At 75.3% G+C, this 230686-nt stretch carries 192 protein-coding genes and 4 tRNA genes (2 of these 196 only partly in view); 87 read left to right on the top strand and 109 right to left on the bottom strand.

The window, feature by feature from the left end; all coding sequences use genetic code 11:
- From BMZ16_RS11210 to dacB, 22 genes are all read right to left on the bottom strand, one after another.
- Positions 1-86: the start of a histone-like nucleoid-structuring protein Lsr2 gene (locus BMZ16_RS11210; RefSeq protein WP_089800471.1), read on the bottom strand. Its footprint begins 262 nt before the window's first position; the window shows 86 of its 348 coding nt (coding positions 1-86); its start codon is at positions 84-86; its stop codon lies off the left edge, out of view.
- Positions 87-169: 83 nt separating this feature from the next.
- The gene (locus BMZ16_RS19280; RefSeq protein WP_177199668.1) at positions 170-331 is read right to left on the bottom strand and encodes a hypothetical protein; all 162 of its coding nucleotides are present in this window, start codon (positions 329-331) and stop codon (positions 170-172) included.
- A gap of 20 nt (positions 332-351) precedes the next feature.
- Positions 352-1818: a lysine--tRNA ligase gene (lysS, locus tag BMZ16_RS11205; RefSeq protein ID WP_255366624.1), complete on the bottom strand. Its 1467-nt coding sequence runs from the start codon at positions 1816-1818 to the stop codon at positions 352-354.
- Positions 1819-1899: 81 nt separating this feature from the next.
- On the bottom strand, positions 1900-2850 hold the full coding sequence (gene nadC, locus BMZ16_RS11200; RefSeq protein WP_177199696.1) for a carboxylating nicotinate-nucleotide diphosphorylase: 951 nt from the start codon (positions 2848-2850) through the stop codon (positions 1900-1902).
- Between the two features lie 282 nt (positions 2851-3132).
- Entirely contained in the window at positions 3133-6786 is a 3654-nt protein-coding gene (locus tag BMZ16_RS11195; RefSeq protein WP_089800469.1) for an endo-1,4-beta-xylanase, read from the bottom strand.
- A gap of 265 nt (positions 6787-7051) precedes the next feature.
- Positions 7052-11824 carry an endo-1,4-beta-xylanase gene (locus tag BMZ16_RS11190; RefSeq protein WP_089800467.1) on the bottom strand — a complete coding sequence of 1591 codons (4773 nt, stop codon included), beginning with the start codon at positions 11822-11824 and terminating at the stop codon, positions 7052-7054.
- Positions 11825-12070: 246 nt separating this feature from the next.
- The gene (locus BMZ16_RS11185; RefSeq protein ID WP_177199667.1) at positions 12071-17671 is read right to left on the bottom strand and encodes an endo-1,4-beta-xylanase; all 5601 of its coding nucleotides are present in this window, start codon (positions 17669-17671) and stop codon (positions 12071-12073) included.
- A 202-nt stretch (positions 17672-17873) separates the two neighbouring features.
- Positions 17874-19592: an L-aspartate oxidase gene (locus tag BMZ16_RS11180; RefSeq protein WP_089800463.1), complete on the bottom strand. Its 1719-nt coding sequence runs from the start codon at positions 19590-19592 to the stop codon at positions 17874-17876.
- A 24-nt stretch (positions 19593-19616) separates the two neighbouring features.
- A complete protein-coding gene (gene panD / locus BMZ16_RS11175; RefSeq protein ID WP_089800461.1) occupies positions 19617-20087 on the bottom strand; it encodes an aspartate 1-decarboxylase in 471 nt (156 codons plus the stop codon).
- Positions 20084-21064: a pantoate--beta-alanine ligase gene (gene panC / locus BMZ16_RS11170; RefSeq protein ID WP_089800459.1), complete on the bottom strand. Its 981-nt coding sequence runs from the start codon at positions 21062-21064 to the stop codon at positions 20084-20086. The genes panD and panC overlap by 4 nt, the downstream gene beginning before the upstream one ends.
- The gene (locus tag BMZ16_RS11165; protein WP_089800458.1) at positions 21061-22107 is read right to left on the bottom strand and encodes a Rossmann-like and DUF2520 domain-containing protein; all 1047 of its coding nucleotides are present in this window, start codon (positions 22105-22107) and stop codon (positions 21061-21063) included. Before BMZ16_RS11165 ends, panC begins: the two co-directional genes overlap by 4 nt.
- Complete coding sequence (locus tag BMZ16_RS11160; protein WP_089800456.1) at positions 22104-23960, bottom strand: PH domain-containing protein; 1857 nt, start codon at positions 23958-23960, stop codon at positions 22104-22106. Before BMZ16_RS11160 ends, BMZ16_RS11165 begins: the two co-directional genes overlap by 4 nt.
- Complete coding sequence (locus BMZ16_RS11155) at positions 23957-24478, bottom strand: PH domain-containing protein (protein WP_089800454.1); 522 nt, start codon at positions 24476-24478, stop codon at positions 23957-23959. Before BMZ16_RS11155 ends, BMZ16_RS11160 begins: the two co-directional genes overlap by 4 nt.
- 40 nt (positions 24479-24518) lie before the next feature.
- The gene (locus tag BMZ16_RS11150) at positions 24519-25013 is read right to left on the bottom strand and encodes a DUF3180 domain-containing protein (protein ID WP_089800453.1); all 495 of its coding nucleotides are present in this window, start codon (positions 25011-25013) and stop codon (positions 24519-24521) included.
- The gene (gene folK / locus BMZ16_RS11145; RefSeq protein WP_089800451.1) at positions 25010-26653 is read right to left on the bottom strand and encodes a 2-amino-4-hydroxy-6-hydroxymethyldihydropteridine diphosphokinase; all 1644 of its coding nucleotides are present in this window, start codon (positions 26651-26653) and stop codon (positions 25010-25012) included. Before folK ends, BMZ16_RS11150 begins: the two co-directional genes overlap by 4 nt.
- Positions 26650-27501, bottom strand: coding sequence for a dihydropteroate synthase (gene folP, locus BMZ16_RS11140; protein WP_089801058.1), 852 nt, complete (start codon positions 27499-27501; stop codon positions 26650-26652). Before folP ends, folK begins: the two co-directional genes overlap by 4 nt.
- Before the next feature lie 106 nt (positions 27502-27607).
- Positions 27608-28198, bottom strand: a complete 591-nt coding sequence (gene folE, locus BMZ16_RS11135) for a GTP cyclohydrolase I FolE (protein ID WP_089800449.1) — start codon at positions 28196-28198, stop codon at positions 27608-27610.
- A gap of 1 nt (position 28199) precedes the next feature.
- Complete coding sequence (gene ftsH, locus BMZ16_RS11130) at positions 28200-30251, bottom strand: ATP-dependent zinc metalloprotease FtsH (RefSeq protein WP_089800448.1); 2052 nt, start codon at positions 30249-30251, stop codon at positions 28200-28202.
- A gap of 122 nt (positions 30252-30373) precedes the next feature.
- Complete coding sequence (gene hpt / locus BMZ16_RS11125; protein WP_089800446.1) at positions 30374-30928, bottom strand: hypoxanthine phosphoribosyltransferase; 555 nt, start codon at positions 30926-30928, stop codon at positions 30374-30376.
- 3 nt (positions 30929-30931) lie between these two features.
- A complete protein-coding gene (gene tilS, locus BMZ16_RS11120; protein ID WP_089800444.1) occupies positions 30932-32125 on the bottom strand; it encodes a tRNA lysidine(34) synthetase TilS in 1194 nt (397 codons plus the stop codon).
- 37 nt (positions 32126-32162) lie between these two features.
- On the bottom strand, positions 32163-33251 hold the full coding sequence (locus tag BMZ16_RS11115) for a zinc-dependent metalloprotease (protein ID WP_089800442.1): 1089 nt from the start codon (positions 33249-33251) through the stop codon (positions 32163-32165).
- A gap of 44 nt (positions 33252-33295) precedes the next feature.
- The gene (gene dacB, locus BMZ16_RS11110; RefSeq protein WP_089801055.1) at positions 33296-34708 is read right to left on the bottom strand and encodes a D-alanyl-D-alanine carboxypeptidase/D-alanyl-D-alanine endopeptidase; all 1413 of its coding nucleotides are present in this window, start codon (positions 34706-34708) and stop codon (positions 33296-33298) included.
- A 157-nt stretch (positions 34709-34865) separates the two neighbouring features.
- Between dacB and BMZ16_RS11105 the strand changes: the two genes are divergently transcribed.
- Positions 34866-35360, top strand: coding sequence for an inorganic diphosphatase (locus tag BMZ16_RS11105; protein WP_089800440.1), 495 nt, complete (start codon positions 34866-34868; stop codon positions 35358-35360).
- Positions 35361-35473: 113 nt separating this feature from the next.
- Here the strand turns inward: BMZ16_RS11105 and BMZ16_RS11100 are convergent, their stop codons facing one another.
- Positions 35474-36949: a C40 family peptidase gene (locus BMZ16_RS11100; protein ID WP_255366573.1), complete on the bottom strand. Its 1476-nt coding sequence runs from the start codon at positions 36947-36949 to the stop codon at positions 35474-35476.
- Between the two features lie 487 nt (positions 36950-37436).
- Between BMZ16_RS11100 and BMZ16_RS11095 the strand changes: the two genes are divergently transcribed.
- From BMZ16_RS11095 to BMZ16_RS11075, 5 genes are all read left to right on the top strand, one after another.
- Positions 37437-38756, top strand: coding sequence for a bifunctional o-acetylhomoserine/o-acetylserine sulfhydrylase (locus tag BMZ16_RS11095; RefSeq protein ID WP_089800438.1), 1320 nt, complete (start codon positions 37437-37439; stop codon positions 38754-38756).
- A gap of 37 nt (positions 38757-38793) precedes the next feature.
- On the top strand, positions 38794-40095 hold the full coding sequence (locus BMZ16_RS11090) for a homoserine O-acetyltransferase MetX (RefSeq protein WP_089800436.1): 1302 nt from the start codon (positions 38794-38796) through the stop codon (positions 40093-40095).
- Between the two features lie 61 nt (positions 40096-40156).
- Entirely contained in the window at positions 40157-40879 is a 723-nt protein-coding gene (locus BMZ16_RS11085; protein ID WP_089800435.1) for a maleylpyruvate isomerase N-terminal domain-containing protein, read from the top strand.
- A 97-nt stretch (positions 40880-40976) separates the two neighbouring features.
- On the top strand, positions 40977-41936 hold the full coding sequence (locus BMZ16_RS11080; protein ID WP_089801051.1) for a zinc-binding dehydrogenase: 960 nt from the start codon (positions 40977-40979) through the stop codon (positions 41934-41936).
- Positions 41937-41939: 3 nt separating this feature from the next.
- Positions 41940-43034 carry an alpha/beta hydrolase gene (locus BMZ16_RS11075; RefSeq protein WP_089800433.1) on the top strand — a complete coding sequence of 365 codons (1095 nt, stop codon included), beginning with the start codon at positions 41940-41942 and terminating at the stop codon, positions 43032-43034.
- Between the two features lie 12 nt (positions 43035-43046).
- Here the strand turns inward: BMZ16_RS11075 and BMZ16_RS11070 are convergent, their stop codons facing one another.
- Positions 43047-44471 (bottom strand): restriction system modified-DNA reader domain-containing protein, encoded by a 1425-nt coding sequence (locus BMZ16_RS11070; protein ID WP_089800431.1) that lies wholly within the window; start codon positions 44469-44471, stop codon positions 43047-43049.
- 227 nt (positions 44472-44698) lie between these two features.
- Between BMZ16_RS11070 and BMZ16_RS11065 the strand changes: the two genes are divergently transcribed.
- Positions 44699-44992 (top strand): MTH1187 family thiamine-binding protein, encoded by a 294-nt coding sequence (locus BMZ16_RS11065; RefSeq protein ID WP_089801049.1) that lies wholly within the window; start codon positions 44699-44701, stop codon positions 44990-44992.
- Positions 44993-45009: 17 nt separating this feature from the next.
- On the opposite strand, the gene BMZ16_RS11060 is transcribed toward BMZ16_RS11065, so the two are convergent.
- Positions 45010-46599, bottom strand: a complete 1590-nt coding sequence (locus tag BMZ16_RS11060; RefSeq protein WP_369822543.1) for an MFS transporter — start codon at positions 46597-46599, stop codon at positions 45010-45012.
- Positions 46600-46787: 188 nt separating this feature from the next.
- Between BMZ16_RS11060 and BMZ16_RS11055 the strand changes: the two genes are divergently transcribed.
- A complete protein-coding gene (locus BMZ16_RS11055) occupies positions 46788-47303 on the top strand; it encodes a TetR/AcrR family transcriptional regulator (RefSeq protein ID WP_089800429.1) in 516 nt (171 codons plus the stop codon).
- Positions 47304-47309: 6 nt separating this feature from the next.
- On the opposite strand, the gene BMZ16_RS11050 is transcribed toward BMZ16_RS11055, so the two are convergent.
- A complete protein-coding gene (locus BMZ16_RS11050) occupies positions 47310-50264 on the bottom strand; it encodes an FAD-binding and (Fe-S)-binding domain-containing protein (protein WP_089800428.1) in 2955 nt (984 codons plus the stop codon).
- 89 nt (positions 50265-50353) lie between these two features.
- Between BMZ16_RS11050 and BMZ16_RS11045 the strand changes: the two genes are divergently transcribed.
- Positions 50354-51697 (top strand): MFS transporter, encoded by a 1344-nt coding sequence (locus BMZ16_RS11045; RefSeq protein WP_089801046.1) that lies wholly within the window; start codon positions 50354-50356, stop codon positions 51695-51697.
- Between the two features lie 44 nt (positions 51698-51741).
- Here BMZ16_RS11045 and BMZ16_RS11040 read toward each other — a convergent pair whose 3' ends face one another.
- The 3 genes from BMZ16_RS11040 to BMZ16_RS19765 form a co-directional block, all read right to left on the bottom strand.
- Complete coding sequence (locus BMZ16_RS11040) at positions 51742-52182, bottom strand: OsmC family peroxiredoxin (protein ID WP_089801044.1); 441 nt, start codon at positions 52180-52182, stop codon at positions 51742-51744.
- Positions 52183-52253: 71 nt separating this feature from the next.
- Positions 52254-53408: an AAA family ATPase gene (locus BMZ16_RS11035; protein WP_089800426.1), complete on the bottom strand. Its 1155-nt coding sequence runs from the start codon at positions 53406-53408 to the stop codon at positions 52254-52256.
- Between the two features lie 16 nt (positions 53409-53424).
- On the bottom strand, positions 53425-54762 hold the full coding sequence (locus BMZ16_RS19765; protein WP_255366572.1) for a M15 family metallopeptidase: 1338 nt from the start codon (positions 54760-54762) through the stop codon (positions 53425-53427).
- 128 nt (positions 54763-54890) lie between these two features.
- Here BMZ16_RS19765 and BMZ16_RS11025 point away from each other — a divergent pair, with 128 nt between their 5' ends.
- From BMZ16_RS11025 to BMZ16_RS11010, 4 genes are all read left to right on the top strand, one after another.
- A complete protein-coding gene (locus BMZ16_RS11025) occupies positions 54891-55388 on the top strand; it encodes a hypothetical protein (protein WP_089800424.1) in 498 nt (165 codons plus the stop codon).
- A gap of 264 nt (positions 55389-55652) precedes the next feature.
- The gene (locus tag BMZ16_RS11020; protein ID WP_089800422.1) at positions 55653-59777 is read left to right on the top strand and encodes a S8 family serine peptidase; all 4125 of its coding nucleotides are present in this window, start codon (positions 55653-55655) and stop codon (positions 59775-59777) included.
- A 142-nt stretch (positions 59778-59919) separates the two neighbouring features.
- Positions 59920-61092 (top strand): DUF3806 domain-containing protein, encoded by a 1173-nt coding sequence (locus BMZ16_RS11015; protein WP_089800420.1) that lies wholly within the window; start codon positions 59920-59922, stop codon positions 61090-61092.
- A gap of 134 nt (positions 61093-61226) precedes the next feature.
- A complete protein-coding gene (locus BMZ16_RS11010; RefSeq protein ID WP_089800418.1) occupies positions 61227-61760 on the top strand; it encodes a hypothetical protein in 534 nt (177 codons plus the stop codon).
- Between the two features lie 9 nt (positions 61761-61769).
- Here BMZ16_RS11010 and BMZ16_RS11005 read toward each other — a convergent pair whose 3' ends face one another.
- The 6 genes from BMZ16_RS11005 to BMZ16_RS10980 all read right to left on the bottom strand — a co-directional run bounded on the left by BMZ16_RS11005 (position 61770) and on the right by BMZ16_RS10980 (position 67762).
- Positions 61770-62753 (bottom strand): 5'-3' exonuclease, encoded by a 984-nt coding sequence (locus tag BMZ16_RS11005; protein ID WP_089800415.1) that lies wholly within the window; start codon positions 62751-62753, stop codon positions 61770-61772.
- A gap of 127 nt (positions 62754-62880) precedes the next feature.
- A complete protein-coding gene (locus tag BMZ16_RS11000; RefSeq protein WP_089800412.1) occupies positions 62881-64407 on the bottom strand; it encodes a hypothetical protein in 1527 nt (508 codons plus the stop codon).
- A 122-nt stretch (positions 64408-64529) separates the two neighbouring features.
- Positions 64530-65135, bottom strand: coding sequence for an RNA polymerase sigma factor (locus tag BMZ16_RS10995; RefSeq protein WP_369822541.1), 606 nt, complete (start codon positions 65133-65135; stop codon positions 64530-64532).
- 189 nt (positions 65136-65324) lie between these two features.
- On the bottom strand, positions 65325-66833 hold the full coding sequence (locus tag BMZ16_RS10990) for a MinD/ParA family ATP-binding protein (protein WP_089800410.1): 1509 nt from the start codon (positions 66831-66833) through the stop codon (positions 65325-65327).
- Between the two features lie 184 nt (positions 66834-67017).
- On the bottom strand, positions 67018-67404 hold the full coding sequence (locus BMZ16_RS10985; protein WP_255366571.1) for an ATP-binding protein: 387 nt from the start codon (positions 67402-67404) through the stop codon (positions 67018-67020).
- 124 nt (positions 67405-67528) lie between these two features.
- Positions 67529-67762, bottom strand: a complete 234-nt coding sequence (locus BMZ16_RS10980) for a PspC domain-containing protein (protein ID WP_089800407.1) — start codon at positions 67760-67762, stop codon at positions 67529-67531.
- 166 nt (positions 67763-67928) lie between these two features.
- Here BMZ16_RS10980 and ligD point away from each other — a divergent pair, with 166 nt between their 5' ends.
- Positions 67929-68993, top strand: coding sequence for a non-homologous end-joining DNA ligase (gene ligD, locus BMZ16_RS10975; protein ID WP_089800405.1), 1065 nt, complete (start codon positions 67929-67931; stop codon positions 68991-68993).
- 46 nt (positions 68994-69039) lie between these two features.
- Here the strand turns inward: ligD and BMZ16_RS10970 are convergent, their stop codons facing one another.
- A complete protein-coding gene (locus BMZ16_RS10970) occupies positions 69040-70104 on the bottom strand; it encodes a M15 family metallopeptidase (protein WP_255366570.1) in 1065 nt (354 codons plus the stop codon).
- A gap of 168 nt (positions 70105-70272) precedes the next feature.
- On the opposite strand from BMZ16_RS10970, the gene BMZ16_RS10965 reads away from it, so the two are divergent.
- Entirely contained in the window at positions 70273-71793 is a 1521-nt protein-coding gene (locus BMZ16_RS10965) for a hypothetical protein (protein WP_089800402.1), read from the top strand.
- 72 nt (positions 71794-71865) lie between these two features.
- Complete coding sequence (locus BMZ16_RS10960; protein ID WP_089800400.1) at positions 71866-72192, top strand: hypothetical protein; 327 nt, start codon at positions 71866-71868, stop codon at positions 72190-72192.
- Between the two features lie 26 nt (positions 72193-72218).
- Here BMZ16_RS10960 and BMZ16_RS10955 read toward each other — a convergent pair whose 3' ends face one another.
- From BMZ16_RS10955 to BMZ16_RS10915, 9 genes are all read right to left on the bottom strand, one after another.
- On the bottom strand, positions 72219-72929 hold the full coding sequence (locus tag BMZ16_RS10955) for a LiaF transmembrane domain-containing protein (RefSeq protein WP_089801035.1): 711 nt from the start codon (positions 72927-72929) through the stop codon (positions 72219-72221).
- Between the two features lie 52 nt (positions 72930-72981).
- Positions 72982-73173 carry a hypothetical protein gene (locus BMZ16_RS10950; protein WP_089800398.1) on the bottom strand — a complete coding sequence of 64 codons (192 nt, stop codon included), beginning with the start codon at positions 73171-73173 and terminating at the stop codon, positions 72982-72984.
- A 162-nt stretch (positions 73174-73335) separates the two neighbouring features.
- A tRNA-Thr gene (locus BMZ16_RS10945) sits at positions 73336-73408 on the bottom strand.
- A gap of 78 nt (positions 73409-73486) precedes the next feature.
- On the bottom strand, positions 73487-75013 hold the full coding sequence (locus BMZ16_RS10940) for an alpha/beta hydrolase (protein ID WP_089800396.1): 1527 nt from the start codon (positions 75011-75013) through the stop codon (positions 73487-73489).
- Positions 75014-75085: 72 nt separating this feature from the next.
- Positions 75086-76222, bottom strand: coding sequence for a DNA polymerase III subunit delta' (locus tag BMZ16_RS10935; RefSeq protein WP_089800394.1), 1137 nt, complete (start codon positions 76220-76222; stop codon positions 75086-75088).
- Complete coding sequence (tmk, locus tag BMZ16_RS10930) at positions 76219-76929, bottom strand: dTMP kinase (protein WP_255366569.1); 711 nt, start codon at positions 76927-76929, stop codon at positions 76219-76221. The genes BMZ16_RS10935 and tmk overlap by 4 nt, the downstream gene beginning before the upstream one ends.
- A gap of 105 nt (positions 76930-77034) precedes the next feature.
- Positions 77035-78048, bottom strand: a complete 1014-nt coding sequence (locus tag BMZ16_RS10925) for a Gfo/Idh/MocA family protein (RefSeq protein WP_089800393.1) — start codon at positions 78046-78048, stop codon at positions 77035-77037.
- Between the two features lie 106 nt (positions 78049-78154).
- Positions 78155-80878, bottom strand: a complete 2724-nt coding sequence (gene topA / locus BMZ16_RS10920; protein WP_089800391.1) for a type I DNA topoisomerase — start codon at positions 80876-80878, stop codon at positions 78155-78157.
- Between the two features lie 104 nt (positions 80879-80982).
- A complete protein-coding gene (locus BMZ16_RS10915; protein ID WP_255366568.1) occupies positions 80983-81939 on the bottom strand; it encodes a phosphatase PAP2 family protein in 957 nt (318 codons plus the stop codon).
- A gap of 136 nt (positions 81940-82075) precedes the next feature.
- On the opposite strand from BMZ16_RS10915, the gene BMZ16_RS10910 reads away from it, so the two are divergent.
- Both BMZ16_RS10910 and BMZ16_RS10905 read left to right on the top strand, forming a co-directional pair.
- The gene (locus tag BMZ16_RS10910; RefSeq protein WP_089800387.1) at positions 82076-82828 is read left to right on the top strand and encodes a response regulator transcription factor; all 753 of its coding nucleotides are present in this window, start codon (positions 82076-82078) and stop codon (positions 82826-82828) included.
- Between the two features lie 2 nt (positions 82829-82830).
- Entirely contained in the window at positions 82831-84423 is a 1593-nt protein-coding gene (locus BMZ16_RS10905; RefSeq protein WP_089800385.1) for a sensor histidine kinase, read from the top strand.
- A gap of 16 nt (positions 84424-84439) precedes the next feature.
- On the opposite strand, the gene BMZ16_RS10900 is transcribed toward BMZ16_RS10905, so the two are convergent.
- From BMZ16_RS10900 to BMZ16_RS10885, 4 genes are all read right to left on the bottom strand, one after another.
- Complete coding sequence (locus tag BMZ16_RS10900; protein WP_143082805.1) at positions 84440-85129, bottom strand: hypothetical protein; 690 nt, start codon at positions 85127-85129, stop codon at positions 84440-84442.
- Positions 85130-85265: 136 nt separating this feature from the next.
- Positions 85266-86906 (bottom strand): ABC transporter permease, encoded by a 1641-nt coding sequence (locus BMZ16_RS10895; RefSeq protein ID WP_089800382.1) that lies wholly within the window; start codon positions 86904-86906, stop codon positions 85266-85268.
- Positions 86903-87823, bottom strand: coding sequence for an ABC transporter ATP-binding protein (locus BMZ16_RS10890; RefSeq protein ID WP_089800381.1), 921 nt, complete (start codon positions 87821-87823; stop codon positions 86903-86905). The genes BMZ16_RS10895 and BMZ16_RS10890 overlap by 4 nt, the downstream gene beginning before the upstream one ends.
- Complete coding sequence (locus BMZ16_RS10885; RefSeq protein WP_089800380.1) at positions 87820-88491, bottom strand: TetR/AcrR family transcriptional regulator; 672 nt, start codon at positions 88489-88491, stop codon at positions 87820-87822. The genes BMZ16_RS10890 and BMZ16_RS10885 overlap by 4 nt, the downstream gene beginning before the upstream one ends.
- 109 nt (positions 88492-88600) lie before the next feature.
- Here BMZ16_RS10885 and radA point away from each other — a divergent pair, with 109 nt between their 5' ends.
- Both radA and disA read left to right on the top strand, forming a co-directional pair.
- A complete protein-coding gene (radA, locus tag BMZ16_RS10880) occupies positions 88601-90022 on the top strand; it encodes a DNA repair protein RadA (RefSeq protein ID WP_089801031.1) in 1422 nt (473 codons plus the stop codon).
- A 44-nt stretch (positions 90023-90066) separates the two neighbouring features.
- Positions 90067-91140 (top strand): DNA integrity scanning diadenylate cyclase DisA, encoded by a 1074-nt coding sequence (gene disA, locus BMZ16_RS10875; RefSeq protein WP_089800379.1) that lies wholly within the window; start codon positions 90067-90069, stop codon positions 91138-91140.
- Between the two features lie 71 nt (positions 91141-91211).
- On the opposite strand, the gene BMZ16_RS10870 is transcribed toward disA, so the two are convergent.
- Complete coding sequence (locus tag BMZ16_RS10870; protein WP_089800378.1) at positions 91212-91838, bottom strand: hypothetical protein; 627 nt, start codon at positions 91836-91838, stop codon at positions 91212-91214.
- Between the two features lie 220 nt (positions 91839-92058).
- Between BMZ16_RS10870 and BMZ16_RS10865 the strand changes: the two genes are divergently transcribed.
- Positions 92059-92973, top strand: coding sequence for an HhH-GPD family protein (locus tag BMZ16_RS10865; protein WP_255366567.1), 915 nt, complete (start codon positions 92059-92061; stop codon positions 92971-92973).
- A 5-nt stretch (positions 92974-92978) separates the two neighbouring features.
- Here the strand turns inward: BMZ16_RS10865 and BMZ16_RS10860 are convergent, their stop codons facing one another.
- Entirely contained in the window at positions 92979-93494 is a 516-nt protein-coding gene (locus BMZ16_RS10860) for an amino-acid N-acetyltransferase (RefSeq protein WP_089801027.1), read from the bottom strand.
- Positions 93495-93529: 35 nt separating this feature from the next.
- Positions 93530-94510, bottom strand: a complete 981-nt coding sequence (locus tag BMZ16_RS10855) for a sugar-binding transcriptional regulator (RefSeq protein ID WP_089801026.1) — start codon at positions 94508-94510, stop codon at positions 93530-93532.
- Between the two features lie 179 nt (positions 94511-94689).
- On the opposite strand from BMZ16_RS10855, the gene BMZ16_RS10850 reads away from it, so the two are divergent.
- From BMZ16_RS10850 to BMZ16_RS10830, 5 genes are all read left to right on the top strand, one after another.
- Positions 94690-96501: a glycerol-3-phosphate dehydrogenase/oxidase gene (locus BMZ16_RS10850; protein WP_089800376.1), complete on the top strand. Its 1812-nt coding sequence runs from the start codon at positions 94690-94692 to the stop codon at positions 96499-96501.
- Positions 96502-96617: 116 nt separating this feature from the next.
- Positions 96618-97355: an MIP/aquaporin family protein gene (locus BMZ16_RS10845; protein WP_089800374.1), complete on the top strand. Its 738-nt coding sequence runs from the start codon at positions 96618-96620 to the stop codon at positions 97353-97355.
- A gap of 41 nt (positions 97356-97396) precedes the next feature.
- Complete coding sequence (glpK, locus tag BMZ16_RS10840) at positions 97397-98917, top strand: glycerol kinase GlpK (RefSeq protein ID WP_089800373.1); 1521 nt, start codon at positions 97397-97399, stop codon at positions 98915-98917.
- Positions 98918-99171: 254 nt separating this feature from the next.
- Positions 99172-100320, top strand: a complete 1149-nt coding sequence (locus BMZ16_RS10835; protein ID WP_089801024.1) for a zinc-dependent alcohol dehydrogenase — start codon at positions 99172-99174, stop codon at positions 100318-100320.
- Between the two features lie 12 nt (positions 100321-100332).
- The gene (locus tag BMZ16_RS10830; RefSeq protein WP_089800372.1) at positions 100333-100896 is read left to right on the top strand and encodes a hypothetical protein; all 564 of its coding nucleotides are present in this window, start codon (positions 100333-100335) and stop codon (positions 100894-100896) included.
- A 75-nt stretch (positions 100897-100971) separates the two neighbouring features.
- Here the strand turns inward: BMZ16_RS10830 and BMZ16_RS10825 are convergent, their stop codons facing one another.
- The gene (locus BMZ16_RS10825) at positions 100972-102000 is read right to left on the bottom strand and encodes a glycoside hydrolase family 43 protein (protein WP_089801022.1); all 1029 of its coding nucleotides are present in this window, start codon (positions 101998-102000) and stop codon (positions 100972-100974) included.
- A 150-nt stretch (positions 102001-102150) separates the two neighbouring features.
- On the opposite strand from BMZ16_RS10825, the gene BMZ16_RS10820 reads away from it, so the two are divergent.
- From BMZ16_RS10820 to BMZ16_RS10810, 3 genes are all read left to right on the top strand, one after another.
- On the top strand, positions 102151-102945 hold the full coding sequence (locus tag BMZ16_RS10820; RefSeq protein WP_089800371.1) for an exodeoxyribonuclease III: 795 nt from the start codon (positions 102151-102153) through the stop codon (positions 102943-102945).
- Positions 102946-103017: 72 nt separating this feature from the next.
- The gene (locus tag BMZ16_RS10815; protein WP_089800370.1) at positions 103018-104541 is read left to right on the top strand and encodes a DUF4190 domain-containing protein; all 1524 of its coding nucleotides are present in this window, start codon (positions 103018-103020) and stop codon (positions 104539-104541) included.
- A gap of 29 nt (positions 104542-104570) precedes the next feature.
- A complete protein-coding gene (locus BMZ16_RS10810) occupies positions 104571-105137 on the top strand; it encodes a septum formation family protein (RefSeq protein WP_255366566.1) in 567 nt (188 codons plus the stop codon).
- 102 nt (positions 105138-105239) lie between these two features.
- Here BMZ16_RS10810 and BMZ16_RS10805 read toward each other — a convergent pair whose 3' ends face one another.
- Positions 105240-105947, bottom strand: coding sequence for a DedA family protein (locus BMZ16_RS10805; protein WP_089800369.1), 708 nt, complete (start codon positions 105945-105947; stop codon positions 105240-105242).
- Between the two features lie 113 nt (positions 105948-106060).
- Between BMZ16_RS10805 and BMZ16_RS10800 the strand changes: the two genes are divergently transcribed.
- Positions 106061-108313, top strand: a complete 2253-nt coding sequence (locus BMZ16_RS10800; RefSeq protein ID WP_089800366.1) for an aryl-beta-d-glycosidase — start codon at positions 106061-106063, stop codon at positions 108311-108313.
- Between the two features lie 82 nt (positions 108314-108395).
- Here BMZ16_RS10800 and clpB read toward each other — a convergent pair whose 3' ends face one another.
- Positions 108396-110996, bottom strand: coding sequence for an ATP-dependent chaperone ClpB (gene clpB, locus BMZ16_RS10795; RefSeq protein WP_089800364.1), 2601 nt, complete (start codon positions 110994-110996; stop codon positions 108396-108398).
- 195 nt (positions 110997-111191) lie between these two features.
- On the opposite strand from clpB, the gene BMZ16_RS10790 reads away from it, so the two are divergent.
- Together BMZ16_RS10790 and BMZ16_RS10785 are read left to right on the top strand one after the other, a co-directional pair.
- A complete protein-coding gene (locus BMZ16_RS10790) occupies positions 111192-111848 on the top strand; it encodes a histidine phosphatase family protein (protein ID WP_089800362.1) in 657 nt (218 codons plus the stop codon).
- A gap of 77 nt (positions 111849-111925) precedes the next feature.
- On the top strand, positions 111926-112939 hold the full coding sequence (locus BMZ16_RS10785; protein ID WP_089800360.1) for an alpha/beta hydrolase: 1014 nt from the start codon (positions 111926-111928) through the stop codon (positions 112937-112939).
- Here the strand turns inward: BMZ16_RS10785 and BMZ16_RS10780 are convergent.
- Complete coding sequence (locus tag BMZ16_RS10780; protein ID WP_089801018.1) at positions 112902-113897, bottom strand: cation diffusion facilitator family transporter; 996 nt, start codon at positions 113895-113897, stop codon at positions 112902-112904. The genes BMZ16_RS10785 and BMZ16_RS10780 overlap by 38 nt on opposite strands.
- Positions 113898-114053: 156 nt before the next feature.
- Here BMZ16_RS10780 and BMZ16_RS10775 point away from each other — a divergent pair, with 156 nt between their 5' ends.
- From BMZ16_RS10775 to BMZ16_RS10765, 3 genes are read left to right on the top strand one after another with little or no spacing between them, the layout of a single operon-like run.
- Positions 114054-114833, top strand: coding sequence for a VOC family protein (locus BMZ16_RS10775; RefSeq protein WP_089800358.1), 780 nt, complete (start codon positions 114054-114056; stop codon positions 114831-114833).
- A 22-nt stretch (positions 114834-114855) separates the two neighbouring features.
- Positions 114856-115581, top strand: a complete 726-nt coding sequence (gene trmB / locus BMZ16_RS10770) for a tRNA (guanosine(46)-N7)-methyltransferase TrmB (protein ID WP_089800356.1) — start codon at positions 114856-114858, stop codon at positions 115579-115581.
- A complete protein-coding gene (locus tag BMZ16_RS10765; RefSeq protein ID WP_089800354.1) occupies positions 115578-116330 on the top strand; it encodes a LysR substrate-binding domain-containing protein in 753 nt (250 codons plus the stop codon). Before trmB ends, BMZ16_RS10765 begins: the two co-directional genes overlap by 4 nt.
- Positions 116331-116473: 143 nt before the next feature.
- Here the strand turns inward: BMZ16_RS10765 and BMZ16_RS19275 are convergent, their stop codons facing one another.
- Together BMZ16_RS19275 and BMZ16_RS10750 are read right to left on the bottom strand one after the other, a co-directional pair.
- Positions 116474-117502 carry a hypothetical protein gene (locus BMZ16_RS19275; protein ID WP_177199666.1) on the bottom strand — a complete coding sequence of 343 codons (1029 nt, stop codon included), beginning with the start codon at positions 117500-117502 and terminating at the stop codon, positions 116474-116476.
- Positions 117503-117766: 264 nt separating this feature from the next.
- Positions 117767-120250 carry a glycogen/starch/alpha-glucan phosphorylase gene (locus tag BMZ16_RS10750; protein ID WP_089800351.1) on the bottom strand — a complete coding sequence of 828 codons (2484 nt, stop codon included), beginning with the start codon at positions 120248-120250 and terminating at the stop codon, positions 117767-117769.
- Positions 120251-120448: 198 nt separating this feature from the next.
- Between BMZ16_RS10750 and BMZ16_RS10745 the strand changes: the two genes are divergently transcribed.
- Positions 120449-123037, top strand: a complete 2589-nt coding sequence (locus BMZ16_RS10745; protein WP_143082802.1) for a helix-turn-helix transcriptional regulator — start codon at positions 120449-120451, stop codon at positions 123035-123037.
- On the opposite strand, the gene BMZ16_RS10740 is transcribed toward BMZ16_RS10745, so the two are convergent.
- The 5 genes from BMZ16_RS10740 to BMZ16_RS10720 all read right to left on the bottom strand — a co-directional run bounded on the left by BMZ16_RS10740 (position 122975) and on the right by BMZ16_RS10720 (position 127852).
- Positions 122975-123649 (bottom strand): signal peptidase I, encoded by a 675-nt coding sequence (locus BMZ16_RS10740; protein WP_089800349.1) that lies wholly within the window; start codon positions 123647-123649, stop codon positions 122975-122977. The genes BMZ16_RS10745 and BMZ16_RS10740 overlap by 63 nt on opposite strands.
- A complete protein-coding gene (locus tag BMZ16_RS10735; RefSeq protein ID WP_089800347.1) occupies positions 123646-125127 on the bottom strand; it encodes a BspA family leucine-rich repeat surface protein in 1482 nt (493 codons plus the stop codon). Before BMZ16_RS10735 ends, BMZ16_RS10740 begins: the two co-directional genes overlap by 4 nt.
- Before the next feature lie 174 nt (positions 125128-125301).
- A complete protein-coding gene (locus BMZ16_RS10730) occupies positions 125302-125850 on the bottom strand; it encodes an alternate-type signal peptide domain-containing protein (RefSeq protein ID WP_089800345.1) in 549 nt (182 codons plus the stop codon).
- Positions 125851-126077: 227 nt separating this feature from the next.
- Entirely contained in the window at positions 126078-126881 is an 804-nt protein-coding gene (locus tag BMZ16_RS10725; RefSeq protein ID WP_089800343.1) for an ABC transporter permease, read from the bottom strand.
- A complete protein-coding gene (locus BMZ16_RS10720) occupies positions 126878-127852 on the bottom strand; it encodes an ATP-binding cassette domain-containing protein (RefSeq protein ID WP_089800341.1) in 975 nt (324 codons plus the stop codon). Before BMZ16_RS10720 ends, BMZ16_RS10725 begins: the two co-directional genes overlap by 4 nt.
- A gap of 226 nt (positions 127853-128078) precedes the next feature.
- Here BMZ16_RS10720 and BMZ16_RS10715 point away from each other — a divergent pair, with 226 nt between their 5' ends.
- Complete coding sequence (locus tag BMZ16_RS10715; protein WP_089800339.1) at positions 128079-129401, top strand: MFS transporter; 1323 nt, start codon at positions 128079-128081, stop codon at positions 129399-129401.
- Positions 129402-129419: 18 nt separating this feature from the next.
- Here BMZ16_RS10715 and BMZ16_RS10710 read toward each other — a convergent pair whose 3' ends face one another.
- The 6 genes from BMZ16_RS10710 to BMZ16_RS10685 form a co-directional block, all read right to left on the bottom strand.
- Entirely contained in the window at positions 129420-130544 is a 1125-nt protein-coding gene (locus tag BMZ16_RS10710) for an iron-containing alcohol dehydrogenase (protein WP_089800336.1), read from the bottom strand.
- Positions 130545-130585: 41 nt separating this feature from the next.
- A complete protein-coding gene (locus BMZ16_RS10705) occupies positions 130586-130933 on the bottom strand; it encodes a UBP-type zinc finger domain-containing protein (protein ID WP_089800334.1) in 348 nt (115 codons plus the stop codon).
- 169 nt (positions 130934-131102) lie between these two features.
- Positions 131103-131444 (bottom strand): UBP-type zinc finger domain-containing protein, encoded by a 342-nt coding sequence (locus BMZ16_RS10700; RefSeq protein ID WP_089800331.1) that lies wholly within the window; start codon positions 131442-131444, stop codon positions 131103-131105.
- Positions 131441-132937, bottom strand: coding sequence for an ATP-binding protein (locus tag BMZ16_RS19760; RefSeq protein ID WP_089800330.1), 1497 nt, complete (start codon positions 132935-132937; stop codon positions 131441-131443). Before BMZ16_RS19760 ends, BMZ16_RS10700 begins: the two co-directional genes overlap by 4 nt.
- Entirely contained in the window at positions 132934-134607 is a 1674-nt protein-coding gene (locus tag BMZ16_RS10690) for an NAD(P)/FAD-dependent oxidoreductase (protein WP_089800328.1), read from the bottom strand. Before BMZ16_RS10690 ends, BMZ16_RS19760 begins: the two co-directional genes overlap by 4 nt.
- 175 nt (positions 134608-134782) lie before the next feature.
- Positions 134783-134855, bottom strand: a tRNA-Arg gene (locus tag BMZ16_RS10685).
- Positions 134856-135255: 400 nt separating this feature from the next.
- Here BMZ16_RS10685 and BMZ16_RS10680 point away from each other — a divergent pair.
- The 4 genes from BMZ16_RS10680 to BMZ16_RS10665 all read left to right on the top strand — a co-directional run bounded on the left by BMZ16_RS10680 (position 135256) and on the right by BMZ16_RS10665 (position 141106).
- Positions 135256-135846, top strand: coding sequence for an SMI1/KNR4 family protein (locus BMZ16_RS10680; protein ID WP_143082800.1), 591 nt, complete (start codon positions 135256-135258; stop codon positions 135844-135846).
- A gap of 61 nt (positions 135847-135907) precedes the next feature.
- Entirely contained in the window at positions 135908-136303 is a 396-nt protein-coding gene (locus tag BMZ16_RS10675) for a GNAT family N-acetyltransferase (RefSeq protein WP_089800324.1), read from the top strand.
- 109 nt (positions 136304-136412) lie between these two features.
- Positions 136413-137732 carry an SWIM zinc finger family protein gene (locus BMZ16_RS10670; RefSeq protein ID WP_089800322.1) on the top strand — a complete coding sequence of 440 codons (1320 nt, stop codon included), beginning with the start codon at positions 136413-136415 and terminating at the stop codon, positions 137730-137732.
- Complete coding sequence (locus BMZ16_RS10665; RefSeq protein ID WP_089800320.1) at positions 137729-141106, top strand: DUF7824 domain-containing protein; 3378 nt, start codon at positions 137729-137731, stop codon at positions 141104-141106. Before BMZ16_RS10670 ends, BMZ16_RS10665 begins: the two co-directional genes overlap by 4 nt.
- Positions 141107-141187: 81 nt before the next feature.
- Here the strand turns inward: BMZ16_RS10665 and BMZ16_RS10660 are convergent.
- From BMZ16_RS10660 to BMZ16_RS10635, 6 genes are all read right to left on the bottom strand, one after another.
- A tRNA-Ser gene (locus BMZ16_RS10660) sits at positions 141188-141277 on the bottom strand.
- An 80-nt stretch (positions 141278-141357) separates the two neighbouring features.
- The gene (locus tag BMZ16_RS10655) at positions 141358-142626 is read right to left on the bottom strand and encodes a threonine/serine exporter family protein (RefSeq protein WP_089800318.1); all 1269 of its coding nucleotides are present in this window, start codon (positions 142624-142626) and stop codon (positions 141358-141360) included.
- Positions 142627-142811: 185 nt separating this feature from the next.
- Positions 142812-143993, bottom strand: coding sequence for a hypothetical protein (locus tag BMZ16_RS10650; RefSeq protein ID WP_089800316.1), 1182 nt, complete (start codon positions 143991-143993; stop codon positions 142812-142814).
- 83 nt (positions 143994-144076) lie between these two features.
- Complete coding sequence (locus BMZ16_RS10645; RefSeq protein ID WP_089800314.1) at positions 144077-144385, bottom strand: hypothetical protein; 309 nt, start codon at positions 144383-144385, stop codon at positions 144077-144079.
- 1 nt (position 144386) lies between these two features.
- Positions 144387-144815, bottom strand: coding sequence for an NUDIX hydrolase (locus BMZ16_RS10640; protein ID WP_089800312.1), 429 nt, complete (start codon positions 144813-144815; stop codon positions 144387-144389).
- Positions 144816-144848: 33 nt separating this feature from the next.
- On the bottom strand, positions 144849-146264 hold the full coding sequence (locus BMZ16_RS10635; RefSeq protein WP_089800310.1) for an NAD(P)/FAD-dependent oxidoreductase: 1416 nt from the start codon (positions 146262-146264) through the stop codon (positions 144849-144851).
- Positions 146265-146466: 202 nt separating this feature from the next.
- Here BMZ16_RS10635 and BMZ16_RS10630 point away from each other — a divergent pair, with 202 nt between their 5' ends.
- From BMZ16_RS10630 to BMZ16_RS10620, 3 genes are read left to right on the top strand one after another with little or no spacing between them, the layout of a single operon-like run.
- Positions 146467-147498: an acyl-CoA dehydrogenase family protein gene (locus BMZ16_RS10630; RefSeq protein ID WP_255366564.1), complete on the top strand. Its 1032-nt coding sequence runs from the start codon at positions 146467-146469 to the stop codon at positions 147496-147498.
- Positions 147492-148892: a bifunctional PIG-L family deacetylase/class I SAM-dependent methyltransferase gene (locus BMZ16_RS10625; protein WP_089800306.1), complete on the top strand. Its 1401-nt coding sequence runs from the start codon at positions 147492-147494 to the stop codon at positions 148890-148892. Before BMZ16_RS10630 ends, BMZ16_RS10625 begins: the two co-directional genes overlap by 7 nt.
- Positions 148889-149623: a glycosyltransferase family 2 protein gene (locus tag BMZ16_RS10620; protein ID WP_255366563.1), complete on the top strand. Its 735-nt coding sequence runs from the start codon at positions 148889-148891 to the stop codon at positions 149621-149623. Before BMZ16_RS10625 ends, BMZ16_RS10620 begins: the two co-directional genes overlap by 4 nt.
- A gap of 37 nt (positions 149624-149660) precedes the next feature.
- On the opposite strand, the gene BMZ16_RS10615 is transcribed toward BMZ16_RS10620, so the two are convergent.
- Positions 149661-150269: a dihydrofolate reductase family protein gene (locus tag BMZ16_RS10615; protein WP_089800304.1), complete on the bottom strand. Its 609-nt coding sequence runs from the start codon at positions 150267-150269 to the stop codon at positions 149661-149663.
- 98 nt (positions 150270-150367) lie between these two features.
- Positions 150368-151069, bottom strand: coding sequence for a hypothetical protein (locus BMZ16_RS10610; RefSeq protein WP_089800302.1), 702 nt, complete (start codon positions 151067-151069; stop codon positions 150368-150370).
- 64 nt (positions 151070-151133) lie between these two features.
- Between BMZ16_RS10610 and BMZ16_RS10605 the strand changes: the two genes are divergently transcribed.
- Both BMZ16_RS10605 and BMZ16_RS10600 read left to right on the top strand, forming a co-directional pair.
- The gene (locus tag BMZ16_RS10605; RefSeq protein ID WP_089800300.1) at positions 151134-152123 is read left to right on the top strand and encodes a pirin family protein; all 990 of its coding nucleotides are present in this window, start codon (positions 151134-151136) and stop codon (positions 152121-152123) included.
- Positions 152124-152195: 72 nt separating this feature from the next.
- Positions 152196-152414 (top strand): SCO4848 family membrane protein, encoded by a 219-nt coding sequence (locus tag BMZ16_RS10600; RefSeq protein WP_089801012.1) that lies wholly within the window; start codon positions 152196-152198, stop codon positions 152412-152414.
- A 1-nt stretch (position 152415) separates the two neighbouring features.
- Here BMZ16_RS10600 and BMZ16_RS10595 read toward each other — a convergent pair whose 3' ends face one another.
- From BMZ16_RS10595 to BMZ16_RS10580, 4 genes are read right to left on the bottom strand one after another with little or no spacing between them, the layout of a single operon-like run.
- Entirely contained in the window at positions 152416-152643 is a 228-nt protein-coding gene (locus BMZ16_RS10595) for a hypothetical protein (RefSeq protein ID WP_089800298.1), read from the bottom strand.
- A 17-nt stretch (positions 152644-152660) separates the two neighbouring features.
- Complete coding sequence (locus BMZ16_RS10590; RefSeq protein ID WP_089801010.1) at positions 152661-153437, bottom strand: class I SAM-dependent methyltransferase; 777 nt, start codon at positions 153435-153437, stop codon at positions 152661-152663.
- Between the two features lie 41 nt (positions 153438-153478).
- Positions 153479-154135: a Pr6Pr family membrane protein gene (locus BMZ16_RS10585; RefSeq protein WP_089800296.1), complete on the bottom strand. Its 657-nt coding sequence runs from the start codon at positions 154133-154135 to the stop codon at positions 153479-153481.
- Entirely contained in the window at positions 154128-154439 is a 312-nt protein-coding gene (locus BMZ16_RS10580; RefSeq protein ID WP_089800293.1) for a hypothetical protein, read from the bottom strand. Before BMZ16_RS10580 ends, BMZ16_RS10585 begins: the two co-directional genes overlap by 8 nt.
- 143 nt (positions 154440-154582) lie before the next feature.
- Here BMZ16_RS10580 and BMZ16_RS10575 point away from each other — a divergent pair, with 143 nt between their 5' ends.
- The 10 genes from BMZ16_RS10575 to BMZ16_RS10530 all read left to right on the top strand — a co-directional run bounded on the left by BMZ16_RS10575 (position 154583) and on the right by BMZ16_RS10530 (position 165270).
- The gene (locus BMZ16_RS10575; protein WP_089800291.1) at positions 154583-155602 is read left to right on the top strand and encodes a LacI family DNA-binding transcriptional regulator; all 1020 of its coding nucleotides are present in this window, start codon (positions 154583-154585) and stop codon (positions 155600-155602) included.
- A 163-nt stretch (positions 155603-155765) separates the two neighbouring features.
- Positions 155766-157076 (top strand): ABC transporter substrate-binding protein, encoded by a 1311-nt coding sequence (locus BMZ16_RS10570; protein WP_089800288.1) that lies wholly within the window; start codon positions 155766-155768, stop codon positions 157074-157076.
- Between the two features lie 29 nt (positions 157077-157105).
- Positions 157106-158074: a carbohydrate ABC transporter permease gene (locus BMZ16_RS10565; RefSeq protein ID WP_089800287.1), complete on the top strand. Its 969-nt coding sequence runs from the start codon at positions 157106-157108 to the stop codon at positions 158072-158074.
- Entirely contained in the window at positions 158067-158906 is an 840-nt protein-coding gene (locus BMZ16_RS10560) for a carbohydrate ABC transporter permease (RefSeq protein ID WP_089800285.1), read from the top strand. Before BMZ16_RS10565 ends, BMZ16_RS10560 begins: the two co-directional genes overlap by 8 nt.
- Positions 158907-159073: 167 nt before the next feature.
- Positions 159074-159460: a hypothetical protein gene (locus BMZ16_RS10555; RefSeq protein WP_143082799.1), complete on the top strand. Its 387-nt coding sequence runs from the start codon at positions 159074-159076 to the stop codon at positions 159458-159460.
- A 125-nt stretch (positions 159461-159585) separates the two neighbouring features.
- Complete coding sequence (locus BMZ16_RS10550; protein ID WP_089800281.1) at positions 159586-161163, top strand: outer membrane protein assembly factor BamB family protein; 1578 nt, start codon at positions 159586-159588, stop codon at positions 161161-161163.
- 216 nt (positions 161164-161379) lie between these two features.
- Positions 161380-162021, top strand: coding sequence for a M15 family metallopeptidase (locus BMZ16_RS10545; protein ID WP_089800279.1), 642 nt, complete (start codon positions 161380-161382; stop codon positions 162019-162021).
- Entirely contained in the window at positions 162018-163244 is a 1227-nt protein-coding gene (gene alr / locus BMZ16_RS10540; RefSeq protein WP_089800277.1) for an alanine racemase, read from the top strand. Before BMZ16_RS10545 ends, alr begins: the two co-directional genes overlap by 4 nt.
- Entirely contained in the window at positions 163241-164245 is a 1005-nt protein-coding gene (locus BMZ16_RS10535; RefSeq protein WP_089800275.1) for a D-alanine--D-alanine ligase family protein, read from the top strand. Before alr ends, BMZ16_RS10535 begins: the two co-directional genes overlap by 4 nt.
- Positions 164242-165270, top strand: a complete 1029-nt coding sequence (locus BMZ16_RS10530) for an acyltransferase family protein (protein WP_255366559.1) — start codon at positions 164242-164244, stop codon at positions 165268-165270. The genes BMZ16_RS10535 and BMZ16_RS10530 overlap by 4 nt, the downstream gene beginning before the upstream one ends.
- Here BMZ16_RS10530 and BMZ16_RS10525 read toward each other — a convergent pair.
- The 4 genes from BMZ16_RS10525 to BMZ16_RS10510 all read right to left on the bottom strand — a co-directional run bounded on the left by BMZ16_RS10525 (position 165254) and on the right by BMZ16_RS10510 (position 168458).
- Complete coding sequence (locus BMZ16_RS10525) at positions 165254-165673, bottom strand: outer membrane protein assembly factor BamB family protein (RefSeq protein ID WP_177199664.1); 420 nt, start codon at positions 165671-165673, stop codon at positions 165254-165256. The genes BMZ16_RS10530 and BMZ16_RS10525 overlap by 17 nt on opposite strands.
- Positions 165583-166788 carry a PQQ-binding-like beta-propeller repeat protein gene (locus tag BMZ16_RS10520; RefSeq protein ID WP_089800271.1) on the bottom strand — a complete coding sequence of 402 codons (1206 nt, stop codon included), beginning with the start codon at positions 166786-166788 and terminating at the stop codon, positions 165583-165585. Before BMZ16_RS10520 ends, BMZ16_RS10525 begins: the two co-directional genes overlap by 91 nt.
- Before the next feature lie 111 nt (positions 166789-166899).
- Positions 166900-167448 (bottom strand): GNAT family N-acetyltransferase, encoded by a 549-nt coding sequence (locus BMZ16_RS10515; RefSeq protein WP_089800269.1) that lies wholly within the window; start codon positions 167446-167448, stop codon positions 166900-166902.
- A gap of 104 nt (positions 167449-167552) precedes the next feature.
- On the bottom strand, positions 167553-168458 hold the full coding sequence (locus BMZ16_RS10510) for a LysR family transcriptional regulator (RefSeq protein WP_089800267.1): 906 nt from the start codon (positions 168456-168458) through the stop codon (positions 167553-167555).
- Between the two features lie 72 nt (positions 168459-168530).
- Here BMZ16_RS10510 and BMZ16_RS10505 point away from each other — a divergent pair, with 72 nt between their 5' ends.
- Entirely contained in the window at positions 168531-169496 is a 966-nt protein-coding gene (locus BMZ16_RS10505; RefSeq protein WP_089800265.1) for an EamA family transporter, read from the top strand.
- Between the two features lie 52 nt (positions 169497-169548).
- Here BMZ16_RS10505 and BMZ16_RS10500 read toward each other — a convergent pair whose 3' ends face one another.
- A complete protein-coding gene (locus BMZ16_RS10500; RefSeq protein WP_089800263.1) occupies positions 169549-171417 on the bottom strand; it encodes a hypothetical protein in 1869 nt (622 codons plus the stop codon).
- A gap of 183 nt (positions 171418-171600) precedes the next feature.
- On the opposite strand from BMZ16_RS10500, the gene BMZ16_RS10495 reads away from it, so the two are divergent.
- From BMZ16_RS10495 to BMZ16_RS10470, 6 genes are all read left to right on the top strand, one after another.
- Positions 171601-172371 (top strand): lysoplasmalogenase, encoded by a 771-nt coding sequence (locus tag BMZ16_RS10495; protein WP_089800261.1) that lies wholly within the window; start codon positions 171601-171603, stop codon positions 172369-172371.
- Between the two features lie 20 nt (positions 172372-172391).
- Positions 172392-172721 (top strand): hypothetical protein, encoded by a 330-nt coding sequence (locus tag BMZ16_RS10490; protein WP_143082798.1) that lies wholly within the window; start codon positions 172392-172394, stop codon positions 172719-172721.
- Positions 172722-172841: 120 nt separating this feature from the next.
- A complete protein-coding gene (locus tag BMZ16_RS10485; protein ID WP_143082797.1) occupies positions 172842-173369 on the top strand; it encodes a hypothetical protein in 528 nt (175 codons plus the stop codon).
- Positions 173370-174287: 918 nt separating this feature from the next.
- Positions 174288-174479 (top strand): hypothetical protein, encoded by a 192-nt coding sequence (locus tag BMZ16_RS10480; protein ID WP_143082796.1) that lies wholly within the window; start codon positions 174288-174290, stop codon positions 174477-174479.
- A gap of 96 nt (positions 174480-174575) precedes the next feature.
- Positions 174576-174848, top strand: coding sequence for a type II toxin-antitoxin system Phd/YefM family antitoxin (locus BMZ16_RS10475; RefSeq protein WP_089801006.1), 273 nt, complete (start codon positions 174576-174578; stop codon positions 174846-174848).
- Positions 174845-175111, top strand: a complete 267-nt coding sequence (locus tag BMZ16_RS10470) for a type II toxin-antitoxin system RelE family toxin (protein WP_089800253.1) — start codon at positions 174845-174847, stop codon at positions 175109-175111. Before BMZ16_RS10475 ends, BMZ16_RS10470 begins: the two co-directional genes overlap by 4 nt.
- A 246-nt stretch (positions 175112-175357) precedes the next feature.
- Here BMZ16_RS10470 and BMZ16_RS10465 read toward each other — a convergent pair whose 3' ends face one another.
- On the bottom strand, positions 175358-175834 hold the full coding sequence (locus BMZ16_RS10465; protein WP_089800251.1) for a fibronectin type III domain-containing protein: 477 nt from the start codon (positions 175832-175834) through the stop codon (positions 175358-175360).
- A gap of 263 nt (positions 175835-176097) precedes the next feature.
- Between BMZ16_RS10465 and BMZ16_RS10460 the strand changes: the two genes are divergently transcribed.
- The 4 genes from BMZ16_RS10460 (at position 176098) to BMZ16_RS10445 (ending at position 179718) form a co-directional block, all read left to right on the top strand.
- The gene (locus tag BMZ16_RS10460; RefSeq protein WP_089800249.1) at positions 176098-176346 is read left to right on the top strand and encodes a hypothetical protein; all 249 of its coding nucleotides are present in this window, start codon (positions 176098-176100) and stop codon (positions 176344-176346) included.
- 494 nt (positions 176347-176840) lie between these two features.
- On the top strand, positions 176841-178034 hold the full coding sequence (locus BMZ16_RS10455) for a NucA/NucB deoxyribonuclease domain-containing protein (RefSeq protein WP_089800248.1): 1194 nt from the start codon (positions 176841-176843) through the stop codon (positions 178032-178034).
- A gap of 69 nt (positions 178035-178103) precedes the next feature.
- Positions 178104-178745 carry an SMI1/KNR4 family protein gene (locus BMZ16_RS10450; RefSeq protein ID WP_089800246.1) on the top strand — a complete coding sequence of 214 codons (642 nt, stop codon included), beginning with the start codon at positions 178104-178106 and terminating at the stop codon, positions 178743-178745.
- Between the two features lie 460 nt (positions 178746-179205).
- Positions 179206-179718 carry a hypothetical protein gene (locus tag BMZ16_RS10445; RefSeq protein ID WP_143082795.1) on the top strand — a complete coding sequence of 171 codons (513 nt, stop codon included), beginning with the start codon at positions 179206-179208 and terminating at the stop codon, positions 179716-179718.
- A 505-nt stretch (positions 179719-180223) separates the two neighbouring features.
- Here the strand turns inward: BMZ16_RS10445 and BMZ16_RS10440 are convergent.
- Entirely contained in the window at positions 180224-181621 is a 1398-nt protein-coding gene (locus BMZ16_RS10440) for a hypothetical protein (RefSeq protein WP_089800242.1), read from the bottom strand.
- A 544-nt stretch (positions 181622-182165) separates the two neighbouring features.
- Complete coding sequence (locus BMZ16_RS10435; RefSeq protein ID WP_089800240.1) at positions 182166-182747, bottom strand: coiled-coil domain-containing protein; 582 nt, start codon at positions 182745-182747, stop codon at positions 182166-182168.
- 170 nt (positions 182748-182917) lie between these two features.
- Here BMZ16_RS10435 and BMZ16_RS10430 point away from each other — a divergent pair, with 170 nt between their 5' ends.
- The 6 genes from BMZ16_RS10430 to BMZ16_RS10405 all read left to right on the top strand — a co-directional run bounded on the left by BMZ16_RS10430 (position 182918) and on the right by BMZ16_RS10405 (position 193447).
- Entirely contained in the window at positions 182918-184930 is a 2013-nt protein-coding gene (locus tag BMZ16_RS10430; RefSeq protein WP_089800238.1) for a hypothetical protein, read from the top strand.
- Between the two features lie 5 nt (positions 184931-184935).
- Positions 184936-186558, top strand: a complete 1623-nt coding sequence (locus BMZ16_RS10425; RefSeq protein ID WP_089800236.1) for a class I SAM-dependent DNA methyltransferase — start codon at positions 184936-184938, stop codon at positions 186556-186558.
- Entirely contained in the window at positions 186551-187750 is a 1200-nt protein-coding gene (locus tag BMZ16_RS10420) for a restriction endonuclease subunit S (protein WP_089800234.1), read from the top strand. Before BMZ16_RS10425 ends, BMZ16_RS10420 begins: the two co-directional genes overlap by 8 nt.
- A gap of 27 nt (positions 187751-187777) precedes the next feature.
- On the top strand, positions 187778-188320 hold the full coding sequence (locus BMZ16_RS10415) for a hypothetical protein (protein WP_089800232.1): 543 nt from the start codon (positions 187778-187780) through the stop codon (positions 188318-188320).
- 137 nt (positions 188321-188457) lie between these two features.
- Entirely contained in the window at positions 188458-190167 is a 1710-nt protein-coding gene (locus BMZ16_RS10410) for an ATP-binding protein (protein ID WP_089801003.1), read from the top strand.
- Between the two features lie 67 nt (positions 190168-190234).
- Positions 190235-193447 (top strand): type I restriction endonuclease subunit R, encoded by a 3213-nt coding sequence (locus tag BMZ16_RS10405; RefSeq protein ID WP_089800230.1) that lies wholly within the window; start codon positions 190235-190237, stop codon positions 193445-193447.
- A 67-nt stretch (positions 193448-193514) separates the two neighbouring features.
- Here the strand turns inward: BMZ16_RS10405 and BMZ16_RS10400 are convergent.
- Positions 193515-193601 (bottom strand) — tRNA-Ser (locus BMZ16_RS10400).
- Between the two features lie 84 nt (positions 193602-193685).
- On the opposite strand from BMZ16_RS10400, the gene BMZ16_RS10395 reads away from it, so the two are divergent.
- Positions 193686-194576, top strand: a complete 891-nt coding sequence (locus tag BMZ16_RS10395; protein ID WP_089801001.1) for a Sir2 family NAD-dependent protein deacetylase — start codon at positions 193686-193688, stop codon at positions 194574-194576.
- 62 nt (positions 194577-194638) lie between these two features.
- Here the strand turns inward: BMZ16_RS10395 and BMZ16_RS10390 are convergent, their stop codons facing one another.
- Complete coding sequence (locus BMZ16_RS10390; RefSeq protein WP_369822578.1) at positions 194639-195130, bottom strand: nucleoside deaminase; 492 nt, start codon at positions 195128-195130, stop codon at positions 194639-194641.
- A 216-nt stretch (positions 195131-195346) separates the two neighbouring features.
- On the opposite strand from BMZ16_RS10390, the gene upp reads away from it, so the two are divergent.
- Complete coding sequence (upp, locus tag BMZ16_RS10385) at positions 195347-195982, top strand: uracil phosphoribosyltransferase (protein WP_089800228.1); 636 nt, start codon at positions 195347-195349, stop codon at positions 195980-195982.
- 266 nt (positions 195983-196248) lie between these two features.
- Positions 196249-196632, top strand: coding sequence for a hypothetical protein (locus BMZ16_RS10380; RefSeq protein WP_143082794.1), 384 nt, complete (start codon positions 196249-196251; stop codon positions 196630-196632).
- Positions 196633-196733: 101 nt separating this feature from the next.
- Here BMZ16_RS10380 and BMZ16_RS19955 read toward each other — a convergent pair whose 3' ends face one another.
- Positions 196734-200819 (bottom strand): sigma-70 family RNA polymerase sigma factor, encoded by a 4086-nt coding sequence (locus tag BMZ16_RS19955; RefSeq protein ID WP_089800224.1) that lies wholly within the window; start codon positions 200817-200819, stop codon positions 196734-196736.
- Positions 200820-201105: 286 nt separating this feature from the next.
- Here BMZ16_RS19955 and BMZ16_RS10370 point away from each other — a divergent pair, with 286 nt between their 5' ends.
- Together BMZ16_RS10370 and BMZ16_RS10365 are read left to right on the top strand one after the other, a co-directional pair.
- Entirely contained in the window at positions 201106-201930 is an 825-nt protein-coding gene (locus BMZ16_RS10370; RefSeq protein ID WP_089800222.1) for a hypothetical protein, read from the top strand.
- 86 nt (positions 201931-202016) lie between these two features.
- Positions 202017-202769 (top strand): phosphotransferase, encoded by a 753-nt coding sequence (locus BMZ16_RS10365; RefSeq protein ID WP_089800221.1) that lies wholly within the window; start codon positions 202017-202019, stop codon positions 202767-202769.
- A gap of 73 nt (positions 202770-202842) precedes the next feature.
- On the opposite strand, the gene BMZ16_RS10360 is transcribed toward BMZ16_RS10365, so the two are convergent.
- Complete coding sequence (locus BMZ16_RS10360; RefSeq protein ID WP_089800219.1) at positions 202843-203139, bottom strand: DUF1540 domain-containing protein; 297 nt, start codon at positions 203137-203139, stop codon at positions 202843-202845.
- A gap of 310 nt (positions 203140-203449) precedes the next feature.
- On the opposite strand from BMZ16_RS10360, the gene BMZ16_RS10355 reads away from it, so the two are divergent.
- The 4 genes from BMZ16_RS10355 to BMZ16_RS10340 are packed head-to-tail and all read left to right on the top strand — an operon-like array spanning position 203450 to position 206523.
- Entirely contained in the window at positions 203450-204295 is an 846-nt protein-coding gene (locus BMZ16_RS10355; protein ID WP_089800218.1) for a DUF4397 domain-containing protein, read from the top strand.
- A gap of 13 nt (positions 204296-204308) precedes the next feature.
- Positions 204309-205046 carry a class F sortase gene (locus BMZ16_RS10350; RefSeq protein ID WP_255366558.1) on the top strand — a complete coding sequence of 246 codons (738 nt, stop codon included), beginning with the start codon at positions 204309-204311 and terminating at the stop codon, positions 205044-205046.
- 57 nt (positions 205047-205103) lie between these two features.
- The gene (locus BMZ16_RS10345; protein WP_089800213.1) at positions 205104-205676 is read left to right on the top strand and encodes an RNA polymerase sigma factor; all 573 of its coding nucleotides are present in this window, start codon (positions 205104-205106) and stop codon (positions 205674-205676) included.
- Positions 205660-206523 carry an anti-sigma factor gene (locus BMZ16_RS10340; protein WP_369822534.1) on the top strand — a complete coding sequence of 288 codons (864 nt, stop codon included), beginning with the start codon at positions 205660-205662 and terminating at the stop codon, positions 206521-206523. The genes BMZ16_RS10345 and BMZ16_RS10340 overlap by 17 nt, the downstream gene beginning before the upstream one ends.
- 99 nt (positions 206524-206622) lie before the next feature.
- On the opposite strand, the gene BMZ16_RS10335 is transcribed toward BMZ16_RS10340, so the two are convergent.
- Complete coding sequence (locus BMZ16_RS10335) at positions 206623-208200, bottom strand: SulP family inorganic anion transporter (RefSeq protein WP_089800210.1); 1578 nt, start codon at positions 208198-208200, stop codon at positions 206623-206625.
- A gap of 196 nt (positions 208201-208396) precedes the next feature.
- Complete coding sequence (locus BMZ16_RS10330) at positions 208397-210358, bottom strand: right-handed parallel beta-helix repeat-containing protein (RefSeq protein ID WP_089800207.1); 1962 nt, start codon at positions 210356-210358, stop codon at positions 208397-208399.
- Positions 210359-210505: 147 nt separating this feature from the next.
- On the opposite strand from BMZ16_RS10330, the gene BMZ16_RS10325 reads away from it, so the two are divergent.
- Complete coding sequence (locus BMZ16_RS10325) at positions 210506-211075, top strand: NADPH-dependent FMN reductase (RefSeq protein ID WP_089800205.1); 570 nt, start codon at positions 210506-210508, stop codon at positions 211073-211075.
- A 37-nt stretch (positions 211076-211112) separates the two neighbouring features.
- On the opposite strand, the gene BMZ16_RS10320 is transcribed toward BMZ16_RS10325, so the two are convergent.
- Positions 211113-211721, bottom strand: a complete 609-nt coding sequence (locus BMZ16_RS10320) for a TetR/AcrR family transcriptional regulator (RefSeq protein WP_089800203.1) — start codon at positions 211719-211721, stop codon at positions 211113-211115.
- A gap of 163 nt (positions 211722-211884) precedes the next feature.
- Here BMZ16_RS10320 and BMZ16_RS10315 point away from each other — a divergent pair, with 163 nt between their 5' ends.
- Positions 211885-212904: an aldo/keto reductase gene (locus BMZ16_RS10315; protein ID WP_089800201.1), complete on the top strand. Its 1020-nt coding sequence runs from the start codon at positions 211885-211887 to the stop codon at positions 212902-212904.
- A gap of 12 nt (positions 212905-212916) precedes the next feature.
- Here BMZ16_RS10315 and BMZ16_RS10310 read toward each other — a convergent pair whose 3' ends face one another.
- The 6 genes from BMZ16_RS10310 to BMZ16_RS10285 all read right to left on the bottom strand — a co-directional run bounded on the left by BMZ16_RS10310 (position 212917) and on the right by BMZ16_RS10285 (position 217706).
- On the bottom strand, positions 212917-213129 hold the full coding sequence (locus BMZ16_RS10310; protein WP_089800200.1) for a CDGSH iron-sulfur domain-containing protein: 213 nt from the start codon (positions 213127-213129) through the stop codon (positions 212917-212919).
- Positions 213126-214112 (bottom strand): glycosyltransferase family 2 protein, encoded by a 987-nt coding sequence (locus BMZ16_RS10305; RefSeq protein WP_089800198.1) that lies wholly within the window; start codon positions 214110-214112, stop codon positions 213126-213128. The genes BMZ16_RS10310 and BMZ16_RS10305 overlap by 4 nt, the downstream gene beginning before the upstream one ends.
- Complete coding sequence (locus BMZ16_RS10300; RefSeq protein ID WP_089800197.1) at positions 214109-215179, bottom strand: iron-containing redox enzyme family protein; 1071 nt, start codon at positions 215177-215179, stop codon at positions 214109-214111. The genes BMZ16_RS10305 and BMZ16_RS10300 overlap by 4 nt, the downstream gene beginning before the upstream one ends.
- 177 nt (positions 215180-215356) lie before the next feature.
- Positions 215357-215488: a chromosome partitioning protein gene (locus BMZ16_RS10295; protein WP_089800194.1), complete on the bottom strand. Its 132-nt coding sequence runs from the start codon at positions 215486-215488 to the stop codon at positions 215357-215359.
- A complete protein-coding gene (locus BMZ16_RS19270; protein ID WP_177199663.1) occupies positions 215485-215643 on the bottom strand; it encodes a hypothetical protein in 159 nt (52 codons plus the stop codon). Before BMZ16_RS19270 ends, BMZ16_RS10295 begins: the two co-directional genes overlap by 4 nt.
- A 137-nt stretch (positions 215644-215780) precedes the next feature.
- Complete coding sequence (locus BMZ16_RS10285) at positions 215781-217706, bottom strand: oxidoreductase (protein ID WP_089800190.1); 1926 nt, start codon at positions 217704-217706, stop codon at positions 215781-215783.
- A gap of 108 nt (positions 217707-217814) precedes the next feature.
- On the opposite strand from BMZ16_RS10285, the gene BMZ16_RS10280 reads away from it, so the two are divergent.
- Positions 217815-218363, top strand: a complete 549-nt coding sequence (locus BMZ16_RS10280) for a TetR/AcrR family transcriptional regulator (RefSeq protein WP_089800188.1) — start codon at positions 217815-217817, stop codon at positions 218361-218363.
- A 50-nt stretch (positions 218364-218413) separates the two neighbouring features.
- Here BMZ16_RS10280 and BMZ16_RS10275 read toward each other — a convergent pair whose 3' ends face one another.
- Together BMZ16_RS10275 and BMZ16_RS10270 are read right to left on the bottom strand one after the other, a co-directional pair.
- Positions 218414-220492 (bottom strand): DUF2264 domain-containing protein, encoded by a 2079-nt coding sequence (locus BMZ16_RS10275; protein WP_089800186.1) that lies wholly within the window; start codon positions 220490-220492, stop codon positions 218414-218416.
- Positions 220489-221604: an FUSC family protein gene (locus BMZ16_RS10270; protein WP_143082793.1), complete on the bottom strand. Its 1116-nt coding sequence runs from the start codon at positions 221602-221604 to the stop codon at positions 220489-220491. Before BMZ16_RS10270 ends, BMZ16_RS10275 begins: the two co-directional genes overlap by 4 nt.
- A gap of 417 nt (positions 221605-222021) precedes the next feature.
- Between BMZ16_RS10270 and BMZ16_RS10265 the strand changes: the two genes are divergently transcribed.
- Positions 222022-223677, top strand: a complete 1656-nt coding sequence (locus BMZ16_RS10265) for a glycoside hydrolase family 27 protein (protein ID WP_089800995.1) — start codon at positions 222022-222024, stop codon at positions 223675-223677.
- Positions 223674-225497 carry a family 43 glycosylhydrolase gene (locus tag BMZ16_RS10260; protein WP_089800183.1) on the top strand — a complete coding sequence of 608 codons (1824 nt, stop codon included), beginning with the start codon at positions 223674-223676 and terminating at the stop codon, positions 225495-225497. Before BMZ16_RS10265 ends, BMZ16_RS10260 begins: the two co-directional genes overlap by 4 nt.
- A 178-nt stretch (positions 225498-225675) precedes the next feature.
- On the opposite strand, the gene BMZ16_RS10255 is transcribed toward BMZ16_RS10260, so the two are convergent.
- The 5 genes in view from BMZ16_RS10255 to BMZ16_RS10235 are tightly spaced (at most 52 nt apart) and all read right to left on the bottom strand, a layout consistent with a single transcriptional unit that may run on beyond the window.
- Positions 225676-227112 (bottom strand): AMP-binding protein, encoded by a 1437-nt coding sequence (locus BMZ16_RS10255; RefSeq protein ID WP_177199662.1) that lies wholly within the window; start codon positions 227110-227112, stop codon positions 225676-225678.
- Positions 227063-228238, bottom strand: a complete 1176-nt coding sequence (locus tag BMZ16_RS10250; RefSeq protein ID WP_089800179.1) for an MSMEG_0565 family glycosyltransferase — start codon at positions 228236-228238, stop codon at positions 227063-227065. The genes BMZ16_RS10255 and BMZ16_RS10250 overlap by 50 nt, the downstream gene beginning before the upstream one ends.
- Before the next feature lies 1 nt (position 228239).
- Entirely contained in the window at positions 228240-229115 is an 876-nt protein-coding gene (locus BMZ16_RS10245; protein WP_089800177.1) for a carbon-nitrogen hydrolase family protein, read from the bottom strand.
- Between the two features lie 52 nt (positions 229116-229167).
- Complete coding sequence (locus BMZ16_RS10240; protein WP_218143349.1) at positions 229168-230478, bottom strand: MSMEG_0569 family flavin-dependent oxidoreductase; 1311 nt, start codon at positions 230476-230478, stop codon at positions 229168-229170.
- Positions 230475-230686: the 3' portion of an MSMEG_0570 family nitrogen starvation response protein gene (locus BMZ16_RS10235; RefSeq protein WP_089800175.1), read on the bottom strand. The gene runs 91 nt beyond the window's last position; only the last 212 of its 303 coding nucleotides appear in the window; its start codon lies off the right edge, out of view; its stop codon occupies positions 230475-230477. The genes BMZ16_RS10240 and BMZ16_RS10235 overlap by 4 nt, the downstream gene beginning before the upstream one ends.

Below are 230686 nucleotides of genomic sequence, written 5' to 3'. Positions count from 1 at the left end.
ACGCCGTCGAGGCCGAACGTCACGGTCTCGTCCGCCGTCCCGCCGTCGACGTCGTCGACGAGCAGGACCTGCACCTTCTGTGCCATGGAATGCTCCCGGACATGGGGAAATTGCTGACGGGATCACTGTCCCACCCGGGATTGTTCGCGTCAAACCGCGCAGCACATTCTCAGGATCCCGTGCCAGGACCTTCGTTCTCCGCCTCCATGCGGGCAACTGCCTGCCGCTCGGAACGGTCCGCGTTGACGATCGCACGCATCGCGAACCAGAAGATCAGACCGACACCCACCGACGGCAGCAACGCCGCCAGAACTGCACCCCAGCCGTTCACAGGTTCTCCTTCACGCAGGCTCAGGCCTGCGGCTTCACGAGCGGGAAGACGATGGTGTCGCGGATGCCGTGACCCGTCATGGCGATCAGCAGGCGGTCGATGCCCATCCCCATGCCGCCCGACGGGGGCATGGCGTGCTCCATCGCGGCGAGGAAGTCCTCGTCGATCCGCATGGCGTCGTCGTCGCCCTTGGCGGCCAGCAGGGCCTGCGCCTCGAAGCGCTCACGCTGCACGACCGGGTCGACCAGCTCGGAGTAGGCGGTGGCCAGCTCCATGCCGCGCACGTACAGGTCCCACTTCTCCACCAGGCCGCGCTCGGTGCGGTGGTCCCGCGTCAGCGGGGACGTCTCCACCGGGAAGTCGCGCACGAAGGTGGGCGCCCAGAGGGACGAGCCCACGTGGTGCTCCCAGAGCTCCTCGACCATCTTGCCGTGGTTGCGCTGGGCGGGCGCCAGCTCGACGTCCGCGGCGTCCAGCAGGGCCAGCAGCCGCTCGTCGGACGTGTCGTGCGTGATCTCCTCGCCCAGGGCCTCGGAGAGCGAGCCGTACATCGTCAGGGAGGTCCACTGCCCGCCCAGGTCGTACTCGGTGCCGTCGGCCAGCGTCACGACGGTGGTGCCGAGCGCGTCCCTCGCGGCGGTCTGCACCAGGTCCTGCGTGAGCGCCGCCATGGTGTCGTAGTCGCCGTAGGCCTCGTACGCCTCGAGCATCGCGAACTCCGGCGAGTGCGTCGAGTCAACGCCTTCGTTACGGAAGTTGCGATTGATCTCGAAGACCTTCTCGACGCCGCCGACGGCCGCCCTCTTGAGGAACAGCTCAGGAGCGATGCGCAGGTAGAGCTCCATGTCGAAAGCATTCATGTGCGTCTCGAACTGGCGCGCCGCCGCGCCTTCCGGACGCACCTGGAGCATCGGCGTCTCGAGCTCCAGGAATCCGCGACGATAGAAGTTCTCGCGCAACGAGCGCACCACGGCCGAGCGCAGCCGCACCATCTCGCGCGCACCCGGACGCACGATCAGGTCGACGTACCGCTGCCGGACCCGCGCCTCCTCGGACATCTCGGTGCCCTCGTAGAGGTTCGGCAGCGGCCGGATCGCCTTGGCGGCCATGCGCCACTCGTCGGCCATCACGCTCAGCTCGCCCCGGCGCGACGCGATGACGCGGCCGTGCACGAAGACGTGGTCGCCGAGGTCGACGTCGGCCTTGAACGCGGCCAGCGCCTCGGCGCCGACCTCCTTCTCGCTGAGCATCGCCTGCAGGCGCGTGCCCGCACCGTCCTGCAGCGTCGCGAACGCGAGCTTGCCGGTGTTGCGCAGGAACACCACGCGCCCGGCGACACCGACGACGTCGTCCGTCTCGGTGCCCGGCTCGAGGTCCGGGTGCGCCTCGCGGACCTCGGCGATGGTGTGCGTGCGCGGCACCGCGACCGGGTAGGGCGCGACGCCCTGCTCGATCAGCCGCTCGCGCTTGGCCCGCCGCACCCGCATCTGCTCGGGGACGTCGTCCACGGGGGTGTCGACGACGGGCGTCGCGGGGGTGGGTTCGGTGCGTGCGGTCACCCGATGATTCTAGGGGCGGGGCGCGGGCACCTCCGCGGCGGACGGGCCCTGCGTGGCCACGGTCACGGACCGGGGGTCGAGGTCGAGCGCGACGTCGAGGACCGGCGACGAGTGGGTCAGCGCACCCACCGACAGGTAGTCCACGCCCGTGAGCGCGACCTCGCGCGCCCGGTCGAGCGTGAGGTTGCCGGTGGCCTCGAGGTCGACGTGGCCGGCGCCCGCCGTGCGCGCCCGGACCGCCGCGACCGTGGCCGCCAGCGTCGCGGTGTCCATGTTGTCGAGCAGCAGGAAGTCGGCGCCGGCGTCCAGGGCCTCGTCGGCCTGCTCGGGCCGGTCCACCTCGACCTGCACCGCGACGTCGGGGAACCGCTCGCGCACCGCGCGCACGGCCCCGGCCACCGAGCCGGCGGCGACCACGTGGTTGTCCTTGACCATCGCCACGTCGTACAGCCCCATGCGCTTGTTGGTGCCGCCGCCGCAGCGCACGGCGTACTTCTCCAGCGCCCGCAGCCCGGGCGTGGTCTTGCGGGTGTCGAGCACCTGCGCGCCGGTCCCCGTCAGCGCCTGCGTCCAGCGGTACGTGTGCGTCGCGACGCCGCAGGCCCGGGACACGAGGTTGAGCAGCGTGCGCTCCGCGACGAGCAGCACGTGCGTCGGGCCCTCGAGGGTCGCCAGGACCGTGCCCGCGTCGACCACCGTGCCGTCGTGCACGTGCCACGTGACCGTCGCCCGCGGCAGGCCCAGCCGGTCGGCGACCTGGTCGAGCACCTCGGGCACCACGACGAGCCCGGCGATCGCACCGGCGTCCCGCGCGACCACGTCGGCGCGGCCCCGCGCCTGCGCGTCCACCGTGGCCTGCGTGGTGACGTCACGGCCGGGGGCCAGGCCCAGGTCCTCGTCGAGCGCGACGGCGACCAGCCGCGTGACGGCCAGCGGCTCCGGACCGGGGTCGCCGGGCAGGCCGCCACCGGCGCGGTCCGTCGGCGCGCCGGACGGAGGCGCCCCCGCGGTCGCCGGGTCGTGCGGGGCGCGGGTCGCGTCGGACCCGTCGATGAGCGGGCTGGCGTCGGTCACGGGCGCCACGCTAGCGGCGCACGGCGCAGGCCGGGCGGACGTCCGCCACGGCGCGCTCCGGACAGGACGAGCGCACGACGAGGCCCCGCCGGCTGTCGGGGGGGATCAGTCGGCGGGGCCTCGTGGACCGGGGTGAGGTGACGTGTCACCCCGGCCCGCTGCTGCGGGTCAGCGCCGCAGCAGCGTCTGGCGCGCCCCCTCGAGGGTCATCCCGCGGCGGCGTGCCACGACCAGCGCGACGCCGGCGAGGATGACGAGGAGCGCCAGACCGGCCAGGCCGAGGCCCGTACCGGTGACGGCGAGGTTGCCCCCGGCCGCCGTCCCGGCACCGGCGCCTGCGCCGGTGCCGGCACCCGTGCCGGACCCGGCCCCCGGTGCCGCCGCGAGGACGCTCAGCACTGCGTCCGCCAGGACGGTGCCGCCGACCGACGCGCTCACCAGGTAGGTGCCCGCCGCCGTCGAGGCCGGCACGGTGACGGTCGTGACGGCCGTGCCGCCCCCACCGATCGTGACGGTGCCCAGGAGCGTCGTGCCCTCCGGGGCCACCGCGGCACCCGGACCACCGAGCGCACCGGTCGCGGTCACGCCCGCACCGAGTGCGATCGCGACCTCGGCTCCGGGCTCGAAGCCCTCGAGGGCCACCTGCAGCTGCTCACCGGCACGCACGTGGCCGCTGCTGAGCGTGATGCTCGGCTCGACCGGCGCCACCGGACCGGCGACCAGCTTGGCGACGCCCCAGCGGGCCGTGGACTGGTAGCCCTGGCCCGTCGGGTCGGCCCAGTTGGTGATGCCGATGCGCCCGCCACCGGTCGCGTCGTTGACCTGGAAGTCGACGCCGTGGACGGTGTTCGCACCCCCGAGGTCCAGCAGGTCGACGGCGAGCTCGACGAGGTAGCCCTCGTCGGTGCGCGACGTCGCGGTCTGCACGCGGGCCTGCTGGGCGGCGATGTCACCCGTGCCGAACGACACGGCGTTGTCCGCCGAGATGCGGATCTGCGTGTCCTCCGGGCGGTACGCGCCGTTCTTGGCGTTCCCGGCGTCGACGTAGACCTCGACCGAGTCCTGCTCCCACGGCTGCGTGGCGCTGACGTCGACCGACGGGTCGGTGACCTCGGCGAGGACGTACAGCGTGTCCTCGTCCCACACCGTGCGGACCGAGGCCGTCGCGGTGCCCGTGCCGTTGACCTGCTTGGCCGTCACGACGGCCGGGACACCCTCCCAGGCGTCGTCGACCGTCCCGTCGACCTCGGGCACGCCCGCGGACGCGGCCGGGACCTCGAGGTACGACAGCGGCTCGACGAGCGACAGCGAGCCGGCGCCCCCGGACCAGGACGTGACGTCCTCGCCCTGGACGACGCCCAGGTTGAAGGCCAGCACGTCGCCGACCTCGGCACCCTCGAGCGGCGCCTGCAGCACGACCCGCAGGCCGTCGCCGTGCTCCGCCCAGACGCTCGGCAGGTCACCCTCGCCGCTGCGCGGGACGTCGTACGTCGCCTCGCCGATCGTGACGCGCAGGGCGTCCGTCGTCGCCGGCACCTCGGCCAGCACGGTCAGCGCGTCCGCCGTCCAGCGGGTCTGCAGACCCCCGGCGACGCCGTCCTCGCCGATCGGCTCGAGCGGCAGCTGCTCCCACTCGGGTGCGTCCACCGCTGCGTCGTCGACGGCGACCTCGCCGCCGAAGGACTCGGCGGACGCGATCCGACCCGGCAGGTCGAGCCCGGCCGCGCCGTAGTAGGCGGGCTTGGCCCGCAGGTTGTCGTCGAACAGCAGCGGGGCGCCGTTGTCCCTCACCCAGCTGCGGAAGTCGTAGAGACCCCACACCGTGACCGAGAACAGCGAGTCCGCCTTGGCGCGGAACAGGTCGAACGCGTCGCGGTAGTAGTAGCCCTGCTCGACGAGCCTGGCCTCCGTCACGGGCGTGCCCGTGGCGACGTCGAGCTCGGTGACGGCCTGCGTGACGGGCAGCGCCTCGAACCGCGTGAGCGCGGCCTCGAGCGCGGCGACCGGGGTGGTCAGGCTGACGTGGAACTGGTGGCCGACGCCGTCCAGCGGCACGCCGCGCGACAGCAGGCGCTCGACGAGCGCGAAGTAGCGGTCCTGCTTGGCGACGGCCTCGGTGCTGTAGTCGTTGATGAACAGCGTGACGGGGCGGTTGGTGCCCGGGGCAGCGAACTCCTCGTTGAAGGCCTCGTCCGCGTACCGGAACGCCAGGTCGACGAACTCCTCACCCAGCACGTTGAACCACTGCGAACGACGCATGCCGTCGGGGTTCTCGGCGCCGTCGGCGATGACCTCGTTGACGACGTCCCACGCGACCAGCGGGTTGGTGTCGGAGCCGAACAGGCCGTACTCGTCCGAGATCGCCTCGGCGACCGAGAAGATGTGCGTGCGCATGCGCGCGCTCAGGATCGCCTGGTCCTCCTCGCTCGACGTGAGCAGCTCGCCGTCCTCCCCGTAGAACATCCAGCCCGGGGTGGTCGGGATGCCGTCGTCGTTGGCGTCGACCTGGCCCGGGTTCTGGCCGTGCCAGACGAGCACGTGCCCGTAGACCCGCAGGTCCTCCTCGACGGCCGTGTCCAGGAGGGTCCGGGCGACCGGGTCCATGCGGAACGAGCGGTCAGCGGCGTACCAGGCGTACGGCTTCATGTGGTTCTCGGCCGTGATCTGGTCGAAGTGCCGCGCCGCGAGCTCGCCCGGCGAACCGACCGTCTCGCGGTCGTCGATCGCGACGCCCATCGGGAAGGGCACGGTCTCGTGCAGCGGCGTGAGGTCCTGGACCTCCAGCTCGGGGCTCGTGATCCGGATGTCGTCGAGCAGGAACGTCGACGTGTCGCCCGCAGCACCGCTCGCGTACGGCGTCTCGAAGTACACCTCGGCCGCGGTGCCGAAGCTCGGCATCGTGAAGGTGCCCGAGATCCGCGTCCAGTCGGTCGTCACGGTCGACGTGGCGATGTTGCCGTACGTGCTAGTGCCGTCGGTCTCGGTGCGCACGCTGAGCACGATGTCGCCGGGCTCGTCGTCGAACCGCACCCACGCCTCGTACTCGTACTGCTGGCCGGCCGTGAGGACGTCGGTGACGTCGTACAGGAGGCCCTGGCCCTGGCTCACGCGGTCGCTGACGCGGACCGCGTGGGTGCCGCCGTGGGCGCCGGAGTCGACGACCTCGACGGTCGCGGGACCCTCCGTGCTCGCGCGCGGCGCCCAGCCCTGCAGGGTGCCGTCCTCGAAGTCGAACGTCTTGTCGACGGTCCCGCCCGCGGGCGGCGGCGCGTCCGGCGCGACCTTCGTGACGAGCAGGTCGTCGACGAGGTACGCGTACGCGCCGGCCGACGAGCTCAGCGCCGACGTGCCGAGGTAGATCCGGCGCGGTGCGGCGTCCGTCGGCGTGTAGGTGCCGCTGATGGTCGTCCAGCCGTCCGCGGAGATCGTCGTGTCCTTGACCCACGTGTACTCGGGGGTGACGACGAAGCGGAGGTTCGCGGTGCCCGCCGTGCCCTCGGGCAGCCGGGCGCGCAGCGAGAACGTGTAGGTGGCGCCGGCCTCGGTCGTGAACTCCGGCGACTGGATGCCCCCGAAGTCCTGGGTGCGGTCGGCCACCTCGAGCACCGTGTTCCCGTCCACGGGGACGTACCCCAGGGTGACGTCACCGCTCTGCGTCCACGGCAGCGTGGAGGAGTCGTCGAAGTCGATGTCGTAGACGACCTGGGGCTCGGCCGCGGTCGCCGTGGAGCCGACGGCCACGAGGGGCGCGGCGACGAGAGCGAGAGCCGCCACCCCGACGCCGATAGTTTCGAGCACCTTGCGGTGCCGGGTCTGACTCAATTGACGCTCCCTTGCGTGCAGTAAGTCTCATTCGCTCGGCCACCGTATGCGGCGAACTGCGCAAAGGCCAGGGTGCTCCTGGACCCTCGCCCGGATGGTTGCAGAATCGAGATCGATAACTTTCGGGAATGGTCCGTTCGGGTGACCCGGGCGACGATTCGTCCCGAAATGACGGAGCCCCGCCGGCTGTCGGGGGGGAACAGCCGGTGGGGCTCCGGGGAGGGCCGGGGTGAGGTCGCGCCTCACCCCGGCCGGGTCGGGAGGGTCAGCGCCAGACGACCACGGGGATCGACAGCAGGCTGCGGGTCGTCCCCGCCGCGTTCGACAGCTCCACGGTGTACGTGTAGGTGCCCTTGGCCTTGCCCGTGAACCGCGTCCCGGCGTGCTGCGGGTTGCGGCCGTTCGGCGTCAGCGTCTGGGTGTCGACCAGCACACCGTTCTCGTAGAGGCGGTACGTGTCGGCGTTGGTGCCCCACCACATGTGCATGGAGACCGTGTAGCTGCCGTTGCCGTCCCAGTTGTCGTGCACGACCACCGGGATGCCGGGGCTCGCGGCGACGACCCGCACGACCAGCGCACGGCTCGTGGTCGCGCCGTGCTGGTTGGTCGCGACGACCTCGTAGGAGTACGAGCCGTTGGCCTTGCCCGTGACCTCGAAGGTCGCGGTCTGGGCCTTCGGCGTCGCGTCGACCACGCGCTGGCTGGCGATCGGCGCGCCGTTCTCCAGCAGCGTCAGGGTGTGGGCGTTCTGCCCCCACCACACCGTCGACGTCACCGTGAAGGAGCCGTCACCGTCCCAGTTGTCGTGCGACAGGAGCGGCTTGGCGGGCACGCCCGTCGCGGGACCCGGTGCGGGCTCCGCGGCGACGAGCCGGACGACGCCCCAGCGGGCGTTCGACTGGTAGCCGGCACCCGTCGGGTCGGCCCAGTTCGTGATGCCGAGGCGCGCTCCGGCGCTGGCGTCGTTGACCTGGTAGTCCACGCCGTGGAAGGTGTCGAGGCCACCCGCGTCGAGCAGGTCGACGGCGAGCTCGACGAGGTAGCCCTCGTCGGTGCGCGACGTCGCGGTCCGCACGCGCGCCTGCTGTGCGGCCTCGTCGCCGGTGCCGAACGACACCACGTTCTCCGCCGACACGCGGATCTGCATGTCCTCAGGTCGGTACGTGCCGTTCTTGTAGTTGCCGGCGTCGACGTAGATCTCGACCGAGTCCTGGATCCACGGGTCGGACCCCGTCACGTCGATGTCGGGGTCGGTGACCTCGGCCAGGACGTACAGCGTGTCGTCCGCCCACAGCGTCCGGAACTCGCCGACGGCCGTGCCCGTGCCGGACACCTGCTTGGCCGACGTGACGGGCTCCGCGTCGGCCCAGACCCCGTCGAGCTCACCGTCGACCACCGGTGCCGTCGAGGCCTGCGGGGCCTCGTGGAACGAGAGCTCCTCGACGAGGGTCAGCGTGCCGGTCGCGCCGGCGGTCGCCCACCCGGTGACCTCGTCACCGTCGACCACGCGCACGTCGAACGACAGCGTGCTGCCCACCGCCGCGCCGTCGAGCGGCACGTGGACGACGGCACGCCAGCCGCCGGTCCGGTCGGCGTCGACGCCGTCGACGTCACCCGAGCCGTCACGCGCGTAGGTGGAGGTGGTGTCGCCCACCTGCACCTCGAGGGCGTCGGCGTCGCCGTCGACGTCCGCGAGCACCGTGAGCGTGTCCGCGGTCCAGCGGAGCTGGAACGCGCCCGCCTCGCCGATGTCCAGCAGCCGCAGCTGCTGCCACTCGACCGCGGACGTCGCGTCCGCGTCGAGCGCGACCTGACCGCCGAACACCGTCGCGGTGCGGATGCGGTCCGGCAGGTCCTGCCCGGCCGCGCCGTAGTACGCGGGCTTGGCCTGCAGGTCGTCGTTGAAGAGCAGCGGTGCGCCGTTGTCGTTGACCCAGCTGCGGCCGTCGTTGAGGCCCCACACGGTCACCGAGAACAGCGAGTCGGCGTGCGACCGGAAGATGTCGAACGCGTCGCGGTAGAAGTAGCCCTGGTCGATGAGCTTGGCCTCGGTCACCGGCAGGCCGGTGGCGACGTCGAGCTCGGTGACGGCCTGGACGACGTCGAGCGCCTCGAACCGCTCGATCGCCGCCTCGAGCGCCGAGACCGGCAGCGACAGGCTGACGTGGAACTGGTGGCCCACGCCGTCGACCGGCACCCCGCGGGCGAGCAGCCGCTCGACGAGCGCGAAGTAGCGGTCCTGCTTGCCGGACTGCTCGGTGTTGTAGTCGTTGATGAACAGCGTCACGGGACGGTCGGTGCCGGGCGCCGCGTACTCCTCGTTGAACGCCTCGTCGGCGTATTGGAACGCGAGGTCGATGAAGTTCTCGCCGAGGATCCGGAACCACTCGGAGCGTCGCAGCCCGTCGGGGTTCTCGGCGCCGTCGGAGACGACCTCGTTGACGACGTCCCAGGCCACGAGCGGGTTGGTGTCCGACCCGAAGGCGCCGTACGTGCCCGCCAGGTTCCCGGCGATGTCGAAGATGTGCGTGCGCAGTCGCTCGCGCAGCACCGCCTGGCCCGCGGCGTCCGCCGTCAGCGGCTGCCCGGCGTCGTCCTGGAAGAACCAGGCGGGCGTCTGGCTGTGCCACACGAGCACGTGGCCGTAGACCCGCATGTCGTTCGCGGCGGCCGAGTCCATCAGCGCCGTCGCCTCCGGGTGGATCCGGAAGCCGCCCTCGGCGTCGTACCAGGCCTCGGGCTTCATGTGGTTCTCGGCCGAGATCTGGTTGAAGTGCCGCTGCGTGAGCGTGCCCGGGTCGCCCTGGGTCTCCCGGCTGTCGATCGCGACGCCCATGGGGAACGGGACGGTGTCCTTGAGCGGCGTGATGTCCTCGATGGTCGCGGGCGGCGGCGTGCGGAACACGATGTCGTCGACGAGGAACGTCGAGGTGTTGCCCGGGTTGCCGCTGTCCCACGCGGTCTCGAAGTAGACCTCGGCGGCCGTCTCGTACGCCGGCAGCGAGAACTTGCCGCTGACGCGGGTCCACTCCTGCGTGACGCCGGTGATCGCCAGGAGGTTGCCGTAGGTGCTCGTGCCGCCGGTCTCCGTGCGTGCGCTGAGCGTCATGTCGCCCGGCGTGCCGTCGAACCGGAGCCACGCCTCGAACTCGTACGTCGACCCCGCGGCCAGCAGCCCGGTGACGTCGTACTGGATGCCCTGGCCCTGGTGGACGCGGTCGGACACCTGCGCGGCCTGCGCCGAGTCGTGGCCGCCCTCGACCACGGCGACCGTCGCGGCGCCGTCCTCGGTCGCGCGCGGCGTCCAGCCCTGCAGCGTGCCGTCCTCGAAGTCGAACGCCAGCTCGACGCCGGAGCCGGAGCCGTCCGCGCCGCCCTGGGGCAGCGTGAACGTCCAGCCGTCGGCGAGGCGCTCGGTCACGACGGTCCTCGTCGCCGCGATCGACGCCGCGCGGTCGCCGCCGCCGTCGTGCACGAGCACGATGCGGCCCGGCTCCATGGCGGTGCGCAGGTTGGCCGTCAGCTCGGCCTCGTCCTGCGTCGCCCAGTCGTTGATGGTGTTCGACACCGCGAGCGGCTGCATGCCGAGCGCGACGGCCACCGGGATGGTCTGGCCCCACGAGCCGTTGGGTGCGCGGAAGTACGGGACCTTCGCCTCGGGGTCGCCGAGAGCGTCACGGATGATCTGCAGGTTCGCCTTCAGGTCGGCCTCGACCTGTGCCTTGGTGTAACCGGCCATGTCGGCCCAGCCGGTGCTGTGGTTGCACAGCGTGTGGCCCTCGGACACGATCCGGCGCAGGACGTCCGCACCGCCCGGCGCCGTGACCTGCGAGCCGATGACGCAGAACGTCGCGTCGATGTCCTTCTCGGCGAGGAAGTCCAGGAGCTCGGTCGTGTCGGCGCCGTTGGGGCCGTCGTCGAACGTCAGCGCGGCCACGTCACCGGTGCCGCGCGCGGCACCCACGGGCGTGCTCGTCGGGTCCACCGCTCCCCCGGGCACGAAGCCCTCGAGGTCCGGCTCCCAGTCGTCGGTGACGGCCTGGCCGGTGATGACGACGTCGTCGACGAGGAAGATCGTCGTCTCGCCGCCCGCCTCGAGGTACAGGTCGCCACCGGTGACGGCCGCGCCGCGCGTGTACGTGCCGGTGAGCTCGACCCACTCCTGGTCCGTCACGTCGACCGCGGGGGCGGCCTGCGTGTACGCCTCGGGGGTCTCGGCGACGGTCGCCTTGACGGTCGTGGCCTCCTCGCCCGGAGCGAGCTTGACCCACGCCGAGATGTCGTACGTCGCCCCCGCGGCGAACAGCGACGCGATCGGCGTCGCCGCGCCGTGCCAGCCGGCCGTCCGGCCGGACACGAGCATGCTCGCGTCACCGGCGTGTGCGTCGTCGGTCGTGCGCGCGACCGTGGCGGCGCCGCGGCCGACCCACGGCGCGACCTCCGCCTCGAAGTCGCTGCTCAGGACGACCTCGGGCTCCGAGCCGGCACCCTCGCGCGTGATCTCGATGTCGTCGACGAGGTAGGTGTAGGGCGTGCCTGCCTCGGTACCGGAGAGGTCACCGGTGCCCAGGTAGACCGCGCGCGTCACGTCCTCGGCGGGCGTGTACGTCCCGGAGACCGTGGTCCACGCGTCGTCGCTGATCGTGGTGCTGCCGACCCAGGTGTAGTCCGTGGCGACGACGAAGCGGATGCCCGCCGTGCCCTCGGTGCCCTCGGGCAGCCGGGCACGCATCGTGAAGGAGTAGGCCACGCCGGCCTCGTAGGCGACCTCGGGCGAGGAGATGCCGTCGTAGTCCGTCGTGCGGTCGGCGACCTCGAGGGCCTTGCCGTCGCCGGCGTCGACGTACCCGAGGACGGGCTCGCCGCTGCGGGTCCAGTCGCCGGTCGTCTCGTCGTCGAAGTCGACGCCGAGGACGACCCCGGGCTCGGCGGCACCCGCGGCGGAGCCGACCGCCACGAGGGGTGCGGCGACGAGGGCCGCCGCAACCGCACCGAATCCGATAGTTTCGAGCACGCGACGGTGCCTGGTCCGACTCATTGACGCTCCCTTGCGCACGGAAAGTCCGGTATCGGACCCACCGTACGCGCCGAGTTGGTCATCCGACCAGGGGGAAGCGGTCCCAGCACGTAGATGGATGTCGGATCGAGGCCGAAAGTTTCAGCGGGGTCGGGGGCGCGGTGCCGGCGCGCACGACGAAGCCCCACCGGCGAGCAGGGGGGTACCTGCCGGTGGGGCTCCGTCGGGTGCGTCCCGGGGGTGGGAGGGCCCCCGGGACGCGCTGCGTCAGCGACGCAGCGTGCGGCCCACCTCGGAGGCGAGGTGGCCCCGGCGACGCACGACGAGCAGGAACGCGCCCGTCAGCAGCACCAGGAGACCCAGCAGGCCCAGTCCCAGGCCCGCACCCGTGGTGGCGAGGCTGCCGCCACGGGCCGGCGGCGTCGCCGCACCACCCGGGCCTGCCGCCGCGTCCGCCGCGAGGACGGTCAGCGCGCCCTCCGCGAGGACGTCGCCGCCGACGGCCGCCACGATGCGGTACGTGCCCGCCGCGAGCGTCGCCGGGATGGTGACCGTGAGCGACGCCGCGCCGTTGCCGGCCACGACGACCGAGCCCAGCACCGTGGTGCCCGCCGGTGCCGCGACCGCGGCACCGACACCACCGGCGCCACCCGTGGCCGTGACGCCCGCGCCGAGCGCGATCGTCACCGTGTCACCGGGCGTGAACCCGGCGAGGTCCACCGTCACAGCGCCGCCAGCCTTCACGGCCGGGAGCGAGAGGGACAGCGACGGCTCGACGCCGTCGACCGGCGGCGTGAGCGACGACACGAGCTGTGCCACGCCCCAGCGCTGCGGCGACTGGAAGCCCAGACCGGTCGGGTCCGCCCACGTGCGCACCGAGGTGCGCGCGCCGTCGGTCGCGTCGTTGACCTGGAAGTCCAGGCCGTGGAACGTGCCGAGGCCGACGTACTGGTCGAGCATGTCGACGGCCGCCTCCACACGGTAGCCGGTGGCCGTCGTGACGACCTCGGCCTGGACCCGGGCCATGTGGAACCCCTGGTCACCCTGACCGATGGTGACCCCGCCCGCTGCGTCGACCCGCACGTGCAGGTCGTCGTACCGGAAGGTCGGGTTCTTGAAGTTCCCCGCGTCGAGGAAGATCTCGAACGAGTCCTTCTCGTGGGCCGCCGTGGCGGAGGTGTCCGGTGTGGCGTCCACGACGTCGGCCAGGACGAACAGCGTCCTGCCCCTCCACAGGGTCCGGACGGTGGCGGTCGCACCGGGTGCGCCGTCGACCTGCTTGCCCGTGGAGACCGTGGCCGCGTCCTGCCACTGCGGGTCCACCTCGCCGTCGACCGTCGGCTCGGTCGCGGTCTTCACGACCTCGACCGTGGACAGCGGGTCGACCAGCGAGAGCTCGCCCAGGTGACCGGGCGTGTTCCAGCCGACCACCGTGTCACCGTCGACGACCCGGACGTCGACCTGCAGGACGTCGCCCAGCTCGGCAGCCACCGGCACGTGGACCACGGCGGCCCACCCGTCGGCGGTGTCGGACACGACGCCCTCGACGTCACCCGAGCCGGTGCGCGAGAACGCGTAGGTCTCGTCACCGACCTGCACCTCGAGGGTGTCGTAGGCGTCCTTCACGGCGGCGTACACCGTCAGGTGGTCCGGCGCCCAGCGGGTCTGGAAGCCGACCTGCCCGTCCACGTCGTGCAGCGGGAGCTGCTGCCACGCGACGTCGGCGGCGGCGTCGGCGTCGAGCGCCACGTCCCCGGCGAACGAGGCGGCCGTGCGGATCCGCGCCGGCAGGTCGCTGCCGACGATGCCGTAGTAGGCCGGCTTCGCCTGCATGCCCTCGTCGAAGACGAGCGGCCCACCGCTGGAGTTCCGCCACGACCGGGTGTCGTACAGGCCCCACACGGTGATCGAGAACATCTGGTCCTCGTACCGGTGGAAGGCCTCGAACGCGTCCCGGTAGTAGTAGCCCTGCTCGATGAACAGGGCCTCCGTCGCCGGGGAGCCCGTGGTGACGTCGAACTCCGTGACCGCCTGCAGCAGCCCCAGGCCGGAGAACCGCTCCAGGGCGCCCTCGAGGAACGAGACCGGCACCGACAGCGAGACGTGGAACTGGTGGCCCACGCCGTCGATCGGGACGTCACGCTCGAGGAGCCGCTGGACCAGCGCGTAGTACCGGTCCTGCTTGCTCTTCAGCTCGGAGTTGTAGTCGTTGATGAAGAGCGGGATCCGGTCCGCACCGGGCGCGAGGTACACGCCGTTGACGTACTGGTCGGCGTACTCGAACGCGCTGTCGACGAACTCCTCGCCGAGGTACTTGTACCAGTCGCTGCGACGCATGCCGTCGTCCGGGTCCTGGTCGGAGATGACCTCGTTGACGACGTCCCAGCCGACGACCGGGTTGGTCGGCGAGCCGAAGTCGCCGTACTCCTCGGCGATCCAGCGGGCGACGTTCTCGATGTGGTCCTCCATCCGCTGACGGACGATCACCGCGCTCGCGTCGTTGACCGGCAGGGCCACGCCCGCGTCGTCCTGGAAGAACCAGGCCGGCGTCTGCGCGTGCCACACGAGCACGTGCCCGTACACCCGCAGGTCGTTGGCGACGGCGTGGTCCATGACCGCCCGCGTGTCCGCGTTGGGGGCGAACGTGCGGCCGTTGTACCAGTTCTCCGGCTTCATGGAGTTCTCGGCCGTGACCTGCTCGAAGTGCTTGTTCAGCAGGGTCGCCGCCGAACGCTGCGTCTCGCGCGAGTCGATCGCCACACCGAGCGGCACGTTCACCGACTCGTACAGCGACGCCAGGTCGGTCTGGATCACCGGGTCGGGCCGCTTGGTGAACGTGATGTCGTCGACGAGGAACGTGGAGGTGTTGCCTGCCGCGCCCTGCGCCCACGCCGTCTCGAAGTAGACCTCCGCCGCCGTCGTGTAGGGCGGCATCGCGAACGTGCCGGAGACCTGCACCCAGTCGTTCGCCATGCCCGGCAGCTGCACCAGGTTCGGGTACGACCCGTCGACGTGGGCGCTCAGGGTGACGTCACCCGGGGTGCCCTCGAACTTGATCCACGCCGAGAAGTCGTACGTCGCGCCGGACTCGAAGATGCCCGCCACGCTGTGCTGCAGACCCTCGCCCTGACCGTCGCGGTTCGAGATCCGTGCCGCGTACTGCGAGGCACGACCCGGTGCGACGACCTCGACGGTCGGCGCGCCGTTGCCGGCGTCGCGGCCCGTCCACCCCTGCAGGGTGTTGTCCTCGAAGTCGGCGTCGATGCTGCCCGACGGGACGTACGAGCCGTCCGCACCGCCCGTGGGCAGCGTGAACGCCCAGCCGGCGGCGAGCCGCTCGGTGACGACGGTCCGCGTCGCGGCGACGGACGCGGCACGGTTGCCGCCGCCGTCGTGCACGAGGACGATCTCGCCGTTCTTCATGGCTGCCCGCAGGTTCGTGGTCAGCGTCGCCTCGTCCAGGGACTCCCAGTCGGAGATCGTGTTGGTCACGCCGAGCGGCTGCATGCCGAGCGCGACGGCCACGGCGGCCGTCTGGCCCCAGCTGCCGTTGGGCGCCCGGAAGTACGGGACGGGCGCGTCCGGGTCACCGAGCGCGTTGCGGATGATCGTGAGGTTCGCCTTGAGGTCGGTCTCGACCTGCGCCTTGGTCATGCCGCCCATGTCCGCGTACGACGTGCCGTGGTTGCACAGCGTGTGCCCCTCGGCCACGATCCGCTGGAGCGTCGCGGCACCACCGGGGGCCGTGACGTTCTGGCCGATGACGCAGAACGTCGCGACCAGGTCGTTCGCCGCCAGGAAGTCCAGCAGCGCGGCCGTGTCGGCACCGTTGGGGCCGTCGTCGAACGTCAGCGCGGCGGTGTTCGACGCGCCCTCGACCGTGCGGGCGGTGGTGACGGGCGTGGTGGTCGGGTTGACCGCACCGCCGGGGACGAAGCCCTCGAGGTCCGGGACCCAGCCGTCGCCGGGGCCGGTGGCGACCGGCGGACCGACGATGGTGACGTCGTCGACGAGGAAGCTCGTCGTGACGCCGGCGGCCTCGAAGTAGAGGTCACCGCCGGTGACGCCCGCGGCACGCGTGTACGTGCCGGTGAGCTGGACCCAGGCGTCGTCGGTCACGGGGACCGCCGGGGCGGCCTCGTTCCACGCCTCGGGCAGCTCGGCGACCGTCATCTTCACGGTCGTGTCCGCCTCGCCCGGGGCCAGCCGGACCCACGCCGAGATGGTGTAGGTGCCGCCGGGGGCGAAGATCGGGTTGACCGGCGTCTGCGCGCCGTGCCAGTTCTGCGTCCGGCCCGACACGAGCATGGCGCCCGTGCCGGTGTGCGCGTCCGTCGTGGTGCGCGCGACGGTGGCGTTGCGGGCCACCCACGGCGTCACACCGGACTCGAAGTCCGAGCTCAGGACCGTGACGGGGGCGGGGGGCGTCCCCGGGTCGACCGGGCCCGTGCCGCTCGTGGCGCCGGTGACCAGGACGTCGTCGACGAGGAAGCCGGGGGTCGAGCCCTCCCACGTGCCCGCCTCGAGGACGAACTTGACGGTGCTCGCGTCGACGCCGGCCGGGAGGGTGTAGGTCCCGGTGACGGTCGCCCACGCGGTGCTGCTCAGGGCCACGGGGCCGACGGGCGTGTAGGCGCCGTCGTACATCGTGAAGCGCCCCATCGCGCCGGCGTGCTCCTCGAGCAGCCGCATGCGCGCGCTGAAGGTGTACTCGACGCCCGCCTCGAAGATGCCGGTCGCGGACTCGGCGGTGAACCAGGTCTGGTCGCGGCCGGTCACGCTCAGGGCCTTGCCCTCGCCCTCGGTGACGTACGCGAGCGACGGCGTGCCGCTCTGCCGCAGGTCGCCCAGGGTGCCGTCGTCGAAGCTCGCGGCGGCGACCGTGGTCGCGGTCGGCGTCGGCGTCGGCGTCGGCGTGCCCACGGGGGCCGGACGCGTGACGCGGATGTCGTCGACCTCGTAGGCGTACAGGCCACCGGTGCTCAGGGCACCGGTGCCGATGAACAGCGCACGCGAGGTGTCCTCGGTGGGCGTGAAGGTGCCGGTGACGGTCTTCCACCCCGTCGCGTCGACGGTCGTGTTGCCGATCCACGTGTAGCCCGGGTCGGTGACGAACCGCAGGTCGGCCGTGCCGGGCGTGCCGGCCGCGAGCCGCGCGCGGGCCGAGACGGTGTACTCGACACCGGCCTCGAAGTTCGTGACGGGCGACTTGATGCCGTCGTAGTCGTTGGCGCGGTCGGCCACCCGCAGGTGGCGGCCGAGGGTGACGTCGCTCAGCGTCGCGTTGCCGCTCTGCGTCCAGCCACCGCGGCCCTCGGTCTGGAAGTCGGCGGCGGCGACCGTGACGGGCGTCGCCGGGTCGGTGCCGGGTCGCGTGACGAGCAGGTCGTCGACGAGGTACGTGTACGCGGCCGAGGACCCGTCGAGGTCGGACGCGCTGAACGTGATGGTCTCGTTCCGGGTCGCGGGGGCGGTCCAGGTGCCGCTGATCAACGTCCAGCCCGCGGCCGTGATGCCGCCGGTGTTGCCGATCCAGTCGTAGGCCGGCGCGCCGGTCTGGAACCGCGCGGACGTCGTGCCGACGGTCCCGTCGGCGAGCTTCGCGCGGGCGCTGAAGGTGTAGGTCACACCCTCCTCGACGGCGATGGCCGGCGACGTCAGCCCGTCCCAGTCCTCGACACGGTTCGCGACCTGGAGGACGGTGTCGGTCGGGTAGCTGAGGGTCGGGTTGCCGTTCTGCGCCCAGCCGCTCGACGTCCCGTCCTCGAAGTCGAGGGACAGGACCGTGACCGGGCCCGCAGCCGTCGCGGACGACAGCGTCGTCCCGACCATCGGTGCTGCGACCAGGGCCACGACAGCGGCCGTCACACCGATACTTTCGTGCACCTTACGGCGCCTCTTGACGTGCATCGTCGCTCCCTTGCGCAGCACAGCACCCCGCGCGTACGGGGCCGGACCCCTGAACCTAGGGATCCCTGCGGGAAAGCGGCAGACCTGGTCACCCGTTCAGATGCAGGCAAGTCGTCCGACGTCTGGAGAAAGTTTCGGCCCTGGGAACGTGCTCATCGGACTATCCGACCGGGCGGGGCCCGATCTCGACCGATCCGTCCGGTCCCGATCTCACCCCGACGCGCACGCGCCACTCCTCCTTGGTGAGCGGGAAGTCGCTCCGCGCGTGCCCGCCGCGGGACTCCTCGCGCGCCAGCGCCGCGAGCGCCAGCACGGTGGCGACCTGGTGCACGTTCGTCGTCTCCCACTCCGCGAGCTGCGGCTCGCCCAGGGGCCGGCCGTCGTCACGCCGCTGCTGGGCGTCCGCCGGGATCGCCGCCAGCGCGCCGAGCGCACGGCGCAGGCCGTCCGCCGAGCGCAGCACCCCGGGGCCGTCCGTGGCCGCACGCTGCACCCGGGCCCGCGACGCCGCCGCGACCAGGGCGTCGGCGCCCGGCCGCACGCACGGCTCGACCCGCGGCAGGAACCCGCCCTCGACGCGCGCCGCGACGTCCCGCGCGGCGCGGTGCGCGAACACCAGACCCTCCAGCAGCGAGTTCGACGCCAGCCGGTTGGCCCCGTGCACGCCCGTGCACGCCACCTCCCCCACCGCGTACAGCCCGGCCAGGGAGGACCGCCCGTCGAGGTCGGTCACCACACCGCCCGAGTGGTAGTGCTGCGCCGGTGCGACCGGCACGAGGTCCGTCGCCGGGTCGATGCCGTGCTCCGCCAGCCGCTCGTGGATCGTCGGGAACCGCCGCCGCAGGAAGTCCGCGCCCAGGTGCCGGGCGTCGAGCCACACGTGGTCCGACCCCGTCGCCGCCAGCCGCCGCACGATCGCGTGCGCGACGACGTCCCGCGGCGCCAGCTCCGCCAGCGGGTGCACGTCCGGCATGAACCGCACGCCGTCGGTGTCCAGCAGCAGGGCCCCCTCCCCCCGCACGGCCTCGCTCACGAGCGTCAGCTGCCCCTTCACGCCCGTGCCCAGCCACAGCACCGTGGGGTGGAACTGCACGAACTCCAGGTCGCCCAGCAGCGCGCCCGCACGCAGCGCCGCGGCGATCCCGTCCCCGGTCGCCTGCGCCGGGTTGGTGGACGAGCGGTACACCTGACCGATCCCACCCGTGGCGAGCACCACCGCGGGTGCCAGCGCCGCACCGACACCGTCGCGCGACCCCTCGCCGATGACGTGCAGCGTCACCCCCGCCACCGCCCCGGGCGAGCCGTCGGGCCCCGGCGGCCCGGTGAGGACGTCCAGCACCAGCGCGTGCTCCACGACCTCGATGCCCGGGTCGTCGCGGACCGCCTCGATCTGCGCGACCAGCGCACGGGAGATCTCCGCACCCGTGGCGTCCCCGCCCGCGTGCGCGATCCGGTCCGTGAGGTGACCGCCCTCGCGTGTGAGGCTCAGCAGGCCGTCGGGCGTGGTGTCGAACACCGCGCCACGGGCCACCAGCTCGCGCACCCGCCGCGGCCCCTCGGTCACCAGGGTCTCGACGGCGCGGGGGTCGCACAGCCCGACGCCCGCCACGAGGGTGTCCTGCAGGTGCGCCGCCGGGGAGTCGCCGGGGTCCAGCGCCGCGGCGATCCCGCCCTGCGCCCACACCGTCGAGCCGGACGACAGCACGCCCTTGGTGACCAGCAGGACCCGCCGCACGCGGGTGCGCAGCTCGAGCGCGGCCGTCAGACCCGCGATGCCCGAGCCGACCACCACCGCGTCGGCGTGCACCGTCCACCCCGGCTCCGGCGCCGCGAGGCGCGTGGCGAGGCGGACGGACGGCAGGTCGGGCAGCACGGGCACGCAGCGGACACTAGCGCGGCACGGTCAGCCCACCGCGCCGTCGACCGCCTCCCGGCCGCGCGCCAGCGGCAGGCCCGACGCGACCAGACCCGTCTGCGCCGTCCACTCGTCCGGCACCTGCCCCGGGTCGTCGCCCGTGTCGACGATGCGGTTGTCCGCGTCGACGAGGACGACGTGCGGGGTGTACGTGCGCGCCTCGGCGTCGGACATCGTGCCGTAGGCGATGACGATGACGACGTCGCCGGGGTGGACCAGGTGGGCGGCGGCGCCGTTGACGCAGACCTGCCCGCCCCCGGGCTCGCCCGCGATCGCGTAGGTGGTCAGGCGCGCGCCGTTCGTCACGTCGACGACGTCGACCTGCTGACCGGGCAGGACGTCCGCCGCCGCGAGCAGGTCCGCGTCGATGGTGATGGAGCCGACGTAGTGCAGGTCGGCGGCCGTGACCGTGGCGCGGTGCACCTTGCCGGTCATCATCGTGCGCTGCAGCGTGGTCACGCGGCACCCCCCGTCGAGCGGCCCGCCGCGTCGGGGCCCCGGCCCGCGCCGGCCATGCCGGTGCGCAGCGTCAGCGGCGCGTTGTCGATCAGCCGGGTGCCCCCCACCCGCGCGGCCAGCAGGAGCAGCGCGTCGTCGGTGCGGGCGTCGGCCGGCGCGAACGTCGCGGCGTCGACGAGCGCCACGTAGTCCACGTCGTCGTCGTCGGACAACCGCTCGTCGAGCACGGCACGAGCGGCCGCGACGACCGCGTCGGGGGCCTGCCCGCCGTCCGCGGCGCGACGCCCGGCTGCCAGCGCCGCGGACAGCGCCAGGGCGCGCTCGCGCTCGGCGGCCGCGAGGTACGCGTTGCGGCTCGAGCGGGCCAGCCCGTCGGCCTCGCGCACCGTGGGGTGCACGGCGATGACGACCGGCACGTCGAGGTCCTCGACCATCCGCCGCACCGCGACCACCTGCTGTGCGTCCTTCTGGCCGAAGACGGCCACGTCCGGCTGGGTCAGGTGCATCAGCTTGAGCACGACCGTGAGCACACCGTCGAGGTGGCCGGGGCGCGAGGCGCCCTCGAGGACGTCGCCGACGCGCCCGGCGGTCACGCGGACCGTCGGGTCCCCGTCCGGGTAGACGACGTCGACCGTCGGGGCGAACACCACGTCCTGCGGGCGCAGCAGGCCCGGGCCCGACAGCAGCCGCAGGTCCCGCTCCAGGTCGCGCGGGTACCGCGCCAGGTCCTCCGTGGGGCCGAACTGCAGCGGGTTGACGAAGATCGTCACCACGACGACCTCCGCCAGCGAGCGGGCGTGCTCGACGAGCGCCAGGTGCCCCTCGTGCAGCGCCCCCATGGTCATGACCACGGCGCGCCGGTAACGGCGCCGGCCGGTGTCCGACCCGGGCCGCGGCAGCGTGGCGGCGTCCTGCGCGGCCAGCGCCGCGGCGAGGCCGTCGCGGTCGCGCACCAGCGCGGGGTGGGTGGTGCTCATGCGTCCTCCTGCGGCGGGGTGCCGCCGTCGTCGTCCGGTCCTGCCGCGCGGGGGTGTCCCGGGGGCGGTGCTCCGTGGTCGTCCTCCTGCAACGCCGGAGGCGCCGGGATGATGCCCGCGAGCGCGTCGAGCACGCGCTGCGCGGCGTCGGGGCCGACCAGCCCGGCGCCGAGCGCCCGCGCCGCCGCGGCCCGCGACAGCGCACCGTAACCCGCCAGCACGTCCACCGCACCGCTGGTGGTACCAAGCTCGGCGAGCACCGCGACGTGGTCGGCCACCGTGCCGGCGTCCCCGCGCCGCACCGGGCCGGTGAGCGCGCTCACCGCGCCCGGACCGGCGTCACCCGCGGTGTCCTCCGCCCGCAGGGCCCCGTCGAGCGTCGCCTCCAGCAGGGGCCGCAGCACGCGGCCGGGCTCCGCCACGCCCGCCGCCCGCAGCACCTGGGCCGCCTGGGCCACCAGCACCACCAGGTGGTTCGCCCCGTGCGCGAGGCCGGCGTGGTAGAGCGGGCGCCGGTCCTCGTCGACGACGACCGGCTCGCCGCCGATCTCGACGACGAGCGCCTGGCCGATCGGCAGCACGGGCCCGGGTGCGGTCACCGCGAACGCGCAGCCCGCCAGACGGGCCAGGTCGAGGGACGTCCCCGTGAAGGTCATCGCGGGGTGCAGGGCCAGCGGGATCACCCCGGCGGCACGGGCGGACGCGAGCACCGCCGTGCCGAAGCGGCCGGACGTGTGCACGGCGATCTGCCCGGCCTGCCACGCACCCGTGTCCGCCAGGCCCTGGACCAGCGGCGCGAGCGCGTCGTCCGGCACGGCGAGCAGCACGAGCTCGGCGCGGCGCACCACCTCGGGCACGTCCAGCACCGGGACGCCCGGCAGCAGCATCGCGGCACGCTCGCGCGACGCCTCCGACACCGCCGAGACCCCGACGACGGGGTGGCCCGCACCGCGCAGCGCGCTGCCCAGGACAGCGCCCACCCGCCCGGCGCCCACCACGCCCACACCCAGGCGGCCGGGGCGCGACGCCGGGTCGGCGGTCACGGGCGGCCTCCGTCGTCGGGGACGGGCCCGGCCGACGTGGGGCGGACCGGCGCCACGACCGTCGGGGCGGGCGCCGTCGGGGCGGGCGCCGCCGGGGCGGGCGCCGCCGGGGCGGGCGCCGCCGGGGCGGGCGCCGTCGGGGCGGGCGCCGCCGGGGCGGGCGCCGTCGGGGCCGGTGCCGTCGGGGCCGGTGCCGTCGGGGCCGGTGCCGTGTCGGCGGGCGCCGCCTCGGCGGGTGCCGCGTCGACCACGGGCGACTGCGGGGGCTGCGCACCGGCGACGTCGCCGGCCGTCCCGAGGCCCGCCGCGGCCGTGCGCATCCACAGCTCGGGTCCGGCGACGGCCCGGGCCTCGCGGGCGCGGCGCGCCTGCTCCTGCAGCAGCGCCGCGGCGACGTGCTCGTCGAGGTGCTCGACCTGCGGCGTGACGGGTCCGGGCGTCGAGTGGGTGACGAACGTGGCGAGCCGCAGGCGCCGCTGCACCGGGCCCTGGGTGAGCGCGATGCTCTGCGTGCGCTCGTGCGGCACGACGACCACCGAGCGCCACCACCGGCCAGATCGCATGACCAGGGCGGTGCGGGTCACCAGGACCCCGTGCCGGCGCCGGCTCAGCGGGTCGACCCAGCGCGCGCGGTACGGGGCGGGGGTGAACCCGCCGTCGTCGTCGCGGCCGGTCAGGGCGGCGTCGAGCGTCGCCCTGGGGTCGTCGACGCCCAGGTCCGGCAGCACGAGCCACAGCGCGACCGCGGCCTCCGCCCGGGTGGCGACGGGGTGCAGCACGGACTCGGTGGCCGACTCGGCCCCGTACCCCGCCACGTTGATCTCGACCCGCCACCAGTCGGGGCCGCGCCAGAACGGCCCCTGGCTGAGGCGCACCGCCTGCACGCGTCCCGGCGGCACGGTCTGGGTGCGGGTCTCGGTCAGCCCGTGCCGCAGCCGGATGCCGTCGGGGGACACGGCCGCGCGGAACGTGGCGCCGGAGTTGAGCCGGCCCCACACGTAGCCGCCCAGACCGATCGCCCCGGGCACGATGACGAACAGCGCACCGGCGTCCCCGGCCATGATGCTGGCGACGCCCACCCCGACGAAGGCCACGAGGAGCACCCACGGCGGCGTCGACCGCAGGATCGAGACGATCAGCCGCGGCATGGGCAGCTCGTACACCTGCCGCTCGGGCGCCGCCTCGTACACGGGGGCCGGGTGCGCGCCCGGGAGGCCGGGGGCTGCGCCCGGGAGGCCGGAGGCTGCGCCCGGGAGGCCGGGCGCCGCGCCCGCCGCCCCGTCGACCGAGACGCCGACCTCCGGGTCGCCCACCGGGGCGGGCGCCACCCGCGTCGGCCCGACGCCGGCGGCCAGCGCGAGGATCTGGGCGCGCAGCGACTCCGCCTCGGCATCCCGCAGGAAGGCCAGCTGCACGGCGGACCCCGTGCCGCCGGCGACCTCGAGGTTGAGCTGGGCGAGACCCAGCAGCCGCGCGAGCAGCGGCTGCACCACGTCGACGGCCTGCAGCCGGTCCAGGCGCGCCTGGCGCTGCTGACGGAACAGCAGACCCGTACGCAGGTGGACGGCGGTGTCGGTGACGGCGTACCGCATGACCCGCCACGCCAGCGCGGAGTACACGAAGCCGACGAGGCCGACGAGCACGACGGCGCCGAGCACCACGAGCCACGCGCGGCCCGGACCGAGCGCCCCGACCACGTCCCGCAGCACGTCGGCCATCTGGTAGCCGACGATCGCGACGAACGCCACCAGCGCCTTCCACCCGCGCAGCGCCGGTGTCACGGGGTGCAGGCGACGCCAGTCGTACCCCTCCTCGCCCGCGGACTCGGGCACGGGGTGCAGCGCGGTGCTCACAGCCCCGCCAGCCGGGCCTCACCGCGGGACGCGAGCCGGTCGCGCAGGCGCGCGGCCTCGGCCGGCGGCAGTCCCGGGATCGTGGCGTCGGTGCCGGGGGCGGCGGTGTGCAGCTGCACGGTCGCGATGCCGAACCGGCGGGCGAGCGGACCGGACGTCACGTCCACGTACTGCATGCGCCCGTAGGGCACCACGACGAGCGAGCGCAGCAGGATGCCCCGGCGGACCAGCAGGTCGTCGGCGCGTTCGGCGTAGCCCAGCGCGCGGACCTGACGCGGCACCAGCAGCGCTCCCCACACCAGCAGGACGACCACGACGGCGGGCACCGCCCAGAGCCACGGCACGCCGACCAGGGCGGCGAGCAGCACCGTCGGGACGAGCAGCGCGACGGCCCACACGCCCAGGACCACGAGCCGCGCGGTCGTCAGGCGCGTCGACACCGCCGTCCACTCGACGTCGTGCAGGTCGAACGGGTCGGCGTCGTCCGCCGCGTCCAGCGGTGCCGGGGTGGTCGTCATGGGGTCCATCCTCCCGCACGGGCGGCCGGGCGCGGTCCGCTCAGCCCGCCGACGGGTCCGGCTCCGTGCGGCGGCGCACGTCGGGCTCCTCGGCGTCCGGCGGGGGGATGCGGCACCAGTGCTCGACGACGAGCCCCACGACCGCGAGCACCACCGCCCCGACCACGGCGAGGCCGGCGGACGCGGCCCGCTCCGTGCTGCCGGGCACGTCCGCGTCGGTGAGCAGGGACAGCGCCTGCCCCCCGTACCAGCCGGTCAGCAGCGCGCCGGTGTAGCACGACGCCTTGGCCAGCACCGCGGTGCGGGCCGCGCGCACGGGGTCCAGCAGCGGTCGCCTGCCGCGCTGGTACTGCCGCACCGCCCAGCCCATCGACAGCACGACGCCGGCGATCACCAGCTCCACGCCGACCACGAGCCACGGGACCTCGGGCGGGGTGGCCGCACCGCGGCCGACCGTCATCCGCATGGCCCACCACGTGACGGCCGCGACCACGGCCGCCAGCAGGACGAGCGTGCGCACCCGGGTCGCGGTCACGGTCGGTGCGTCCCCTCCGACCCGGCCCCGTCCGGCTCCGGGATGGCTGCCGGCACGGGCGCCGTCAGCCAGTCGAGGGCCATCCAGCGGACGCCGTCGCGGTCGGGGGCGGTCGCGGCGAGCTGTGCCACGGGTCCGCCGCCCAGCCCGGGCAGCACCGCGTCCGGGTCGACCTGCGCCCAGGGCTCGAGGACGAACGCGCGCTCGTGGGCGCGGGGGTGCGGCAGCTCGAGGTCGTCGGTCACGGCCAGGGTGTCGCCGTACACGATGATGTCGACGTCCAGGGTGCGGGGGCCCCAGCGCTCGGCGCGCTCGCGACCGTGCGCGTGCTCGACCGCGTGCACGGCGCGCAGCAGGTCACGCGCGGCCAGCGTGGTCCGGGCCAGCACCACCGCGTTGAGGTAGTCCGGCTGCTCGGGCCCGATCGCCGCGGTCCGGGCCAGCGGGGACACGGCGACGACCTCGACGCCCGGCGTCGCCGCGAGGTCCGCGACCGCCCGTCGCAGGGTCTCCTGCGCGGGGCCCAGGTTCGCCCCCAGCGCGAGCACCGTCCGCACGGGGTGACCCGGCGGCTCGTCGAGCGCGTCGTGCACGAGCTCACCCTCGACGACGTCCGTGACGGGCGCCATCAGCTGCGTGGCCCCGAGGTCAGGCCCGGGGCCGCCGTCGTGACGGTCGGGAGCCGGCCACCCGGGCTGGGGGGCGCCGCGGTCCGGCCACTCCTGCCGGGGCGCACCGTGGTCGTGCTCGTCGTGGCGGGGCGCCTCGTGGTGGGGCACGTCGTGGCCGGGTGCGTCGTGGCGCAGGGCGTCGGGCGGGGCGGCGACGGCGCCACCCACCAGGGGCATCACCCCGGTCGGGACCGCACCGGTGGGCGCCGGCCCCACGACGACAGCACCGCCGTCGGGTCCGCCGTCGTGCGCGAGGCGCGAGGCGCCGGGTGCCGACAGACCCGCCGCGGGCGACCCCGCAGACGGTGACGACGGCCCGGGCACCGCGGGGGCGCCGGATGCGGGCGTCACCGGCGCCGCGTGCGCGGCGAGCGACGACAGCGGGGCGGGGGCGGGCTGCGGGGCGGGGGCGGGCTGCGGGGCGGGGGCCACCAGCGGCTCCGGCGCCACGGCCCCCAGCGGCAGCGACGCCGTGCGCGGCTGCGACGCCGTGCGCGGCTGCGACGCGGTGTCGGTGGACCGGCGCACCTGCCCGGTCGCGGGGCGGTACGGCTCGGCGGCCGGGAGCTTGCTGCGGTCGCGCCGGATCGACACCACGACGTCGTCGAACGGCACGGTGATCGGCGCCTCGGGCTTGTGCACGGCCACGTCGACGGCGTGCACGCCCGGGCGGGCGAGCACGGTCGCCGCGATGCGCTCGGCCACGGTCTCGACCAGGTCGGCAGGCTCCCCGGTGAGCACGGCCACGACCTGCTCGGCCAGCTCGCCGTAGTGCACCGTGTGCGCCAGGTCGTCGCCGGCCGCGGCGCGGCGCGTGTCCACGTGCACGACGACGTCGGCGACGAACGTCTGCCCGTCACGCCGCTCGTGCGGGAACACCCCGTGGTACCCCGTGGCGCGGATGCCCGTCAGCCGGATCTGGTCCAGCCGGCGCCCGCCCTCGTCCTGCACGTCGTCCTGCACGTTCACCGCGCTCCTTCCCGTGCGGCACCCGTCGTCGCGTGCCGTGCCGTCGTGTCGCCCTGCGCGTCCCGCCAGCGTGCGGCCACCCGCACCGCCGCCGCGGACGCCGCCACCTCGTGCACCCGGACCGCCCAGGCCCCCGCCGCGGCGGCCAGCGCCGTGACGGCCGCGGTCGCGTCGTCACGGGCCTCCGGTGCGGCGGGCGTGCCGTCGGGGCCGGCCAGGAGGTGCCCGAGGAACCGTTTGCGGCTGGCGCCCACCAGGACCGGGTAGCCGTCGGCCACCAGCGCCGGCAGGTGGGCCAGCAGCGGCCAGTTGCTCTCGCCCGTCTTCGCGAACCCGAGGCCCGGGTCCAGCACGAGCTGCTCGTCGCGCACCCCGGCCGCGTGCAGCGCGGCCACGCGCTGCACGAGCTCGCGGCGGACGTCGCCCACCACGTCGTCGTAGGCGTCGTGCGCGTCCATCACGTCGGCGTGACCCCGCCAGTGCATCGCGACGTACGCGGCACCGGTCCGCGCGACGACGGCGGCCATGGCGGGGTCCGCCATACCGCCCGACACGTCGTTGACCAGCACCGCACCGCGCTCCACGGCCCGCTCGGCGACGACGGCGCGCGTGGTGTCCACGCTCACCGCGGCGCCGTGCGCGACCAGCCGCTCGACCACCGGCAGCACACGGGCGAGCTCCTCGTCGACCGGGACCCGGGCCGAGCCGGGGCGCGTCGACTCGCCCCCGACGTCGAGCAGGTCGGCGCCCTGCGACAGCAGCACCACCCCGCGCTCGACCGCGGCGTCCGCGTCGAACCACCGCCCGCCGTCGGAGAAGGAGTCGGGGGTGACGTTGACGACGCCCATCACCAGGGTGCGGTCGGGCGCCCGCAGGGCGGGCGGCAGCGCCGTGAGCCGGGGCCCGTCGGCGTCGCCCCGGTGCGTCGTCGGCCGCGTCTCCACGTCGGTCCCGTCAGCGGCCCGTGACCAGGCTCATGGCCTCGGCACGGGTCGCCACGTCACGCATCTGCCCGCGCACGGCCGACGTGACGGTGCGCGCCCCCGGCTTGCGCACGCCCCGCATCGACATGCACAGGTGCTCGCACTCGACCACGACCAGCACGCCCTTCGGGTCGAGCCCCTCGACCAGGGCGTCGGCGATCTGCGTCGTCAGCCGCTCCTGGACCTGCGGGCGCCGCGCGTACACGTCCACCAGGCGCGCGAGCTTCGACAGGCCCGTGATGCGCCCGTCGGCACCGGGGATGTACCCCACGTGCGCGACGCCGTGGAACGGCACCAGGTGGTGCTCGCAGGTGGAGTACACCTCGATGTCACGCACCAGGACCATCTCCTCGTGGCCCAGGTCGAACGTCGTGGTGAGCACGTCGCGCGCCTCGAGCCGCAGCCCGGCGAAGATCTCGCGGTAGGCGCGGGCGACCCGCGCCGGCGTCTCGCGCAGCCCCTCGCGGTCGGGGTCCTCCCCCACGGCGAGCAGCAGCTCGCGCACGGCGCGCGCCGCGCGCTCCTCGTCGTACGGCACGACGGGTGGCGTCACGTCGCTCACGTCACCGGGGTCCGTCCGCGTCCGGCGTGCCCTCCGGGGGCAGCTCGACGACGGCCGTCGCGGGGTGCTCCGGACGGGCCGCGGCGGCCTCGTCCTGCGGCACCACGCCGTGGCCGTTGAGCGCGGCCTTCTCCCCCGGCGTCATGACGGGCCCACGGTCGGACACCGCACGCTCCTCGGCGGACAGCCACACGTCGCGCGGCGGGCGCTTGACGACCGGGGCGAAGATCTCGGCCAGCTGCTCCTGGTTGAGGGTCTCCTTCTCGAGGAGCTCCAGCACCAGGGCGTCGAGCACGTCGCGGTACTCCACGAGGACGTCGCGCGCCTCGTCGTGCGCCCGCTCGATGAGCGCGCGGACCTCGAGGTCGATGGAGGCGGCCACGTCCTCCGAGTAGTCCCGCTGGTGGCCGACGTCGCGGCCCAGGAACATCTCGCTCGACTCCTGGCCCAGCTTGATCGCGCCGATCCGCGCGCTCATGCCGTACTGCGTGACCATCTTGCGGGCCGTGGACGTGGCCTTCTCGATGTCGTTGCTCGCCCCGGTCGTGGGGTCGTGGAACACGAGCTCCTCGGCGACGCGCCCGCCCATCGCGTACGCGAGCTGGTCGAGCAGCTCGTTGCGCGTCGTGGAGTACTTGTCCTCCATCGGCATGACCATCGTGTAGCCCAGGGCGCGCCCGCGCGGCAGGATCGTCACCTTGGTGACCGGGTCGGTGTACCGCATGGCGGCCGCCACCAGGGCGTGACCGCCCTCGTGGTACGCCGTGATCTTCAGCTCCTTGACGTTCATGACGCGCGTGCGCTTCTGCGGACCGGCGATGACGCGGTCGATCGCCTCGTCCAGCGCCTCGTCGTCGATGACCTGCGCGCCCCGGCGCGCCGTGAGCAGCGCGGCCTCGTTCAGGACGTTCGCCAGGTCGGCACCGCTGAAGCCGGGCGTGCGGCGCGCGACGACCGCGAGGTCGACGCCCGGCGCCATGGGCTTGCCCTGCGAGTGCACGGCGAGGATCCGCTCGCGGCCCTTGAGGTCCGGCGGCTCGACCGCGACCTGGCGGTCGAAGCGGCCCGGGCGCAGCAGCGCGGGGTCGAGGATGTCGGGGCGGTTGGTCGCCGCGATGAGGATGACGTTCGTCTTGACGTCGAACCCGTCCATCTCGACGAGCATCTGGTTGAGCGTCTGCTCGCGCTCGTCGTGCCCGCCGCCCAGGCCGGCGCCACGGTGACGCCCGACGGCGTCGATCTCGTCGACGAAGATGATCGCCGGGCTGTTCTCCTTGGCCTGCTGGAACAGGTCGCGGACGCGGCTGGCGCCGACACCGACGAACATCTCGACGAAGTCCGAGCCGGAGATCGAGTAGAACGGCACGCCCGCCTCGCCCGCGACGGCGCGGGCCAGCAGCGTCTTGCCGGTCCCGGGCGGGCCGTAGAGCAGCACACCCTTGGGGATCTTCGCCCCGACGGCCTGGAACTTGGCCGGCTCGGCGAGGAACTCCTTGATCTCCTGCAGCTCCTCGACCGCCTCGTCGACGCCCGCCACGTCCGCGAACGTGACCTTCGGCGACTCCTTGCTCACCAGCTTCGCCTTGGACTTGCCGAAGCTCATGACCTTCGAGCCGCCGCCCTGCATGTTCGACATCAGGAACCAGAACAGGCCCAGGATGATGATGAACGGCAGGACGAGGGTCAGCAGGCTGCCCCACCACGACGGCTGCGGGACCTTCGAGGTGAAGCCGTTGGGCGGGTCGGCCGCGGTGATCGCGTCGACGACCTGCTCCCCCTGCGGGGTCACGTAGAAGAAGTAGACCTGCTTGCCCAGGTCACCGTCCTCGTCGGGGTCCGGGTCGTAGGCCTCGGTGAGGGTGAGGTCCACGCGCTGCGTGCCCTCGGTCACCAGGGCCTGGTCGACCTTGCCGTCCTCGAGCAGCTGCAGACCGGCGGACGTGTCGATCTGCTGCGCCGCCGGCACCTGGAGCATGCCGAACGCGGTGAGCAGGATGGCGACGGCCAGGGCGACCCAGATGAAGGGGCCGCGGAAGAGACGCTTGACATTCATGGGCGATCGGGGCGTGGCCCCTCATCCTCCGCTCGCAGGGACACTGCCCTTGAAAGTACACGCTGGACCTGGACGGCCCCTGTGGTGTTCGCCCAGGGCACAGGCGCCCCGCGACGTCGGGCTCAGTCCTGGTAGACGTGCGGCGCCAGCGTCCCGACGAACGGCAGGTTGCGGTACCGCTCGGCGTAGTCGAGCCCGTACCCCACGACGAACTCCGTCGGGATGTCGAAGCCGACGTAGCGCACGGGCACCTCGACCTTGGCCGCGTCGGGCTTGCGCAGCATCGTCGCGATCTCGACCGACGCCGGACCGCGCGAGCGCAGGTTCGACAGCAGCCACGACAGCGTCAGGCCGGAGTCGATGATGTCCTCGACGATCAGGACGTGCCGGCCGATGAGGTCGGTGTCCAGGTCCTTGAGGATCCGCACGACGCCCGAGGACTTGGTGCCCGAGCCGTACGACGACACCGCCATCCAGTCCATCTCGACCTGGCCGTGCAGGCGACGCGCGAGGTCCGCCATCACCATGACCGCACCCTTGAGCACACCGACGAGCAGCAGCGGCTCGCCCGCGTAGTCGGCGTCGATCTGCGCCGCCATCTCGTCGAGCCGCGCGTGGAGCTGCTCCTCGCTCAGCAGCACCCGCTCGAGGTCGTCACCCATGTCCGCCGCGTCCACCGCTCACTCCCGGTCGTCGTGCTGGTCGTCGTGCTCGTGGTCCTGGTCGCCCTGCCGGCCGGTCCGCCCCTCGGCGGACCGCGTGGGCGGGGCCGCGTCGGCGCCGCCGTCCGCGGCCCGTGGCGGGCCCAGGTAGAGCCTGCCACACGCGCGTCGCGCCACCCGGCCACCGGGCAGGTGGACCGGCCCCTGACCGCGCCACCGCGTGACCAACGCCTCGACTGCCAGCACGTGCACGCGCGCGAGCGCGCCCGGCGGGCAGCCCGCGCGCACCGCGGCGTCGTGCAGGACGCGCCGCCGCACCGCGGCGGCGGCTGCCGCGAGGGGGTCCACGTCGAGCACGACGCCCCCGGACGCGTCGGGCACGGACGCGGGCTCCCGGAGCCCGGCGGCCGCCCGGTCCAGCGCCTCGTCCGCGTCGGCGAGCGCCTCCGCCGTGCGCGCGAGCGCCTGCGCGACGCCGGGCCCGAGGACCGCCTCGAGCACCGGCAGCACCTCGGTGCGCACCCGGCTGCGCAGCGGCAGGTCGCCCGCCGGCCCCGGCGCGGCGACGCCCCCGGCGACCCGGTCCGGCCCTGCGACGACGTCCGTCCCGGCCCGGACCCCCGCCCCGGCGACCGACCGGCCGTTGGTCGGGTCGTGCCACGGGACCAGGCCCTGCGCCGCGCACGCCGCCTCGGTGTCGGCCCGTCGCAACGCCAGGAGCGGGCGGCGCAGCCGCCCGCGCACCGGCCGCATCCCGGCCAGCGCGCGCTCGCCGGACCCGCGGGCGAGCGCCAGCAGCACCGTCTCCGCCTGGTCGTCGAGGGTGTGGCCGAGCAGCACCGCGGCCGCGTCGAGCTCGTCCGCGACCGCGTCGAGCGCGGCGTGGCGGGCGGTCCGGGCGGCTGCCTCCGGGCCCCCGGCGGTCCCGACGTCCACGCGGACCACCCGCACCGGGTCCAGGCCGAGGGCACGGCAGGCGGCCGCCGCGTCGTGCGCGACGTCGGCGGACCCGGGCTGCAGCCCGTGGTCGACGACCACCGCGCCCGCCCGCCACCCGGCACGCGGGGCCTCCCACGCGAGCCCCGCGGCGAGCGCCAGCGAGTCGGCACCACCCGAGCAGCCGACGAGCACCGTGCGGCCCGGCGGCACGTCGGCCAGGGCGCGGCGGACGGCGACGCGCACGGCGGCGACGGGCGGCGGCGGCCCGCTCACGGCCGACGGGGCCGCGTCACGGGGCGACGGGCGCAGGTCATCCGTGCACGCGGCGCACCCACGCGGCGGGGTCGCCGATCTCCGTGGCGCTCGGCAGCAGGTCGGGGCCGCCCCACACCGCGTTCAGCCCGTCCTCGCCCACGCGGGCGCGCACCGCACGGACGAACGACGCGCCGTCGCGGTACTGCGCCAGCTTGAGGTCGAGGCCCAGCAGCCGCCGCAGGAGGCGGTCGACGCCCGTGGCGCGGGCGGACGCGTCCCGGCGCCGCTCGAACGCCCGCCGGATCGCCCGCACCGTCGGCACGACGGACGGACCGACCTGGTCCATCATCACGTCCGCGTGCCCCTCGAGCAGCGCCATGACGGCGCCGACCTCGTCGAACACCTCCCGCTGCCGCTCGGTCAGCAGGTGCAGCACGCCCCCGTCGTCGTGCGTCACGGCCCGCACCAGCGCGCTCAGCAGGTCGTCGAGGCGCGGCAGGCCGGCGCGCTCCGGCGCACCACCGGGGGCCAGGTCGGCCAGGTCGGCGAGCAGCTCCGCCGACCGGGCGCGCAGGTGGTCGGCGAGCCACGGCGCGGCGGCGAACTGCAGGGCGTGCGTCTGCTCGTGCAGCGACACCCAGAGGCGGAAGTCGCGGCCGTCCACGCCGAGCTGACGCTCGGTCGCCAGGACGTTGGGGGCCACCAGCAGCAGCCGCCCGGGCTGCCCGGCCGTCGCGGTGAACGGGTCGTACTGCCCGATGACCTTGCCCGACAGCAGCGCCAGCACGCCACCGACCTGCGCGGCGGCAGCCAGCCGGGCCGCGTCCGGCACGGCCACGGGGGTCCCGTCGCGGCGCGCGGCCAGCGGTGCGGCCATGACCGCGAACATCTCGGCGTTGGCGGCGGCCCAGCGCGGCCGGTCGACGACCAGGACCCGCGAGAGCTCGCTGGGGTGCCGGCCGTCGGCGGGCACCATGCCGGTCGCGTCGACGACGTGCCGGGCCGCGACGCCCGCCGCCGCCCGCAGGTCCGCCACGAGCTCGACCAGCGTGCCCCGGTCGGCGACCGGCCCGGGGGCGGCGACCCGCCCGGCCAGGCGCGCGGCCGCGTTCCAGTCGACGGGTCCGGGAGCGGTGGGCTGCACGCGCCCACGGTAACGCCCACCGGGCGGGGGCGCGGCGGGTGGCGTCAGCGGCAGCCGCAGGCCGCCAGGCTGCCGACGAAGCCGTCGATCGCCTGCCGGGGGGCCCACTGCCCGCCCTCGGGCGTCTGGTCCGCCATGACGACGAACACGAGCTGGCGGCGCTGGGTGTCCAGGACGGTGCCGGCCAGGGAGGTGACGCGCGGCAGCGACCCCGTCTTGGCCCGCACGAGCCCGCGCGCGTCGGACCGCGTGAAGCGGTCGGACAGGGTGCCGGACAGCCCCGCGACGGGCATGCCCACGGCGACGTCGCGCAGCAGCGGGTGCGCGGGGTCGGTGGTCAGCCGCACGACGTCGGCCAGCAGCGCCGGTGCCAGGGAGGACCCGGCGCCCAGCCCGGACGCGTCGACCAGCCGGGCACCCGTCACGTCGACGCCGAGGGTCCCGACCTGGCGCAGCACCGCCTGCGTGCCGCCGTCGAAGCTGGCCGGCAGGCCCGCGTCGAGGGCGACGAACCGGGACACGACCTCGGTGATGGTGTTGTCGGACGTCTCCAGGAAGTAGTGGACGACGTCGACCAGGGGCGCGGACTCGACGCGCGCGAGCTCCGGCGCGCCCTGCGTCGACGACGTGCGCGTCGGCTCGCCCTGCACCGTGACGCCCAGCTCGCCCAGCCGCTGCGCCAGCACCTTCGCCGCCGCCAGGGACGGGTCGGACGTGCGCGGCGCGTACTCGCCCTCGCCGACGCGGCCGATGTCGACCGCCAGCCCGGTGACGGGGGCGACGAAGCCCTCGTTCACGTTGGCGGGGTGCCACGCGGGGCTGACGGTCGGGCCGGCGAACAGCGTGTCGTCCACCAGCAGACGCACACCGGTCGTCCCCTGCAGCGCCAGCGCCTCCGCGGTGCGTGCCGCGAGGTCCGCCATGCCCGCGCGCCCGGCCGTCGCGGCCGGGTCGCCGGCACCGGCCGCCAGCATCATGTCCCCGCCGGCGACCAGCGCGATCGCGCCGTCGTCGACGCGCACCACCCGGGTGGGCAGCGTCGCGTCCGGGTTGAGCGCCGTGAGCGCGGCGACGCCCGTGAGGATCTTGGCCGTCGAGGCGGGGACACGGCCGGCGTCGGGCTGGTGCGACGCGAGCGTCTCCCCGGTGAGCTGGTCCACCACCGTGACCCCCACGCTGGGGCCGAGGCGCGGGTCGGTGACGAGGCCGTCGACCAGCGACTGGAGCTGGTCGGCGGCGGGCAGCGGCACCTGCGGGTCGAGGTCGCCCAGCGCCCGCGGCACGGCGGTGGGGTCGACCGCACCGGGCGCCGTGGGGAACGGGGACGGGTCCGCGACGGGCGGTGCGAGGGTCACGATGCCGGGCACGACGTCGTACGCGTCGGCCGTCGCGTAGCCCGCGCCGAGCAGCACGACGACCGCCGTGCCCACCCCTGCGACCCGTCGCGCTGTGGCCATCGTCACTCCTTCCGGCACGTCGTGCCCCCTGCAGCCCGGTACCGCCGCAACGGTGGGTCAGACTACTGTCCGAGACAACGGCGCCCGGGGAGACGACGCGCCCACAGGTCGATCGACCACCGCCCGGGGGGCGGGGACGCGTGGAGGGAAGCAACAAGTGGAGTTCGACGTCACGATCGAGATCCCCAAGGGGCAGCGCAACAAGTACGAGGTGGACCACGCGACGGGGCGGATCCGCCTCGACCGGATGCTCTTCACCTCGACGCGCTACCCCGACGACTACGGCTTCATCGAGGGGACCCTCGGTGAGGACGGGGACCCGTTGGACGCCCTGGTGCTGCTGGAGGAGCCCACGTTCCCCGGCTGCCTCATCCGCTGCCGCGCGCTGGGCATGTTCCGCATGCGCGACGAGGCCGGCGGTGACGACAAGGTGCTGTGCGTGCCGACGGGCGACCAGCGCGCCGCGTGGCGCCAGGACATCGACGACGTGTCCGACTTCCACCGCCTGGAGATCCAGCACTTCTTCGAGGTCTACAAGGACCTCGAGCCCGGCAAGTCCGTCGAGGGCGCCCACTGGGTGGGCCGCGCCGACGCCGAGGCCGAGATCGAGCGGTCGCGGCAGCGCGCGATCGACTCCGGCTACAACCACTGAGCACGGCGGCCCCGCGGGGTCGCGCACGAGGGCGGTCGGGCGGTACGCCGGGCCGCCCTTCGGCGTTCCCGGGACGTGCCGCGGCGGACGTCGGGGCGGTGGCGCCCGTCGCGTCAGGGGCGACCGGCGAACGGCATCGTCTTGGACCAGCGCATCGACGTGACGCGCAAGGGCACGCCGGGCTTGGACGCCTCGACGATCTGGCCGCCCCCCACCCACATCGCGACGTGGTAGATCGAGTTCGGGTCGGCCGGGTTGTCACCCCAGAACACGAGGTCGCCGGGCCGCAGCTGGTCGTACGAGATCTTGAGGACCTGCTTGTACTGGTCGCGCGACGTGCGGTTGATGCCGACACCCGCGGCGCGCCACGCGCCACCCGTCAGGCCCGAGCAGTCGTACCCGTCGGGGCCCGTGCCGCCGTAGACGTACGGCAGGCCGACCTTCGACTGCGCCCACGCGACGGCCGCGGCACCGGCCGCGGCCGATCCGCGCGACGTGCCGGTGCCCAGGCCGTAGGGCGTGGACGGGGCCGGAGCGGGGGCCGGCGCGGGTGCGGGGGCGGGGGCAGGAGCCGGGGCGGGCGCCGGGGCAGGAGCCGGGGCGGGCGCAGGTGCCGGAGCCGGGGCAGGCGCGGGAGCCGGGGCCGCGGGCCGTGTGCCGCCCGTGCCGCCACCGTTCGAGCCGCCGCCGGGGGCGGGTGCGCCCGGGGCGGGTGCGGTCCCGGCCGCGGGCAGCCGCTGCGCCTGCGCGGCGGCCTCCGCACGGGCACGCCGGTCGGCGTCGAGCGCGTCCTGCCGGGCACGCTCCACCTCGGCGCTGGTCTGCCGGGCCGCCGCCAGGGCGGTGATGAGACCGTCACGCTCGGCACGGCCCGCGGCGAGCGACGCGTCGGCGTCCGTCTGCGCACGCTCGGCCTGGGCGAGCGCGTCCGCGGCGGCGTCGGCGGCGGCGCCGGCGGCCTGCGCGGCGTCGGTGGAGCGCCGCTGCATGGTCTCGGCGACCAGCAGCGCGGCCTGGTACTCCTGCACCGCGTCGTCGGCCTTGCCCGTCACCTGGTCCAGGACGGTGGTGCGGCGGGCGACGTCCTGGAACCCGTCGGCGGACAGCGCGGCCTCGAGGACGTCGGCCGACCCGCCGGTGCGGGCGAGCTGCCGGGCGAAGGTCACCAGCCGGCGGCGCGCCTCCTCGGCCTCCGCGGCAGCGTGCTCGGCGCGCCCGGAGGCGTCGGCCGCGCGCGCCCGGGCCGCGTCGGCGTCGGCCACGGTCCGGGCGTAGTCCTCGGCGGCGGTCTGGACGACGACCTCGGCGGACTCGGCGGAGGCCGCGAGCTCGGCGAGCCGCACCTCGAGCTGTGCCACGGACATCTGCGCCCGCGCCACCCCGGCACGGGCCTCGCGCACGTCGTCCGTGGACGGTGCGGCGGCGGCCGGCGTGACGACGAGCCCGAGCGTCAGCAGGCCGACGGGCAGCACCGCGAGGCGGCGCGGCACGCGTCGGGCGACGGGGCGGCGGGCGGCACGCAGGCACGCCGCACCGGGACCGTCCACGGGGGCCGGTCGGGGCTGGGGTGTCACGTCGCCGTCACGCACGTTGGGCACGCTACCTGTGGGATTCCCACAAGAGAACACCTGTCACAACAGTCCCAGAAGTCACATCGTTGTGGTTCGGGAGCAACCCGGACAGACCTCCGGGGCCGTTCGGGTGACGGCCGGGTGGCGCGTGCGCCGACGCAGCCGGGGCGCCGTCGCGGGACCCGGCACGCGTACCGGTGCCGGACCCACCGGCACGCGACGACCGACCCCACCCGAGATCTCGAAGTGTGAGATGTCCGTGCCACGGAGCGGGACGGACCCCGTAGTCTCCTGAGCATGTTCCGTCGAATGTGTCGCTGACCGCGCACGTTCCCCCTGCCCACGGGCCGGCGGTCCGGCGAAGGTGCCGGGACCCACCGACCGGTCGGCACCGGAGCAGCACGTGCGCTTCCCCTGACCCCCCGCGGGGCGGGCGTCGACGGCGCGCTCCTCGGGTGACAGTCCCCCACCCCGACCACCCGGCACCGCCGGCGAGGAGCACACCATGAGCAACGAGAGCTGGAGCTTCGAGACCCGGCAGGTGCACGCCGGCCAGACCGCCGACGCCGCGACGGGCGCCCGGGCGCTGCCGATCTACCAGACCACCTCCTTCGTCTTCGACTCCGCCGAGCAGGCCGCGGACCGGTTCGCGCTCAAGGAGCTCGGGCCCATCTACACGCGCATCAACAACCCGACCCAGGAGGTCGTGGAGAACCGCATCGCGAGCCTCGAGGGCGGCGTCGGCGCGCTGCTGCTCGCGTCCGGCCAGGCCGCGGAGACGTTCGCGATCCTCAACGTCGCGCAGGCGGGCGACCACGTCGTCGCGTCCCCCAGCCTCTACGGCGGCACCTACAACCTGCTGCAGCACACGCTGCCGCGGTTCGGCATCGAGACCACCTTCGTCACCGACCCGCACGACGCCCAGGCGTGGCGCGACGCGATCCGCCCGAACACCAAGCTGTTCTTCGCCGAGACGATCCCCAACCCCAAGTCCGACGTGCTCGACATCGAGCTGGTCGCCGACGTCGCCCACGCGCACGGCGTGCCGCTCGTGGTCGACAACACGGTCGCCACCCCGTACCTCATCAACCCCCTGCAGTGGGGCGCCGACGTGGTCGTGCACTCGGCCACCAAGTACCTGGGCGGGCACGGCACGGCGATCGGCGGCGTGATCGTCGACGGCGGCACGTTCGACTACGCCCAGCACCCCGAGCGGTTCCCCGCCTTCAACACGCCCGACCCGTCGTACGACGGCCTGGTGTTCGCACGGGACCTGGGCGTCGGCGGGGCGTTCGGGGTCAACCTGTCCTACATCCTCAAGGCACGGGTCCAGCTGCTGCGCGACCTCGGTGCGGCGATCAGCCCGTTCAACGCGTTCCTCATCGCCCAGGGCATCGAGACGCTGTCGCTGCGCGTCGAGCGGCACGTCGAGAACGCGCAGAAGGTCGCGGCGTGGCTCGAGGCGCGCGACGAGGTCCGGCACGTGCACTACGCGGGCCTGGAGTCCAGCCCGTGGCACGCCAACCAGCTCAAGTACGCGCCGCGCGGCGCGGGCGCCGTGCTGGCGTTCGAGCTCGACGGCGGCGCCGCGGCCGGGCAGGCGTTCGTCTCGGCGCTCGAGCTGCACTCGAACGTCGCGAACATCGGTGACGTGCGCTCCCTGGTGATCCACCCCGCCTCGACGACGCACAGCCAGCTGACCCCCGAGCAGCAGGCGCTCTCGGGCGTCACCCCGGGACTCGTGCGCCTCGCGGTGGGCATCGAGCACATCGACGACATCCTCGCCGACCTGGACGCGGGGTTCCGCGCGGCCAAGGGCGCCTGAGACCCCGACCGCAGCACCGACGAGAGGCGCTCGCACGATGACCCGACCCGACCCCCGCCCCGACACCCCCGCGCCCGCCCGGCGTGCGACGCCCGCGGTGTCGGGACCGGGGGCGGGCCCGGTCGACGTGCCGGACCCGCTCGTCGGGCGCCGCGCGCGCCGCGGCGGGACGCTCGGCAGCCGCCGGCCGCTGCCCGAGCGACCGCCCGTGCCCGCGAGCGCGGCGTGGCGCGACGGCGCCGACCCGGGCCGCCGGCAGTTCGCCGACCTGGGTCCGCTGAAGCTGGAGTCGGGCGGTCGCCTGCCGGCCGTCCGCCTGGCGTACGAGACGTGGGGCGAGCTGGACGAGGACGGCGGCAACGCCGTGCTGGTGCTGCACGCGCTCACGGGCGACTCGCACGTCACCGGTGACGCGGGTCCGGGGCACCCGACGCCCGGGTGGTGGCAGTCGATGGTGGGCCCGGGCGCGCCCATCGACACCGACCGCTGGTTCGTCGTCGCACCCAACGTGCTGGGCGGGTGCCAGGGCTCGACGGGCCCCGCGTCGGACGCCCCCGACGGGCGCCCCTGGGGCGGGCGGTTCCCGCTGCTCAGCGTCCGCGACCAGGTGGCGGCGGAGCTGCGCCTGGCGGACCTGCTGGGCGTCGACTCGTGGGCGCTGGTCATCGGTGCCTCCATGGGCGGGCACCGCGTGCTGGAGTGGGCGGCCTCGGCGCCGGACCGCGTCGACGCGATCGCCGCGATCGCGACGTGCGCGCAGACGTCGGGCGACCAGATCGCCGGGTTCCACACCCAGCTCGCCGCGATCACCGCCGACCCGCGCTACCGCGGCGGCGACTACTACGACGTGCCCGACGGCGAGGGCCCGCACGCCGGGCTCGGGCTCGCCCGGCAGATCGCCCACCAGACGTACCGCTCCGCCGCGGAGCTGGACACCCGGTTCGGGCGCATCCCGCAGGGCGCCGAGGACCCGCTGGAGGGCGGCCGGTTCGCGGTGCAGTCGTACCTCGACCACCACGGCGACAAGCTGTCCCGGCGGTTCGACGCCAACACCTACGTCACGCTCACGCGCACCATGATCACGCACGACCTGGGGCGCGACCGCGGCGGGGTGGAGGCTGCGCTCGCCCAGGTCACGGCGCGGGCCCTGGTGATCGCGGTCGACAGCGACCGGCTGTTCACCCCGGCGCAGTCCGAGCGGGTGGCGGCCGCGATCCCCGGGTCGGGGCCGGTCCGGTACGTGCACTCCGACTACGGGCACGACGGCTTCCTCATCGAGGAGGACCAGGTCGGCCGGCACGTCGCGGACTTCCTGCGGGAGACCGCCCGCCCGCACTGACACGCCCGGCGCGCCCGGCGCAGGAGTGCGGTCCGCGCCACCGGCACGGCACCATGGGCGCATGTCCGTCGACGTCGCGACCGCCGCCACCGCCCTGCGCGCCCAGTGGGAGCGCCTGCACGACTGGGTCGAGCTCATGGCGGACCCGCGCCTGGGGCGGGAGGCGTCGGTCCTCGACGGGTGGAGCATCGTCGAGCTGTGGGCGCACCTGGGCCGGGCGATGGACGCGCTGGCGGTCTGCACGCCGCAGCCCGCGGGCACCGTCCCGCTGACCCTGGGCGAGTACCTCGGGTCGTACCGGAACCGGGCGCAGGACGTCGCCGAGACGACCCGCCGCCTGGCGACCGAGCACGCCGCGGACCCGGTCGCGTACGTCACGGCGTCCGCCCGTGCGGGCTTCGCCGCCCTCGACGCGCTGGGCGACGGGGACCCGGTGGTGCAGGCCCGCCGCGGCCCGGTCCGACTGTCCACCATGACGGTGTCCCGCCTGGTCGAGCTCGTCGTGCACGGTGACGACCTGTACCGCTCGGTGCGGCGGGCGCGCGGCGCGGACGCCGTGGCCGACCCGGTGGAGCCCGGCGCGCTGGCGCTCGTCGCGGACGAGCTGCTGGCGATCGTCCGCGCCCGCGGCGGGTGGGACCTGGAGGTCGTCGACGCGCGGCGCTGGGTGCGCCTGGCCACCGGCCGCACGCCGTACGACGTCGACGAGCTGGCCCTCGCGCTGCAGGCGCGCTACACGTCGGACGCCGTCCCCGACCTCGGGCGCATGCTGCCGCTGCTCTGACGTCCGACCGCACCGGACCGCCGCACCCCGCGGCTCCCGACGCGCGGTGGCCGCCCTCCTGGCGGGTCCGCGCGACCCCGGCGGGCTAGCGTGGGGCATGCTCTGCGCCCGCGTCGTGTCCTTCTCCCCCGACGACCCGCTGACCGGCCTGGACGTCGGTGACGCGCCGCAGCCGCCCGCACCGGACGGCTGGAGCGTCGTGGACGTCCGGGCCGCCTCGCTCAACCACCACGACCTGTGGTCGCTGCGCGGCGTGGGACTGCGTGCCGAGCAGCTGCCGATGGTGCTGGGCACCGACGCCGCCGGCGTCACGGCCGACGGCCGGGAGGTCGTCGTGCACGCGGTGGTGGGCGGCCCCGACGGCCGGGGGGTCCCCGCGGACGAGCCGCGCAGCCTGCTGTCCGAGCGGTACCCCGGCACGTTCGCCGAGCGCGTCGCCGTCCCCGCCTGGAACCTCGTCGACAAGCCCGCGGAGCTGTCGTTCGTCGAGGCGGCGTGCGTGCCGACCGCGTACCTGACGGCGTACCGCATGCTGTTCCGCTCGGGCGGTGCGCAGCCGGGGCAGCGCGTGCTGGTGCAGGGCGCCGGTGGTGGCGTGTCGGTGGCCGCCGTGCAGCTCGGCGCCGCGGCGGGACTCGAGATGGTGGTGACCGGCCGCGACGCCGCCAAGCGGGAGCGCGCCCTGGCGCTGGGGGCCGCGCAGGCCGTCGAGCCGGGCGCGCGGGTCGGCCGGGTGGACGTCGTGCTGGAGACCGTGGGGCGGGCGACGTGGGAGCACTCCGTGCGTTCCGTGCGGCCCGGCGGGCGGGTCGTCGTGGCGGGGCTGACCTCGGGCGACCCGGAGCCGGCGTCCCTGACGCGGGTGTTCTTCCAGGAGATCAGCATCGTCGGCGCGACCATGGGCACCCGGGACGAGCTCGGGCAGGTGCTCGCGTTCCTGGCCCGGACCGGTGTGCGTCCGCTGGTCGACTCGACGTACCCCCTGGCTCGCGCGCACGAGGCGCTGGCCCGCCTGGCGTCCGGTGCGCACGTCGGCAAGATCGTGCTCGAGGTCTGAGGCGTGACGTCGTCACCCGGTCCCGGCAGCACCGACGTCCCGGCCGACGCCGGGGCCGCGACGGACGCGGCTGCCTGCCCGGTCCCCGAGGCCCCGACGGGGCCGGTCCCGCCCGCCCGCTGGGACGGCGCCACGCTCACCACCACCTGGTCGCCCGACGCGCTCGGCGAGGGCTTCGAGGCCCGTCGCCTGGACCTGGCGGACGACGACGAGGGCGAGGTCACCGCCACGCTGGTGCGCCTCGTCCCCGACCCCGCCCTGCGCCCCGCGCGCGCGGTCCTGTACGTGCACGGCTGGTCGGACTACTTCTTCCAGACGCCGCTCGCGCACTTCTGGCGCGCGCAGGGCGCCGCGTTCTACGCGCTGGACCTGCGCAAGTCCGGCCGCTCGCTGCGGCCCCACCAGACCCCGGGCTACGTCGACGACCTGCGCACCTACGACGAGGAGATCGGCGCGGCGCTCGCCGTGGTGCGCACAGAGCTCGGGCCCGTCGCGCGCGTCATGCTCATGGGCCACTCCACCGGTGGGCTGGTGCTGAGCCTGTGGGCCGCCCGCCACCCGGGGGCCGTGAGCGGCCTGGTGCTGAACTCCCCGTGGCTCGAGCTGCAGGGCTCGTCGCTGGCACGGCACCTGTCGGCCCCGGCGATCAGCCGGCTCGCACGCTTCAACCCCAAGGCGGCGCTGCCCAACATCGACCCCGGCTACTACGCGCGCACCATCGACGTCGCCACCGGCGGGGACTGGACCGTCGACGACCGGTGGCGCCCCACCCCGTCGTTCCCCGTCCGCGCGGGATGGCTCAGCGCGGTCATGGCCGGGCACGCCGGGGTCGCGCGCGGGCTGGGCATCGACGTGCCGGTGCTGGTGACCATGTCGGACCGGACGCTCATCAGCGCACGGTGGAGCGAGGAGATGCGGTCCGCGGACGTCGTGCTGGACGTGGAGGCGATCTCACGGCGGGCGGTCCAGCTGGGCACCGTGGTGACGGTGGTGCGCGTGCCCGGCGGCATGCACGACCTCACGCTGTCGGCGCGCCCCGCCCGCGAGCGGTTCTACGCCGAGCTGACCCGCTGGCTGGCGGCCTACGGCTGGTCCTGATCCGCCCGGGCGTCACAGCGCGCCCGTGGCCTCCGACAGCGTGGGACCGCCGTCACCCAGGCGCCAGGCACGCCAGCCGTCGACGCCCTCGACGCCCGAGACCGCGGCCGCCGCGTCGTCCGGGTCCGGCAGCACCGTGCCGTCGGGCAGCTCGATCATGCCGTCGGGGCGCAGCAGCGCCGAGAACCGCTGCCCGCGACGCTCGCGCACCCACACGAGCGTCGTCACGGCACGCCGACTCTTGGCGAGCGTCGCCAGCGCGGGGTACGGCCAGCCGGGCCGCTCCGGGCGGGGCGCAGGGGGTGCGTCGGTCGGGCTGCCGGCCAGCGCGTGCCCGCCGGGCGCCGCCGTGGCGTCGGACCCGGCCCGTGCGTCGTCACCGGCCCGTGCGTCGCCACCGGTCCGTGCGTCGTCACCGGCGTGCCGGCCCTCCGACGTGCGGGGCCCGTCGACCACCGCGGCGCGCAGGCCGGCGACGGGCGTCAGCGTGGGCGGCCCCTCGAGCATGGACGCGGACGGCGGCACCGACGTGTCGCGCGGCCACTCGGTGACGTCGGGGCGGCCGGGGCCGCCGTGCCGCGGGGTCTCCGCGGGGGGCTCCGGCGGCTGGGCCGTCGGCCCCGCGGTCCGGAACGGCAGCGGGGTCGGCTCCGTGACGCTCCCGCGCCGGCCGATGGGCGTGGGGGCGGGCGGCTCGGTGCGCTCGGGCGGGGTCACCGCGCGCAGCTCGCCGGTGGGCAGGGACCGGCCGCGCGGGGCCGGGGACCCGGGGCCGCGCTCGAGCTCCGGCTCGTACGCCATGGCGGTCGCGAACGCCTCGCTCGAGCGCACCAGCCGCAGGGCCGTCGGCTCGACGGTGCGACGCACCCCCTCGTGCAGCGCGAGCGGGGAGACCTCCAGCAGGCGACGCTCGTCGCCCCGCACGACGCCCACCTGCATCACGTCGACCTGGTGCTCGCCGCCGCGCAGGAACCCGAGGGCGTCCGCGGCCTCCGCGGCGACCTCCGAGCACAGCAGCAGCAGACGCACGCCCCCGCGGGACCGCGCGGCGCCCGCGCCGAACGGCACGTGCTCGCGGAACGCCGCGAAGTCCACGGCGAACCGCGACGGGTCCGCGTGGTAGGCGCGCGCGAGGTCGGCCGTCGTCATGCGCGCGGCCGCACCCCCGTGCCGCAGGGCGGCGACGATCGCGTCCTCGTCGAGCACCTGCGCGACCGCCACGACCACCGGACGGCCCGACGCGTCGAGCGCGAGCAGCTCGGGCAGGTCCGACCGGTCCGACGCGCCACGCGCCCGCACGACGAACAGGGGCTCCCCCGCGATGGCGGCGAGGTGGTGGGTGACGAGCGCGGTGACCTCCTGGGCGAACGACCCGGCGAGCGGCTGCATCGGCTGGACGAGGCGTGGGCGCCCGTCGTCGAGCTCGAAGATCGGCATGTCGCGTCCGGGCCTTCCTTGCACGGCGGGGCGGGCGGGACGGCGTCACGCCCGCCGGCGCGGTGCCGACCGGGCGCGCGTCGTCGCCCGCCCACTGTCCCACATCCGACCGGGCCGGGTCAGCCCGTCGTCCGGGGGACGTGGGGTCCGTCGGCGGGGCCGGGTGCCGGGGCCCCGGGTCCACCCGCGGGTGGACGCGCGGGCCCGCTGCGGGCAGGGTGGGACCCGTGCTCGTCGCCTTCTCCGTCGCCCCGCTCGGTGCGGGCGAGTCCGTCTCCCAGGCCGTCGCCGACGCCGTCCGGGTCGTCCGCGACTCCGGGCTGCCGCACCGGACCGACGCCATGTTCACCACGATCGAGGGTGAGTGGGACGAGGTGATGGACGTGGTCCGGCGGGCCACCGAGGCCGTCGGCGCGCACGGCCACCGGGTGAGCCTGGTGCTCAAGGCGGACATCCGCCCCGGGCACACCGGGGAGCTCGACGGCAAGGTCGCCCGGGTCGAGGCCCTGCTCGACGGCTGAGGGCCCCCCGCGCCGGCTCACCGGTGGCGGCGCAGCACCGCCCCCACGACGAGCGCCACGACGCCGACCACGAGCGCGCCGAGCCCGGACGTGACGGCCACGCCGTGACCGAACGCGTCACGGGCCGAGGTCAGCACCTGCTCGGCCAGTGCGGGCGGCAGGCCGTCCGCGAGACCGACCGCACCGCCGAGCGTCTGGCCGGCGTCGGCCCGCTGCGCGTCCGTCAGGCCGGCGGGCAGCACCAGGTCGGCCCGGTACACGGCGGCGAGCACGGACCCCAGCACGGCGACGCCGAGCGACGCCCCGAGCTCGTACGCCGTCTCGGAGATGCCCGACGCGGCGCCGGCGCGCTCGGGCGGGACGGACCCGAGGATCGCGTCGTTGGTCAGCGTCTCGGCGAGCCCCACCCCCGCGCCCACCAGGGCGAACGTCGCGACGACGACCCCGCTGCGGTGGTCGGAGCCCAGCGCGGTGCCCAGGGTGTAGCCCGCGACGGCCAGCAGCATGCCGGCCGGCACCAGGACCCACAGCGGCAACGAGCGCGCGAGCCGCACCGCGAGCAGCCCGGCCGCGATCGACGCGACGGCGCCCGGCAGCAGCGCGAACCCCGCGCGGACGGGGTCGAGCCCGACGACGAGCTGCAGGTGCTGCGACAGGAACAGCACGAGCCCGGCGATCGCGAAGGACGCCGTGAAGTTGGCACCGACCGACGCCGAGAACACGGGCCTGCCGAACAGCGAGACGTCGAGCAGCGGCGCGGCGAGGCGGCGCTGGCGGCGCACGAAGACGACGGCCATGGTGACGCCGACCGCGGCCGCGGCCGTCCCGACCACGTCGACGCCGTGGGAGGCGACGTGCTTGATGCCGAACACGAGCGGCAGCATCGCGACGACCGACAGCACCACGCTGGGCGGGTCGAGCCGGCCCGCGCGGGGGTTGCGCGACTCGGGGAGCAGCAGCGGCGCGGCCACCAGCAGCACCACGACGACGGGCACGTTGACGAGGAAGATCGAGCCCCACGTGAAGTGCTGCAGCAGCCAGCCGCCGACGACGGGCCCCAGCACGGTCCCGCCGGAGAACCCCGAGGCCCAGACCGCGATCGCGAGGCGACGCTGGCCGGGGTCGAGGAAGACGTTGCGCAGCAGCGACAGGGTCGACGGCATGAGCGTCGCGCCGAACACGCCGAGCAGCGCACGCGCGGCGACGAGGTGCGCCGCGTCGGTGGAGAACGCCGCGAGCAGCGACACGACGCCGAACCCCGCGGCCCCGACGACCAGCAGCAGCCGACGCCCGACGCGGTCGCCGAGCGTGCCCATGGTGACGAGCAGGCCCGCCAGCATGAGCGGGTACACGTCGACGATCCACAGCAGCTGCTCGCCCGTGGGGCGCAGCGCCAGGCTGATCTGCGGCAGCGCGAAGGACAGCACGGTGTTGTCGATCGCGACGACGAGCACGGGGAGCATGAGGACGGCGAGCGCCAGCCACTGCCGCGCACCCGCGCGCGGCGGCACGTCGGGCGTGCGGGCGTCGGACGTGCGGGCGTCGGGGGCGGCGTCGGGCGTGCGGGCGTCGGGCGTGACGACGGGGTCGGGGGCGTGCGAGGGCACGGTGGGCCTTTCGAGCTCCGCGCTGACCGGGCGGGTCCGGGGGCGTGCACGCGCACCGGGTCCACTCCCCGGCGCGGGCCGGCGGCCGGGGCGTCCCCGTGCCACCGACGGCTATACCGTCCAGCCGGTACAGTACGTCACCGTCCGGACGGTGCACAAGGCCACCGCGCTCGCTACGCTCGTCGCCCATGGCCACCACGCGCGACCGCATCCTCGACGCGCTGCAGGACGCCCTCGTCGAGGACGGCCCCGGCGGCGCGACGCTGGACGCCGTCGCCGAGCGCGCGTCGGTCTCCAAGGGCGGCCTGCTCTACCACTTCCGCAGCAAGGACGAGCTGTTCACCGGCCTGCTCGACCGGCTCGACGCCGGCGCCGCGGCCGCGGACGCCGCCACCCCGGCCGACCCCGACGGCGCGGCGCGCTGGTACCTCGACGGCTCGCAGAGCGCCGACGGCCCCGAGGAGCGCACGCTGCTCGCCGCGCTGCGCCTGCTGGGCACCCACGCACCGGCGCGCGCCCGCATGGCGCGCTACCTCGACGCCTGGGCCGCCGGATTGCGCCGCGCGGTGCCGGACCCCGAGCTCGCGCGGCTCGTCCAGCTCGTCGGGGACGGGCTCTTCCTGCACGCCCTGCTGGGCGGCGGGGACCCGGCGCTCGACGGCCGCGTCAAGGACGCCGTGCGGGAGCTGGTGCGGCGGGCCTGACCGCCGTCAGCCCTCCGACGCCCCCCGCCCCAGCCGCGAGGCCAGCAGCTCGGCCAGGTGCACGCCCTGCACGTCCGCGAGCTGCTCGGCCTGCGTGCGGCACGAGTACCCGTCGGCCAGGTACACGTCCCCCGGGGCCGCGGCCCGCAGCGCCGGCAGCAGCGCGTTCTCCGCGACCGCCACCGAGACGTCGTAGTGGCCCTTCTCCATGCCGAAGTTGCCGGCGAGCCCGCAGCACCCCGCGAGCGCCGAGAACTGCGCACCCGCCTCGGTCAGCAGCCGACGGTCGGCCGTCCACGTCATCACCGAGTAGTGGTGGCAGTGCGGCTGCACCACGGCGGTGACGTCGGACAGGTCCGGCACCTGCCAGCGGTCGCCGGGGCCGACCGGTGCGGGCGCGGTCAGCAGCTCCGCCAGCGTGCGGGTCTCGCGCTGCACCGCCACGGCACGCGGGTCGTCGGGCAGCAGGTCGACCAGGTCGCTGCGCAGCACGGCCGTGCACGACGGCTCGAGCCCCACGATCGGGATGCCGTTGACCGCGAACGGCCCGAGCACCTCCAGCAGGTGCTCGAGCTGGTGGCGTGCGCCCTCGAGCTGGCCGGTGCTGATCCAGGTCAGCCCGCAGCACGCGTCGTGGTCCGGCACGAGGACCTCGTAGCCCGCGTCCCGCAGGACCGCCACGGCCGCGTGCGCCACCGACGGCGCGAGGGTGTCGCTGAACGAGTCGGTCCACAGCAGCACCGGGGGGCGCGGCGTCGCGCCCGTGGCGGCGTCCGCGTCGGCGGGCAGCGTCACGCGCGCCGCGTCGTCACGGGACACGACGCGCACGTCGCCCGACCGCCGCCCGGCCTGCCGCGCCCACGCCCGGAACGGGACGCGGGCGAAGCGCACCATGCGCCGCCGGGTGTCCATACCGCCCAGCGCCAGCACGGCCTTGGCGACGGGCCGGACGCCGAGCACCGCGTTGGCCACGGCCGCCAGGCCCGGGACGCCCGTGACGAGACGCGCCCAGCGCGGCAGCCAGCCGAGCGCGTAGTGGTTCACCGGGCGCAGCCGACGGCGGTACGTGCGGTGCAGCACCTCCGCCTTGTACTGCGCCATGTCCACGCCCGCGGGGCAGTCCGACGAGCACGCCTTGCAGCTCAGGCACAGGTCGAGAGCCTCGTGCACCTCGGGCGAGGACCACCCGCGCGCGACCAGGCTGCCGTTGGCCATCTCCTGCAGCACGCGCGCCCGGCCGCGGGTGGAGTCCTTCTCGTCCTTGGTCGCCAGGTACGACGGGCACATGAAGCCACCCGTCGCGCTGTTGTCCGCACGGCACTTGCCCACGCCGACGCACCGGTGCACGGCGGTCGTCATGTCGCCGCCGTCGTGCGCGAACGAGAAGCCCGACGCGGCGGGCAGGGGCCGCGCCGCGGGCCGGCGCAGGTCGGCGTCGAGCGGGCGGGGGCGCACCAGCACGCCCGGGTTGAGCAGGTCACGCGGGTCGAACAGGTCCTTCACGGCGCCGAACAGCTCGATCGCCCGCGGGGAGTACATGACGGGCAGCAGCTCCGAGCGGGCGCGCCCGTCGCCGTGCTCCCCGGACAGGGACCCGCCGTGGCGCGCGACCAGCTCGGCGGCGTCCTCCATGAACGCCCGCAACGGGTCGCCCGAGCGCGTCAGGGGGATGTCCAGGCGCAGGTGCAGGCACCCGTCGCCGAAGTGCCCGTACGCCAGGCCGTCGACCCGGTGGTCGGCCATCAGCGCCTCGAGCTCGCGCAGGTAGGCGCCCAGCCGCTCCGGCGGCACCGCCGAGTCCTCGAACCCGGGCCACGCCTGCTCGCCCGACGGCGTGCGACCACCCAGCCCGGCACCGTCCTCGCGGATCCGCCACATCGCCGCCGCGTCCGGCCCGGGCGGGAAGATGCCGACCGCGTCGGTGCCCGCGTCGGCCGCGAGCGCGCGCGCCGCCGCCAGCGCCTCGTCCAGGGTCGGCCCGCCGACCTCGCACATCAGCCAGCCACCGCCCGGGGGCAGGTCGGGCACCGCCGACGCGCCCTTGACCCGGCGCACCACGTCGACCAGACGCGAGTCCATGCCCTCGATCGCGAGCGGCGCGTGCGCGAGCAGGGCGGGCACGGCGTCCGCGGCCGTCGGCATGTCCGGGTAGCCCAGCACCACCAGCACCGGTGCCGACGGCACGGGCACCAGGTTCACGGTGGCCCCGAGCACCGTCACCAGCGTGCCCTCGGTGCCCACGAGCATCTTGGCCAGGTCGGTGCCGTTCTCGGGGGTCAGGTGCTCCAGCGAGTACCCGGACACCTGCCGGCGGAACCGGCCGAGCTCCGTGCGGACCACGTCGAGGTGCGCACGGACCAGCGCGTCGAGCCCCGGGACCGCGTCGAGCGCACCGGCGCCCGAGCGCGCGGTGAAGCGCCGCCCGGTGCCGTCGACGACGTCGAGGTCCACCACGTTGTCGGCGGTCCGCCCGAAGGCCACGGCCCGCGGCCCGCACGCGTTGTTGCCGATCATGCCGCCGAGCGTCGCCCGGGCCTGCGTGGACGGGTCGGGCCCGAACCGCAGCCCGTGGGGGGCCGCGGCCCGCTGCAGGTGGGACATGACGACGCCCGGCTCGACGCGCGCCGTACGCGCCTCGGGGTCGACCTCCAGCACCCTGTTCACGTGGCGCGAGAAGTCCAGCACGATGCCCGTGCCGACCGCGTTGCCCGCCACCGACGTGCCGCCGCCGCGGGACGTCAGCGGCGTGCCGGTCTCGCGCGCGACGGACAGTGCCGCGAGCACGTCGTCCGTGTCCCGCGGGAAGACCACGACCTGCGGCACCACGCGGTAGTTGGAGGCGTCGGTCGAGTACTCGGCCCGGCGCCGGGAGGAGTCGTCGACGCTCCCGCGCACGACGTCGCGCAGCGCGTGCACGAGGTCCCGGACGTCGGTCCCGGACGCGTCAGTCGTCACAGCCACGTCCGGCAGTGTCCCACCACGCCACCGGGACCTGCACGGGCCGTCCAGTCGGCAGCGCCCGTGTGGGAGGCGCGTCGTACCGTCGGGCCGTGCGGAAAGCCCCGGTCACGGTCCTGTGCGCGGTCCAGTTCGTCGACGTCCTCGGCGTCACGAGCGCGACGACCGCGATCCCCGCCGTCCTCGAGGGCCTCGGCCTGGACGCGCACGCCGCGGGCCCGCTCGCGACGACGTACGCGATGTTCTTCGGAGGTCTGCTGGTGGTCGGCGCGCGCCTCGGGGACCGCTACGGCCACCGCCGGGTGCTGGCCGCGGGGCTCGTGGGGTTCGCCGCGGTGTCCCTCGTCGGCGGGCTCGCCGGGTCGCTCGCGCAGGTGCTCGCCGCGCGTGCGCTGCAGGGCGCCGCCGCGGCGATGTCGGTCCCGTCCGCGCTGCGGCTGCTGCTGCACGCCACGCCCGAGGCCGACGCCCGGCGCACCGCGCTGGCCGCGTGGAGCGCGGCCGGCGCCGCCGCGGGCGCCGCCGGGTTCGTCGTGGGCGGCGCGCTCGTCGAGGCGCTCGACTGGCGCGCCGTGTTCTGGGTCAACGCGCCGGTCGGGGCGCTGCTGCTGGTCGGCGTGCTGCTCGTCGTGCCCGCGCTCGCGCCCGACGACCGCACGACCGGGCTCGACCTGGTGGGCGGGGCCCTGCTCGTCGCGTCGGTGATGTGCGTCGTGGCGGGGGCCGCGGCCGTCGAGCAGGGTGCCGGGGCGGGGCGCTCCGGCCTGCTCCTCCTGGCAGGCACGGTGGCCGCCGTCGGGTTCGTGGCACGGATGCGGCGGGCCACGGACCCGCTCGTCCCGCCGGCCGCGTGGCGGTCGGTCCCGCTGCGCGACGGGACGGTGCTGTCGTTCGTCAACACCGCCACCACCAGCAGCGCGGCGGTGCTCGCGACCCTCCACCTGCAGGACCGGCTCGGCCTGTCCGCGCTCGCGACCGGGCTCACGCTGCTCGGGCTCAGCGCGCTCGTCGTCGTCGGGGCCGCGGCGGCCAAGCCGCTGCTCGACCGCCGGGCACCGCGCACGGTGGCGGGGCTGGGGCTGGCGGTGGTCGCCGGCGGTGACGTCGTCCTCGTCGCGGGCGGCGCGACCTGGGCGGCGGTCGGGGCGGGTGCCGCGGTCCTCGGCCTGGGGCTCGGCGTGGCGTCGGTCGCGGCGACGGCGCTGGGGACCGACGTGCCGGAGCACCTCGCGGGCAGTGCCAGCGGCATCCTCAACACCGGCGCACAGCTCGGCACCGCGCTCGGCACCGCCGTCCTCGTCATGGTCGCCGGCGTGACGTCGGTGACGTGGGGATGGGCCGCGGCGGCGCTCGGGGCGGCGGTCACGGCGGCCTGGTCGTGGCGCGCCGGGCGGACCGACGCGGGGCGCCGCGGCGCGGCGGCGGTCGGCGGCTGAGGCGCCCGGCCGCGCGACCCGCTGCGCCGCCGGGCGCCCCGGTGTCAGGACTCCAGGGCTGCGTCGAGCGTGATGTCCGTGCCCGTCAGCGCCTTGCTGACAGGGCATCCCGCCTTGGCCTTCTCGGCCGCCTGCTGGAACCCGGCCTCGTCGAGGCCCTCGACCTCACCCCGGACCTTCAGGGCGATGCCGGTGATGCGGAAGCCGCCCGCCGGGTCCGGGCCGAGGCTGACGTCGGCCGTCACCTCGAGGGCGACGGGCGTCCCGCCGGCCTCGGCGATGTCCGCGGACAGCTGCATGGCGTAGCACGACGAGTGCGCCGCGGCGATGAGCTCCTCGGGGCTCGTCGTGCCGCCGGCGTCCTCGGCCGCCCGCTTCGGGAACGAGACGTCGTACGTGCCGACCTTCGAGCTGCTCAGCTCGACCTGGCCGCCGCCGTCCTGCAGCGTGCCGTTCCAGGCGGTGCGTGCGGTGCGCGTGGGCATGACCACTCCTTCGTCCGTCGGTGGGTGGGCGCGAGACGCGCCCCCCAGCGACCCTACGGGGGTGCCCCGCGTCAGCGCGCGCGCTCCAGGTGCGCGGCGACCACGTGCGGCGGCGCACCCGCGGCCCGCAGCGCCCAGGCGGCGCGGGCGTGCAGCGCCCGGCGCTGCCCCTCGTCGAGCGCGGCGTACAGGGACGTGCGGACCAGGTCGTGGCGGAACACCAGGCGGTCGCCGCGCGCGTGGACCACGCCGGCGGCCAGACCGTGGCGCAGCGTCCGCCAGCACTCCGTGACGGGCTCGCCCGCCAGCGCGGCGAGGTCCCCGACGACGAACGACGCGCCCAGCACCGACGCCTGCCCGAGCATCGTGAGGACCTGCGGTCCCAGGTGCTGCACGTGGGCGCGCCCCACCTCGTCGAGCTCGTCGAGCCAGCCGGTGCCCACGGCCTCGACCACCCCGCCCGAGCGTTCCAGCACCCCGCACGCCTCGGCGGTCCGCAGCACGTCGACCACGAGCCGCGGGTTGCCGCCGGTCGTCGCGAGCACGCCGCGCAGCGCCGGCCCGACGCTCCCGCGCAGCAGGTGCTCGGCCAGCTCGACGGTCGCGGCCGGCCCCAGCGGGCGCAGCTCCAGGTAGCGGGCCCCCGCGCGGGTCCAGCCGGCGACGACCACGTCCAGCTCGGCGCGGTGCGGCACCCCGCGCATCGTCATGACCGTCAGGGCGCTGGGCAGCGCCCCCTCGCCCGCCAGGTCGGCCAGCAGGTGCAGGCTGCACGGGTCGGCCAGGTGCACGTCCTCGAGCACCAGCACCCACGGGCCGAGCTCACCGCGGCGCCGCACCAGGGCGGCGAACAGCTCGTCCGCCCGCGCGAAGCGCGCCGGGGCGTCGGCACGTCCGGGCGGCAGGACGTCCAGCAGCGCCGCGAGCTCGGCCACGACCGGGCCCCGCCCGTCCCGGCCGCGCGACGGCCCGAGCAGCGCGTCGGTGAGCAGCGTGTACGGCGGGGCCGCGGGACCGACCGCGCGCCCGAGGCACACCTCGATGCCCAGGAGCCCGGCGGCGCCCTGCAGCGCCTCGACCAACCGGGTGCGACCGACGCCGGCCTCACCCTCCAGCAGCACCGTGGCACCGCCACCGGTCGCGACGGAGGAGAGCAGCTCGTCGATGTCGTCGAGCTCGGCCCCGCGCCCGACGAGCGGGCGCGCGCGGGAGGTCGGCTCGGTCATGCCCCGATCGTATGACTCAGCCCACGTACTCCCAGTGCCACGGCTCCGGCTTGCTGCCGCCGGCCTGCGCCCAGCCGGGGTGGACCCACTGGAACGACCCGGCGTTCTCGCGCATCCACCGGTGCTCGGCGGTGCCGAAGCCCTGCACCCCGCCGGCCAGGTCGACCGCGAGACCCCAGCCGTGGTTGGACGTGCCGGGCGTGGCGCACAGGCCACCCTTGTTGGCGCGGCACGCGACCTGCGCACCGTAGGACCGGTAGGAGTCGGTCACGTGCAGCGGCCGGCCGAAGTGCGCGGTGAACGCGTTGTTGAGCGACTCGAGGGCCTCGGCCGCGTCGCAGCGCAGCTTGGCGTTGGCGTCGAAGGAGACCCCGCACAGCGCCTCGCCGGGGATGCGCCCGTTCGCGTAGCCCTGCAGGGACACCTTCCACGCGGCGCGCTGCGCCTCCTGCTCGGCGGCGACGCGTGCCGCCTCCTCGGCGGCGGCCTGCGCGGCGGCCTCGGCGGCGGCCTGCGCCGCCGCGGCCTCGGCCCGCTTCTGCTCCGCGGTGCCGGAGACGGCCTGGGCCACCTCCTTGACGCGGTCGAGCGCCGCACGCAGCGGCGTGGTCGCGGGGTCGGTGGTGGGGGGCAGCGTCACGTCGGCGATCCGCTCGGACGCGTCCTCCTCCGCCGGGGCGCCCTCGGCGGGAGCCTGCTCGGCGGGCGCGGGCTCGGCCTGCGCGTCCTGGGCCGGCGCCTCGGCGGCGGCCGCGGCGGCCTCGGCGGCGGCCGCGGCGGCCTCGGCGGCGGCGGCGTCCTCGGCGGTCGCGCCGTCCGCCGCGTCGACGGTCGCGTCGACGGTCTGCGCGGCGCCCGTGTCGGCGGCGTCCTGCTCGCCGCGCTCCGCACCGCGCGAGGCGCTGCGGGTCCGCTCGACGATGTCGGGGATCTCGACGTCGGCCATGGCGGCCTGCAGCTCGGCGGTCGCGGTGTCGAGCTCGGCGAGCAGCTCGGCGGGGACGGCGGCGTCGGCGGCGTCCGCGCGGACGGCGGCGGCCTCGTCGACGGCGGCCTGCGCCGCATCGACGGCCTGCGCGCGCAGCTGCGCGGTGTACGCGTCGGCCGCGCGGTCGGCCGCTGCCCGGGTGAGGGAGGAGTCGTCACCGGCCACTGCGGCGACGGACGGGTCGGCGTCGGTCGTCATGACGACCGCGCCCATGCTGAGGACGAGGGCCAGGGCGATGCCGCCCTGGGCGGTACGGATGGCGAGACGGGGGACGCGCGCGGTGCTGGGTGCTGCCGTCCGCTGGGGGCGGGGGGCGGCGTGCTTGCCTCCCGCCCGTCGCCGAACGGTGATCAATCTGTTACTCACGCGCAACACGTTATGTGTCTCGGACCGGCGTCCAGAAAAGTTGAGGCCGAGAGACCGCGAAGATCGTGTGCACGTTCTGTTACCACGTCGACACACCACCCGCACGGCGGCCGACTACGCTGACGCCCGTGCCCGCAGACGACGTCCGCCACGACACGGCGAGGACCGTCACCCCGCCGTCCGCCGCGGACGGCGGGGGCCTGGACGACCTCTACGACATCGCCCGCCTCGCACGGCGGCTCGACGTGGAGCACGCGACGATCCGCGTCTGGCTGTCCCGCAAGGTGCCGTGGCTGCCGCCCCCGGACGGCCGGCTCAACGGCGGTGCGGTCTGGCGCGCGTCGACGCTCGAGGGCATCGAGGACCGGCGCTTCCGGCGCCGCCCGGGCCGCAAACCCCGCTTCACCTCGGCACCTGCCGCTGCCGACGTGCCGCGCACCGGGTCCGTCCCCGTGGTGGCCCCCCGCACGGGCGCCATCCCGCTCGTCACCGCACGGACCGTGCCCGACGGCGTCGCCGGCGCGGACCAGCCCCTCGGCTCCCCCGGCGTCGCGTCCCCCGCAACGGTCCCGACCGTCGCCGCGAGCGACGCGACGCAGCCCGTCGGGGCGCTCCGCACCCGCTGACACCGGGTCGACCCCGGGCCGATCCCGGCCCTGGTCCCGGTCCTCCCCCTCCCTGCGCCGCGCGTGCGCCGGGCCGACCGCGCGAAGCCGACGAACCTCGCGGACGACCAGGTTGTGGAGAAGGGGTGACGAAACGCCTACCGGTCAGTACCGTTCACGGAGCGCCGGGCACCTGTGACAACAGCCATACCCGGATGTGACGCCTCGCGGCTGCCCGCGGGGCGCCGATCGCTCCGCGTCGTCCGACACCCGGGATGAGACCACATGCCACGTCGCCTGCTCGCCGGCCTGACCGCCGCCTCCGTCGTCCTCACCGCCGCGCTGCTCGGCACACCGGCCGCGACCGCGGCACCCCCGCCGGACGACCTCGCCGGCCTGCTGGTCGGCCGCGACGTCCCGGTCCAGCGGACCGAGGGCGTGGGCGACGCGCTCGCCGCGGCCGAGGGCACCGTCACCGCGTTCGTCGAGCTCGACACGCCCTCGGGCGTCGAGGTCATCGCCGACGGCGGCACCCCGGCCGACGTCCGCGACGCGGCATCCGCCACGCAGGCAGCAGCCGAGGACGTCGTCCCGGCCGAGGCCGGGGCCACCGCCCGCTCCGCCACCGCGCAGCCGCAGCGCCTCGCGACCGTCACCAACCTCGTGTCCGGTGCCCTCGTGCTCGGCGACGCGGCCCAGCTCCGCGCCCTGGCCGACGAGCCCGGCGTGCGCGCCGTGCGCCTGGTCGCCGAGCGCACCCCCGACAACGCCGCCCAGGTCGAGTTCACCCGGACCCTGGCCACGTGGCAGGACACCGGGGTCCTCGGCACCGACGTCACGATCGGCGTCATCGACACCGGGATCGACTACACCCACGCCACCTTCGGCGGACCGGGCACGGTCGAGGCCTACGAGGCCGCGTACGGCGAGAACGGCAGCGGACCGGCGCCGCAGGGGTCGTACGACCCGACCAAGTACCTCGGCGGCTACGACTTCGCCGGGACCGACTACGACGCCGGCGGCGAGGGTGCCCAGCTGGTGCCCGTGCCCGACGACAACCCGATCGACGTGAACGGCCACGGCACGCACGTGGCCGGCACCGCCGCCGGGTACGGCGTGACGCCCGACGGCGAGACGTTCGAGGGCGACTACTCGGAGCTCGGGTCCGTGCACGACTGGCCCGTCGGCCCGGGCACCGCGCCCGCGGCCGGGCTGTACTCGCTCAAGGTGTTCGGCGACGTCGCCGGCTCGAGCAGCCTGTCGGCGCTCGCGCTCGACTGGGCGGCCGACCCGGACGGCGACGGCTCCTTCGACGACCGCCTCGACGTGCTCAACCTGTCGCTGGGGGCGTCCGGCTCCCCCGCGGACGACCCCGAGTCGGCGCAGGTCGCCGAGCTCACGGCGCTCGGCACCACCGTCGTGCTCTCCGCCGGCAACGAGGGTGACATCGAGGACATCGGCGGCTCGCCCGGCAACGGGTTCGCCGGGCTGACGGTCGCCTGGTCGATCGGCAAGGACCTCGCGTTCGACGCCCTCGAGGTCGTCGAGGCGTCCGACCCCGCCCTCGTCGGCCGCCACGCCGGCCAGAACTCCGTCGCCTACGCCGGTGAGGACGTCACCGCGCCGGTCGCCTTCCTCGGTGAGCGGTTCGACGGGTGCACCGCCTTCACGCCCGAGCAGTCCGCGACCGTCGCCGGCAAGATCGCCTACCTGTGGTGGGACGACGACGACGCGACCCGCACGTGCGGGTCGGTCGCGCGGTTCGACAACGCGACGGCCGCCGGCGCGGTCGGGGTGCTCCTGCCCACCGGGATGACCGTGTTCGCCGCGGGCATCTCCGGCAACGACGCGATCCCGGGGTTCCAGCTCACCGCGGCGGCCACCGACGCGCTGCTGCCCGAGATCGAGGCCGGCACGCTCGTGGCGCACATCGGTCCGTCGCTCGCGCTCAGCACCCGGCAGGACGTCGGCGCGGACACGCTCAGCCCTTCCTCGTCGCGCGGTGTGCACGGCTCGCTCGGCTGGGGCAAGCCCGACGTGGCGGCACCCGGTCAGCAGATCGTGTCCGCGGCCGTCGGGTCGGGCAACGGCGGGTCGTCGAAGAACGGGACGTCGATGGCGGCCCCGCACGTCGCCGGCATCGCCGCGCTCGTCCGCGAGGCGCACCCGGGGTGGTCCGCGGCGCAGATCAAGGCCGCGATCGTCAACACCGCGACGCACGACCTGGCCACCGAGGTCGGCGGCGACCTGTTCTACGGCCCGGCCCGTGTCGGGTCCGGCCGCGTCGACGCGCTCGCCGCGGTGACCAGCAGCACGCTCCTGTACAACGCGCAGCAGCCCCAGCAGACGTCGGTGAGCTTCGGCGTCGTGCCGCTGGCGGACGAGCCGGTGACGATCCGCAAGGCGGTCACCGTGCAGAACCTCGGGTCGACCGCCCGCACCTACAGCACGCAGGTCACCTCGAGCACCACGGCGGGCGCCGCCACCATCACGGCCTCGCCCGCCAGCCTGCGGGTGCCGGCCGGCGGCACCGGCGTCGTGACGCTCACGTTCACGGCCGACCCGGCGACCGTCGCACGGCAGATCGACCCCACGCAGCAGGCCGAGCAGATCCCCGACCTGCCCCGCGAGTACGTCTCGCAGGTGTCGGGTCGCCTGGTCCTCACGTCCGGGGGCACGCAGTGGCGGCTGCCGGTGCAGGGCACGCCGCGCCCCACCACCGACCTCGAGGCCGCCGCCGTGGCGTTCCCCGACGCCGCGGCGCAGACCGCGGATCTGGTGCTCAGCGGTCGTGACGTCGAGGCCGAGGGCTGGGCGGGCCTCGCCTCGCCGCTGGTGCACGCCGCGGACTCGCCGCGGCTCGAGGCGCTGCCCGCGGGCGTCGAGACGTCGCGCTCGACGATCGCGGCCGGCGACATCCGGCACGTCGGCTGGGCGTCCACCGCACCCGCGGTGGTGGACGGTGGCGGTGACCCGACGCTCGACGGGTACCTCGGGGTGGGCATCGCCACCGACGGCGACTGGGCGGTCCTGGGCCACGCCCTGCGGCCGTGGGTGCTCGTCGACACGGACGGCGACGCCGAGCCCGACGTGGTGGCGATCGCCAGCAAGATGACCGACACCGACTACACCGTCGTCGAGACGTACGACTGGGAGACCGGTGACCTGCTGGCCGGGCCCGAGCTGCTGTACCCGGTCGCCGGCGGGCTCGAGATGGGCGCCTTCGACAACAGCACGGTCGTGGTGCCGGTGCCGCTCGCGGCGCTCGGGGTCGAGGCCGGCACCGACGTCGGCGTCTGGGCGCAGATGCGCAGCCCGTACGCCGTGTCGGGCGACGGGGTCGTCGACTCGGTCGGCCCGTTCACGGTCGACCCGTACGACCCGCCGCTGTGGTTCGAGCCGGCCACCGACGACCTGTTCGTCGCCCCGGCGTCCGACGGCAGCTCGATCACCGTCCACGGCGGCCCGGGGGCGGCCGACGCCGACGTGCTGGTGCTGCACCACCTCAACGGCGCGGGCGACCGTGCACAGGTGGTGGACGTGACCGTGCCGGAGGCCATCGCGACGACGACGACCCTCGAGGTGGACTCGGGGCGCACCGCCGGCCAGGGCAACCTGCTGCAGATGACGGTCGCCCCGCGGGACGCCGAGGGCACGTTCACGCTCTACGACGGCGACACGCAGATCGGCACGACCGAGGTCGTGGACGGCGGCGGCGTGTGGAGCACGTGGTCGCTCGGGGCCGGCACGTACCGGTTCCGCGCGGAGTTCACGCCGGCCTCCCCGCGGTGGGAGCCGTCGTCGTCGCCGGTCGTGGAGGTGACGCTGGCGCCGTCCACGTCCACCACGACGCTGAGCGTCTCGCCAGCGAGCGTGCGCTACGGGCAGCCGGCCACGGCCACGGTCACGGTGACCGGCGGGAGCTGGGCACCGTCCGGCGCGGTGACGATCCGCGAGCGCGACAAGGTCCTGGGGACCGCCGACCTCACGGTCGACGAGCTGACCGGCACCGCGACGGTCGAGCTGCCGCGCGACCTGGCGACCGGCACCCACCGGCTCGTCGCGGAGTTCGCCGGGACCACCGACGTCGAGGCCTCGCAGGCCGGCGCGCAGCTGCGCGTGACGCCGGCACCCGCGGCCGTGACCCTCGCGGCGGACGACTGGACCGTCCCCCGCGGGAGCACCCCCACGGTGACCGTGCGCGTGGGCGGCGGCGAGGGCGCACCGGCGGCCACCGGTCGCGTCACGGTGCTGCTCGGGCTGCGGTCGCTCGGCACCTACCGGCTGACGGACGGCGCGGCGAGCGTCACGCTGCCCGCCGTCCGCTCCACCGGCGTCCTCACGGTGCTGTACGGCGGCGGCGGCGGGTACCTGCCGGGCGCGGCCGCGCAGGTGGTGCGCGTGGGCTGACACGCGTCCGCACCGCGCATCGAGCGGGTGCCGCCCGGGGGCCGACCGGGCGACACCCGCTCGCACGTGTCAAGCCGGGGCGCCGCGCGGCCGATGCGTGCGCATGGGACTGGACCGACGGACACCGCAAGGGAGCGGATCCGTGCTGCCCACCCCCCACGGACCGACCGACGCGTCCCCGCCCGAGGGGCCGGCCGCCGTGGCGGAGGGCGGCACGCCGGACACGGTCGCGCTGCTGCGCGTGGTCGAGCACCTCGCCGAGGTACCCGACGAGCCGGACGACGCGGAACGGCAGCGTCCCGCGTCACCCGAGGGTGCCGAGGAGGTCGAGGACGCTGCGGACGCCGCGGAGGCTGCCGACGCTGCGGAGGCTGCCGACGCTGCGGAGGCTGCAGACGCTGCGGAGGCTGCCGACGCCGAGGTGGCCACCGGGGTCGCCGACGCCACCGAGGTCGCCGACGCCGAGGAGGCTGTCGTCGCCGAGGACGTCGCCGACGCCGAGGCTGCCGAGGACGCCGCTGAGGACGTGGCACCGGAGGACCCGGCAGCGGAGGACGCCCCCGGTCCCGCACCCGCCGCCGACGACGAGCCGGCGCTCCCCGGTGCGGACGAGGGAGCAGCCGCACCGGACGACGTGGCACCGGACGCCGAGGGTGACGATCCGGCGGACCCCGCCAGCACCGACGAGGAACCCGCGGACACCCCCGCCGACGACGAACCCACGGGCACCGAGCCCCCCGACGACGTGGCGCTCACGGACGACGCGGAGCTCACGGACGACACGGAGCTCACGGACGACGCGGCGCTCCCGGACACCGGGCCGACCCCCGGCCCCGACCCGGCGGTGGCGCCGCCCGCCCCCGTCGGTCCCGTGGCGACGGCGCTGTCGGACACGCGGCACCGGATCGACGAGCTCAACCCGGCCGAGCGGCTGTTCCTCGGGCAGCAGCGGGCCATGGTCGCGGAGCTGTGCCGCGACCCGTTCGACGCCGACGCGGTCGGCGCGCTGTTCGACCGCGTGCACGAGCAGTGGACCCAGGCGGACGACCGGCCCGACCCGCGGCCCCTGGCGGACGCGTTCGGCGTCGCGCTCGGCGACCTCGTGTGCGCCGAGGTGCCCGACCTGGGCTGGGCGACGTGCAGCGACCGGTTCGGCACCGAGATCGTGCTGGCCCGCGAGGACCCCGAGGTGCTCGTCTACCCGATCGCGTCGGTCGCGCGCGACTGGCCGACCGCCGGACCCGGCTGGTTCGTGGCGCACCTGGCGACGGTGCTGCGGGGCGTCCGTCCGGACGGTGCACCGCACGACGCCTGACCCCCTGATCTGCGGGCCCCGGCCACCTCCCCACCCCCCGGGAGAGGTGGCCGGGGCCCGCTGCTGCGCACGTCCGCGACGCGCCGCGGACGCCCGATGTCATGCCGGACGCCCGGGATGCCGATACTGGGGGGGTGACGACGTTCGACGACACCGGCATCTTCGAGCTGGTCGACGAGGAGCAGGACGCTCCCGAGCGACCGCAGCGCGCGCGTGTGGTCGCTGTGCTGGTGGTCGCGGCCGCCCTGGTCGTCGCGGGCGTGACGTGGCTGCTGCTGGCGCGGTCGGCCGATGCGCCCGCCCCGGAGCAGCTCTCCGTCGCGCTGCTCGACCGCCAGGCGGAGCCCACGGACGTGCTCCCCTCCGAGGTCGTCGAGCAGACGGGCGTCGACCCGACGAGCTCGCGCTTCGCCGTCCGCACGGCCGCCGGCCAGCACTACGCGGCGCTGCGGTGGGACGGCAGCCTGTGCCTGGTGGCGGTGCCGGACGGGGACGCCGCCCGCGTGGTCTGCGTCGCGCCGTCCGCGGCGGCCACGGCCACGCTCACGGGGCCCGACGAGTCGCGTGTGCGGCTGGGCACCGACACCGCGCCCGCCCCCGACGCGTCCGAGGGGTGGCGCGCCGCGGGCGCGAACGTGTGGGTGCTGGACGCACCCCCGGCAGGCTGACCCCCGCGGTCAGCCGTCCCGGCGCTCACCCGCCGCGGTCAGCACGTCCACCAGCCGGCGCACGCTGGACGCGAGACCCCACCGCTCCGCGAGCGCGACGAGCGCGTCCGGGTCGGCGGGCACCGTCGGCAGGCGGTCGTCCACGTCCTCGACGGGTGCGTCGGGTGCGACGGTCACCACGCGGGGCGCGACCGCGAGGTAGTCGGCCGCGTCGGTGAGCCGGGTGCGCTGCGTCGCCGTCAGGCCCCGGTCCCCGGCGTCGCGCGCCGCGAGCACGCCCTCGAGGGTCCCGTAGCGACGCAGCAGCGCGGCCGCGGTCTTCTCCCCGACCCCGGGGACGCCGGGCAGCCCGTCGCTCGGGTCACCGCGCAGCACGGCCATGTCGGCGTACGCGCGTCCGGTGCTCACCCCGTACCGCTCCTGCAGCACCTGCTGGTCGACCACCAGCAGGTCCTTGACGCCCTTCACCGGGTACAGCACCCGCACCGGGACGTCGTCGTCCACCAGCTGGAAGAGGTCCCGATCGCCGGTCACGACGTCGACCGCGGCGCGCTCCCCGGGGTCCCGCGCCGCCTCGCGTGCGACGAGGGTGCCGATGACGTCGTCCGCCTCGAAGCCGGGCGCGCCCAGCCGCGGGATGCCCAGCGCCGCCAGCACGTCGACGATGACGGGCACCTGCGCGGTGAGCGCGTCGGGGACCTCCTCGACCCCGGTGGTGCCCGGGACCTCGCGCGCGACGCGGTGCGCCTTGTACGACGGCACGGCCTCGACGCGGAACGCCGGACGCCAGTCGTCGTCCCAGCAGGCGACCAGGCGGGTCGGGTGACGGTCCGCCACCAGCCGGGCGATCATCTCGAGGAGCCCGCGCACCGCGTTGACGGGCGTGCCGTCGGGGGCGCGCACGGAGTCGGGGACGCCGAAGAAGGCGCGGAAGTACAGCGAGGCGGAGTCCAGGAGCAGCAGACGCCCGGCGGGTCCGGCGGTGGCGGTCATGGGGGAACGCTACCGATCCGCCGGCCCGCCGGGAGGGGACGCCGGTGGCGCCGTGCCGTGGCCCTCCACCACGGCGCGACGCCACCGGTCGGCGGGTCCGCCGGACCCGCGGCCCGGCCCGGCCCCGTCAGGCGGGGCTCAGGTCGAGCTGGTCCTCCACCACCGCGACGACGCTCCACGTGCCGCCGTCGGCGTCGGTGAGCTCCCACGCCGGGACGACGAGCACGGCGCCGTCCGGCGCGGTGAGCACCGTGACACCCAGTCGGGCGCCGGTCAGGGTCACCTGCTGCACGGGCCAGGCCACGGGGTCACCGGGCGCGGGCACCGGGGGCACGGTCGGCTCGACCGGCTCCGGCAGCATCGTCGCGGTCTCGTCGAGCGTCGCGACGCCGCCCTCGGCGCGCGCGGCGAGCGGCACGACGCCGCTGGGCGACGCACCGAACCGGGGGTCGTTCAGCCGCTCGACGGCCTCGTCGGCGCTGATCACGTCGTACGTGCCGAGCGGCACGAGGGGCGCGAGCGTGCCGTAGAGCGACTGCACGCCGTCCCCCGCCAGCTGCACCGACCACCCCATCCCGGTCTGGTTACCGTCGACGACCTGCGTGCCGGTCACGTTCACCAGGCCGGGCACGCCGGTCTCGTCGGCCACCGTCACCTCGTAGCCGTCGGGTCCCACCCCGAGCTCCGCCATGAGGTCGCGGGCCCGCTCGATCGCCGCGTCACCGGTCGGGGTGCCGGCGGGGTCGCACGCTCCGGGATCGGGCTGGATCGAGACGTCCGGCCCACCGCCCTCCGGGGCGGCCGCCGCTCCCTCGACGGACCCCGGTGCCGCCGGCTCGACGGACGCGCTGTCGTCCGGTCCGCCCGACGTCCCCCCCGTGCAGGACGAGGGGTCGTGGGCGGGGTCGTAGAACCAGACGCTCGCGTACCCGTCGATGCCCACCTGGACCGTCGCGGACGTGCCGTCGGCCGAGCCGACGACCCACTGCCCCCACTCCTGCCGCGGCTCGCCGGGCACACCGAGCACGTCGGCCACCTGCGCGGCCGTCTGCGCCGTGGCGGCCTGCGACGCGTCGAGCGCCCATGCCTGCGCGGACCCCGCCGCACCCTCCAGGCCGCTGCCCGTGAACACGGTGCGCCCGCCGAACCACCCGCCGGCCATGCGCGCGTCCGCCGCCATCTCGGCCGCGCCCGCGCCACCGCCCTGCAGGGCGATCGCGGGCGCGGCCGGCTCGTCCGGCCCGGCGGCACCGACCGCGTACCCGCCGCCACCGACGACCGCGATGCCCGCGGCGACGGCGGCCACCTGCAGCCACCGGGCGGGGCGTCGCCGGGCACGGGCGGCCGCGAGCTCGTCCGGCGCGGGTGCGGCACCGCCGGGTCCGAGCCGCACGCCGGTGCTCACGGCGAGGCGTGCCCGCAGCCGCGCGGGGTCGGGCTCCGCACCGGCCGCCGGGTCGGCGGCGCGCACGCGGGCCACGGCGGCGTCGGCGGTGCCCGGGGCGTCGGCGGTGCCCGGGGCGTCGGCGGTGCCCGGGGCGTCGGCGGTGCCCGGGGCGTCGGCGGTGCCGCCGCGGCCCGGGGCGTCGGGGGCGTCGTCGTCGGGGACGCCGGTGCCGGGGACGCCGGTGCCGGGGTCGCGCGTGTCGTCCATGTGGTCCTCCTGGGGCGGGCTCGGCCCGTGTCCGTTCCTGCCCTGTCTGTGTGCCGGGGGCGGCGGGTCTTGCAGCGGTGGGACGTCGGGGCCGGTGATGTCGGCCGGGGTCGGGGCGGCGGTCAGCCGTCGACGCCCGCCGCGGCGAACGCGGTCCGCAGGCGCGCACGGGCGCGGGACAGCGCCGCGTCGGCCCCGCCCCGGCCGGTGCCGAGCGCGGCGGCCAGCGCGTCCCCCGTCAGGCCCTCCCAGGCGTGCAGCAGCAGCACCTCGCGGTCGCGCGCCGACAGGCCCGCGAGCACGGTCCGCACGGTGTCGTCACGCACGGCCCGCAGCGCGGGGTCGTCGGCGTCCGTCTCCTCGGGGACGTCCGCGACGGGCACGGGCCGGCTCTTGCGCCGGTGGTTGGCCACGACGTAGCCCGCGGTGCGGTAGAGCCACGGCAGCTCGGCGCCCTCCGGCACGTCGTCGCGGCGCCGCCAGGCGACCGTCAGGACGTCGGCCGTCAGGTCCTCGACGTCCGACGGGGCGACCCGCCGCAGGACGTACCGGTGCACGGCGGTGGCGTGCGCGCGCACCAGGTCCTCGAACCACGCCGCACCGCGCCCACCGTCCGCGGCGACGGTGTCGGGGTCCGGCGCACCGGTGGGCACGGCGTCGCCGTGCGCGGTGCCGACCGCGGTCGGGTCGGTGCGGGGGTCGGTGTCGTGCTCAGGGTGCGCGGGCACTGCGGCTCCCGGGTCGGGCGTGCGTCGGACGTCGGTCGGGACGGTGCGGGCACCACCCTCACCCTCCCGGTGTCGCGACGTGTCCCGATCTTGCACGGCCCGGTCGGGACGTCGTCGCGGGGACGGCCCGTCGTGCGCGCCGCACCGGCCGGCAGGGTCGCCGACGCTGCGCGCCGGCGACCCGTCCCGTCACAGGCCGTCGGCCACCACGGCGGTCGCACGGAGCCACGCGTCGCGCGTCGCGGGGCGCAGCGAGGCGTGGTCGATCGGTCCGCCGGACACCAGCGCCTTGTCGTGCGGGACCTCGACCACAGCCCGCGTCAGTGCACCGAAGTGCGAGCGCAGCCGCTGCCGCAGGTCCTTGTCGACCTTGGGCTCGGGGAACGACAGGATCGTCACGGCCTGCCGCACGAGCTCCTCCTGGCCCGTCGCCCGCAGCGCGTCGAGCGCCCACGCGGCGGACTGCGCGGTGTCCTCGCGCAGCGTCGACACCACGACCAGCTGATCGGCCGAGCGCACCGCCGCCTGCCAGTTCGAGGCGCGCATGTTGTTGCCCGTGTCCACGACCAGCACCCGGTAGAACTGCGTCAGCACGTCGTGCAGCGCCCGGTACGACGCCGCATCGACGCTCTCGATCGACGCCGCGTTCTCGTCCGAGGCCAGGACGTCGAACTGCTCGTCCTGCTGCGTGCGCACGAACTGGTCGAGGTCGCCGATGCGCAGGGTGCCGCGCTGCGTGAGGTCCGGCAGGGAGTGCAGCAGGTCCACCGCGGTGCGCGTGTGGTCCCCGTGCGAGGAGCGCCAGCCCAGCGTGCCGCGGGTCTCGTTGTTGTCCCAGGCCAGGGTGTACCCGCCGCGGGCGAGCCCGAACGTCGAGGCCAGCAGCATCGTGGCGGTGGTCTTGTGCGCGCCGCCCTTGGGGTTGACGACGACGACCGTGCGCGGGCCGTCGAAGGTGCGGCGGATCGCCTCGACCTGGGACCGGCGCGTGCGCTCGGCGGCGCCGGGGCGCGGCTTGACCGCACCGAAGGTGAGGCGGCGGACCGTGCGCTGCCAGCCCTGCTCGGCCGGGCCCTCGTGGCCGGGGTGCCGGGCGGCGAGCAGGTCGTCGAGCGTGGGCAGGGTCGCCGGGTCCGACGCGCGCCGCTCGGCGCGGGTCCCCGACGTCGCCGCGCCGGCGGCCACCGCGGGCACGGGCCCGGACGTCGTGGCGGGCGCGCCCGGTGCCGCGTCGTCCCCGACCACGGGGGTCGCCCCGCTGGGCACGAGCGGCGTCGGCGTCGACACCGGGTCGGGCGTGGACCACGCGGCCGGCTCGACGACGGGCACCGGCGCGCTGAGCGCGAGGTCCCGCTCGTCCGCCTCGTCGACGCGACCGTCGGGGTGGATCAGCAGGGCCCACAGCCCGTCGGGGTCGCGGACCTCGACGGGCAGCGCACGGCCCGCGTCGGCCGCGAGCGCCGCGATGCGCCCGGTCACGGCGGCACCCGCCTGCGCGAGGTCGGCCATCGCGATGGTCTCCCGGACGCCGTCGACGGAGATCTCGCCCGTACCGTCCTCGCGGACCTCGGCCGTGATCTGCGGCAGACGCAGGAGCGCGTCGTCGCCGTCCACCGCCGTGACCGAACCGGTCGCCGTCGGGACCGCGCCCGTCGTGGCTCCCGGCTCCGTGGCCACGTTGCCGTTCTTGCCCGTCATGTCTGCTCCCTACGTCCTGCCCGGCACGCGACCCACCGTCACCGGCACCCCGCAGGCGCGAGCACGCCACATCCTGGACGAACGTATCGTCAGACCAGCAGACGCGCACAACGGACGTCGCCCGCAGCGCACCGTGCACCCGTGGCCCAGCGCACACCCCGCCGCCCGTCGCCGGCGGCGGGCGTCAGTCGTCGGTCTCGACCTCGAACCACACGGTCGTGCCGCCGTCGGGCAGCCGGGCCGAGCCCCACGCGGTGGACAGCGCGTCGACCAGGGCCATGCCCCGCCCGTTGGGCTCGGTGGGCTCGGGGTGCCGGACCCGCGGCACGCCGCCCCCGCGGTCGGTGACGGCGACGCGCACGACGCCACCGTCGACGCGCACGGCCACGCGGACCGGCTCGCCGGCCGGCCCGTGGATCACCGCGTTGGACACGAGCTCACCCGCGAGCAGCTCGATGACCTGGTTGGACGCACCTCCGACACCCGCTCCGGCGATGGCCCGCATGACCCAGTGACGTGCGTGCCGAGGGGCGCTGCGCTCGGCGGTCAGGACCACCTCGTCGTCGAGCACGGGCGGGGGGGTGCCGCGGCGGCTGCGAAGGTCACGGACTTCTCCCACAGGCACCAGCGTGCCCGACGAGACGCCGTCCTGCCGCCTGGGACCACGACCCGGACGGGTGACCAGCACGATGCGGTCAGGCCGTCCGGGTCGGCGGCACCCACCCCTGCGGGGGCATGCAGAACCACAGCACCGCGTACACGACGACCGCGCTGCCGGGCAGGATCGTCAGGAGCAGCAGCGCGAGGCGCACCATCCACGCGTCGATCCCGGTGCGTGCCGCGACACCCGCGCACACCCCCGCCAGCCACCGTCCGTTCTGCGGTCGCACCAGCCCTGCCCGGGCGAACGCCCCACGTATGCCGTCCATCGGTCCTCCTCGTCGTCGGTACGACGAGTCTGGACGGCCGTCCGCGTGGACGCCTCCGGGGCGGCCCCGGACCCGACCCTGAGACGACCCCGGCCCGCCCCCGGGGGGCAGCCGCCCGGACGCCCGCGGAGGGCGCGCGTGGGCGCCGACCTCTACGGTGTGACCCATGGCACAGACCTCGGCGGTGGAGCTGGACGTCCGGGGGCGCACGGTGCGGGTCAGCAGCCCGGACCGCGTCGTGTTCCCGGAGCGCGGCCTGACCAAGCTGGACGTGGTGCAGTACTTCCTGGCCGTGGGCGACGGGATCCTCGGCGCGCTGCGTGACCGCCCCACCACCCTGGAGCGCTGGCCGAAGGGCGTCTTCGAGGGCGCCCGCATGGCGACCCGGCAGGACTCCTCGGGTGACGCGTTCTACCAGAAGCGGGTCCCGCAGGGCGCACCGGGGTACGTCGAGACGTCCCGCATCGCCTTCCCCTCGGGGCGCACCGCCGACGAGGTGGCGCCCACCGAGCTGGCGGTCGTGGCGTGGGCCGCGAACCTGGGGACCCTGACCTTCCACCCGTGGCCGGTGGTGCGCGACGACGTCGACCGGCCCGACCAGGTGCGCATCGACCTCGACCCGCAGCCGGGCACCGACTTCGCCGACGCCGCGCGCGTCGCCCCGCACGTGCGCGAGCTGCTCGCGGAGCACGGGATGGAGGGGACCCCCAAGACGTCGGGCGGGCGAGGGCTGCACGTCTTCGTGCCGATCGAGCCGGAGTGGACGTTCACCGACGCCCGCCGCGCCACCATCGCGTTCGGCCGCGAGCTGGAGCGCCGCCTGCCCGACCAGGTGACGATGCGGTGGTGGAAGGAGGAGCGCGGCCGCAAGATCTTCGTCGACTACAACCAGATGGCCCGGGACCGCACGATCGCGTCCGCGTACTCGATCCGCTCCAACCCGCGCGCGACGGTGTCGGCGCCGCTGACGTGGGACGAGGTCGGCGACGCGCACCCGGACGACTTCGACGTGTCGACCATGCCCGCCCGGTTCGCGGCCGTCGGTGACCTGTTCGCCCCGCTCGTGGCCGGGGGCACGCCCCGGTACCGCCTGGACTCCCTGCTGGAGCTCGCGGACCGTCAGGAGAGCGACGAGGGGCACGGCGACCTGCCCTACCCGCCGGAGTACCCGAAGATGCCGGGCGAGCCCAAGCGCGTGCAGCCCAGCAAGGACCGCGACCGCCCCCGCTGACGCGCCGGGCCGGGCGTCCGACGCGTCCCGGCCGGCCGGGACGCCGTCACCCCCGGTACTCGTAGTGCCAGTACTCGGGGTTCGAGCCGCCCTGCCGGGCCCACGTGGGCGAGACCCAGCCGTACGCGGGGCCGTGGGCCACCAGCCAGGCGCGCGCCGGGGAGTCCCAGCCGTACTCGCAGGGCAGCTCCGGCACGTCCAGGGCCAGGCCGGTGCCGTGCGAGGACGTGCCGGGCACGGCCGCGACCGACCCGAGCGCCTCGCGCATCGCCACCTGGGTGTCGAGGTCGCGGTACGTGAGGTCCAGCGCGAGGTCGTGCCCGAGCGCGGCACGGAACGCCCGGTTGAGCCGCTCGAGCGCGGCCGCCGCGTCGGCGCGCAGGTAGAAGGGGGTGCCGCGGGAGTCGCGCGTCCAGGACACGGCGGTGAGCGCGGAGGGCGGCAGCCGGCCGTTCGACCCGTCACCCCCTTCCGTGGGCACCGACGTGTAGAACGCGGGGCCGCCGTAGGTCGTCGCGCAGCGGTCGGCACCCCCGCCCGCCGCGGGCGCGGGGGTCCCGGGCCGGGTGGTCGCCCGCGCCGCCCGCGCGGCCTCGGCCGCGGCCCGGGCCGCCTCCTGCTCGGCCACGCGGGCCTGCTCCGCCGCGACCGCCGCGTGCACGGCCTGCTCGGCGGCAGTCAGCTCGGCCGTCAGTCGTCGCGCGACCAGCGGCGACGCGGTGGGTGCCGCCGCGCGGCCCGCCGCGAGGTGCGCGGCCAGCGCGGTGCGTGGCGCCTCGTCGTCACCGACGCGGTCCGCGGACGCCTCCAGCGTCTGCTGCCCGTGCGCGAGCGCCGCCGCGAGCGCGGAGCGGGCGCCGGTCAGCAGGGCGGACGACCCCGCCGCGTCGGACGTCGCCCCCTCGACGGCCCGGGCGGCCACGTCCGCGTGCACCACCGCGAGCGCGTCGTCGACGCGCCCGAGCGCCGCCTCCCGCGCGGCCTGCGCCTCGCGTCGCTCGGCCGCGGTCCAGGTCTGCACGCCCACGCCCACCCCGAGGGCGAGGGAGGCCGCGGTGACGGCGGCGACGGCGACGCGACGGATGAGGACCTCCCCGGGGACCGTCGTCACGGTAGCCGAGCCCGCGCGGAGCGCCACCGGGCGGGACGCCGGTGGCGAGGGGCGCACCCGGGACGCCGGGTGGGCGGGGGCAGGGCCGGGCGCGTCGGGACGGCGCGGTCACCACGACTCACACGTCCGGGTCCTCAAGGCGCGCGCCGGCGACGCCGATGAGCGGGCATGGACACCGTCTCGCCCGCGCCCGCGGCGAGGTCCGCCGCCCCCACGGCACCCTTGCTCGCACGCCCGCTGACTCCCGGGGAGTCCGCCCACCTCGACCGCCTGCGCGCCTGGCTGCAGGAGGACGGCACCGACGCGCGCGACGCCGCGGCGCTCGACGCACGCTGGGCGCGCCTGCTGCAGACGCACCCGGCGGACGCACCCGCACCCGCCGGCGTGTCCGCCGCGCTCGGGATCGCGGTCGGCGACCTCCTGCTCGCGTCGGTCACCGACGCGGTGTGGATGATGTGCCCCGGCCCCGACGGTGCGACCCCCGGCGTGCTGGTGCCGGACCGGCCCCACATGCCCGTCCTGCCCGTGCTCGACGCCCACCAGCGCTGGCGTGTGCGGTCGGCCTCGTGGACGGTCGACTACGTCCAGCGGGCGGCCGCGCACCTGGTGTCCGGCCGGCAGCAGGTCCCCACGCAGCACCCTGCGCCCGCCTCCGAGCAGGCACCCGCCGCGACCGCGCCCGAGCCGGCCCGGGCGCCGGCCGTGGCCCCGGACTCCCCCGCCGACGAGCCCGCCCCGCAGCCCGCCGCGTGGACCCCCACGTTCGTCGAGGACACCGCGCCCGACGAGCCCGCCCCGCAGCCCGCCGCCTGGAGCCCGACGTTCGTCGAGGACACCGGCAGCGACCTGGCCGCGCGCGACGCCGGGCTCGACGACCCCGCCCGGGAGCCTGCCGCGTGGACCCCGACGTTCGTCGAGGGCACCGGGACCGACGACGCCGACCTCCCGGTCACCTCCCCGGAGCCCGCCGCCTGGACGCCCACGTTCGTCGAGGACACCGGGCCCGACGACGCCGACCTCCCGGTCACCTCCCCGGAGCCCGCCGCCTGGACCCCCACGTTCGTCGAGGACACCGGACCCGACGACGCCGCCGACGAGCCGCCCGCCTGGACCCCGACGTTCGTCGAGGACGCGTCCGAGCCGTTCGCGGCCGACGTGGCCGCGGCGCCCTCGCTCGTCGAGGACCCCGCGCTCGTCGAGGAGCCCTCGCTCGTCGAGGAGCCCGCCGTCGCGCCGCAGTCGACCGTCACGCCCGGTCGCGGCCTGCCGGTCACGGCGCACCAGCACCTCACGCCGGAGGACCTGCCGCACCGCCCCTCGGAGCGGGTGCAGGACCTGGCGCTGCGGGCCCTCGAGCTCGCGCTGGACCGGGCCGTCGCGGACGCCGCGGGGTCCGCCCCGTTCGTGCTGGTGCGCGAGGGGTACGACGTCGAGGTGCTGGACTTCCCGCACTCCGACGCCGGCCTGGCGCAGGCGCGCGACGCGGCCCGGTCCGGCGGGTACACGGCGGCCGCGGTCGCGTGGACCAGCCCGGCCGACGCGACGCGCCCCCACCCCCGGGTCGTCGTCGACGCGTCCGCGGCGGGCCGCCCCGGCATCCGGGTCGCGCACTCGTACACGCACGACGAGCGCGGCGGCCACGAGGTCGGCGGACCGCTCGTCGTCGGGCAGTCGGCACCGGTCCTCTGACCGTCCGGCGGCACCCCGGAGCGGCCGCGCGACCGCCGCGCGGCCCACGGGGTCCCGTCCGACGATCGGCCCGTGGCCGACCGTGACACGCCCGCCCACGCGGCGGCGGAGGAGCGCCTGCACCGGGTGGCGCAGGAGCTCGCCGACGTGCCCGGCGTGGTGCTGCCCGCGGACGGCCGGCGGCACGTCGGCACCGCGATGCTGCGCGTCGAGGGCCGCATCGCCGCCTTCACGCCCGAGGACCGGCTGGTGGTCAAGCTCCCCGCCGACAGGGTGGCCGCACTGGTCGCGTCCGGCGACGGCTGCCCTTCCCGACGGGCCGGCCGCCGATGCGCGAGTGGGTGGCGGTCGCGTCGGACGACCCCGACGTCTGGCGGGTGCTGCTCGGGGAGTCCCTGACGTTCGTCGGCGGCTGACCGCAGGCGTCAGACGACGGGCGCGTCGGTGACCACCGGCTCGGCCTGCTTCTTGCCGTGCCGCACCTCGGCGCCCCCCATGATCGCCACGATGCGGACGTCGAGCACGGGCCCGCCGCCGACGGGCGGCTGGGTCTTGTTCTCCCAGCCACCGAGCAGCGGCAGCCCCGACGTGCGGACGTCCCAGGTGCGGGGCACCTTGATGTCCACCCCGCCCCAGAACGTGAACACGTCGATGCGTGCGGTGCCCTGGATGTCGGCCTCGCGCAGGTCCAGCTCGACGCCGCCCATGATCGCCGTCAGGCTCGCGGACCGGAAGTGCGGGGACCGGCTGCGCCGCTCCGTGCCCCACCAGAAGGCGAGCGCCGTGATGCGGTCGTCCTGCTGCTCGCGCGACGCGGCGCCGAACGTGATGCCCAGGCCGATGAGGATCACCGCGACCGGCCACAGGTAGTCCCACACGTCGACGTCGAGCACGTCGAGCCGGTCCAGCAGCAGCACCACACCGGCGGCCGTGATGACGACCGGGCCGAACCACGCCCGCGGCACGAGCAGCAGCGACGTCAGACCGGCCAGCACCACCAGCAGCGGCCACAGCGTCGAGGCGACCATGCCCAGGTCGATCTCGACGACGCCGGTCCGCTCCAGCAGCAGCACCACCCCCGCGAGCACGACGAGCACACCGAGGAGCACCTGACCGAGCGAGCGACGACCGTCCACGACCCCCACGCTATCGGCTGCCGGCCCCACCGTCACGGACCGAAGTCGCAGGTCAGTGCGTTGCACCCACCGGATGCTCCGGGCACGTCGCCGCGGTGCGGACGCACTGCGGGCACGGCTCGCAGCCCTCGGTGCCCTCGACCTTGTCGAACCACGCGAGGGTCCGACCGGCGGGGCAGTCGTCGTCCTCGTGGAAGACGTGCGGGGCGTTGCTGCGAGCGGAGTGGTACGGACGGACGTGCATGTCGGCCTCCTTGCCGATGCGCCCTGCCCTCTCGGGCCGTTCCCGCAGGCTAGAAGGACGCGCGACCCCGGACCCGGGACCTCCGTCCGTGGTGCGACCCGGGCCGTCCCCCGCCGGGGACGACGAAGGCCCCGCACGCACCGTGCGGGGCCTTCGTCCCGGAGCCGCCTAAGGGAATCGAACCCTTGACCTTCTCATTACGAGTGAGACGCTCTGCCGACTGAGCTAAGGCGGCATCGTCGTCCGACCGCGCACGTGCGCGACCGATCGGCGAGCGCGCCCACTGTACCCGGCGCACGCCCGGACACCAAAGTCAGCAGCGGGTCCCGTCGGCCGGCGCCTCACCGGTGAGCAGGTAGGTGTCCACGGCGCCCTTGACGCACTGGTTCGAGCGGCCGTACGCGGTGTGCCCCTCGCCCTCGTAGGTGAGCAGCACGCCGGAGGACATGATCTCCGCGAGCTGCTCCGCCCACGCGTACGGCGTCGCCGGGTCGTTCGTCGTGCCGATCACCAGGACGGGTGCGGCACCGTCCGCGGCGTACGACTCCAGCGCGCCGACGGCGGGCACCGGCCACGCCTCGCACGCCACGCCGCCGTAGGAGAAGAACCGCCCGACCGTGGGGGCGACCGCCGCGACCTCCGCCGCGTCCGCGCGCATGTCGTCCGGGTCGGCCGACGGGCGGTCGTCCAGGCACAGGATCGCGGAGAACGCCTCGTTCTGGTTCGAGGAGTACGTGCCGTCGGGGGCGCGCCCGTAGTAGCTGTCGGCGAGCTGCAGCAGCACCGACCCGTCGCCCTCCTCGATCGCCGCGGTCAGCGCCTGCGTGAGCAGCGGCCAGCTCGCCTGCGCGTACAGCGGCGCGGCGACGCCGCTGAACGCGAGCGCCAGGGTCAGCTCGCGGTCCGTGCCGGTGGGCAGCGGGTTCGCGGCGATCCGGTCGAACATGCGGGTGATCTGCGTCAGCCCGGCGTCGACGTCGCCGTCCAGGGGGCACGCGGCACCGGCCTGGCAGTCGGCCACGTACGCGCGCAGCGCACCCTCGAAGCCGGCGGCCTGCCCGGCGGCCACCTCACCGGAGTCGAGCGTCGGGTCCATCGCACCGTCCAGCACCATGCGCCCGACGCGCTCGGGGAACAGCGCCGCGTAGGTCGCGCCCAGCTCGGTGCCGTAGGAGAACCCCAGGTACGTCAGGGCCTCGTCGCCCAGGGCGGCACGCAGCACGTCCATGTCCCGCGCCGCGCTGACGGTGTCGACGTGCCCGAGCAGCGGACCGGTGCGCTCCAGGCACGCCTGCCCGAACTCCCCGTTGCGCTCGACGGCCTCCGCGATCCCCTCGTCCGTCGAGAGGTCCGGCACCCACGACGTCAGGGCGTCGAGCTCGGCGGGCTCCACGCACGTCACGGGCGACGAGTGCTGCACGCCCCGCGGGTCGAACGCGACCAGGTCGTACGCCGCGAGCACCTCGCGCGAGACGACCTGCCGGAAGAAGCCGAGGGTGTCGATGGCCGAGCGCCCCGGCCCCCCGGGGTTCACGAGCAGCGACCCGACGGGCTCGCCCGACGACGCGGGCACCCGGCGCAGCGCGACCGTGATGGTGTCCCCGTCGGGCTCCGTCCAGTCGAGCGGCACCGTGGCGTCGGCGCACTGCTCGCTGCCGCAGGTCGTCCACTCCAGCACCTGGTCGTAGAAGCGCGCGAGCGCCGGGTCGGACGTCCCGGAGGTCGCGGACGCGGCCGAGGTGGGGGCGGAGGCCTGGTGCTTCGGCGCGACGCAACCGGCGAGGCCGAGGGCGAGGAGGGCGACGAGGGCGCACCGGCGCAGGGTGGGTCGCGTCGGCATGCCCCTACGGTAGCCGCCGGACCGGCGCGTCAGGCACCGTCCGCGGGGCCTGTCGTCGCCGGACGGCGCGCGTCAGCCCTGCGGTCGCAGGGCGATCGCCATGGCCTCCACGGCGAGCAGCGGGGCGACGTTTCCCGCCAGGCGCGTGCGGGCCTGCCCGACCGCGTCCATGCGCCGCAGCGTCTGCTCCGGCGTGCTCCCGGCCGCCAGCGCACGGACCTCCGCCTCCTGCTCCACGTTCACCAGGTCCACGCCGGCGCCGAGCTGCACCACGAGCACGTCGCGGTACAGCGAGAGCAGGTCCACCATCGCCCGGTCGAGGACATCGCGCTGCGCCCGCGTCGCCCGGCGCTTCTGCTCCTCCTCGAGCTGACGCACCTGCGCGCGCAGCGACGGCGGCAGCTGCTGCGCACCGTCCGCGCCCATGCCACGCAGCAGCTCGTTCCGCTCGGCGGCGTCCCGCTCCTCGGTGGCGGCCTTCGCGTCGGCCTGCGCGGTCTCGACGAGCTCCCCCGCCGCGAGCACCGCGTCACCCACCCCGCGCACGCGCGACGCGAGGGACAGCACGGCCGCACGCCGCTCCCGCGCCTGCGGGTCCCGCGCGAGCCGGCGTGCGATGCCGATGTGGCTCTGGGCGGCGCGGGCCGCGACCTGCGCCACCCGGGGGTCGGCGCCGTCGCGCCGCACCAGCAGGTCGGCGACCGCGTCGACCGGCGGCACCCGCAGCGCGACGGAGCGGCTGCGGGAGCGGATCGTCACGAGCACGTCCTCCGGGCTCGGGGCGCACAGCAGCCACACGGTCCGCGCCGGGGGCTCCTCGATCGCCTTGAGCAGCACGTTCGCGCTCTGGTCGTTGAAGCGGTCGGCGTCCTCCACGACGATCACGCGCCACCGGCCCTGCGACGGTGACCGCTGCGCGAGCTCGACGAGCGGGCGCGTCGTGTCCACGCGGATGAACACGCCCTCGGTCGCGACGAACGTGACGTCCGGGTGCGCACCCGCCAGCACGGTGGTGCAGGCGTGACAGGTGCCGCACCCACCCGCCGGGCACTGGAGCGCGGCGGCGAAGGCGCGCGCGGCGTTGGAGCGACCGGACCCCGGGGGGCCGGTGAGCAGCCACGCGTGCGTCATCGCGGACGGGTCGGTCACCGCACGGCGCAGCACCGCGACGGCCGGCTCCTGGCCGACCAGGTCGTCCCAGACGCTCACGCCGCACCCCCGGTCGACGCACCGACGGGTCCCGCGCCGACGGGCGAGGCACCGAGCAGCGGCGCGACCCGGGCACGCACCTGCGCGGCGACGACCTCGGCCGGCTGGGAGGCGTCGAGGACCAGCCAGCGCCCGGGGTCCGCCGCGGCGCGGGCGAGGAACGCCTCACGGGTGCGCCGGTGGAACTCGTCGCCGGCCGCCTCGAGCCGGTCCGGGTCGCCGGTGAGGCGCGCCAGCCCGACCGCCGGGTCCAGGTCGAGCAGCACGGTGACGTGCGGGAGCAGCCCCTGCACGGCCCACAGCGAGAGCTGCTCGACGTCGTCCGCGCCGAGCCCGCGGCCCGTCCCCTGGTAGGCCACGGACGAGTCCAGGTAGCGGTCGGTGAGCACCACGGCACCGCGTGCGAGGGCGGGTCGCACCAGCGAGGCCACGTGGTGCGCGCGGTCGGCGGCGTACAGCAGCGCCTCCGTGCGCGGGTCCAGGTCCTCGCCGTGCAGCACCGCGCGACGCAGCTCCAGGCCCAGCGGCGTGCCGCCGGGCTCCCGGGTCACGACGACCTCGCGCCCGAGCGCCGTCAGGTGGTGCCCCAGCAGGGCGACCTGCGTGGACTTGCCGACCCCGTCGCCGCCCTCGAAGGACACGAGCACCCCGGGCGGCACCGCGTCCCCGGGTGCCGGGTCGGGGCGGGGGGTGCGGTCGGTGCTCACGCCGTCAGGCTAGTCGCCGGTACCCACAGCACCGCACCGCCCCCGGTCCTCCCGGGCACGCGGGAGCGCTGCGCCGTACCGGGAGCGCTGCGGCTGCGCCGGGGGTCAGCCGAGCTGCTCCCCCGGGTACGTCACGCCGATCTGCCGACGCACCTCGTCCATCGTCGTCAGCACGTCCAGCGTGCCCTGCCAGGTCATCAGCGGGCTCTCGGTGTCCCCGGCGGCGACCCGGCGGGCCACCTCGGCCGCCTCGTACTGCAGGCCGCGGGCTGCGGGCTGGTCGAACGTCCACTCCCGGCCGTCGCGGCGCGCCAGGCGGAAGGTCGTCGGCGCGTAGAACGGTCCCGCCACGCGGATGTAGCCCTCGGTGCCGGAGATCGAGGACGTCGTCGGGGTCTTGGACCACAGCGTCGTGTTCAGCGTCGCCTGCCGGCCCTGGCCGTAGTCGAGGACCATCGAGACCTGGCCGTCGACGCCCGTCTCCGTGAGCTGCCCGAACGCGTGCACCGCCGTGGGCACCCCGAGGAAGTCGTGCGCCCACGACACGGGGTACACGCCGAGGTCCAGCAGGGCCCCGCCGGCGAGCGCCGGGTCGTACAGGCGGCTGGCCGGGTCGAACGCGAAGTACTGCCCGTGGTCGGCGCGGATGTTGACGATGTCGCCGATCTCACCGGCCTCGATCACCTGGCGCAGCGCGGCGACGTGCGGCAGGAACCGCGTCCACATCGCCTCCATGACGAAGACCCCGGCGGCGCGGGCGGCGTCGAAGACCTCCTGCGCCTCGGCGACGTTGCGGGTGAACGACTTCTCGACCAGCACGTGCTTGCCGGCCCGGATCGCCAGCAGCGCGTGCTCGCGGTGCTCGGAGTGCGGGGTCGCCACGTACACCGCGTCGACCTGCGGGTCCTCGACGAGGTCCCGGTAGCCGACGTGCGTCGTGGGGATGCCGTGCGCGGTGGCGAACCGCTCGGCGCGGTCACGGTGCCGCGAGCCGACCGCCACGAGCTGCGCGCGCGTGAACTCGCGCACGGAGTGGGCGAACTGGCTGGCGATGCCGCCGGCGCCGATGATGCCCCAGCGGATCGGCGGGGCGGTGCGGGGGTCCTCGGTGCGTGCCATGGCGCCCAACCTAGTGCCAGCCGGGCACGCCCGGCAGGCCGTCCCTGCACGCCGCGCCGGTGCCGGGCACCGACAGCCGGGCCGGAGCCTGCCGGGCCGGAGCCTGTCAGCCCTTGGCGGCGGACTTCTTCCGCGCCGGGGCCTTGCGGGTCGTGGTGCGCTTCTTGGCCGGGCCGGCCGCGCGCTTCTCGGCCAGCAGCTCCACGGCCTGCTCCGGGGTGATCGACTCCGGGGTGACGTCCCGCGGCAGGGTCCGGTTGGTCTCGCCGTCGGTGACGTACGCGCCGAACCGGCCGTCCTTGACGACGATCGGCCTGCCGCTCGTCGGGTCGGTGCCGAGCTCGCGCAGCGGCGGGGTCGCCGTCTGCCCGCGCCCCCGCTTGGGCTGCGCGTAGATCGCGAGCGCCTCGTCGAGGGTGATGTCGAAGAGCTGCTCCTCCGACGCCAGGGTCCGGGAGTCCGTGCCCTTCTTCAGGTACGGCCCGTAGCGGCCGTTCTGGGCGGTGATCTCGGCGCCGGACTCGGGGTCCACGCCGACCACGCGCGGCAGCGACAGCAGCCGCAGCGCGTCGTCGAGGGTCACGGTCGCCAGCGACATCGAGGAGAACAGCGAGCCGGTGCGCGGCTTGGGGGCTGCGGCCAGCGCCTTCTTGCGGGCGGCGGCGGACAGGTTCGGGTCGAACTCGGGCTCCGGCAGCACCTCGGTGACGTACGGGCCGTAGCGGCCGTTGCGCGCGACGATCTCGTGCCCGGTCGCCGGGTCGGTGCCGAGCACCTTGTCGCCGTCGGGCATGGTCTCGAGCAGCTCGCGGGCCTTCTCGACCGTCAGCTCGTCGGGGGCCAGGTCGTCCGGCACGGAGGCGCGACGCGGGTCGGCGTCCGGCCCGTCGCCGGGTGCCTCGAGGTACGGCCCGTACCGGCCGACGCGCAGCGTGATGCCGTCGCCGATGTCGATCGAGTTGACCTCGCGCGCGTCGATCTCGCCGAGGTTGTCGACGAGCCCGCGCAGGCCGCCGGTCTGGACGGAGTCGGACCGGTCACCGAAGTAGAACTGCTCCAGCCAGTCGACGCGCTCCTTCTGACCGGCGGCGATGGCGTCGAGGTCCTCCTCCATGCCGGCGGTGAAGTTGTAGTCCACGAGCCGGTCGAAGTTCTCCTCCAGCAGCCGCGTGACGGCGAACGCGAGCCACGTCGGCACCAGCGCCTGCCCGCGGTTGGTGACGTACCCGCGGTCCTGGATGACGCCGATCGTCGCGGCGTACGTCGAGGGGCGGCCGATGCCGCGCTCCTCGAGCGCCTTGACCAGCGAGGCCTCCGTGAAGCGCGGCGGCGGGGACGTGCGGTGGCCGTCGGCCGTGAGCCCGGACGCGCTGAGCGGGTCGCCCTGGGCCATCTGCGGGAGCCGGGCGTCGTCCTTGCCCGCCGCGCCGGCCTCGGACTCGTCGTACCGGCCGCGGTCGCGGCCCTCCTCGTAGGCGGCGAGGAAGCCGCGGAACGTGATGACCGTGCCGGACGCGGAGAACACCGTCTCCACCGGGCCGTCGGCGGGCGTGGCCGTGGCCGCGAGGCGCACGGAGGCCGTCTGGCCGCGGGCGTCGGCCATCTGCGAGGCGACCGTGCGCTTCCAGATCAGCTCGTAGAGCTTGAACTGGTCGCCGGACAGCTCGCGCGCCACCTGCGCCGGGGTGCGGAAGTGGTCACCGGCGGGGCGGATGGCCTCGTGCGCCTCCTGGGCGCCCTTGGCCTTCGACGTGTAGATGCGCGGCTTGTCCGGCACGTACTCCGAGCCGTACAGCTCGGCGACCTGCCGCCGGGCGGCGTCGACGGCCTGCGTGGACAGCGCGGGCGAGTCGGTCCGCATGTAGGTGATGTAGCCGTTCTCGTACAGCGACTGCGCGGTGCGCATGGCCTGCCGCGAGCTCATGCGGAGCTTGCGCGACGCCTCCTGCTGCAGGGTCGACGTCGTGAACGGCGCCGCCGGGCGGCGGGTGTACGGCTTGGTCTCCAGGGACTGCACCGTGAACGCGGCGCCCTCGAGCCCGGCGACCAGCGCGGTCGCCCGCGCCTCGTCGAGCGCGACCGTGTCGCGGGACTTCAGCCCGCCGCGGTCGTCGAAGTCACGGCCCGACGCGACGCGCGCACCGCCCACACCGGTCAGGCGTGCGGCGAACGTCGGCTCGGCGTCGTCGGCCACGGCGAACGTGCCGGTCACGTCCCAGTACTCCGCCGCGACGAACGCCATGCGCTCGCGCTCGCGCTCGACGACCAGGCGCGTCGCCACCGACTGCACGCGTCCGGCGGACAGGCCCTGGCGGACCTTGCGCCACAGCACCGGGCTGACCTCGTAGCCGTACAGGCGGTCGAGAATCCGGCGGGTCTCCTGCGCGTCCACCAGCCGCTCGTCGAGCTCGCGGGTGTTCTCCAGCGCGCGGGCGATCGCCTCGCGCGTGATCTCGTGGAACACCATGCGCTTGACGGGGATCTTGGGCTTCAGCTCGGCCAGCAGGTGCCACGCGATGGCCTCGCCCTCGCGGTCCTCATCGGTGGCGAGGTAGAGCTCGTCGGACTCCTTGAGGAGCTTCTTGAGCTCGGCGACCTTCTTCTTCTTGTCCGCGTCGACGACGTAGTACGGCGCGAACCCGTTCTCGACGTCGACGGCGAACTTGCCGTACGGACCCTTCTTCATGTCCGCGGGCAGCTCCGAGGGCTGCGGGAGGTCCCGGATGTGCCCGACCGACGCCTCCACGTCGTACCCGTCGCCGAGGTACCCGGCGATCGTGCGCGCCTTCGCGGGGGACTCCACGATGACGAGCTTGCGACCTGCAGACATCTGAACGGCCTTCCGTGCCGAGGGGTGTGACGACGGTCTCGTGGCGGCCGTGGGCGCGCCACGACGCGTGGACACCGCTTCCGAGGGGACTCTACGTCCTGGCGTCAACCCGGAGCCGACGTCGTCTCGTCCCGCGAACCGGCGGCGTGCCGCAGCACGAGCATCGCCGCGAACGTCAGGCAGCACGCCGCGACCACCCCCGCCACGCCCCCACCGTAGGCCAGCAGCTCGTGGCCGCGACCCGCGACCCCCGCGCGGTACGCCCACGTGCGGGCCAGGAGCACGCCGGCCACCGCACCGGCCGCCGCCCCCAGGACGGCGAGGCCCAGCGCGGTGCGTCGCGTGCGCTGCCACCACGGGTCCCCGGCGCCGACCCGCGGCAGGGTCGACGTCGCGGTCGGGGCGACCCCGGGCCGGGCCGCCATGGCACCGCAGACGAGCGCGGTCCAGCCGAGCACGACGAGCGTGCCGGCCACCACGTCCGACGGCCGGTGCCACTGCCCCACGAGCGTCGAGACCCCGGTCAGCGCCGTGTACCCGGCGCCGAGCACCGCGACGACGGGACGGGCGCGCGGCGGCGCGACGAGCAGCAGCGCCGCCGCCACGGACCCCGCCGCGGTGGTGTGCCCGCTGGGCAGCGTGTTGCCGTAGTCCGCACCCACGCCCAGCAGGGGACGGTCCAGCACCGCGTGCTTGACGACGCGCGTGGTCAGGTTGGCCCCGCCGACGAGCACCGCGACCTGCACCGCCAGCGACAGCCGACGGCGCACCAGGGCGACGACGGCGGCGCCGAGCAGGCCGCCGGCGACGAAGCCGACGGACACGACGTCGAGCACGGGCTCGGCGACGGCCCACAGCCGGCCCTGCCCGAACGCGGCGCCGTCGAGCGCCGCGTCCTCGACGCGCTGCCCGGCCCACGTCTCGACGAACGCCCGCCACAGCAGCCACACGCCCACGGCGCACGCGACGACCACGACACCGCACGCGGCCACGACCCCGCCGCGCGCACGCGGCCGACGCCGCTGGTCCGGGACCACCCGGACGACAGGACCCTCGTGCACCGTCACACGGTAGGCCACCCGGGGGACGTCGGGTGACCGCCCGGGGGCCTCCCGCCCCGCCGCACGGGCCCCGCGGCTCAGGGAACTCACAGGGACGCTCCAGCCGCACCTCAGGGCGGTCGCACAGCCTGGTCACATGACGACGACAGCATCCGCCACGCACCCGTCGCACCGGCCCGACGCCCTGGCCCGTGCGGACGGGTCACCCATCCGTGCGCTGGTGGTCGACGACGAGACGAACCTCGCCGAGCTCCTGTGCACCGTGCTGCGCTACGAGGGCTGGCAGACCGAGCAGGCGCACACGGGCCACCAGGCCGTCCGCAAGGCCCGCGCGCTCGACCCCGACGTGGTCCTGCTGGACGTGATGCTCCCCGACATGTCGGGGCTCGACGTCCTGCGGCGCATCCGGCAGACCCACCCCACGGTCCCCGTCCTGTTCCTCACCGCGCGCGACGCGGTCGAGGACCGCGTGGCCGGCCTCACCGCCGGCGGCGACGACTACGTGACCAAGCCGTTCAGCCTCGAGGAGGTCGTGGCGCGCCTGCGCGCGCTGCTGCGCCGGGCCGGCGCGGTCGAGCAGCGCGAGGACTCCGTGCTGGTGGTCGGCGACCTGCGGATGGACGAGGACAGCCACGAGGTGTGGCGCGGCGACGACGCGATCCGCCTGACCGCCACCGAGTTCGAGCTGCTGCGGTACTTCATGCGCAACCCGCGCCGCGTGCTGAGCAAGGCGCAGATCCTCGACCGGGTGTGGCAGTACGACTTCGGCGGGCAGGCGAACATCGTCGAGCTGTACGTGTCGTACCTGCGCCGCAAGATCGACAAGGGTCGCGAGCCGATGCTGCACACGCTGCGCGGCGTGGGGTACGTGCTCCGCCCGGCCTCCTGACGATGGCCCCGGCCCCGGCCCCGGGGCGCGGCGGGCGGCGGTGGTCGTTGCGGCGCCGCCTCGTGGCCGTCGTGCTGGGCCTCGTCCTGCTGGTGGGCGTGGTGACGGGCGTCGTGTCGACCGTCGCGCTGCGCGGCTCCCTGCTCGCGCAGGTGGACGAGCGGACCGTGGCCGCGGCGGGACGCGCCGTCCGTGCGACGCAGGCGTCACCGTTCCCCGAGGACCCGGCCGAGGGCCCCGGTGCGGACGGCGGTCCCGCTGCGGACGCCGGACGCGGTGGCGACCCCGGGCGCGGTGGCGACGGCGGCCGGGGACGCCGCGGTGGGCCGCCGCCCTCGCTGGACGCCCCCGGCCAGGACGTCGGCACGGTCAGCCTGGTGGTCGGCGACGGTGTGACGCGCGCGCAGTACCTCGACGCCGAGGCCTCCTTCGTGGACCTGTCCGACGCGCAGGTCGACGCGCTGCTCGACGTGCCGGCCGACGGCCGCGTGCACCCGGTCACCCTCGGCGGGCTGGGCGCGTACCGGGCCGTGGCGCTGCGCACGGACGACGACGACCTGGTGGTCACGGCACTGCCGTCGGCGGGCGTCGAGGCGACCGTGGGACGGTACGTGGCCGTCGAGGTGCTGGCGACCGCGGGGGCCCTGCTGGTGGCGGGGGTCGGCGGGTCGCTGCTGGTGCGCCGGGAGCTGGCGCCCCTGACGCGCCTGGCCGCGACGGCCACCCGCGTGGCCGAGCAGCCCCTGGGCCGCGGGGAGGTCGCGATCACCGCACGGGTCGACGAGCGTGACACCGACCCGTCGACGGAGGTCGGGCAGGTCGGCGCGGCGCTCGACCGGATGCTCGGGCACGTCGAGCGTGCCCTGGCCGAGCGGGAGCACTCCGAGCAGCAGGTCCGCCGGTTCGTCGCCGACGCGAGCCACGAGCTGCGCACGCCGCTGGCGTCGGTCCGCGGCTACACCGAGCTGGTGCGCCGCTCCCCCGAGGAGCTGCCGCCGGACGCCCGTGCCGCGCTCGCGCGCGTGGAGTCCGAGGCCACGCGCATGAGCGCGCTGGTCGACGACCTGCTGCTGCTCGCGCGCCTCGACGCGGGCCGCCCCCTGGAGCGCGCACCGGTGGACCTCGCCGCGCTGGCGGTCGACGCGGTGGCCGACGCGCACGTCGCCGGCCCGGACCACGTGTGGCGCCTGGACCTGCCGGGGCCGGCGGACGCGGGCGCGCCCGACGACGAGGTCGGGGCCCTGACGGTCCTCGGCGACGACCACCGGCTGCGCCAGGTGCTGGGCAACCTCACGTCCAACGCGCGCCGGCACACCCCGGCCGGGACGCACGTGACGGTCGCGGTCCGCCGCGACGGCGCCGACGTCGTGGTGTCCGTGACCGACGACGGGCCGGGCGTGCCGCCCGCGCTGCGCGACCGGCTGTTCGAGCGGTTCGCGCGCGGCGACGAGTCCCGCAACCGCGCCGCGGGGTCCACGGGCCTGGGGCTGTCGATCGCCCAGGCGGTGGTCGCCGCCCACGGCGGCACGCTGACGTGCGACAGCGCGCCCGGGCGCACGTCGTTCGTCGTGCGTGTGCCGGCCGCCGGCCCGTGACGTCGGCCGGGGGCGGCTACAGCCCGTAGGCGGCGTACGCGTCGAGGACGTCGGCGAGGGGCGCCGTGAGCCGGAACACCGCGGTGGCGTTCTGCCAGACCGCCACGCCCGTGCCGTCCCCCGCGTCGACGACCGTGAACGTCCCGACGGGCTCGCCGCCGACCGTGACCTCCCCCGTCTGCGGCAGGGCTGCGCCGTCGGCCTGCGCCGGCTCGGTGGACGCGGGCTCACCGGCGTCCGGCGCGGCGGCCGGCAGCGCGGCGGTGAGGCCCTGCAGGAACGCCGTGGCCTCCTCCGCCGTCTCGAGCTGGGCGGCCCGGACCGTCAGCGTGCCACCGTCGCCGTCGGTGAACGTCTCGGTGTACGCCTCCAGCGCACCCGCGCCGACCCACTCGGCGTCGTCCTGCGAGGACTCCAGCGCGTACTGCAGCACCGAGGCCGGCAGCGCCGACGCGAACGCCGTGGTGGCGGGGCGGGCGGCGGGCGCGACGGCCGGCGTCGGGACCGGCAGCACGACGGTCTCGGCGGGCGCGGGCTCGTCCTCGCCCCCGCCGAGGAGCGCGACGGCACCCGCGACGAGGCCGGCGACGACGAGCACCGCGGCGCCGATGACCACGGGCAGCAGCCAGCGGGGCCGGCCGCCCGGTGCGCCGTCGTCGGGGCCGTCGTCACCGACGACGGGGCCGGGCACTCCCTGCGGCGTCACGGCCGGTCGGTGCGTCGGTCCCGTGGCACCCGGCACCCACTGGGGCTGCCCGGGTCGTCCCGTGTCGCTCATGCGCGGATGTCTCCTCGTGTCGCGTGGCCCGCGGCTGCCGAGCCACGCGCAGCCTACCGAGGGCTCAGCCGTCGACGTCGCGACGCCGCACCCCGGCGAGGCCCGCGGCGACGAGCAGCACCGCGACCGCCGTCACGGCGAGGACCGGCGGCCAGTCCATGGGTGCGGCCGGCAGGGCCGGCAGGTGGGTGAACGGCGACAGCGCGTCGGCGCCGTCCGGCAGCAGCTCGCCGAAGAGCCCGACGGTCCCGACGTACGCGACGTACGCCCACACGGCGCCGGTCGCCCGCGGCAGCAGGCCCAGCAGCGCCGTCGCCACCCCGAGGACGACGAGGACCCCCGGCACCGTGACGGCCGCGGCGCCCGCGAGCCTGCCGACCTGGCCGGCGTCGTGCAGCGTCACGGCGGCCCCCGCGCCCATGAGGAGGCCGGCCAGCAGCATCATCGCCGTCGCGGCGACGGCCGCGAGCCCGACGTGCGCGCCGAGCCAGCGCACGCGCGGGACGGGCAGCACCAGCAGCCCTGCGGCGCGACCGGACGTCTCGTCGGCGCGCGCGGCGCCCACGGCGGTGGCCACGTACGCGGCGGCGGCGACCGCGAGGACCACGACGTACAGCGCGAGCACGGCCGCGACCGCGTCGTCCGGCTCGCCCAGGATCGCCGCGAGGTCCGCGTCGCCGTCCACGAAGTCGACGACGGCCGCGGCGAGCACCCCGATGAGCGCACCGGTCACGACGACACCGGTCCCCCACGACAGCACCGCCGTGCGCCGCGAGCGCCACGCGAGCCCGACGAGCCCGGCCACGCGCCCGCGCGCGGGGCCCGGCCGCTCCGGCAGCAGGCCGGTGCCCAGGTCCCGCCGCCGTACGAGCACGGCCGCGACCAGCACGTCGACGACGACCGCGGCGACGCTCGCGAGCAGCGGCCACCAGCGGTCCAGCGTGTACGGCGCCGTCGCCTGCGACCACCCGAACGGTGACGCCCACGTCCACACGCTCGTGCTGCGCGGCCCCCGGACGTCGCCGACGGCGCGCAGCAGGAACGCGAGGCCGAGCAGCGCCATGCCCAGCGCGTCGGACGTGCGCGCGTGGGTCGTGAGCTGGGCGACCACGGCCGTCGCCGACGCGAGCACCAGCGCGACGGCGACCACGGAGGCGACCAGCAGCACCGAGCCGCCGGGGTCCAGGTCGGTCGTCAGCAGCGCGGCCAGCAGCACGGCCCCGACGACGAGGACGCCCGTCGCGGCCGCCAGCAGCCCGGCGACGACCGGCGCCGCGCGCCCGACCGGCTGCGAGCGCAGGATCTCCAGCCGCCCGTCCTCCTCCGGCGCCCGCAGGTGCCGCGACACCGCGAGCACGCCCATGATCGCGACCGGGACCATCACCCACAGCCCCAGCTCGTTCGCCGTCATCGCGCCGAGCGTGTAGTCGTCGAGCCCGTGGCCCGGGCCCGCGAGCGCCGTCGCGGCGGGCGCGGCGATCAGCTCCGCCCGCGCCGCCTGCTGCTCCGGCGCCCGGTACAGCTCGGCCAGGGCGACGACCGACGCGTGCGTGAGCCCGGCGACGGCGACGGCCCAGACGGCGGTCGTCCAGCGGTCCGTGCGCAGCGCCAGCCGCAGCAGCCGGCCGGTGCCCGCGAGCGGTCCGTGAGGCGTCGTGACCCCGCGCCCGGGCGCCGGACCCGGCCGGACCGCGGCGGTCGTCACCGGTCCCCCACACCGAGGCCGGCGAGCTCGTCGCCGTACTGCCGCAGGAACACGTCCTCCAGGGTCGGCGGGTGCGCCACGACGGACCGCACGCCGTGCGCGGCGAGCGCCGCCAGCACCGCACCGAGCGCGGGGGCGTCGACGGCGAGCGTCACGTGCGCGTCGTCGGCGGCCAGGTGGTGGACGCCCTCGAGCGCCGTGAGCGCCCGGCGGGCACCGGCGACGTCCGCGACGCCGGCGACCACGGTCGTGCGCGTCAGCCCGCGCAGGTCCTCCAGCGTGCCGGTGCTCACGGCACGGCCGCGCCGGATGATCGTCACGCGGTCCGCGAGCGCCTCGACCTCCGCGAGCACGTGGCTCGACAGCAGCACGGTGCGCCCGTCGGCGGCGGCCTCCCGCACGACCTCCTGGAACACGGCCCCCATCAGCGGGTCCAGGCCGGACGTGGGCTCGTCGAGCAGGAGCAGGTCGACGTCCGCCGCGAGCGCCGCGACCAGTGCGACCTTCTTGCGGTTGCCCGTCGAGTAGGCGCGCGCCCGCACCCGCGGGTCGAGCTCGAACCGCTCGACCAGCGCGTCGCGCCGCCGCGGGTCCACACCGCCGCGCAGCCTGCCGAGCAGGTCGATCGTCTCGCCGCCCGTCAGCTGCGGCCACAGCGTCACGTCGGCCGGCACGTGCGCGACCCGGCGGTGCAGCGCGACCGCGTCGCCCCACGGGTCGCCGCCGAGCAGCCGCGCCTCGCCCGCGTCCGCCCGCAGCAGCCCCAGCAGCACCCGGATCGTCGTCGACTTGCCGGCACCGTTGGGGCCGAGGAACCCGTGCACCTCCCCGGTGCGCACGTGCAGGTCGAGACCGTCGAGCGCGCGCGTGCGGCCGAACGTCTTGACCAGGCCCCGGACCGCGATCGCGTCCGTCATGGCTGCTCCCGGGCGGGTGGGGCGGTGCGCTCCCCGGCGCGCCACGCGTCGAGGTAGGTGGAGTCGGTGAGCAGGCCGTGCGTGAAGAGCTCCAGGCCGGCCTGCATGGTCGTGGCGGTGATGTGGGCGAGGGCCGCCGCCGGGTCGGTCGTCGGCGACGGCGCACGACCCGCGGCCGCCTCGAGCTGCGTGAGCAGCAGCAGCCCGAGCTGGCCGGCGACGACGTAGCGGGCCCGCCCCTGCGGGTCGGACGTGGGGCGCACGGTGCCGGTGCGCTCACCGTGCTCGAGGTACGCGGCCGTGTCGGCGACGAGCCCGTCGACGAACGCCGCGGCCCCGGGCCCGCCGTCGAGGACCACGCGCACGAGGTACGTGACCAGCGGCGCGTACTGCGCCGTCGCGGCGAGCTCGGCCACGACCTCGCCGGCCGGGCGGTCCAGCGCGTCGGACTTCACGGCCCGCAGCTCGTCGTGCACGTAGCGGTCGCAGGCCTCGCGCAGCCCGCCCTTCGACCCGAAGTGGTGCAGCACGAGCGCGGGGCTCACGCCGGCGTCGGCGGCGACCTGCCGCAGGCCGGCACCGAACCCGTCGCGCCCGAACCGCAGCATCGCCGCGTCACGGATCCGCGCACGCGCGGTGAGGTCGTCGACTGATCGCACGTTCAGCATACTAAACGCTCGTTCAGGGCTGCCACAACCCCCTGCCCGGGACAGGTGCGTCCAGCCCCGCCCGCGCGGTCCGACGCCGGTGTCGGTGGAGGCACGTACCGTGCGTCCCGTGAGCCAGACGACCACCCGCCGCACCCGCCCCGGCACCGAGCGCGCCACCGAGCGCCCCGGGTTCCGCTGCACCGAGTGCGGGTGGACCACCACCAAGTGGGTGGGACGGTGCGGCGAGTGCCAGGAGTGGGGCTCGGTGGTCGAGGACGCCGGCCCCGGCTCCGGCGGGCCGCGCACCGTCGCCGTCGCCCCGACGCGCAACCCGGCCCGCCCCATCGAGGAGATCGACGTCGACGCGGCCGCCGCCCGCCCGACGGGCGTCGACGAGCTCGACCGCGTGCTGGGCGGCGGGCTCGTGCCCGGCGCCGTCGTGCTGCTGGCGGGCGAGCCCGGCGTCGGCAAGTCGACGCTGCTGCTGGACGTCGCGGCCCGGGCCGCGCGCACCGGCCGGCGCGTCCTGTACGTCACCGGCGAGGAGTCGGCGGCGCAGGTGCGGCTGCGCGCGGGGCGGATCCACGCGCTGGCGCCGACGCTCCTGCTCGCCGCGGAGACGGACCTGGGCACCGTGCTGGGCCACGTCGAGAGCGTCGACCCCGACCTGCTCGTGCTGGACTCGGTGCAGACCTTCACGTCGGCCCAGGTCGAGGGCGCGCCCGGCGGCGTCTCCCAGGTGCGCGAGGTCACGGCGGCGCTGATCACCGCCGCCAAGTCCCGTGCGCTGCCCGTGGTGCTCGTCGGCCACGTCACCAAGGACGGCTCGGTGGCAGGGCCGCGCACGCTCGAGCACCTGGTCGACGTGGTCTGCCAGTTCGAGGGTGAGCGGCACTCCCGGCTGCGGCTGCTGCGCGCCACCAAGAACCGGTACGGACCGACCGACGAGGTCGGCTGCTTCGACCTCTCGGAGCACGGGATCGTCGGGCTGGCCGACCCGTCCGGGCTGTTCACGTCCCGGCTGGTCAGCGACGTGCCCGGCACCTGCCTCACCGTCACGCTCGAGGGCCGACGACCGCTCGCGGCCGAGGTCCAGGCCCTGGTGGCGCCCAGCGTGGTGCCCAACCCGCGGCGCACCACCAGCGGCGTGGACGGCAGCCGCCTCGCCATGGTCCTGGCCGTGCTGCAGCGGCGCCTCGGCGCACGGCTGGCCGACCAGGACGTGTACGTCTCGACCGTCGGCGGGGCCCGGGTCGTCGAGCCCGCCGCGGACCTGGCGCTCGCGCTGGCCGCCGTCAGCGGGCGGGAGAACGTGCCCGTGCACGCCGGTCTCGTGGCGATCGGCGAGGTGGGGCTGGCCGGTGAGATCCGCCCCGTCCCCGGCGTCGGGCGCCGGCTCGCGGAGGCCGCCCGCCTCGGCTGCCTGCGCGCCGTGGTCCCGGCCGGCACGCTCGCGGAGGTGGCCGTGCCGGACGGTCTGCGCGTCGTCGAGGCCCCGGACCTGGCGGCCGCCGTCCTGGCCGGGCTCGCACCGGCCGCCGACGCGTGAGCAAGCGCTCGGACAACACGTCACGCCCCCGATACGATTCGCAGGTGCCCCACTCGCACCAGGAGGACCTGCTGAGGTCCACGCTCGCCGCTGTCGCCCCCGGATCGGAGCTCCGCGACGGCCTCGAGCGGATCCTGCGCGGCCGCACGGGGGCGCTCATCGTCCTCGGCATGGACCCCACCGTGGAGTCGCTGTGCTCCGGGGGGTTCGTGCTCGACGTCGAGTTCTCCGCCACCCGCCTGCGCGAGCTGGCCAAGATGGACGGCGCGGTCGTCATCGACCCCGTCCGCGACCGCATCGTGCGGGCGGCGGTACAGCTCCTGCCGGACCCGTCGATCCAGACGTCCGAGTCCGGCACCCGGCACCGCACCGCGGAGCGGGTCGCCAAGCAGACCGGCCTGCCGGTCATCTCGGTGTCCGCGTCCATGCGGATCGTCGCCCTGTACGTCGGGGCGCAGCGCTACGTGCTCGAGGACTCCACGACGATCCTGTCGCGCGCCAACCAGGCCCTCGCCACGCTCGAGCGGTACAAGGCCCGCCTCGACGAGGTCAGCGGCACCCTGTCGGCGCTCGAGATCGAGGACCTCGTCACCGTCCGCGACGTGTCCGCGGTCGTCCAGCGCCTCGAGATGGTCCGCCGCATCTCCGACGAGATCGCCGGCTACGTGGTGGAGCTCGGCACCGACGGCCGCCTGCTGACCCTGCAGCTCGACGAGCTCGTCGGCGGCGTCGGCACGGAGCGCGAGCTCGTGATCCGCGACTACGTGGACACCTCCCGGCGTACCGTCGAGACGGTCCCGGGCGCGCTCGCCGAGCTCGACTCGACGCAGCTGCTCGACATCGCGCACATCGCCCGCGTCCTGGGCCTGCCGGGCGGCGGCGAGGAGCTCGACGCCGCGGTCGGGCCCCGCGGCTACCGGCTGCTGTCCAAGGTGCCCCGGCTGCCCGGCCCGGTCGTCGACCGGCTGGTCGGGCACTTCGGCGGGCTGCAGAAGCTCCTGGCCGCCACCATCGACGACCTCATGGCGGTCGACGGCGTGGGTGAGCAGCGCGCACGCTCGGTCCGTGAGGGGCTGTCGCGGCTCGCGGAGTCGAGCATCCTCGAGCGGTACGTCTAGCCCCGGCGCTGCGTCCGATCCCGGCGCTGCGTCCGGCGCCGGCGCTGCGTCCGGCGCACCGCGGTGCGGCCTCAGCCCAGGCCGAACACCGCCGGCGGTGAGGTCGCACCGGCCGCCGTCAGGGTGACCGAGTAGGTGCCGGCCCCCGGGTCCGGCAGACCGCCCGCGCAGCCGGCGGCGGACCGCTCCCGCGGCCACACGAGCTGCGTGACGTCCGACTGCCCCCCGGCGAGCAGCAGGGTCCGGGGCGCGGCGTCCTCGGCCGCGCAGTCACGGCTCGACCACACACGGTCGTCGCCGGACGTGATGAGGACCTCCCGCTGGGCGTCCCCGACGTCGACGAGGCACGGCTCGGCACCGGAGTTGGTGACCCCGACCTCGAAGGTGGGGTCCACCGCGGCGGGGAACGTCTCGGCCCCGGGGGTGATCGCCAGGACGAGCTGCTCGGGGGTGCAGTCACCCACCCCGGGCTCGTCGACGGGCGGCGTCGACGGTGTGACCTGCGGCGCCTCGGGCGAGGGCGCGGCACCGGGCTCACCGTCACCGCCACGGCCCGTCAGCCAGACGACGAGCAGCACGATCAGCAGCACCGGCAGCCCGAGCACCACGAACCGCCGGATCCAGAACACCCGGGCGGGCGGCCGCGGCGGCGGCACCGGCCGGGGCGCGCGCGCCGCCGGGGGCGTCCGGTCGTTCATGCAGGACCTCCGAGGTGGGCTCCGCGCGCGGGCTGGCTGTGCGCGACCACGGTACGAGCCCGCCGCCCCGCGCGCCGCCCGACGCGCTGCACGGCGCGCCGACGCGCCCGGCCCCGCCGCCCGTCCTCGCACGCCCCGACGACGGCCCGGGGCGAGTTGGCACACCCGACCGTCACCGGCACCATGAGGCGTGCCCGCCGCGCAGCAGACCCCGTCCCCGGTGACCGACACACCCGACCCGTCGGTGCGCGCGGACGTGGTGGCGTGGTTCGACCGGCACGCGCGCGACCTGCCGTGGCGTGCCGCCGACCGCACCCCGTGGGGCGTGCTCGTCAGCGAGGTGATGCTGCAGCAGACCCCCGTGGTGCGGGTGGAGCCGGCGTGGCGCGCCTGGCTGGCACGGTGGCCGACACCCGCGGACCTGGCCGCCGCACCGACGTCGGACGTGCTGCGGGCGTGGGACCGGCTGGGCTACCCGCGCCGCGCGCTGCGCCTGCAGGAGTGCGCCCGCGTGGTGGTCGAGCGGCACGGCGGGGTGGTGCCGGACGACGAGGCCGCGCTGCTGGCCCTGCCGGGCGTCGGGGCGTACACCGCGGCGGCGGTGCGCGCGTTCGCGTTCGGCCGCCGGTCGGTGGTGCTGGACACCAACGTGCGCCGGGTCCTGGCCCGCGTCGCGGCGGGCGAGGCGCTGCCGGCGCCCGCGCAGACGGCGGCGGAGGTCCGCCGGGCGGCCGCGTGGGTGCCGGACGACGACGCGGCGGCGGCACGCTGGTCGGCCGCGTCGATGGAGCTGGGGGCGCTGGTCTGCACGGCGCGCACCCCGCGGTGCGGCGCGTGCCCGGTGGCGGACCGGTGCCGGTGGCTGGCCGCCGGCCGGCCGGCGGACGCGCACGCGCACCGACGCCGGACGCAGGCGTGGACGGGTACGGACCGGCAGGTGCGCGGCCGGGTCATGGCGCTGCTGCGGGAGGCCCTCGCCCCGGTGCCGCACGACGTGCTGGCCGCGGTGTGGCCGGACGCCGGCCAGCTGGCCCGTTGCGTCGACGCGCTCGTCGCGGACGGCCTGGTGACGCGGGACCCGGCGCCGGGCGACGACCCGGACCCGGCGGCGGCCACCTACCGGCTGCCGCACTGACCGGGTCAGAGCTCGAGGAGCATGCGCGTGTTGCCGAGGGTGTTGGGCTTCACGCGCGCCAGGTCGAGGAACTCGGCGATCCCGTCGTCGTGGGAGCGCAGCAGCTCGACGTACACGTCGGGCGGCACCGGGGTGCCGTCGATCTCGCGGAACCCGTGCCGGGCGAAGAAGTCGACCTCGAACGTCAGGCAGAACACGCGCCGCAGCCCGAGCCGGCGGGCGCGGTCCAGCAGCGCGTCGACCAGCAGGTGCCCGACGGCGCGGCCGCGGTACTCGGGCGCCACCGCGAGGGTCCGGATCTCCGCGAGGTCCTCCCACATGACGTGCAGCGCGCCGCACCCGACCAGGTCCCCGCCGGCGGTGGGACGCGCGACGAGGAACTCCTGGACGGCCTCGTAGTACCCGACCCACTCCTTGGCGATGAGGATGCGCTCCCGCGTGTAGGGCTCCACCAGGCGGTGGATCGCGCGGACGTCGGACGGCAGGGCGGGGGCGATCTCGACCGGGACGGTGGTGCTCACGCGCACAACCTACGCACGGACGTGCACCCGCGCCGTCACCGGTGGCGTCCGGGCGCGCGCCCGGCGACGGCCTCGACCAGGGCTGTCGCGGTGACCTCGTCGACCACGAGGTCGGTGACGACCCGGGCGTGCAGCGCGGCGAGCAGCGGCGCCACCTTGTTGTCGCCCGCGACGACGCACACGCGCCGGGGGATCCGCTGCAGCTCGGCGGGGGTGGGGCCGGTGGCGCGGCTGTTGAGCGAGACGTCCTCCCACGAGCCGTCGCCGCGCAGGAAGACGGTGCACACGTCGCCGACGACGCCCTCGTCGTGCAGGCGGCGGACGTCGGTCTCGTCGAGGTAGCCCGCGGAGTACACGTGCGACGGGACGGCGCCGGCGACCGCACCGGTGGAGAAGACGGCGATGTCGGCGCGGCGCTGCATGTCCAGCACGCGGCGGACCGAGCGCTCGCGCCACATGGCGGCCTTGGTGTCGGGGTAGTCGAAGAAGGCCGGCACCGAGAAGTGGTGCACGGCGGCGGCGAACGCGGAGCCGAACGACGAGATGAGGTCGGAGGCGTACTCGACGCCGGAGGTGCGCATGTTCGCCGCGCCGTTGAGCTGCACGACCGCGGACCCGCGGGTGGGCTTGGGGGCGAGGTACCGCGAGACGGCCGCGAGCGTGGTGCCCCAGGCGATGCCCATGACCATGTCGGAGTCGAACCACGAGCCGATCAGACGTGCGGCGGTCATGGCCACCTGGTCGAGCCGCTCCACCGAGCCGGCGGAGTCCGGCACGGGCACGACGTAGGTGTCGATGCCGAAGGCCGCGGAGATCGAGCGACCGAGACCGGGCGCCCGGGTGCTGGAGGGCCGCAGCGTGATCTCGACGAGCCCGGTCTCCCGCGCCCGCTTGAGCAGCCGCGACACGGTGGACCGCGACGTGCCGAGGTGCCGGGCGATGACCTCCATCTTGAGGTCCTGGAGGTAGTACATCGAGGCCGCGCGCAGCACGTCCTGCTCCCGCTCCACGAACACGCGCCACCCACCCTCCGCCGGGCACGACGGCCGCGACCCCCCGTGCTGCACGTTGGTGCATTCGAGTTGCGCGTCCGTTCTGGACGTGATGACCATATCGGACGCACCCGGCGAGCGAGGGGGCCCCCGCCGGGAGCCGCGACCACCGAGCCACGGCTCCACCGGGAGGGGACCGCCACATGAGGACCGCACCGCTGACAGCTCAGGCCCGCCAGGACGCGCTCGGCGCACTGCGCCGCAGCTCGGAGGTCGGCCAGGAGCTCGACGTCCTCGTCGTCGGCGGTGGCGTGACCGGCGCCGGCATCGCCCTCGACGCCGTGACCCGCGGCCTGTCCACGGCGATCGTCGAGGGGCAGGACTGGGCGTCCGGGACGTCGAGCCGCTCGAGCAAGCTCGTCCACGGGGGCCTGCGCTACCTGCAGATGCTCGACTTCCACCTGGTCCGTGAGGCCCTGACCGAGCGTGACCTGCTCATCACGCGGCTCGCGCCGCACCTGGTCAAGCCCGTCAGCTTCCTCTACCCGCTCGAGAACCGTGTGTGGGAGCGGGCGTACGTCGGCGCGGGCGTCGCGCTGTACGACACGCTGGCGTCGGTCTCCGGGAGCCACCGCGCCATGCCGATCCACCGCCACCTGACCCGCAAGGGGATGGAGCGACTGTTCCCCGACCTGCGCCACGACGCCGCGATCGGCGCGGTGCGGTACTGGGACGCCAGCGTCGACGACGCACGGCTGGTCGAGACGCTGGTCCGCACGGCCGTCAGCTACGGCGCGCACGCCGCGTCCCGTACGCAGGTCGTCGACCTGCAGACCACGACCGGCGGTGCCGTGACCGGCGCCGAGGTCGTGGACCTGGAGACGGGCGACCGGATCGACGTGCGCGCGCGCCACGTCATCAACGCCACCGGCGTGTGGACCGAGCAGACCGAGTCCCTGGCGGGCAGCGACGGCGGCCTGCGGGTGCTGGCGTCCAAGGGCATCCACATCGTCGTGCCGCGCACGCGGATCGAGGGCAACACGGGCCTGATCCTGCAGACCGAGAAGTCGGTGCTGTTCATCATCCCGTGGTCCCGCTACTGGGTGATCGGCACCACGGACACCCCGTGGGAGCAGGAGCTCACGCACCCCGTCGCCACCAGCGCCGACATCGACTACGTCATCGAGCACGCCAACCAGGTGCTCTCGCGTCCCCTGACCCGTGAGGACGTCATCGGGACCTGGGCGGGCCTGCGCCCGCTGCTGCAGCCGGGCACCAAGGAGGGCACGTCGTCGGCGAAGGTGTCGCGCGAGCACACCGTCGCGTCCCCGACGCCCGGCCTCACGGTCGTCGCGGGCGGCAAGCTCACCACGTACCGCGTCATGGCCAAGGACGCCGTCGACTTCGCGCTCGGCTCACGCGCCACGACCCTGCCGTCGATCACGCAGGACGTGCCGCTGGTGGGCGCCGAGGGACTCAAGGTCGTGCAGCGCCAGGCCCGCGCCATCGGCGCCCGGTACGGGTGGGACCGCCCGCGCATGGACCACCTGCTGCACCGGTACGGGTCGCTGCTGCAGGAGCTGACGGACCTGTGCGACGAGCGGCCGGAGCTGGCGCAGCCGCTCGAGCACGCCCCGGCGTACATCGGGGCCGAGATCGTCTACGCGGCGAGCCACGAGGGTGCGCTGCACCTGGACGACGTCCTCATGCACCGCACGCGCCTGAACTACGAGCAGGCGGACCGGGGGGTGGGCGCGCTCGACGAGATCGCGGACCTGCTCGCGCCCGTGCTCGGGTGGGACGACGCGACCCGCGCCCGGGAGATCGAGGCGTACCGCGCCCGCGCGGAGGCGGAGGAGGCCGCCGCGGCGCAGCCGGACGACGCCTCCGCCGAGGAGGTGCGCCTGCGGGCGCCGGACCTGGCGCCGCTGCTCCCGCTGGGCGAGGACGCCGACCCCGGCACCAAGCCCGGCTCGCCGTCGGGCCGCGGCGCGGCCGGCCCGGCGGGCACCTGAGGCACCGGTGGTGCGGGGCACCGCCGCCCCGCACCACCGGCCCGCCGCACCCGTGCGGCGACGTGAGCCCCCGGCGGTGACCCGCGTGACAACGACGTCGACGAGAGAGGTCTGAAGTGGACTACACGATCGGTGATGCGTTCTGGTCGGAGACCATCGGCACCGCGATCCTGATCCTGCTGGGGGCGGGGGTCGTGGCCAACGCGATCCTGCCGCGCACCAAGGGGTTCGGCGGCGGCTGGCTGATGATCAACTTCGGATGGGGCCTGGCGGTGTTCGCCGGCGTGTACGCGGCGTACAAGTCCGGCGCCCACCTGAATCCCGCCGTGACGATCGGCATCTGGGCCGGCGGTCGCGAGGAGTTCGCACCGGGCATCCCGGTGACCGCGCTCAACGGCGTGCTGTACGTGACGGCGCAGATGCTCGGCGCGGCCGTCGGCGCGGGGCTGGCGTACCTCGCGTACAAGAAGCACTTCGACGAGGACGCCGACCCGGCCGTCAAGCTGGGTGTGTTCTCGACCGGGCCCGAGCTGCGCTCGTACGGCTGGAACTTCCTCACCGAGGTCCTCGCGACGTTCGTGCTCGTCTTCTTCGTGCTCGCGTTCGGTGAGACGCCCGCCGAGATCGGCCCGCTGGCCGTGGCGCTGATCGTGGTCGGCATCGGCGCGAGCCTCGGCGGCCCCACCGGCTACGCGATCAACCCCGCGCGTGACCTCGGGCCACGCATCGCCCACGCGCTGCTGCCCATCAAGGGCAAGGGCTCGTCCGACTGGGCCTACGCGTGGGTGCCGATCGCCGGCCCGCTCGTCGGCGGCGTGCTCGCGGGCCTCCTGGCCGGCGTCTACGTCGGCTGACCCCACCCCTTCGAACGACCGTCCCGACGAAAGGCTCCCCGATGACCGACCAGTACGTCCTGGCGATCGACCAGGGCACCACCTCGACCCGCGCGATGATCTTCGACCACCAGGGCGACGTCGTCTCGGTGGGACAGAAGGAGCACGAGCAGATCTTCCCGAAGGCCGGGTGGGTCGAGCACGACCCGAAGGAGATCTGGACCAACACCCGCGAGGTCGTCGGCCAGGCGCTGGGCCGCGCCAGCCTCACGCACGAGGAGATGGCCGCCGTCGGCATCACCAACCAGCGCGAGACCGCGGTCGTCTGGGACCGGGAGACCGGTGAGCCGGTCTACAACGCGATCGTCTGGCAGGACACCCGCACGCAGAAGATCTGCGACGAGCTCGCGGCCCTGGGCGGCGGCGCCGAGCGCTACAAGGACCGCGTCGGCCTGCCGCTGGCCACGTACTTCTCCGGCCCCAAGATCCGGTGGATCCTCGACAACGTCGCCGGCGCGCGGGAGAAGGCCGAGGCTGGCCGGCTCGCGTTCGGCAACACCGACTCCTGGATCCTGTGGAACATGACGGGCGGCACCCGGGGCGGGATCCACGTCACGGACCCGACGAACGCGTCGCGCACCATGCTCATGAACATCGACTCGCTCACGTGGAACGAGGAGATCGCCGGTGAGATGGGGATCCCGGTGTCGATGCTGCCGGAGATCCGCTCGTCGTCCGAGGTGTACGGCGAGGGCCGCAAGGGCGGTCTGCTGCCGGGTGTGCCGATCGCCGGGATCCTGGGCGACCAGCAGGCCGCGACGTTCGGGCAGGCGTGCTTCGAGGTGGGCCACGCCAAGAACACCTACGGCACCGGCAACTTCATGCTCATCAACACCGGCACCGAGCCGATCGCGTCGAAGAACGGCCTGCTCACCACGGTCTGCTACAAGATCGGCGACCGTGACACGGTGTACGCGCTCGAGGGCTCGATCGCGGTGACGGGGTCGCTGGTGCAGTGGCTGCGCGACAACCTGGGGATCATCTCCTCGGCCCCCGAGGTCGAGAAGCTCGCCGCGAGCGTCGAGGACAACGGCGGGGCGTACTTCGTCCCCGCGTTCTCGGGCCTGTTCGCCCCGTACTGGCGCTCCGACGCCCGCGGCGCGCTCGTCGGCCTGACGCGCTACGTCACCAAGGCGCACATCGCCCGGGCCGCGCTGGAGGCCACCGCCTTCCAGACGCGGGAGGTGCTCGACGCGATGAACGCCGACTCGGGCGTCGACCTCACCGAGCTGAAGGTCGACGGCGGCATGGTCGCGAACGACGCGCTCATGCAGTTCCAGGCCGACATCCTCGGCGTGCCGGTGATCCGGCCGAAGATCGCCGAGACCACCGCGCTGGGCGCCGCGTACGCGGCGGGCATCGCCGTCGGCTACTGGTCCGGCGAGCAGGACGTCATCGACAACTGGTCGGAGGACAAGCGCTGGGAGCCCGCCATGGCGGACGACGAGCGCGACCGGCAGTACCGGCTGTGGAAGAAGGCCGTGACGAAGTCGTTCGACTGGGTGGACGACGACGTGCGCTGAGCCGTGAGCGCCGGTGCCCGTGGGGCACCGGGGTGACGTGGGCCCGGGACGGGGAGGTCCCGGGCCCACGTCATGCCCCGGGACGAGCCGGTCGCGTGTCCTCGGCCTCCCGACGACGCTCCTCCTGCGGCCCTGCATCTCGGGGTCGTCGGCATGCCGTCACGGAGTCCGCGCGCGGAAGCGGACCCCGCCCCTCGGGATACGCGATCGCCGTGGTGTCCGCACCCTGGTGGGCACCCGACCCGGAGGATCCGATGCGAGCGATGGTCTACCGCGGGCCCTACAAGGTCCGCGTCGAGGAGAAGGACGTCCCGGCGATCGAGCACCCGAACGACGCGGTCGTGCGCGTCGCGCGGGCCGCCATCTGCGGCTCCGACCTGCACCTTTACCACGGGATGATGCCGGACACACGGATCGGCCACACGTTCGGCCACGAGTTCGTCGGCGTGGTCGAGCAGGTCGGCCCGTCCGTGCAGAACCTGCAGGTGGGCGACCGCGTGATGGTCCCGTTCACCATCTACTGCGGCACGTGCTTCTTCTGCGCACGCGGCCTGTACTCCAACTGCCACAACGTGAACCCCAACGCCACGGCCGTCGGCGGCATCTACGGGTACTCGCACACCACGGGTGGCTACGACGGCGGCCAGGCCGAGTACGTGCGCGTGCCGTTCGCGGACGTCGGCCCGTCGAAGATCCCGGACTGGCTCGACGACGAGGACGCGCTGATGATGACCGACGCGCTGGCCACCGGGTACTTCGGTGCGCAGCTCGCGGACATCGTCGAGGGCGACACGGTCGTCGTGCTCGGCGCCGGCCCGGTGGGGCTGTTCGCGGCCCGGTCCGCGTGGCTCATGGGCGCCGGGCGCGTGATCGTCGTGGACCAGCTGGACTACCGGCTGGAGAAGGCGCGCGAGTTCGCGTTCGCGGAGACGCGCAACTACACGCACTACGACGACATCGTCGTCGAGATGAAGAAGGCGACCGACGGGCTGGGCGCGGACCGCGTGATCGAGGCCGTCGGCGCCGAGGCGGACGGCAACCTCATCCAGCACGTGACCGCCGCCAAGCTCAAGCTGCAGGGCGGCTCACCGGTCGCGCTGAACTGGGCGATCGACGGCGTGCGCAAGGGCGGCACGGTGTCGGTCATGGGCGCGTACGGGCCCATGTTCTCGGCCGTGAAGTTCGGCGACGCCATGAACAAGGGCCTCACGCTGCGCATGAACCAGGCGCCCGCCAAGCGGCAGTGGCCGCGGCTGCTCGAGCACATCCAGGCCGGCTACCTCAAGCCCAGCGACGTCATCACCCACCGCATCCCGCTCGAGCACATCGCCGAGGGCTACCACGTGATGTCGGCCAAGCTCGACGGCTGCATCAAGCCCGTCATCGTGCCCGGCACGGACTGAGAGGACGTGGACATGCCGTACACCGCCAGCAAGCCCCCGCTGCCCGAGACCCCCGAGCAGCTGCGCGCACGCATCCCCGGCTGGGGCGCCGACCTCGACCCCGCCGACCGTCCGTCCGTGCCGCGCGAGCGCTCCGACCTGCCGCCCACGGGCGCGCACTGGGACTTCCCGGACCGCCAGGAGGAGACCTACCCCCGTGAGCGGTCGATCGAGCACGAGATGCTCACACCCGTGTTCGGGACGGCGCAGCCGCCGCACGGGCTGTCGGGCGCGATCCGCCGCTACTCCTACGAGCGCTTCAGCGAGGGGCGGGCCGCGCACTGGCTGCTGCTGATCGCCGCGGACCGCGTGGACGCCGCGGGTGCGCACCTGCGCTCGTTCGCCACGCTGCGACCGGACAACCCGGTCACCGAGACCGGGGTGCTGTCCGAGCTGCACCGGCACCCGGTGGCGTCACGTCGTGGGCGTGTCGACGTGCGGCACCAGCCGCTCGACGCGCTGATCGTCGCCGGGCCGTGGATCGCCGGCGGCGCCGCGGCGTTCGCACTGCTGCGTGCGCTGCGTCGGCGGCGCTGAGCCGACGACGCCGAGACGACGACGCCGGGGCCGCCCGGCCTGCCCGGGGCACGGGCGGGCCGGGCGTCCGGGGCGTCAGCGCACGTCGGCCGTCAGCCGCCCGTCGGGGTGCACCGTGAGCGGGGCGATCCGCACGTTGCGCAGGTGGTCGCGGCCGGACACGTGGGCGTCGTGGTACAGCAGGTACCAGCGCCCGGCCAGCTCCACGAGCGAGCCCTGCGTGGTCCAGCCGGCGACCGGCTCGAGGACGGTTCCCCGGTACGTGAACGGCCCGTACGGCGAGTCCGACGTCGCGTGGACCAGCGTGTGCGCCTCGCCGGTGGAGTACAGCAGGTGGTAGAGCCCGTCGATCCGCGAGACCCAGGGCCCCTCGAAGAACCGGCGCGGGTCGCCCTGCGTGAGCGGCTCCCCCGCCTCGTCGACGACGACGACCTCGCGCGTCGGCTCCGCGAGCGCGAGCAGGTCGTCGGTGAGCCGGGCGATGCGCGGCCCCAGCGCGGGGGCACCGGGTGCCGGGTAGGCGTCCCGGCCGGTGTACGTGTCCCCGTCCCAGCGCTGCAGCTGGCCGCCCATGATGCCGCCGACGTACAGGTACGCGGAGCCGTCGTGGTCCGTCAGCACGGCGGGGTCGATGCTGCCGACGCCGGCGAGCGGCTCCGGCTCGGCGACGAACGGGCCCGTCGGCGAGCACGACGTCGCGACGCCGATGCGGAACACGCCGTCGGCGTCCTTGGCGGGGAAGAACAGGTAGTACGTGTCGCCGCGACGGGCCGCGTCCGGGGCCCACATCTGGCGTGCGGCCCACGGCACGTCGGCCACGTGCAGCACCGGCCCGTGGTCGACGACGGGCCCGGACACGTCGCGCAGCTCCAGGACGTGGTAGTCGCGCATGTCGTACTGGCTGCCGTCGTCGTCGCGCGGGACGCCGGTCTCCTCGTCGTGCGACGTGTAGACGTACAGCACGCCGTCCCAGACGTGGCCCGAGGGGTCCGCGGTCCACACGCCCTCGACGAGCGGACCGTCGAGCGGTGCTGCGGCGTCCGCCGCCGCGACCGCCCCCGCCGTGCCGACGACGTCCTCGACGTCCGATACCGGTCCGCTCACCACGTGCCGCCCGTCTCCTGCGTGCCGCGCCCCCGTCGGGCGCACCCGGCCGCACCCTACCGGCCGCGGATCGTCACCGGTTGCGCCGTCCACGCCGAAAGTTGCGACGCAGCCCGGGGGTGTCGGTGCGCGCCGGTAGCCTCGGGCGCCATGCGAGTCGCCACGTGGAACATCAACTCGATCCGTGCCCGGCTGGACCGGGCCGTCGGCTTCCTCGAGCGGTCGGGCGTCGACGTCCTGGCCCTGCAGGAGACGAAGGTCAAGGACGAGGCGTTCCCGCGCGAGCCGTTCGAGGCGCTCGGGTACGAGGTCGCGACGCACGGGTACTCGCAGTGGAACGGCGTCGCCGTGATCTCCCGCGTCGGTCTGCAGGACGTCGAGCGCGGGTTCCCCGGCCAGCCGACGTGGGGCGACCCTGCGGTCGCGGAGGCCCGGGCGCTCGGCGCCACGTGCGGCGGAGTGCGCGTCTGGAGCCTGTACGTGCCGAACGGCCGCGAGGTCGGCGACCCCCACTACGCGTACAAGCTCGACTGGCTCGCAGCGCTGCGCGACGCGGCGCAGGGCTGGCTGACCGCCGACCCCGCCGCGCAGGTGGCGATGGTCGGCGACTGGAACATCGCGCCGCTCGACACGGACGTGTGGGACGCCGCGTGGTTCGCCGGTCGCACGCACGTCACGCCGGCCGAGCGCGAGGCCTTCGAGGCGATCGCGCACGCCGGGTACACCGAGGTGTCGCGGGTGCACCTGCCCGCCGAGCACACCTACACCTACTGGGACTACCAGCAGCTGCGCTTCCCGCGGAACGAGGGGATGCGCATCGACCTCACCTACGCCAGCCCCGCCCTCGCCGCGCGCGTCACCGGCGTGCGCATCGAGCGCGACGAGCGCAAGGGCAAGCAGCCGTCCGACCACGTGCCGGTGGTCCTCGAGATCGAGGGCGCCTGACGGGCACGGGGACCGGGTGGTATCGACCGGTCGGCCGCGTGCCGGGGCGCGGGCTCCACTAGGTTGCCGTCCATGACGTCCGACGACCGCGCGCCCGAGCCCGCCGAGGGGACGGACGCGCCGTCCGTCCCCGAGCCGCCGACCACCGGTGAGACCGAGGCCGTCCCGGACATCCCGGCGCCGGACGGGCCGGCGTCGCCCGACTCGACCGCCTGGGGCACCTCCTCGTCCCCCGTGTACGGCGCCGGGACCGCACCCGGGGCCGGCGACACCCAGCCGATCTCCACGGCCCTGAACGACACCCAGCCGCTGACGTGGACCGCGCCCACGCCGCCGTCGGTCGTCCCGCGCACCGTGACGCCGACGCCGCCCGCCGCGTCCGGAGCGCCCACCCCGCCCGGTGCGCCCGTGCCGTCCGGAGCGCCCGTGCCGCCTGCACCGGGCACGCCGGCCGCCCCGGCCACCGCCGACGGCACCGCCGCGGCGGACCCGTGGGCCGTCCGCCGCGACGTGACCACCGGCGGTGCGGCACCGGCCGACGCCACAACCGGTCCCTCGCCGTACGGCGGGGTCCCCGCGGCGCCCTACGGCTCGCCCGCGCCCTCCAGCGCGGCACCCTCGCCCGGCGCGACGGCCCTCGGTCCGCCGCCTCCGCCGGCGCCCGGCACCCCGGCCCCGCCGTACGGGACCCCGCCCGCGCAGCCCCCCTCCGGCGTCCCGTACGGCGGCCCCGCGTACGGTGCACCGGGCGCTCCCGGGTACGGCCCGCAGGGCTACCCACCGCCCTACCCCGGCGCGCCCGTGCCCACCGACGGGATGGCCGTCGCCTCCCTGGTGACGTCCGTGGGCGGGCTCGTGCTGCTGTGCGGCCTCACCGGGCCCGTGGGGCTCGGTCTCGGGATCGCCGCGCTGCCGCGCATCCGCCGCAGCGGGGCGCGCGGGCGCGGCATGGCGATCGCCGGCATCGTGGTCGGCGCGATCGGCACCGCGGTGCTCGTGGCCACCGTCGCGGTGCTCGCCGCCGTGGTGCAGTGGGGCTCCGACCAGGCCCAGCAGGTCAGCGAGATCACGGAGAGCACCAGCGAGCTCGACCGCCTCCTCGACGACCTGGACGGCGGCGGTACCGGGAGCGGCAGCGGGTCGTCCGACGACCTCGACCAGCTGCTCGGCGAGCTGGGCGAGCAGCTCGAGGGGCTGGGCGAGCAGCAGTCGTACCAGCTGCCCGGCTACGTCCTGCCGCAGGACGTCGCGGTCGGCACCTGCTGGGCGACAGCGCCGGGGTCGTTCGACCTCTCCGACGCCGTGGTCGTGCCGTGCGAGCAGGAGCACACGGCGGAGGTGGTCGCCCGGCTCACGGTGACGGGCTCCCCTGCCACCGACGTCGCGGCCGAGGACCCGGTGTCCGACGCGGCGTACACGCAGTGCGCGGACGTCGTCGACGCCCTGGACCCGGGCCTGGCCGAGCAGGGGTGGGCCGACGTGTGGCTCCCCCACCCCGACCAGGTGGTGGCCGGCGAGCTCGTGGCCTACTGCGTCTACGAGGGCCTCGACGCCGCGGGCGGCTCCCTCGTCGCACCGTCGGGGACGCAGCCCTGAGCACCCCCGACGACCGGACGTCGCCCCCCGTGGACGTGCCGGAGGACCCCAACCCCCCGACGTACTACGCGCCGGGCTGGCAGGAGGCAGCACAGGCGCGCACCCGCGCCCGACGGCGGGTGCGGGTCGCCGCGGCCGCCCTCGCGGCCGTCGCGGTCGTCGCGGTGGGCTCCGTGCTCGGCACGCGCGCCGTCACGTCCGCCCGCAGCGCACCCCTGCCGGCGGACGTCACCGAACCGACGGACGCGTACGCCGCCCAGCTCGTCACCGGGTCGTGCCTGGCGGAGCTCCCGGCCGACGGGGACGTCGACCGGGTGCGGGTCGTGCCGTGCGCGCAGGCGCACGCGGCCCAGGTGGTCGGCGAGTACGCGTTCGACGCCGCGGCCGTGTGGCCCGGCCAGGACGGTGCGCACACGCGCGTCGCCCGCTCGTGCGTGCTCAGTGACGCCGAGGTCGAGGCCGGTGTGCGGGTGGTCACCTGGGCACCCACGGAGGCGGGCTGGTCCCGCGGCGACCGCACGGGACTCTGCCTCGCGGTGCCGCCGGCACCGGTCACCGGGTCGTTCGTCGACGGCACGGCGGTCGACGCGGGCTGACCGCCCGGACCGGTCACCGGCGCCGGCGCACGGCTCCGCGCTCCCGCGCAGCCCAGCGGCTCAGCGCTCGGGCGTCGGCGCGCGGGCGTCGGCGCGCGGGCGTCAGTGCTCCGGCGTCGGCGGCCCGTCCGGCGCGGGGCTCCGGGCCGCACGCCGACGCTCCGCCCGCGCCCCCGTGCGGGTCCACACGAACCGCACCAGCACCACGGCGATGGCCGCGTACACGACCGCGTTGAGCCAGTCGCTGTACCGGCCGATGTCCTCCCACTGCGACCCCAGCGCGTAGCCGGCCCACACGAGGCCGCCGTTCCACACGGCCGACCCGACCAGCGTGTACAGGGTGAACCGGCCCGGGTTCATCCGCTCGACGCCCGCGGGCACGGAGATGAGGCTGCGGACCACGGGCACGCACCGGCCGATCAGCACGGCCGCGCCGCCGTGCCGCAGGAACCACCCCTCGGCCTGGTCGAGGTCCTGCGCGTCCATCAGCGGGACGCGCTCGAGCCAGCGGCGGATGCGCACCCGCCCGACCCAGGCGCCCAGGCCGTACAACGCCCACGCGCCGACCACCGCCCCGGTGGTGGCGGCGACGACCGCCCAGACCAGCGACATGCCACCCTGCGACGCGACGTACCCGGCGACGGGCAGCACGACCTCGGACGGGATGGGCGGGAAGAGGTTCTCGAGCGCGACGAGCAGCCCCACCCCGACGGGGCCGAGCGCGTCGATCACGGAGACGACCCAGCCGGCCAGGCCGGTCAGCTCCGTCCCGGACCCGGCGGCGGACAGGACGGCTGCGGTCAGGTGCATGACCTCGCCATGCTGCCACGCGACGCGCGGGGTCGCGCGTCGCCCTCAGCCACCGGGTGCGGGACCCGCCGATACGGTGGTCGGCGTCCCGGTCGCGCACACGGAGGTGCCACGTGGTCCCGTTCGACGTCGAGCAGGTCCTGGCGGAGCTCACGCTGGAGGAGAAGGCGTCGCTGACGTCGGGAGCGGACTCCTGGCACACCAAGGCGGTCCCGCGTCTGGGCGTCCCCTCGGTCATGGTGAGCGACGGCCCGCACGGCCTGCGCAAGCAGGAGACGGGGGCCGGCGGTCCGAGCCTGGAGTCGAAGGTCCCGGCGACGTGCTTCCCCACCGCCGCCGCGCTGGGGTCCTCGTGGGACCCCGCCCTGCTGCGACGCGTCGGCGAGGCGCTGGGCCGCGAGACCCGCGCGCACGACGTGGCCGTGCTGCTCGGCCCCGGGGTCAACATCAAGCGGACACCGCTGTGCGGCCGCAACTTCGAGTACGTGGCGGAGGACCCGCACGTCGCCGGGGTGCTGGCGGCCGCGCTCGTCGAGGGGATCCAGTCGCAGGGCGTCGGGGCGTCGCTCAAGCACTTCGCCGCGAACAACCAGGAGACGGACCGCATGCGCGTGTCCGCCGACGTGGACGAGCGCACGCTGCGCGAGATCTACCTGCCGGCGTTCGAGCACGTGGTCACGCAGGCCCGCCCGTGGACCGTGATGTGCTCCTACAACCGGGTCAACGGCGTCTACGCCTCGCAGGACCCCTGGCTGCTGACCCGGGTGCTGCGCGACGAATGGGCCTTCGACGGGCTCGTCGTGTCCGACTGGGGCGCGGTGCGGGACCGGGTGCGGGCGCTGGAGGCCGGGCTGGACCTGCAGATGCCGGCCGTCGGGCCGCGCCCCGACGAGGAGGTCGCCGCGGCGGTGCGCGCCGGGCTGCTCGACGAGGCGGCGCTCGACCGGTCCGCCCGCCGGGCGCTGCACCTGGCCGCCCGCGCGCTCCCGGCGGACGGCGACCCGTCGACCCTCGACCTCGACGCCCACCACGCGCTGGCCCGCGAGGCCGCGGCGGCCGGCACGGTCCTGCTGCGCAACGAGCCGGTCGACGGCACCCCGCTGCTGCCGCTGGCGGGCACGGCCGGGCTCCTCGTCGTCGGTGAGCTCGCCCGCACGCCGCGCTACCAGGGCGCGGGGTCCTCGCAGGTGACGCCCACCCGCCTCGACGACGCCCTGGGTGCGCTGCGCGCCGTGGACCCGGCGATCGGGTTCGCCCCCGGGTTCACCGTCGCGGGCGGCCCCGACGGTGACGACGACGCCCTGCTCGCGGCGGCCGTCGAGGCGGCGCGTACCGCCGGGACCGTCGTGGCGTTCCTGGGGCTGCCCGGGCCCGACGAGTCGGAGGGCTACGACCGTCCCCGGCTGGGCCTGCCGGACAGCCAGCTGCGCCTCCTCGCCGCGCTGACGGAGGCGAACCCGCGGGTCGTCGTCGTGCTCGCCAACGGCTCGGCGGTGAGCGCCACCCCGTGGCGCGACGACGTGGCCGCGGTCCTCGAGACGTGGCTCGGCGGGCAGGCGGGCGGGTCCGCCGTCGCGGACGTCCTGCTCGGCGTCCGCGAGCCGGGCGGCCGGCTGACCGAGACGATCCCGCTGCGGCTCGAGGACACCCCGGCCTTCGGCAACTTCCCCGGCGAGGCCGGGCGGGTGCGCTACGGCGAGGGCGTGCTGGTCGGGTACCGCTGGTACGACACGCGCGCCATGGACGTCGCCTACCCCTTCGGGCACGGCCTGGGCTATACGACGTGGGCGTACGACGGCCTGCGGGTCGAGGTCCACGGCGAGGGCGCCGACGTGCGCCTGGACGTGGCGGTCACGGTGACCAACACCGGGTCCCGCGCGGGGCGTGAGGTGGTGCAGGTGTACGTCCGCGACCCCGAGGCGGCGGTCGTGCGGCCGACCCGCGAGCTGCGGGCCTTCGCCCCGGTCGACCTCGAGCCGGGTGCGTCGGGCGAGGTGACGTTCACCCTCGGCGCGCGAGCGCTGTCCTACTGGCACCCCGGGCTGCGGCGGTGGGTCGTCGAGAGCGGGCGGTTCGTGGTCGAGGTGGGCGCGTCGTCGCGCGACGTGCGGGCGTCCGTCGCCGTCGACGTGGTCGGGGAGCCGATGTGGGGCGAGCTGACGGGCGACTCCACGCTCGCCGAGTGGATGGAGCACCCGGTCGGCTCGCGGGTGCTGGCCGGCGCGCTCGAGAGCGCCGGGCTGCCGGACCTCGACCCGACCGTCGCGGCGATGGTCGCGCAGATGCCGCTGCGGGTCATCGCCGACCTGGGCGTCCAGGGGATGACGCCGCAGGACGTCGAGGCCCTGGTGGCCGCGACCCGCTGAGCCGCGTCGCCGACGGACCCGCGTCCGCCGGCGGGTGCGGGCGCGTCCCCCCGGGGGACGACCCGCACCCGGGCGGCGGTGCTCAGCGGGTGGCGGTGACCGTCAGTCCGCCGTCGGCGAGGTCGACGCGCAGCGCGTCGCCGTCGTGGATCTCGCCCGCGAGCAGCGCGCGGGCCAGGCGGTCGCCGATCTCCTTCTGCACCAGCCGGCGCAGCGGCCGCGCCCCGTACGCCGGGTCGTAGCCCTCGAGCGCGAGCCACTCGCGCGCACCCTCGGAGACGTCGAGCGTGAGGCGCCGGTCGGACAGCCGCCGGGCCAGCGACGCGACCTGCAGGTCGACGATCTGCCCGATCTCCTCCAGCGTGAGGGCGTCGAACAGCACGATGTCGTCGAGCCGGTTGAGGAACTCCGGCTTGAACGCCGAGCGCACGGCCCCCATGACCGCCTCGCGCTTCGCGGCGTCGTCCAGCACGGGGTCGACGAGGAACTGCGAGCCGAGGTTCGAGGTCAGCACGAGGATGACGTTGCGGAAGTCGACCGTGCGGCCCTGGCCGTCGGTCAGGCGACCGTCGTCGAGCACCTGCAGGAGGATGTCGAAGACCTCCGGGTGCGCCTTCTCGACCTCGTCGAGCAGCACCACGGAGTACGGGCGGCGGCGCACCGCCTCGGTGAGCTGACCGCCCTCCTCGTAGCCGACGTACCCCGGGGGCGCACCGACCAGGCGCGCGACGGAGTGCTTCTCGCCGTACTCCGACATGTCGATGCGGACCATGGCGCGCTCGTCGTCGAACAGGAAGTTCGCGAGCGCCTTGGCCAGCTCGGTCTTGCCGACGCCCGTGGGGCCGAGGAACAGGAAGGAGCCGGTGGGCCGGTCCGGGTCGGAGATGCCCGCCCGGGCCCGGCGCACCGCGTCGGAGACCGCAGCGACGGCCTTCGTCTGACCGATCAGGCGCTCGCCGAGCACCTCCTCCATGCGCAGCAGCTTCTGGGTCTCGCCCTCCAGCAGCCGCCCGGCCGGGATGCCGGTCCACGCGGCGACGACCTCCGCGACCTCGTCGGGGCCGACCTTCTCGGCGATCATCGGCGTCTGCTCGGCGGCGAGCTCCGTGTCCTCCGCCGCCTCGGACGCCTCGGCCTGCGCGATCTCCTTCTCCACGGCGGGGATCTCGCCGTAGAGCAGGCGACCGGCGGTCGCGAGGTCGCCCTCGCGCTGGGCTCGCTCGGCGTCGGCGCGCAGCTGGTCCAGGCGGGCGCGCAGGTCGCCGACGAGGTTGTGCCCGGCCTTCTCCTTCTCCCAGCGGGCGTTGAGGGAGGCGAGCTCCTCGCGGCGGTCGGCCAGGTCGGCGCGCAGCCGCTCGAGGCGGTCGGCGGAGCCCGGGTCGTCGGCCTCCGACAGCACGACCTCCTCCATCTCGAGGCGCGTGACGGCCCGCTGCAGCTCGTCGATCTCGACCGGGGAGGAGTCGAGCTCCATGCGCAGCCGGGACGCGGCCTCGTCGACCAGGTCGATGGCCTTGTCGGGCAGCTGGCGGCCCGTGATGTACCGGTCGGACAGCGTCGCGGCGGCGACCAGTGCGGAGTCCGCGATGGTGACCTTGTGGTGCGCCTCGTACCGCTCCTTGAGCCCGCGCAGGATCGCGACGGTGTCCTCGACCGACGGCTCACCGACGAACACCTGCTGGAAGCGGCGCTCGAGCGCGGGGTCCTTCTCGATGCGCTCGCGGTACTCGTCGAGGGTGGTGGCGCCGACCAGGCGCAGCTCACCGCGCGCGAGCATGGGCTTGAGCATGTTGCCCGCGTCCATGGCGCCCTCGCCGCCCGCACCGGCGCCGACGACGGTGTGCAGCTCGTCGATGAAGGTGACGACCTGCCCGTCGGACGCGGTGATCTCCTCGAGGACGGCCTTGAGCCGCTCCTCGAACTCCCCGCGGTACTTGGCGCCCGCGACCATCGACGCGAGGTCGAGCGAGACGAGCTTCTTGTCCCGCAGGGACTCGGGCACGTCACCGGCGACGATGCGCTGGGCGAGCCCCTCGACGACGGCGGTCTTGCCGACGCCGGGCTCACCGATGAGCACGGGGTTGTTCTTGGTGCGCCGCGACAGCACCTGCACGACGCGGCGGATCTCGGCGTCCCGGCCGATCACGGGGTCGAGCTTGCCGTCGCGCGCCCGCTGCGTGAGGTCGACGCCGTACTGCTCGAGCGCCTTGTACGTGCCCTCGGGGTTGGGGCTGGTCACGCGCGCGTTGCCGCGCACCGTGGGCAGCGCGGCCAGCAGGGCGTCGCGCGACGCACCGGCGGCGCGCAGGGCGTCGGCCACGCCGGACTGCCCGGCGGCCAGGCCGATGAGCAGGTGCTCGGTCGAGACGTAGTCGTCACCGAGGCTGCGGGCCTCGGCGTTCGCCGCCTCGAGCGCGGCGGCGGTCTGCCGGGACGCCGACGGCTGCGCGACGGACGCGCCGGTCGACGAGGGCAGGTTCACGAGGATGCCGCGCACCGCGCGGCCGAGCTGCTGGCGGTCGGCGCCGACCGCGTCGAGCAGGCCGTTGGCGACGCCGCCGTCCTGCTGGAGCAGGGCGTTGAGGACGTGCGCCGGCTCCAGCTGGGGATTGCCGGCGGCGCTCGCCTGGGCGATCGCGTCGCCCAGCGCCTCCTGCGAGCGGGTGGTGAACTTCGCGTCCAACGAGGACCTCCGGGAGGTGGTGCAGGTGTCGTCTGTCGTCGACCGGGTCAACGACGACCGAAGTTGAGTCTATTCCGCTCAACTTCGCGCCGCCATCGCCCGGACAACCGTCACCCGGGCGACACGCCCACGTTCCCCGCAGGACACGTCGCCTCCCTAGCGTCGGCCGCGACACCGACCGAGAGCGGGGCACCGATGACCCTCACGCTGACCCTCGTCCGCCACGGACGCACCCACTTCAACGCGCGGCGCATCCTGCAGGGCCGCTGCGACTCACCCCTCACACGCGACGGGCGCGCCGGGGTGCGCGCCACGGCCCGGCACCTGGCCGGCACCCCGTTCACCGCCGCCTGGTCCTCCCCGTCGGGGCGCGCCGTGGCCACCGCGGTGGAGCTGCTGCGCCACCACCCGGACGTCCCGCTGCGCACCGACCGCGGGCTGCTGGAGTACGCGTTCGGCGTCTACGAGCAGAAGCCCGAGCGCGTGCTGGACGACGTGGTCGCCTGGCCCGACCTCGTGACCGACGTGCTCGCCGGGACGCACCCCGGCCTGCCGGGCGGCGAGCCCGGCGCCGACTTCATGGAGCGCACCCGCGACGTCTTCGCGCGGCTCGCGGCGGCGCACCCCGCCGGTCACGTGCTCGTCGTCGGTCACGGCCTGGCCCTCGGCGCGTACCTCGCGACCGTCGACGAGGTCGGGCTGGTCCCGCTGCCCAACGCCTCGGTCTCCACGGTCGAGGTGGACCCCGACGGCACCGCCCGCATCACGTCCCTCGCGCTCGACGTCGCCGGCTCGGGCCACGTCGCGGCCCGTCCGATGCGCACGCCGACACCCGTGCCGTCCGTCGCCTGAGGCGCGCCGCCACCCGGTCGGCCGCACGTCGGCCGGGTGGCGACCCCGGGACGGTGCGCGCGTGCGAGGATCGGCGCGTGGTCGACGACGAGGACGCCCGCCCCACCCCGGGGACCTGGGACGAGGAGGGCACGGACGTGCTCGGCGAGGGCTGGCGGGCCCGCACGCTGCACCTGCGCCCCGACGCGGTCGCACGCCGCACCCGCGTGGATCCCGTCGCCACGCTCGTGCGGCGGGTCCCCGACGCGGACGTCCCCACGACCCGCCGCGCGGTGCTGTACCTGCACGGGTTCGTCGACTACTTCTTCCACCCCCACGTCGGCGACGCCCTGGCCGCCGCGGGGTACGACGCCTACGCCCTGGACCTGCGGGACCACGGCCGCTCGATCCGCCCCGGCCGGCCGCCCAACGAGACGACCGACCTGGCGGTGTACGCCGAGGAGATCGACGCGGCCGTCCGCCTGCTGCGCCGCGACCACGACGTGCTCGTGCTCATGGGTCACTCCACCGGCGGGCTGACGGCCGCGCTGTGGGCCGACGCCCGCCGCGACCTCGGGCTGGTCGACGCCCTGGTGCTCAACTCCCCGTGGCTCGACCTGCGCGGCTCGCTGTTCGAGCGGACCCTGCTGACCCGCATGATCGACCTCGTGGGCGGCCGGGCACCGCGGATCCCGCTGCGCGGCATCGCGCCGCACTACGGCCGGGCGCTGCACCGCGACACCGGCGGGGAGTGGGACTACGACCTCGCCTGGAAGCCGCACGACGGCTTCCCCGTCCACACCGGGTTCGGCCGCACCGTGCGCCGCGCGCACGCCCGGGTCGCCCGCGGGCTCGCCGTCGACGTGCCCGTGCTGGTGCTGGCCTCCGACGCCGCGGGGCCGGACGACCGCCACCACGACGCGCTGCTGACGACCGACTCGGTGCTCGACCCCGCCCAGATCGCCCGTCGCGCGCCCCTGCTCGGCGACGACGTCACGTACGTCGAGGTGGCCGGCGGGGCGCACGACCTGGCCCTCTCGGCGGCGCCCGTGCGTGAGCGCTACCTGCGCGAGGTCACCGACTTCCTGGCGTCCCGCCTCCCGCCCCGCTGAGGGGCGGGGGGACGAGCGACGGCTCGCCCGGCTCGGAGAGCGACAGGACGACGCCGACCACGCCCCGCGACCGACGCAGGGCGGCCTCGACCTGCGCCAGCAGGTGGGACGACTCCACCTCGTCGTGGTCGCCCGCCAGGTCGACCGCACCCGTGAGGAACACCCGGCGCGCGCCGACCACGTCGATGCGCAGCTGGGTCACCCGCGCGACCTGCGGCATCGCGAGGATCGCCCGCAGCGCGGCCGCGTGCAGGGCCGGGTCGACGGTCTCCCCGACCAGGAACCGCACGTTGCGCCAGATGAGGACGAACGCGACGACCGCCAGCAGCAGGCCGACGAGGATCGAGCCGATCGCGTCGGGCACCGACGAGCCCGTCACCTGGTTGGCCACGATCCCCGCCGCGGCGATGACCAGGCCGATCAGCGCCGAGGAGTCCTCGAAGAACACGGCACGGACCGTGGGGTCGGACGTGGCCAGGACCTGCTCGAGCACGCCCCGGTCGCGGGCCCGCGCCTCCGCCCGGCTCTGCCGCCACGCCTGCAGGAACGACGTGACCTCCAGGACGAACGCGACCGCGAGCACGACGTACGCGACGAGGAAGTCCGAGGCGGGCTCGGGGTCCGTCAGCTCGTGGACGCCGTGGGTGACCGACACCCCGGCACCGACCGCGAACAGCCCGATCGCGGCGAACATCGACCAGACGTAGACCTCCCGGCCGTACCCGAACGGGTGGGACGCGTCGGCGGGCCGTCCGGCGCGGCGCTGGGCGACGATGAGGAACACCTCGTTGCCGGCGTCCGCCCACGAGTGCGACGCCTCGGCGAGCATCGAGGCGGCTCCGGTGATGCTCGCGGCGACGGTCTTGGTGGCCGCGACCAGCACGTTGGCCAGCAGCGCCAGGACCACGGTCCGCGTCGACTCGCCGCCGCCGTCGACCGGGCGCACCGGCCCCTCCATGCCCCGGCCCGCGGCCGTCCCCGCGGCGTCGGGCGTGCGCTCGTGTGCCCCCATGCGTCCGGAGTAGCACGGCCGCCCGTCGTGCGCGCGGCGGGGCGCGGTGGTTGGCTGTGCTCGCCCCGCGGACGGACGTCCGCGCCCGACGCCGGAGGACCGATGACCGTCAGCACCAGCCCGTGGCCCGCCGGAGTCCCCGGCTGGGCGGACCTCACCGTCACGGAGCTCGGCCCGACGCAGCGGTTCTACGGCGGTCTGCTCGGGTGGCAGCTGAGCATCGGCGGGCCGGAGACGGGCGGCTACGTCACGGCCACCGTCGACGGGAACGTGGTCGCCGGCATCAAGGTCGCCGACGTGCCGCGCCCCTCCGGGTGGTGCGTCTACCTCGCGACCGACGACCTCCTGCAGAGCGTCGAGCGCGCCGTCGCGGCCGGCGCGACCGTGGTGGTCGACCCGGTGACGGAGCTCGACCTGGGGCGCCTCGCGGTGCTGTGCGACCCGACGGGTGCCGTCGTCGGCCTGTGGGAGGCCGGCACCCGCACCGGCTGGCAGGTGACCGACGTGCCCGGCACGTTCGTGTGGGCCGAGCAGATGTCGCACGACCCGGACGGCGCCCGCCGGTTCTACACCGAGCTGTTCGGCTACGAGCAGCAGGACATGAGCGCACCCGACTTCACGTACACGTCGCTGTCGGTCGGCGGGGCCCCGGCGATGGGCGTCGGCGGGTACGGCCCCCGCGCGGGCGACGTGCCCGCGGCGTGGACCTGGTACGTGGCCGTCGAGGACGCCGACGCGATCGCGCCGCGCGTCGCCGAGCTCGGCGGCGAGGTCGTCAGCGGGCCGGAGGACACGCCCTACGGCCGCATGCTGCTGGTCCGCGGCCCCGCGGGCGAGGTGGTGGCGCTGCTCCAGGCACCCCCGGAGGACCTCGTCGCCTGAGCCGGTGCGTAGGCTGGACGCCGTGCAGCCCGACGTGTTCACCCACCGTGCGTCGCGCCCCCACGAGCCGCTGCGCACGTTCCACCCGCGCCGCGCGCCGCTCGGCGCGGACCGCGCGGACGCCCTGACGCGGTTGTTCCCCCGGTGGGGTTTCTCGGTCGACGACCCGCGCATGCCGCCGCCCCGGACGCCCGAGGGCCTGCTCGACACCGTCGCGCTGTTCGGCCGCAGCGCCCCGGTGGTCCTGGAGATCGGCTCGGGCATGGGCGACGCGACGGCCGCGATGGCGGCCGCCGACCCCGACCGGGACTGGCTGGCGGTCGAGGCGCACCTGCCGGGCGTCGCGGCGCTGCTGCTGCTCGTCGAGCGGCTCGGCCTGACGAACGTGCGCGTCGCCCACGGCGACGCGCTGCGCCTGCTGCGCGCCGACGTCGCGCCCGGCTCGCTCGACGCGGTGCACGCGTTCTTCCCGGACCCGTGGCCCAAGCCGCGGCACCACAAGCGCCGGCTGGTGCAGCCCGCGCACGTGGCGCTGCTGCGGGACCGGCTGCGCGTCGGGGGCACCCTGCACGTCGCCACCGACTGGGCCGCGTACGCCGAGCAGATGAGCGACGTGCTCGGCGCCGACCCCGACCTGACCGGCGGGGTCGTGCCCCGCCCGGCGCACCGCCCGGTCACCCGGTTCGAGCAGCGCGGCCTGGACCTGGGCCACGAGGTCACGGACGTCGTCGTGCGGCGGGTGCGATGAGGCTGCTGCTGGTGCCCGGCACCGGCGCCGACCGCTGGGACCGGGTCTGGCGCGACCGCCTGCCGGACGAGCCGCTGGAGGTCGTGCGCGGCTCCGCGGCGGACGCCGCGGACGCCGTGCTGCGCGGTGACGTCGACGCGGCGGTGCTGCGCCTGCCGCCCGCGCACGCCGCCGGTCGGCCGCCCGGGCTGTCGGCCACGGTCCCGACGACCTCCACCGGCTGGGGCGTCGTCCCGCTGTGGACCGAGCAGACCGTGGTCGTCGTCCCGAAGGACCACGTGCTGACCGTGGTCGACGAGGTCGACGTCGCGGACCTCGCGGGCGAGACGGTGCTGGTGCCCGCGGACGACGTCCTGGGGTGGCTGCCCCCGGGCGTCGACGTGCTCGAGGTCCCCGACGTCCCGACCGCCGCGGACCTGGTGGTGTCCGGCAGCGGGCTGCTCGTGGTGCCGCACGCGCTGGCCCGGCTGCACGACCGGCGCGGGACCGCCGTGCGCCCCGTGCCGGACGCCCCCGGGTCGCCCGTGGTGCTGGTGTGGCGCAGCGAGGACGAGCACCCGCACGTGCAGGAGCTCGTCGGGATCGTCCGCGGGCGGACGGCCGGCAGCTCGCGCGGGCGCACGGGCGACGAGCCGACCCCGCGCCGGCCCACCGAGGAGAAGGGCGCACGCCGGTCCGGCGACGCACGGCCGACCCGTCGCACCGCGCGACCGGCACCGGGCAGGGGCAGGCCGCGGCGCGGCCGCTGACGCAGCAGTCGCTCGATCCGGCCGTCGACGCCGCAGCCCCGGGCCGCCGCGCGGCGGCGTCCGGCCACGACGCGCCGGCGCCCGGCGGGCCACCGTGCGGTGGCCGGCCGGGCGCCGGGATGGTGCGGGGTGGTGCGGGTCGGTCAGCGGGTCGCCATGCGACGACGTGCCAGGACGAGCGCGCCGCCCGCCGCCACGAGCACGAGGGCGCCGACGGCGCCTGCGACCGGGTCGACACCGGTGACGGCCAGCGTGCCTCCGGCGGCGAGGACCTGGACCTGCTGCCAGCCCAGGAGGGTGCCGTCCGCGTTGTACACCGCGATGCGGTGGGTGCCCGTCGTGGTCGACGCGGGGATCGTCAGACGCACCGTGCCGTCCGCGGCCACCGTGGCCGAGCCGAGGTCGGTGGGCACGGAGAACAGGTACGCGCGCACGGTGGCGCCGGCCGGCAGGCCGGACAGGACGATCGGGGCGCCGGGGGCGACGGTCGCCGGGGCGGTGAAGCCGCCCTTCGTGGCGTCGGTCAGCTGGTCGGCCACCGGGCAGACGGCCGCGGTGACGGTGATCGTCCGCGCGATGACCAGGTCGTCAGGAATCCGCGTCCAGCTGCCCAGGTCACCGAACTCACCCTCGTAGGGGTACGCGTAGGCGTAGTAGGTGCCCGGTGCGACCTCGACGGAGCCCGCCTCGCCCGGCTCGTCGGGCTGCGCGACGAGGTCGTCCTCGCCGATCCCGTACAGGGAGTCGGTGTCGAGGATGATCCAGTCGACCGAGTCCACCGGGGTGATGGTGATCGTGCCCTTGGCGGCCGGGTTCAGCCCCGTGCACCCGGGCTGCGCGACCTCGACGGTCGGGGCCGGCACCGTCACGACCTCGGGGTCCGGCGTCGGCGTGGGCGAGGAGGTCGGCGTCGGAGTCGGCGTCGGAGTCGGCGTCGCCGTGGGGGCCGCGGTGGGCTCCGGGGTGGGCGTGACGGTCGGCTCCGGGGTGGGCGCGACGGTCGGCTCCGCGGTGGGCTCGGCCGTGGGCTCCGCCGTCGGCGTCGGGGACACCGACACCGTGGGCTCCGGGGACGGGACGACCTCGGCCTGCGCCGCGACGGCCGTGCCGCCGAACGCGAGGACGGACAGTGCGACGACCGCTGCGGCTCGCCGGAATCGGGTGGGTGACACGGGTGCTCCTTCGTTGCCCTCCGGGGACCGGGTGGGCGGATAGCGCGGACACACTGCTGATCCGGAGGCTATGGCGCGTGTCACTGCAGGTCATCCGGCACTTGTCGCCCGAACCGCCCTCGCCGGGAGGAACCGGGCGCTCAGGGCAGGTGAAGTTTGTCGACCGTGTGCGCCGTCCGGGTGTGCGACGCACGCACGACGCGGCCCCGTCACCCGCGCGGTGGCGCGGGTGACGGGGCCGGTGTGCGTGCGGCTCGGTCCGCCTCAGCGGGCGACGAGCGGCTGCGAGTGCCAGATGCGGTCGATGTAGTCCCACATGGACCGGTCGGAGGAGAAGAACCCGGAGCGCGCGACGTTGAGGATCGCGGAGCGCGTCCACCCCTCGGTGTCGCGGTAGGCCGCGTCGACCCGGTCCTGCGCGTCGAGGTAGGACTGGAAGTCCGCCAGGACGAGGAACCGGTCCTCGTGCAGGAGGTTCGACACGATCGGCTCGAAGACCGACCGGTCGCCCCCCGCGAACGCCCCGGACGCGATGAGGTCGATCGCGCGGCGCAGCAGCGGGTTCTCCTCGTAGTACGCCGACGGGCGGTAGCCCGACGCGACGATCTTCTCCACCTCGGGCTCCAGCAGGCCGAAGAGGAAGAAGTTCTCGTCGCCGACCAGCTCGCGGATCTCGACGTTCGCGCCGTCGTCCGTGCCGATCGTCAGCGCGCCGTTGAGGGCGAACTTCATGTTGCCCGTCCCCGACGCCTCCTTGCCGGCCAGCGAGATCTGCTCGGACAGGTCCGCCGCCGGGATCAGCGTCTCGGCGAGCGTGACGTTGTAGTTGGGCGGGAACACGACCGTGAGCGCACCGCGCACCCGAGGGTCGGTGTTGACCGTGCGCCCGACGTGGTTGATCAGGCCGATCGTCTGCTTGGCCATCTTGTAGCCGGGCGCGGCCTTGGCACCGAACGCGAACACGCGCTTCTGCATCGTGGCCGGGTCGAGCTCGCCGCTGACGATGCGCTCGTACAGCGACACGATGTGCAGCACCTTGAGCGTCTGGCGCTTGTACTCGTGCAGGCGCTTGACCATCACGTCGAGCATGGCGTCGGCGGGCAGCGTGATGCCGTCGCGGCGCTCCAGCAGGGCGTTGAGCCGCTCCTTGTTGTGCGCCTTGACCTCACGGAACCGCTCGCGGAACTCGGCGTCGTCGGCCAGCGGCTCCATCTCGCGCAGACGCGCCAGGTCGGTGATCCAGCCAGGGCCGATGGCGTCGGTGATGAGCTCCGAGAGCGCCGGGTTCGCCAGCCGCACGAACCGCCGCGGGGTGACGCCGTTGGTGACGTTGGTGAACTTGTCCGGCCAGTACTCCGAGAAGTCCGGCAGCACCTTGTCGCGCAGCAGCTGGGAGTGCAGCGCCGCGACCCCGTTGACCTTGGAGCCGGCGATGGTGGCGAGGTACGCCATGCGCACGGAGCGCTCGGGGTGCTCGGCGATGATCGACATGCGGCGCAGGCGCAGCTCGTCACCGGGGTACCGCTGGGCGACCTCCGCGAGGAACTCGTCGTTGATGCGGTAGATGATCTCGAGGTGCCGCGGCAGCAGCTTGCCCAGCAGCGCGACGGGCCAGACCTCGAGGGCCTCGGGCAGCAGCGTGTGGCAGGTGTACGCGAAGCACTTCTGCGTGACGGCCCACGCCTCGTCCCAGTCCCACTTCTTCTCGTCGACCAGCAGCCGCATGAGCTCGGGCACCGCGATGACCGGGTGGGTGTCGTTGAGCTGGAAGATGATGCGGTCGGGCAGGTTGTGGAGGTCGAAGTCCTCGGGCAGCACGTTCTCGACGAAGTCGCGGATCGAGCACGCGACGAAGAAGTACTGCTGCTGCAGGCGCAGCTCCTTGCCCTGCGGCGTCGAGTCCTCGGGGTACAGGACCTTCGAGATGTTCTCGGCGAACGTCTGGGCGCGCACCGCGTCGACGTACTCGCCGGAGTTGAAGATGGCGAGGTCGAACGCCTTGGTGGCCTGGGCGCTCCACAGCCGCAGCGTGTTCACGCGGCCGTTCTGGTACCCCGGGACCATGTAGTTGTAGGGCACGCCCAGCACGTCCCACGCGGGGATCCAGCGGGAACGCTCGACGCCGTCCTCGTCGACGAACTTCTCGGTCGTGCCACCGAAGTGCACGGTGACCGCGTCCTCGGGGTGCGGGAACTCCCACGGGGCGCCGAGCGACAGCCACGTGTCCGGCTGCTCGACCTGCCAGCCGTCGACGAACGTCTGGCGGAAGATCCCGTACTCGTAGCGGATGCCGTACCCGATGCAGGGCACGCTCATGGTCGCGAGCGAGTCGACGAAGCACGCGGCGAGCCGTCCGAGGCCGCCGTTGCCGAGGCCGGGCTCGACCTCCTGCTCGCGCAGCGTCCCGAGGTCGATGCCGAGCGAGGCCAGCCCCTCCTCGACGATGTCGGTCATGTCGGTGGCGATCAGCGCGTTGTCGAGCTGCCGACCCAGCAGGTACTCGGCGGACAGGTACGCCACCGACTTCGCCTGGGCCTCCCGCTGCCGACGCACGGTCTCGAGCCACCGGGCCATGAGGTACTCCCGCACCGTGCGCGCGAGCGCCAGGTACTGGTCGTTGACGCTGGCACGCTCGAGCGTGACCCCCTGTCCGAAGTTCAGCTCACGCAGGAACTCCTTGACGAAGCCATCGACGGAGTGCTGCGGCGCGGTCACTGGTGCGGTGCCGTTGGCACGGTTCTCAGTCACTTGCGCAACGGTAGTTGCCCCATCCCTTTCCGACCAGGGCAAGAGCCCCGGCCCCGGCGCACGAACCTCCCAGACCGCGCGTTTCGCGGCGTGTCGTACGCCACGCCTCACCCACTTCTCACCCACGACGCGGCCACACGGCACGCCGGGACCCCGTTGTCGGGGCACGAACCGGCGTCGAGGGCCATTGTGGGAGCCATGACCGACACGGCCCGCCGTCCGGGCGCCGTCTTCGTGCACGACGCCGCGACGCAGACCGCGGCGCGCCACGTCCGCGCGGGGGACGACGTCGTGCTGCTGGGGGACGTGGGCTCCGGGCGGACGACCGTCCTGGCTGCGCTCGCCGAGCGCCTGCGGACGTCCGGCACGGACGTCGTGACGCTCGCGGGCAGCGCGGCCGGCCGCGACCTGCCACTGGCCGCGTTCGCCACCCACCCTCTCCTGGGGCCCCGCAGCGGCGCCCGGTGGGGGCTGCCGGAGGCCACGGCCGCGCTGGCGGAGGCTGTCGGCACGGGCCCGGCGGCCGTCGTCGTCGACGACGCCCACCTGCTGGACGACGCCTCGGCCGCGGTGGTCGCCGCGGTGACCCGCCGGCACGTGAGCACGGCCCGGCTCGTCCTGGGCGCGCCCGTCGGGGCCGACCTGGGTGCGCGGGTCCCCGACCTCGCGCCCGGGGCCGTCGTTGCGCATGTCGCACCGCTCGGCGTCAGCGCCATGTCGGCGCTGCTCGCGGACGCGCTGGCCGGGCAGGTCGAGGGCCACCTCGCGTCGGTCGTGGCGGGACGCTCGGGCGGCAACCCGCGCGTCGCGCTCGCGCTCGTCCGCGCAGCCGTCGACGCGGGCGCCGTCACCCGCGTCCGGGGCCGCTGGGCGCAGACGGGCGCCCTCGACCTCGTCCGCGCCGACGCCGTCGCCCTGGCGCTGCTGCCGGGCCTGCCGGAAGCGCTCGTACGTGGCCTGGACGTCCTGGCCTGGTTCGGGCTCGTGGACCTCGGCACCGCCCGGCGGCTGCTCGGCGCCGACATCCTGGCCGCGCTCGACCGGGCCGGCCGCGTCGTCGTCCACGAGGGCGGACGGGAACCCACCGTCGCGGTGAGCCCGCCTGCCCTCGGGCAGGCCCTGCGCCTGCGCCTGTCCCCCGCGGCCCACGCCGACCTGCGCGCCCGCGCGGACGAGGTCCTCGGGTCCGGCATGGCGGGGCCGCCCGCGCTGACGCTGCCCGCCGGCATCGAGGCGCCCTCCCCCGACCTGCCCGACGGGTCCGCGCACCAGCAGGTCGCGATCCTCATGGAGTCGGTCCGGACGCAGGCCTCGCAGCGTCACCGCACCTGGCTCGAGCGGCGCGACGTGGCGAACGCGCTGCCCCTGCTGCGCCTGCGGCTGCTCGACAACCTCGCCTCCATCGACGTCGACGAGATCTTCGCCGGGACGGTGCCGTCGTCCGCCGACGACGCCGACGAGCTGGGCTCCTACGTGCTGCTGCGCGGGCAGTGGGCCGCGTGCACGGGCGGCTCGCTGCGCGACGGGCTGACGCACGACACCGGGCCCACGGGTCGGCTCGTGCTCCCCGACCTCGACGAGCAGGTGCTCGCCGCGCTCGAGCGGCTCTCCACGCCCGAGCCGTCGGCCGTGGGCGTCGCCGACCTCGCGGGGGCGCGCATCCCCGAGCCGCTGCGCGACTTCGTCCTGGTCCTGCGGGTCCAGGCCGCGATCGAGACGGGCGCCCCCGACCACGCGCTCGAGCTGCTCGGCGACTGGACGGGCTCAGGGCGCCGGCGGGTCCTCGGTCACCAGCTCGACGCCCTGCGGGGAGACGCGCTGCTGCTCGGCGGGCACCTCGAGGACGCGACCGCCTGGGCGCGGGAGCGCCTGAGCGCCGCGTACGACGAGCTGAGCCTGATCGGCGTCCGGCTCGCCGCACGCGGCCTGGCGACGGCCCAGTTCGTCGCCGGCGACCACGTGGGTGCGCGGCGCACCCTGAGCCTCGTGCTGCAGACGGGCCGGTGCGGCCCGGTCCAGAGCCCGTACGACGAGCGCATCCTGGGGCTGGCCGCGACGCTGCGGGCGCGTGACGGCGAGCCGGAACTGGCCGCGGCGCTGCTGGACGAGCTGCGCGCCACGCCCCGTCCGTACCTGCCCGCACTCGACTTCGTCCGTCCGTGGGCGGCCACGGAGGTGGCGTACTTCCGGTCCGGCGGCGACGAGGCGCCCGACGGGGAGCAGCTGTGGGCGGCGGGTGAGGAGCAGCTGGCCATGGGTCGGCTCGCGAGCGCGGTGCTGTGCTGGGCGTTCGCGCCGTTGCGGCTGACGCACGAGCGTCTCGCGCAGCTGGAGGAGCTGTGCGCGCGGACCCGGATCCCCGTCGCGCGGCCGTTCGTCCACCTGCACCGCGCCATGGTCCACGGGACGAGCGGCGACGTCCTGGGTGCCGTCGCGGCGATGGGCGTGCCCGGGCCGCTGGTGCACGTGGGCCTCGGCGTCGCGCACGAGCGGGCCGAGCAGGAGGGCCGCGGCGCGTTCACCGAGGACGAGGTGCGCGCGGCCACCGGCCCGGCCATCGCCGCGGCGGCACGCCCGGCGGAGGCCGGGACCGCGCCGCTGACGAGCCGCGAGTCGCAGATCGCCGTGCTGGCCCGCGAGGGCCTGTCGAACCGGCAGATCGCCAGCCGCCTCTACCTGTCGGTACGGACGGTGGAGAGCCACCTGTACCGGGCCATGCAGAAGCTACGGGTGTCCGACCGGGCCCTGCTGCGCGCCCTGCCCGGCACCGCCCTCGTCGAGGAGTGAGGCGTCGGACGGCGCGGTCCGCGCACGCGACGCGCGGCGCCACAGGTCGAGCGCCCAGACGAAGAACCCGCCCGCGACCACGTACACGCCGAGGTGCCGGTCGTCCACGTTGACGGCCGAGTTGAGGTGACCGAGGTGGTGCACGACGTACCAGACGCGCGCCCGCACCTGGTGGTCCTGCACGGGCAGGTCCGGTGCGTCGTTGGCGTCGCCCTGCATCGTGAACGTCCGCCCGCCGTCGGTGCGGTGCGTGACGCCCGTGACCCGGTGGGTGATCGCCGTGGGGTCGTTCGGGTGCGGCAGGTAGGTGACGACGTCACCGATCCGCACGTCCGCCGGGTCGACCGGGCGGACCACGACGAGCGAGCCCACCGGCAGCGCCGGCTCCATCGAGCCCGACAGGACGGTCAGCGGGACCGACCCGGTGAACCGCGGCACGAGGATGGTGACCGCTGCGAGCAGCAGGACCACGGCGAGGACGCCGTAGCTGACCCCGACGCCCACGCTGCGCGCGACGACCCGGGCCCTGCTCCGGGGCTGTGCCTCTGCCGACGGGGCGACGGGTGCGGGGACGGGCGGTGCGGCCTCGCGCGGTGCGGTGGTGGTCGTCATCGGTCCGTCTCCTCGTCGCGGGGCACGGCCACGAGGGCCGCGTCAGGGCTGGGGGCGTCCTGGAGGTCGTCCGGGGCGTCGGCGGGGTCGGCGGGGTCGGCAGGGTCGGTGGGGTCGGTGGGGTCGACCGGCTCCACCGGGAGCACCGGCTCGGCGGCGTCGTCGGCGAGGAGGTCGTCGGCCGCGACGTCGGCTGCCGGGGCGCGGAACCTCGGCGGGATGAGGTACGTCGTGAGCCCGGGCGCGTCGGTGTTGAACCCGCTCCACGCCGTCACCTGCGTGACGTCCCAGCCCGCGACGCTCTGCGACATCGCCCTGGCACCGTGGAACATGTCCGTCATGTCCCGGACGTTCGAGGTGTCCCAGCCGCCGACGTAGGAGTTGAACGACGTCGCGCCGGCGAACATCCCGGACATGTCCCGGACGTTCGAGGTGTCCCAGCCGCCCACGTACCCGGTGAACGACGTCGCGCCGGCGAACATGTGGGACATCGACTCGACCCGGCTGAACATGCCCTGCCCGGCGAAGTCCTGCCGCAGCGCGCGCGCGTTGGAGAACATGTGGTCGGTGGTCCGCAGGGTCGAGGGCACGCCGTCGACCCGCTGGAGGTTGACCGCGTTGTGGAAGGCGTACGACGCGTCCGTGGTGCCGACGGCCTCCTCCCAGTTCTGCACCTGGACGAGCTCCTGCATGTCCGCGACCGTCTGCGCCGGTGACCCGAGGCTGCCGACGTGCCCGGCGACCAGCGCGGTGACCGACGTGGCGCCCGGCGGGTAGGTGTGCACGTTCCGGCCGTCGACGAGCGCGGTGGTGCCCTGCCCCTCGTTCCACTGGATGGTCGCGCGGGCGTCGTCGACGTGGAGCGCGACCGTGCGGTCGGTGCCCTTGGTGAGGTCGAAGAGCAGCCGGAGCCTGCCCGTGGCGGCAGGTCCCCGGGTGGTGAGGGTGCCCAGGTCGTGCGACGCCGCGTCCTGCCAGCCGTGACCGTTGGTCAGGCGCAGGTCCAGGCGCAGGCCGAACGACCGCTCACCGGCGGGCAGCGACCCGGCCGCGACGCGGACCGTCACGGGCACCCGCTGCGGCGTGGGGGCACCCGCGACGGCGACGTCGTCGGACGTCACCGTGATCCTGCCGGCGAGGTCGGCCGGCACGGCGGCGTCGACGTCGGTCACCAGCGTGGCGCGCAGGTTCTCACCGATCGCGGTGACGTCGACGGTGGTGCGGTAGAGCACGGCCCTGCCGGCCTCGAGCCGGCCCGTGGCGGGGTCGAACGCGGCACCGCCCTCGTGCTGCCAGGAGCCGGCTGCCACGGCGTCGATCGCGAGGGCGCCGGTGGCGGGGGTACCACCGACCGGCGACTGCGCCCGCCACGCCGCGTACGTGGACGTGGCGGGCAGCGCAAGCACCAGGGCGATGCCGGCGGCGGCCGCGAGGAGCGCGGTGCGCAGCGGACGTGCAGGGCGGGTGTCGTGTCGCACGGTGCTCAGCTCCTGGGGTCGTCGGGGTGCTGGGGTCGTCGGGGTGCTCGGGCCGTCGGGGTGCTCGGGCCGTCGGGGTGCTCGGGCCGGTCGGTGCGCGAGGGGGAAGCCGACGGCGGAGGTGGCGGGGGGTCCACCTGCCGCCGCCGGCGGTCGTGGGGGCGCGTCCGCCCGTCAGGCCGAGGGCGCGACCTGCTGGAGGTTGATGCTGGTGGCCGAGAGGTCGAAGCCCAGGCCCATCTCGCCCGTGGCGGCCTCGTCGAACGCGATCGTGATGGTCGCGTCGACCGAGGTGGTGCCCTCGCGGAACCCGCTCTCGGGCACCCCGTCGAGGACGACGCCGACGGTGACGTTGTCGGAGAGCGTCGTGATCGGCACGCCGGTCTCGCCGACGACCTGCGGGACGACCACGAGGTTCTCGCCCTGGGCGACGACCTCGATCGTGGAGGTCCCGACGATCACGTCGCCCGGGACCATCTGGAACCCGTCGAGGTCCGCGATCACGTTCTCGTGGCCGGGGGTGACGTCGTTCCACGTGATGTCGCCGAACTCGGCGGCGAGCGTCCCGGTCTGCAGGTTGCCGTCACCGAGCGCGCCCTCGGCGTTCCAGAGGGCGAAGGTGCCCATCCCGCCGAGCAGGACGGCGACGCCGGCCGCTGCGGCGACGGCGCCCTTGACGGCGCCGCGGTTCGTGGTGGTCCTGGTGCTGGTCGTCGTCGTCATGGCTGACGCGTCCTCTCGTGTCTGCGGGGCCGGAGCGGGTGCTTCCGACGACCTGAACACTGCCGAGGAACGCGGCACGTAGAGCGGGAGCCGCGGGTGCTGAGTAGGTAGGCGCACGCCCCTGAACTGCGGCGACGCGCAGGCCCGCGACCCGATCCCCGTAGGCCGGCCCGGCTACCGTGCCCCGGAGGCGCGCGCAGCGGGGTGCCGGGCCCCGTAGTCCGCCGTCAGCGCGAGGTGCGGCGGTACCGCGCGATCGCCAGCGGTGCGAAGACCACGAGGATCAGCACGACGCACAGCAGCGTGTACGCCACGGGGTTCTGCATCGACCACGCGTCCGGCACGGCCGCGTCCGGGCTGGTGTTGCCGAACAGCTCGCGGCACGCCTGGGTCAGCGTCGACACGGGGTTCCACTCGACCACGCGACGCAGCGGCTCCGGGAACGACTCGAGCGGGACGAAGGCGTTCGACACGAACGTCAGCGGCATGATGACGATGAACGACGCGTTGTTGATGACCTCGACGCTGGGCACGAGCACCCCGACGAGCGCCATGATCCAGCTCACCGCGTACGCGAACACGAGCAGCAGGCCGAACGCCGCGGCCGCCTCCAGGACCGTGCCGTGCACGCGCCACCCGACGAGCAGCCCGGTGAGCGCCATGATGACGAGCGAGAGCACGTTGTAGACGACGTCGGACGCCGTGCGTCCCGCGAGCACGGCGGACTGCGACATCGGCAGGGACCGGAACCGGTCGAGGATGCCCTTCTGCATGTCGTCGGCGATGCCCGCCCCCGTGAAGGTCGCCCCGAAGACGACGGTCTGCGCGAAGATCCCCGGGATGAGGAACTCCCGGTAGCTGACGCCCTCGCCCGGGTCGATCGCCCCGCCGAACACGTAGGCGAACAGCAGGACGAACATGATCGGCGAGATGAGGACGGCGACCAGGATCTCCGGGACCCGCAGGATCTTCAGCAGGTTGCGCTTGGCGACGACGTGCGTGTCGACCACCGTGCGGGCCAGCGTCGTCATGCCGTCACCTCCGCCGGCTCGGGGACGGCCTCCGCGGGCCGGCCGGTCAGGGTGAGGAACGCGTCGTCGAGCGTCGGCCGCCGGAGTCCTGCCTCCAGGACCGCGACCCCCTCGGCGTCCAACCGGTCCAGCACGCGGCGCAGCGCGTGCGTGCCGTCGGCGACCGCGACCGAGAGCGCCCGCCCGTCGCCGTCGGCGTGCACCTCGTCCCCGGACGCCACGTCCGCGAGGGCCGCGCGGGCCGTGGCGGACGCCGCCGCGTCGGCCAGCAGCACCTCCACCCGCTCGCCACCCACCTGCGCCTTGAGCTCGTCGGCGGTGCCGCGGGCGATCGCGCGCCCGTGGTCGATGACGACGATGGCGTCCGCGAGCCGGTCGGCCTCCTCCAGGTACTGCGTCGTGAGCAGGATCGTCGTGCCCTCACGCACCAGGTCCGCGATCACGTCCCACATCTGCAGGCGGCTGCGCGGGTCGAGTCCCGTCGTCGGCTCGTCGAGGACCACGACGGGCGGCTCGGCGACCAGGGCGCACGCCAGGTCCAGCCGGCGGTGCATGCCGCCGGAGTACGTCTTGGCGGGCCGCCCGCCCGCGTCGGCGAGGTCGAACGCCCCCAGCAGGGCGTCCGCCCGCGCCCGTGCCCGGCGCCGCGGGAAGCCGTAGAGCCGCCCGATCATCTCGAGGTTCTCCGCACCGGTGAGGTTCTCGTCGACCGCCGCGCTCTGCCCCGACAGGCCGATGCGCTGCCGGACCTGCTCGGGCTCACGCAGCACGTCCGCCCCCGCGACGCGGGCCGTCCCCTCGTCCGGCCGCAGCAGGGTCGTGAGGATCCGCACCGCGGTGGTCTTGCCCGCGCCGTTGGGGCCCAGCAGCCCCATCACCGTGCCGGCCGGGACCTCGAGGTCCAGACCGCGCAGCGCCTCGACGCTGCCGTACCGCTTGGCCAGCCCCGTGGCCGTGATGGTCGCCGTCATCGTGCCCCCGTCGTCATGCCCCGCCACGTACCGACCGCCCGCCCTGCCCGGACTCGTCGGCCTGGGACCGATGCTGCACCCGACCACCCACACGTACCCCCGCAAACCACGTGACACCCCCAGCGGCGCCGGGCGAGCATGGCGGGATCGCCCCGCCTCGGCCGATGAGTCCGGCCGCCCCGCGGGGTCTGGCCCGCGACCACCGACGACCCCCCGGAGGCCCGCCATGACGACGTCCACCGACCGCCCCCGCTGGCATCGCGACGTGTCGGTGTTCCTCACCGGTCAGACGTTCTCCCTGCTCGGGTCGATGCTCGTGCAGTACGCGATCCTGTGGCACCTCACGCTCGAGACCGGCTCGGGCACGGTCATGGCGGTGTACGCCGCGGTCGGCTTCCTGCCGCAGGCCGTGGTGTCGGTGTTCGGCGGTGTGTGGGCCGACCGCCTCGACCGCCGCGCGCTGATCATCGGCGCCGACACGACCATCGCCGTGACGACCCTCGCGCTCGCGCTGCTCCTGCTGTCGGGGTACGACGACCTGTGGCTGCTGTACGTGGCCGCCGCGATCCGGTCCGCCGGCGCCGGCATCCAGACGCCCGCCGTCGGCGCGCTGCTGCCGCAGATCGTCCCGACGGACAAGCTCATGCGCGTCAACGGCATCAACGCCACCATCCAGTCGGCCATGATGCTCGTCGCCCCGGCGCTCGCGGCGGGCCTGTACGCCTGGGCGTCGATCGAGGCGATCTTCCTCGTCGACGTCGCCACCGCGGCGATCGGGATCGGCCTGCTGCTGCTCGTGCCCGTGCCCCGGCTGGTCCGCACGGACCAGACGGCGGGCGTCCGGGGGTACGTCGCGGACCTGGTCGACGGCGTGCGCTACGTCGCGACCACACCGTTCGTGCGGTGGGTCCTGACGATGTGGGGCGTCGTGTTCGTGCTCATCGTCGCGCCCTCGTTCCTCACGCCCCTGATGGTGGTCCGCACCTTCGGCGACGAGGTGTGGAAGCTGACGGTCAACGAGCTGGCGTTCAGCATCGGCATGACGCTCGGCGGCGTGGCCGTCGCCTGGTGGGGAGGGCTGCGCAACCGCGTGCACATGGTGGTGCTGACCACCGGCCTGTTCGGCGTCCTCAACGTCGGCCTGGGGCTGTCGACGAACATGTGGGTGTTCTTCACGTTCATGTTCCTCATCGGCCTGGGCGTGCCGTTCTTCTCGACGCCGACCATGACGGTGCTGCAGGAGCGCGTCGAGCCCGAGCGGCTGGGCCGCGTGTTCGGGTTCGTCGCTATCGTCATGGCCGTCGCGATGCCGCTGGGCATGGCCGTGTTCGGTCCTCTGGCGGACCGGTACTCGGTGGAGTCGCTGCTGGTGGCGGCGGGTGCGGCGCTGATCCTCGTCGTGCTCGCCGGTGTCGCGCTGCCGTCGGGGCGCCGCGCCATCGCGGAGGCGGGCGCCGACCCTGCCCCGCAGGCGGACGGCGGGTCCGGCGCGGGCGCGTCCGACGACGCCGTCCCCGGCCCCGCGGACGAGCCGGCGCACGGGGGCTGACGGCGGGCGCCGCGGCGCTCACCAGGACGCGGCGACGACGTCCGTCAGCTCGGCGGGGGTCAGCGTGACGGGGTTGCCGCGCGTGCTGGACGCGGCCAGCGCGTCGGCCACGACGTCGGGCACGTCGTCGCGCGCCAGCCCCAGGGTGCCCAGGCCGGGCACGGCCAGCGCCGCCACGAGGTCGGCCAGCCAGGCGACCGCGTCGTCGGCGCGGGCACCGGGGAGCCCGGTGAGCGCGACGGCCGCGTCGTCGTACCGTGCCAGGCCCGGCCCGTGCGGGTCGGTGCGGCGCAGGGCGGCGACGTTCGCCGCCGTCGTGGCCGCCAGCACCGCCGCGCAGACCTGACCGTGCGGCGCGCCGAGCCGCCCTCCGAGCGCGGCGGCCAGCCCGTGCACGGCGCCCAGCCTCGCGTTCGCGAGCGCCATCCCCGACTGCAGCGCCGCGACGCTCAGGTCGGTGCGCGCGCCGACGTCGTCACCGTGCTCCACGACGCGCCGCAGGCTGCGACCCGCCCGGACCAGGCCGTCGCGTGCGAGGGGGTCCGTCAGGGGTGTGGCCTGCGGCGTCGTGTACGCCTCGAGGCACTGCGTGAGGGCGTCGGCCCCGGACGCGGCGGTGAGGTCCGGCGGGCAGCCGAGCGTGAGGAGCGGGTCCACCACGGCGACGGCCGGCAGCATCGCGCGGCCCCGCAGGCTGGCCTTGACGCCCCGGTCCGGGACCCGGACGGGTGCGTTGGCGGTGACCTCCGCGCCCGTGCCGGCCGTGCTGGGCACCGCGACCACGGGCAGCGCCGCGTCCGGCAGCGGCAGCCCGCGCCCGACGACCTCCAGGTGGTCGAGGACGTCCGTGCCGCCGGGCGCCAGGACGGCGACGCACTTGGCGAGGTCCAGCACCGACCCGCCACCCCAACCGACGACCACGTCGGGACGCACGTCGCGCGCGATCGCGACCGCGGCGCGCACCGCGTCGACGTCCGGCTCCCCGCGGTGCCGGTGGACCGCGACGGCCGGCAGCCCGGCGACGTCGGCCGACCGCCCCGCGACGACCAGGACGCGTCGCCCCAGGCCCGCCACGAGGTCGGCGACCTGCTCCGAGACCCCCGCCCCGAGGACGACCCGACCCGCCGTGCTGAACGTGGACACGGGAGCAGGCTAGGCGGACGTCGCGGACCGGCGCCCACCGGTCACGGGTGCAGCCGCGCGCGCCAGTCCGGCGGCACCCGCCCCTCCGGCCCCGGCGTGGGCTGGTCCTCCGGGTGCGCCATGGGCGGCGCCAGGTCCGGGCCCAGGGTGTAGTCCCCGGCGGAGTAGTCCCACCACCAGTCCTGCCCCGGCTCGTAGGTGCGCATCACGGCGTGGCCGGAGGCGCGCCAGTGCGCCGTGGCGTGCTGCCCGGGCGAGCTGTCGCAGCAGCCGATGTGCCCGCACGCCGCGCAGCGCCGCAGCGCCACCCACCACCCCGCCTCCTGCTCGCACTCGACGCAGCCGGGGCCGCTCGGAGGGACGGTCGGGTCGATCGCGCTGACGCTCATGGGGCGCTCCTTCGGGCTCCTGGCCAGTCTGCGCCCGGGTACCGCGCCACCGCACGCCGTGCCGGGAGCCGTGCCGGAGGTGCGCCGACCGCCGCCCGTCAGTCGTGGCGCGCGCGCCGGTGCGGGTTCTCCATGATCCCGAGGGGCGTTGCCGAACGGGTCGGCGTCGTCAGCGGTGCAGCCGGGAGGGCCAGTCGGCGGGCACCCGCCCCGCGGGCCCGGGCGCCGGCTGGTCGGTGGGGTGGGCGAGCGGCGGTGCGAGCGCGGGCCCGGTGCCGTAGTCCTGCGCGGCGTAGTCCCACCACCAGTCCTCGCCCGGCTCGTAGGACCGCACGAGCGGGTGGCCCGTGGCACGCCAGTGCGCGGTCGCGTGCTGCGAGGGCGAGGAGTCGCAGCAGCCGACGTGCCCGCACGCGGCGCAGCGTCGTAGGTGGAACCACCAGCCGCCCGTGGCGTCGCACTCGAGGCAGCCGGGACCGCTGGGCGGCAGGCTCGGGTCGACAGCCCTCACGCGGTCACCCCCAGGGTCGCGGCGGGCTCGTAGGGCAGCCGCACCAGGAACCGGGTGTCCCCCGGCGAGGAGCGCACCGACAGGTCGCCGTGGTGCTTGGTCACGACGATGCGCCACGCGATGTCCAGGCCCAGGCCCGTACCGGACCCGACGGGCTTGGTGGTGAAGAACGGCTCGAACACGCGGCCGACCACGTCGGGCGGGATGCCCGGGCCGGAGTCGGCGACCTCGACCTCGAGCCAGTCGTCGACCCGTCGCGTGGTGATCGTCAGGGTGCCGGCACCGTCCATGGCCTGGGCCGCGTTGTCGATGAGGTTGGTCCACACCTGGTTGAGCTCGGCACCGTAGACGTGCACGGGCGGCAGCGTGCGGTCGTAGTCCCGCACCACGACGATCCCGTCGAGGCGCCGGTCGAGCATCGTCAGCGTCGAGTCGAGCAGCTCGTGGACGTCGAGCGTCTGGTCGGGTGCACGGCCGATCTGCGAGTACTGCCGGGCCGCGCCGACGAGGGAGGAGATGCGGGACGTCGCGTCCTCGACGTCGTTCATCAGCTGCTCGGTCTCCAGCGCGTAGGACAGCCAGCGCACGGCGCCCTCGAGGATCCCCGGACCGACCGCCGTGGCGACCGCGTCGAGCCACCCCGGGTCGAGCCGTGCCGTGACGAACGTCGGCGCGAGGTCCCACCCGCCGGCGATGCCGTGCGCGTCGAACCAGTCGGCCACGGCGTCCTCGGCGTCCGTCCGCTCGAGCGCCGTCGGGGGCGGCGGCGCCCCGGGCGCACGGGACTTGGCGAGGGACTCCACGGCCTGCTCCTGCAGGTCCACGAGGGTGCCGAGGGTCGTCGCGTCGTACGGGCCGTCGGCGATCATCGCGAGCTTGTGCCGCATGCCCGCCACCCGCTCGCGCAGGGACGCGGTCGCCCGGTTCGCCGCGGCCGCGGGGTTGTTCAGCTCGTGCGTCAGCCCGGCGGACAGCGCGCCGAGCGCGAGCAGCCGCTCGCGCTGCCCCACCGCCTGCTGCGTGGCCTGCTGCCCCACGGACAGCCCCTCCAGCAGGTGCACCGCCATCGGGAACCACGTGGTCATCAGCTCCGCGAAGTCCGGTGCCGCCAGCACGTAGAAGCGCGACGGCTCCAGCACGTGCATCGTGTGCGGGTACCGCTGGGGTGCCCGCTCCCCCAGGTACGCGGCCGTCGCCCCGCCGTAGACGCCGCGCTGCGACGTGCGCGACACCTCGACGTCGTCCGTACCGACCCGCCGGGACAGCGCGACGTGCCCGTCGAGCAGCACGTACAGCCAGCGCGCGGGGTCCCCCTCGACGTACAGCGGACCGGACTCGCGGGACAGCACGTGCCCGTGCGCGCACAGCCAGCGCAGCTGGTCGTCGTCCAGGCGCTCGAAGAGGAACAGCGTGCGCAGCTCGTCGACGTCGCAGGGCAGCGCCTCGTCGGGCGGCTCGGTGCGCAGGTCGGAGGCGTCGGTGGGTGTGCTCACAGCTGCTCCAGGTACCGGTGGACGAGCATGACGGCCATCGCGCCCTCGCCCACGGCGGACGCGACGCGCTTGGCGGACTCGGCGCGCACGTCGCCGGCCGCGAACACCCCCGGGACGCTGGTCTCGAGGTGGTAGGGCGGGCGGTCCAGCGGCCACCCGGCCGGGGGACGTCCGTCCGTGAGGAGGTCCGGGCCGGAGCGGACGAACCCGCGCGGGTCCCGCACGACCGTCCCGTCGAGCCAGCCGGTCAGCGGGGCGGCGCCGATGAACACGAACAGCCACCCGGTCCCGACCGTCTCCTTGTCGCCCGTCGCGGCGCTGCGCAGCACGACCCGCTCGAGGTGCTCGTCGCCGATCGCCTCGACGACCTCGGTGCCCGTGCGCACCCGGATCCGGGGGTGCGCCTCGACCTGCTCGACGAGGTAGTGCGACATCGACCGGCGCAGGTCCTCGGCGCGCACCACGAGGGTCACGGAGCGCGCGTCGCGCGCGAGGTACATCGCCGCCTGCCCGGCGGAGTTGGCCCCGCCGACCACGTACACGTCCTGGTCGCGGCACGCCGGCGCCTCCGTCATCGCCGACCCGTAGAACACCCCGCGGCCCGTGAGCGTCCCTAGGCCCGGCCCGGACAGCTCCCGGTAGGACACGCCGTTGGCGAGGATCACGCAGTGCGCCGCGAGCGTGCTGCCGTCGGCGAACCGCACGGCGCGCGCGGAGCCCTTGACGTCGAGCCCGCACACGTCGCGCGTCATGACGATCTCGGCGCCGAACCGCTGCGCCTGGCGCCGCGCGCGGTCGGTGAGCTGCGCGCCGGAGACACCGTCGGGGAAGCCCAGGTAGTTCTCGATGCGCGAGCTCTGCCCGGCCTGCCCACCCGTCGCGGTGCGCTCGACGAGCGCCGTGCGCAGCCCCTCGGACGCGCCGTACAGCGCCGCACTGAGCCCCGCGGGCCCGCCGCCGACGACCACCAGGTCGTAGAAGTCCTCCGCGGGCTGCACCTCCAGCCCCACGCGGGACGCGATCGTCGCGTCGTCGGGCCCGACCAGGACGTCCCCGTCCGACGTGACGACGACCGGCAGCCGTGCGTCGTCGACGCCCGCGGCCTCCAGCAGGCGCGTGCCCTCGGGCGAGTCCGACGCGAACCACCGGTACGGCACCTGGTTGCGCGCCAGGAACTCGCGCACCTGCGACGAGCGCGCCGACCAGCGGTGCCCCACCACCTTGGGGCCGTGCACGGTGGACGGTGCCGCGGCCCGCCACGCGTCGAGCTGCGCGTCGAGCACCGGGTACAGCTTCTCCTCCGGCGGGTCCCACGGCTTGAGCAGGTAGTGGTCGAGGTCCACGACGTTGACCGCGTCGATCGCCGCGTCCGTGTCCGCGTACGCCGTGAGCAGCACGCGCCGCGCGGCCGGGAACAGGTCCATCGCCTGCTCGAGGAACTCGATGCCGCTCATGCCGGGCATGCGGTGGTCGGCCAGCAGCACCGCGACCTGCTCACCGCGCAGCTTCAGCTCCCGGCACACGTCCAGCGCCTCGGCACCCGACTCGGCCCGCACGATCCGGTAGTCGGCGCCGTACCGGCGGCGCAGGTCCCGCGCGACGGCGCGCGACACCGCGGCGTCGTCGTCGACGGTGACGAGAGCGGGGCGGGCTGCTGCGTCTGGTGCCACACGGACCTCCGTGGCGGGGCGGTCTCGACGGCCAACAGTCTGCGCCCGGGAACGGGCGGTGTCACCCGTTTCGCCCGGTCGGTCCCCTGCGACGGCCGGGGGCACCGCGCGCCGGCCACCGGGACGGGCAGGAACGACGAAGGCCCGGCACCACCGGTGCCGGGCCTTCGATCTGCGCGCCCGAAGGGACTCGAACCCCCAACCTTCTGATCCGTAGTCAGATGCTCTATCCATTGAGCTACGGGCGCACTGGCCCTCGCGGGCCGACCAGAACGATACAGGCACGGAGGGCCAGCCCCAAACTCGATCCGCTGCGGCGTGGGACACACCGGCTGCCGACGCCCGGAACGCAGGCCGACGGCGCAGGCCGTACCGCCCGGTAGGCCGCCGTTCGGGCCGCCCGTCACCCCTGCACGCTGCGCCGACCGGGTGGCCTGTCACGGTCCGGGCGCGCGCCAGTGCGCACCTGTGTCACGGTGACCGCCCGCTGCGGGCCCGACGACGTCCCCGCCCACCACGCACCACGAGGCACGCACCACGAGCCACGCACCACGCACCACGAGAGGGGATCACCGTGACCGGTCGTCGAGACCGCGGCGGGGCGCGATCGACCCGTCCGACCGCACCGCCGGGCCCGGACGCCCCGCGGTGAGCGCCGCCGAAGTGCACACCGCCCTGGACGGCTGGGCGGCACGGCTCGTGCGGCTCGGTGCCGTCGTCGTCACCCGTCTGCGTCCCGGCCTCACGCCGGACGAGGCGGACGAGGTCGCCGCACGTCACGGCTACCTGCTGACGGACGAGCTGGCAGCGCTGTGGACGTGGCGCGACGGTGTGGGAGCGCGCCCAGGCCGGGCACCGGCGCACCTGGCCCCCGGGCAGGAGTTCGCGTCGCTCGACGAGAGCCTGCGCCGCTCGCGGGAGTACCTGGAGGCGTCGCGGGCGGAGGCCCGCGCGGGGGCGACCCCCACGGTGCCCTGGCAGCCGCACTGGGTCGTGGCCGTGCACGGGCACGCCCTGCCGCTGGTCCTGGACGGCGCGTCCCCCGGCCCCGACTCGTTCCGGCACGACCCGCAGAGCAACCCGCTCGTGGTGGCGCACTCGACCCTGCCGCAGCGGATCGCCCGCTGGCACGACATGCTCGACACCGGCACGTGGCGCATCGGCCGCGACGGCATGTGGGACGTCGACCTCACGCACCTCACGCAGGGTGGGCACGTGCCCCGCACGGACCTGACGTGACGGCTGCGGGGCTCCGGGAAAGGTGTGCGCGCCCGGGCGGGCCGTGCGCCACGCTCGGCGCATGAGCGACCCCGTGCTGCGCGTCCGGTACCCCGTCGACGACGTCACCCTGAGCCGGCTGCACGCCGCGGCGTTCGGCGGCGCGGACGACGTGCAGCCGTGGGCGGCCCGCCTCGACCGGTACGCGGTCACGTGGGTGGGGGCGTTCGACGGCGACGAGCTCGTCGGGTTCGTGCACGCCTGCGGCGACGGGGGCACGCACGCGTTCGTCCTCGACACGATGGTGGACGCCGCGCACCGGCGCCGGGGCACGGGGCGGCGGCTGGTCGAGCGGCTCGTCACGGAGGTCCGCGCGGCCGGGTGCACGTGGCTGCACGTGGACTTCGAGCCGCACCTGGACGGGTTCTACCGGGCGTGCGGGTTCCGGCCGACGGCGGCGGGGGTCCTGCGGCTGTGACGAGGTCCCCTCCGCCCGGCGCCCCGCGCGCGGCAGCCGGGAGCGCCACCCGGGTGACACCTCTCCGCACCCCCACGGCCCGCCGGTGCCCGCCCCTAGACTCCGCGCCGTGACCACCCGGACGTTCACGCGGCCGTCCCACCTCGGCGAGGACGGCTTGGTGCTCGGGCTCGCCCCCGCCCTGACGCCGCGCGGCGTGGAGCAGGACCCGAGCTTCTGCCACGGCTTCGCCGCGCACCCGCAGGTGCTCGCCCGCGGCCTGGTCACGCTCGCCGACGTCACGGCGACGCGGTACTTCCAGTACGTGCCGACCACCCTCCGGGACCCCGTCCTGACCGCGCACGGCGACCGGCTGCGGGCCGAGTGCTTCTCGGCCTGCAACGGCGTGTACGCCCGGCTCGACCTGCTGCCCGACGCGCTCGACTCGGGCACCGTCGGCCACGGCACCACCAACGTCGACATCGGCACGACGACGCGCGCGGCACTCACCCGCGTGGGCCGCGACAAGCTCCTGCACCTCGACGTCGGGCGCGGCGGTCTGACGATGTCCACCCCGCAGGCCACCGCCGTCGAGCGGCCCGTGGCGATGCCGGACCGGTGGGTGCGCGCGCTGGGGAACGTGGCCGAGATGCACCACGGGCTCCCGCTCGCGTTCACCGTGGGGGCGGCCGGTGCCCGGGCCTTCGTCGCGGCGCTGCCGGCGGCCACCGGGGCGGGCCGCTCCGGGTGGCTCGTCGCCGCGCGCGACGCCGTGCGCGTCTCACCGCGCCCGACCCCCGGCGGCGTGCACGTCGCCGGGCTGCACCGCCTCAACGCGGCGAAGCGCCTGCTGGTGCACGTCACCGGCATGACGGTGCACGGCGCCGCCGAGCCAGGCCCGGCCGTCGTCGAGCTCACGCTGCCGGGGGCCCGCCTCGTGCTGGGCCTCACCGACGAGGCGTGGCGCGGGCACTCCGGGGAGGGCTCGCTGCTGTCCGCGCTCACGGGTGCGACCGTCGCCGAGGACGCGGACCTCGTCGCCGCGCTGCTCGCGTTCGAGCCGGTCGTCGACGTCGCCCGCCTCGCCCGCGACACGGCGCTCGACGAGACCCGGGTGCGGGCCGCGCTGGCCGTCCTGGCGGCCGACGGGCGCATCGGCTGGGACCTGCACGATGCGGCGTGGTTCCACCGCGAGCTGCCCCACGACCCGGCACGCGTCGCGAAGGACAACCCGCGGCTCGTCGGCGCGCGTCGCCTGGTCGCCGACGGGGCGGTGGTGGCCGACGGCGACGGCTGGACCGTGCGCCGGCGCTCGGGCGACGGTCCCCCGTACCGCGTGACCGGGACCGGCACCCGGTGCACCTGCCCCTGGTTCCTGAAGCACGGGACCGGCCGCGGCCCCTGCGCGCACGTCCTGGCCGTACGGATCCGCACGGAGGCGCCGTCATGAGCACGCCCGGGCTCGACGCCGCCGTCGAGGTCTTCCGGGACCTGGGCTGGGCGACGGCGACCCTGGAGGACGTCGAGAACCTGCCGCTCGGCACACCCGAGCAGCGCGCCGCCGCTCGCGCCGGCCTGGCCGCCGGCCCGTGGCGCGAGCACCACCGGTGGGACGACTCGATCCGCGGGTACCGGTGGACGAGCCTGGTCGGCGGCGTCGACGAGCACCTGCTGACCGCGTTCGCGCTGCGTCAAGGGGTCGACGCGCTCCGCGCGGTCGAGCTGCTGGAGAGGTTCCCGCTCCCCGGGCCGCTCGCGGCGCGCCTGCTGGCGCCGCACGGGCCCCGGCTCGCCCGACGCGTCGCCGACCTCGTCGCCCGGCGCCCCTGGACGGTGACCACCCCGCTCTCGGCGGCGGCCGTGAGCCTCGTGGACCTGCACGACCTGCCGGTGCCCGCGTCGCGCGGGTACCTCGAGCACTGGGTGGCGCAGACGTCCTACGCGGTCCCCCCCGAGGGCCGGCAGGCCGCGGCCGGCACCGCCGTGCTCGCACGTGCGACGGTGCTGCGACGCGCCACGGAGCACCTGCGGGCCGCCCGGGAGGCCGGCGTCCCGCCGCTGCCGTCGTTCGGCGGCGTCCTCGCCGCGGTCGTCGAGCAGGGCCTGGTCCCGCGCGACGAGGCGCTCGAGATCGCCGTCGCCGGGCTCGACTCCGCGCAGCGCCCCGGCGACCGCACCGCGTGGACCCGCCTCCTCACCGGTCCGCTCGGCGCGACCGACGGCGAGCTCCTCGACCGCGCCGACGTCCTCGTGCCCGCCCTCGCGCACGGCGACCCGGCCGTCGTCGAGGCCCTGGCACCCCCGCTCGTGGCGGGCGTCCCCGAGGACCTGCTGGCGGACGTGCTGACCGTGGCGCTGCTGGTCCGCAGCCGCAAGGCCCGACGGCTCGTCCTGGCGACCGCGGCGTCCCGCCCGCGGCCCGCCGACCACGTGGTCGAGGCCGTGGCGCCGCTGGTGGCGCCGATGACGACCGCACCGGACCGCCCCCTCGGGCGAGCCGCGACGGCCCTCGTGACCGCGTGGGGCGCGGACGTGGACGTGGACCCCGAGCCGGACGGCGGGCCCGTGGTGGTCGCGCGCTGGCTCCCGACGCCGCCGCTGTGGGACGTCCCCCGGTTCGACGTCGGCCCGGTGACCCCGGACGCCCTCACGGCTGCTGCCGCCGCGCTCACCGGACGCCCCGCCGACGTCGTGGACGTCCACGTCGAGCAGCTCCTCGCGCTGGCCACCGCGGTGGCGTACACCGACCCCGCCGCGGCGCGCACGGCACTGGCGGGCGTCCGACCGTCCGAGGTCGCGGGCCTGCGCTGCGTCCCGGACTGGCTCGCGGGCACGCCGTCCCGACTGCGGGACACGCCTGGCCACCCCGCGACGTCCCACCGCTCCTGGCCGCTGCCCGCGCTCGTCCGCGCGCCCGTCGACGCGCGCGAGGCGGCGGTCGTCGGACGGTGGGGCGAGATCCCGGTGATGCTCTCGATGCCCACGTGGGTGGACCTGCGCATCGACCCGGCCGACCTGGTCGTGCGGCTGCAGGCCTACGCGGACGCCGGCGTGGCGGTCTCCGAGGGCGACCTCCACCTCGCCCTGACCCGCACCGACGTGTCGCTGGCGACCGCGGACGTGCGGTCCGCGCTCGAGCGGCTGGCCGTCCCGGTCCTGCAGCCCGACCAGCCGGCACCGGACCGCGGTCTGCTGGCACGCCTCCGGTCGACGTGGCAAGGGCACTCGGACGGGGCAGCCCGGCTCACCGCGGGCCCGGTCGCCGCGCGGTACCTCACCGACCCTGTCCTCGAGCCCGCGCTGCGCCGGTCCGCGGACGGTCGGCGCTGGGAACCGGGGGCGATCGTCGTGCCGGCCTCGCTCGCCGGGCTGCCCGCACGACTCACGGCCCTCCCGGCCTTCGCGCCTCTCGGCGCCGAGACCCTCCCCACCTGGGGCGACGCCGCGGGCACGTGGATCCGGTCCTCCGAGACCGCCGATGCCGGTCTGCGGCTGCGCCAGGCGGTGCGCCGGGGGACCCCGCTGCCGCCCGGGCTCGCGGCGAACGTGGTCGGCGCGCAGCGGGGCTTCCACCCGGTGGCGGCGCCCGACGGCACGACCGCGGTCCTGGAGGCGTGGGAACGCGGTCTGCTGCGACCGGGGGCGGCCGACGTCCGGCTGCTCGACTGGTCCCTCACGCCGACGGCGCTCGCGTCGTTCGCCCGTGCCTGCGTCGAGCTCGCCGCGGACGGGCTGCTCGCCGTCGTGTGGCCCCTCCTCGACGACGTCCTCGCCGCGTCGCTCACGAGGTCCCGTCTGCCCGCGGGGACGTCCGAGGTCGCGGAGGCCGTGCAGAGCCTGCTCCCGGCGGTGCGTGCCGCCGTCGTGGAGGGCACGGCACCCGCGTCGGCGCTCGAGCTCCCCGGTACGCGTGCCCTCGCGAGGCGCGGTGGGACCTCGCGGGCCGTCGTCGCGGCGTGCGCGGTGACCGCCGAGCTGCCCGAGCGCCGCGACCCGCCGGCGCCGACGACGGCCGCGCTCCCGGCCCCGTCGTTCGACGAGGTCTGGCCCGTGGATGCCGGCACCCGTCCGGCCGTCGTCGACGGCGCCGTGCTCACGGTGCGGGCGCCGGACCACCCGGGTGCGCCGCCCGCTCTGGACGTCGCGCTGCCGGACGGCTCGACGTACCGCGTCCGCAAGACGGCGTTCCACGAGCTCGAGCAGGAGGGCCAGTGCGAGGCCGCGTCCCTGCCGCTGCCGGAGAGCGGTCGCCGGCACGCCGACTCCTGGCTGCGGTGGGACGTCGGCACGGAGCGGATCGTCGTCTCGCCGTACCGCAACTGGCGCGACGGCTCGCACCGGCCGCCGACGGGGCCGGACGTCCCGCCGCTGACGACGTCGATGGTGGCCGTCCTGCTCCTCGGCCTCAGCACCGACAGCCCGTACACCGCGGGCCAGGTCCGGGCCACCCTCGGGTCACGGCTCGTCGGGTCCGCGGCGGTGACGCACGCGGTGCGGGCGCTGCTGCCCTCCGAGCACGTGAACCCGGGACATCTGGTGCGTCCGCTCGACGTCGACGCGGCGACGCTCCCGGTGCTCTGGCCCGTCCTCGTGGAGTCCGTCCGGCACGCGGCGACGTTCGAGGGCTCCCCACCGCGGTGGGTGCATCGTGTCCTGGACGTCGCCCTGCACCGGGCGCCGCTCCTGCGTGAGGCCGTGAGCCGTGGCCTGCTGCCCGCCGACGCCGCCGCGTGGCCGGGTCTGGCGGACCTCGCCGCGTCGGCGCGGTCGGCGACGGTCCGACGCAAGGCGGCTGCGCTCGCGGAGCAGGTGCTGGGCACCTGACCGGCGCCGCGTGACGCGCGGGTCCCCGTGGCCGCCCCGTACGACGAGGGCCCGGTCCTCGTGGACCGGGCCCTCGTGCTGCGGAGACGGTGGGATTTGAACCCACGGAAGGGTTGACCCCTTCACGGCCTTAGCAGGGCCGCGCACTAGACCTGGCTATGCGACGTCTCCAGGACGAGCACACGTTACCGGTCCCTCGTCCTGCGACCAAAGCGAGTACGTGGCGGGCTCGCGCGGCAGACCCGGACGGGTCAGTGCTCGAAGCCCCACTCACGGTCCGTGACCATGCGCGCGACCGCCAGGCCGACCGCGAGCGCGGTGACCACCAGCGCGGCGGAGACGCCGTAGGTCAGTGCCTGCGCGACGTCCCCGTTGCTCAGGTAGTACACGGCCCGGTACGCCGGCACGCCGGGGACCATGATCGTCACGGCCGGCACGTACACGGTGATGCGCGGGATGTTCAGCCGGGGCGCGATCCACGCGGCGAGCAGACCGACGAGGAACGCGGCGACGGCGGCGGCGGCCTGCGGCGGCCAGTCCAGCAGCACGACGGCCTCGACGCGCAGCAGGTTGGGCAGTGCCGCGACGCCCGCCGCGACGAGCGCCATGCGCCACGGGCTGTTGAACATCAGCGCGAAGCCGAGCACGCCGACGAACGACGCGAGCAGCCGCAGCAGGGTCATCAGGGCCGGGTCCAGCGCGAGCTCACGCGGCGGGTCGGGGCTCAGCCCCACGACGATCGACACCGCCCACACCGCGAACGCGGCGGACACGAAGATCATCAGCGCCCACGTCAGCCGGGCGACGCCCGCCGAGAAGTCGAGCTTGGCCAGGTCCAGGGCGCCGGTGACGAGCGGGAACCCGGGCACCAGGAACAGGGCGGCGGCCACGTACCCCGCCTCGTGCACGCCGCCGGTGACCCCCAGCAGGTGCAGGGCCTGGACGAATCCCAGGTACGACAGGCTGGCCAGCGTCGCCGCGAGCATCGTCACGCCGAACTGGTTGAACCCGCGGTGCAGCATGACGCGCCGCAGCCCCTGCCCCAGGCCGGCGCCGACGAACGCCCCGGCGACCTCGACCGCGCCGCCGTTGTTGAGGAACGCGAACGCCGCGCACGCCACGGCCGCCCACAGGGCGTTCAGCACCACCGGGTACAGCGGCGGCTTGGCGGCGATCCGGTCGATCTCGACCGTCAGGTCCTCGACGGTGACGGGTGCCCGCGCCTCGACGCGCTGGGCCAGCAGCTCGAGCTCGGCCAGGCGGTCGGTGTTGACGCCGACCGTGCGGACCTCGGTGACCTCGGTGCGGAACGACCGCCCGCGGTGGGACGTCGTCGTGATCTCGGTGAGCGTGACGTGCGCGTGGTGCCGGTCGATGCCGAGCGCGCCCGCGACGCGCGCCATCGACGCCTTCACGCGGTACGAGCCCGTGCCCGACGCGAGGCTGAGCCGCCCCACGCGCAGCACGGCTCCCGAGCGGCGGATCAGCTCGAGCTCGTCGTCGTCCGGTTCGGTGGGCACGGTGCCATCATCGCCGGACACGCCGCCGGGTGGCAGGACGTCCGCCCCGCAGACGCAGGGCGCCGGGGGCGTAGGCAACGGCGACAGCCGCCGACCTCTCGGGGCGTGCGCGCTCCTGGCAGCCGACGGGACCAGGGCAGGGCGTCGGATCAGGGCAGGGCGTCGGATCAGGGCAGGGCGTCGGATCAGGGGAGGGCGTCGGCCGCGCGCTGCTCCTGGTCGCGGGCACGCTCAGCGGCCTTCGTGGCGCGCTCGAGTTCCCGCGCCGCCGCCCGCACGGCCTTCTCCTGGTCGCGCGCCCGCGTGCGGGCCGCCACGAGCGCCTCGTCGGCACGCGGCAGTGCGGCGCGGGCGTCGGCGAGGCGACGGCGCACGTCCGCGAGGGCCTCGACGAGCTGCTGCTCGGCGGCGTACGCGTCCTGCTGCTCGCGCTCCGCGTCCTCCAGCGTCGCGACCGCCGCCTGCTCCGCGGTGGCGACGTCCTCGTGCCGGGTCCGCGCCCGGTCCAGGTCCGCCTCGGCGGCCTCGCGCGCCGCGACCGCGTGCTCGTGCCGGTGCCGCAGCCGCTCCGCCTCCTGCGCCCGGCGTGCACGCTCCCGCCCCTCGGCCGCGGCCTTGGCCGACGTCGTGGACGACGGACGCGTCCGACCTCCACCCGAGCCGGCGGCGTCGTCGGACGAGGCGGCGGCGTCGTCGGACGTGCCGGGGGCGTCGTCCCCGCGGTCGGCCCGCGCCGCCGATGACGCCGCCGCACCGGGCCGCCCGCCCGCGCGCACCCCGGGACGCGTCCCGGCACCGCGCGTCGCACCGGTGCCCTCGGACCGGGAGCGTGCGGGGCTGGTGCCCGACTCCGGGACCACCCCGGCACGCTCACCCTCGGGGGACGCGTCCGCGGAGCCGAAGCCGACGTGCTCGGTGCCGTGCGTGAGCGTGCCGGCCGCCACCGCGTCGGCCACACGCGGGTCCGCGAGCGCCGCCGTCAGCGTCTGCTCGACCTCCTGCGACGCGGCCGTCGAGAGCTTCTGGCCACCCGCGGCCGCGAGCCGTCGCGCCCGCGCGACCAGGCCGGAGACGAGTGCGCGTCGCTGCTTGCCCAGCTCGCGCAGGGCGGGCCCGTCCAGCGAGCGCTCGGCGTCGCGCATGCCCTCGCCCAGGTCGCGCAGCGCGTCGGCGAGCGACGGGTCGTCCCGGACCAGCAGGTTCACCGCCCACGCGGCGACCGTCGGCTTGCGCAGCGACGCGATCCGCGCGGCGGTGGCCTTGTCCTTGGCCGCCTTCGCCGCGCGGACGGCGGCGTCACGGCGCGCGACGAAGTCGTCGAGCGCCCCGCCGTACAGGTCGTCGACGACGTCGTCCAGGGAGGCCACGCCCCCAGCCTGCCCGGCCGTCCCCGACCGGACCACCGCCACCCCGCCGTGTCACCCGACCGACGGGCCGGACCGGCGCGCGGTCAGTCGCGGTGGCCCGGCTTGCGCGGCGGGTACCAGCGGTTGCCGTAGCGGCGCACGAGCTGCCCGTCGGCGATCTCGGCGAGGTCGTCCAGGCGCTCCAGCACGGCCCGGCCGACCCGGCGGGCGGCGGTGTCGTGGTCGACCTCGAAGCGGACGGTCACGCGCGCCTGCCCCCGCACGACGCCGACGTCGAACGCCTCGACGGTGGCGAGCGCGCGGGCGGCGGCGACCGCCTCGGGCAGCACGTCGGGCGCGGACGTGCCGGGGCGCAGCAGCCCCACGGACGCGGTGATGCGGTAGGACGGCACGTCAGTCCCGCACGAGCAGCCCGGCCGCACGGCGGGCGGCGTCGACCAGGGGCACGCGGTCCAGGGCGTCGACGTCGTCCAGCGGTACCCAGACGGCCTCGTCGGTGGAGCCGTCGACCTCGTGCGCCAGCGCGCCGCCGACGACGTGCGCGCGGTACAGGATGCCCAGGGCGTGCAGGTCGGGCAGGTCCGGGTGGGCCCGCTCCGCCGAGGGGTAGACGACGGACTCGACGCCGGTCAGCCCGTCGACCACGACGTCGTACCCGGTCTCCTCGCGGACCTCCCGGACGACAGCGGCCTCGGGGTGCTCCCCGGGCTCCAGACCGCCCCCGGGCAGGGACCACCCCCGCAGCGCACCCTCCGACCAGTGCACGAGCAGCATCCGCCCCTCGTCGACGACGACGGCGTACGCGGCGACCCGGGTGTCCACGGGCGACGACGCTACCGTCCGCCGCCGACCACCTCACCGGTCCGCCTCGTCCACCGGCAGCAGCGCGGGCCGCGGCACCGGCGGGCCGTACCCCCGCAGGCGGGCGCGCAGGCCGCGGACCAGGAGGGACGGCCGGAACAGGCTCGTCGGCGGCGCGACCAGGTGGTAGACCCGCGACAGACCGGCCTGGGCGACCGTGTCCCCGTGCGCGGCCATGCGGGTGAGTTCCCCGATCCACCGCCCCGCGAGCGCCGACACCGGCGACCGGGGACCGGGCAGCCCGGCCAGCGCCCGGTCCTCGCCGGTCGCGATCCGCCAGGGCACCGCGCCGAGCCGCACGCACTCCCGCAGCAGGCGCGCCGCTCCCCCGGGCGCCGTCAGGTCACCGCGGGCGTCGGCGGCCCGCAGCGCCTGCGCCTCCAGCGCCGCCACGGTGATGCCCTGCCCGTACACCGGGTCGAACGCGCACAGCGCGTCCCCGACCGCGACGAGCCCGTCGGGCCAGCCGCGCACGCGGTCGTACCGGTGCCGGCGGTTGCCGGTCTGGCGGTGCGACGCCACGTCCCCGTCGACGGCACCGGCCGCGGCGACGCGGGCGAGGGCGTCGTCGGGCAGCCCGGCGAGGTAGGCGCGCAGGCCGGGCAGGTCGCGCGGCGGGCGCAGGGCGCCGGCCCCGACGGCCGTGACGGTCCACCAGCCGCCCTCGGCGGGCAGCGCGAGCCCGCCCCCGCGGCCCCGCTGCTGCAGCAGCACCACGCCGGCGGCACCCAGCGCGTCGGCGGGCAGCCGCACGCGGACGGTGGCGTAGCCGACGTGGGCGTCGACCTCCTCGACGCGCGCCGCGGGCAGACCGAGCGCCCGCAGCCACACCGGCAGCCGCGAGGCGCGCCCGGATGCGTCGACGACGAGGTCCGCGGGCCACGCGTGCCGCCCGTCGGCGTCGCCCGGTCCGCCGTCCGGGGTGTCCGCCCAGCCCGCCTCGACGGTGTCCACCCACCACCGCGGCCCGCCCTCCTCGCCCCGGCGCAGCCCCGCCCCGCGCACCGCGGCGACCACCCGCACGCCGGGCAGCGCCGACACCCGGCGGCGCACGAGGTGCTCGACCAGGGGCCGCGACGCGAGCAGCACCTCGAGCTGGCGTGCCCGCGGGGCCCAGCCCGGCGGTCCCCACCACGCCAGGTCACCGGTGTCGACCGCGACGGCGCCGGCAGCCTGCAGCTCGTCCCGGAAGCCGGGCAGCAGGTCCTCGACGGCGGACAGCCCGCGGTGCAGCAGCAGGTGGGGCTGACGACCCTGCGGGACGCCGGGCCGGGGCTGCGGCACGTCGGGCAGCAGGTCGCGGTCCAGCAGGGTGACGGTCCGCCCGTCGCGCGCCAGGGCGGCGGCGGCCAGCAGCCCGGCCATGCCCGCACCGATCACGACGACGTCCTGCACGCGCACCCCCTGCACGGTCCCGGACCATCCTCACCGCCCCCGCGGCCGGGCACCAGCCCCGGGCGGGACACGGTCCGGCACCGGTGCCCGGTGGCCGCCGCCTGCGTCGTGGGGCGCTCGCGCGGCGGCTACCGCACCGGGGCACCCGTTCCGGTCGCCGCCCGGGCCCCCGGCGGTGATGATCTGCAGGACCGCCCCACCCCTCCCGAGGACGCCCGTGCCCCGCATCGTCGCCCCCGTGCAGATCGGCGACGTGACGCCGTGGCTGCCGGACGCACTCCCCACCGACCCCGACGACGCGCTGGCGACCGTGCGCACCTGGCCCGCGGACCTGCGGCCGGGCGCCGGCGCCACCGCCCGCCTGTGGTCCCTGCTCGCGACGCTGGCCGCGCACGACCTCGCCGTCGCCCGTGCGGTCGAGCCGCACCTCGACGCGGTCGCGATCCGCGAGCAGGCCGGGCTCCCGGCCGCCGCCGACCGCACGTGGGGGGTGTTCGCGGCCGAGGGGCCGGGCGCACGGCTGGAGGCGGTGCCCGAGGGCGGGGCCGACCCCGGCGCGCCGCGGCCGGACCGCTGGCGCCTGACGGGGGTCAAGCCCTGGTGCTCGCTGGCGGACCGCCTCGACGCCGCCCTGGTCACCGCGCACCTGCCGGGCGGCGGACGCGGCCTGTTCGCGGTGGACCTGCGGGACGCGGGCGTCTCCCTGGTCGACCAGCCCTGGGCGTCCCGCGGGCTCGCCGAGATCCCGTCGACGCCCGTGGCGTTCGACGACGTCCCGGCGACGCCGGTCGGCGCGCCGGGCTGGTACCTGGAGCGGCCGGGGTTCTGGTGGGGCGGGACCGGCGTCGCGGCGTGCTGGTACGGCGGTGCGGTGGCCCTGGCCCGCACGCTGTGGCGGCGGGCCGCGACGAGCGACGACCGCCTGGTCGCGATGCACCTGGGGGCCGTGGACGTCGCGCTGCAGGACGCCCGCAGGGCGCTCGAGGAGGCGGCCCGCGTCGTGGACGGCGAGGTCGACCGCGTCCCCGGCCCGGTGGTCGCCAAGCGCACGCGGGCCACCGTGGCCCGCACGTGCGAGGACGTCCTGACGCGCGTCGGCCACGCGCTCGGCCCGGCACCCCTCGCGCTGGACGCCGTGCACGCCAAGCGCGTCGCGGACCTGCAGGTCTACGTCCGCCAGCAGCACGCCGAGCGCGACGACGCCTCCCTGGGCGCGACGCTGGCGGGCCGGGACGACGCCCCGTGGTGACGTTCGACGGCCGCGCACCGGGCACCGCGCCGCACGTCTGGGACGAGCCGCTGGCCGCGCTGGCGGCCTGGCCCCTGCCGCGCGAGGGGCGCACCGTGCTGGTCGCGGCGCACCCCGACGACGAGACCCTCACCGCCGGTGGGCTGCTGGCCGAGCTCGCCGCGGTCGGGCGCCCGGCCGACGTCGTCGTCGTCACGGACGGCAGCGGCTCGCACCCCGGCTCCCCGACGCTCGACCCGACCACGCTGGCGCGGCGCCGGGTCGACGAGGTGCGCGCGGCGGTCGAGATCCTGTCGCCGGCGTCCGCCGTGACCCTGCTGGGCCACGTGGACGGGACCCTGCGGGAGGTCCGCGAGCGCGTGACCGGCGACCTGCGCACGCTCCTGACCGCCGGCGCGCCGGTCCGCACGCTCGTCACCACGTGGCGCGGCGACGGCCACCGGGACCACCGTGTCCTCGCGGAGGTCTGCGCCGCGCTCGCCGACGAGCTGGGCTGCACGCTCGTCGAGGCGCCGCTGTGGCTGTGGCACTGGGCGACGCCCGACCACCCCGCCGTGCCGTGGGACGACCTGCGGGTGCTGCCGCTGTCCGACCACGCGGTCCTCCTCAAGCAGCGGGCGGTCGCGGCCCACGAGACGCAGGTGCAGCCGCTGTCCGAGCACCCGGCGGACGCACCGGTGCTGCACCCGCGGTTCCTGCGGACGTTCGACCGGGACGTCGAGCCGTTCGTCGTGCACCGGGCCGCTGCGCACGGCGACGGCACGGTCGAGCGCGCGAGCCTGCCGGCCACGTACTTCGACGCGACCTACGCCCGGCACGCCGACCCGTGGGGCTTCACCGACCGCCCGTACGAGGCGCGCAAGCGTGCGCTGACGCTCGCGGCGCTGCCCGACGCCCGGTACGCGCGCGCCCTGGAGGTCGGGTGCTCGATCGGCGTCCTCACGGCCGAGCTCGCGACCAGGTGCGACGCGCTCACGGGCACCGACGTGACCGACGCCGCCCTGGAGCGCGCCCGCGAGCGCCTGCTCGACGCCCCGCACGTCGACCTCGTGCGCGGCGCGCTGGGCGGGACGGGCGACGACGCGCTGCCCGGCGGGCCGTTCGACCTGGTCGTGCTCTCCGAGGTCGGCTACTACCTGTCGCGGGCCGACCTGACCCGGGCGCTGCCCGACCTGCTGACCCGGCTCGCGGGCGGCGGGACGCTGCTGGCCTGCCACTGGCGGCACCCCGTGGCGGACTACCCGCTGTCCGGGGACGCCGTGCACCGCGCCCTGGCGCGGGCCGCGCAGGACGCGGGGCTGGCGCACCTCGTCGAGCACCGCGAGACCGACCTGCTGCTGGACGTGTGGAGCCACGACCCGCGGTCCGTCGCCGAGCGCACGGGGCTGCGGTGAGCGCCGCACCCGTGACGCACGTGGCCGTCGTCGTACCGGTGCGCGACGAGGAGGTGCTGCTGGGCCGGTGCCTGGCGGCGCTGGGTGCGGCGCGCGACGCGCTGCTGGCCCGGGGCGGCTGCACCGTGGACGTCGTGGTCGTGCTCGACGCCTGCCGGGACGGCAGCGCGGAGGTCGTCGCGCGGCACGTGGGGGCGCGGGTGGCCGCCGGGGCCGACAGCGGTGTGCGGGTCCTGCACCTCGACGCGGGCGACGTGGGCCGCGCCCGCCGCACCGGTGTGGCCGCGGCCCTCGCCGCCGGACCCACCGACCCGGCGGCCACGTGGCTGGCCTGCACCGACGCCGACTCGGTGGTCACCGCGGACTGGCTGGTCCAGCACGTGCGCCTGGCGGACACGGGGGCCGACGTCGTGGTGGGGACGGTGCACCCCGACCCCGCCGACCTCACTCCGGCGCAGTGGGCCGCGTGGCGCGCGACCCACGTGCCCGGCCGGCCCAACGGCCACGTCCACGGCGCCAACCTCGGCGTGCGGGCGTCGGCGTACCTGCGGGCGGGCGGGTTCGTGCCCGCACCGGAGCACGAGGACGTCGACCTGGTGGCGCGGCTGCGCGCGACCGGTGCGCGCGTCGTCGCGTCCGACGCGGTCGACGTGCGCACGTCGGGTCGCGCGGCGGGCCGCACCCCGGGCGGGTACGCGGGCCACCTGCGGGCGACGCTGCTCCGGGTCTGATCCCGGCCCGCTGCCGGCCGGGAGCAGGGCCGGTCGCTCACGACTCCGGCAGGTGCTCCTTCGCGTCGTCGTACGTGGCCTCGCTCGGCAGCGCGGCCGGGGCGTAGACCACCCGCAGCACCCCGCGCGGCAGCGCCACGCAGCGCAGCAGCGCGAACGGCTGGTACGTGCCGGCCGCGGCGAACAGCCGCTCCCCCGTGCGCGCCGCGACGGGGTGGACGAACAGCCGCAGCTCGTCGAGCAGGCCCGCGTCGAGCAGCTGACGGACCACCGAGATCGAGCCGGCGACCAGCACCTTGCCCGTCGCCGCGTCGTCCTTCAGCGCCCGGACGGCGCCGACCACGTCCGCGGTGCGCTCGACGTTGCGCCACCCGAGGTCCTGCTCGCCGCGGGTCGCGACGAGCTTGCGCACGTCACCGAGGTCCTTGGCGAACGCCGCGTCCTCACCCCCGGCCGCCTCCCGGTCCGGCCACGCCCCGGCGAACGAGTCGTACGTGACACGGCCCAGGACCAGCACGTCGACGTCCTCGTAGTCCTCCCCGACGGCTGCGCCCATCTGCTCGTCGAAGTACGGGAAGTGCCACTCGGGGTCGATCTCCGCCACCCCGTCGAGCGAGATGAACAGGGTCGAGACGACGGTCGCCATGGGGGTACCTCCGGTCGGGTGCGGTCCCGGGTCTGACCGCCGCGACGGCCCGGACTCATCGGGGTCGGGCGTGCGGGTGCGGCCGCGTCGGGTCCCGGTCAGTCGTCGATGTCGAGCACGTCGCCGGGCACGGCACGGCGCGCGTCGAGCCCTCGGTCCGCCAGGAGCGCGTCGACGACGGCCCCCGACGCCCCCACCGCGACCTCGCGCGTGTAGATCGGCACGCCGACGAACCAGGACCGGTCCTCGGGCCAGATCAGCGACGGTGCGTCACCGGGCAGGTCCCGCAGCGCGAGTGCGGCGCGCAGCGGTCCCGTCCACAGGTGGTAGGCCCGGTGGGGCAGGTCCAGCGGCTCGGCGGCGGGGCGCTCGAGGCGGCGTGCGGCCATCGCCTCCTCCCCCTCGGCCCGCGCACGGGCGATCTCGGCGGCGTCCGGTACGGGACCGGCCGGGTCCCACCCGATGCCGACGCCCATGCCGGGCGCGTGGCGGGGGTCGGCGCCGTGGTCGAACAGGAAGCCGAATCCCTCCCACAGCCCGCAGTGCACGGGCTGGTCCCCGGTGGCCGGCGCGAGCGCGTCGAGCAGCCGTGCCAGCGCCACGTACCCGTCGACCGGCTCGTCGTCGTGCTCCGCACCCTGGGGGAACAGCGGCACCACCGCGTACGCCTCGTACCCGAGCGGCACCGCGTCCCCCACGCTCGCGCCGAGCTCGCCGAGCAGGGGCGCGATCCACTCCCCGGCGCCCGGCCCGTCGTCCCAGCGTGCACCGGCGCGACGCAGCACCTCCGACCCGGACATGCGCGCGACCGTACCGACCCGCGCCGGTCGCCCCCCAGCGGCGCGCCGCCCGTAGCCTGACCGCGTGACCAACCTGGACCCGCACCCCGACGAGCAGGTGTGCGCCGCCGGCCCGGCCGCCGACGTGGAGCTCGTCGAGCCCCGCGACGTGCCGCTGGGCGGCCCGCGGGCGATGACGGTGCGCCGCACGCTGCCGTCGCGGGCGCGCTCGCTGGTCGGCCCGTTCTGCTTCGCGGACCACTACGGGCCCGACGACGTCGCGGCGACCGGCGGCATGGACGTGCCCCCGCACCCGCACACCGGGCTGCAGACCGTCACGTGGCTGTTCGAGGGTGCCGTGCTGCACCGTGACGCGCTGGGCTCGGAGCAGGTGGTCGAGCCCGGGCAGCTCAACCTCATGACGGCCGGGCGCGGCATCTGCCACAGCGAGGAGGCGACGCCCGCGCTGTTCCCGGACCGCCCCGTGCTGCACGGCGTGCAGCTGTGGACGGCCCTGCCGGAGTCCGCACGGCACGGTGAGCGCGCGTTCGACCACGTCGCCGACGTCCCGACGTTCACGCTCGACGGTGCCGTCGTCCGGGTGTTCATGGGCGCACTGGGTGGCGTCGCGTCGCCGGCGCGCGCCCACACCCCGCTGGTCGCCGCACAGGTCGACCTGCCCGCCGGCGCCCGCGTGACGCTCCCGGTCGACGCGTCGTTCGAGCACGGTGTCCTGGTCGACACCGGGGACCTCCGCTTCGAGGGGCACGACGTGGCGCCGTCGTGGTTGGCCTACGCCCCGCCCGGCCGGGACGTGCTCGCGCTGGAGGCCGGCGACACCCCGGTGCGCGCCGTGCTCATCGGTGGCACGCCGTTCACCGAGCCGGTGCTCATGTGGTGGAACTTCGTCGGGCGCACGCACGACGAGGTCGTCGAGGCCCGCGCGCAGTGGCAGGCCGCGATCGCCGGGGGCACCGACGGGCTCGGCCGGTTCGGCGAGGTGCAGGGCTACGACGGGCCGGCGCTGCCCGCACCCGAGCTGCCGAACGTCCGGCTGCAGGCCCGCGAGCGCTGAGCGGCGCCGCCCGCGCGACGGGAGCCGAACGCCGGTCCCGACCGTCGGACCCCGTGTGCCACGATCGTGGCCGTGGAGCTCCCTGTCGTCTGGTCTGTGGTCCTGCTCGTGGCCGGGGTGTGGAACCTCGTCGTGTGGCCCCGGTTCTGGCAGCGCGTGTCCGCCGACCCGCGGGCGCGCGACGCCGACGGCCGCGTCACCCGCTTCTTCACGGTCCACCTGGTGCTCGTCGCCGTGTCGCTGGCGCTGGGCACCGCGGTCGGGGTGCTGGGGCTGATCACGCTGCTGTGAGTCAGCGCGCGCGCAGCGTCGCCACGACCTCCCGCGGCGCCTCCTCGGCCAGGAAGTGCCCGGCACGGGTGGTGCGCTGGCGCCGGCCCGCGGCGAGCGTGCAGCCGGCAGCGGCGTCGTCGACCTCGGCCCGGTCGAGGACCTCCTGCGTGCCTGACCCCCGGCTCCCGCTCCTGCGGGCGGAGCCGTCGGGGACCGGCCTGTCGACGCGGAGCCGCCCTGCAGCCACAGCCGCGGCCGCCGGGCTCAGCCCACCCGCACCAGCTGCGCCGACAGGTACCGCGTCGCGCCCGTGGCGAAGCGCTCGTGCGGGCCCGTCCCGTCGAGGGCCGCGAACGGACGGAACGCCCGCTGCGCGACGCGCGGGATCCACGTCCGCACCAGCTCCGCGCGCCGCGCACCGTCCAGACCGAGCGCGTGCACGACCTCGGCGGTGACGTCGTCCTCACGGACCGGGACGAGCCCGCTCGAGCGCAGCTGCGCCCGGGTCGTCGCGACCTCGGCAGCGGGGCGGAAGTCGGCCCAGGCGAACGTGCCGCCCGGGCGCAGCACCCGGTGCACCTCGGCGACGAACCTCTCGGTCGAGGGGTAGCAGTGCGACGACTCGACGTTGAGGACGACGTCGAACGACGCGTCGGCGAACGGCAGCGCGAGCGCGTCCCCCTGCACGAACCGCAGCCCCGGGCCGCGGCGCTGCCGCCGGCTGAGCCGCACCGCGGACGCGGCCAGGTCGACACCGGTCGTCGTCGCGGGCGCCAGCGCGCGGGCGACCCACGACGTTCCCCCGCCGCGCCCGGACCCGATCTCCAGGACGTCGGCACCGGCGACGGCGACGCCGTCGAGGACGTGCGCGTAGAGCTGGACGCCGTAGCGGTCGGGCTCGTCGGCCGGGTCGAGCGCGAGCGGCGCCACGGTGGGGTCGAGCGGTGCGAACCCGTAGTTCATGAACGTCCACGCCGGCTGCCGCACGCGCGCGCCGAGCAGCTCGTAGCACGCGCGCCACGCGAGCTGTCGCAGTCCCATCCGGTGACCGTAGCGGTCGGACGGCGCGGCCGGTCGGCCCGTCAGGTCGTCGCGGGCGGACGCCTCGGCCACAGCCCCCGGGTCCCGCTGACCGCCCACACCAGCGCCCCGGCCCCGAGCAGACCGATCAGCAGCCCGACCACGTGCAGCACGAGCGACCCGAGCCCCCGCTCGGGCAGCAGGAACCCGTACGGCACCCAGCCGTCGGTGCGGCGGCGGGTCAGCACGACGCCCAGCCAGAGCACGGGGTACGGCAGCACGAGCCACAGCCGGTGCCACGGCAGCGACGGGCGGTCGGCCACGACCAGCCAGTCGAGCACGACGAGGCACGGGAACACGACGTGCAGGACGGCGGTCACCCACGGCGACGCCCCGCCCGCACCCGGTGCGAGCACGTTGGACACCAGCGCGACGACCAGCAGGCACGCCGTCGCCACGGCGCGGGCGACCGTCAGCCACGCCGGGACGCGCCGGCCGGTGAGCGCGAGGGCGCCCGTCGCGACCAGGAGCACGCCGGTGGCCAGGCTCGTCAGGTTGGTGAAGTACCCGAGGAAGTCGACGAGCGCCCCGCGCCCGGCCGCCCGCTGCTCGGCGTAGGACGCGGCGAGCACCCCGAGCACCGCGGACCCCACGACGACGCGGACGCTCGCCACGGTGCGGGACGTCGTCCCGCACCCGGTGTCGCGCACCTCAGCCACGCACCCGCTCGAAGTACCACGACAGCAGCAGCCCCACCGCGACGGCTCCCCCGCCGAACGCCGCGGCTCCCCGGCCGTCCGCCAGGGTGCCCCTGGCGAGGAGCACGGCGCCGCCGGCGTTGACGGCGCTCCACACCACGTTGACGGGCGCCGGGGAGTCGCCCCGCCCGGGCGGTCGCGCGAACGGCGACGTGAACCGCCGGCCCGACAACCCGGCGACGCCGTGCGGGACGGCGTTGACCGCGAGCGCGCCGGCGGCGAACGCGCGGGCGAGCCGCGCGGGGGTGGCGGTCCTGGGGGTCATGCCAGGAGTCTGCCGCGGGTCGGGTGCCGGCGGCGAGCGGTCCGGACACCGGTCCGTGGCACCGGGAGCGAGGTCCCTCCGCCGCAGCCGGGCCGCAGGCTCCGCGCCGATCCGGTCTCCCGGACCCCCGGTAGCATCGCCCCATGGCCGAGCGCGTGACCATCGGCGATCTCGCGCAGCGCCTGGGACTGTCCAAGGCGTCGGTCTCGTACGCGCTCAACGGGCGGCCCGGCGTGAGCGCGGAGACGCGGGCGCGGGTGCTGGCGCTGGCCCGCGAGCTGCAGTGGTACCCCAGCTCGTCGGCGCGGACGCTGTCGGGGGCGCGCACCGGCGTCGTCGGCCTCGTGCTGTCGCGGGACCCCGACCTGCTGGGCACCGAGCCGTACTACATGCTCGTGCTGTCGGGCATCGAGTCGGCGCTGATCGAGGCGGAGTACGGGCTGCTGCTGCGCATGGTCGGCACGGAGCCCGGCCGTGACCTGGCCGTGTACGAGCGGTGGGCGGGTGAGCGGCGGGTCGACGGCGTCATGATCTTCGACCAGCGGCGCGACGACCCGCGCATCCCCCTGGTGCGGCACCTGGGCCTGCCGGCGGTGCTCAACGGCGCCGCGGAGCCGGGTGCCGCGCTGCCCGCCGTCGTGCCCGACGAGCACGGGGACGCGGACCGGGTCGTCGAGCACCTGCGCGACCTGGGCCACCGGCGGATCGTGCACCTGGCGGGCCCGTCGGGCCTGCTGCACGAGCAGCGGCGTGACCAGCTGATGCGCGCGGCGGCGGACCGCGCCGGCATGGCCGTCGAGACGGTCGAGGGCGACTACACGATGGGGACGGCGGAGCGGCTGACGACCGAGCGGCTGCGGCACGGGCCGGGGACCACCGCGTGGGTCGCGTCGAACGACGTCATGGCACTGGGCGTGGTCCGGGCCGCCGCCCGCGAGGGGGTCGACGTGCCCGGCCGGCTGTCGGTGGTGAGCTGGGACGACTCGCTGCTGTGCGAGATCGGGGCGCCGCCGGTCACGGCGCTGGACCGCCACCCGCGGGACTTCGGGCGCCGCTGCGCGCAGGCGCTGCTCGCGGTGATCGCCGGCACCCCCGACGGGGACACCGGGCCGCGCCCGAGCGAGCTGCGGGTGCGCGCGAGCACGGGACCCGCCCCCGCCTGACCGGTCCTGCCCATCGCCGCGCCGGCACCCCGCGAGTGGACGGCGCCGCTGACTCCTGTCACGAATCCGTCACGAAGGGTTCCCGTTCGGCCTAACGGCGGATACGTTGTCCCCGCGAACTGAACCGGTTAGGCAGTACCCGGCACTCGACAAGGGAGTCCCCGTGAAGCTTCGCCACCTCGCCGCAGCGTCCGTCCCCGTCCTGCTCCTCGCGGCATGCTCCGGCGGGGGCGGCGACGACTCCGCCTCCGGTGACGGCGACGTCACGCTCACCTACTGGGCGAGCAACCAGGGCACGAGCCTGGACAACGACAAGGAGGTCCTCACGCCCGTCCTCGAGCAGTTCACCGAGGACACCGGGATCGGCGTGGACCTGGAGGTCATCGGCTGGAGCGATTTGCAGACGCGGATCCAGACGGCCGTCACCTCCGGCCAGGCGCCCGACGTCGTCAACATCGGCAACACCTGGGCCGTGTCGCTGCAGGCCACGGGCGCGTTCCTGCCGCTCGACGACGCCGCGATGGACGCCATCGGCGGGTCGGACAAGTTCGTCGAGACCGCGCTGGAGACCGGCGGCGCCCCGGACACCGACCCCACCTCCGTGCCGCTGTACGGGCTGGCGTACGGGCTCTACTACAACAAGGCGATGTTCGAGGAGGCCGGCCTGCAGCCCCCGACGACGTGGGAGGAGATGGTCTCGGCCGCCCAGTCGCTCACCGACCCGGCCACCGGGGTCTACGGCATGGCGCTCGCCGCCGGCAGCTACACCGAGAACAACCACTTCGCGTTCATCAACGCCACGCAGAACGGCGCCGAGCTGTTCGACGCCGACGGCAACCCGACGTTCACCGAGGACGGGGTGGTCGACGGCATCGTGCGCTACCTCGACCTCATGCAGGCGGACGACGTGGTCAACCCGGCCAACGCGCAGTACGACAACGCATCGCTCGCCGTGGCGGACTTCGCCACCGGCAAGGCCGCGATGATCCTCAACCAGAACAACGCCAACGCGACGATCGAGGCCAACGGCATGGCGTCCGACGCGTACGGCGTGGTGCCCTTCCCCGCCCCGGCGGACGCGGAGAGCGACGTGGCCAGCCACGTCGCCGGCATCAACATCTCGGTCTTCGGCAACACCGAGCACCCCGACGAGGCCCTGCAGCTCGTCGAGTACATGACCAGCGAGGACGTGCAGACGACCCTCGGCAAGCCGTTCTCCTCGCTGCCCGTGCTGAAGGACGCGAAGGCCGCCTTCACCGACGACCCCGAGCTGGCCGAGACGTTCACGCAGATCTACAACGAGCGCTCCGCCCCGCTGCCCCTGGTGCCGGCGGAGGACCAGTTCGAGACGACCGTCGGGCAGGCGATGAACCGCATGTTCGCCACGATCGCCACCGGCGGCACGGTCACCGAGGACGACGTGCGCGAGGCCATGCAGACCGCCCAGGACCAGGTCCAGGCGTCGGTCGGCTGACGGCAGCGACACCCCGCGAGGAGGACGCCGTGGCCACGACCACGTCCACCGCCCCGCCGGTGCCCGCGGCGCGCACCGCGCCCGGCCGTCGCCGCCGCAGGAGCGGCTGGTGGCTGCCGTACGCGCTGCTGGTACCGGCGGTGCTGCTCGAGGTGGTCATCCACCTGGTGCCCATGCTCACGGGCATCTGGATCAGCTTCACGCAGCTCACGCGGTTCTTCATCCGCGACTGGACGTCGGCCCCGTTCGTGGGGCTGCGCAACTACCAGGTCGCCCTGGACTTCGACGGTGCGGTGGGCCGCGCGCTGCTCAGCTCCTTCGCGATCACGTGCGCGTACACCGTGCTCGTGGTGGGCACCGCGTGGGTCCTGGGCATGGCCGCCGCCGTGGCGCTGCAGCGGCCGTTCCGCGGCCGGTCACTGTTCCGCACCCTGTTCCTCGTGCCCTACGCCCTGCCCGTGTACGCGGGCATCGTCACGTGGAACTTCATGCTCCAGCGGGACACCGGGGTCATCAACCAGCTGCTGGTCGAGGACCTCGGGGTGCTGGACGAGCGGCCGTTCTGGCTCATCGGCGGGCACGCGTTCGCGTCGATCGTCATCGTCGCGACCTGGCGGCTGTGGCCGTTCGCGTTCCTCATGCTCACCGCGGGCCTGCAGTCGGTCCCCGACGACCTGTACGAGGCCGCGGCGATGGACGGGGCGCACGCGTTCCGGTCCTGGTGGTCCATCACGCTGCCGATGCTGCGCCCGGTGAACCTGGTGCTGGTGCTGGTGATGTTCCTGTGGGTGTTCAACGACTTCAACACCCCGTACGTGCTGTTCGGGACGTCGCAACCACCCGCGGGCGACCTCATCTCGTTCCACATCTACAACGCCTCGTTCCTCACGTGGAACTTCGGCGCCGGTGCGGCGATGTCGGTGCTGCTGCTGCTCTTCCTGCTGCTCGTCACCGGCATCTACCTGATCGCCCTGAACCGGAGGTCGCGCCGTGCATGAGACCCGGGCGTTCAGGACGTTCCGCACGGTCGTGGTCGTCGTGCTCGCGGCGGTCACGGCCCTGCCGCTCTACGTCATGATCACGTCGTCGCTCAAACCGCTGCAGGACGTGCGCGGGGCGTTCTCGTGGTGGCCCACCACCCTGACGTTCCAGCCGTTCATCGACATGTGGACCACGGTGCCGCTGGCCCGGTACTTCGTGAACAGCCTCATCGTGTCGAGCGCCGCCACGCTGGCGAGCCTCGCGATCGCGGTCTTCGCGTCCTACGCGGTGTCCCGGTACCGGTTCCGCGGCCGGACGGCGTTCACCACCACCGTGCTGTCGACGCAGATGTTCCCCGGTGTGCTGTTCCTGCTGCCGCTGTTCATCATCTTCGTCAACATCGAGCAGCAGACGGGCTTCCAGTTCGTCGGCACCCGCATCGGGCTGATCATCACGTACCTGACGTTCTCGCTGCCGTTCTCCATCTGGATGCTCTCGGGGTACCTCGACAACATTCCGCAGGAGCTGGACGAGGCCGCACGCGTGGACGGCTGCTCCCCCATCGGCGCGCTGTTCCGGGTCGTCCTGCCGGCGGCGCGGCCGGGGGTGATCGCGGTGGCGATCTACGCGTTCATGACGGCGTGGGGCGAGGTGCTGTTCGCCTCCGTCATGACCACCGAGGCGAACCGCACGCTCGCCGTCGGCATCCGGCAGTACTCGACGCAGACCAACGTCTACTGGAACGAGATCATGGCGGCCTCGCTCGTCGTGTCCATCCCGGTCGTCATCGGGTTCCTGCTGCTGCAGCGGCAGTTCGTCGCCGGGCTGACCGCGGGGGCGGTGAAGTGATCGGCGGGGGTGCGGGCACCTGACGACGGCGCTGCGGGCCGGTGGAGGGGACCGGCCTGCGGCGCTCCCGCTGAGCCGCACCGCCGCACGGTCCGGTATGTCAGGATCCCTCCAGGTACGCGGTTCGCCGATTCGTGAGCCGGGCAGGGACGAGGGGGGGACCGGTGGTGAGCGAGATCCGGGTCGACGAGCGGGCGACCCTCCGGTGGCGCCTCGGTGTGCGGGTGCTCGCGGTGGTCCAGGCCGCGGTGGTGCTCGCCCACCTGACGACATGGCCGGTCCCTCCCCTGCTGACCCTGCTGCCGGTGTTCGCTCTCGGTGTCGTCGCGGGTGTCTCCCGTGACCGGGCACCGGGCCGGTGGTGGTTCGCCCTGGCGCCGCTCGCCGCACTGACCGTCACGGTCGTGGTTCTCGCCGGGGCCGCTGCGGACGACGTCGCGTGGTGGGTGGTCGGCGCGGCCGTCAGCGCCGCGCCCGCGTGGCTCGTGGCGTCGACGGGACGCGCCCCGCGACCCACCCGGCCGGACCCGTCGGACCTGACGGGCACGGCGTGACGGGCACGGCACGACGGGCACGGCGTGACGGGCACGGCGCCCGACGTGGCGACGCGGTCGGGTGCCGTGGGTGAGATGGGATGAGATCGGCCCGTCCGCGGCCGATGTCCGGTTACCCTGCGCCGATGGGACGCCGTGGCCCGAAGCAGGAGGTCGACCTCGTCGAGGAGGACGGCCCGGACGAGGGCGCGTCGGCCGGCCCGGCGGGGGGACCCGCGGACGGCCCACCGTCCGGGGCGGGGCGCGACGACGCCGCACGCGCGCGCCGGCGCCGGGCCACCACGCTCGGGGTCGGCCTGCTCGCGGCCCTCGTACTCGTCGGCGTCGTCGGGCAGGGCGTCGTCACCGCGCGCGAGCGCGACCGGATCGCCTCCCTCGCCGCGCTCCCGAACGTCCTCGCACCGCTCGACGGGCCGCCGCAGGTCCTGTGGACCAGCGACGAGGACATCCCGTCGGGTCAGGTCCGGACCACCGCCGGCGACCTGGCGGGGGCTGTGGGGCGATCCGACGGCACCGTCGTCGCGCGCGCGGTCGACCTGGCCACGGGCAGGACGGTGTGGGAGGTCGACCTGCTGACGGCCGCCGACACGATGGAGCTGCCGGCGGGGACGACCACGGCCGGGCGCGGCTCGGCCTACTGCTGGCCGGGCACCGACGACGGCAACGCTGCGGACGTGATGCTGTGCACCGCCGAGAACTCCGTGTGGGTCGACGAGGACGGGTCGTTCCGCCGGATCCCCGCGACCGTCACCCGCGTCGTCCTGCTCGACACGCGCGACGGCACGGTGGTCACCGACCTCACGGACGAGGCCGCCGCGGCGCCGGTGGCGGAGTCGTACGCAGCGTTCGGTGACCTGGTGCTGCTGGCCGGCCGCACGTCCGACGGTGCCGAGGTCCGGGCCGTCCGCCGCGACGGGACCGTCGCGTGGCGCACCGCCGTGCCCGGCCCGCCGCCCCCGGAGCCCGAGCCCGGAGGGGTGCCGGAGCGGTTGGAGCTGCTCACGGTCGGCGACCACGCCGCCCTCGTCGCGCCGGACGCCGTCCACCTCCTCGACGCGACGGGGGCGACGGTCCACCGCACGCCACGTGACGCGGACGCCTGGGTCACGGGCTCCACCGACGACACGGTCGTCCTGGGGACGGGCGGCCCGTACGGCACTCCCCCCGGTCCGCCGCAGCCGCCCGCGTCCTCCACGTTCCTGGGGCCGGACGGCGCGGTCACCCGCCCCGGGGAGTGGGTGTGGGCGACCGTCGACGACGGCACCGCACCGTTCACGGCGCTCACGTGGGACGCCGACGGCCTGCACGCCTGGGGCCGCGACGACGCACCGCTGTGGACCGCCGACGTCCGCCTGCCGCGCCAGACCGTCGTCCTGGACGGGCTCGTCCACCTCACGGACGGCACCGGGCTGCTGACGCTCGACGCCCGGACGGGTGCCGAGGTCTGGCGGGTGACCGCCCTGCGCTCGGAGACCCCGCTGCTGACCGACGGCACCGTGCTGGTCGTCACCGCCGGGCCCACGCTCGGCGAGGACGGCGGCACCCGCCTCGTCGCGCTCGACCGCGAGGACGGCTCGGAGGTGTGGCGCGCACCCGTGCCGGTCGACGTCGAGAGCCTGTGGGCGGTGGGCGGGCTCATGCTGGGTCAGCAGTGGGAGCACGACGGACTCACGGACCGGGTGACCGTCACCGCACTGGGGTGATCCGGTCGGCCGACCGCGGCACGCGCCGCGGCAGGGTGCGGCGACCCCGCCGCGCGCTCGTCCGTACGACCGGCACGTCATCCCGGGGTGGGACGGGTCCGCCGCTGCACCGACCACGGGCGGAGGACGCGCAGCGTCGTGTGCCCCCGTGGTGGGCCGCACGTCGATCCCGCAGGGGGAATCGCCGGGCGAGGCGTCCCGCATAGCGTCACCTTCATGCCCCTGACCTGCGACGACGTCGTCCTGCTGCACGACCCGCGCGTGGCGGCCGTCCCGGTCGTCGACAGCGGCGACCCCCTCGTCGACGCCCGGCTGCCCCGCCTGCGGCCCGCCACCGACCCGCTCGGTGCCCGTGTCCGGGCACCGGTCGCCCGGCGCCTCGCGCTCGCCCAGGCCGCGCTGCCGGCCGGCCTGCACCTGGCCCTGGCGCAGGGGTGGCGCAGCCCGGCCGAGCAGGCCGCGATCGTCGCCGGGTACCGCGCCCGCGTGCGCGCGGACCACCCCGCCGCGTCCGACGCCGAGGTGGACCGGCTCACCAGCCGCTACGTGGCGCCGGTGGCCGTGGCGCCGCACGTCGCCGGTGCGGCCGTCGACGTCACCCTCGTCGACGACGCGGGCACGGAGCTCGACCTGGGGTGCCCGCTCGACGCGACCCCGGAGGAGAGCGGCGGGCGGTGCTTCACCGACGCGCCGGTCCCACCGGCCGCACGGGCCCTGCGCACGGCGCTGTCGGACGCGATGCGCGCCGCCGGCTTCGTGAACTACCCGACCGAGTGGTGGCACTGGAGCTTCGGCGACCGCTACTGGGCGCTGCTGACGGGCAGCCCGGCCGCCCTGCACGGGCCGGTGGCGGCGTGAGCGCGACCCTCTGCCCGACGGACCCGTGCCCGGACGCCGCCGTGGCCCGGACCCGCCCGGTGCTCACGGTGCGGCTCGACGCGGTCGCGCACAACGCCCGCGTCCTGGCCGGGTCGGCGCGGCGCCTGATGGCTGTCGTGAAGGCCGACGGGTTCGGGCTGGGCGCCGAGGCCGTCGCGCGCACGGCGCTCGCCCACGGGGCGTCCGCGCTCGGTGTCGCGACGCTCACCGAGGCGGCCGAGCTGCGCCTCGCGGGCCTGACGGCGCCGCTGCTGGCCTGGCTGACGGCCCCCGGCGACGACCTGTCCGACGCCGTGCTGCACGGGGTCGACGTGGCCGTGCCGGGTGTCACGCACCTGCGGGCCGCGGCGTCGGCGGCACGGCGGCTGGGACGCGTCGTGCGCGTCCACCTGTACCTCGACTGCGGCGCGGCCCGCGACGGCTGCCCGCCGGAGCTGTGGCCCGCGCTGTGCGCCGCGGCCCGCCGTGCGGAGCTCGACGGGACCGTGCGGGTCGTCGGCGTCATGGGGCACCTGCCCTGTGCGGCGAGCCTCGACCCGGCCGGCAACGCGGCCGCCAGGGCACGGTTCGTGCGCGGCGTCCGGCACGCGCACGCGGCCGGGCTGCGGCCCCGGCTGCGGCACCTGGGCGCGACGGCCGCCGTGCTGGGCCTGCCCGACACGGTGTTCGACCTCTCACGCGTCGGCGCCGGCCTGGTCGGCATCGACCCGACGGGCCGGTACCCGGTGCTGCGCGGGGCCGCCCGGGTGACGGCGCCGGTGGTGCAGGTCCGCGACGTCGGCGCCGGGGTCGGCGTCGGGTACGACCACACCTACCGCACCCCCGCCCCCACCCGCCTCGCCCTCCTGCCGCTCGGCTACGCCGACGGCCTGCCCGTCGCGGCGTCCGGCCGTGCGGAGGTCCTGGTGCACGGCCGCAGGCGTCCCCTCGTCGGACGCGTGTCGATGGACCAGGTCGTGGTCGACGTGGGCGACCTGCCCGTACGCCTGGGCGACGTGGTCACGGTGGTCGGCACCGGCGACGACGACCCCACGGCAGACGGGGCGCCGGCGCCCACGCTCACCGAGTGGGCCGCCTGGGCGGGCACCCTCCCGCACGAGCTCCTCACCGGCCTCGGACGTCGGCTCGTGCGCCGCACCGTCCCCGCCGGCGCCCACGTCCCACCGCACGCCCTTCCCCCTCATCACCTGGAGCACCCATGACCCTGTCCCCCCTGGAGCAGCGACCGCAGCCGTCGTCGCCGGCGCCGGTGTGCCGCGTCGCCGTCGTGGGCGGCGGCGCCAACGCCGAGCACGACGTGTCGATCGCGAGCGCCGCGGCCGTCCGCGACGCCCTGGCCCCGACCCACGACGTCGTCGCCCTGACCGTCGCCCGCGACGGCACGTGGTCGACCGACGGCGCCGCGCTGACGTTCCCGGAGGCGGTCGCCCTGATCGCGACGTGCGACGTGCTGCTGCCCGCGGTCCACGGCCCGCACGGCGAGGACGGCACCCTGGCCGCGCTGGCCGACCTGGTGGGCATCGCCTGCGTCGGGTCGGGCGTGCGCGCCGGGGCCCTCGGGATGGACAAGTGGGCGACCAAGCTGGTCGCGGCCGCGGTGGGCGTCGCCGTGGCCGACGGGCGCGTCGTGCGCAGCGTCGCCGAGGCCCGCCGCGAGCCGCGTCTGCCGGCCGTGGTCAAGCCGGTCGCGAGCGGGTCCAGCCACGGGGTGCGCCGTGTCGACACCGTCGACGAGCTCGCGACGGCGGTCGCGGCGGCGCTGGAGCTGGACGACCGGGTGCTGGTCGAGGAGGTGGTGACGGGCCGTGAGATCGACGTCGCCGTGCTGCGCCGGGCCGACGGCACCACCGTGACGTCCCCGCCGCTGGAGATCGGGCACGCCGGTGCCGTCTTCGACACGGCGACGAAGTACGACGGCAGCGCGCGGTTCGTCGTGCCGGCCGAGCTGGACCCGGTGGACGCGGACCGCCTGGCCGCCGCCGCGCTGGCGGTGGTCGACGCGCTGGGGTGCGACGGGGTCGCGCGTGTCGACTTCTTCCTCACCGCCGGCGGGCCGCTGATGAACGAGGTCAACACGATGCCCGGCATGACGGCGCACTCGCAGGTGCCGCGGATGTTCGCGGCGGCGGGCCTGCCGTACGCGGAGCTGGTCGCCGAGCTCGTCGAGCAGGCACGGGTGCGGCACGCGGCGCGCACGCCGTGACGGCACGGGTCGGTGCGTGGGACGCCCTGCGGGGTGCCGCCATCGCGCTGGTGATGCTGCGGCACGCCTGGCCCGACGTGTTCCCGGGTGCGGGGGTCGTCGGCGTCGTCATGTTCTTCGCGCTGTCCGGGCACCTCATCACCGGTCTGCTGGTGGACGAGGCGCAGGAGACCGGGCGGGTCGACCTGCGGGGGTTCTGGTGGCGTCGGCTGCGACGGCTGGTCCCGGCGCTGGTCGTGCTCGTCGTCGGGTTCGTCGTCGTCACCCTGACGCTCGACCCGCTGGGCGACGTCGACACGCTCGGGCGGAGCGTCGCGGTGTCGCTGACGTACACGGCCAACGTGCCGTCCGTCGGCCTCGTGGGCGTCAGCCCGGCGATCTACCACCTGTGGACGCTGGCGACCGAGGAGCAGTTCTACCTGGTGTGGCCGCTGGTCGTGGTGCTCGCGGTGCGTGCGGGGCGCCTGCGGACCGGGGTGGCGCTCGCCGGGCTGGTCGCCGCCCTGCTGTGCGTCGTGACCGTCGTGTGGTTCCGGGCAGACCCCGACGCGGCGTACCCGCTGGCCACCTCGTGGCTCGGCTGCTTCGTCGTCGGCGCCGCCTCCCGCGTGCTGCAGGACCGGTGGCCGCGCCCCGCGACGGGCCCCGCGGCGGTGGCCGCGGCCGTCGCGCTGCTCGCCGTGCTGAGCGTCGTCGACCTGCGCGGCCACGCCGCGACCTACCTGCTCGCCGGGCCCGCGGTCGCGGTGGCGACCGTCGTGCTGGTGCAGGCCGGCCGGCGGCACGTCACCCTGCGACCCGCGTGGCGCCCGCTGGTCGCGCTCGGCACCGTGTCGTACGGCGCCTACCTGTGGAACTACCCGCTGACGCTCTGGCTGCGTCCGACGCTCGACGACGCCACCGGCCTGGTCGCCGTGCCCGCGACGCTGCTCGCGGCCGCCGCGAGCTGGTGGCTGGTGGAGCGGCCCGTGCAGCGGGCGGGCCGACGACCACGGGCCCCGGCGGGTGTCACCGCAGGACGGTGAGGGTCAGGTCGTCACGGTCCGTCAGGTCGACCGCGACGAGCATGTGCCCGGAGGCCGTCACGTCGTCGGTCCCGTCGGGCAGGGGGGACCGCCACATCTCGGTGCCGTCCGCGGGGTCCAGCGCGACCAGCTCGGGCCGGCCGCCCGCGCTCGGGAAGCGGGCGAGCCCGAGCACGTGCCGCCCGTCGAGGACGGGCGTGCCCGCCACCGCCCTGGACTCCCACAGCCCCTCGCCGGTGCGCGCGTCGATCGTGACGAGGGGTCCCTCGCCGACGAGGTGCAGGCGGCCGGCGACGAGGAACGCGTTCCACGTCACCCGGCCGTCGCGGGACCACAGCTCCTCCCCCGCGGCGTCCCAGGCCGTGACCCGGTCGTCGACGCGCGTGAGCAGCAGGCCGGGCACGCTGCCGTCGTCGAGGACCAGGAGGGGGTACCCGACGACCTCGACGTGAGCCTCCGGGCCACCACCGTGGTGCGCACGTCCTCGTCACCCGTGCCGGCGCGGCCCTCGTCCCCGGACGTGACGACGTGGACCTGGCCCCCGATGACGTCGGCGACGACGTGCCGGGCGCCGTGGCCCGGCTCCCAGGAGCGCACCGTGCGCCCCTGCACGTCGAGGAGGTGCAGACCGCTCGGCGAGCCGACCGCGACGAGCTCACCGACAGCCTTCAGGTGGAACCAGCGCTCGTCCGCGTCGTCGGGTGCCGCCACCGTCGTCCGCCACCGTTCCGAACCGTCCGGTCCCACCGCGACGACGTCGGCCCCACCCTCGGTCGGGGCCACGACCACGACGATGTCCGCGACGGCGGCGAACGACGGGGCCACGACCTGCTCACCCAGCGCCCCGGTGACGTCGGTGACGACCGACCCGTCGCGGGCGTCGAGCGTGACGACGCGCGTCACCGACGGCGGGAGCGCGGTCGACCCCTCGTCGGTGAGCACCTCGACGCCGTCGCCCACCCAGCACGTCACGAGGCCGTCGCGGCTGCCGGCAGGCGCGCACCGGCCGGAGTCCGCCCACGCCGACGTGTCCGCACCCGGACCGGGGCGTGTCGAGCCGTCGAGGAGCTCCACGCGCCACACCTCGGTCCCCGTGGCGGCGTCCACGGCCGTCACCGCCACCGGGCCGCGCGCGACGGACGGCACCCCGACGAGCAGGCCGTCCGCGGTCCGCAGGTCCCCGAGCTGCACGCGGTGCCGGGTGGTGACCTGCCACGCAGGCTCGGGGGGACGCGTCAGCAGGTCGACGCCGTACGGCTGCGCGGCCACCGCCGCGATCGTCGCCCGCTCACGGCGGTCCACCGCCACCTGCCCCACGGCGCCGCCCACGACCAGGGCCGCGACGAGCCCGGCACCGACGAGCAGCGCGAGGCGTCGTCCGCGTCGACCCCGCTCCGCCGAGGGGCCCTCGTCACCGGTGGGCACGCCGTCGACGGTCGCACCCCCGGAGGTCGCGCCGTCGGGCTCGGGCCACTCCTCGACCAGCTCGACCTCGTGCAGGTGACCGCGGCGCGCCATCGTCGGAGGCTAGCTGCCGGGACGACGTCGCGGGCGGGTTCGGTCGCGCCGTCATCGGACCGCGGGACGGTCGTGCGAACGGCCGCGACGGCCCGCCACGGGCGGGGCGGGTCAGACCGTGAGGTCCTCCCAGACGAACGTCGTCGTCGTCCCGCTCTGCCAGTCCCGGCGCAGGACGGCGTAGGCGACGGAGGCGACCGGCGCGGCACCCTCGACGGGCCAGCCCTCGCGGTAGTGCGCCTCCTTGACCCAGCCGCACCGCAGGAACGTCCGGCGCATCGCGATGTTGTCCTCGCGCGTCTGCCCCTCGAAGCGGTGGACCTCCGGCATGGTGCCGAACACGTGGTCGGTGGCTGCGCGCAGCACCTCGACGCCCAGGCCCCGGCCGCGGAAAGGCGCGTCCAGGCGCAGGTCGAACAGCGGCGCCGCATCCGTGAGGTCCTCCAGCCGCAGCACGCCGATCCGGCCGAGGTCGGGGTGCTCGACCCAGTACGTGTCGTGGTCCTCGTCGCGGTACGCGCCGTCGGCGATCGCGTGCTCGACGTCTGCGGCCGTCAGGCGGGGCCGGACGTGGAACGGGAAGGCGTTCCGCGTCATGAAGTCGACGAGGGCGGTGCGGTCGGCGCCGACGGGGTCGAGGCGCTGCAGGGAGACGGTCATGGCGGGGACCCTAGACATCGGACGCGCTGACCTGCGACGACATACCTGCGGTGCGCGACCGCACCGGCCCCGCGACGTCCGCCGGTCCCGGGTCGGGTGGCCGCTCAGCCGGAGCCGAGGTCGCCGGCGAGAGCGCGCAGCTCGTCGAGCACGCGCCGGACCACCAGCCGCTCGGCACGGTCCCGCCGCACGAGCGCGTCGATCCGGCGACCCGCCCGCACCCCGGCGAGCGGGACCAGGCGCACGCGCGCGCCGCCGCCGAACGCGTACCGGGGCAGCAGCGACACCCCGTGACCCGCCTCGACGAGCGCCTCGACGACGTGGAAGTCGTTCACCCGGTGCACGATCCGCGGCACCGCGCCGGACCGTGCACCGACCGCCGCGAGCACCTCCGCCACCGGGAACCCCTCGCGCACGGCGATCCAGGGCACGTCCCGCAGGTCCTGCGGACCGACCTGTGCCCGCTGCGCCAGCGGGTGGTCGAGCGGGACCACGACGTCGAGCGGCTCGCGCAGCAGCGGCACCACGCGCAGCGCGTCGGCGCCGGGCCAGCCGAGCCCGTCGTCGGGACGGTGCGCGACCACGACGTCCATCCGGTCGGTCAGCGCGACGAAGTCGTCCTGTGCGACGTCCTCGTCGGAGCACTCGAGGGTGAGCCCGTCGATCGCGGCCACGCGCGTGAGCAGGGCGGGGAGCAGCAGCAGGGCGGCGCTCTGGAACGCCGAGACCCGCACGACGCCCTGCGGCTGCGCGAGGAACCGGTCGCACACGGCCCGCGCGCGTTCGAGGGCGACGGCGACGTCGACCGCGGCCTCGGCCATCGCCTCCCCCGCGGGGGTCAGCCGCAGCCCGCGCCCGACGCGCTCGGTCAGGGGCACGCCCACCTCGCGCTGCAGCTGCGCGACCTGCTGGGACACGGCCGACGGGGTCAGGTGCAGCACCCGGGCGGCGGCCGTGACGCCACCCTGGCTGCCCACGATCCGGAGCGTCTCGAGCTCGCGCGCGTCCATGCAGCGACGCTACAGGGACGCATCAGGACTTTGCGATGGTCGTGCACGGTGCGCGGGCACCATGCTCGGGGCATGCCGATGCGCGACCGCCTGCTCGCCGCCCTCGTCGCGGTGTGCTGGGGCCTGAACTTCCCGGCCATCCACCTGTCCCTGGAGCAGTTCCCCCCGTTCTTCCTGGTCGCGCTCCGGTTCGCCCTCATCGCGGTGCCGACGCTGCTGCTGGTCCCCCGGCCCACCGCGCCCTGGCGGTGGATCGCCCTGTACGGCCTCGGGTTCGGTGTGCTGCAGTTCGCGTTCCTGTACCTGGCGATGTCCGGTGGCATGCCCACCGGCCTGGCGTCGCTGGTGCTGCAGTCGTCGGCCCCGTTCACCGTGCTGCTGGCCGGGGTGCTGCTGCGCGAGCGGATCACCGCCCGGCAGGGCGCCGGCATCCTGCTGGCGGTCGCCGGGCTCGCGGGGATCGCCGTGTACCGGGCCGGTCAGGTGGGCGGCGCGGCCCTGCTGCCGGTGCTGCTGACCCTGTGCGCCGGGCTCGGTTGGGCGGTCGGCAACCTGGGCAGCCGGCGCGCGGGGCAGGCGCAGCCGGCCGAGCCGGTCCGGCTCATGCTCTGGATGTCCGTGGTGCCGCCGCTGCCGCTGCTGGCGCTGTCGCTCGTCGTCGAGGGGCCCACGCGGATCGCCGGGTCGTTCCAGGGGCTCGGCAGCACGCGGGGCCTGCTCGCGCTCGGCGGGCTGGCGTTCACCGTCGTCGTCGCGACGCTCGTCGGGTCCGGGCTGTGGACCACCCTGATGGGCCGGCACCCGTCCAGCACGGTCGCGCCGTTCTCGATGCTCGTCCCCGTGGTCGGCATCGCCGCCTCGTGGCTGCTGCTGCGCGAGCGCACGTCACCGACGGAGCTGGCGTGCGGTGCACTGGTCGTCGCCGGGGTGCTGCTGGGCAGCACGCGTGGACGCCGGTCGGCGTCCGGCGGCGGCGCCACGGTCCCCGCGACGGCCTCGGCGCGGCCGCTCGACCCGAGACCGGCGTCGCGCACCTGAGGCAGGTCACGCGTGCGGTGGGTGGTGGGCGTGCGGAACCGGGTGGACCGCCTCAGGCACCGGCCGGCAGCGTCCGCAGCAGGACGCGCTCCGAGTCCCCGGCCCGCTGCGCCAGGTCCCACAACGTCGACGACCCGGCACCGGACGCCTCGGCGGCCGCACCGTCGTCCAGGTCCGGTGCCACCCGCCCGTCCGGGTCCAGCGCCTGCACGACGTGGTCGATCTCGGCAGGCGCCAGGGGCACCGCCTGGGCCAGGACGGTCAGGTCGCGCAGCCCGGTGCGCAGCGTGTCGAGCGCGGCGAGCTGCTGGTCGTCGAGCCGGTCGCGGTCCGGCACCAGGTCGTCCTGCAGGCGCACGGCGTCGCGGAGCAGGGCGATCTCGTCCGGTCGTTGCGACCCGGGGCCGCTCGACGCGCGCAGCGCCGCCGCGGTGGCGTCCGCGGCGGCACGGACACGGTGCCGCAGCGGCGGCGGCCGGAGGCCCGGGACGACGACGAACCCGAGCACCACGCCCAGCAGCACCGCGCAGGCGATGAGCCCGACGTACTGCAGCAGCAGCATGACGGGGTCGAGGTCACGGTTCACGGCGTTGAAGCCGACGCTGACGACCACCATGAACGCGTTGCCCAACGCCGGGAGCGTGACGATGTACCAGAGCCCCAGGCACAGGGACACGACGGCGACGAGGACGAGGAACCGCTCCGGCACGACGAGCAGCACCACCGCGACCGTGAGCGCGCCGGTGACCACACCGACGACCTTGTTCCGCGTCTTGACGGCGGTGTCGCTCCACGTGGCCTGCATGATGCCGAAGGTCGCGAGGAGCGCGGTGGAGACCAGCGGGTCGCCCCGCTGCAGGCGCGAGGTGATCAGCAGCATGATCAGCACCGCGAGCGCGGTGCGCAGCGCGTGCCGCACCTGCACGGACCGCAGCCGGGCGGACGGGTGGAGCACCGCGTCCTGCAGCTGGTGGCGCCGGTCGCGCTCGAGGCGGACCTCCGTGGTGTCACGCGTCAGGAGCGCCTCCTCGACGGTGTCGAGAGCGGCCCCCGGGGCGTCGGGCACCGCGACGACGGCCGGCGCGAACGACGGGCCCGCCGCCATCGGCGACGCCGGTGACGACGTCCGCGACGAGGCCGACGAGGCGGCGTGCTTCTCGTGCGTCGGCTTGGCGCGCAGCCGTGCGGCCAGCTCCTCGGCCCGGGACCGCAGCGCGGCCACGTCACCCGCGCCGCCGCCGTCCGCCAGCTCGGCGGTGCGCAGGGCCAGCCGGTAGCTCGACGCCCCCTCGAGCGCCTGCGCGAGCCACCGCGGCCTGCCGTCGGTCAGCCAGGTGCCGAACGCGGTGGCGGTGGCCGTGCTCGGGTCGTCGGCGACGAGCACCGCGGCGACCTGCTCCCGCGTCGGCTTCGACGGGTCGGAGATCCCCATGAGGACACGCAGCACGACCGCCACGACGACACCCGCAACGGCCGCCGCGATCACCTGCCGGTCGTCGGCCCCGCCCATCGGGGCGTACCCGTAGCCGAACATCGTCGTCATCCCCAGGCCCAGGCCGGCCGTGCCGAAGCGGGGCCCGACCAGCGGGAGCAGCGCCGCGACCGCGGTCAGCAGCACCACCAGCACCATCGCCCACGGGCGCGACGTCTCCGCCACGAGGCGTGGCACGGCGGCGGCCACGACGAGCAGCGGCCCCATCACCGCGGCGACGCGCAGGTCCGCCCGCAGCGGCCCCCCCATCAGCGCCACCAGCGCGAACATGCCGGTCAGCCCGCCGATGATCCCGGCCGGGCCGGCGCCCCAGGCGTCGGCCAGCAGGACCGACGGCAGGACCACGATGATCATCAGGACGATCAGCATCGGGCTGCCCTTGGGGCGCGTGCGCGCGCTCGTGCTGTCGGTGCTGTCGGTGCCCGCCACGGTGCCCCCTCGGAGGTTCGGCCACGCTCGTTGCTCACGCTAGAGCGGGAGGGGTGGGGTCGCCACAGGCCGGGCCGTGCCGCCCGATGCGGGCGGTCCGCGCCGCTAACATCGGCGCTCCGGGACGACGGGGTCCCGCACTGACGGTCGCCGGGCGCTCGGTCCGGCGGCGAGGAGGTCGTCGTGGGACGCACGCTGTCCACACCCGCACGCATCTGGGCCGCGGTCGCCGTTGTGCTCCTGCTCGTCCACCTCACCGCCGAGGCGACGGGCGCGCAGGACCTGTCGACCGTGAGCCAGTGGACCCTGATGCCGGCGCTCGCCGCCGTCGTCCTGGCCGCCACGCGCAGCCCGCGCAGCCGGCTGGTGACCTGGGTGCTCGTCGCGCTGGGGTTCTCGTGGCTCGGTGACCTGATGCCGTCGCTCGTCGACGACGACATCTCCTTCCTCGTGATGGTCGGTTTCTTCCTGCTGGCCCAGGTGGCCTATGTCGTGGCGTTCGCACCCTTCGTTCGCAGGTCCGTCGTGCACCGGCGTCGGCTGCTGCTGCTGCCGTACGCCGCGGCGCTCGGGGCACTGGTGGCCCTGTGCGCACCGCACGCGGGGAGCCTGCTGGTGCCCGTGTGCGTCTACGGCGCGATGCTCACCGCCATGGCCGTGCTGGCGACCGGCCTGGGGCGGCTCGCGGCGCTGGGCGGTGCGATCTTCCTGGTCAGCGACGCGCTCATCGCGCTCGAGGCGTTCGTCCCGTCGTGGGACCTCGCGGGTCAGGGGTTCTGGGTGATGCTGACGTACACCGTGGGGCAGGGGCTGCTCGCCGCGGCGGTGCTGCGCGTCGACGCTGCCGAGCGTCGTGCGCCGGAGCAGAGGGGAGAGCCGGCGCACGTCCCGCAAGGCGAAGGGGCGCCGCACCGATCCGGTGGAGACACCCGGGCCGGGCTACCCAACCAGTGAAGGGCCGACAGACTGGCGCCGTGCTGAGGATGTCGAAGGAGAAGGTCTCCCTGGTCGACGGGACCTGCGCGGAGCGGTTCAGCCGGCCGGTCGAGCAGCTCGGCCAGGACGAGCACGGCACCTGGCTCGGCGCACGGCAGGGGAACCCGGTCCGTCAGCCCGACGGCCGGCACGAGGCCCAGGAGCACGACGCCGTCCGGCTCGTCGTGGAGGACGCCTGGTCGCTGCCCGCGTTCTGGCCGCGCCGGTTCGGCCACGGGGAGGGGTCGCGCACCACTGCGACGGGCGCTCCGGTGCGTCGACGGGTCCGGACCGCGCGATCAGTGCCGCATGGACGTCACCCGTCCTGATCGCCTCGACCACCCGACGACGACCCGCAAGCGGTGGACCACCGTCGGTCGACCCGGCGTGCCGAGGGACGCCGTGCTGTACAAGTGAGGGGCACCGGTCACCGACAGCAGGGGGACGCGATGTACGACTCGGCAACGGGGCCGGCGCCGCACGTGAGGATCGGCGACGGGTCGGAGCTCACCCGTGCGCTCTTCGTGCGCGACCGCTTCGCCCTCGCGTCCGCCGCGTCCGTACCTGCACTCGACCCGCCGGTCGTCGCGCGGCCGACGAGCGGGGTCCCGGACACGGCCTGGGACAAGTGGTGGGCTGCGCTCCTCACCCGGGCCCCGCTGACGCCGCTGAGGCCGTTCGACCCGGGTCTCGCCGCGTTGGCGTCGGAGGTCGACGAGGAAGCGCGACGTTGGGAGGAGGAGCACGTCACCTGCGGCCCCGCGGACCACTTGATGTGGATCTCCGACTGGCTCGGAACCCACCGGCTCAGGGCGCACGTCGACGTGCTCGTCATCGGCGCCGGAGGCTCCTGGAGCCGGCGGATCGGCCCGGGACGGGCGCTCGTGTCGACCGCGCTCTACCGGGACCCCATCGGCATCGGCGTCGTGGTGCGGGAGCTGCTGGACGAGAACCGCGCGACCCCACGCGGCAGGTGAGAGCTGGTCGCACAGGCGTCGGAAGGGACGCCGTCCGGGCCAAAAGGCGGTTGAGCTCGACCGACGGGTTCTTGGCCTTGAACCATCCCGCCACGCTCGACTCGAGGAACACGGCGGGCTCCGACGAGTCCCGAACGACGACATACACACCAGGGTGTGTCGGCACGTGCGCATCGGGCAGCCGAGCAAATGGCGCGAACCCCGCCAGGCCCGCGTCGCGCAGACCCTGGAGCGTCCGCTCGCGGATCTCAACCATGTCGCCCCTGTCGTCGAGCCGCGTGGTCACTGCGGTGTGCGAGGGCGCGGCGTCCGGCGTCGTCGTGGCGGGATGAGTCCGAAGATGCGCTCCTCGACCTCGGACGCGCTCAGCCCGTGCGGTGCTCCCCATGCCGTCAAAATGTCGACGTACCGGGCGTAGTCGTCGGTGGATTGCCCCGATCGCGCCGCTGCCGACCGGGCTTTGCGCGACGCAGTCGCCACCGCAAACGACGGCCCGGCCCCGGACGACGATCCGCTGCGGGACCGGTTCATGCACACCATGTTCGACGGCGCACTGGCGGTGCACGTCGGCGGCGCCGTGCGGTGCGTCCCGGCGCCGGACCCCGGTCAGCCACCGACGTCCTACCTCGACGCAGCACTGGGCGGACCGGACCGGCTCGCCGGGCCCATCGCGCGTCAGTTGCTCGAGGTGCTCGCCCCTCGACGAGCTGAGGGTGCGCGCACCCACAGCGTGCTGGCCGGGCGTCCCCTGGTCGCGCGCCTGCTTCACGAATGGGACCCCGAGCGCGCCCCCCGCTGCCTGGCCGAGCTCGACGAGCTGGCCGCCGACCCGCGAGACGACATGCGCCGCGCGCCGCTGGTTCACGTGGGCCGTTCGCGATCGTCATGGTGCCCTCGGGCACGGACGAGGTTCACGCGATGTCGGCCAGCGGTCCGCTGGGACGCTCGCACACCACCATCGACACCGCTCACCTGCTGGCCGCCAACGACACGTGGCTCGGCGACCAGGGCACCGCGACAGCAACGGCGTACGCGCGGCTGCGCGGCACCGGACTGAGTGCCCGCGACGCGCTCGGGACCCTTCCAGCGCTGCTGGCCGATCCCGCGTAGGGGGTTCGCTCGGAGGGGTCGGTTCGGCCGGGCGCCTTCGACCGGCGCCTCCCTGCCCCCTTCCCACTCGGAACCCTCATGACTATGATTCGGGTCATGACGACGACATCGTTGGCGAACGTGAAGGCACACCTGTCTCGCTTCGTCGACTCCGTCCACGACACGCACGAGCGCGTGACCATCACCCGCAACGGCGAGCCGGCGGCGGTCCTGATGTCGCCCGACGACCTCGCGTCCCTTGAGGAGACGATCGCCGTACTGTCGGACGCCGCAGTCATGGCCGAGGTCCGAGAGGCTGACGCCGCAGTCGCCCGCGGTGACGTCACCCCGCTGGCAGACGTCTTGCGGGCCCGCGCTGCGAACGCGTGAGGTACGAGGTCCAGCTCGCTCCTCCGGCGCGGCGCGCCCTGGCCGGCGGGTTGCCTCCGGCGGTGGCCGCGGCGGTGATCGAGTTCCTCTCTGGTCCGCTGGCGGAGGCGCCGTTCCGCGTCGGCAAGCCCCTACGGAACGAGCTCGAGGGCAAGTGGTCGGCACGACGTGGTGAGTACCGCGTCATCTACACGATCAACGCGCGTGTGGTCACCGTGACCGTGCTGACGATCGCTCATCGCCGCGACGCCTACCGCACGTAGCCGCCTACGCGGGCATCGGCCTGTGGGGCGGGTCGCTGACATGAGGAGGGGCACTGATCATGGTCGCTGCTGGCAATAGCGGCGACATCCTGCTGGGCGTTGGCACCATCGTGGTCGCGGTTCTCATCGTGCTCGTGGTGAACAAGCTCCGCGGCGGAAGCGGACGCAAGTAGGTCCACCTTCACCGGCGCAACGCCGAGGGGCCGGCTGGGTCGGTGCGGGTGAGGGCTGGCGGTGGAGGGGGTGTCAGTCCTGGCGTGGTGTGGCCGCTGGCGGCGGGTCGCACTCGAACGGCGGGCAGAGCTCGCTCTCGCCGCCGCACTCGGCCTCGACGACCGTCACCCAGTACTCGTAGGCGACGCCGGGCTGCTCGGCCGGGCGGGTGTCGAGGTAGGTGAAGTCATCGTCGGAGCGCTCGATCTCCTCGACCCGCTGCCACTGCGTGGTGCCGGCGGGGCGTCGGTGGACGATGTACGTGCGGGGTCCGCCTGGCGTCACTGCGGCGTCCCAGGAGACGAGCACCCCCTCGGGGGCCTGCTCGGCCTCGGTCGAGTAGACCCGGTGGATGACGGCGCAGTAGTCCTCGAACGTCGCCTCATCGTCATCCCTCGGGCCGGCGACCGGTGGGCGCGTGTCCGGGGTGTCCGCGGTGCCGGCCGGTCCGCAGGCTGCGACGGTGAGGACGACGAGCACCGCGAGCGCGGTGCTGACTGCTGCCCGCACGCTGCCCCCTTTCTCCGCTGCTGCGCTGCTGCACTGTCGCTGGACGGTAGACCGGCCCGGTTTGCCGGGTCTGGCGTTTCGGGCTGAACCACTCGAACAGCGCAGTACGCGACGATCGCGAGGTAGGGATGTGTGCGAGTACGCCAGGCGCACGCCGGGAGCGTCCTGGCTGGGCGTCCGCAGATGCCCGTTCGACAGCTGCCGACGGGGGTGGTGACACCACGTCCGATCTGGGCCACGACGCGGCTGTCCGGACACGTGAGGTGCTCGACCAGGAGCAGCTCGTGTCCTGGGGCTGGATCCGCCTCGTGGGGCTGGCCGCCACCGCGATCATGACCGCCTTCGCGATCGTGCACCACAACCTGCGCATGGTCCGCACGTGGGCCAGGCGCATCGGGTTCCAGAGCGACGACATCCTGCTCTCGCGCGACCGCGCCATCGCGGGGTACGAGGAGATCCCCCTCGACGACGACGAGCCGCCCGCGGCGCTGAGCCCACCCACCACAGCCTGACCTCGGCGACGACCCAGCACCCTCGACCAGCCCACGGCCCCAGGCCGATGGGCTCGTCGTCGTGTCCGGGCATGGCCACCTGAGCGCGTCGTCGCTGACTCGCGCCCGTCGCCCGACCACGAACGGCCCGAACGAGCGTCCTCGGAACGACCCTTCCGGTCCGGTTCGGCCGGCGGCCACCGGTACGCGCCGACACGTGGCGGACCTGTGGGTCGGTGGGCTTGTCCGACGGGACGTGCAACGGGGTGGCTGCCGCCTGGTAGCAGACGCGGGTGCGCCGTCGCGCGGCGACGACCAGCGTGTGGTGCGGCGGTGCGCTGGGGTCAGCGTGCACGGTGACAGTTCACCTGACTGGCCGAAGCGGGTGCGGGTGGGCCAGTGGTTCGGTGTCAGGGACCGGTCGTTCGGCTGGCCATGGACCGAGATGGGGCACCTCGTGAACCGACGCACGGTGCTGGCCGCTGTTGTGGCGGCCGCGCTCTGCCTGGGGGTTGGTGGCTGTACCGGCGCAGGCGGCCTCGCCGTACGACTCGGCGACGCAGTCCAGCCTGCGCAATCTGGTCTCCGCGGTGCAGTCGTGGTCGATGTTCGACAACGACGACCGTTTCGACGGGCTGACGGTCGCCGCGCTGGCCGGGTGGGGGTGGCGCCCCACGGGTGGGACGTACACCGAGATCGTCGTGGAGGACGGTGGGCGGTCGTGGCGCGCGACGGCGCAGGACACCCGCGCGGGTGCCACCGAGTACACGTACTCGCTGCTGGCACCGGTCAACGGGGTCGGGCCGGGGTCGGTGCGAGCCTCGCTCCCGCAGCCGGTCGCGTTGCCGGCGGCAGCCGGCGCGGTGGTCCTGGACGTGGGCGACGCGATCGACGCGGACAGGTTGGCCCGGGCGTTCGCTGCCGGCACGGTGACGCAGAGGATGGTCTGCGAGATGTCAGTCCTGTCCCCCGGGACGCACTACGCGCGTTCGACGGTGCCGGACCACGCGTTGGCGTGCGAGACGGCCCTAGCAGGAGGCACCGTGACATGGCGTGCGCTGCTAGCGACGATGCTGCGCTCCGGTGGGCGAATCGCGTTGCAGCAACTGGCCCTGGACCTCATCCGGGACGGGTCGAGCCCGCCGGCACCGCCCGTTCCGCCGACGGACCCGGACGGGCCGCCGCGGCCGCTGCCGCCGACATTGCCGGACAACATCTGGGAGATCGTTCGCAAGGCCGACCGTGTCAACGCCCCGCAGCTGAGCGACGAGGAGAAGATCGTCGTCGTCGAGCAATGCCTGAAGCTCGCGGCGAACGCGGGCAAGGACGCGATGGCGCGATGCACGGGGCAGACGCCGATCTTCTTGTCGGGGCGTGCGGACGTGCCGCAGCCGACGCAGCACGACCTGGACGCCCTGCTGGGCAACCCCGACTGGCTCTCCCTGAACCGGGAGGCGCCGCCGCACTCGCGCGAGTGGCTGACGGACCACCCGTCGTGCCAGGACAGGCTCGACTGCGTCCGGGACTGCGACGAGTTCCCGTTCGCATCCACGCAGCAGGGCGGGGGCGCGGCCAGCCCGCCGGTCAGTCTTCGCACCCTGGACTGGCAGCAGAACCGAGAGCAGGGCCGCAAGCTCGGGATGTTCTACGGCGCCCCTGGATGCGATGTGGCGCACGGTGACGAGTTCTGGGTGGTTCCCGCTGCCTGAGCTGCCCGAGGCAGCACGACAGCTGCCGACGCTGGCGTGGTGCGACAGCGCGCTGACACCTGTGCCCTGATGAGCGGCGCTCAGATCGTCGCCGCGCTGGACGGATGGGTCGAGCGCCTGGCGCACCTGGGCGCGTCCGTCGTCGACCGGTTGCGTCCCGGGCTGGGCTCGGCGCAGATCCGGCGGGTGGCTGCCGCCCACGGGTTGACCCTGAGCGAGGAGGTCGCCGCGGTGTGGGCGTGGCACGACGGCGAACGGGTCGGCACCGACGTCGGCACCAGCGTCCAGTTCCCCGGCCTGACCCCCGGAGGGGCGTTCTACGACCTCGGCACGGCGCTCGAGACCTCGTTGACGTACCACCGCATCTGCGGTGACGACGACCTGCTGACTGACCCGCACGCCTCGGACAGCGAGAAGGCCGCCGTCTGGAGGCGTGAGTGGGTGGTCTTCGACTCGTGGCTGCTGCCGCTCGTGCTGGCGACAGGGCCCGACGGGTCGACCGATACGTTCCGGTACGACCCGCAGTCGGGGACCGAGTGGGTGGCGCACAGCTCGCTGCCGGCCAGGGTGGCGCGCTGGCACGAGATGATCGACCGCGGGGCGTGGCGGGTCGAGCCGGACGGCACGTGGGCGGTCGAGCCGGCCCTGCTGCCGAAGGTCGACCGGACCTGGCCCGTGGCGGAGCGGATCCGGTGGACCGAGATCACGTAGGGGCTGCGTCAGGAGCACCGCAGGAACGACTGCCCCCCCCCCCCCCCCCCCGCGGGACGCCCTTCCGGGCCCCCGCGAGGGGTTCTGTCACTTCAAGGCACTGAGTTCCGTCAGTACCCCCTGGCGGGGTGGTGACACAACTGTCCTGACCTGCGCGGCAACCTGGTTGTCCGCGAGGGCGTCACACGGACTAAGCCGAAGTGGTCACACCGTGACGCGCTGACCTGGACAGACGCGGGCTGCGCGGCCGCCCGCCGTCCCCAGGTGCGCGCGGGCAAAGACTGCGCCATCCGGGTGGAGACGTCGACATCAGACGGGTGAACCCGGGCGCCAGGCGCGGAATGGTCTCCCCGCTCGGGCTCTAGGTAACGAGGGCGGAGCCGATGGGCACCCCCTCGAGACCCTTCGACGACAGGAGCTCGACGTGCGACCCAACTCCCTCTCCGGCATGCCGCGCGGCATGAACGTGTTCAACGACCTTCTCGAGTCCTGCATCTCGACAGCTGGAGTCCTGCGACTCGCGGGCAACGTCCCGCTGACCGACCTCAGCGAGAGGCTCTTGGGGAGCGCGATCGACGACCTCCTCGACGCGCTTGCAGCAGTCACCACGGCGGCCCCACGTGTCGGTGACGCGTTCGACCTCGATGCCGGCGAGATGCAGATCAACCCTGATCGTCCGGTGTGGCTTGCTCGCGTGTGCGCGGACGACGACGTCGTCGACTGCCTGGAGCAGCGGGGGTACTTCGACCAGTTCGACACGACGACCCGGGCCCGCGCCCGCGACGCGCTGGAATCGATCGACGGAGCAGAGGTCGAGGTGCACCACATCGGCCCAGGCCCGCTCACCCCCGTCGGGATCATCGACCTGGTCGCGGCAGCAGTCCAGATCGCTCTCACCGGGCGAGCGCACACGCCCTGGATCGACGCGTTCCCCCTCGTCCTCGACGCGACCAACGGGCGGGCTGACGCGTGAGCGCTCGCCGATCGGACCCCTCGCAGAGGCACATCGTCTGCGCTCACCCCGCGCAGCTCCGGGGCGCCCTGGACTCGATCCGTGCACGCTTGGCTTGGGCGGAGGAGATGCAGACAGGCCGTCGCGCCTACGACGCCTCATACCTGCGACGCGTCGAGAGACGGCTCCTGGACGACCTCACCGACATCCGCGCAGCCATCAAGGCGCTCGGCAACGAGCGCTCGAACACGGCAGCGGTGCGTCGAGCGCTGGAGCAGACCACGTCCCTCGAACGTGCGGTAGGCGCCCTGCGAAGCGGCCGGGCTCGCACGTGGGTTCCACGACCGCCCACGACGCCCCGCGCTCTGAAAGGGCCGCACCCGACGGGCACGGCGCTCTTCCCTCGCCGCGGTCTCTTGCCCGCGTACTCAGGCCCGTCCAGCGCGAATCACTACATGGATCCGACGAGCAGCAAGTAGGTGGAGGCGACGGGGACTCGCGTCGCGTCAGGGAGCACCGGCAACGATCAGGACTCGCCGTCGCCTCTTGCCTTCGAGCCGGCGGCGACAGCAGTGACGACCAGAGCACCCGCTGTCGCGACGGCGGGCGCATAGGTTTTCGTCTTTTGAATCACCTGAGCGCCGATCTCTGCGATGCGCCCAAGACGCCGCTGCTCCCAGGACCGTGAGTCCCCGCTGATCCCTAGCAGCCGATGGAAGTCGTCGACGCCGAGTGCGACGTGTCGGCCCGACTCGATCACCATGGGCGCCTTTCCCCGGTTCCAGAAGAGCTTCGCGTTCGCCGCCCCTACCGCCGCATCCATGCGAGCGAGCAGGCTCCCGGTGCACTGGGCGATCAGGTCCAGGCGGTCACGACGGTCCGCAGCCAAGCCACGACGGCACGCCTCGAGGGCCTCGGCGGGCTCGTCAATCGCCCGGTCGATCACGAGGACGTCGAACTCTTCCTGAAGCTGGAAGCACTCGGCCAGCACGGCCAGCCATTCGGCGACCTCCCGCTCGGCCTCTTGCGCGGCGTGCGCCAGCCCGCCAACCCGGGTCGTCTGCTCGAGAGTCTCCGCACGCGCGCGGAGTTGGCGCAGTGCATATGCCTGCACGTCGCCGATCTTGCCTGACGCAGTCTGGACTTCGGACCACGAGTCTCCGGTGACTCTGCCCTCCGCTTCCTTCCGCGTCGCGGCACGCCTGATCTGGCTCCGGGCGCCATCCATGTCCTTGAGGACGGTGTCATCGACCTTGCGGAGCACTGCGTCGACCTTCTCGTCGATCCGCGCGAGGTACTCCTTGATCTCAGCAATGCTCTGCTGCGCTGCGGCCTGGGTCATGATCCCAGCGACACCCGAGAGCACCTGCGGATTGGTCATGATCGAGCCCAGGCCGTGTTCGGTCTGGAGCCACTTCTGCACGTTTCCGGGTGTGCCGACCATCAGGTGCCTGACGCCCTCAGTCTTACTCTCCATGAGGCCGTGCTCCTGAACGAGCCGTGCCGACTCCTCGGTCAGTTTGACCCAGCGGCCTGCGTGACTTGCGAACTCCGCGGCCTCCTTGACGACCTCCGCACCGAGAGCGATGGCCGGGCGCAGCCGGTGCAGGTCGAGCTCCTTCGAGTCCGTCCACAGCCCCGCTCTTCGGAGGAACCGCTGTACAGCCGCCGCATCGCGGCCGATCACCGCGAGCCCGTCGCCGTCGCTGACCAGCTGAATCTCGTCAGTCATCGCCATGTCTCCTCTGGTGAACGGCGAGGTGCTTGGGCTCGTGCACGAGTCCGCCACTCGATACGGATCGACATTCATCCTCATGCCCTTGACCCACACCGCGATGCACATTCCGAACATGGCTGGTCTCGAGCGGCCAAGGTAGACCGCGTGCTCGCCGACCACCCGGCCGATGATCACCGCGATCTCCACACCTGACCGGCCCCTGCCGCGACGGTCCCCAGGGACGTCTGCCGCACCCCGGGCCGCGTGACCGGTGACCTAGAGGTACCCCGGCGGCGCGCTTCAAGGGGCGACTGGCCGAACCCGGGCATCGACGGCCTTCACCGCAGCGACCTCAGCGCCGCGACGGTCGGCACCTACATCGGGCGACTGGTGCCGGGCACCCCAACGGCGGGCAGGCCGATCAGGTCGACGAGGGTCTCCTCGGCGAAGCCGAGGCTGTTGATGAACTCGATGATGCTGTAGCCGTCCACGGCGTGCTCCCCCTCCGCGAGCGGGAAGGTCCCGCCTGCGCAATGCACGGTGGCTCGGAGGGAAGCGCGGCAGTGTCGACACAACCGGCCGCACCGCGCGGCGGCCGGCAGCCTCGCCAAGAGAGCGCAGCCGTCCGCGGTCATCCCAACGGCGAGCGGCCCCCATGTGCGGCCGCCCGCCGTTTGAGCGTCAGTGCACGCGGTGCGCGGTTGTGTTGGTGCGTCCCGGCGCGTCCCCCTGCGAGGCGCCGGGCACGTCCTCACTGCTTCACGAAGACGCCGCAGCCGTTCTCGAAGTCCTGGCCCTCCTGGAGCGTCACCGTCGGGTGGCCGCCCTGGACGATGTCGTTCTCGATGATGTCGCCGCCGTTGGTGCCGCTGCGGTAGATGCCCCAGTAGCAGGAGCTGGGGACCGGCTCCGCCGTGCGGTACGTGCCGGGCTCGATGTCGATGCCCACGGTCCAGGTGCCGATCGCGATCTGGCTCGCCGCGACGACCTCCTCCGCCTGCGTGATGGTCGCCTCGCGCTCGTCCAGGGCCGCGCTGCGCGCGTCGAGCTCGGCGGCCTGAGCGTCGATGTCCCCCTGCTTCGCGGAGAGCTCGTCCTCGGCCTGCTTCGCGGCAGCCTCGGCGGTCTCGAGCTGCTGGGCGAGGGTGTCGCGCTCGGCGGTGACGGCGTCCAGCTCGGTGCTGCTGGCGCTCCCGCCGCCGCCGATCGCGACGCCGAGGACGAGCGCGCCGGCGGTCACCGCGGGCCACACCCAGCGCCGCCGCTGGGGGCGCGGGGTCGGGGCGGGGGCCGGCGCGCCGAAGGCCGGGGCGTCCGTGTCCTGAGTGCTCATGTCGTGCTCCTTCGTCGTAGGTGGGCTGCTGGCGACCAGCCTGGCCCCGCCGACGCCTCCGGCATAGCCGTTGGTCGATAAGGGGGCTTATCAGCGATGCACCCCCGGCGACCGCTAGCCCCGTGCGTACAGTCAGGCCCAACGACGACGCCGGAGGAGGTGACTCGGGTATGAGCAGCACCGCGCAGCTCGCCACGCTCAGCGACATCGCCGAGCTCGCCCGTGTCCGGCGTCCCGTGGTCTCGACTTGGCGCACGCGCTTCGCCACGAGCGACACCCCTTTCCCCGCCGCGCTGGACCGCCGCAGCGGCCGTGAGGTCTTCTCCCTCGACGAGGTCGTCGCGTGGCTCGAGGGCACCGGCCACGGCAACAACCCGACGGCCCGGCAGGACGCGGCCCTGGCGGCCGCCCTCGACGTGCTCGATCCGCCGCAACGCGCGGTCGTGACCCACGGCCTGGTCGCGCTCCTGGCGCTGAAGGCCCAGCTCGGCATCACCCTGGACGGCCTTGCCGCCGCGGACCTTATCGACCTCGCCGACGACGTCGACCCGGACGACCTCTGCCTCTACCGCGAGATCGCGGCCCTCGGCGCCGACGCCGTGCTGTGGGCCGGCCACGCCGACGCGCTCGCTTCCGCGGCCTTCACACCGGCCCAGGCGGCCACCACGATCCTCTCGCGGCACCGCAGGCTGGGCCTGACCGCGGTCACCGACCATGCGCTCGCCCCCACCGCGACCGCCCTGCTCGGGCAGCTCGCCGCGGAGCTCGTCCCTGCCGACACGGCCGCGCCGCTGGTCGCGCCCCACGGCGAGGCAGACCTGCTGCTGGCCCTCGCCGCACATCGTGGGGAGCCCGGCACGGCGGTCCTCCCGACGCCCGCGGCCCCCGAGGCTCGGCTCGCCCGGCGCGTGCTGCTGGCCGGCGGCTGGGAGATCGTCGAGGCTGAGACCGACGACGGCGCGGTCCTGCCGCCCAGGGGCGCCGCCGTGCTGGTGGTGGTCCCGTCCGCGACCCGGCCGCAAGCGACCGACGCGGACGTCGTCGCCGCTCTGCTCCAGACCGAGGCGGATCTGCCCCCCGACGGCCGCGCCCTGGTCGTAGGGCCGGCGTCCGCGCTGTGCGGGGGTCTGCCCGCGCAGTTGCAGGCCGACCGGGCGACCGTCCTGCGCTCCGGCCGGGTGCGGGGGATCGTCCGCCTGCCCGCCGGGCTCTGGCCCAGCCGGGTGCGGCAGAAGATGGGCCTGTGGCTCCTCGGCCCCGGCGCCGGCGACGTCCGCAGCCCTGACCACCGCGTCGCGCTCGCCGACCTCAGCGCGACGACGCTGGACGCCGCGGCCGCCACCGACCTGGTCACGGACCTGCTCTCGACCGCCTCCAAGGCGGCCAGATCGCACGCGTTCCGCTTCGCACGACTCGTGCCGACGACGACGGTCGTGGCGGCGTCCGCAGACCTGCTCACCGTCCGCCCCCAGAGCCGCCGCCACCGAACGGACGCCGGGCAGACCGCCGCAGCGCTGCACGACCTGCTCGCCCGCGCGGGCACCGGCGGTGACGCCACGCTCACCGCGTGGCAGGTCGTGCCCGGTGAGGTCGGCGGGCCCGTCCTGGTGACCCTGGGCCGCCTCGTCGAGCTCGGCCACCTGCGCCTTCTGCCGGGCAACCGCCTCGCGGAGGACGACGTGACCGACGCGCCGGGCGGCGTCACGGTCCACACCCCGTGGACGCTCACCGCTCCGCTGCCCGGGCACCGCAGCATCGACCGGCTCGGCCTTGCCGCCGCCTATCCGGCGAGCCGCTTCACCCAGCCCGGCGACGTCGTGTTCTGCACTGCGCCACGCGCTGCCGCGCTCGTGGACCGTGACGGCTTCGCCGTCGTCGCGACCCCGGCCCGCGCGCTGCGGGTGACGCAGTCCGCGCCACCCGGCCTCATCCCCGAGGTCGTCGCCCACGCCGTGCGGACCTCCCCCGGCCACGGCGACTGGCGGGCCTGGCCAGTCCCGATTCTCCCGACCGCCGTCGCGGCGACCGCGCGGGACGCCCTCGCCGAGGTCGACTTCACCCGCCATGTCCTCACCGCGCGCCTCGCCGCCCTGGACGCCCTGACCGCCGGCCTCGTCGAGGCGACGTCGTCCGGCGCGGTGTCCCTCCTGCCCCCGATCCGCACCACCCCGATGGAAGGCTGACCCGCATGCCCCCCCGCAAGCGACTTGACCCCTCCGCTCCGATGACGATGAAAGAGCTCAAGGACACCCTGTGGAAGGCCGCGGACAAGCTCCGCGGGTCGATGGACGCCTCCCAGTACAAGGACGTCATCCTCGGCCTGGTCTTCCTCAAGTACGTGTCCGACGCCTTCGAGGAGCGCCGCGACCAGATCCGCGCGGACCTGGCCGCCGAGGGCTACCGCGAGGACCAGATCGAGGGCCTGCTGGACGAGCGCGACGAGTACACCGGCCACGGAGTGTTCTGGGTGCCGGCAACGTCACGGTGGGCGTACCTCGCGGAGCACGCCAAGGGGCTGCCCGCCGAGGCTGGACGGGCCGCGCAGACCATCGGCGAGCTCATCGACGGCGCGATGGACCACATCATGGGCTCGAACCCGTCGCTGGCCGGAACGCTCCCGCGCATCTACAACCGGGACAACGTCGACCAGCGCCGCCTCGGCGAGCTCATCGACCTGTTCAACGACGCCCGCTTCCGCGGCGACGGCGCGACCCGGGCGCGGGACCTGCTCGGCGAGGTCTACGAGTACTTCCTGGGCAAGTTCGCCGCGGCCGAGGGCAAGCGCGGCGGCGAGTTCTACACCCCGCCCGGCGTGGTCCGGGTCCTGGTCGAGGTGCTCGAGCCGTACCGGGGGCGCGTGTACGACCCGTGCTGCGGCTCCGGCGGCATGTTCGTGCAGACCGAGAAGTTCCTCGAGCGCCACGACGCCGACAGCCAGGCGATCAGCGTGTACGGGCAGGAGGCCAACGAGCGCACCTGGCGCATGGCCAAGATGAACCTGGCCGTCCACGGTCTCAACGCGAACCTCGCGTCCCGTTGGGGCGACACGTTCGCCCGCGACCAGCACGCCGACGTCCAGATGGACTACGTGCTCGCGAACCCCCCGTTCAACATCAAGGACTGGGCGCGCGCCGAGTCCGACCCTCGCTGGGTGTACGGCGTCCCGCCGGCCGGCAACGCCAACTACGCGTGGATCCAGCACATCCTGTCCAAGCTTGCGCCGGGCGGGTCCGCCGGCGTGGTCATGGCCAACGGCTCCATGTCGACGACCAGCGGCGGCGAGGGCGAGATCCGCGCCCGCATCGTCGAGGCCGACCTCGTCTCCTGCCTGGTGACCCTGCCGACCCAGCTGTTCCGATCGACCGGCATCCCGGTGTGTGTGTGGTTCTTCGCCACCGACAAGACCGCCGGCCCCCGCGGCTCCGTCGACCGGACCGGGCAGGTCCTGTTCATCGACGCCCGCGACCTCGGGTACATGGTGGACCGCGCCGAGCGCGCCCTCTCGGATGAGGACATCGCGCGAATCGCCGACACGTTCCACGCCTGGCGCGGCACCCCGTCCGCCGTCGAGGCGGGCGTGACGTACGACGACATCCCCGGCTTCTGCCGGTCCGCGACCCTCGCCGAGATCAAGGAGGCCGGGTATGCCCTGACGCCGGGCAGGTACGTCGGCGCGGCCGAGGCCGAGGACGACGGGGAACCACTCGAGCAGAAGATCGAGCGGCTGCGCGGCGAGCTGCTCGCCGCGTTCGACGAGTCTGCACGCCTGGAGAAGGTCGTGCGCGAGCAGCTGGAGCGGGTCCGTGGCTGACACCAGAAGCGTCGCAGCGTTGGAGGCCGCTGGCGTCCTGCGCGTCGAGGACGGCAACCATGGTGAGTACCGGCCGCGACCGCATGAGTTCGTTGCGGGGGGGACGCCGTACATTCGCGCCGCTGACATGACTTCGGGCACCGTCGACTTCACTGGCGCAGAGGGAATCAACGACGAGGCCTTGCTGCGAATCCGCAAGGGGATCGGTCGCGAACAGGACTCTCTGCTGTCCCATAAGGGAACGGTGGGAAAGGTTGCCTACGTCCCACCAGGCTCACCCCCCTTCGTCTGCTCACCCCAAACGACGTTCTGGCGGTCGCTCGACCATCAGAAACTCGACCCGGTCTACCTCAACATCGCCTTGAGGTCTCGCGTTATCCAGGCACAACTCGACGTCATGAAGTCGAGCACCGACATGGCGCCCTACGTGAGCCTCACTCAGCAGCGTTCGCTGATGCTCAACGTGCCGCCCATTGGCGAACAGCGGGCGATCGCCGAGGTGCTGGGCGCGCTCGACGACAAGATCGCCGCTAACACTCGCACGTCGCGGGCGCTCGACGCGCTTGCTCTCTCCCTCGCGGCGGACGTACCGCAGGACACCATGCTCAGAGACATCGCCACTGTCGCCCGCAGCATGGTTGATCCCGCATCCCTCTCGAACGACGTCGTTGATCTCTACAGCCTGCCGGGCTTCGACGCGGGCAAGCTTCCAGAGGCTGTGACCCCCGAATCGATCAAGAGCGGCAAGTTCAAGATCTCGAGCCCGGCGGTCCTGGTCTCGAAGCTCAATCCTCGGATCCCCCGCGTCTGGGAAGTGCCGACCTGCGGGGCGACCCCGGCCCTCGGTTCGACCGAGTTTGTCGTCCTGCACCCGATGGGCACGTCAACGGCCGTGCTGTGGGCACTTCTCGCCCAGCCGCCATTCAGCGCGTCGCTGGAAGCCAGAGTGGCTGGCACATCCGGTTCGCACCAGCGCGTGAAGCCCGACGAGGTGCTGTCGACGATGACCGGCAACCCGGCGGCCTTGGGCGACGGAAGGCGGGCTGAGATCGACGCGCTCCGGGCACGGACTCACGCTGCTCTTTCCGAGAACGTCAAGCTCTCAGCAACACGAGATGCGTTGCTCCCCGCCCTCATGTCCGGCGCCCTCCGGGTCAAGGACGCTGAGCGCCTTGCCGAAGACCTCACCTGAACCGACTGATCACATGCAGGGGGAACCATGGCCGAGATGCCGCCGGACCACGACGGCTCCGCGCCACCCGCACCGCCGTCAGATCCTCCTCCGCTCACCGTCTCGCCCCCGTCGCGACCGACCCGCCCGTGGCTGCTGCCGGTCGCGACGGGGGCAGCAGGCGTCCTCATCGGCGCTGGCCTGGTAGCCGGGATCACCGCCTTCCGGGCCGACGCCGAGGCACGAGCCGAGGAAGCCGCGGCGGAGGAGGCGCGCGCCGCGCGGGCCGCCGTCGTCCCCGACGCAGTCGAGACCTGCGGAGTCACGGGCACCGACGGGATCGTCGTCGCGGACGAGGGGCGGTCGTTGACCTTCGACATGAAGGGCGACGACGACCTCCGCGGTGCGAACATCACCGACATCGTGTGCGTGTTCACGGCGCTCGACATGCCATCGGCGGTGGTCTCGCACATGGACCAGACAACATCGATGGACGGTCGGCAGTCGGAGAGCTGGGGTGACCTGACCGTGTCGTGGTCCTACCACCCCGACCGTGGCCTCGACGGTGTCCTGACGGTGAGTGATGGGTAACGGGCGGGGCATGGGCCGCTCGGGGCAGACGGCACAGCCCCCGGCATGCGGGTGCACGGCTTGCCTTCTTCACTTACTTCGCACTCTACTTCGCAACAGACTTGGCAGGTGTGAAGTTGAGTGCTGAGATGGGCGCCATGAGCGTCGACGACGTCCACGAGCTGCTCGCCACGCTCCGCCGCATCGGCGGGGAGCCCACCCGCGTCGAAGCCAAGCGAGCCGCCGGCGGACTGCCGAAGAGCCTGCGCGAGACCCTCAGCGCCTTCTCCAACTCCGATGGCGGCACCGTCCTCCTGGGAGTCGACGAGGAGACAGGCTTCGCGACAGTCCCGCTCGACGATCCGATCGCCCTGCGCGACGGGCTCGTGCAGATGTCCCGGGACGACATGACCCCTGCACTCCTCGTCAGCACGGACCTCGTCGAGGTGGAGGGCAACACCGTCGTCGTCGCCGAGGTCCCCCCGGTCACGGCGGACCGCCGGCCGGTGTACGTGACCAGCCAGGGCATCATCACCGGCTCCTACCTTCGCGGCGGCGACGGTGACCGGCGCATGACTGAGGCCGAGATCGCGATGGTGATGGCCTCACGAGCGCAGCCCGCGTACGACCGCGAGGCTGTCGTCGGGACCTCGGCAGCCGACCTGGACGACGACGCCCTCCGCCGCACCGTGCAGCGCATGCGGTCGGGCTACCCGAAGCTGGCCAGGGCCGACGAACCGAGCCTCCTCTTCCGGCTGGGCATCACGGCCGGGGCCGACGCCGACGCACCGCTCACGCTCGCCGGGCTGCTGACCTTCGGACAGTTCCCCCAGCAACACTTTCCTCAGCTGATGGTCTCCGTGGTGGTGCACGGGCCCGACCCCGGCTCCGGGACACGGTTCCTCGACAACCAGACCATCCGAGGGTCCATCCCCGAGATGGTCGAGACGACGCTGTCGACACTGCGCCGCAACCTGGCGGTGCGCGCCGTCATCACCGATCGCGGCGGCCGGACGGACGAGGTCGAGTACCCGCTCGAGGCAGTGCGTGAGGCAGTGGTCAACGCACTGATGCACCGGGACTACAGCCCCGTCACACGCGGCACCCAGGTGCAGATCGACCTCTTCCCCGACCGGCTCGTCGTGCGCAGCCCCGGCGGGCTCTACGGCGGCGTCCTCATCGACGACCTCGGCACAGAGGGCATCTCGTCGTCACGCAACGCCGTGCTCGCCAGTCTCCTCGCGGACACCTACCTGCCCTCGTCGAACGAGCTCGTCGCCGAGAACCGCTCCTCCGGCATTCCGGCCATGCTCGATGTCGCACGCCGCCGCGGCCTCCCCCGGCCTCAGTTCCGCAGCTCGATCACCAGCTTCGTCGTCACGATGGCACGCTCGGAGCTCCTCAGCCCGGACGTGCGCCACTGGATCGCGGGGCTGAAGGCGCATCTGCCCACGCAGGCGCACCTCATCGCACTGGCGATGCTCCGCGAGGGGTACCTGACCAACGAGATGCTCCGACAGTGGGGCGTCGACCGGGTCGCCGCCGGACAGGTCCTGCGGGACCTCGTCGAGCAGGGCCTCGCCATCAAGGAAGGTGGCCGCCGGTACGCGCAGTACGTGCTCGATCCCGCCGCCGGCCGCCCAGCCGAGCCCGACCTGTTCAGCGGACTCCCCGTCGCCACGGTCGCGGAAGCACTGCGCAGCCGCGGGGAGATGACGTCCGCAGAGCTCATGGAGCTCACCGGGCGCTCACGGTCCGCCGTGCTGAACGACCTGCGTGAGCTCACCGCCGCAGGGGACGTCGTGGGGCTCGGTGCCCCGCGCAGCCCTCGACGGCGGTACCGCTGGACCGGCGGAGGCGCTTCATGACGGCGGCCCTCACGACGACCGAGCACGACCACCACGTCCGCACCATCGCCGTGAACGGAGGCACCCCATGACCCGCCACCTGTCCGAGGACGACTGGGAGAGCCTGACGCTGGAGGTGCTCGGCGAGCTCATGTGGAAGCCGGTGCACGGCTCCGCTATCGCGCCGGGCTCCGGGGAGCGGGAGAGCTGGGACGAGCTCGTCATCCCGTCGCGTCTGCGCGCCGCGCTGCGGAACCTCAACCCGACCGTGCCACGGGAGTACCTCGAGCAGGCGCTCGCCGCGATCCTCGCGCCCACCTCCCAGGACGCCCTCACCGAGAACCACCGGCTGCACACCTTCCTCACCGAGGGCTTCCGCGGCGTCACGTACATCGACGCGGACGGCCAGGAGCAGACGCCCACGATCCGCCTCGTCAGCACCGAGCCGAGCGAGAACGACTGGCTCGTCGCGAACCAGGTGACCATCGCCCGCGGCGACCGCGAGCGCCGGTTCGACGTCGTGCTCTACCTCAACGGCCTGCCAGTGGCGGTCATCGAGCTCAAGCGCGCCGGCAGCGCGAGCGCCGACGTCGGCGCCGCGCACGCGCAGCTGCAGACCTATCTGCGCGAGTTCCCACTGGCCTTCCGGTTCGCGGTGCTCACCGTCGCCAGCGACGGGATCCTCGCCAGGTACGGCACACCGTTCACGCCCCTGCACCACTTCGCGCCGTGGCACGTCGACGAGGAGGGCCAGCCGGTCCCGACGTCAGCCATGGCGGAGGGCGACACGGCCCTGGACCTGCTGCTGTGGGGCCTGTTCAACCAGCTGCGCTTCCTGCAGCTGCTGACCGGCTTCGTCGCGTTCGACCAGGGTGAGGACGGCCTGAGCAAGCGGATCGCCAAGCCCCACCAGTACTTCGCCGTCACCAAGGCCGTCGGGGCCACGGTCCAGGCGGTCGCGACCCACGGCAGGGCCGGCGTCGTCTGGCACACGCAAGGCTCCGGCAAGTCGATGGAGATGGAGCTCTACACCAACCAGGTGCTGCGGCACCCGCGGATGGCCAACCCGACCGTCGTGGTCGTCACCGACCGCAACGAGCTCGACGGCCAGCTGTACGAGACCTTCGCCCGGAGCCTGCTGCTGCCGGAGAAGCCCGTCCAGGTGCGCCGGCGCGCCGAGCTGCGCGCCGAGCTGTCCGGCCGAGCGTCGGGCGGCATCTACTTCACCACCCTGCAGAAGTTCGGGCGGACGCTCGCCGAGCGGGAGTCCGGCGCCGAACACCCGCTGCTGTCGGACCGGCACAACATCGTCGTCGTCGTCGACGAGGCCCACCGCAGCCACTACGACGACCTCGACGGCTACGCCCGCCACCTGCGCGACGCGCTCCCCCACGCGACGCTCATCGCGTTCACCGGCACGCCGATCTCCTTCGCCGACCGCAACACCCGGGAGGTGTTCGGCGACTACATCGATATCTACGACCTGACGCGGGCCGTCGACGACGGCGCGACCGTCCCCGTCTACTTCGAGTCGCGCCTGGTCAAGGTGCGGCTCGCGGAGTCCGTCACCGAGGACCTCATCGACGCTGTCGCCGACGAGGCGACGGCCGGGCTCGACGACGCCGAGCGCGACCGGATCGAGAAGTCCGTCGCCGTGGTCAATGCCGTCTACGGCGCACCCGAGCGGCTCAGGATCCTGGCCGAGGACCTCGTGGCCCACTGGGAGACACGTCGGCAGGCGATGTCCGCGGCACTGAGCACCCCGGATCGGCCCCAGGTGCCGGGCAAGGCCCTCGTGGTGGGCGCCACCCGGGAGATCTGCGCGCGGCTGTACTCCGAGATCGTCGCTCTGCGGCCCGACTGGCACTCCGACGCGCTCGACGGCGGCGTGGTCAAGGTCGTGTACTCCGGCACCGCGTCGGACGTGCCGCCGGTCGCCGACCACGTGCGACGCGACTCCGAGAACGCCGTGATCAAGCAGCGCCTCAAGGACCCGGACGACCCGCTGGAGATCGTCATCGTCAAGGACATGATGCTCACCGGGTTCGACTCGCCCCCGCTGCACACGCTCTACCTCGACCGGCCGCTGCGCGGAGCGCTGCTCATGCAGACGCTCGCCCGGGTGAACCGCACGTTCCGCGGCAAGCAGGACGGCCTCCTGGTCGCCTACGCGCCGCTGGCGGACAACCTGGCGCAGGCCCTGGCCGAGTACACGCAGACCGACCAGGAGACCAAGCCCATCGGCCGGTCGGTCGACGACGCCGTCGCGCTGGTGCACGAGCTGCTGAGCCGCCTCGAGGAGCTGCTGACCGGGTTCGACTGGCGTAGCGCCCTGGCCCTGCCCGGGCCCCGGGCGTACATCAAGGCCGTCTTCGGCGCCGTCGAGCACCTGCGCCGCCCCCGACCCGACGACCAGGACGACGACGGCGAGAGCGTCGCGGCGCAGTACCGCCGCATCGCCGGGCAGCTGTCTCGGGCCTGGGCGATCGCTGGGGGCACCGACGAGCTCGCCGCCGTCCGTGACGAGGCGCGCTTCTTCGAAGAGGTCCGCGTCTGGATGGCGAAGTTCGACGCGGAGGAGCGCCAGGCCCGCGGCGAGCCCATCCCCGAGGAGGTCCAGCGGGTCCTCAACGAGCTCGTCGCCGGCGCCATGGTCTCCACCGAGGTGCTCGACATCTACGACGCCGCCGGCGTGCCCCGGCCGGAGCTCACGGCTCTCGACGAAGAGTTCCTCGCCCAGGCCAGGAACTCGGAGCGGCCGCACCTCACCGTGGAGGCGCTGCGCGCGCTCATCCTGTCCGAGGGCCGGGCGGCGACGCGTCACAACCTGGTTCGTCAGCGGGCGTTCTCCGAGCGTCTGCTCGAGCTCATGACCCGGTACACCAACCAGCAGCTGACGTCGGCCGAGGTCATCGCCGCGATGATCGCCCTCGCCCAGGAGGTCGCGCACGAGAAGAACCGCGGCGCCGACTTCGATCCCCCGCTGGACGAGGACGAGCTCGCCTTCTACGACGCGGTGGCGACCAACGAGTCCGCAGTCGAGGTCCAGGGCCAGGGCGTCCTGGCCGACATCGCCCGCGAGCTCGTCGCGATCATGCGCCGCGACGTCAAGACCGACTGGACAGTCCGGGACGACGTCAAGGCGAAGCTCCGGTCGTCCATCCGCCGGCTCCTCGTGAAGTACGACTACCCGCCGGACAAGCAGCAGGGCGCGATCCGGCTCGTCATGGAGCAGATGGAGTCCATGGCGCCTCGCCTTGTCGACGGACAGGGCGAAGGACGGCCCGGCGGAACGCTGTGACCGGGTGCAGACGAACGACGAAGGGCCCCACTCGCACATCGTGCGGGTGGGGCCCTTCGGCTGGCGGCGGTAGCGGTGGGATTTGAACCCACGGTGGACTTTCACCCACACACGCTTTCGAGGCGTGCTCCTTAGGCCGCTCGGACACGCTACCTCGGGGGGTCACAGTACCCGGTCGACGCCGTCGGTCCCAATCCGCCCCCGGGCCGCTCACAGCGTGCCGTCGTACCGTGGCCCGGTGAGCACGTCGCAGGCAGCCCCCGTCACCGCGGGGTCGCTCGCAGACGTCGTCGCGCTGCTCACGGGCCACCGGCTGACGGTGCTGACGGGCGCGGGCGTCTCGACCGACTCCGGCATCCCCGACTACCGCGGGCCCGACTCCCCGCCGCGCACCCCGATGACGTTCCAGCAGTTCGTGGGCGACGAGGCGTTCCGGCGGCACTACTGGGCGCGCAACCACGTGGGCTGGCGGCACGTGCACCGGACGCTGCCCAACGCGGGGCACCGGGCACTGGCGGTGATGGAGCAGCGGGGCGTCGTGCACGGGGTCATCACGCAGAACGTGGACCTGCTGCACGAGGCGGCGGGCTCCCACAACGTCATCGACCTGCACGGCCGGTACGACCGGGTGGTGTGCCTGCGGTGCCACCGGGTCGTGCCGCGCGCCGCGCTGGCGGACCGGCTGGAGGCGCTCAACCCGGGGTTCGTCGAGCGGGTGGGGCAGGTGGCGGACGTGGAGATCGCGCCCGACGCCGACGCCGTGGTCGAGCAGACCGCGGACTTCCGCGTGCAGGGGTGCTGGCAGCCGGACCCCGAGGACGCGGCGCGCGAGTGCGGGGGCGTGCTCAAGCCGGACATCGTGTACTTCGGGGAGACGGTGCCGCGCGAGCGCGTCGAGCGGGCGTACGCGATGGTCGAGGCCGCCGACGCGCTGCTGGTCGCGGGGTCGTCGCTCACCGTGCAGTCGGGGCGCCGGTTCGTCCGGCACGCCGCGCTGGCCGGCAAGCCCGTCGTCGTCGTGAACCGGGGGGCGACCCGCGGCGACCGGTACGCGACCGTCACCCTGGACGCGGGCACCAGCGAGACGCTGTCCGAGCTGGCCGAGCTCCTCCCGACGCCGCAGCGCTGAGCAGCCGGAGCGGCGCGCCTGGGGGCGCCCCACCGTCCGCGACGCGCGGGTGTCCCCGTCCCTCAGCGGTGCGGTGCGAAGAAGTCCCGCAGCAGCGTGGCGGACTCCGCGGCCCGCACCCCGGCGACCACCTCGACGCGGTGCGGCGATCGGCGGTCCCGCACGACGTCCCACTGCGACCCGCAGGCGCCGGCCTTCTCGTCCCACGCGCCCAGCACCAGGCGGGGCACGCGCGCCTGCAGCACCGCACCCGCGCACATCAGGCACGGCTCCAGGGTCACGACGAGGGTGCACCCGTCGAGCCGCCACCGGCCCAGCGCCGCGGCGGCCTGCCGCATCGCGACGATCTCCGCGTGGCCCGTCGGGTCACCGTCCACCTCGCGCGTGTTGCGCCCGCGGCCGACGACCGTGCCGTCCGGCCCGAGCACGACCGCACCGACGGGCACGTCGTCGCCGGCCAGCGCCGCGCGGGCCTCCGCGAGCGCGAGGTCCATCGCCGCCTCGTCGGCGGCCGTCGCCCAGGCGGAGCGCTCCCCGACGACGACCCGCGGCACGTCCGGCGCGCTCGCGTCGGTCGCGGAACCCACGCCACCGGGACGGCCCGCGTCGGGTGTGCCCTGCATCGGCTCCCCCACAGCACCTCCCGTCGTCGTCCCGCCCGGTCCGCGGCCGTCCGGGGCCCGCCACGGCGGACCGGGCCCCGCGTGCGCCGCACGCCCGCGACCCCCGTCCCGGGCGGACGGGGGCATCCTCGCACTACCCTGAGGTCCATGCGCCTGCACGTCGCCGACCACCCGCTCGTCGCCCACAAGCTGGCGGTCCTGCGGGACGCGAAGACCCCCAGCCCCACGTTCCGCCAGCTCGTCGACGAGCTGGTGACGCTCCTGGCCTACGAGGCGACGCGGGACGTCCGGACGCGTGAGGTCGAGGTCGTGACGCCCGTCGCGACGACGACCGGCAAGAAGCTGGCGGACCCCAGCCCGATCGTGGTCCCGATCCTGCGCGCGGGCCTCGGCATGCTCGAGGGCATGACGCGCCTGCTGCCCACGGCCGAGGTCGGGTTCCTCGGTCTGCAGCGCGACGAGGAGACGCTCGAGGCGATCACCTACGCCAACCGCCTGCCGGACGACCTGACGGGCCGGCAGTGCTTCCTGCTCGACCCGATGCTCGCGACCGGCGGCACGCTGGTCGCGTCGATCGACTACCTGCTGCAGCGCGGGGCGCGGGACGTCACCGCCGTGTGCCTCATCGCGGCACCCGAGGGCATCAAGGTCGTCGAGGAGTTCGTCGGGGACCGCGCGGACGTCCAGGTGGTCGTCGCCGCGGTCGACGAGCGGCTCGACGAGCACGCCTACATCGTCCCGGGCCTGGGCGACGCGGGCGACCGGCTGTACGGGATCGTCTGACCCGCACGTGCTCGCGTCTCGGACGGCCGGTCCCACGGCCTGAGACGACGCCGATAACTCCTTGGGGTGACACGGACCGCCGTGCCACGATCGTCCGGTGAGTCCCGTGATGTCCCTGGTGTGCGCCCGTCATGGCTGCCGCGTACCTGCGTCCGGGTGGTATCCGCGTTGGTGTCGGGCCTGACCCGCTCCCACCCGGACCGCCCGTCCAGCCCTGCAGCCCCTCGCCGGCCCCGCCGCCGGCCGCCCGCACCCGGAGACCTCCCATGACCACACCCGCTCGGTTGCGCCGCCCGCGCACCACCCACCCACCGCTCCCGCGTGCCGCCGCGCCCCTGGCACCCGCGCCCACCGGCCCTCGTGCCGGCTTCGTGCTCTACGTGAGCCTCCCCCAGGACGGCGCGGACACGGGAACGACCCCGCGCCCCGGCGCCGCGGAGATCGCGGAGACGGCCGACCTGCTGCGCGAGCTCGCGCAGGAGGCGCTGCCCGGTGCCGACACGTTCGCCGCGCTGTCGCTGGTGCCCGGCACCGCGGGCGACGTCCGCAGCCTCGGTGAGCGCATCACCCACCTGCGGCTGCTCGAGCCGGTGCCCGACACCGACCCGGGCACCCCTGACGTCCTCACCGGCTCGGGGGACGCCGGCTGAGGACCCGCGCTGCCGGGCCGGGCCCGGATCGGGGGACCCGCCCGGCCCGGCAGCGCACCCTTCCCCCACGCCACCGGTGGCGTGCCTGCGTGGACCGAGCGTCAGGGCCGCGGCGCCTGCAGCGACGGCGGCGCGGCCGTCCGCACGGTGATGACCCCGATCAGGTACTGGTCGCCCGCGGTGCTCGGCGTCAGCGTCCCGACGCCCGACGGCAGCGTGACCTCCTCGAACCCCTTGGCGTCGACACCCAGGGAGTTGGGGTGGGCCCAGCCGGTGGCGGTGGAGTCGAACGCGTTGCCGGCCGAGCCGCCGCCGACCGTCGCGGTGCCGTCCCACCGCAGCGGGCGCAGCGGACCCACACCCGAGAGCGTCAGCCGGTCGTTCGACGCGGCACGGTCACCCTCCCAGGCGACGACGCCGATGCGGGTGCGGGCGCCTGCCTCGCCGACGAACGCGAAGGCGGGGGCGGCGCCGGACGTCCCGATCCAGGCGCCGCCCTGGTGGACGGTGACGGACGAGGCGCCGGGGGTGCCGGGCGCGGCGGGCGTCCCGTGCACGACCACGAGCGACCAGCCCGCGTAGTACGTGGGGTCGCGGTCGGAGCGGCCGGCGCTCACGGCGGTGTCCGCCAGCGCCCACGTCCCGGCCCCGCCGCGCGCCACGAGGTCCGTGACGTCGACGGCCGCCTGGTAGTACTGCCGCCCGCTGCTGTCGGCCACGTCGACCACGGAGCCGGCGGTGACGTCGGTCCACGTGCCGTCCGGGCTGCGCAGCCGGGCCGTGCTGCGGTCCCCGCTCCAGGCGTCGGACGGGCCGCGCACGGCCGACCAGTACAGCCCTGCCCACACCACGGGCCGACCGCCCGGGACGGCCAGCCGCGTCTGCGACGAGACGGGCACCGCGGCGCGCGCGCCGGGCGGCGGCACCTGGTCCAGGGGACGCATGTCGAGGCCGTTGTTGTCGCGGTCCTGCCGGACGACGGGGCACGGCCCGCCGTACACGCCGACGCACTGCAGCAGCGGTGCGCCGACCTCGGTGACGTCGAGGTCCCCGACGCCCGACCACACGGGGGTGAGGTTGCCCGATGCCACCACGACCCGCACGGACGCGGCCGCGGGCTGCGCACCCGTCGCGGCCAGGCGCACGTCGACCGTGCCGCGCACGGCGCCGGCCGCCCGCACCTGCAGCTGCACGGGCACGGACCCGCCCGCGCGCACGCCGCCCAGGTCGCACCTGACGACGGACCCGGTCGCGGTGCACCCGGCGGTCTGCGGCCCGGCGGCCGTCGGGTCGTGCGTGATGCCGGGCGGCAGGGTCACGGTCGCCACCACCGCGGCGGCGTCGGCCGCGGGCCGGCCGTCGGGGCGGGTGCCCGCGACACCCGCGACGAACGCCACGGTGCCGCCGCGCGTCGCGTCGACGACCGCCGCCGCGTCGGTGACGGACAGGACCGGCTCGATCGCGGTGACGGCCACCGCCGCGGGGCCCGCGGGGGCGTCGGCGTCGGGCGCGCTCACGCGGACGGTGGCCGCACCGAGCGCGCCGACGGTGCCCGCGGGGGCCGTGACCCGCGCCGTGACGGTGCCGCGGGCGCCGGGCGGCAGGTCGGTGGTGCAGGTCGCGGTCGCGCCGGCCGGGGCGCAGGCCCAGCCCTCGCCCGCGGCGTCCGTGACGGCCACGCCGGCGGGTGCCGCGAGCTCCAGCGACGTCCCCGTGGCGGGCAGGTCACCGGTGTTGGCGACCGTGACGGCCAGGTCGGCCGGGGTGCCGGGCGCGACGTCGAGCGCGGCGGGTACCTCGACGCCGAGCACGGCGGGGCGCACGAGGGACGAGGTCACCACGTGCGTCTCGGCCGACCGGTGCCCCGTCGGGGACAGCCGCACGTGCAGCGTCCCGCTGCCCGTCGCGGCACCGGACGGGCTGACCAGCGTGAGGGTGAGCGGCGACCGCTCGAAGGGTGCGAGACCGGCGTGACGGCACACCGTGGGGCCGTCCTGCCCGGCGGCGCACGACCACGGTGCGGCGGCCGTGGCGCTCACGCCCGGCGGCAGGGTCAGCTCGGCGCGCGCCGGGGCGGCGGGCGTGACGGCCGTGCCGCCCGCGTTGCGCACGGGCACCGTCAGGGTGCGCGCCCGGCCGGCGACCAGCTGGACCTCGGTGGGCGCGGGGCCGTCGAACGCCAGCCGCGCCGGTGACGCCGCGACCCGTACGCGCATCGGCGCGGGCTCCCAGGTCCGCCCCTCGCCGATGATCCGCATGCGCACGGCCTCGTCGCCGGACGTGCTGACCCAGCCCTCGTCGACGCTCACCCGCAGCGAGAGGACGGCACCACGGCCCGGGTCGAGCCCCGGCAGCGTGCACGTCGCGGCGGTGCCGGCGTCCCGGCCCACGCACGACCACCCGTCGCCCTCGGCCGCGGCGACCGGGCCGAACCCGAACCCGGGCGACGCGAGCGCCCCCGGTCGGAACGTCACCCCGGCAGGCAGCTCGACGTCCGCCACGAGCGCCGCGGCGGGCAGCCCACCGGCGTTGCTCACCGTCAGCTCGATGGCCTGCCCCGCGACCCCGGCCGCGAGGGCGATGCCACCCTCCGGGCCGATGACGACGACGTCGGCGGGCCCCGGCGGCGGCTCGGGATCGGGATCGGGAGCAGGGTCGGGGTCGGGGTCGACACCCGGACCGGTGCCCGGGGCCACGTCGACCGGCGGGGCGAGGACGGGGCGTGCGCCCGGCGGGGTCGCCGGTGCGGAGGGGCGTGTCGGCGCCGCGGTGTTCCGACCCTCCGGGTCGCCGCCGTCACGGTCGTCCGTGGCGGCGTCGTCCTGCGCCGCGTCGCCGAGGGCGCCCTCCTCGGCGCCGGGCGACGGCTCGGACGTCGGCGCGGACGTGCCCTCCGGCGTCGGCCGCGGCGCCGGAGACGTGGGGCGGGCCTCGGCGGCACCGGACACGCTCGGCGTCGGGTCCGCCAGCACGTCCGGGCCGGAGACGAGGAGCACGGCCGCGGCCACCACTCCCACGACCACGAGCGCTGCGGCCGCCGCGAGCGCCACGGCACCGGCGGACATCCCCGCCAGCAGGCCGGCGGCGCCGCTCGCCGCGGTCGCACCGCCGACGGCTGCGGACGCCCCGGTGACGGTGCCCACGGCACCCGTCGCCGCGACGCCACCCGCCCCGGCACCGACCGCACCCGCCGACCCGGCCGCACCGGCACCCGAGCCCGCACCGCCCGACGCCCCGGCACCGGACGCCCCGGCACCCGAGCCGCCCGTCCCGGCACCACCCGAGCTCCCGGCACCACCCGGCGCCCCGGCACCGCCCGGCGCACCGGCGCCCCCGGCCCGGCCCAGCGCCGCCGCGCCGGCCGCGAGGCCGCCGCCGACCGGCAGGTCGTGCCCGAGCGCGCCGAGCCCGAGCAGCCCCAGCACCAGCGGCGCCACGACGGCCCGCATCCCGTGGTTGACGTCGCCGAGCTCCAGGGCCAGCGCGCGGCACTCCCCGCAGCCGTCCAGGTGCGTCTCGACCTGCCGGGTGTCGCGCGCCGCCAGCCCGCCGCGCACGTGCGCACCGAGCTTGCCGGCGACGGCCCGGCAGCCGTCGTCCAGCGGGTCCTGCAGGTGCTGCTGCAGGTAGGCCTGGCGCAGACCCTCGCGCGCCCGGTACGCCAGCGCGGCGGTGCTGTTGGCGCTCAGGCCGACGATGGGTGCGATCTGCGCCGGGGCCAGCCCCTCGACCTCGCTGTGCCACAGCACCTCGCGCCAGCGCTCGGGCAGGGAGCGGAAGGCGCGGGCGACGACGCTGCGCTCGAAGCCCGCCAGCGTCGGCTCCTCCGCGGCGGCCACCGGTGCGGAGGCGGTCTCGAGCGTCGCGACGTCGTCCGTGGGCTCGGCACGCCGACCGGCGGTGCGCTGCACGGACGCCACGCGGCGCACCACGGTGAAGAGGTAGGCGCGGAACGCCGCGTCGGGGCCGTGCCCGCCGAGCAGCGCCCGGTGGACGTTGGCGAACGCGTCGGCGACGACGTCCTCGGCGTCCGGGGCGGAGTCCGTGTACTGCCGCGCCACGACGAGCGCGGCCCCGGCGTGCCGCTCGTAGAGACGACCGAAGGCGGCGGAGTCACCCGTACGGGTGGCGCTCAGCAACGTGGCGTCGTCCTCGACGACGTCGTTGTCGCTCGCGCCTGCCGCCACGCCGGGTCCTCGTCACGTCTACCGGTGGGCCGCCGCCTGCGTGCGGCCTCGCCGCTACAGGGTGCCATACCCGACCGATCGGACGAACAGGGTGCCGCAGGTCGGACGACCGGGACGAATCGTGCGGCGTCGCAGGTCGTGGGCCTGTGAGCCGCCCGTCGGGGCCCGCGCGACGACGCTGCCCTGCACACCGGGCGGGCGCGTCCGATCGGGTGATCCTGGGGCCGACCGGGTGAAACCACCCCGATCCGCGTCACGATCCGCCCCGCCGCCCCTCTCCTCCGGTGTGACGACGGACATCGGCAAGGACGGGCACGCCCTGCCCGAGGGGCTGCGGGAGCGTTGGCGCGAGGAGAGCGTCGCCTCCGTGTGGCGGCGACCCTCCGACTGGTACCACCCGGCGGTGGACGCGCTGGCCGTCGCCGTGCTCGCCGACGACGACCCGTCCCGCGCCGCGTGGGCGCTGGGCCGCGCCCGCGGGGAGCACGGCGTGGGCATCGGGGAGACGCTCGACGACCTGGTCTGCCTCTACCGGTCCACCGGGCGGCCCACGCCCCCGATCGACGCGGTGCGCGCGCTCAACGAGGGCTGGTCGGACGCGCAGGCCGTGCTGGTGACGGCCGGCGCGTGCGTCGACCCGGAGACCGGGCTGCCGACCCAGCAGTACCTGGCCGTGCGCCTGGCGGAGACGTACCTGGTGGCGGAGCAGGACGACGTGGACCCCGCCCTGCGCCACGGGCTGGCCGTGGTCGACGTCGCCGCGGGGCACGTCACCGGGATGGTGCGGGCCGCCCGGTCCGCGGCCGTGGGGGCGGCACTGCGCGCGACGTTCGGCACCGGCCACCCCATGGCGACGCTGGGGGGCGGGGTGTTCGTGGTGCTGACCCGCACCGACGACGACGTGGACGCGCGGGTGGCCGAGCTGCGCGCGGACGTCGCCGGGCGGTGCGCGGACCTCGACGTGCGGATCTCCGTGCGCCAGCCCGTGCGTGTGTGGGTGGAGCCGTTGCCGGAGACGCACGCCGAGGCCGTCCAGCGCCTGTCGCACCTGGCGCGCCCCGAGCCGTGGGCCGGGATCCCCCGCCCCGCCGGGCCGGCCGAGGGCCGCTGACCCACCCCGCACCGTCGATCCGTGCGAAGCACCCGATGTCGCCCACCCCGCGACAGATCGGGGCGAACGGCGTTACCGTCGATGTCATGCCTCCCGCCGACGTGGTCCCGCACGACGCGGCACCGCCGGCCGAGGTCCCCGGACCGCTGCTGACCTCCGGCACCTCGGCCGACGTCTACGCGCTCGACGACCACCGGGTGCTGCGCCGCTACCGCGAGGGCCGCGACGCGGGACCCGAGGTCGAGCTGCTGCGCCACGTCCGGCAGCACGCCTACCCGGCCCCCGAGGTGCTCGACGCGGCCGGCTCGGACATCGTCATGACCCGGATGCACGGTCCGACCCTGCTGCAGGCGCTGGGTGCCGGGGAGATCTCCATCGCCGACGCCGCACAGGTGCTCGCGGACCTGCACGCCCGGCTGCACCTGGTCCCGGCACCGCGGTCCTGGCAGGTGCCGTCCGACCACGACTGGCAGACCCTGAGCGGCGGGCCGGTGGTGGTGCACCTCGACCTGCACCCCGGCAACGTCATCCTCACGGAGATCGGACCCCGGGTCCTGGACTGGGCCAACTCCCGCACCGGCACCGCCGAGCTGGACGTCGCGGTGACCGCCGTCCTCATCGCCGAGGTCGCCGTCGACGCCGGCGGCGACTACTCGCAGGCGGCCCGTGCGCTGCTCGCCGCGTTCCTGCACTCCAGCGACGTGTCCCCGCTGTCCGCGCTCGACGACGCGGCGGCCCTGCGCTCGACCGCGCCGCTGCTGCTGCCCGGCGAGCGTGAGCTGGTGCCCGCCGCGGCCGCCCTGGTGCGCACCATGGTCGCACTCACGTCGAACCCCTGACGGCCCGCGCACGACGACGGCCGCACCCGTCGGACGGGTGCGGCCGTGGTGCGTGGCCCGGCGGCGCAGGCGGTCAGCGCGGCGCGTAGGTGAGGCAGTCGGCCAGGTCGTGGCCGGCCCCGATGCGCACCGACGGCGCGCCGCACTCCAGGTGCGTGTTGTGCGAGCAGTCCTGACGCTGGCAGGCGCCGACGTGCGAGACGACACGGTCCAGGCCGCCCTTGACGCCCAGCGGGATGAAGGTGGCGCACTGCGCGTCGCCGGTGCCGCCGATGGTCACGGCGGCGGCGTGGCAGGACGAGTGGTCGTTGTACGAACAGCCGGCGACCGAGCACTCGGCCACGGCGGGAAGCTCTGCGAGGGTGCTCATGACGACCTCCGGGGGGTGGGACGTGCGCGGTGCACCCTTCGACGCTAGACCCGCCCGGGCCGGCCCGCCAGCAAGGCAGGCCAGGCTAACCCGCAGGTCAGCGGCACTTTTTACGCAACGCCGCTGTTGCGCAAACGACGTCCGGGCAGGTCAGGCGCCCACCCCGGAAGTGCCCGGGCGGACGCCCCCGCGTGAGGTCGTCGGAAGAAAGTGCGTCCCGGGTGCATCCACGGCGGGCCCCGCGGGGGAAGTAGGGGTGTCAGCACGTCCCCGCCCGCCGCCCCGCGGGCCCGTTGGAAGGACTTCCCCGATGCGCGCACGACTCCTCACCGGTACGGCTGCCGGCGCCCTGGCCCTCGGCCTCCTCACCTCCATCGCTGCGCTGCCCGCCACCGCCGCGACCGGCAGCACCGCCAAGCTGTCGGTGCTGCACGGGGTCCCCGACCTGACGGTCGACGTGTGGGTGAACGGCGAGCGGACGCTCGACGACTTCACGCCCGGCACGCTCGCCGGTCCGCTGGACCTGCCCGCCGGCACGTACACCGTGGCGATCACCGCCGCCGACGCGGCCGACGCCTCGTCCCCGGCCATCGGCCCCGTGGACCTGACGCTGGAGGGCGGCGGCAACTACACGGCCGTGGCCCACCTCGACGGCTCCGGCACCCCCACCGCCACGCTGTTCACCAACGACACCGCGCCCACCGCGGCGGGCCAGGGCCGGCTCACGGTCCGGCACGTGGCCGCCGCCCCCGCGGTCGACGTCCTCGCCGGCGGGCAGCCCGTCATCAGCAACCTGACCAACCCGAACGAGAAGAGCCTGGACCTGCCGGCCGGCACCGTCCAGGCCACGGTGGTCGCCGCCGGCACGACCGAGCCGGCCGTGCTCGGCCCGGCCGACGTCCCCGTCACCGAGGGCGCCCTGACGGTCGTCTACGCGTGGGGCTCGCTCGAGGCGGGCAACCTCGCGCTCGCCACGCAGACGGTGACCGGGCTGCACTCCAACCCGTCCGGCGTCCAGGCGGGCCAGGTCGGCCTCGCGGCGGACGAGTCGTCCCCCGTGCTGCCGGTCGCGCTGACGATGCTCGTCGTCGCCGGGGTGACCGGTCTGGCCGTGGCCGGACGTCAGGTGGCCCGTCGCGCGACCGTGCGTCGCTGACCACGGGAGCACCGTGAACCACCTCGTGCCCGGCGGCCGGCCCGCCCCTGCCGGCCGGCCGCCGGGCGCGGCGACTGCCCGCCGCCGCGTGCGCTCGACGTGCGCGGCGGCGCTGGCCGTCGTCGCCCTGCTGGGGGCGTGCGGGACGTCGGAGGGGACCGCCTCCGCACCGGCCCCCAGCGCCACCGCACCGGCCGCCACGCCGACGGCGAGCCCCCCGGCTGCGGGGCCCGCCGTCCCCGACGTGCCGGTGCAGGACGCGGGCCTGGGCTCGGTGCCCGCCGCGGCACCGGCCCCGGTGCGGCTGGTCGTGCCGGACCTGGGCCTGGACATGCCGATCGACGCGGTCGGCGTGGCGGAGGACGGCACCATGGAGATCCCGCAGGACGCGGACCGGGCCGGCTGGTACCGGTTCGGCCCGTCGCCCGCGGACCCCGCCGGGGCCACGGTCGTCGCGGCGCACGTGGACTCCTGGACCACCGGGATCGGCCCGTTCTCCGAGCTGCGCGAGGTCTCCCCCGGGGCCCGCGTCGAGGTCACCACGGCGGACGGCGTGGTGCACGCGTACACCGTCCGGGAGGTCGCCCAGGTGCCCAAGCAGGACGCGCCGGTCGAGCAGTGGTTCGATCGGGAGGGGAGCCCGCGTCTCGTCCTCGTCACCTGTGGAGGGGCGTTCGACCGCGAAGTGGGGCACTATGCCGACAACGTCGCGGTGACCGCCGACCCCGTCGTGGACGGCGCGGGTGGATGAGCGCCGTGGAGCGCACGCCGTGCGCGCGGTACCGGGGCAGGGACGGAAGGAGCGCGGGTGAGCACGTCGGCCACCGTGCCCGACGACGTGGAGGTGCTGGGACGCGCCTTCGCGGCGGGGGACGAGGCGGCCATCGGCGAGGCCTACCGCCGCTGGTCCGCGCTCGTCCACACGGTCGCCCTGCGCTCGCTCGGCGATCGGACGGATGCCGAGGACGTCACGCAGCAGGTGTTCGTGGAGGCCTGGCGGGGGCGGGCGCGGTTCGACCCGGACCGTGCGCGGCTGCCCGCCTGGCTGCTGGGCATCGCCCGGCACGCGGTCGCGGACGCCCACGAGCGCCGCACCCGGGACCGCCGGGTGCGCGAGCAGCCCGAGGTCGCGACCGACCCGGACCGCCTGCCCGCCGCGATGCTGGACCAGCGGGTCGTCGACCGGGTCGTCATGGCCGACGCCCTCGCCGACCTGGGTGATCCGCAGCGCACGATCCTGCGGCTCGCGTTCTTCGACGACCTGACGCACGACCAGATCGCCGACAGGCTGGGGATGCCGCTCGGGACCGTGAAGAGTCACGTGCGACGTAGCCTGGCGCGCCTACGGACCCGATGGGAGGTGGATGGTGCCGTCCGATGACCTGCACGTGGACGACGAGACCCTCGCCCTCCTCGCTCTCGGCGAGCGGGTGGGCACGCCGGGCGACCTCGACCACGTCGCCTCCTGCCCGCAGTGCGCCGACGAGGTCCAGGCGCTGCACGGCGTCGCGGACCTGGCGCGCGAGTCCGGGCCCGAGCCGCACCTGGTGGCCCCCGGCCCGCAGGTGTGGGACCGCGTGGCGGCCGAGCTGGGCCTCGGGGAGCGCGCGCACGCCGCAGCACGCGGCGGGCCGGTGACCGGTGCGCCCGACGCCGCGACGTCCGACCCGGACGACGACCCCCTCCCGGCAGCCCGGGACGACACGTTCCCGCCCTCCCCCGGCGGCCAGGTCGACGGGTCGTCGCGCGGCGAGCCGGACGGCCCGTCCGCCACGGTGACGCCGCTCGCGTCGCGCCGCCGTGCGCGGCCCGCGCGGATCGCGATCGCCGCGGCCGTCGGGCTCGTGGTGGGCGGCGCCGGCGCGACGGCCTACCTGGAGCGCCCCGACCCGTCGACCGTCCTGGCGTCGGCCGTCCTCGAGCCGCTGCCGGGCTGGTCGGAGACGGGCACGGCGCAGGTGCGCACCGCACCCGACGGGACGCGCTCGCTGGTCGTCGACCTGGACGAGGCGCCGCAGGGCGAGGGGTTCCTCGAGGTGTGGCTGCTGCGCCCCGACGTCTCGGGGCTGGTCAGCCTGGGGACGCTCGACGGCACGAGCGGCACGTTCGCGCTGCCGCCGGGCCTGGACCTGGCGGAGTACCCGGTGGTCGACGTCAGCGACGAGCCGCTGGACGGCGAGCCCGCCCACTCCGGGGTCTCGGTGGTGCGCGGCGCGCTCGACGCCTGAGGCCGGGCAGCGCGCTCGACGCCTGAGGCCGGGCAGCGCGCTCGACGCCTGAGGCCGGGCAGCGCGCTCGACGCCTGGGCCGGGGCGCCGAGCGGCGCGTCAGTGCCCCGCGCCCAGGTTCCCGGCGAGGCGTGCGTGGCGCGCCTCGCTCGCGGCGTCCATGCCGACGATCGTCACGGACTTGCCCTTGAGCGCGTACTTGTGGGTGATGGCGTCCAGCGTGGCCACCGTGGAGGCGTCCCACACGTGCGCGCGGCTCAGGTCGATGACGACCTCGTCCGGGTCGCCGGCGTAGTCGAACCGGTAGACGAGGTCGTTGGACGACGCGAAGAACAGCTCGCCGGACACGGCGTAGACGGCGCGGCCGGCGTCGTCGGCGGCGAGGCGGGTCACCGTGGTGACGTGCGCGACGCGCCGCGCGAACAGGACGGTGGCCAGCAGGACGCCGGCCAGCACGCCGTACGCCAGGTTGTGCGTGGTGACGGTGGCCACCACGGTCGTCAGCATCACGGCCGTCTCGGAGCGCGGCATGCGCCGCAGCGTGCGCGGGTGCACCGAGTGCCAGTCGAAGGCCCCGACGGACACCATGACCATCACCGCGACCAGCGCCGCCATCGGGATCACCGCGACCACGTCGCCCAGCCCCACGACGAGGACCAGCAGGAACACCCCGGCGAGGAACGTCGAGATGCGGGTGCGGGCACCGGAGATCTTCACGTTCATCATCGTCTGGCCGATCACCGCGCAGCCGCCCATGCCGCCGAACAGGCCGGTGACGATGTTGGCGCCGCCCTGGCCCCACGCCTCGCGGGTCTTGTCCGAGTGCGTGTCCGTGATGTCGTCGACCAGCTTCGCCGTCAGCAGGGACTCCAGCAGCCCGACGAACGCCACGGCGACCGCGTACGGCGCGATGGTCCGCAGGGTGTCCAGGGTGAGCGGCACGTCGGGCCACAGCAGCGACGGCAGGGACTCGGGCAGGGCGCCCTCGTCGCCGACGGTCGGCACGTCGAGGCCGGCGAGCACCACCGCCCCCGTGAGCAGCACGACCGCGACCAGCGGGGCGGGGACGGCCGTCGTCCAGCGCGGCAGCAGCACGATGACGACGACGCCGACCGCGACCAGCGGGTACACGAGCCACGGCACGCCGACGACGTGCGGGACCTGGGACATCAGGACGAGGATCGCCAGCGCGTTGACGAACCCGACCATGACGGACCGCGGGATGAACCGCATGAGCCGTGCCACGCCCAGCAGGGCGAGCGCCACCTGGACGACCCCGGCCAGCACGATCGTCGCCATGAGGTGGTCCACGCCGTGCTCGCGCGCGACCGGCGCCACGACCAGCGCGACCGCACCGGTCGCGGCCGAGATCATCGCCGGACGGCCCCCGAGGAACGCGATGGTCACGGCCATCGTGAACGACGCGAACAGCCCGACGCGCGGGTCGACGCCCGCGATCACCGAGAACGCGATCGCCTCCGGGATGAGCGCCAGGGCCACGACGAGCCCGGCGAGCACCTCGGTGCGCAGCCGGCGCGGGGACCGCAGGGCCGCGAGGACGGAGTGGGACTCGTCGGCCTCCGGCGGGCCGGCGGCGGTCACGGAGGCGGTCGCGGGGGCGGGGGCACCGTCGGCGGGGCGGGTGGCGGGCCGGGGCGTGCGGGGGTCGTCAGGCATGCGGGCTTTCCGTGGGGTGGGGCGGGACCGTCGGGTGCACCGCCGGTGCGGGCCGGCCGGCGTCACCGCAGCGGGTGGACGGCTCGAGCCCTCGGCCGTCACGGTAACCGGTGCGGCGGCACGCGGACGCCCCGCCACCCGGTGAGGGGCGGCGGGGCGTCGTGGCGAGGTGCGTCAGGTCGTCCGGGGGGCTCTCTCAGAGCAGGCGGACGCGCGCGCCGGACAGCCCGCCGGCCAGCGGACCGGCCGGCAGCTCACCGTCCAGCCGGTCGCCGACCAGGTCGGAGTCGAGCACCAGCGCGCCGCCGTCCGGGTCCTCGAACTCCGCGCCCACCAGGCGTGCGGGCGGCAGCCCGGCGCCGGTGACGACGTCGAGCACCGCGGCGTCTGCGCCGGGCACGTCGACCTCGAGCCACACCTCGTCGCCCTGGGTCACGACCTCGACGCGCGCGGGGCCGTCGAGCACGAGCGGGTCGGACTCGACGTCAGCCGGGCGGGCGCCGCCGACGAACACGTTGCTGCGCGACCAGTAGGGCTGCACGCGGCTGCCGAAGCGGTTGTGGTCGCCGTCCCAGCGGTCACCCATGTCGGTGAGGTACTGCTCGAGGGACGTCGGGTAGCCGTCGTACGCGCTGGTACCGGTCTGCGAGCCGATGCGGCCCCACGAGTCCGCCGCGTACGCCGCGTCGAGGTCGCCGCCGGCGAACACGTTGCCGATCCAGCGGTCGTCGCCGGTGAGGATGATCGCGTAGCCGGCCACCTGCGTGGAGTGCGGGCGGTGGTACGGCGTCGCGCGGTCGAGCATCTGCTTGAGGCCGACCGTGCCGCACAGCAGGTTGCGTGCGTACAGGCCGCCCTGGCTGTGGTTCTCCACCGACACCGGGGAGGCCAGCACGTTGTGGTCGACGACGTAGGGGCCGTGGCTGACCTCGATGAACAGGTCGCGGGCGTTGTCCCACAGCACGTTGCTCGTGATGCGCGTGCCCTGCGTCTGCCAGTCCAGCCAGATGCCGAGCGAGCAGTCGTGGATGCGGTTGCCCGCGATGACGACGTCGATCGGCGCGTGCAGCTTGATGCCCGCGATCTCGTGCCCGTAGAACTCGCGGTCGTTGGCGATGTCGTGGATGTGGTTGTCCTCGATGCGGGAGAACACGCAGCCCAGGTGCCCGACGACCGCGTTCTGCCCGCAGTGGTGGATGTGGTTGCGGCGCACCACGTGCGAACCGACGTGCTCGCGGTCCCAGCCGATCTGCCGCGCCGAGAACACGGACTCCAGCTGGTACTGGTAGCCCGGCTTGTCGCCCCGGTCGGTGGCGTAGTTGTCGCCCGTCGACGCCTCCTTGCCCAGCGAGACCGCCGAGCACGTCGCGTCGTGGATGTCGTTGTCCTCGATGACCCAGCCGCGGGCCCAGTTGGGCCCGATCAGGCCGGGCTGGTCCGCGGTCGGCGGCGCCCACTGCGTCGCCGCCTGGCACAGCTCGAAGCCGCGGACGGTGATGAAGTCGACGTGGTGGTCCTCGGGGAAGAACACGGCACGGCGCACGTTGATCTCGACCAGCGCCGCGTTCGGGTCGGCGTCGCCGAAGCTCGCGTGGATCGTCGTGACGTCGGCGCCGACCTCGGCGTGCCAGACGCGCGGCGTCCAGTCCGGGTCGGGCACGGGGACGGTCGTGCCGGTCCAGTCGTCGACCTGCTCGGTGCGCCGGGGGGCGGACGTCACGGCGTCGACGCATCCGACCTCCAGCAGCCGGCGGCCGTCGAGGTACACCGCGCCGAGGTGCTTCTTCGGCTCGTCGCGCCCCGGGCGGACCATCCAGTCGCCGTCGACCTCGACCGCGAACGGGTTGACCTCGCCGAACAGCGTGTTGGGCACCTCGACGCGCCACACCCCGCCGCCGACCGGCTCCCAGCCGGTGACCTGCTCGGAGCCGGTGATGCGCACGTGCTCACCGGGTGCGGCCTGGTAGGTGATGCGGCGGTTCTCACCGCGGCCGCCGCGGCGGGGGCGCACCCACTCGCGGTAGACCCCCGCGTGCACGGTGACCGTGTCACCGGGGCGGGCGAGCTGGGCCGCGCGGTCGATGGTGCGCAGCGGGGCGTCCTGCGTGCCGACGGCGTCGTCGGAGCCCTGGACAGAGACGTGGATAACCATTGCCATGAACCGACACTACCGGGGGTCCGACGGCTCGACGGGCGGGTGGCGCGCGGCGCGCGCCCACCCTGCGGTGGCGGGTACCGCGGGGCCGCTGAGAGGGTGGACGGGCCCCGCCCGGTGCCCCCGGGACCGCCGACGAGGAGGTCGAGCATGAGCACGTACAAGGTCGCGTACCTCGTCGGGAGCCTGTCGTCGACGTCGGTCAACCGGACGCTCGGCAAGGCCCTGGTCCGGCTCGCCCCGGCCGACCTGGAGCTCACCGAGATCCCCATCGGCGACCTGCGGCTCTACTCCCCCGACTTCGACGACGACTACCCGCCCGAGGCGCGCGCCCTGAAGGACGCGCTCGCCGCGTCGGACGCGGTCCTGTTCATCACCCCGGAGTACAACCGGTCGATCCCGGGCGCGCTGAAGAACGCGATCGACTGGGCGTCGCGGCCGCACGGTCAGAACTCGTTCGACCACATGCCCGCCGCCGTCATCGGCGCGTCGCCCGGCATGATCGGCACCGCGCTGGCGCAGCAGAGCCTGCGGGGCGTCCTCAGCTACTGCAACGCCCGCCAGATGACGTCGCCCGAGGCGTACATCCAGTTCGTGCCCGACGCCTACACGGACTCCGGCGAGGTGACGGACGAGGACACCGCGGAGTTCCTGCGGCAGTTCATGCAGGAGTTCCGTGACCACGTCGAGCGGGTGCTGGCGGTGCTCCCGCGGGACTGAGGCGCACCGACGACGCCGGTCACGCCGGCACCGCTCGTCACGCCGGGGGCTCCGGCGCGGTGAGCCCCGCCAGGAGCAGGCGCACCATCGCGCGGGCGTCGTAGGTCGGGTCCGCACCGCCCGACGCGCACAGGTTGCCGATGCCGCGCAGCAGACCCGCGGCGGGCACGTCGCCGCGCACCTCGCCGGCCGCCCGCGCGGCCTCGAGCAGCGCGTCGCACGCGGGGACGAGCCGCTCGAGGAAGAACGCGTGCAGGGTCTCGAACCCCGCACGGTCGTCGCGCAGCGCTGCGGCCAGCCCGTGCTTCGTGACGAGGAAGTCGACGAAGAGGTCGGCCCAGGCGAGCAGCGCCGCGTACGGCGTCGGCCGCTCCTGCAGCAGCGCGGGGGCGGCCTGCGCGCACGCCTCGACCTGGTGGCGGTAGACGGCGACGACGAGGTCGGCGCGGGTCGGGAAGTGGCGGTAGATCGTGCCCATGCCGACACCTGCGGCCGCGGCGATCGCGCGGACCGGTGCGTCGACGCCCGAGGCCACGAAGACCGCCGCGGCGGCGTCGAGCAGGGCCTGCTCGTTGCGGCGGGCGTCGACGCGCCGGCGGCGGGGGGCGCTCGGCGGCTCGGTCGTGCCGGGGCGGGGCGAGGTCACGCGGGCGTCTCCCTTGCGCAATCGGAGCGTTGTTCCGTATGTTGGCGGAGCGGCGCTCCGCTTCGCCAGCCTCGCACCCCGCCCGCCACGGCACCAGCCCGCGGCGGGGACAGCGCCCCGCCGCAGTGCACTGCACCGCCACCCCCGTCACGAGGAGAGCCCCATGCGCTACCGCCCGCTCGGACGCACCGGCGTCCAGGTCAGCACCCTGGCGCTCGGCGCCATGAACTTCGGCGCCGTCGGCCGCACCACGCAGGCCGAGGTCGACGCCATCGTCCGGACGGCTCTCGACGCGGGCGTCAACGTCATCGACACCGCCGACCACTACAGCCGCGGGCAGTCCGAGGAGATGGTCGGGCGCGCGATCGCCGGTCGCCGTGACGACGTCGTCCTGGCCACCAAGGCCGTGCTCCCGATGACGGACCAGCCCAACCACCGCGGCGCCTCGCGCCGCTGGCTCACCCGTGCGCTCGACGACAGCCTGCGGCGGCTCGGCGTGGACCACGTCGACCTCTACCAGGTGCACCGGTGGGACCCCGAGACGTCGGACGACGAGACGCTCTCGGCCCTGACCGACCTGCAGCGCGCCGGCAAGATCCGGTACTTCGGGTCCTCGACGTTCCCCGCCTACCGCATCGTCCAGGCGCAGTGGGCCGCCCGCGAGCACGCGCTCTCGCGGTACGTCACCGAGCAGCCCAGCTACTCCCTGCTGCAGCGCGGTGTCGAGACGCACGTCCTTCCCGTCGCCCAGGAGTACGGGCTCGGCGTCCTCGTGTGGAGCCCGCTCGCATCCGGGTGGCTGTCCGGCGCCGTCCGGGCCGGCCGGCCGATCACCACGAACCGCACCAGCTTCCTGCCCGAGCGGTTCGACCTCGAGCTGCCGGTCAACCGCACGCGCCTCGACGCCGTCGAGCGGTTCGCGGCCGTCGCGGACGAGGCGGGTCTCACGCTGGTCCAGCTCGCCCTCGGGTTCGTCACCGCGCACCCCGGCGTCACGAGCGCGCTGATCGGGCCGCGCACCCTGGAGCACCTGCACGACCAGCTCGCCGCGGCCGAGACCGTCGTGACCGATGACGTCCTGGACGCCGTCGACGCGATCGTCCCGCCCGGCGTGGACCTCGCGCCGGGCGAGAAGATGGACGACCCGCCGTCGCTGCTGGACGCCCGGCTGCGGCGCCGGTAGCGGCACCGACCCTCACTCGGGCGTGCGGAACCCGTTCACCTTGTGCGTGCCGTCGCACCACGGCGGAGTCGCGGTCCCGCCGCAGCGGCACAGCGCGACGGTGCGGCGGGTCGGCACGACCGTCCGACCGTCGGCGTCGACGACCTCGATCGGGCCGCGGACCAGCAGCGGGCCGTCCGGGCAGGGGGTGATCCGCACCGGTCGGCGGGACTCGTCGGCGCTCACGCCGCCGCCCGGGCCTCGGCGACGGCCTCGCGCCGCAGCCGGCGGGCGGACTGCGCCGCCGTGCGGATCCGGGTGCCCCCGTAGGGGACGCCGCCGGTGAACCGGTAGCCGAGCGCGACCCACGCCAGGACGGCCCGCTCCGCGAGCCACGCCGGGGCCCAGGCGGCCGACGTCGCCGGGTAGTGGTGCGTCCCGCGGTCACGCCGGCGCCCGGCCTCGGCGACGCCCGCCATGAGGACCGCGGCGGCCGCGGCGGCACGCGCCGGACCGTACCGACGCCCGGCCGCGGCCAGCAGCGGCAGCAGCGCGAGCTCGGCCACCAGCCGCGCGGGCTGGGCATGGCTGTCGTACGCCTGGCGCAGCCGCTGGTCGACGAACCGTCCCGGCGTGGGCGGGACCCGCCGGACCACGAGGTCGCGCGCGACGCGGGTGCGACCACCGCGCGCCTGGACGGTGCGCACCAGCTCGAGGGTCTCGAACAGCACGTGGTCCGCGTAGCCGTGCGGCGGCAGCGCGTCGCGCCGCACCACCAGCGTGCCGGGCCAGTCCCCGCCGACCGCCCGGTTCACCAGCGCCCGCCCGGTGTCCCACCGCGCGTGCCACGGCAGCGGGTCGAACGCGTTCTGCGGACGGACCAGGTCCACGTCGTCGAGCATCCGCAGCGCGCGCGCCAGGTCGGCGGGCTCCCAGCGGACGTCGTCGTCCGCGACGACGACGAGCGGCGCGTCGGAGACCTCCAGCCCGCGTCGCACCCCCTGGACCTTGCCGTTGCGGCCCGGCACCGGGTCCGGCGCCTCGACGTGGACGACGTCCCGCGGCAGCGCGTGGGCGTTGCGCTCGCGCACGTGCGGCGGCGAGCCGTCGACGACCACGACCCGCACCTCCCGCACCAGGCCCACCAGGTACGACAGCGCCTCGACGTCCAGGGGCGTCTCGTGGCGCAGCGGCAGCACGTACACCGCGTCACGGTGGCGCACGGTCATCGCAGCGGCTCCCGCAACGACGTCTCACCGGCCTCCCAGCGGTCCAGCACGTGCTGCGCCCACCACCCGTCGAGCGCGAGGCACGCGGCGGCGCCCCACATCACGTCGCCCGCGAGCGCCGGGTCCTGCTCGACCAGCCGGCCCGCGAGGTCCCGGCCGGCGATCTGCTCGTGCACCGCGTCGGCCTCGACGTGCTCGTCGAAGTACTCGGTGACGTCCTGCCCCAGGCCCAGGCGGCGCATGCCGTTGCCGTACAGGCGGTTGGGGATCGACGACGTCATCTCGAACGCCGCCAGGTGCCCGACGATCGCGCCGCGCAGCCGGCGGTGCAGGCCGAACATCGACATCGCGTTGGGGTGCGCGAGCGTGACGGCCGGGACGTGGTCGACGTAGCGCCCGTAGGTGTCGTCGAGGCCCAGGCCGCGCATCGCGGTGGCGAACAGCGCCGCGTGCTGCCGCTCGGGGTCCCCAGCGCCGTACTCGTCGGACTGGATCTCCATCATCGCGACCTTGGGCGCACCGCCCAGGCGCGGCACCGACCACGTGTGGGGGTCCGCCTCCTTGAGCTGGTAGACGGAGCGGTGGACCAGCAGCTCCTCGAGCTGGGAGCGGTCCGCGCGGCGCGCGATCCAGCGGGACATGCTCGGCCCGCCGTCGGCGGACGTCAGGGCGAACAGGGCGGCGGCGACCTGCTGCGCGGACGAGCCCTCCGGCAGGTCCGGGACGGCCACGCGCTCGCGCAGCTCCGCCTCGACCGCCTGCTCCAGGGCAGCGCGGGCGCCCAGCACGTCGGGCTGCCACTCCCAGTCGTCGTCGACGCCGGTCAGACCCCGGTAGTGCAGCTCGTACATGCACGTCAGCGCGAGCTGCACGTCGTCGTGCTCGAGCCAGGAGCCGGACGGCGACGCGAGGACGTCCGCGACGGACGCGTGCAGGGACCCGGGGTCGGCGGACCACGTGAGGACGCGGAGCAGCGTGTCGCTCAGCGGGCCGCGGGGGGTGGGGATCGGCATCGGGGACTGCGCCCCGGTCGTGACGGGCGCCGGGGACGGCAGCTGGGTGGTCATCGAGCTCCTCCTGCAGGTAGGCGCCCTGCTCGGCGCCCGCTCATCGTGACCCGACCCCCCGGACCCCGCCACCGGGGGGCACGTGCCACTGGTCACGCCCACCCGGTCGCGTGCGCCGCGCACCCGCCCGCGCGCCGGGCCCCGGGGCGTCGCGCCCGGTGCCCGCGGCGGCGCGCGTCAGGACGGGTCCCCGCCCTCCCCGTCCGGGGCGTTGCCCTCGTGCTCGTCGGGGATCGGGTCGGGGTCGACGCCGAGCGACGGCAGGTCGGGCTGCTTCTCGTCGAAGCTGTCCGGCAGGCCCTCGCTCATGCGTCGTCCCGCGGGTTGAGGTTGGCCGGCTCCGCGTCGGTGTCGGCGTCCTGGTCGGCGCCGCCCTGCGCGGCGGCCCCGGTGCGGGGGTTGAGGTTGGCGGGGTCGGCGTCGGGGTCCTGGTCCGGGTCGTAGCCCGTGGTCTCTTCGCTCATGCGACCCACGTTCGCACCGGCGCGCGCGGCGCGCACCCGGACGAGCGCACGGCGGTGCGCCGGCACGCGCGGCGGGTCGTCGCCGGGATCCGACGACGACCCGCCACGCACCGGCCGTGCCGACCGGGGCGTGTGCGTCAGATCGCGGCGCCCGCGGCGTAGCCCGCGTGGATCGCGTCGCCGACCTTCGACGGCTGCACGCAGTCCCCCACGACGTGGGTGGCCGGGCGGTCCGCGAGCGCGTCGGGCAGCGCACGGTCGGGGCGGACACCGAAGGCCAGCAGCGCGGTGTCGGCGGCCAGCTCGACGACGCCGTCCGGACCCTCGCACACGACCGTGCCGTCGCCGATCGCGGTGACGCGGTGGCCGGTGAGCACCCGTGCCCCGACCTCGGCCAGCCGGCGCAGCAGCGCGACGCGGTTGTGCACCACCATGTCGGCGGCGATCTGCGGGGCGGCCTCGACGATCGTCACGTCGTGCCCGTCGAGCGCGAGCTCGAGCGCGGCGTCCGCACCGGACAGGCCGCCGCCGCAGACGACGACGCGCGGTCCGACGTGCGCGCCGCGGTGGAAGTCGAGCACGTGCACCGCGGACAGGCCGTCGGCACCGGGGACGGGCGGCGCCCAGGGCGTGGAGCCGGTGGCGACCACGACCGCGTCGGCGTCGGTGAGCTCGGGGGCGTCGGCGGTCACCTCGTGACCGAGGTGGACGGTCACACCCAGGCGCGCCATCTCGCCCTCCCACCAGTCGACCATGCGGTGCAGCTCGCGCTTGAACTCCGGGGTGGCGGCAGGCTCGAGGACGCCACCGAGCCGCGGCCCGCGCTCGTAGAGGTCGACCTTGTGGCCGCGCTCGGCCGCGACCCGCGCCGCCTCCAGCCCGCCGGGTCCGCCCCCGACGACCGTGACCGCGCGGACCACCGGGGTCGGCAGCAGCACCCGCGTCGCCTCCTGCGCGGCCTCGGGGTTGACCGAGCAGCCCAGCGCCTTGCCGGCGACGACGTTGCCGATGCACAGCTCGTTGCAGCGGATGCACGGGCGCACCTGCGCGGCGCGTCCCTCGGCGACCTTGCGGACCAGGTCGGGGTCGGCGATGACCATGCGGCCGAACCCGACGAAGTCCGCCGTGCCGGCGGCGAGGGTCTGCTCCGCCAGGTCGGGCGTGAGGTTGCCGTTGACCGCGACGGGGATGCGCAGCACGGGCTTCACGACCTCGGCGTCCGGCAGGTAGACGCCGTCGCCCATGTAGTACGACGGGAACGAGTAGTCGATCGCCTCGTAGGAGCCGGCGTCGACGAGCAGCACGTCGAGCCCGGCGTCCTGCAGGATCACCGCGAGCTCGCGCGCCTCCTCGGGGGTGCGCCCGCCGGGGAAGCCCTGGCGCACGGAGATCCGCATGGACAGCGGGAAGTCGGCACCGCCCTCCTCGCGCACGATCCGGATCATCTCGGTGGCGAAGGTCGCCCGGCCCCGGACGTCCCCGCCGAACCGGTCGGTGCGCGTGTTCCACACGGACGACAGGAACTGGTCGGTCAGGTACCCGGTGTGCCCGTGCAGGTCGATGGCGTCGAAGCCGCATGCCAGGGCGCGGCGGGTCGCGGCGCGGAACCGGTCGAGGATGTCCTCGACCTGCTCGGTGCTCAGCGCGCGGCAGCGGACGCCCGGGTCCATGAGTGTGGGGCAGTCGGACGCCGAGAACGGAGGCAGGCCGCCGGGGCCGCCCGGCATGATGCGCCCGAGGCCCGGGGTGAGGTTGGCGCTGATGAGCCCGCCGGCGCGGTGGACCTCGGCGACGGCGTCGCGCAGCGGGGCGACGTGCCGGTCGTGGGTGAGGCTGATGGTCGACCCGGTGGGCAGGTCGTAGACGTCCTGCGTCTGGATGGACTCGGTGATGAGCAGGCCGACGCCGCCGCGGGCGCGGGCGACGAGGTACGCGACACCCGCGGCGGAGATCGTGCCGTCGGCGTTCGCCGTGTGGGTGCCCATGGGCGGCATGAAGGTGCGGTTGGGCAGCTCGAGGGAGCCCCACCGGGCGGGCTCCAGCATGCGGGGGTGGCGAGTCACAGGGCTCCGATCAGGGAAGGGATTGAAACGGACGACCGCGTCCGTTTCTGCTCCGAGTATTCCGGCGGCCCGCCCGCGGCGTCGGGATCAACGTCCTAAACTCACCGGGTGACCTCCGCGCGACGGGACGCCGCGCGCAACCGCGCCGCCGTGATCGCCGCCGCCGAACGCGTCTTCGCCGCCCAGGGCCTGACCGCACCCCTCAGCGAGGTCGCCCGCGAGGCGGGCGTCGGCCGCGCCACCGTCTACCGCCACTTCCCCGACCGGTACGCGCTCGCGGCCGGGCTCTACGGCCGGCACCTCGACGACGCCGAGCACCTGGCCGCCACGCGCGCCGGGCGGCCCGGCACGTTCGACGCCGTCGTGCGACGCATCGCCGAGGGCCAGCGCCGGCTCACCGGGCTGTTCCCGCTCATGCGCTCCGCCCCCGACGCCGCCGGCCACCTGCAGGCGCTCGGCGAGCGCATCGGCAGCATCGTCGCCGGCCCCCTCGCCGACGCCGTCGCCCTGGGCGAGGTCGCACCCGACGTCACCGTCACCGACGTGCACCTCGTCCTCACCATGGTCGAGGGCCTGCTGACCTCGCACGACGACGACGTGCGGGACGCGGCGCTCGACCGCGGGCTGACGATCGCGCTGGCGGGCCTGCGGCCCTGAGGCGGCCGGCGCGCGCAGGTCGGGCCGACCCGCTCACGCCGTGCGGTGGCTCAGCGCTCGCCGACCGGGCCGGCAGGGGCAGGCGTGCCGGTGTCGGCGTCGGTGTCGTCGGTGTCGTCGGTGTCGTCGGTGTCGTCGGTGTCGTCGTGCGGCAGCGTGAGGGTGGTCCGCGCACCGTCCGCCCAGGTGACGGCCACCCCGCCGACGCCCTCGCGCGCGACGCGCGGCGCCGGGTGGGCCGCGTCGCCGGCCGGCCGTCCCACCAGGCCCACCGCGACGACGAACCACCCCGGGACGACGTCGTCCGGCAGGCGGTGCGCCGGCGCGGAGACGACGGGCACGGCGGCGTGCCGCCCCAGCGGGGAGGCGTCCTCGCGGCGGACGACCGAGGTCGTCACCGGGGTCCCGGCGGGCGGGCCGGGGACCGCGAGCAGGGACGTCGCCGTCCCGGCGGTGACCTCGACACCGTCGTCGGACCGGGTTGCGACGGGTGCGTCGTCGGCCGCGAGCGGCCACCCGCCCACCTGCAGCTCGACCGCCTCGGGGACCGCACGGGCGACCCGCACGAGCCGCACCTCCCACGCACCGCGCACGAGCGAGACCACCGTGACGGTCCCCGCGTCGCGCGCCGTCCCGGCAGCGCCGTAGCCGTGCCCGGCCGACGCGCTGCCCGGTGAGGGTGCGAGCCAGTGCGCGGCCGCCCGCGACGCGCCGGCCAGGGCGGCGCTCCCGGCGGGGACGTCGGTCCCCGTGGCGTCCACCGTGCGCGGTGCACGCAGCGCGAGCGTCGTGAAGCCCGCGCGGTGCGTCCGCGCGCCGGCGGCGTCGGCGAGCACGACCGACTGGTCGACCGGGTCCGACCACGACGCGGGGTCGAGCAGCGGCGCGGTGGCGGTCGAGTACCCGAGCCGCGCGTACAGCGGCGAGTCGCCCACCCGGTCGCCGGGCCGGGCGTGGTCGACCCCGTGGTTGACCACGCGCACCACACCGTCGGTGTGCGTCCCGCTGACCAGCCACCCCGCGGGTCGCACCGCGCGCAGGTCGTCCGCGGCGGCGCCGGGCAGGGGTGCGTCGTCCGCGGTCCAGACGGGATGGTCGGCGGGCAGGGCGAGGCCGAGCAGGCCCTTGCTCGCCCAGTACGGGGAGCCCGGGCCGGAGTAGGTCTGCGCCAGCGCGGGCCACGGTCCGTGCCATCCGAGCGTGAGCAGGCCGCGCCCGTCGGGCACGCCGTGCGCCGTGAAGTGGTCGACGACCGCGGACGCGCAGCGCCGGAGCGTGCCCGGTGCGACCGTGGGGACCTGCGCGACCGCGCCGACCCAGAAGGGCGCCGCGGCCGCGAACCGGTAGACCAGGCTGCGGCCCTGCACCAGCGGCGAGCCGTCACCGCCGACCAGGTGCACCGCGTCCTGCAGGTACCGGTCGAGCAGGGCGGTGTCCGCCGCACGCCGGTCCGCCGCGAGGTCCCGCGCACCCGCCATCCGCCCCCACAGGGTCGGGTACAGGTGCAGCGCCCAGCCGACGTAGTGGTCGAACGCGCGCGCGTCCCCGTCGGCCAGCCAGCCGTCACCGCGGACGAACCCGTCGTGCGTCGCCAGGTCCTCCCGCATCTCCTCGAGCGAGTGCGGGCCGCCCACCGAGCGCAGGAACGTCTGCACGACCAGCCGGAACCACACCCAGTTGATGCGCGGGTACGTGTCGTCGCCGACCGCCGGGGCCAGGTAGTCGACGACCTGCTCCTGCACGCGCGGGGCCAGGCGGTCCCACAGCCACGGGCGCGTCAGGTCCAGGACGAGCGCGATCGACGCGGCCTCGACCTTGGCCTGGCCGTGCTCGTCCAGGCGCACCCACCGGTGGGGGTGGTGCGGGTCCGTCCCCGCCGCGATCCCGTCGGCGTACCACTGCGCCAGGCCGAGCGGGTCGGCGCCGCGCTCGCCCGCCAGCCGGAACCCGGCCGCCAGGAACGTCCGCGCGAAGCCCTCGAGCCCGTCGACGTCGTGCCCGTAGCCTCCCGGGCCACCGGGCAGCGTGATCCGCGCACGGTCGGGCGACGCGTACGGGCGCGCGGCCAGCAGCAGACCGTCCGCGAGCGCGGCCCACCGCGCCCGGTCCCAGCCGGCACCGGCGCTCACCTGCCCACCTCCGCGTCGTCGCGCCGGACCGCCGCGGTCGGGCTGGTCGACAGGTCGAACCGGTCCGGTGGCGTGAGGGCCGACAACGACCGGCGCAGCGTGGTGACGACCGTCGAGACCACGAGCGCGACGGCGTCCGTGCCGCCGCCGTCCTCGTAGCGGCGCAGGGCGGCGACGAGCGTCCCGGTGGCCCGGTCCGCGGACCGGCGGCGCCCCGGGTCGGTGTCGACGGTCGCGGCCTCCTCCGTCGTCGCCGCGAGCTCCCGCAGCGCCTGGGCGGTGGGGGTGCGCAGCTCCGCCGGCAGACGGACGACGCTCAGCCCCCAGGGCTCGTCCTCGGCCATGGCCTGCAGGTCGTCGACCAGCTGGACGGCGCGCTGCAGGGCTCCGAAGTCGTCGACGCGGCGCGTGACGTCGTCCGCGTGCCGGCGCGCCCGCGGGTTCGCGCGCGCCGCCTGGCGCAGCTCGTCGACCTCCGTGCGGGCCCGGGCGAGCGGCTCGCTCAGGCTCTCGCGCGCCGGCAGCTCGACGTCGTCGTCACCGGCCGGGTCGATGGCCGCCGCGAGCGTGCGCAGGTGCTCGACGCTGGCCGCGCGCAGGGCGTCCAGGGCGCGGTCGGTGCGGTCCAGCGGCAGCACGGGACGGACCATGCCGACGCCCACGGTGCACGCGGCGCCCAGCAGGAACAGCCCGGCGTACGCGGCCGCGTAGCCGAGGGTCTCCCCGTGCCCGACCAGCAGCACGAACATGCCCGCGATCGGCACGTACGAGCGGGCGTCGCCCAGCCAGGGCAGCGCGGCCAGCAGCATGCCCAGGCCGACGACGAGCGCGATCGCCGCGACGCCGGGGCCGAGCAGCGCGTCGGCCAGGACGCCGAGCACCGCGCCGAGCAGGATCGCCGCGACGGTCCGGACGGTCTCGGCGACGGACCGGACGATCGCCGAGTACGTCGTCGCCACGGCGCCGAACGGTGCGTAGAAGGCGTAGTCCTCGGCGCCGGGGACCTGCCGGGCGAGCACCCAGGCCGCCGTCGCCGCCACCGCCGCCTTGACGGCGAGGTCGAGGCGCGGGTGGCGCAGCAGGGGGCGCATGTCCGGGGGGAGAGGGCGCATCCCTCCAGTCCAACCCGCGGCGCGGGCGACGGCAACGCGGGCGACGGCGGCGCCGGGGCCCCTCGCGCCGGGGCCGGGTGCGCTCGTCCGACGGGTCCGGGCGGTGGGCGTCTCCACTGTCGAAGCGTTTCACCTCTGGACCCCGTCGCGCGCGTGCGTAGCCTCGGTCCCACGTTGTGAACGTTCACGGCAGTGGCCGGGTCAGTGCCGGCGCCCGGGTCGACGACGCCCGGGGCACCGCCGTGTCGCCCGTCGGACACCGCCGTCCGCCGGGTCGGTCCGGCCCGCCCGCGGGCCACGTCCGCCGAGGAGACCTCCGTGTCCCGCACACGTCCCCGCACCCCGCACGCCCACCCTCCCACCGGGTCCGCCGCCACCGGGTCCCGCCCACCCCGGTCCCGCTCGCGGGTCTCCCGCGTGCTCGCGATCGCGCTGGCCCTGCTGGCGGGTCCCGCTCTCGGGCTCGCCGCACCCGGCCCGGCCGCCGCCGCACCGGCCCCCACGGTGGAGGAGCCCGCTCCCCTCCCCCCGCTGGGCTGGAACAGCTGGAACACCTTCTACTGCAACATCAACGAGCAGATGATCCGCCAGGCGGCGGACGCGATGGTCAGCTCCGGCATGGCCGCGGCCGGCTACCAGTACGTCGTCGTCGACGACTGCTGGATGCAGGACACCCGCGGCCCGGACGGCAACCTGCGGCCGAACACGTCGCGGTTCCCGTCCGGCATGAAGGCGCTCGGGGACTACATCCACTCCAAGGGCCTGAAGTTCGGGCTCTACCACGCGCCCCGCGAGAAGACCTGCGACCAGTACTTCGGCAACCGCCCCGGCACGTCGTCCAACGGGTACGAGACGCGGGACGCGCAGCTGTTCGCGTCGTGGGGCGTCGACTACGTCAAGCACGACTGGTGCGACCCGCGCGGCACCGTGCAGGAGCAGGTGACGCTGTTCAAGCGGTTCGGCGACGCGCTCAAGGCCACGGGCCGCCCGATCGTCTACTCGATCAACCCCAACAGCGCGCACGACAACACCGCCCCGACGTACTCCGGCTGGGGCGCGTTCGCGGACATGTGGCGCACGTCGGAGGACCTCAAGGACGCCTGGTCGACCGGCTGCCCGCCGTCGGACCAGTGGTGCTTCGTCGGCATCACCGAGGCGCTCGACATCATCGAGCCGATGCGGGAGTGGACGAGGCCGGGGCAGTACAACGACCCCGACATGCTCATGGTCGGCGTGCGCAACACCCTGACGCCCACCGAGAACCGCGCGCACATGAGCATGTGGGCGATGCTCTCGGCGCCGCTGATCGCCGGGAACGACATCCGGAACATGAGCGCCGACGTGCGGAGCGTCCTCACCAACCGCGACGTGCTGGCGATCGACCAGGACCCGCTGGTGCGCCAGGCGGACCGGGTGCGGGACGACGGCGACGCCGAGGTCTGGGCCAAGCCCCTGGCCGACGGGTCAGCCGCGGTCGCGCTGCTCAACCGCGGCAACAGCGCCCGCACCATCTCCGCGACCCTCGGCGAGGCCGGTCTGCCCGCGGGCACCGCGTCGTACCGCGAGCTGTGGACCGGCGCGTCGGGCCAGACGTCCGACCGGATCACCGCGACCGTCCCCGCGCACGGCGTCGCGCTGTACCGCGTCACGCCCGGCACGACGACCCCGCCGCCGACCGACCCGCCGCCGACCAGCTCGACGTCGATGCTGGTCAGCGCCGCGTCCGGGCGCTGCCTCGACGCCCCGAACGGTACGACGACCAACGGCACGAAGCCGGTGATCTGGGACTGCCACGGCGGCGCCAACCAGCGCTGGGAGGTCAGCGGCGCCCGGCTGCGCGTGCTGGGCCGCTGCCTGGACGCCCCGCCCGGGGCCGCCGCCGGCACGGCCGTGCAGCTCTACGACTGCCACGGCGGCACCAACCAGCAGTGGACGCTGGAGTCCAACGGCACCATCCGGGGCGTCGCGTCGGGCCTGTGCCTGGACGTCGACCGCAACCTCACCGCCAACGGCACCGGGGTCCTGCTCTGGTACTGCTCCGGCGCCGCCAACCAGGTCTGGAGCCGGCGATGAGGCGCCGGTGGCGGGTCGCCGCGCTGGCGGCGGCGACCCTGCTCGCACCCGTCGCCCTCGCCGTCCCGGCGCAGGCCGACAACCCGATCGTCCAGACGATCTACACCGCCGACCCGGCCCCGCTCGTGCACGACGGCCGGCTCTACGTCTACACGACCCACGACGAGGACGGCTCGACCTGGTTCACCATGAAGGACTGGCGGGTCTACTCGACCACCGACATGGCGAACTGGACCGACCACGGCTCCCCCATGAGCCTGGCGACGTTCTCGTGGGCGCAGTCCGACGCCTGGGCCGGGCAGGTGGTCGAACGGGACGGGAAGTTCTTCTTCTACGTGCCGGTCGTCAAGCGCGGCGGCGGCAACGCCATCGGCGTGGGGGTGTCCGACAGCCCGACCGGGCCGTTCCGCGACGCGATCGGCCGACCCCTGGTCGACAACGCCGAGATCGACCCGAGCGTGATGATCGACGACGACGGGCAGGCGTACCTCTACTACGGCAACCCGAACCTCTGGTACGTGAGGCTCAACCGGGACATGGTGTCGTTGGCGGGCAGCCCCAGCCGGATCCCGCTGACGACGGCGGGCTTCGGCGCCCGCCCGGGCAACGTCGCGAACCGACCCACCCTCTACGAGGAGGGCCCGTGGGTCTACGAGCGCAACGGCACGTACTACAACGTCTTCGCGGCAGCGTGCTGCGGCGAGTTCATCGGCTACTCCACCGCGCCGAGCCCGACCGGTCCGTGGACGTACCGCGGCGTGGTCATGCCCACGCAGGGCGGCAGCTTCACCAACCATCCCGGGGTGGTCGACTACCGGGGCAGGTCGTACTTCTTCTACCACAACGGCGCCCTGCCGGGCGGTGGCGGGTTCACGCGCTCGGTCGCCGTCGAGCAGTTCTCCTACGGCGGGGACGGGTCCATCCCGCAGCTGAGCATGACGGCCGCGGGGCCGCCGCAGATCGAGTCGCTCGACCCGTACGTCACGCAGCAGGCCGAGACCATGGCGTGGGCCAGCGGCCTGGAGACGGAACGGGCCACCGAGGGCGGTCTGAACGTCGGGTGGATCGAGAACGGGGACTGGCTGCGGGTCGAGGGCGTCGCGTTCGGCACGGGCGCGGCCACGTTCACCGCGCGGGTCGCGTCAGCCGCGAGCGGAGGTCGGATCGAGGTGCGCCTGGACAGCGCGTCCGGCCCGGTGGTCGGCACGTGCACGGTGCCCGGCACCGGCGGCTGGCAGACGTGGACGACCGTCAGCTGCCCGGTCAGCGGCGCGACCGGCACCCGGGACCTGGTCCTGCGGTTCACCGGGGGCAGCGGCAGCCTGTTCAACGTCACCAGCTGGCAGTTCACGCGCGGTGGGGGCGGCGACCCGACGCCCACCCCGACACCCACCCCACCGTCCGGTGACGTGCGGATCGTCAACCGCGCCAGCGGCAAGGTCATGGACGTCCAGGCCCCCAACCGCGACGACCTCGCGGTGGTCGGCCAGTGGACGAGCAACGGCCAGCCGTGGCAGCGGTGGCAGGTGGTCGACGCGGGCGGCGGCTACTCGACCGTGCGCAGCGTCCACAGCGGCAAGTGCCTGGACGTCAGCGGTGCGTCGACCGCGGACGGCGCGCGCCTCATCCAGTACACCTGCCACGGCGGCACCAACCAGCAGTTCACCTGGCGCTCCACCGGCGACGGCCACGAGCAGCTGGTGAACCGCAGCAGCGGCAAGTGCGTCGGTGTGGTCGGCGGCTCGACCGCCGACGGCGCCGCGCTCGAGCAGCGCACGTGCACGTCCGCAGGCACGTTCCAGTGGAGCCGCGCGGCCTGACACCACCACAGCGCGACATCGGCGGCTCCGGGACGACCCGGGGCCGCCGACGCGTGCTGGGGCGATGCGGGTGCGCGATCCGCCTCTCCCCTCACTCCTCCTCGAGTGCCCGGGCCGGCTGGTCCGACATGGGCTCGAGCAGGGAGGAGATGACGGTCCGTCGCTGCCGACCCGCGGCTCACACCTGGTGGTGCGCAGCCCACTCCCGGCGGCGGGCCTTGCCCGCGTCGTCGCGCACGGGCTCGTCGACGACCTGGACGCGCACCGGCCGGCGGGCGGCGTCGAGGTGCCGGGCGGCGAAGGCCAGCACCTCGGCGGCGTCGACGTCGGACCCGGCGCCGTCGACGACGGCGACGACCTGCTGCCCGTACTCCTCGTCGGGGACGCCGAAGGCGAGGGCGGAACGCACCGCGGGGTGCTGCTCGAGGACGCGCTCCACCTCGACCGGGTGGACCTTGTGCCCGCCGCGCACGATGACGTCGTCGTCCCGGTCGGTGATCCACAGGTAGCCGTCGGCGTCGACGTGCCCGACGTCGCCGAGGGTGTCCCAGCCGTCGGGGGTGCGTCGGCTGGTCGCTCCGAGGTAGCGGTAGGCGGGCTGCTCGCCGCGCCGCAGCCAGACCAGACCGTCCTCGCCGGGCGCGGCGGGTGTGCCGTCCGGCCGCAGCACCCGGACCTGCGTCCCGGCAACGGGCCGCCCGACGCTCCCCGGCCGGGTCAGCCACTCGTCGCCGCGGATCATCGTCAGCCCGTTGGACTCCGAGCCGGCGTACACCTCGACGACCCGCTGCGGCCCGACCCAGTCGAGGAAGCGCCGCTTGAGGTCCGGGGCGCAGGGGGCACCCAGGTGCAGCACCGTCTGCAGGGACGTGAGACGCACGGGGTCGCGCTGCGCGGCCGGCACCCGCAGCAGGCGGTGCATGGTGGTGGGGACGACCATCGCCCACGTCACCGTGTGCTGCTCGACCGCGTCGAGCCACGCGTGCTCCTCGAACCGGGGCAGCAGCACCAGCCGGTGCCCGGTGAGCAGCCCGCGGAACGCGTAGGTGAACGTGGCCGAGTGCATGAGGGGGCCGCTGACCAGCTGGGTCGCGCGCAGCGGCAGGAAGGGTGCGACCGGGCGGTCGGGGTCGAGCAGCGCGGGTCCGGCGGCGAGGACCACCTTGGGCCGCCCGGTGCTCCCGGACGACGTCGGGGCCTTCCACGACCGCGCCCACCGGTCGGGCAGCGGGCCGTCGTCGGACGCCTCCGGCTCGTGGTCGACGGGCAGGGAGGGCACGTCCGGCACGCTGAACCCGACGGTGAGCGCGGGCCGCGCGGTCGCGACGACGGCGGCACGCTCGTCGGCGGTCAGCCCGAGCGTGACCGGCTGCGGGGTCGCCCCGGCCTTCCACACCCCCGCGCACGCGACGAGCGCGCCGAGCCCGGTGGGCAGCTGGAGGGTCACCAGGTCGTCCCGCCGCACACCGCGGGCGCGCAGGTCACGTGCGTAGCGGTTGGCGGCGGACTCCAGGCCGGCGGCCGTCAGACGCGCATCCCCCGCCACGGCCACGACCCGCCCGGGATCAGCCTGCGCGAGCCGCGTGAGGATCCGTGAGAGGGACAGCCGCGCCACCGTCGCCCCCTTCCCGCAGGACGTGCCGGTAGAACCGCTCGTGCGCGGCGGCGGCGGTGTCCCAGGAGTGCGCGAGGGCGAGGGCACGCCCGGCCTCGGCGCCGTCACCGCTGCCGACCCGGGCCCCACCACCGAGTGCCGCCCGTACCGCCTCGACGATCCCCGGTACGTCCCTGCCGTACCGCACGCACCCGCCGAACACCTCGCGCGTCACCGGCAGGTCCCGCGCGACGACGGGCACCCCGGCCGCGAGCCCCTCCATCGCCGCGAGCCCGAACCCCTCCTTGGTCGACACCATCGCGAGCGCCGACGCGGCGGCGACCAGCGGCGGCACGTCGTCGTCCGCGAGCGTGCCGAGCACGACCGGCTCGACCCCGAGCTCCCGCGCCCGCGTCTCGAACCGCGCGCGGTAGTCGCGGTAGTCGAACAGCGTCTCGCCACCGCCGATGACCAGGGCGAGGTCCGGGCGCTCGGCGCGCAGCACCGCGAACGCCTCCAGCAGGTCGATCGAGCCCTTGCGCGGCTCGATGCCACCGAGGGCGAGCACGTACGGCCCGAGCCGCAGCCGCCAGGCCGCGCGCGCTGCGGCACCCGCCGGGGACGCGGCGGCGGCGAACCGTGCGGCGTCGACGCCGTTGGGGATGACGGTCGGCACGACGCCGTAGCCGTCGGCCACCTCCTGCGCGACGGCCCGCGAGACGCACAGCCGCGCGACGGGGGCGGTGACCGCGAGGTCGTGGCACTCGACGAGCCGGGGGGTCGTGAACTCGTCGAGGTGGTGGACGGTCCGCACGCACGCACCACCCGCGGCGACGACCGCGTTGGCCGAGATGCAGTCCTGCGCGTGGACGATCCCCGCGGTGCCCGCGTCGCGCAGCGAGCGCGCCATCACACGGATGGACCGCTCGATGCGCTCGCCCACCGACTCGTCGTCGCGGGCCTCGAACGGCACGACCCGCACGCGCACGGCGGGGTCCACGGGCCGGAAGAAGGCGCCGTCGCCGCCGCGTCCCAGCGTCCAGACCGTCACGTCGTGGCCGCGCCGTGCCAGCGCCTCGGACAGTGCCAGGGTGTGCACGACCCCGCCGCGCGGGCGGGTCGAGTAGGTGATCTGGGCGATGCGCACGTCAGTGCCCCCCGGTGTCCCGGGCGCCGGTCCACGCGCCGAGCCCGTAGGCCCCGACGGCGCGGTCGCGCAGGTGGTGCATGGTCCGGCGGGCGCGGGCCACGTCGGACGCGACGTCGGCGGTGGCGACGGCCAGCCCGCCCTTCGCCCACGTCTTGGCGACGATCTCCCCCGCCGGGTCGACGACCTTCGCCTGCCCGAGGAACCGCAGGCCGCCGAGCACGCCGGTCTGGTTGGACGACACGAGGTACACCTGGTTCTCCGCGGCCCGCGCGCAGTCGTACAGGTCGAACAGGTGCGCCTGCCGGTCGTTGCGGATCCGGTCCGAGCGGTCGGTGACGCTCGCCGGCCACGCGCTGAGGCAGGCCAGCAGCGTGGCGCCGTCGAGCGCGAGGGTCCGCGCGGACTCGGGGAACGTCTTGTCGAAGTCGATGAGCATGCCGACGCGGCCGACGGGGGTGTCGAACGCCGCGAACCCGTCGCCGGCCCGGTACACCTCGTCCTCCCCGAGGGGCAGGTGCACCTTGCGGTGCACGCCGAGGACGCCGTCGCCGTGCACCGCGACGGCCGTGTTGTGGCGGACGGGCCGCCCGTCGTGGACGGCGTGCTCCGCGATCCCGACGCACACGACCATGTCACCGGCCAGTGCCACGACGGCGGCGACCTCCGGCCCGTCGAGGTGGACGGCGGGTGGCAGCTCGCTGCCGCCCGGGTGGTACAGCTCGTGCAGGTACCCACCGATCGTCGCGTCGGGGAGCACCAGCAGGTCGACGCCCCGCGAGCGCGCCTGCTCCACGATCCCCGGCAGCTTGGCCAGGGTGCGGTCGACGTCTCGCCCGAAGTGCGCCGCGACGGCACCCATCGTCACCGCCGTCACGTCGTCACCTCGGCCACGCGCACCGGACCCCTGTCACTCCCCCATGCCTCCCTCACACCCCGGCCGGCGCCCCGACGAGCTCGGGCTCCGGACCTGCCCACGTGCCGTCCGCCCGCCGCGCGAGCAGCGCACCCGCGAGGTGCTCGGCGTCCGCCGCGACCCCGTGGAACCGTCCCGATCCCCACGTGTGCAGCCACGGCAGCCCGAGGAACGCCAGGTCCGCGACGGGGCTCAGGCCCCGCACGTGCCGCGGGTGGCCGTGCGCGTCGAGCACCTGCTCCCCGAGCGTCCCGAGCCACGACCAGTCCGCCCGGAACCCGACGGACCACACGACGGACGCCACCCGGTCGAGCGGCAGCCGCTCCGGCTCGGTGTCCGGGCGCCACACCGGCACGTACCGGTCCTCGTGCGGTGCGTCGATGCCGTGGGCGGCGACGTACCGGTCGATGTCGTCCTTGATGGACTCGGCCACGGAGTCGGCGTGGTCGAGGTCGGCCGTGAGCGTCGGCGCGAAGGTCACCGCCGGTGCGCCGGCCAGGTCCACGCCCGTGGCCCGCCCGTACAGGTGCATGCCGCGGCGGGCGAAGTCCCGCAGGTCGATGTCGCGTCCGCCGCCGCGGCCGGTGACGTAGTGGTTGGTCGACTCGCGCTTGGCGAGCCCGCGCGTGGCCACGGGCAGGTCGTACACGCCCATCTCGGCCAGCCACGTCATGCAGTCCTTGCCGCGGTACCGGCGGGCCACGCGGGGTGCGCGCCCGGCGGCCAGGTGGACCTCGCGCCCGGCGAGCAGGAGGTCCTCCGCGATCTGGGTGCCGGACTGCCCGGTGCCGACGACGAGCACGGGCCCGTCCGGGAGCCCGTCGGGGTGCCGGTAGCGGTGCGAGTGGATCTGCACGACGTGCTCCGGCAGGTCGGCGGCCCACGGCGGCACGACGGGCGTGTGGTACCCGCCGACGGCGGCGACGACCGCGTCGGCGGTGAGCGTCCCCGCCGTCGTCGTCACCCGGAACCCGCCGCCGTCGCGTGGCACCAGGCCTGTCACGGCGACGCCCTCGGCCACCGGGGCGTCGAACGTGTCGGCATACCGGCGGACCCAGGCGTGCACCTCGTCGCGGCCCATGAACCCGTCGGGGTCCGGGCCGTCGTAGGCGTACCCGGGCAGCCGGCAGTGCCAGTTGGGCGTCACCAGGGTGAACGCGTCCCAGCGCCCGTCGCGCCACTCGTGCGCCACCGTGTCCCGCTCGAGCACGACGTGGTCGACCCCCGCCGCGACCAGGTGGTACGACAGCGCGAGGCCCGCCTGCCCGCCGCCGACGACGACGACCTCGTGGTGCGCACCGTCGGTGACGACCGCGCGGATCACGCGGCACCTCCGGGCAGCGGCGGTGCCATGCGCAGCACCTCGACGGGCGCGTCGGCCGGGTACCGGGCGGCGAGGCCACGGATCGCCGCCTCCTGCTCCGCGGCACCGGTGCACCCGATGCCGTACCGGGCGCGCACCCGCTCGCTCGCCTCGCCCAGCGCCCGCGACGTGCGCTCGACGAACTCGGTGACCGGGTAGCTCACCCCGA

This window comes from Cellulomonas sp. KH9, from assembly GCF_900114185.1.
In the GTDB taxonomy this organism is placed as follows: Bacteria; Actinomycetota; Actinomycetes; order Actinomycetales; family Cellulomonadaceae; genus Cellulomonas.
This window is presented reverse-complemented; position numbering and strand designations above follow the sequence as displayed.

Bases quoted from the DNA above. Each gene is read 5' to 3' on its own strand.
- BMZ16_RS10720 (WP_089800341.1), bottom strand. From the start codon at position 127,852: ATGACGGCGACCATCACGGCCACGGGGCTGGCCAAGCGGTACGGCAGC.
- BMZ16_RS10910 (WP_089800387.1), top strand. From the start codon at position 82,076: ATGACGACGACAGCATCCGCCACGCACCCGTCGCACCGGCCCGACGCC.
- BMZ16_RS10330 (WP_089800207.1), bottom strand. From the start codon at position 210,358: ATGGCAATGGTTATCCACGTCTCTGTCCAGGGCTCCGACGACGCCGTC.
- BMZ16_RS10260 (WP_089800183.1), top strand. From the start codon at position 223,674: ATGAGGCGCCGGTGGCGGGTCGCCGCGCTGGCGGCGGCGACCCTGCTC.
- BMZ16_RS10715 (WP_089800339.1), top strand. From the start codon at position 128,079: ATGACGACGTCCACCGACCGCCCCCGCTGGCATCGCGACGTGTCGGTG.
- BMZ16_RS10505 (WP_089800265.1), top strand. From the start codon at position 168,531: ATGCCGATGCGCGACCGCCTGCTCGCCGCCCTCGTCGCGGTGTGCTGG.
- BMZ16_RS10520 (WP_089800271.1), bottom strand. From the start codon at position 166,788: ATGGCGCGCCGCGGTCACCTGCACGAGGTCGAGCTGGTCGAGGAGTGG.
- BMZ16_RS10590 (WP_089801010.1), bottom strand. From the start codon at position 153,437: ATGGGACTGCGACAGCTCGCGTGGCGCGCGTGCTACGAGCTGCTCGGC.
- BMZ16_RS10315 (WP_089800201.1), top strand. From the start codon at position 211,885: ATGCGCTACCGCCCGCTCGGACGCACCGGCGTCCAGGTCAGCACCCTG.
- BMZ16_RS10580 (WP_089800293.1), bottom strand. From the start codon at position 154,439: ATGACCCCCAGGACCGCCACCCCCGCGCGGCTCGCCCGCGCGTTCGCC.
- BMZ16_RS10835 (WP_089801024.1), top strand. From the start codon at position 99,172: ATGCGAGCGATGGTCTACCGCGGGCCCTACAAGGTCCGCGTCGAGGAG.
- BMZ16_RS10425 (WP_089800236.1), top strand. From the start codon at position 184,936: ATGCCCCCCCGCAAGCGACTTGACCCCTCCGCTCCGATGACGATGAAA.
- BMZ16_RS10410 (WP_089801003.1), top strand. From the start codon at position 188,458: ATGAGCGTCGACGACGTCCACGAGCTGCTCGCCACGCTCCGCCGCATC.
- BMZ16_RS10740 (WP_089800349.1), bottom strand. From the start codon at position 123,649: ATGACGACCACCACCGCACCGCGCGAGGCCGCACCGCCCGTCCCCGCA.
- folP (WP_089801058.1), bottom strand. From the start codon at position 27,501: ATGGGCGTCGTCAACGTCACCCCCGACTCCTTCTCCGACGGCGGGCGG.
- BMZ16_RS10360 (WP_089800219.1), bottom strand. From the start codon at position 203,139: ATGAGCACCCTCGCAGAGCTTCCCGCCGTGGCCGAGTGCTCGGTCGCC.
- BMZ16_RS10485 (WP_143082797.1), top strand. From the start codon at position 172,842: ATGTACGACTCGGCAACGGGGCCGGCGCCGCACGTGAGGATCGGCGAC.
- BMZ16_RS10705 (WP_089800334.1), bottom strand. From the start codon at position 130,933: ATGAGCGTCAGCGCGATCGACCCGACCGTCCCTCCGAGCGGCCCCGGC.
- BMZ16_RS10575 (WP_089800291.1), top strand. From the start codon at position 154,583: ATGGCCGAGCGCGTGACCATCGGCGATCTCGCGCAGCGCCTGGGACTG.
- BMZ16_RS11035 (WP_089800426.1), bottom strand. From the start codon at position 53,408: ATGACCGAGCCGACCTCCCGCGCGCGCCCGCTCGTCGGGCGCGGGGCC.
- BMZ16_RS10545 (WP_089800279.1), top strand. From the start codon at position 161,380: ATGCCCCTGACCTGCGACGACGTCGTCCTGCTGCACGACCCGCGCGTG.
- BMZ16_RS10380 (WP_143082794.1), top strand. From the start codon at position 196,249: ATGACCACACCCGCTCGGTTGCGCCGCCCGCGCACCACCCACCCACCG.
- BMZ16_RS10815 (WP_089800370.1), top strand. From the start codon at position 103,018: ATGACGTCCGACGACCGCGCGCCCGAGCCCGCCGAGGGGACGGACGCG.
- BMZ16_RS10905 (WP_089800385.1), top strand. From the start codon at position 82,831: ATGGCCCCGGCCCCGGCCCCGGGGCGCGGCGGGCGGCGGTGGTCGTTG.
- BMZ16_RS10675 (WP_089800324.1), top strand. From the start codon at position 135,908: ATGAGCGACCCCGTGCTGCGCGTCCGGTACCCCGTCGACGACGTCACC.
- BMZ16_RS10725 (WP_089800343.1), bottom strand. From the start codon at position 126,881: ATGACGACGCTGGCCCGCACGGTGGTCGACACGCACGTCGTCGCCAAG.
- BMZ16_RS11085 (WP_089800435.1), top strand. From the start codon at position 40,157: ATGTCCGTCGACGTCGCGACCGCCGCCACCGCCCTGCGCGCCCAGTGG.
- BMZ16_RS10925 (WP_089800393.1), bottom strand. From the start codon at position 78,048: ATGGCACGCACCGAGGACCCCCGCACCGCCCCGCCGATCCGCTGGGGC.
- BMZ16_RS10805 (WP_089800369.1), bottom strand. From the start codon at position 105,947: ATGCACCTGACCGCAGCCGTCCTGTCCGCCGCCGGGTCCGGGACGGAG.
- BMZ16_RS10295 (WP_089800194.1), bottom strand. From the start codon at position 215,488: ATGAGCGAGGGCCTGCCGGACAGCTTCGACGAGAAGCAGCCCGACCTG.
- BMZ16_RS10940 (WP_089800396.1), bottom strand. From the start codon at position 75,013: ATGCCGACGCGACCCACCCTGCGCCGGTGCGCCCTCGTCGCCCTCCTC.
- BMZ16_RS10790 (WP_089800362.1), top strand. From the start codon at position 111,192: ATGACCCTCACGCTGACCCTCGTCCGCCACGGACGCACCCACTTCAAC.
- BMZ16_RS10775 (WP_089800358.1), top strand. From the start codon at position 114,054: ATGACCGTCAGCACCAGCCCGTGGCCCGCCGGAGTCCCCGGCTGGGCG.
- BMZ16_RS10510 (WP_089800267.1), bottom strand. From the start codon at position 168,458: ATGGACGCGCGCGAGCTCGAGACGCTCCGGATCGTGGGCAGCCAGGGT.
- BMZ16_RS10300 (WP_089800197.1), bottom strand. From the start codon at position 215,179: ATGACCACCCAGCTGCCGTCCCCGGCGCCCGTCACGACCGGGGCGCAG.
- topA (WP_089800391.1), bottom strand. From the start codon at position 80,878: ATGTCTGCAGGTCGCAAGCTCGTCATCGTGGAGTCCCCCGCGAAGGCG.
- ftsH (WP_089800448.1), bottom strand. From the start codon at position 30,251: ATGAATGTCAAGCGTCTCTTCCGCGGCCCCTTCATCTGGGTCGCCCTG.
- BMZ16_RS10430 (WP_089800238.1), top strand. From the start codon at position 182,918: ATGAGCAGCACCGCGCAGCTCGCCACGCTCAGCGACATCGCCGAGCTC.
- BMZ16_RS10305 (WP_089800198.1), bottom strand. From the start codon at position 214,112: ATGACCGTGCGCCACCGTGACGCGGTGTACGTGCTGCCGCTGCGCCAC.
- BMZ16_RS11005 (WP_089800415.1), bottom strand. From the start codon at position 62,753: ATGACCGCCACCGCCGGACCCGCCGGGCGTCTGCTGCTCCTGGACTCC.
- BMZ16_RS10475 (WP_089801006.1), top strand. From the start codon at position 174,576: ATGACGACGACATCGTTGGCGAACGTGAAGGCACACCTGTCTCGCTTC.
- BMZ16_RS11080 (WP_089801051.1), top strand. From the start codon at position 40,977: ATGCTCTGCGCCCGCGTCGTGTCCTTCTCCCCCGACGACCCGCTGACC.
- BMZ16_RS10745 (WP_143082802.1), top strand. From the start codon at position 120,449: ATGACCGACACGGCCCGCCGTCCGGGCGCCGTCTTCGTGCACGACGCC.
- BMZ16_RS10950 (WP_089800398.1), bottom strand. From the start codon at position 73,173: ATGCACGTCCGTCCGTACCACTCCGCTCGCAGCAACGCCCCGCACGTC.
- BMZ16_RS10435 (WP_089800240.1), bottom strand. From the start codon at position 182,747: ATGAGCACTCAGGACACGGACGCCCCGGCCTTCGGCGCGCCGGCCCCC.
- BMZ16_RS10830 (WP_089800372.1), top strand. From the start codon at position 100,333: ATGCCGTACACCGCCAGCAAGCCCCCGCTGCCCGAGACCCCCGAGCAG.
- BMZ16_RS10450 (WP_089800246.1), top strand. From the start codon at position 178,104: ATGAGCGGCGCTCAGATCGTCGCCGCGCTGGACGGATGGGTCGAGCGC.
- BMZ16_RS11190 (WP_089800467.1), bottom strand. From the start codon at position 11,824: ATGAGTCGGACCAGGCACCGTCGCGTGCTCGAAACTATCGGATTCGGT.
- BMZ16_RS10365 (WP_089800221.1), top strand. From the start codon at position 202,017: ATGCCTCCCGCCGACGTGGTCCCGCACGACGCGGCACCGCCGGCCGAG.
- BMZ16_RS10780 (WP_089801018.1), bottom strand. From the start codon at position 113,897: ATGGAGGGGCCGGTGCGCCCGGTCGACGGCGGCGGCGAGTCGACGCGG.
- BMZ16_RS10415 (WP_089800232.1), top strand. From the start codon at position 187,778: ATGGCCGAGATGCCGCCGGACCACGACGGCTCCGCGCCACCCGCACCG.
- ligD (WP_089800405.1), top strand. From the start codon at position 67,929: ATGGCACAGACCTCGGCGGTGGAGCTGGACGTCCGGGGGCGCACGGTG.
- BMZ16_RS10535 (WP_089800275.1), top strand. From the start codon at position 163,241: ATGACCCTGTCCCCCCTGGAGCAGCGACCGCAGCCGTCGTCGCCGGCG.
- BMZ16_RS11055 (WP_089800429.1), top strand. From the start codon at position 46,788: ATGGCCACCACGCGCGACCGCATCCTCGACGCGCTGCAGGACGCCCTC.
- BMZ16_RS10665 (WP_089800320.1), top strand. From the start codon at position 137,729: ATGAGCACGCCCGGGCTCGACGCCGCCGTCGAGGTCTTCCGGGACCTG.
- BMZ16_RS10550 (WP_089800281.1), top strand. From the start codon at position 159,586: ATGGGACGCCGTGGCCCGAAGCAGGAGGTCGACCTCGTCGAGGAGGAC.
- BMZ16_RS10850 (WP_089800376.1), top strand. From the start codon at position 94,690: ATGAGGACCGCACCGCTGACAGCTCAGGCCCGCCAGGACGCGCTCGGC.
- BMZ16_RS10270 (WP_143082793.1), bottom strand. From the start codon at position 221,604: ATGCGCCCTCTCCCCCCGGACATGCGCCCCCTGCTGCGCCACCCGCGC.
- BMZ16_RS10480 (WP_143082796.1), top strand. From the start codon at position 174,288: ATGTCGGCCAGCGGTCCGCTGGGACGCTCGCACACCACCATCGACACC.
- BMZ16_RS11070 (WP_089800431.1), bottom strand. From the start codon at position 44,471: ATGCCGATCTTCGAGCTCGACGACGGGCGCCCACGCCTCGTCCAGCCG.
- BMZ16_RS10730 (WP_089800345.1), bottom strand. From the start codon at position 125,850: ATGACGACGACGACCAGCACCAGGACCACCACGAACCGCGGCGCCGTC.
- dacB (WP_089801055.1), bottom strand. From the start codon at position 34,708: ATGGCCACAGCGCGACGGGTCGCAGGGGTGGGCACGGCGGTCGTCGTG.
- upp (WP_089800228.1), top strand. From the start codon at position 195,347: ATGCGCCTGCACGTCGCCGACCACCCGCTCGTCGCCCACAAGCTGGCG.
- BMZ16_RS10965 (WP_089800402.1), top strand. From the start codon at position 70,273: ATGGACACCGTCTCGCCCGCGCCCGCGGCGAGGTCCGCCGCCCCCACG.
- BMZ16_RS10340 (WP_369822534.1), top strand. From the start codon at position 205,660: ATGGTGCCGTCCGATGACCTGCACGTGGACGACGAGACCCTCGCCCTC.
- BMZ16_RS11095 (WP_089800438.1), top strand. From the start codon at position 37,437: ATGAGCAACGAGAGCTGGAGCTTCGAGACCCGGCAGGTGCACGCCGGC.
- BMZ16_RS10765 (WP_089800354.1), top strand. From the start codon at position 115,578: ATGAGGCTGCTGCTGGTGCCCGGCACCGGCGCCGACCGCTGGGACCGG.
- BMZ16_RS10405 (WP_089800230.1), top strand. From the start codon at position 190,235: ATGACCCGCCACCTGTCCGAGGACGACTGGGAGAGCCTGACGCTGGAG.
- BMZ16_RS11020 (WP_089800422.1), top strand. From the start codon at position 55,653: ATGCCACGTCGCCTGCTCGCCGGCCTGACCGCCGCCTCCGTCGTCCTC.
- BMZ16_RS10445 (WP_143082795.1), top strand. From the start codon at position 179,206: ATGAACGTGTTCAACGACCTTCTCGAGTCCTGCATCTCGACAGCTGGA.
- BMZ16_RS10355 (WP_089800218.1), top strand. From the start codon at position 203,450: ATGCGCGCACGACTCCTCACCGGTACGGCTGCCGGCGCCCTGGCCCTC.
- BMZ16_RS11155 (WP_089800454.1), bottom strand. From the start codon at position 24,478: ATGACGACCACCCCGGCACCGCTGGACGCGGCGGACGACGCCGACCCG.
- BMZ16_RS10325 (WP_089800205.1), top strand. From the start codon at position 210,506: ATGAGCACGTACAAGGTCGCGTACCTCGTCGGGAGCCTGTCGTCGACG.
- BMZ16_RS10870 (WP_089800378.1), bottom strand. From the start codon at position 91,838: ATGAACGACCGGACGCCCCCGGCGGCGCGCGCGCCCCGGCCGGTGCCG.
- BMZ16_RS10610 (WP_089800302.1), bottom strand. From the start codon at position 151,069: ATGTCCGGGTCGGAGGTGCTGCGTCGCGCCGGTGCACGCTGGGACGAC.
- panC (WP_089800459.1), bottom strand. From the start codon at position 21,064: ATGAGCACCACCCACCCCGCGCTGGTGCGCGACCGCGACGGCCTCGCC.
- BMZ16_RS10980 (WP_089800407.1), bottom strand. From the start codon at position 67,762: ATGGACGGCATACGTGGGGCGTTCGCCCGGGCAGGGCTGGTGCGACCG.
- lysS (WP_255366624.1), bottom strand. From the start codon at position 1,818: ATGCGGGTGCGGCGGGCCAAGCGCGAGCGGCTGATCGAGCAGGGCGTC.
- BMZ16_RS10615 (WP_089800304.1), bottom strand. From the start codon at position 150,269: ATGGCGACCGTCGTCTCGACCCTGTTCATCTCGCTCGACGGGGTGGCG.
- BMZ16_RS11000 (WP_089800412.1), bottom strand. From the start codon at position 64,407: ATGGACGACACGCGCGACCCCGGCACCGGCGTCCCCGGCACCGGCGTC.
- BMZ16_RS10335 (WP_089800210.1), bottom strand. From the start codon at position 208,200: ATGCCTGACGACCCCCGCACGCCCCGGCCCGCCACCCGCCCCGCCGAC.
- BMZ16_RS10885 (WP_089800380.1), bottom strand. From the start codon at position 88,491: ATGCTGAACGTGCGATCAGTCGACGACCTCACCGCGCGTGCGCGGATC.
- BMZ16_RS10990 (WP_089800410.1), bottom strand. From the start codon at position 66,833: ATGACGGGCAAGAACGGCAACGTGGCCACGGAGCCGGGAGCCACGACG.
- BMZ16_RS11090 (WP_089800436.1), top strand. From the start codon at position 38,794: ATGACCCGACCCGACCCCCGCCCCGACACCCCCGCGCCCGCCCGGCGT.
- BMZ16_RS10820 (WP_089800371.1), top strand. From the start codon at position 102,151: ATGCGAGTCGCCACGTGGAACATCAACTCGATCCGTGCCCGGCTGGAC.
- BMZ16_RS19270 (WP_177199663.1), bottom strand. From the start codon at position 215,643: ATGAGCGAAGAGACCACGGGCTACGACCCGGACCAGGACCCCGACGCC.
- BMZ16_RS11040 (WP_089801044.1), bottom strand. From the start codon at position 52,182: ATGCCCACGCGCACCGCACGCACCGCCTGGAACGGCACGCTGCAGGAC.
- BMZ16_RS10515 (WP_089800269.1), bottom strand. From the start codon at position 167,448: ATGACCGTCTCCCTGCAGCGCCTCGACCCCGTCGGCGCCGACCGCACC.
- BMZ16_RS10890 (WP_089800381.1), bottom strand. From the start codon at position 87,823: ATGACGGACGCGATCGCGGTCCGGGGCCTGGTCAAGACGTTCGGCCGC.
- glpK (WP_089800373.1), top strand. From the start codon at position 97,397: ATGACCGACCAGTACGTCCTGGCGATCGACCAGGGCACCACCTCGACC.